At 33.1% G+C, this 193,940-nt stretch carries 162 protein-coding genes, 2 tRNA genes and 2 pseudogenes; 72 read left to right on the forward strand and 94 right to left on the reverse strand.

Translation table 11 applies throughout. The features are described 5' to 3' along the window. The first annotated feature begins 85 nt into the window (after nucleotides 1-85). From BUB42_RS12035 to BUB42_RS12045, 3 genes are all read left to right on the forward strand, one after another. Nucleotides 86-556 (forward strand): hypothetical protein, encoded by a 471-nt coding sequence (locus BUB42_RS12035; protein ID WP_073020700.1) that lies wholly within the window; start codon nucleotides 86-88, stop codon nucleotides 554-556. A gap of 98 nt (nucleotides 557-654) precedes the next feature. After that, entirely contained in the window at nucleotides 655-1,830 is a 1,176-nt protein-coding gene (locus BUB42_RS12040; protein WP_073020702.1) for an AlbA family DNA-binding domain-containing protein, read from the forward strand. Between the two features lie 231 nt (nucleotides 1,831-2,061). Further along, nucleotides 2,062-3,165 carry an AlbA family DNA-binding domain-containing protein gene (locus tag BUB42_RS12045; protein WP_073020704.1) on the forward strand — a complete coding sequence of 368 codons (1,104 nt, stop codon included), beginning with the start codon at nucleotides 2,062-2,064 and terminating at the stop codon, nucleotides 3,163-3,165. Between the two features lie 56 nt (nucleotides 3,166-3,221). Here BUB42_RS12045 and BUB42_RS12050 read toward each other — a convergent pair whose 3' ends face one another. The 3 genes from BUB42_RS12050 to BUB42_RS12060 form a co-directional block, all read right to left on the reverse strand. Further along, a complete protein-coding gene (locus tag BUB42_RS12050; RefSeq protein WP_073020706.1) occupies nucleotides 3,222-4,142 on the reverse strand; it encodes a helix-turn-helix transcriptional regulator in 921 nt (306 codons plus the stop codon). A 204-nt stretch (nucleotides 4,143-4,346) separates the two neighbouring features. Next, nucleotides 4,347-5,675: a sensor histidine kinase gene (locus BUB42_RS12055; RefSeq protein WP_073020708.1), complete on the reverse strand. Its 1,329-nt coding sequence runs from the start codon at nucleotides 5,673-5,675 to the stop codon at nucleotides 4,347-4,349. Next, entirely contained in the window at nucleotides 5,675-7,024 is a 1,350-nt protein-coding gene (locus tag BUB42_RS12060) for a sigma-54-dependent transcriptional regulator (protein WP_073021023.1), read from the reverse strand. Before BUB42_RS12060 ends, BUB42_RS12055 begins: the two co-directional genes overlap by 1 nt. A gap of 158 nt (nucleotides 7,025-7,182) precedes the next feature. Here BUB42_RS12060 and BUB42_RS12065 point away from each other — a divergent pair, with 158 nt between their 5' ends. From BUB42_RS12065 to BUB42_RS12095, 7 genes are all read left to right on the forward strand, one after another. Beyond that, on the forward strand, nucleotides 7,183-8,421 hold the full coding sequence (locus tag BUB42_RS12065; RefSeq protein ID WP_084118341.1) for an efflux RND transporter periplasmic adaptor subunit: 1,239 nt from the start codon (nucleotides 7,183-7,185) through the stop codon (nucleotides 8,419-8,421). Nucleotides 8,422-8,478: 57 nt separating this feature from the next. Further along, nucleotides 8,479-9,180 carry an ABC transporter ATP-binding protein gene (locus tag BUB42_RS12070; protein ID WP_073020710.1) on the forward strand — a complete coding sequence of 234 codons (702 nt, stop codon included), beginning with the start codon at nucleotides 8,479-8,481 and terminating at the stop codon, nucleotides 9,178-9,180. A gap of 146 nt (nucleotides 9,181-9,326) precedes the next feature. After that, nucleotides 9,327-11,756: an ABC transporter permease gene (locus tag BUB42_RS12075; protein ID WP_073021029.1), complete on the forward strand. Its 2,430-nt coding sequence runs from the start codon at nucleotides 9,327-9,329 to the stop codon at nucleotides 11,754-11,756. A 208-nt stretch (nucleotides 11,757-11,964) separates the two neighbouring features. After that, on the forward strand, nucleotides 11,965-13,104 hold the full coding sequence (locus BUB42_RS12080; protein ID WP_073021032.1) for an Mrp/NBP35 family ATP-binding protein: 1,140 nt from the start codon (nucleotides 11,965-11,967) through the stop codon (nucleotides 13,102-13,104). A 190-nt stretch (nucleotides 13,105-13,294) separates the two neighbouring features. Further along, nucleotides 13,295-13,534: a NifU family protein gene (locus BUB42_RS12085; protein WP_073020712.1), complete on the forward strand. Its 240-nt coding sequence runs from the start codon at nucleotides 13,295-13,297 to the stop codon at nucleotides 13,532-13,534. A gap of 33 nt (nucleotides 13,535-13,567) precedes the next feature. Next, the gene (locus BUB42_RS12090; RefSeq protein ID WP_139257379.1) at nucleotides 13,568-13,753 is read left to right on the forward strand and encodes a hypothetical protein; all 186 of its coding nucleotides are present in this window, start codon (nucleotides 13,568-13,570) and stop codon (nucleotides 13,751-13,753) included. Nucleotides 13,754-14,204: 451 nt separating this feature from the next. Further along, nucleotides 14,205-14,537, forward strand: a complete 333-nt coding sequence (locus tag BUB42_RS12095) for a 2Fe-2S iron-sulfur cluster-binding family protein (protein WP_073020716.1) — start codon at nucleotides 14,205-14,207, stop codon at nucleotides 14,535-14,537. Between the two features lie 72 nt (nucleotides 14,538-14,609). Here BUB42_RS12095 and BUB42_RS12100 read toward each other — a convergent pair whose 3' ends face one another. From BUB42_RS12100 to BUB42_RS12110, 3 genes are all read right to left on the reverse strand, one after another. After that, nucleotides 14,610-15,395, reverse strand: coding sequence for a DUF3050 domain-containing protein (locus BUB42_RS12100; RefSeq protein WP_073020718.1), 786 nt, complete (start codon nucleotides 15,393-15,395; stop codon nucleotides 14,610-14,612). Between the two features lie 92 nt (nucleotides 15,396-15,487). Further along, nucleotides 15,488-16,666, reverse strand: a complete 1,179-nt coding sequence (locus BUB42_RS12105) for an acyl-CoA dehydrogenase family protein (protein WP_073020720.1) — start codon at nucleotides 16,664-16,666, stop codon at nucleotides 15,488-15,490. Nucleotides 16,667-17,190: 524 nt separating this feature from the next. Then, the gene (locus tag BUB42_RS12110) at nucleotides 17,191-17,409 is read right to left on the reverse strand and encodes a hypothetical protein (protein ID WP_073020722.1); all 219 of its coding nucleotides are present in this window, start codon (nucleotides 17,407-17,409) and stop codon (nucleotides 17,191-17,193) included. A gap of 842 nt (nucleotides 17,410-18,251) precedes the next feature. Here BUB42_RS12110 and BUB42_RS12115 point away from each other — a divergent pair. The 3 genes from BUB42_RS12115 (at nucleotide 18,252) to BUB42_RS12125 (ending at nucleotide 20,868) form a co-directional block, all read left to right on the forward strand. Then, nucleotides 18,252-19,343 carry an AAA family ATPase gene (locus BUB42_RS12115; protein ID WP_073020724.1) on the forward strand — a complete coding sequence of 364 codons (1,092 nt, stop codon included), beginning with the start codon at nucleotides 18,252-18,254 and terminating at the stop codon, nucleotides 19,341-19,343. 108 nt (nucleotides 19,344-19,451) lie between these two features. Further along, nucleotides 19,452-19,928, forward strand: coding sequence for a hypothetical protein (locus BUB42_RS12120; protein ID WP_073020726.1), 477 nt, complete (start codon nucleotides 19,452-19,454; stop codon nucleotides 19,926-19,928). A gap of 31 nt (nucleotides 19,929-19,959) precedes the next feature. Then, entirely contained in the window at nucleotides 19,960-20,868 is a 909-nt protein-coding gene (locus tag BUB42_RS12125) for a helix-turn-helix transcriptional regulator (RefSeq protein WP_073020728.1), read from the forward strand. 6 nt (nucleotides 20,869-20,874) lie between these two features. Here the strand turns inward: BUB42_RS12125 and BUB42_RS12130 are convergent, their stop codons facing one another. The 3 genes from BUB42_RS12130 to BUB42_RS12140 form a co-directional block, all read right to left on the reverse strand. Continuing rightward, on the reverse strand, nucleotides 20,875-21,609 hold the full coding sequence (locus BUB42_RS12130; protein ID WP_073020730.1) for a tRNA1(Val) (adenine(37)-N6)-methyltransferase: 735 nt from the start codon (nucleotides 21,607-21,609) through the stop codon (nucleotides 20,875-20,877). Nucleotides 21,610-21,785: 176 nt separating this feature from the next. After that, the gene (gene rimM / locus BUB42_RS12135; protein WP_073020731.1) at nucleotides 21,786-22,310 is read right to left on the reverse strand and encodes a ribosome maturation factor RimM; all 525 of its coding nucleotides are present in this window, start codon (nucleotides 22,308-22,310) and stop codon (nucleotides 21,786-21,788) included. A 15-nt stretch (nucleotides 22,311-22,325) separates the two neighbouring features. Then, nucleotides 22,326-22,886 carry a 30S ribosomal protein S16 gene (locus BUB42_RS12140; RefSeq protein ID WP_073020733.1) on the reverse strand — a complete coding sequence of 187 codons (561 nt, stop codon included), beginning with the start codon at nucleotides 22,884-22,886 and terminating at the stop codon, nucleotides 22,326-22,328. Between the two features lie 700 nt (nucleotides 22,887-23,586). Here BUB42_RS12140 and BUB42_RS12145 point away from each other — a divergent pair. Then, the gene (locus BUB42_RS12145; RefSeq protein ID WP_073020735.1) at nucleotides 23,587-23,949 is read left to right on the forward strand and encodes an RNA recognition motif domain-containing protein; all 363 of its coding nucleotides are present in this window, start codon (nucleotides 23,587-23,589) and stop codon (nucleotides 23,947-23,949) included. An 875-nt stretch (nucleotides 23,950-24,824) separates the two neighbouring features. Here BUB42_RS12145 and BUB42_RS12150 read toward each other — a convergent pair. The 5 genes from BUB42_RS12150 to dnaE all read right to left on the reverse strand — a co-directional run bounded on the left by BUB42_RS12150 (nucleotide 24,825) and on the right by dnaE (nucleotide 32,565). Then, nucleotides 24,825-24,898 (reverse strand) — tRNA-Asp (locus BUB42_RS12150). An 86-nt stretch (nucleotides 24,899-24,984) separates the two neighbouring features. Continuing rightward, nucleotides 24,985-25,923: a DUF58 domain-containing protein gene (locus BUB42_RS12155; protein WP_073020737.1), complete on the reverse strand. Its 939-nt coding sequence runs from the start codon at nucleotides 25,921-25,923 to the stop codon at nucleotides 24,985-24,987. A 313-nt stretch (nucleotides 25,924-26,236) separates the two neighbouring features. Continuing rightward, nucleotides 26,237-26,554, reverse strand: a complete 318-nt coding sequence (gene trxA, locus BUB42_RS12160; RefSeq protein ID WP_073020738.1) for a thioredoxin — start codon at nucleotides 26,552-26,554, stop codon at nucleotides 26,237-26,239. A gap of 318 nt (nucleotides 26,555-26,872) precedes the next feature. Continuing rightward, complete coding sequence (locus tag BUB42_RS12165; protein ID WP_073021033.1) at nucleotides 26,873-27,796, reverse strand: outer membrane beta-barrel protein; 924 nt, start codon at nucleotides 27,794-27,796, stop codon at nucleotides 26,873-26,875. A 209-nt stretch (nucleotides 27,797-28,005) separates the two neighbouring features. After that, complete coding sequence (dnaE, locus tag BUB42_RS12170) at nucleotides 28,006-32,565, reverse strand: DNA polymerase III subunit alpha (RefSeq protein WP_073020739.1); 4,560 nt, start codon at nucleotides 32,563-32,565, stop codon at nucleotides 28,006-28,008. 377 nt (nucleotides 32,566-32,942) lie between these two features. Here dnaE and BUB42_RS12175 point away from each other — a divergent pair, with 377 nt between their 5' ends. From BUB42_RS12175 to leuB, 6 genes are all read left to right on the forward strand, one after another. Then, entirely contained in the window at nucleotides 32,943-34,160 is a 1,218-nt protein-coding gene (locus BUB42_RS12175) for a DUF2254 domain-containing protein (protein WP_073020740.1), read from the forward strand. Between the two features lie 542 nt (nucleotides 34,161-34,702). Continuing rightward, entirely contained in the window at nucleotides 34,703-36,103 is a 1,401-nt protein-coding gene (gene leuC / locus BUB42_RS12180) for a 3-isopropylmalate dehydratase large subunit (protein ID WP_073020741.1), read from the forward strand. 104 nt (nucleotides 36,104-36,207) lie between these two features. Further along, nucleotides 36,208-36,804, forward strand: a complete 597-nt coding sequence (gene leuD, locus BUB42_RS12185; RefSeq protein ID WP_073020743.1) for a 3-isopropylmalate dehydratase small subunit — start codon at nucleotides 36,208-36,210, stop codon at nucleotides 36,802-36,804. Nucleotides 36,805-36,885: 81 nt separating this feature from the next. Further along, the gene (locus BUB42_RS12190; RefSeq protein WP_073020744.1) at nucleotides 36,886-37,413 is read left to right on the forward strand and encodes a GNAT family N-acetyltransferase; all 528 of its coding nucleotides are present in this window, start codon (nucleotides 36,886-36,888) and stop codon (nucleotides 37,411-37,413) included. 28 nt (nucleotides 37,414-37,441) lie between these two features. Beyond that, nucleotides 37,442-38,971 carry an alpha-isopropylmalate synthase regulatory domain-containing protein gene (locus tag BUB42_RS12195; protein WP_073020745.1) on the forward strand — a complete coding sequence of 510 codons (1,530 nt, stop codon included), beginning with the start codon at nucleotides 37,442-37,444 and terminating at the stop codon, nucleotides 38,969-38,971. Between the two features lie 139 nt (nucleotides 38,972-39,110). Continuing rightward, nucleotides 39,111-40,172 (forward strand): 3-isopropylmalate dehydrogenase, encoded by a 1,062-nt coding sequence (leuB, locus tag BUB42_RS12200; RefSeq protein WP_073020747.1) that lies wholly within the window; start codon nucleotides 39,111-39,113, stop codon nucleotides 40,170-40,172. Between the two features lie 249 nt (nucleotides 40,173-40,421). On the opposite strand, the gene mtgA is transcribed toward leuB, so the two are convergent. The 6 genes and pseudogenes from mtgA to asnS form a co-directional block, all read right to left on the reverse strand. Continuing rightward, the gene (mtgA, locus tag BUB42_RS12205; RefSeq protein WP_073020750.1) at nucleotides 40,422-41,162 is read right to left on the reverse strand and encodes a monofunctional biosynthetic peptidoglycan transglycosylase; all 741 of its coding nucleotides are present in this window, start codon (nucleotides 41,160-41,162) and stop codon (nucleotides 40,422-40,424) included. Next, nucleotides 41,162-42,274: an NAD(P)/FAD-dependent oxidoreductase gene (locus BUB42_RS12210; RefSeq protein WP_073020752.1), complete on the reverse strand. Its 1,113-nt coding sequence runs from the start codon at nucleotides 42,272-42,274 to the stop codon at nucleotides 41,162-41,164. The genes mtgA and BUB42_RS12210 overlap by 1 nt, the downstream gene beginning before the upstream one ends. A gap of 144 nt (nucleotides 42,275-42,418) precedes the next feature. Continuing rightward, nucleotides 42,419-43,825, reverse strand: a complete 1,407-nt coding sequence (rpoN, locus tag BUB42_RS12215) for an RNA polymerase factor sigma-54 (protein WP_317614900.1) — start codon at nucleotides 43,823-43,825, stop codon at nucleotides 42,419-42,421. Next, the gene (locus BUB42_RS16760; protein ID WP_244533930.1) at nucleotides 43,788-43,952 is read right to left on the reverse strand and encodes a hypothetical protein; all 165 of its coding nucleotides are present in this window, start codon (nucleotides 43,950-43,952) and stop codon (nucleotides 43,788-43,790) included. Before BUB42_RS16760 ends, rpoN begins: the two co-directional genes overlap by 38 nt. Before the next feature lie 121 nt (nucleotides 43,953-44,073). After that, nucleotides 44,074-44,388 (reverse strand): annotated as a pseudogene (locus tag BUB42_RS16960) (GxxExxY protein); the annotation flags it as partial. 308 nt (nucleotides 44,389-44,696) lie between these two features. After that, nucleotides 44,697-46,133, reverse strand: a complete 1,437-nt coding sequence (gene asnS / locus BUB42_RS12225) for an asparagine--tRNA ligase (protein ID WP_073021036.1) — start codon at nucleotides 46,131-46,133, stop codon at nucleotides 44,697-44,699. 458 nt (nucleotides 46,134-46,591) lie between these two features. Between asnS and BUB42_RS12230 the strand changes: the two genes are divergently transcribed. Continuing rightward, entirely contained in the window at nucleotides 46,592-47,752 is a 1,161-nt protein-coding gene (locus tag BUB42_RS12230; protein ID WP_073020756.1) for an IS110 family RNA-guided transposase, read from the forward strand. A 703-nt stretch (nucleotides 47,753-48,455) separates the two neighbouring features. On the opposite strand, the gene BUB42_RS12235 is transcribed toward BUB42_RS12230, so the two are convergent. Beyond that, nucleotides 48,456-49,637, reverse strand: coding sequence for an NAD(P)-dependent alcohol dehydrogenase (locus BUB42_RS12235; RefSeq protein WP_073020758.1), 1,182 nt, complete (start codon nucleotides 49,635-49,637; stop codon nucleotides 48,456-48,458). A gap of 891 nt (nucleotides 49,638-50,528) precedes the next feature. Here BUB42_RS12235 and BUB42_RS12240 point away from each other — a divergent pair. Further along, nucleotides 50,529-51,446 carry an ABC transporter substrate-binding protein gene (locus BUB42_RS12240; protein WP_073021038.1) on the forward strand — a complete coding sequence of 306 codons (918 nt, stop codon included), beginning with the start codon at nucleotides 50,529-50,531 and terminating at the stop codon, nucleotides 51,444-51,446. 74 nt (nucleotides 51,447-51,520) lie between these two features. Here BUB42_RS12240 and BUB42_RS12245 read toward each other — a convergent pair whose 3' ends face one another. Both BUB42_RS12245 and BUB42_RS12250 read right to left on the reverse strand, forming a co-directional pair. Continuing rightward, the gene (locus BUB42_RS12245; RefSeq protein WP_073020759.1) at nucleotides 51,521-51,817 is read right to left on the reverse strand and encodes a hypothetical protein; all 297 of its coding nucleotides are present in this window, start codon (nucleotides 51,815-51,817) and stop codon (nucleotides 51,521-51,523) included. A 138-nt stretch (nucleotides 51,818-51,955) separates the two neighbouring features. Further along, a complete protein-coding gene (locus BUB42_RS12250; RefSeq protein ID WP_073020762.1) occupies nucleotides 51,956-54,373 on the reverse strand; it encodes an efflux RND transporter permease subunit in 2,418 nt (805 codons plus the stop codon). A 198-nt stretch (nucleotides 54,374-54,571) separates the two neighbouring features. Between BUB42_RS12250 and BUB42_RS12255 the strand changes: the two genes are divergently transcribed. After that, on the forward strand, nucleotides 54,572-56,842 hold the full coding sequence (locus BUB42_RS12255; RefSeq protein ID WP_073020764.1) for a cation:proton antiporter: 2,271 nt from the start codon (nucleotides 54,572-54,574) through the stop codon (nucleotides 56,840-56,842). A 1-nt stretch (nucleotide 56,843) separates the two neighbouring features. Then, nucleotides 56,844-57,173 (forward strand): DMT family transporter, encoded by a 330-nt coding sequence (locus tag BUB42_RS12260; protein ID WP_073020766.1) that lies wholly within the window; start codon nucleotides 56,844-56,846, stop codon nucleotides 57,171-57,173. 157 nt (nucleotides 57,174-57,330) lie between these two features. On the opposite strand, the gene BUB42_RS12265 is transcribed toward BUB42_RS12260, so the two are convergent. From BUB42_RS12265 to BUB42_RS12280, 4 genes are all read right to left on the reverse strand, one after another. Continuing rightward, the gene (locus BUB42_RS12265) at nucleotides 57,331-58,005 is read right to left on the reverse strand and encodes an SDR family NAD(P)-dependent oxidoreductase (protein WP_073020768.1); all 675 of its coding nucleotides are present in this window, start codon (nucleotides 58,003-58,005) and stop codon (nucleotides 57,331-57,333) included. Nucleotides 58,006-58,336: 331 nt separating this feature from the next. Next, nucleotides 58,337-58,900 carry a ribosome recycling factor gene (gene frr, locus BUB42_RS12270; protein WP_073020769.1) on the reverse strand — a complete coding sequence of 188 codons (564 nt, stop codon included), beginning with the start codon at nucleotides 58,898-58,900 and terminating at the stop codon, nucleotides 58,337-58,339. Between the two features lie 38 nt (nucleotides 58,901-58,938). Beyond that, complete coding sequence (gene pyrH, locus BUB42_RS12275; RefSeq protein WP_073020771.1) at nucleotides 58,939-59,646, reverse strand: UMP kinase; 708 nt, start codon at nucleotides 59,644-59,646, stop codon at nucleotides 58,939-58,941. A gap of 67 nt (nucleotides 59,647-59,713) precedes the next feature. Next, a complete protein-coding gene (locus BUB42_RS12280; protein ID WP_073020773.1) occupies nucleotides 59,714-60,493 on the reverse strand; it encodes a patatin-like phospholipase family protein in 780 nt (259 codons plus the stop codon). A gap of 105 nt (nucleotides 60,494-60,598) precedes the next feature. On the opposite strand from BUB42_RS12280, the gene BUB42_RS12285 reads away from it, so the two are divergent. Beyond that, entirely contained in the window at nucleotides 60,599-61,204 is a 606-nt protein-coding gene (locus BUB42_RS12285) for a thioredoxin family protein (RefSeq protein WP_073020775.1), read from the forward strand. Nucleotides 61,205-62,134: 930 nt separating this feature from the next. Here the strand turns inward: BUB42_RS12285 and truB are convergent. The 4 genes from truB to BUB42_RS12305 form a co-directional block, all read right to left on the reverse strand. Next, entirely contained in the window at nucleotides 62,135-62,836 is a 702-nt protein-coding gene (gene truB / locus BUB42_RS12290) for a tRNA pseudouridine(55) synthase TruB (RefSeq protein ID WP_073020776.1), read from the reverse strand. Nucleotides 62,837-62,842: 6 nt separating this feature from the next. Beyond that, complete coding sequence (locus tag BUB42_RS12295) at nucleotides 62,843-63,652, reverse strand: undecaprenyl-diphosphate phosphatase (protein ID WP_073020778.1); 810 nt, start codon at nucleotides 63,650-63,652, stop codon at nucleotides 62,843-62,845. After that, nucleotides 63,653-63,895 (reverse strand): DUF3098 domain-containing protein, encoded by a 243-nt coding sequence (locus BUB42_RS12300; protein WP_073020779.1) that lies wholly within the window; start codon nucleotides 63,893-63,895, stop codon nucleotides 63,653-63,655. A 67-nt stretch (nucleotides 63,896-63,962) separates the two neighbouring features. Further along, nucleotides 63,963-64,838 carry a cell division protein FtsX gene (locus BUB42_RS12305; protein ID WP_073020781.1) on the reverse strand — a complete coding sequence of 292 codons (876 nt, stop codon included), beginning with the start codon at nucleotides 64,836-64,838 and terminating at the stop codon, nucleotides 63,963-63,965. Between the two features lie 214 nt (nucleotides 64,839-65,052). Between BUB42_RS12305 and BUB42_RS12310 the strand changes: the two genes are divergently transcribed. The 5 genes from BUB42_RS12310 (at nucleotide 65,053) to BUB42_RS12330 (ending at nucleotide 71,653) form a co-directional block, all read left to right on the forward strand. Next, nucleotides 65,053-68,652: a class I tRNA ligase family protein gene (locus tag BUB42_RS12310; protein ID WP_073020783.1), complete on the forward strand. Its 3,600-nt coding sequence runs from the start codon at nucleotides 65,053-65,055 to the stop codon at nucleotides 68,650-68,652. A 248-nt stretch (nucleotides 68,653-68,900) separates the two neighbouring features. Then, complete coding sequence (locus BUB42_RS12315) at nucleotides 68,901-69,749, forward strand: alpha/beta fold hydrolase (protein ID WP_073020784.1); 849 nt, start codon at nucleotides 68,901-68,903, stop codon at nucleotides 69,747-69,749. 2 nt (nucleotides 69,750-69,751) lie between these two features. Then, nucleotides 69,752-70,222: an RNA polymerase sigma factor gene (locus BUB42_RS12320; RefSeq protein ID WP_073020786.1), complete on the forward strand. Its 471-nt coding sequence runs from the start codon at nucleotides 69,752-69,754 to the stop codon at nucleotides 70,220-70,222. Next, complete coding sequence (locus BUB42_RS12325; protein ID WP_073020788.1) at nucleotides 70,212-70,814, forward strand: hypothetical protein; 603 nt, start codon at nucleotides 70,212-70,214, stop codon at nucleotides 70,812-70,814. The genes BUB42_RS12320 and BUB42_RS12325 overlap by 11 nt, the downstream gene beginning before the upstream one ends. A gap of 152 nt (nucleotides 70,815-70,966) precedes the next feature. Beyond that, nucleotides 70,967-71,653 carry a zinc metallopeptidase gene (locus BUB42_RS12330; protein WP_170857232.1) on the forward strand — a complete coding sequence of 229 codons (687 nt, stop codon included), beginning with the start codon at nucleotides 70,967-70,969 and terminating at the stop codon, nucleotides 71,651-71,653. A 119-nt stretch (nucleotides 71,654-71,772) separates the two neighbouring features. On the opposite strand, the gene BUB42_RS12335 is transcribed toward BUB42_RS12330, so the two are convergent. The 3 genes from BUB42_RS12335 to BUB42_RS12345 form a co-directional block, all read right to left on the reverse strand. Next, nucleotides 71,773-72,243 (reverse strand): Lrp/AsnC ligand binding domain-containing protein, encoded by a 471-nt coding sequence (locus BUB42_RS12335; protein ID WP_073020790.1) that lies wholly within the window; start codon nucleotides 72,241-72,243, stop codon nucleotides 71,773-71,775. A 152-nt stretch (nucleotides 72,244-72,395) separates the two neighbouring features. Continuing rightward, complete coding sequence (locus BUB42_RS12340) at nucleotides 72,396-73,145, reverse strand: uroporphyrinogen-III synthase (protein ID WP_073021042.1); 750 nt, start codon at nucleotides 73,143-73,145, stop codon at nucleotides 72,396-72,398. A gap of 13 nt (nucleotides 73,146-73,158) precedes the next feature. Beyond that, a complete protein-coding gene (locus BUB42_RS12345; RefSeq protein ID WP_073020792.1) occupies nucleotides 73,159-73,830 on the reverse strand; it encodes a DUF4271 domain-containing protein in 672 nt (223 codons plus the stop codon). A 103-nt stretch (nucleotides 73,831-73,933) separates the two neighbouring features. Between BUB42_RS12345 and BUB42_RS12350 the strand changes: the two genes are divergently transcribed. Genes BUB42_RS12350 through BUB42_RS12360 form a run of 3 tightly spaced genes read left to right on the forward strand, consistent with a single transcriptional unit; the run spans nucleotide 73,934 to nucleotide 76,503 of the window. Continuing rightward, complete coding sequence (locus BUB42_RS12350) at nucleotides 73,934-74,659, forward strand: polyprenol monophosphomannose synthase (protein ID WP_073020794.1); 726 nt, start codon at nucleotides 73,934-73,936, stop codon at nucleotides 74,657-74,659. Between the two features lie 9 nt (nucleotides 74,660-74,668). Beyond that, complete coding sequence (locus tag BUB42_RS12355) at nucleotides 74,669-76,009, forward strand: dihydroorotase (RefSeq protein ID WP_073020796.1); 1,341 nt, start codon at nucleotides 74,669-74,671, stop codon at nucleotides 76,007-76,009. Nucleotides 76,010-76,020: 11 nt separating this feature from the next. Beyond that, nucleotides 76,021-76,503: a DUF4296 domain-containing protein gene (locus tag BUB42_RS12360; protein WP_073020797.1), complete on the forward strand. Its 483-nt coding sequence runs from the start codon at nucleotides 76,021-76,023 to the stop codon at nucleotides 76,501-76,503. A gap of 4 nt (nucleotides 76,504-76,507) precedes the next feature. Here BUB42_RS12360 and BUB42_RS12365 read toward each other — a convergent pair whose 3' ends face one another. Next, the gene (locus tag BUB42_RS12365) at nucleotides 76,508-77,503 is read right to left on the reverse strand and encodes an NAD-dependent epimerase/dehydratase family protein (RefSeq protein WP_073020809.1); all 996 of its coding nucleotides are present in this window, start codon (nucleotides 77,501-77,503) and stop codon (nucleotides 76,508-76,510) included. 161 nt (nucleotides 77,504-77,664) lie between these two features. Between BUB42_RS12365 and tyrS the strand changes: the two genes are divergently transcribed. The 3 genes from tyrS to BUB42_RS12380 are packed head-to-tail and all read left to right on the forward strand — an operon-like array spanning nucleotide 77,665 to nucleotide 79,357. After that, nucleotides 77,665-78,957 carry a tyrosine--tRNA ligase gene (tyrS, locus tag BUB42_RS12370; RefSeq protein WP_073020811.1) on the forward strand — a complete coding sequence of 431 codons (1,293 nt, stop codon included), beginning with the start codon at nucleotides 77,665-77,667 and terminating at the stop codon, nucleotides 78,955-78,957. 33 nt (nucleotides 78,958-78,990) lie between these two features. Further along, the gene (locus BUB42_RS12375; protein ID WP_073020813.1) at nucleotides 78,991-79,194 is read left to right on the forward strand and encodes a hypothetical protein; all 204 of its coding nucleotides are present in this window, start codon (nucleotides 78,991-78,993) and stop codon (nucleotides 79,192-79,194) included. Next, on the forward strand, nucleotides 79,187-79,357 hold the full coding sequence (locus tag BUB42_RS12380; protein WP_244533931.1) for a type II toxin-antitoxin system RelE family toxin: 171 nt from the start codon (nucleotides 79,187-79,189) through the stop codon (nucleotides 79,355-79,357). The genes BUB42_RS12375 and BUB42_RS12380 overlap by 8 nt, the downstream gene beginning before the upstream one ends. An 83-nt stretch (nucleotides 79,358-79,440) precedes the next feature. On the opposite strand, the gene BUB42_RS12385 is transcribed toward BUB42_RS12380, so the two are convergent. The 7 genes from BUB42_RS12385 to BUB42_RS12415 all read right to left on the reverse strand — a co-directional run bounded on the left by BUB42_RS12385 (nucleotide 79,441) and on the right by BUB42_RS12415 (nucleotide 87,788). Further along, complete coding sequence (locus tag BUB42_RS12385) at nucleotides 79,441-80,442, reverse strand: LuxE/PaaK family acyltransferase (protein ID WP_073020815.1); 1,002 nt, start codon at nucleotides 80,440-80,442, stop codon at nucleotides 79,441-79,443. 90 nt (nucleotides 80,443-80,532) lie between these two features. After that, entirely contained in the window at nucleotides 80,533-81,522 is a 990-nt protein-coding gene (locus tag BUB42_RS12390; protein ID WP_073020817.1) for a glycosyltransferase family protein, read from the reverse strand. 6 nt (nucleotides 81,523-81,528) lie between these two features. Beyond that, a complete protein-coding gene (locus tag BUB42_RS12395) occupies nucleotides 81,529-82,353 on the reverse strand; it encodes a UDP-2,3-diacylglucosamine diphosphatase (protein WP_073020819.1) in 825 nt (274 codons plus the stop codon). A gap of 85 nt (nucleotides 82,354-82,438) precedes the next feature. Beyond that, a complete protein-coding gene (locus tag BUB42_RS12400; protein ID WP_073020821.1) occupies nucleotides 82,439-82,777 on the reverse strand; it encodes a T9SS type A sorting domain-containing protein in 339 nt (112 codons plus the stop codon). Nucleotides 82,778-82,916: 139 nt separating this feature from the next. Next, a complete protein-coding gene (locus tag BUB42_RS12405) occupies nucleotides 82,917-83,477 on the reverse strand; it encodes a hypothetical protein (protein ID WP_073020822.1) in 561 nt (186 codons plus the stop codon). A gap of 66 nt (nucleotides 83,478-83,543) precedes the next feature. Beyond that, the gene (locus BUB42_RS12410) at nucleotides 83,544-84,953 is read right to left on the reverse strand and encodes a hypothetical protein (RefSeq protein ID WP_073020824.1); all 1,410 of its coding nucleotides are present in this window, start codon (nucleotides 84,951-84,953) and stop codon (nucleotides 83,544-83,546) included. Between the two features lie 45 nt (nucleotides 84,954-84,998). Then, nucleotides 84,999-87,788 (reverse strand): TonB-dependent receptor, encoded by a 2,790-nt coding sequence (locus BUB42_RS12415; RefSeq protein WP_073020826.1) that lies wholly within the window; start codon nucleotides 87,786-87,788, stop codon nucleotides 84,999-85,001. 174 nt (nucleotides 87,789-87,962) lie between these two features. Between BUB42_RS12415 and BUB42_RS12420 the strand changes: the two genes are divergently transcribed. Both BUB42_RS12420 and BUB42_RS12425 read left to right on the forward strand, forming a co-directional pair. Beyond that, complete coding sequence (locus BUB42_RS12420) at nucleotides 87,963-88,646, forward strand: response regulator transcription factor (protein WP_073020828.1); 684 nt, start codon at nucleotides 87,963-87,965, stop codon at nucleotides 88,644-88,646. Further along, entirely contained in the window at nucleotides 88,647-89,723 is a 1,077-nt protein-coding gene (locus BUB42_RS12425; RefSeq protein WP_073020830.1) for a sensor histidine kinase, read from the forward strand. Between the two features lie 74 nt (nucleotides 89,724-89,797). Here BUB42_RS12425 and pepT read toward each other — a convergent pair whose 3' ends face one another. Beyond that, on the reverse strand, nucleotides 89,798-91,051 hold the full coding sequence (gene pepT, locus BUB42_RS12430; protein WP_073020832.1) for a peptidase T: 1,254 nt from the start codon (nucleotides 91,049-91,051) through the stop codon (nucleotides 89,798-89,800). Between the two features lie 136 nt (nucleotides 91,052-91,187). On the opposite strand from pepT, the gene BUB42_RS12435 reads away from it, so the two are divergent. Then, nucleotides 91,188-92,210: a quinone-dependent dihydroorotate dehydrogenase gene (locus BUB42_RS12435; RefSeq protein WP_073020834.1), complete on the forward strand. Its 1,023-nt coding sequence runs from the start codon at nucleotides 91,188-91,190 to the stop codon at nucleotides 92,208-92,210. On the opposite strand, the gene BUB42_RS12440 is transcribed toward BUB42_RS12435, so the two are convergent. Both BUB42_RS12440 and BUB42_RS12445 read right to left on the reverse strand, forming a co-directional pair. Next, entirely contained in the window at nucleotides 92,193-92,903 is a 711-nt protein-coding gene (locus tag BUB42_RS12440) for a DUF3307 domain-containing protein (protein ID WP_073020836.1), read from the reverse strand. The two genes, BUB42_RS12435 and BUB42_RS12440, sit on opposite strands and share 18 nt — an antisense overlap. Next, the gene (locus BUB42_RS12445) at nucleotides 92,900-93,511 is read right to left on the reverse strand and encodes a hypothetical protein (protein WP_073020837.1); all 612 of its coding nucleotides are present in this window, start codon (nucleotides 93,509-93,511) and stop codon (nucleotides 92,900-92,902) included. The genes BUB42_RS12440 and BUB42_RS12445 overlap by 4 nt, the downstream gene beginning before the upstream one ends. A 206-nt stretch (nucleotides 93,512-93,717) precedes the next feature. On the opposite strand from BUB42_RS12445, the gene BUB42_RS12450 reads away from it, so the two are divergent. From BUB42_RS12450 to BUB42_RS12460, 3 genes are all read left to right on the forward strand, one after another. Continuing rightward, nucleotides 93,718-94,581 (forward strand): hydroxymethylglutaryl-CoA lyase, encoded by an 864-nt coding sequence (locus tag BUB42_RS12450; RefSeq protein WP_073020839.1) that lies wholly within the window; start codon nucleotides 93,718-93,720, stop codon nucleotides 94,579-94,581. Between the two features lie 102 nt (nucleotides 94,582-94,683). Further along, entirely contained in the window at nucleotides 94,684-95,235 is a 552-nt protein-coding gene (locus BUB42_RS12455; RefSeq protein ID WP_073020841.1) for a hypothetical protein, read from the forward strand. Then, a complete protein-coding gene (locus tag BUB42_RS12460; RefSeq protein ID WP_073020843.1) occupies nucleotides 95,232-96,626 on the forward strand; it encodes a DUF5723 family protein in 1,395 nt (464 codons plus the stop codon). The genes BUB42_RS12455 and BUB42_RS12460 overlap by 4 nt, the downstream gene beginning before the upstream one ends. Before the next feature lie 3 nt (nucleotides 96,627-96,629). On the opposite strand, the gene BUB42_RS12465 is transcribed toward BUB42_RS12460, so the two are convergent. After that, a complete protein-coding gene (locus BUB42_RS12465) occupies nucleotides 96,630-99,140 on the reverse strand; it encodes a cation-translocating P-type ATPase (RefSeq protein WP_073020845.1) in 2,511 nt (836 codons plus the stop codon). 157 nt (nucleotides 99,141-99,297) lie between these two features. Here BUB42_RS12465 and guaB point away from each other — a divergent pair, with 157 nt between their 5' ends. After that, the gene (guaB, locus tag BUB42_RS12470) at nucleotides 99,298-100,770 is read left to right on the forward strand and encodes an IMP dehydrogenase (RefSeq protein WP_073020847.1); all 1,473 of its coding nucleotides are present in this window, start codon (nucleotides 99,298-99,300) and stop codon (nucleotides 100,768-100,770) included. Nucleotides 100,771-101,417: 647 nt separating this feature from the next. On the opposite strand, the gene BUB42_RS12475 is transcribed toward guaB, so the two are convergent. From BUB42_RS12475 to BUB42_RS12505, 9 genes are all read right to left on the reverse strand, one after another. Next, the gene (locus BUB42_RS12475) at nucleotides 101,418-102,185 is read right to left on the reverse strand and encodes a carboxypeptidase-like regulatory domain-containing protein (protein WP_073020849.1); all 768 of its coding nucleotides are present in this window, start codon (nucleotides 102,183-102,185) and stop codon (nucleotides 101,418-101,420) included. 88 nt (nucleotides 102,186-102,273) lie between these two features. Further along, nucleotides 102,274-104,208 (reverse strand): DEAD/DEAH box helicase, encoded by a 1,935-nt coding sequence (locus tag BUB42_RS12480; protein WP_073020851.1) that lies wholly within the window; start codon nucleotides 104,206-104,208, stop codon nucleotides 102,274-102,276. Nucleotides 104,209-104,412: 204 nt separating this feature from the next. Continuing rightward, nucleotides 104,413-104,991, reverse strand: coding sequence for a non-canonical purine NTP diphosphatase (locus tag BUB42_RS12485; protein ID WP_073020853.1), 579 nt, complete (start codon nucleotides 104,989-104,991; stop codon nucleotides 104,413-104,415). Nucleotides 104,992-105,084: 93 nt separating this feature from the next. Next, entirely contained in the window at nucleotides 105,085-106,149 is a 1,065-nt protein-coding gene (locus tag BUB42_RS12490) for a glycosyltransferase family protein (protein ID WP_073020855.1), read from the reverse strand. Nucleotides 106,150-106,433: 284 nt separating this feature from the next. Beyond that, nucleotides 106,434-106,742 carry an HNH endonuclease gene (locus BUB42_RS16585; RefSeq protein ID WP_211517685.1) on the reverse strand — a complete coding sequence of 103 codons (309 nt, stop codon included), beginning with the start codon at nucleotides 106,740-106,742 and terminating at the stop codon, nucleotides 106,434-106,436. 5 nt (nucleotides 106,743-106,747) lie between these two features. Beyond that, on the reverse strand, nucleotides 106,748-107,200 hold the full coding sequence (locus BUB42_RS16590) for a hypothetical protein (protein ID WP_211517686.1): 453 nt from the start codon (nucleotides 107,198-107,200) through the stop codon (nucleotides 106,748-106,750). Further along, complete coding sequence (locus BUB42_RS12500) at nucleotides 107,187-107,402, reverse strand: hypothetical protein (protein ID WP_084118344.1); 216 nt, start codon at nucleotides 107,400-107,402, stop codon at nucleotides 107,187-107,189. The genes BUB42_RS16590 and BUB42_RS12500 overlap by 14 nt, the downstream gene beginning before the upstream one ends. Before the next feature lie 202 nt (nucleotides 107,403-107,604). Continuing rightward, nucleotides 107,605-107,781, reverse strand: coding sequence for a hypothetical protein (locus BUB42_RS16480; protein ID WP_170857233.1), 177 nt, complete (start codon nucleotides 107,779-107,781; stop codon nucleotides 107,605-107,607). 137 nt (nucleotides 107,782-107,918) lie between these two features. Next, nucleotides 107,919-111,344 (reverse strand): hypothetical protein, encoded by a 3,426-nt coding sequence (locus BUB42_RS12505; protein WP_073020857.1) that lies wholly within the window; start codon nucleotides 111,342-111,344, stop codon nucleotides 107,919-107,921. A gap of 291 nt (nucleotides 111,345-111,635) precedes the next feature. On the opposite strand from BUB42_RS12505, the gene BUB42_RS12510 reads away from it, so the two are divergent. Both BUB42_RS12510 and BUB42_RS12515 read left to right on the forward strand, forming a co-directional pair. Continuing rightward, entirely contained in the window at nucleotides 111,636-111,866 is a 231-nt protein-coding gene (locus BUB42_RS12510) for a hypothetical protein (protein ID WP_073020859.1), read from the forward strand. Beyond that, nucleotides 111,848-112,165, forward strand: a complete 318-nt coding sequence (locus tag BUB42_RS12515; protein WP_073020861.1) for a hypothetical protein — start codon at nucleotides 111,848-111,850, stop codon at nucleotides 112,163-112,165. The genes BUB42_RS12510 and BUB42_RS12515 overlap by 19 nt, the downstream gene beginning before the upstream one ends. Nucleotides 112,166-112,362: 197 nt before the next feature. On the opposite strand, the gene BUB42_RS12520 is transcribed toward BUB42_RS12515, so the two are convergent. Together BUB42_RS12520 and BUB42_RS12525 are read right to left on the reverse strand one after the other, a co-directional pair. Next, on the reverse strand, nucleotides 112,363-113,616 hold the full coding sequence (locus BUB42_RS12520; protein ID WP_073021047.1) for an aspartate kinase: 1,254 nt from the start codon (nucleotides 113,614-113,616) through the stop codon (nucleotides 112,363-112,365). An 89-nt stretch (nucleotides 113,617-113,705) separates the two neighbouring features. Beyond that, nucleotides 113,706-114,203, reverse strand: a complete 498-nt coding sequence (locus tag BUB42_RS12525; RefSeq protein ID WP_073020862.1) for a GNAT family N-acetyltransferase — start codon at nucleotides 114,201-114,203, stop codon at nucleotides 113,706-113,708. 169 nt (nucleotides 114,204-114,372) lie between these two features. Here BUB42_RS12525 and fbp point away from each other — a divergent pair, with 169 nt between their 5' ends. After that, the gene (gene fbp, locus BUB42_RS12530; protein WP_073020864.1) at nucleotides 114,373-115,392 is read left to right on the forward strand and encodes a class 1 fructose-bisphosphatase; all 1,020 of its coding nucleotides are present in this window, start codon (nucleotides 114,373-114,375) and stop codon (nucleotides 115,390-115,392) included. Nucleotides 115,393-115,635: 243 nt separating this feature from the next. Here fbp and acs read toward each other — a convergent pair whose 3' ends face one another. The 9 genes and pseudogenes from acs to BUB42_RS17005 form a co-directional block, all read right to left on the reverse strand. Next, entirely contained in the window at nucleotides 115,636-117,543 is a 1,908-nt protein-coding gene (acs, locus tag BUB42_RS12535) for an acetate--CoA ligase (RefSeq protein WP_073020866.1), read from the reverse strand. A gap of 15 nt (nucleotides 117,544-117,558) precedes the next feature. Then, nucleotides 117,559-119,469 carry an AMP-binding protein gene (locus BUB42_RS12540; RefSeq protein WP_073020868.1) on the reverse strand — a complete coding sequence of 637 codons (1,911 nt, stop codon included), beginning with the start codon at nucleotides 119,467-119,469 and terminating at the stop codon, nucleotides 117,559-117,561. Nucleotides 119,470-119,481: 12 nt separating this feature from the next. Continuing rightward, complete coding sequence (locus BUB42_RS12545) at nucleotides 119,482-119,844, reverse strand: response regulator transcription factor (RefSeq protein ID WP_073020870.1); 363 nt, start codon at nucleotides 119,842-119,844, stop codon at nucleotides 119,482-119,484. A 3-nt stretch (nucleotides 119,845-119,847) separates the two neighbouring features. Continuing rightward, a complete protein-coding gene (locus tag BUB42_RS12550) occupies nucleotides 119,848-122,553 on the reverse strand; it encodes a sensor histidine kinase (RefSeq protein WP_073020872.1) in 2,706 nt (901 codons plus the stop codon). A gap of 321 nt (nucleotides 122,554-122,874) precedes the next feature. Then, a complete protein-coding gene (locus BUB42_RS12560; protein WP_073020877.1) occupies nucleotides 122,875-123,102 on the reverse strand; it encodes a DUF6814 family protein in 228 nt (75 codons plus the stop codon). 11 nt (nucleotides 123,103-123,113) lie between these two features. Beyond that, nucleotides 123,114-124,649, reverse strand: coding sequence for an MFS transporter (locus BUB42_RS12565; RefSeq protein ID WP_073020879.1), 1,536 nt, complete (start codon nucleotides 124,647-124,649; stop codon nucleotides 123,114-123,116). 19 nt (nucleotides 124,650-124,668) lie between these two features. Beyond that, the gene (locus BUB42_RS12570) at nucleotides 124,669-126,048 is read right to left on the reverse strand and encodes a porin (RefSeq protein ID WP_073020892.1); all 1,380 of its coding nucleotides are present in this window, start codon (nucleotides 126,046-126,048) and stop codon (nucleotides 124,669-124,671) included. 101 nt (nucleotides 126,049-126,149) lie between these two features. Continuing rightward, nucleotides 126,150-126,452, reverse strand: coding sequence for a terminase gpP N-terminus-related DNA-binding protein (locus BUB42_RS12575; protein WP_170857234.1), 303 nt, complete (start codon nucleotides 126,450-126,452; stop codon nucleotides 126,150-126,152). Between the two features lie 21 nt (nucleotides 126,453-126,473). Next, nucleotides 126,474-126,569 (reverse strand): annotated as a pseudogene (locus tag BUB42_RS17005) (transposase-like zinc-binding domain-containing protein); the annotation flags it as partial. A gap of 435 nt (nucleotides 126,570-127,004) precedes the next feature. Here BUB42_RS17005 and BUB42_RS12580 point away from each other — a divergent pair. Next, complete coding sequence (locus BUB42_RS12580) at nucleotides 127,005-127,544, forward strand: lipid-binding SYLF domain-containing protein (protein ID WP_073020895.1); 540 nt, start codon at nucleotides 127,005-127,007, stop codon at nucleotides 127,542-127,544. 469 nt (nucleotides 127,545-128,013) lie between these two features. On the opposite strand, the gene BUB42_RS12585 is transcribed toward BUB42_RS12580, so the two are convergent. The 3 genes from BUB42_RS12585 to BUB42_RS12595 all read right to left on the reverse strand — a co-directional run bounded on the left by BUB42_RS12585 (nucleotide 128,014) and on the right by BUB42_RS12595 (nucleotide 132,910). Continuing rightward, nucleotides 128,014-130,182 carry an alpha/beta hydrolase family protein gene (locus BUB42_RS12585; protein WP_073020897.1) on the reverse strand — a complete coding sequence of 723 codons (2,169 nt, stop codon included), beginning with the start codon at nucleotides 130,180-130,182 and terminating at the stop codon, nucleotides 128,014-128,016. A gap of 676 nt (nucleotides 130,183-130,858) precedes the next feature. Continuing rightward, a complete protein-coding gene (locus BUB42_RS12590; protein WP_073020899.1) occupies nucleotides 130,859-132,424 on the reverse strand; it encodes an AsmA family protein in 1,566 nt (521 codons plus the stop codon). Between the two features lie 413 nt (nucleotides 132,425-132,837). After that, nucleotides 132,838-132,910, reverse strand: a tRNA-Phe gene (locus BUB42_RS12595). Between the two features lie 98 nt (nucleotides 132,911-133,008). Here BUB42_RS12595 and BUB42_RS12600 point away from each other — a divergent pair. The 6 genes from BUB42_RS12600 (at nucleotide 133,009) to BUB42_RS12625 (ending at nucleotide 139,255) form a co-directional block, all read left to right on the forward strand. Continuing rightward, nucleotides 133,009-133,740: a type III pantothenate kinase gene (locus BUB42_RS12600; protein ID WP_073020901.1), complete on the forward strand. Its 732-nt coding sequence runs from the start codon at nucleotides 133,009-133,011 to the stop codon at nucleotides 133,738-133,740. After that, nucleotides 133,737-134,984 carry a BamG family beta-barrel-assembly machinery protein gene (locus BUB42_RS12605; RefSeq protein WP_073020903.1) on the forward strand — a complete coding sequence of 416 codons (1,248 nt, stop codon included), beginning with the start codon at nucleotides 133,737-133,739 and terminating at the stop codon, nucleotides 134,982-134,984. The genes BUB42_RS12600 and BUB42_RS12605 overlap by 4 nt, the downstream gene beginning before the upstream one ends. A gap of 40 nt (nucleotides 134,985-135,024) precedes the next feature. Beyond that, complete coding sequence (lptC, locus tag BUB42_RS12610) at nucleotides 135,025-135,579, forward strand: LPS export ABC transporter periplasmic protein LptC (RefSeq protein WP_073020905.1); 555 nt, start codon at nucleotides 135,025-135,027, stop codon at nucleotides 135,577-135,579. 10 nt (nucleotides 135,580-135,589) lie between these two features. Beyond that, nucleotides 135,590-135,787: a hypothetical protein gene (locus BUB42_RS12615; RefSeq protein WP_073020906.1), complete on the forward strand. Its 198-nt coding sequence runs from the start codon at nucleotides 135,590-135,592 to the stop codon at nucleotides 135,785-135,787. Between the two features lie 3 nt (nucleotides 135,788-135,790). Continuing rightward, nucleotides 135,791-137,050: a hemolysin family protein gene (locus BUB42_RS12620; RefSeq protein WP_073020909.1), complete on the forward strand. Its 1,260-nt coding sequence runs from the start codon at nucleotides 135,791-135,793 to the stop codon at nucleotides 137,048-137,050. Nucleotides 137,051-137,158: 108 nt separating this feature from the next. Then, nucleotides 137,159-139,255, forward strand: a complete 2,097-nt coding sequence (locus BUB42_RS12625; RefSeq protein WP_073020912.1) for a peptidylprolyl isomerase — start codon at nucleotides 137,159-137,161, stop codon at nucleotides 139,253-139,255. A 1,546-nt stretch (nucleotides 139,256-140,801) separates the two neighbouring features. On the opposite strand, the gene BUB42_RS12635 is transcribed toward BUB42_RS12625, so the two are convergent. After that, a complete protein-coding gene (locus tag BUB42_RS12635) occupies nucleotides 140,802-141,719 on the reverse strand; it encodes a GYDIA family GHMP kinase (protein WP_073020917.1) in 918 nt (305 codons plus the stop codon). Nucleotides 141,720-141,807: 88 nt separating this feature from the next. Continuing rightward, entirely contained in the window at nucleotides 141,808-143,124 is a 1,317-nt protein-coding gene (locus tag BUB42_RS12640; RefSeq protein ID WP_073020920.1) for a hydroxymethylglutaryl-CoA reductase, degradative, read from the reverse strand. Between the two features lie 179 nt (nucleotides 143,125-143,303). On the opposite strand from BUB42_RS12640, the gene BUB42_RS12645 reads away from it, so the two are divergent. The 6 genes from BUB42_RS12645 (at nucleotide 143,304) to BUB42_RS12670 (ending at nucleotide 151,663) form a co-directional block, all read left to right on the forward strand. After that, nucleotides 143,304-145,475: a S9 family peptidase gene (locus BUB42_RS12645; RefSeq protein WP_073020922.1), complete on the forward strand. Its 2,172-nt coding sequence runs from the start codon at nucleotides 143,304-143,306 to the stop codon at nucleotides 145,473-145,475. A 167-nt stretch (nucleotides 145,476-145,642) separates the two neighbouring features. Further along, nucleotides 145,643-147,334, forward strand: a complete 1,692-nt coding sequence (locus tag BUB42_RS12650) for a peptide MFS transporter (protein ID WP_073020923.1) — start codon at nucleotides 145,643-145,645, stop codon at nucleotides 147,332-147,334. 75 nt (nucleotides 147,335-147,409) lie between these two features. Beyond that, entirely contained in the window at nucleotides 147,410-149,068 is a 1,659-nt protein-coding gene (locus BUB42_RS12655; RefSeq protein ID WP_073020925.1) for an oligopeptide:H+ symporter, read from the forward strand. A 2-nt stretch (nucleotides 149,069-149,070) separates the two neighbouring features. Continuing rightward, a complete protein-coding gene (locus BUB42_RS12660) occupies nucleotides 149,071-150,585 on the forward strand; it encodes a peptide MFS transporter (RefSeq protein ID WP_073020927.1) in 1,515 nt (504 codons plus the stop codon). A 50-nt stretch (nucleotides 150,586-150,635) separates the two neighbouring features. Further along, complete coding sequence (locus BUB42_RS12665; RefSeq protein WP_073020929.1) at nucleotides 150,636-151,097, forward strand: thioredoxin family protein; 462 nt, start codon at nucleotides 150,636-150,638, stop codon at nucleotides 151,095-151,097. A gap of 110 nt (nucleotides 151,098-151,207) precedes the next feature. Continuing rightward, nucleotides 151,208-151,663, forward strand: a complete 456-nt coding sequence (locus BUB42_RS12670; protein ID WP_073020931.1) for a thioredoxin domain-containing protein — start codon at nucleotides 151,208-151,210, stop codon at nucleotides 151,661-151,663. A 7-nt stretch (nucleotides 151,664-151,670) separates the two neighbouring features. On the opposite strand, the gene BUB42_RS12675 is transcribed toward BUB42_RS12670, so the two are convergent. From BUB42_RS12675 to surE, 5 genes are all read right to left on the reverse strand, one after another. After that, on the reverse strand, nucleotides 151,671-153,701 hold the full coding sequence (locus BUB42_RS12675; protein WP_073020933.1) for a ComEC/Rec2 family competence protein: 2,031 nt from the start codon (nucleotides 153,699-153,701) through the stop codon (nucleotides 151,671-151,673). Between the two features lie 92 nt (nucleotides 153,702-153,793). After that, a complete protein-coding gene (locus BUB42_RS12680) occupies nucleotides 153,794-154,300 on the reverse strand; it encodes a C40 family peptidase (protein WP_073020936.1) in 507 nt (168 codons plus the stop codon). Nucleotides 154,301-154,338: 38 nt separating this feature from the next. Then, complete coding sequence (lpxB, locus tag BUB42_RS12685) at nucleotides 154,339-155,451, reverse strand: lipid-A-disaccharide synthase (RefSeq protein WP_073020938.1); 1,113 nt, start codon at nucleotides 155,449-155,451, stop codon at nucleotides 154,339-154,341. A 78-nt stretch (nucleotides 155,452-155,529) separates the two neighbouring features. Further along, nucleotides 155,530-155,802 (reverse strand): hypothetical protein, encoded by a 273-nt coding sequence (locus BUB42_RS12690; protein WP_073020941.1) that lies wholly within the window; start codon nucleotides 155,800-155,802, stop codon nucleotides 155,530-155,532. Then, a complete protein-coding gene (surE, locus tag BUB42_RS12695) occupies nucleotides 155,795-156,574 on the reverse strand; it encodes a 5'/3'-nucleotidase SurE (RefSeq protein ID WP_073021060.1) in 780 nt (259 codons plus the stop codon). The genes BUB42_RS12690 and surE overlap by 8 nt, the downstream gene beginning before the upstream one ends. A gap of 208 nt (nucleotides 156,575-156,782) precedes the next feature. Between surE and BUB42_RS12700 the strand changes: the two genes are divergently transcribed. Next, on the forward strand, nucleotides 156,783-158,960 hold the full coding sequence (locus BUB42_RS12700; RefSeq protein WP_073020942.1) for a carboxy terminal-processing peptidase: 2,178 nt from the start codon (nucleotides 156,783-156,785) through the stop codon (nucleotides 158,958-158,960). Nucleotides 158,961-159,688: 728 nt separating this feature from the next. Here the strand turns inward: BUB42_RS12700 and rodA are convergent. The 6 genes from rodA to purH all read right to left on the reverse strand — a co-directional run bounded on the left by rodA (nucleotide 159,689) and on the right by purH (nucleotide 166,897). Then, complete coding sequence (gene rodA, locus BUB42_RS12705) at nucleotides 159,689-160,924, reverse strand: rod shape-determining protein RodA (protein WP_073020944.1); 1,236 nt, start codon at nucleotides 160,922-160,924, stop codon at nucleotides 159,689-159,691. A gap of 5 nt (nucleotides 160,925-160,929) precedes the next feature. Continuing rightward, nucleotides 160,930-162,882, reverse strand: a complete 1,953-nt coding sequence (gene mrdA, locus BUB42_RS12710; protein WP_073020946.1) for a penicillin-binding protein 2 — start codon at nucleotides 162,880-162,882, stop codon at nucleotides 160,930-160,932. Further along, nucleotides 162,879-163,385 carry a rod shape-determining protein MreD gene (locus tag BUB42_RS12715; RefSeq protein WP_073020949.1) on the reverse strand — a complete coding sequence of 169 codons (507 nt, stop codon included), beginning with the start codon at nucleotides 163,383-163,385 and terminating at the stop codon, nucleotides 162,879-162,881. The genes mrdA and BUB42_RS12715 overlap by 4 nt, the downstream gene beginning before the upstream one ends. Beyond that, nucleotides 163,378-164,202 (reverse strand): rod shape-determining protein MreC, encoded by an 825-nt coding sequence (gene mreC, locus BUB42_RS12720; protein WP_073020952.1) that lies wholly within the window; start codon nucleotides 164,200-164,202, stop codon nucleotides 163,378-163,380. Before mreC ends, BUB42_RS12715 begins: the two co-directional genes overlap by 8 nt. Before the next feature lie 85 nt (nucleotides 164,203-164,287). Next, entirely contained in the window at nucleotides 164,288-165,316 is a 1,029-nt protein-coding gene (locus BUB42_RS12725; RefSeq protein WP_073020955.1) for a rod shape-determining protein, read from the reverse strand. A gap of 54 nt (nucleotides 165,317-165,370) precedes the next feature. Continuing rightward, a complete protein-coding gene (gene purH, locus BUB42_RS12730) occupies nucleotides 165,371-166,897 on the reverse strand; it encodes a bifunctional phosphoribosylaminoimidazolecarboxamide formyltransferase/IMP cyclohydrolase (protein WP_073020957.1) in 1,527 nt (508 codons plus the stop codon). Between the two features lie 196 nt (nucleotides 166,898-167,093). Between purH and BUB42_RS12735 the strand changes: the two genes are divergently transcribed. The 3 genes from BUB42_RS12735 (at nucleotide 167,094) to BUB42_RS12745 (ending at nucleotide 171,290) form a co-directional block, all read left to right on the forward strand. Next, nucleotides 167,094-168,344 (forward strand): ABC transporter permease, encoded by a 1,251-nt coding sequence (locus BUB42_RS12735; RefSeq protein WP_073020959.1) that lies wholly within the window; start codon nucleotides 167,094-167,096, stop codon nucleotides 168,342-168,344. Nucleotides 168,345-168,358: 14 nt separating this feature from the next. Continuing rightward, nucleotides 168,359-168,913 (forward strand): hypothetical protein, encoded by a 555-nt coding sequence (locus BUB42_RS12740; protein WP_073020960.1) that lies wholly within the window; start codon nucleotides 168,359-168,361, stop codon nucleotides 168,911-168,913. Nucleotides 168,914-169,100: 187 nt separating this feature from the next. Further along, on the forward strand, nucleotides 169,101-171,290 hold the full coding sequence (locus BUB42_RS12745) for a TonB-dependent receptor plug domain-containing protein (RefSeq protein WP_073020962.1): 2,190 nt from the start codon (nucleotides 169,101-169,103) through the stop codon (nucleotides 171,288-171,290). A gap of 73 nt (nucleotides 171,291-171,363) precedes the next feature. On the opposite strand, the gene accD is transcribed toward BUB42_RS12745, so the two are convergent. The 3 genes from accD to tamL form a co-directional block, all read right to left on the reverse strand. Then, the gene (accD, locus tag BUB42_RS12750) at nucleotides 171,364-172,218 is read right to left on the reverse strand and encodes an acetyl-CoA carboxylase, carboxyltransferase subunit beta (protein ID WP_073020964.1); all 855 of its coding nucleotides are present in this window, start codon (nucleotides 172,216-172,218) and stop codon (nucleotides 171,364-171,366) included. A gap of 124 nt (nucleotides 172,219-172,342) precedes the next feature. Next, the gene (fbaA, locus tag BUB42_RS12755) at nucleotides 172,343-173,410 is read right to left on the reverse strand and encodes a class II fructose-bisphosphate aldolase (protein ID WP_073020966.1); all 1,068 of its coding nucleotides are present in this window, start codon (nucleotides 173,408-173,410) and stop codon (nucleotides 172,343-172,345) included. Nucleotides 173,411-173,469: 59 nt separating this feature from the next. Next, nucleotides 173,470-176,037 (reverse strand): translocation and assembly module lipoprotein TamL, encoded by a 2,568-nt coding sequence (gene tamL / locus BUB42_RS12760; protein WP_073020968.1) that lies wholly within the window; start codon nucleotides 176,035-176,037, stop codon nucleotides 173,470-173,472. 37 nt (nucleotides 176,038-176,074) lie between these two features. Between tamL and BUB42_RS12765 the strand changes: the two genes are divergently transcribed. Continuing rightward, entirely contained in the window at nucleotides 176,075-176,803 is a 729-nt protein-coding gene (locus BUB42_RS12765; RefSeq protein WP_073020971.1) for a TrmH family RNA methyltransferase, read from the forward strand. Between the two features lie 17 nt (nucleotides 176,804-176,820). Here BUB42_RS12765 and porT read toward each other — a convergent pair whose 3' ends face one another. The 4 genes from porT to BUB42_RS12790 all read right to left on the reverse strand — a co-directional run bounded on the left by porT (nucleotide 176,821) and on the right by BUB42_RS12790 (nucleotide 179,677). Further along, nucleotides 176,821-177,534 (reverse strand): type IX secretion/gliding motility protein PorT/SprT, encoded by a 714-nt coding sequence (gene porT, locus BUB42_RS12770; protein WP_073020973.1) that lies wholly within the window; start codon nucleotides 177,532-177,534, stop codon nucleotides 176,821-176,823. A 1-nt stretch (nucleotide 177,535) separates the two neighbouring features. Then, entirely contained in the window at nucleotides 177,536-178,267 is a 732-nt protein-coding gene (gene ubiE, locus BUB42_RS12775) for a bifunctional demethylmenaquinone methyltransferase/2-methoxy-6-polyprenyl-1,4-benzoquinol methylase UbiE (protein ID WP_073020976.1), read from the reverse strand. 583 nt (nucleotides 178,268-178,850) lie between these two features. Then, nucleotides 178,851-179,333 carry a dihydrofolate reductase gene (locus BUB42_RS12785; RefSeq protein ID WP_073020980.1) on the reverse strand — a complete coding sequence of 161 codons (483 nt, stop codon included), beginning with the start codon at nucleotides 179,331-179,333 and terminating at the stop codon, nucleotides 178,851-178,853. Then, nucleotides 179,330-179,677, reverse strand: a complete 348-nt coding sequence (locus BUB42_RS12790) for a 2TM domain-containing protein (protein ID WP_073020981.1) — start codon at nucleotides 179,675-179,677, stop codon at nucleotides 179,330-179,332. The genes BUB42_RS12785 and BUB42_RS12790 overlap by 4 nt, the downstream gene beginning before the upstream one ends. Before the next feature lie 240 nt (nucleotides 179,678-179,917). On the opposite strand from BUB42_RS12790, the gene BUB42_RS12795 reads away from it, so the two are divergent. Further along, nucleotides 179,918-180,214: an isoamylase early set domain-containing protein gene (locus tag BUB42_RS12795; protein WP_073020983.1), complete on the forward strand. Its 297-nt coding sequence runs from the start codon at nucleotides 179,918-179,920 to the stop codon at nucleotides 180,212-180,214. Nucleotides 180,215-180,238: 24 nt separating this feature from the next. Here BUB42_RS12795 and BUB42_RS12800 read toward each other — a convergent pair whose 3' ends face one another. The 5 genes from BUB42_RS12800 to BUB42_RS12820 all read right to left on the reverse strand — a co-directional run bounded on the left by BUB42_RS12800 (nucleotide 180,239) and on the right by BUB42_RS12820 (nucleotide 184,209). Beyond that, entirely contained in the window at nucleotides 180,239-181,063 is an 825-nt protein-coding gene (locus tag BUB42_RS12800) for a thymidylate synthase (protein ID WP_073020986.1), read from the reverse strand. A gap of 108 nt (nucleotides 181,064-181,171) precedes the next feature. Further along, the gene (locus BUB42_RS12805) at nucleotides 181,172-181,513 is read right to left on the reverse strand and encodes a hypothetical protein (RefSeq protein ID WP_073020989.1); all 342 of its coding nucleotides are present in this window, start codon (nucleotides 181,511-181,513) and stop codon (nucleotides 181,172-181,174) included. A gap of 108 nt (nucleotides 181,514-181,621) precedes the next feature. After that, the gene (locus BUB42_RS12810; protein ID WP_073020992.1) at nucleotides 181,622-182,245 is read right to left on the reverse strand and encodes a bifunctional nuclease family protein; all 624 of its coding nucleotides are present in this window, start codon (nucleotides 182,243-182,245) and stop codon (nucleotides 181,622-181,624) included. 129 nt (nucleotides 182,246-182,374) lie between these two features. Continuing rightward, a complete protein-coding gene (locus BUB42_RS12815; protein ID WP_073020995.1) occupies nucleotides 182,375-183,340 on the reverse strand; it encodes an electron transfer flavoprotein subunit alpha/FixB family protein in 966 nt (321 codons plus the stop codon). A 122-nt stretch (nucleotides 183,341-183,462) separates the two neighbouring features. Further along, a complete protein-coding gene (locus BUB42_RS12820; RefSeq protein WP_073020997.1) occupies nucleotides 183,463-184,209 on the reverse strand; it encodes an electron transfer flavoprotein subunit beta/FixA family protein in 747 nt (248 codons plus the stop codon). 325 nt (nucleotides 184,210-184,534) lie between these two features. On the opposite strand from BUB42_RS12820, the gene BUB42_RS12825 reads away from it, so the two are divergent. The 7 genes from BUB42_RS12825 (at nucleotide 184,535) to BUB42_RS12855 (ending at nucleotide 193,299) form a co-directional block, all read left to right on the forward strand. Then, nucleotides 184,535-185,515 (forward strand): pyruvate dehydrogenase complex E1 component subunit beta, encoded by a 981-nt coding sequence (locus BUB42_RS12825; protein WP_073020999.1) that lies wholly within the window; start codon nucleotides 184,535-184,537, stop codon nucleotides 185,513-185,515. A gap of 130 nt (nucleotides 185,516-185,645) precedes the next feature. Continuing rightward, nucleotides 185,646-188,132: a DUF5686 and carboxypeptidase-like regulatory domain-containing protein gene (locus BUB42_RS12830; protein WP_073021011.1), complete on the forward strand. Its 2,487-nt coding sequence runs from the start codon at nucleotides 185,646-185,648 to the stop codon at nucleotides 188,130-188,132. Nucleotides 188,133-188,164: 32 nt separating this feature from the next. Then, nucleotides 188,165-188,767, forward strand: coding sequence for a DNA-3-methyladenine glycosylase family protein (locus BUB42_RS12835; protein ID WP_073021013.1), 603 nt, complete (start codon nucleotides 188,165-188,167; stop codon nucleotides 188,765-188,767). Between the two features lie 213 nt (nucleotides 188,768-188,980). After that, nucleotides 188,981-189,325: a phage holin family protein gene (locus BUB42_RS12840; protein WP_073021015.1), complete on the forward strand. Its 345-nt coding sequence runs from the start codon at nucleotides 188,981-188,983 to the stop codon at nucleotides 189,323-189,325. Between the two features lie 261 nt (nucleotides 189,326-189,586). Next, complete coding sequence (locus BUB42_RS12845) at nucleotides 189,587-190,162, forward strand: DUF3347 domain-containing protein (protein ID WP_073021062.1); 576 nt, start codon at nucleotides 189,587-189,589, stop codon at nucleotides 190,160-190,162. A 2-nt stretch (nucleotides 190,163-190,164) separates the two neighbouring features. After that, nucleotides 190,165-190,725, forward strand: a complete 561-nt coding sequence (locus BUB42_RS12850) for a helix-turn-helix domain-containing protein (RefSeq protein ID WP_073021017.1) — start codon at nucleotides 190,165-190,167, stop codon at nucleotides 190,723-190,725. Nucleotides 190,726-190,809: 84 nt separating this feature from the next. After that, a complete protein-coding gene (locus BUB42_RS12855) occupies nucleotides 190,810-193,299 on the forward strand; it encodes a heavy metal translocating P-type ATPase (RefSeq protein ID WP_073021020.1) in 2,490 nt (829 codons plus the stop codon). The last annotated feature ends 641 nt before the right edge of the window (nucleotides 193,300-193,940 follow it).

Below are 193,940 nucleotides of genomic sequence, written 5' to 3' on the forward strand. Positions count from 1 at the left end.
TATTCAAATATGGATTAGATTATTTATCCAAATTCCTTTTAACGGGATTTAATTCATTAGAAAACAATATGTTCAGTTTTTTGTCATGTACTTAATTAAAATAATTACAAATGGTGTTGTAATAAACTTGGCTTCAATAAGCGATTTAGTTTTAATTCCTGGCAGGAATGTAATTGTGGTAGGAAACGATATGTTATATTATCCTGTTTTTACAGAAGATGGATATAATGGCAGTTTGAAATTAATGAAGGTAGAATTTTTTAAAGAAATAGCAATTGATCATGTAACACCCATGAAAGAGCTATTAACTAAGCACTCTAATATGTTGCCAAAGTTAAAAGCGATTACGGACCTTTTAAAAAATCATGGTGTTTCTGGAACTGGTAAAGAATTATTAAAGAGCGTAAGGCGAGCTGGGAATACTCTTATCGAAACTGAAGTTTTAGGTTTGAATGATATAGAAGAATTAAAAATTGAATTGGAATTTCTAGATTCTTTTTCAGAATTTCAGCTTATGGACTGGAGAGAAAATCTAAAGAAGAACAAGAAAAAATAACTTTAAAAAACTGCTTAATCGCAGTTTTTTTTATTTTAGAGTAGCACGAATTGATACGCGAGGAAAATAACTTTACGGCATATTTAAAAGTACAATTTATGTGTCGAGAAAGTCAAATAGATTCAGAGGTTCAACCTGCCATTTATTATTTAATTAAAGGGCGTTATTATTATTCCACTACTTTAATGAAATTTATAGCATTTGAAAAGAGATTTATTAATCAAAATCCGATTGAAGCTAGAGAACAAGCATTTTCCTTTTACAGCAATTACGCAACGATTTTAGAAGCGCATCAAGACCTTTCATGGAAACCTTTACCAGGCGAGCCCTTTATAATTAAAAATAATTTTAGCGAAACGCTTGTAAGAAAGTATAGTGCTGTTGAAGTCAAGTATAAAGATCCGTCTCAATATGACAAAGGAATCGCTATTTATATGATAGTTCAAAATCCTATTAAATATAGAAATAGAGTTGACCAGATTGGTGATCGTTTTTTAATTCACGGTATTTGGAATTTTGATTTCGAGGATATTCAAAATTTAAAAAGTGGCTTGATTAGAGAGTTTAAGTATTATATGAGTTTCAATTACAATATTGAAGGTTATGAAGAAATTGTAGATTTTTCAATTTTCAATTTTAAAAAAAATGATTTTCAAGATTTGAGAAAATTCTCTATACTTTCAACGCCATTCAATTGGCTTGTTAACTATTATTTAATTGAAAATAATTGGTATGCAAAATTAAAAAGAAATCAGATTAAAAGACAAAATCGTTTAAAAATCGAATGCATAAAGTTTAAACGAAAGGAGACTATTCAAACTAGAATACAAAAAGAGGATTTAATCAATAATGAGTTTTTAACAACATTGGACTACGATATGATTGTTCGGTCGATAGCTTCCCTTTTCAACGAAAATGGTGGGTGCATTTTTGTAGGAGTAAATAAAAAGCGTGAGATTATAGATGTTTTTAAAAGTGTTGAATTTAATGATTTCTTACTTGGAACAATAAAGCTACTACAACTGAATCATAATGAATTGATTGGAAGTACCACTTCAAGTTTTTATAAAGTTGGCGATAAAGTTGTCGTTGTTTTTGAAGTATTACCAAGTTCTAAAAAAGGAATTTTCTTAAATATAAACGACAAAAAAGTATTCTATCGCAGAAATGATTTTGGATTTTATCCTTTGCGTGATGCTGAAGAAATTCTAAGCTACTGGGTAGAAAGAAAAGCTAAACTAATCGTTATTCACGAAATTTTAGAAAGACTTTAATTGTAAGTTATGTTTTTTGCTGTAATAGATAATTTTATTTACAGAGAAAAGATGAATTAAAACGGGGTTGCATAAAAATAAGCAATATTGATAGCAGCAGAGATTAGAGTTAAAATACTGCAATAGAAAATTAATATAAAAAAAAAATTATTGATCCGAAGATTTTATTCGCTACAACGTGAAATGATGCGCTTCTCAAATATAATTAACAAACAATATAAACTAAAATTCATGTTGTCAAAAAGTCAACTCACTTCCCACGCAAAACCCTCAATTCATTATGTCGTAAGAGGAAGATTGTTTTATTCCAAAGAAACTAAATCAATGATACCTTTTGAGCAAAAATTTGAGCATTTAAGTCCTATTTTGGCAAGAGAAAAAGCGTTTTCTTTTTATAAAAATTACATGGCTATTTTAGAGGAAACTAAACAACTTTTACAAGAACCTTTGAGAGATTACTCTCTTTTTGTTAAAAACCATTTTGGTGAGCCATCGATCCAAAAGTACAGTTATGCGGAAGTTAATTATGTGCATCCTGAATCCTATGATAAAGGTATTGCTGTGTATATGGTCGTTCAAAATTCCAGAAACTCCAGCGAAAACAGTAAAGTCAAATCAAATTATTTTTTAATTCACGGAATCTGGAATTTCAATAACATAGATATCAAAAATTTTACAAATGGATTGATAAAAGAATTTAGTCATTATCGTCATTTTAATTATGATTTGGGGAATCATGTTGAGATTGTAGATTTTTCAGTTTTTGACAACCCCAACTCTTTTTCAATTATTTCGACGCCATTTAATTGGAGTTTTAATTTTTATTTGAATAAAAACAATTTAGAACTTCAAAAATCAAGAAGAATTGAAAGTGTTAAGAATCGCATTAAATCCGGGAATCTGATTCATAATGAGTTTTTGTCTGCGCTCAATCTAGAATTTATTATTCGCACAATAGCTTCCTTTTTAAATGAAAAAGGGGGTTTCCTTTTTTTAGGAGTAGATAAGTATCGTAAAAGCACTGATTTATTTACAAATACTAAAATCAGTATATTCAAGAAAGAGATTCAAATAATTTTACAAAGAGAATTTAAAATGAGTGTAAAAAAAATTAAATTAAGCGAATATAAAGTGGGAATTAATTTTGTCCTAATATTTGAAGTATTACCAAGTTATCAAAAAGGTATTTTCCTTAAAGAGAACAATCAAAAAGTGTTCTACCGTAGAAACAATAATGGTTTTTTTTCGTCTATAGATCCTGAAGCAATACTAAATTTTTGTATACGTAGAAATGAAAACTTTTTAACGATTCAAGAAATTCTTAAATGGCTTTAATGATTTTTGCGCTTGTGTGGAATAATAAATTAATTTTCAAATGCTACTAGCTATAATTAGCTATTTCTAAATTTTGCATCCATAAGAATTTTATGCAATTCTGTTCGTAATGATAGAGGTTCAATAATTTCCAATGACCACGCCCTCGATAGTAATTCCATCATAAAGTCAGGCTCTATTTTTAGATAAAAAGAGAAAAATATCCTGTTTTCTTCTTCTTTTTCTATACGTTGAGAATGATGAACAGGGAATGATTTAATGTAATTTCCATCACGTTTGTCGTAAGATATAATTATTTTTTCAGGATTGGCATCCGAGGAAAACATTGCGAAACAGTCTTCATATTTCTTTATTATTTCTGTTATTGTAGTTGTTTTTTTAAACTTCAAACCAGTTCGATTGATATTACTAATTCTATCTAACCCATAGGCTCTAATTTCGTTTGTACAAGTTGTTTTTCCAATTAAATACCAGCGTCTTTGACTTTCTTTTAAGGCGTAAGGGTATATAACTGGGTGGGTGGTAATTTCTGTATCATATTTAAAATAAGCAAATGAAACTATATCTTCATTTTTGATACAAGCCATTAAATTTGAAAAATATTGGGTTCCAGTTGATTTTCTTTTTTCGGGAATAATAAAATCTGGCATCACTCCATCATTATTCAATGAGGATAGGATTTCAAAAGACTCTAAAGCAGTTTCAATTATTGATTCATTCTGAGAATAATCCTCAATGTAATAACCTTTTTCCTTCTTATCGTAAAAAATTGGAATACTAAAAAATTTTCTAATTTGTTGAAGATCGCGTTTGAATGTTATTTCTGAAATTCCGACTTCATCTAAATTTCTATTAAATAGGTTTTTAGTAACATCATTCATGAGCGCTTCTAAAGTAGGAAAAACACCTTTTGCGTTTTCTTGTTGTATTTTCCTAATTAGTAACAGTTGTCGAGTAAAAGATGAAGCTCTAGACATGGGAATTTTTTTTATTCAAATATATAAGAATCTATTTTAGAAGAGCGGTAAATAATTATAATTACAACGTAGCAGTTATTAGAGAATGAAGGGATAGTTGTTATTGACAATCAAATAAAGGATTTTAAAACTGTTTTTTGGATGCCGGAAGTTAAGGTGTAATTATTTTCCAACTACTTGAAAATTGACAAAAAATTACAAAAATCATTCTATCAAGCAAATGGTAAAAGTAGTTGTCTCATTCTCATTTTGATGGCTCAAATAACCGCCGTGTGCCTCTATAATATTTTTTGAAAGCGTAAGTCCAATGCCCGCTCCATCTTTTCTAGTCGTGAAAAAAGGCAGGAATATTTTGTCTTTAATTTCACTTTCGATTCCTTTTCCATTATCAGAAATGGTAATATAAAAACGACTGTTCTTTGTTGTAGAAGTGATAAGGACGCTCTTTTCTTGTTGGTCTTTTAAAGCAAAAATACTATTGGTAATCAAGTTAATAATAACCTGCTCCATTTGGCTTCTGTCAATATTTATTGTTTTAAGTTTTTCGATTTCGTTGATGATGATTATATTTTCGGCTTTGAAAATAGGCGACATTATTTTAAGACAATCTGCAAATAGAGAATGAATAGGAGTTGGTCTTTTGTTTGGTGTAGGTAGCATAGCCAGTTTTCGATAATTCTCTACAAAATACTGCAAATGATCGCTTCTGTTTATAATGGTTGAAATGCTGCTTTTGATGTCTTCAAAATCTTCGGTTTCTAAATGGTCTTGATCTACAATTTGTAGTAAATTTTGCGAAAGCGATCGAATGGGCGTCAGGGAATTCATTAATTCGTGAGAGATGATTTTCATCAAATTAATCCAAGCTTCTTTTTCTTTTTTCTCAATAACACGCTGGATGCTATCAAGCAGAATAATAAAGTAGTCTTTATTAAACGATTTTGTTAACGAAGTCTGCAACAGAAACGTTTGTGTATCTTGCTGTTCGATTTTAATGTTTATGGACATTTTTAATTCGTTGAAGCCGGTATTTTCAATTTCTTGGCAAAGCGACGGCAGATAATTTTTTAGATAAATCCAATTTGTCACTTTCGGGACACTGAAAAGCGTCGAAAAGCAATCGTTCATCAGGAAAATATTCCAGTTGTCATTCTCTTTTTCTAAAATTATAACAGCGGTGTCGATATTGTTTATAATCGAGCGATATATTAATTCTTTTGAACTTAGGTCGTGTTGCTTCTCTTTCAGAATATCATACAGCAGACATAAATTTTTATAATCTCCTTCTTTATATGCAGCAGGGAAACTAGCAGAAAAGTCGTTGTTAAGTATCGAAATTATGGTTTTGTCATAAAAATTATACTTCTTTTTTATAAACGAATACATTTCGCCACCGATTAAAAGAGCAAAAACTAAAATAAGAATGCCACTATACAAATAGCTGTTTCCAAATAATAGAAGTGAAAAAGCAAGTGTTACAATGACAATAAGAACTCTTGCAAAAAGCATATTGTAAAATTTCCAGCTATTCATTAGTCGTTGTTTTTAATATCGTATTTTTCAAGTCTACGGTACAACGAAGCTCTCGATAAACCCAATTCTTCGGCGGTCTTGCTGATGTTTCCGTTATTTTTAAAAAGAGATCTTTCGATAGCATTTTTTTCTATTTCAGATAAGGGATGTTCCTCCGTTGTTAGTTCGTATTCAAAGTTGAGTAAGTCTAAATCAGTTACCGAAATCGTATTGTGATCTGACATAATCAAGGCTCTTTCAATCTTATTTTCTAATTCTCTAATGTTTCCTTTCCAAGGATAGCGTTCCATATATTCTGCGACATTGGAGTCAAAACAGACATCGTTTTGGTTGTATTTTTCGCCTAATTGTTTTAGAAGGAAGTGTGCCAGTGGTGTAATATCGTCTTTTCGCTCTCGCAAAGGCGGTAGGTTTATTTCCATGGTATTAATACGATACAACAAATCTTCTCGAAATGTTTTGTTTGCAACTTCTGCTTTGATATCGCTGTTAGTTGCTGCTATGATTCTTACATTTAATGGTCGCGGTTTGCTTTCGCCTAGTCGGGTGACTTTCTTTGTTTGTAAAACATGCAATAGTTTTGATTGCAAATGCAAAGGGATGTTACCTATTTCGTCTAGAAAAATAGTTCCATTATCGGCTATTTCAAATCGTCCCGGAGTATCGGTTTTAGCATCGGTAAAAGCACCTTTGGCATAGCCAAAAAGTTCACTTTCAAATAAGTTTTCGCTTAACGAACCCAAATCAATGTGAATGAATGGTTTGTCTTTTCGGTCTGAATGCTGATGTATATGTTCAGCAAATACAAATTTACCTGTTCCGTTTTCTCCTAAAATAAGGACATTAGCATCTGTTTTTGCTACTTTTTCAGCAATGGAATACGCTTGTTTTATTTTGTAGGAACTTCCAATAAAATGTTTTTTAGGAGCGGGTTCTGAGTTTAATGTTCGATTGAGTTTTCGACTTTCAACAATGGCTTTATCTATAATGGAGAGTAATTTTTCGTTATCCCAAGGTTTTAAAATATAATCAAAAGCACCTATTTTCATGCCTTCTACTGCGGTTTCTATTTTGCCAAAAGCGGTCATCAATAGCACAACTGTTTTTGGCGACAGTGTTTTTATTTCTTTTGGCAAGTGAATGCCTTCCCGTCCATCTTCAAAACCAATGCGGTAGTTCATATCCAAGAGAACAACATCGATTTGGTTTTCACCAAGGATTGTAATTATTTTTTTTGGATCATTTGTTGTAAAAATTTCTTCAAAATGCTTCTTCAAGATCATTTTTGCCGAAAAAAGAATTTCTTCTTGATCGTCAACAATAAGTATTTTGGCTTGTTTTTTTCGCATCATTATATGTTTTTGTTCACTTTTGAACGGAGGACTGTCCGTTTTCGAACATTTTATTTTTTAGATTTTTTATAACCGTGTTGATAACCATTGTTTTAGGATTTATAAATCCTTTGGCATGCTTTTGTGTGTTGATAATCAGTAAATTATTAAAAAAAATGGACAAGGTTATTCCCCGTAAAAATAGAAAATTTAGGTACTTAACAATAGGATTTGTGAGTTTTTTAGTTCTAGGAGCAGTTGTTTATGCTTCGGTATCTAAAAAGCGAAGTTTAAATGTAAAAGCGGATGAACTATTGGTAAAAGAAGTTAGCCAAGAGTTTTTTGAAGATTTTATTATTTTTCAGGCCAAAGTGGAACCATTGAATTTGGTGTTGGTCAATATTATTGAAGGTGGTTCAGTCAAAGAAATTTTTGTTGAAAACGGAGTAATGGTGACGCAAGGACAGCCGCTAGCACGCATCTACAATCCGAATACAGAATTGCATTACTTGACGCAGGAAACAGCAATCATTGAGCAAATTAATAATTTAAATACCGGTAAACTTAATATTAGAAATCAAGAACTGAGTTTGACTAAAGATTTGGCTATAATAGAACATGATTATAACGATGCTAAGAGGGTGTATGATATGAATGCTAAATTATTTGAAAAAGATATAATAGCAAGAAATGATTGGAATTTGATAAAGGAAAGTCTGCGTTTTCAAGAAGAACGTAAAAGCAATATTCGTACGAGTATTCAAAAGGAGAAACAAACTAATCAAATACAGATTTCGCAAATTAATCGCTCGATACAAACGATGGAAATGAGCTTGGATATTCTCAGGAGTAATAAAAAAAACTTCTTGATTGCGGCACCAGTTTCAGGGAGATTAACTTCATTTGAACCTATTTTGGGAAAAACATTTCAAGCAGGAGAAAGTATCGGTAGAATTGATTCTCGCGAAGGCTACAAGTTGAGCGCGCAAGTAGATGAATTTTACTTGGAGAAAATTCGTGTGGGGTTGAAAGGCCAAATTGAATATAAGGGGAAAACAGTAGTCGTGTCTGTGGTAAAAGTGATTCCAGAGGTTAAAAGCGGTCGTTTTCAGGTGGAATTGCTTTTTGATTCCAAAGAAGATTTAGCATTGCAAGACGGATTAAGTTTTGGCGTGAAGCTTATTTTATCTGAAAAGAATAAAATTTTGGTCATTCCAAAAGGAAGTTTCAATCAGGAAACCGCTGGAAAGTGGCTATTTGTTGTCAACGGAAGCAAAGGAGTGAGAAGAAAAATAAAATTAGGTAGAGAAAATCCTTCTTATTACGAGGTTTTGGAAGGATTAAAACAAGGAGATAAAGTAATAACGTCGTCTTATGCGGACTATAAAGAAGTCGAAGAACTTAATATACAATAAAAACGGAATGCAGCTGTACTGTGTTATTTAATCAAAAACATAAAAAACTATAAAAGGATGATAACAATTCAAAACCTAACCAAGATCTTCAGAACAGAAGAGTTAGAAACTTCGGCTTTAAGCGGGATTAATTTGCAAATTAATGAGGGAGATTTTCTTTCGATTATGGGACCTTCTGGTTGCGGAAAATCGACATTACTCAATATCATCGGATTATTGGATAGTGCTTCAGACGGGAGTTATACTTTATCTAACCAAGAAATGATTGGACTAAAAGAAAAAGGACGTTCTAGTGTTCGTAAGGAAAATATCGGATTTATTTTTCAGAATTTTAACCTTATCGACGAGCTTTCGGTTTATGATAATATCGAATTACCGTTAATCTACAATAACGTAAAGGCTTCGGAAAGAAAATTAAAAGTAGAAGCAATTGCCGAAAAATTAAACATTACGCATCGATTGAAGCATTATCCCCAACAACTTTCTGGTGGGCAACAACAACGTGTGGCTGTAGCGAGAGCTTTGATAAACGATCCTAAAATTATTTTGGCTGATGAGCCTACAGGAAATTTAGACAGTAAAAACGGAAATGAAGTTATGGAATTACTAACGGATTTACATGCCAAAGGTGCAACTATATTGATGGTTACCCATTCTGATTATGATGCGTCATTTTCTCAAAGAACCATTCTTATGAAGGATGGCGTTGTTTTCTCTGAAAAAATGAATCAAAGAAATGTAGATGTTTTTAAAATATAATAATTATGATACTTATAATACTATTAATCATCGAATTCATTTTTGAATTGCTTTGTAGTACACTTCTTCAATAAAACACGATTTTAATCATCACACGAGCCAAAGTGGCGAACTGGCGAAGCAATCAAAATCATCAATCAAAAATTATGTTACACAACTGGATAAAAATATTTATTTACCACCTTAAGCAAAACAAACTGTTTTCGTTTCTCAATGTTTTGGGATTGAGTATTGGTATTGCGGGATTAATTTTTGCTTTGTTATATTGGAACGATGAGCATTCTTATGACGCGTGGAATCCCGAAAAAGAGAATGTTTACCAAGTTTTGGTTGATATGGGAGAGGGTCAAGCCTGGCCATATGTTCCGGTGACATTTGATCCATTCTTAAAGGATGATTCCAATATTGAAATGATGATGCATTGTTTGAACTGGTACGAATCACCGCTTTTTAAATACAATGGTAAAAAAATAATTATTGAAAAGTTATTTAACACTCAAAATAATTTTTTTGAGTTTTTCCCTTTTGAATTTTTACAAGGGAATCCAAAAACTGCTTTGCAAAACGAGAATAGTATTGTTTTGAATCAAAAAACGGCCATACAATTTTTTGGAAAAGCAAATCCAGTTGGAAAGCAAATTCAATTTGAAGATAAATTTCTAAAGGTAACAGGAGTATATAAAATTCCAGGAAATTCAACCATTGCACCTGATGCCGTGGTGAACAATATGAAAATAAGGATGAATGTCGATAAAGACAATTGGGGGAGTTTTAATAATGGTTGGTTCATTAAATTAAAAGATCCATCAAAAAGAGATGAATTGTCCAAAAAACTAAATTCAATTTATTTTCAAAATAAAATTGTAAAAGAGGCCAAAGAAGAAGAGATTAGTACAACGGAATATGAATTAAGATATGGACATTTTAATTTTATTTTAGAACCACTTTCTGTCTCGAGATTACATACCAAAGGCCAAGGTTCACCTGAGGGAAAAGGCAATTATCAGTTTCTATTAATTATGTCAGGATTGTCACTTTTAATTTTGATATTGTCTATTTTCAATTATGTCAATCTTGCAACGGCAAATGCCATTCGTCGGGCTAAAGAAGTGGGCGTTCGCAAAATTGTCGGTGCTTCAAAATTAGATATTATCAAACAATTTTTATTTGAAACAATTATCATTGCTAATATTTCAATTTTGCTTGCTTTGGCTATTGTAGAGTTTGCATTGCCTTATTATAATGATTTTTTAGATAAAGCATTGGTTATTTATGAGAGCCAGTTCTATTTGCAAATCCTATTTATTTTTATAATTACAGTAACCTTTGCAGGTGTTTTTCCAGCCATTTATGTGTCAAATTTTGAAACCTTAAAAGTTTTAAAAGGTAATTTCGGAAGAAATAAAAGTGGTGTGTGGTTGAGAAACGGAATGCTTATTTTACAATTTGCGATAGCCTCATTCTTTATTATTGGGTCTTATATTGTATTTGAGCAAGTGCGCTATTTGAGCAATAAAAATTTAGGTTTTTCAGGAGATCAAGTGTTAGAAATTTTCTATTATAAATCAGAAGCCATTCGAAATAGTCAAAATGCGGAGCAAATTATTTTTAACAACTACATACTTGTTAAAAATGAAATTTCAAAAATAAAAGGAGTAAAACAAGCCACGACAGGAGCATTTAAATTCGGAGGTGGTAACGATGCTTCTTCTGGATTTAGTTATAATGGAAATAATATTCAAGCACAAAATCTTGCGATTGATTTTGGTTTCCTAGAAATGATGGAGATAAAGATGAAGGAAGGTCGCTATTTTAATCCAGAAATTGCTTCGGATACCATTGATGCAATGATGATCAATGAGAGTACTTTAAAATTGATGAATGAAAAAAATTCGATTGGTAAAACGGTCGATTGGAATGGCAATAAGTTTAAAATTATAGGGGTTGTAAAAAACTTTAGTGCCTATAGTCCACAAGGAAAAGTACCTCCTATGGTTTTCTTTCACTTTAAAACAGTACCATGGTTGATAGGGAATATTCAACATCTTTATATGAAGATAGATGCAGAAAACACAGCGCAAACTCTTGCAGATATTGAAAGTTTTTGGATAAAAAATGTCGATTCTGATTATCCTTTTCAATATGATTTTGTGGATAAAAATTATCTACGAACCTATAAAACTTACGTAAAACAAAAAAACCTTTTTGCATTATTAAATGTCATCGTGATATTAATTGCACTTTTCGGATTGTTCGCTTTGGCTTCTTACTCAATAGAAAGACGAATGAAAGAAATTGCAATCAGGAAAACACTAGGTGCTGAAACCAATGTTTTGCTTACAGCACTATCTAAACAATATATCGTTTTCTGTATAATTGGGTTTTTAATAGCCGTATTTCCAGCTTACTATTCGCTGAATAAATGGCTTGAGAATTTTGCTTATCGAATAGATATTTCTATTTATCCCTTTATAATTGGATTTGTGGCTTTATTGTTCTTAACGCTTTCTGTGGTGCTTTCAAGAGCTTATTTTGCGACAAAAGTTGATGTTTTAAAATATTTAAAATACGAATAATGTTTTAAGAAAAGTGCTAATTAGACCCGTCAGCGATTCAAAGCTAGTCGGGTTTTTTTCTTGTCAAATTGTGGCTTATCGCCCCATCAATAAATCCAATCTAATTCCTTTATTTTAAGAACTTAATCTTCTATCTTTGTAATCTGAAATCAGTTTAAATAAAGATAATGTGCTGGCTTTAGATACCAGTAGAAAAAGTGGACTAAAAATGAAATTAGATAGAAAAGATATTCTAAAAGCTTTAGAAACAATTACTATAGCTGGCGAAGGAAAAAACATGGTGGAAAGTGGTGCTGTAAAAAACGTACTGATTTTTGGAAATGAGGTTACAGTTGATTTAGTGATTGCAACTCCAGCAATGCACATTAAAAAACGGGCAGAAGATGATATAAAAAAGTTAATTCACGAAAAATTCTCCTCTGATGTTATCGTGAAAGTAAACATAAAGGTGGAAGCTGTAGCAGCCGAAAATCCAAACCAAATTAAAGGAAAAGCAATTCCGGGAATTAAAAATATTATTGGTGTAGCTTCTGGAAAAGGAGGAGTAGGAAAATCTACAGTTACTGCTAATCTTGCCGTTTCATTAGTTAAAATGGGTTTCTCTGTTGGAATATTAGATGCTGATATTTACGGACCTTCAATGCCTATAATGTTTGATGTAGAAAGTGAAAAACCAATTTCAGTTTCCATTGATGGTAAATCAAAAATGAAACCGGTTGAAAGTTACGAAGTGAAAATCCTATCAATCGGCTTTTTTACATCTCCAAGTCAAGCAGTTATTTGGAGAGGACCAATGGCTTCAAAAGCGCTGAACCAAATGATATTTGACGCTGATTGGGGAGAACTTGATTTTATGTTAGTCGATTTACCTCCAGGAACTGGCGATATACATTTATCTATTGTCCAAGCATTACCTATTACTGGAGTTGTAATAGTGTCTACCCCACAAGCGGTTGCTTTGGCTGATGCCAAAAAAGGCGTTTCCATGTTCATGTCAGACGCTATAAATGTCCCAGTTTTAGGAATAATCGAAAACATGGCTTATTTCACTCCTGAAGAACTACCTGATAACAAATATTACATTTTCGGAAAAGAAGGAGCTAAAAATCTTGCAGAAGATTTAGAGGTTCCATTCCTTGGAGAAGTGCCAATTGTGCAGTCCATTCGTGAAGCGGGTGATTTTGGTCGTCCTGCAGCCATGCAAGTTGGCTCTGTTATAGAGACTGTTTTTGAAGAAATTACAAGAAACGTTGTACGAGAAGTGGTTAGCCGAAACGAAAATCTTCCAGCTACTGAAGCCGTTAAAATTACAACTATGGCAGGTTGCTCTGCAGTTAAAAAAAATTAGAAAATTAGCAAGAAATTAGAAAATCAGAAAATTGGAGAATTACAAAAAAATTAGTGAAGATGCAATTTGTATTTTATTTGAATAATGTGATTTATAATTTTAATATTTATAGATGATTAAAATTATCGTCTAATCACATTATCTAATTTTCACATTATCACATTATCAAATTTTCGTAGTATCAAAAGATATGACAACAGAAGAATTAACATTAGAAGTTCAAAAAGCACTCGAAGAAATCAGACCCTTTTTGAATTCTGATGGCGGCGATATTTCACTGATTTCCATTGAAGATGGAAAACATGTAAAAGTGCGACTCGAAGGAGCGTGTACTAATTGTAGCGTAAACCAAATGACGCTTCGAGCAGGTGTGGAGACAACTATAAAAAGATATGCGCCACAAATAGAGACAGTAGTGAATATTTTGTAACAATTAAATATTGATCTAATGGATAGTATAAAAATGGACAGGAATGTAGTGTTTATTTTTTCCTTTGAAGAAGCAGATGATCATGTTACTTTTTATAGTGATAAAACGCCATTAGAGAAATTGAATTATGCATGTTTTATAATAAATTCTATTTTTAATGTGACTCCTTTGGAGAAAGTGCACAGGAATATAACTTTTGCAAGAAAGCATGTCAAATAATATTTTTAATATTGATTTTTTAGATTTCCTAACACTTTTTTAAAAACAGAAAATCGATTTTCTTTTAGTGGGCGGTTACGCTGTAGTTTTATATGGGTATATTAGAATTTAAAGAGATATGGACTTGTGGATAGTGCGAAACAGTCAAATTATCAAAAGTTAAAGAAAGTATATGCGGAATTTGGAGCACCAATTTTTCCTGAAGAGCAATTCTCAGATGAAAATTTTAATGTTTAGGAAATTGGAAGAGAGAACCTTTGAAAATACAAATACTTACGCAGGTTGACGGATTAAAATTTAGGGATAGTTTTAAAAAACGAAATCATTTTAAAGTTGATAAATTACAAATTCCCTCTATAGATTTGACGATTTAATAATGAATAAATTAGCAACTAGTCGGTATAAAGATTAACCCGATATCGAGCCATTAAAAAAAGAAGAAAGAATAATAATGCAACAAGATATTACAATAAAAATTACCGATCGAAACGGAGTTCCTCATGAGGTATCAGCTCCAACTGACATGAACATGAACATCATGGAGTTAATTCGAATGTATGAATTAGCAGAAGAAGGAACAGTGGGAACTTGCGGTGGAATGGCGATGTGTGCCTCTTGTCAGTGTTACGTTTTAAATGAGGTGCCTTTGCCAGAAATGGGCGACGATGAAGAAGCTATGTTGTCAGAAGCGTTTTATGTCAAATCAAACAGTCGTTTAGGTTGCCAAATCCCGATTACTGAAAGTCTGGAAGGATTGGAACTAGAGATGGCCCCAGAGAATTAAATTAAAAAAGTCCTGATTTAGTGTCAGGACTTTTATAATTATATTAATTTCACATTTAGTAAAAAAGCGATACTAAGTCGCTAATAATTTTTCGGTCATTAACTGCTCTTCAATGGCATCCCAAAGTCCAATTCGTTTTTCTAAAGCTAGTTTAGAAACCTCCTCTACATCTGACCATTTTTGTGCATCTGTGCCGCATAATTCAGTGATCATTTTCATTGCCATTGGACCATGTTCATCAGCATCTAGCTCAATATGTCTTTCGAAATAATAGATTAGTTTGCTTAGATCTGTTTCAGGAAAATTAGCTTGAAAGTTTCTCAAGATTTCAGTAAACATAGCAGGAATTAAATCCTCTCTTCCAAAAGTGAAAGCTGCAGCAATTTCATGTGATTTTCCTTCTTCGATTACACGAAAAGTAAAATCTAAAAAGGCTTTTATATTAGGATGTAAATTACTTTTCTTAATCGCCACAAATATATTTTGAAGCGATGCCACATCAGTTAGAAAATTCTTAATTCCTGAAGTGTCTGCATTACAAGCCTCCATCGCTTCAATGTACATTTCATAATGACTAGATCGTCTTCCGTCCATTGTTAAATCTGATTCTTCAGCAACAACAATTTCATTTATTAAATATCTTGTCTGCGGATTAGTGGTTGCAAACCAAGGTGTACTTGTGCATGTTAATTTAGATTGTAAAGCTTTTAATAAAGACATGAAATCCCAAACAGCATAAACATGATTTTCAAGAAAGCGTTTTAGATCTTCAACTGTTTTAACATTTTTGTATAAGGAATGTTGTAACAATAGTTCTTTTTGAGGCTGAATACTATTGTTTATTGTAGCAATATTCATAAAATTTATTTTTTTTGTAAAGATAAAAAAGCTCCTTGTTTCCAAGAAGCTTTCGTAATCAATTTTATATATAGTTTAATAAACGTTTACTTCTACTTAAATGCGGAAATTCCTGTAATATCCATTCCTGTAATCAATAAGTGAATGTCATGAGTTCCTTCATAAGTAATTACTGACTCTAAGTTCATCATGTGACGCATGATTGAATATTCACCGGTGATTCCCATTCCGCCCAAAATTTGTCGGGCTTCACGTGCAATGTTTATTGCCATGTCTACATTATTTCTTTTCGCCATTGAGATTTGAGCTGTAGTTGCTCGACCTTCATTTTTTAGAACACCTAATCTCCATGTTAGTAATTGCGCTTTAGTGATTTCCGTAATCATTTCGGCTAATTTCTTTTGCTGTAATTGAGTTCCAGCAATAGGTTTGTCAAACTGGATTCTTTCTTTGGCGTAGCGCAAAGCGGTATCATAACAATCCATCGCGGCACCAATAGCGCCCCAAGCAATTCCGTAACGTGCTGAATCCAAACAGCCAAGCGGAGCTCCTAATCCTGATTTATTGGGCAGTAAATTTTCTTTTGGAACTTTTACATTATCAAAAATCAACTCGCCAGTTGATGATGCACGAAGAGACCATTTATTATGTGTTTCAGGAGTTGTAAATCCTTCCATACCGCGTTCTACAATTAAACCGTGAATTCGACCTTCTTCATTTTTAGCCCAAACAACCGCAATATCGGCAAAAGGGGCGTTTGAAATCCACATTTTGGCACCGTTCAATAAATAATGGTCACCCATATCTTTAAAGTTGGTCGTCATCCCGCCTGGATTTGAACCATGATCCGGCTCAGTTAATCCAAAACAGCCCATATATTCTCCTGTAGCTAATTTGGGTAAATATTTCAATCGTTGTTCTTCGTTTCCGTATTTCCAAATAGGATACATCACTAAAGAAGATTGCACTGATGAAGTCGAACGTACACCAGAATCTCCACGTTCAATTTCCTGCATGATTAATCCGTAGGATATGTGATCTAAACCAGCACCACCGTATTCTTGCGGTATATAAGGGCCAAAACCACCTATTTCACCTAACCCTTTAATAATTTGTTTTGGGAATTCTGCTTTTTGAGCGTATTCTTCTATAATAGGAGATACTTCGCGTTTTACCCAAGCGCGAGCGGAGTCGCGAACTAATTTGTGTTCTTCTGTTAGTAAATCGTCTAGGTTGTAGTAATCTGGAGATTGAAATAAGTCTGGTTTCATGATAGTCAATTTTAAAAGAACAAAGCTACGTAAAGAAATATAACAAATCGTTTAACAAATGTTATATTTTTAAAATACTCCTGTGTATTGCAATTTGTATTTCTAGATTTCACAGTTAAAATGAATAAAATAAATAGTCGGAATATTGATTTTTTTCAAAATTAGATTAAATTATTTTTTTAGAAAACATTTTTTTGAATGGATGATTCAAATTATTTCCCTGTACTTTTGATGAGATCTTGCCTAAAATCAAATACCTCTTTTACATAAACGACAGTATCAATTAGATTAAAATAATAAATAATTTTGTAATGTCCACAAATTAATCTTTTGTGATTTTTGTTTAGATAAACTAAAAACTCATCTTCTTGCCATTCAATCTTTTCAGTTTTTAATGTTTTGATCGAAGAAATTATTGCTGACTTTAACTTTTTTGCTTTAGCAACAGATACGTGAAAACTATAATAATCGTAAATAGATCTAATTTGTTATACTGCAAAATGAGTAACAACAACTTTTCTCATTTATAAATCATCAATGTTTATAAATTGTCCTTTTTTTATATCCTCTTCAGATTGTTCTGCCCTTTTTTTATATTCTTCAATAGAAAATGTATTAAAGACAATATTTTGTTTTTGTTTTTTTGCGAATGCAAGTAAAGATTTAATGGAGTTGATTAGGTTTTCATCATGAATCAATTCTAAATCTTTTTGAATCTTTTTTATTTCGAGTGATACATCCATGGCTTTAAATTTCAAACAAATCTACAAAATTATTCAATTTAAAAAGTACTTTGTAGAGTTTCAGCAACTTCCAATGTAATTTATGTTTCAGATTATTTCTGTTTCAATACTGCTATTTCTTCCTCAAGTTTCAAAGTGTATTTTATTATAATATCCAAAGTAGCTTTTGGCATCGAAATAATTTGAATACCTACCGTTTAATTACTAAAAGTGCAATTCTCATTTTTAGTAACAGTTGGAATTTCTTTTTTTATTTCTTTTATCGAAGTTTCTAACAAATTACCTCGTTTTATATACTTTTTCTGTGTGGGCGATTTGTAAATTTTTCAGTCATCGGCCAGTCATATTTTTCTTAAGGATCTAAAGACAGTTAATCCTTTTACATTTAGAATTAAAATTTTAAATAATAAAAACAATGCTTCATTAATACCATTTATTTTAAATTTACTGTTAAAAAGAATTGAAATTTGTCAAGTTGGGCACGTCATCATGATTGTAATGAAGCATGAAACGTTGTTTTTAAGTCGTTCGTAATCTTGACTGCGCTCGATTTGACAAAAACATAACAGTAATTTAAAAGACTATATGGTATACGATGTCGTGAAATGCTGATATTACCACTGACGATTTAAGATTAGTAGAACGTTAATATCAATTCAAAGATATATTTAGTAGACAAAGAGAAACAACATCTTCAAATAAATATCTTTAACAAAACCACTAACAGTAAATATTTAGTAATGTTTTTAGTTTGATAAACGGTATAATATTAATCACTCCGCCATCTGTTGTCGCTATAAACCGATAAGTTTGCTTCAAATTAAATGTAAAAAGCAATGTATATGGAAAATCAAAACGATGAAGGAAAGAAATTAAAAATTCAAAATAATTCGTTTCATGTTTACGATAATGGATCTGGTTATGTAAATCAATTGAGAATGTATCACGCTTATTTTAGTCAAATTCCTAATATTAAAATAATTCGAGATATTGATATAACGGCCATGCGTAATCATATTTCTGCTGAGATGAAAGAAAACATTGAGCAAGTACATTACAGTCAAACTTATCGGCCAGAAAAGAAAAAGAACTTTTATGCTGATCATTTTTTTATTCTCAAAAATAAAATTGTAATAAATCTGTCTGGCGGTATTTTTGGCGGGGCTGTTTTTGTTCTTTTTGAATCTAGTTTAGAAAAAGAAGCAAACGATTTACAAAGTAACTTATTAAAATTTCAATTAAAACCGAAAAAAACAACCCAAATAAGTTTTATTGTGAGTGATGAAAAAGGTCTCAGTACTAAGAGTATTGAAGTTAAAAAACCTAAAGTAAATCTAGATTTACATTATAATGATGATTTCAAAAACATACATCAGTTAATTGTTAAGAATTTAAAAAAAAGAGATACTAAAGGTTTGTATTTATTTTATGGATTACCTGGTACAGGAAAAAGCACCTATATAAAATACTTAATCCATCAACAAAATAAGAAGGTGATTTTTTTATCTCCTAAAATTGCGGGTAATTTAGATGACATGTCATTTACCAAGTTTATATTGGATAATCCAAATTGTGTTTTGGTTATAGAAGATGCAGAGGATTTAATACTTTCAAGAGATAATCATCATAATTCCAGACTTTCATTCTTACTGAACTTGACAGATGGTCTACTTGCAGATAGTCTAGGGATTCAAGTAATCGCTACATTTAATACTGATTTAAAAAATATAGATATGGCTTTACTTCGAAAAGGTAGACTAACTTCAATTTATAATTTTAAATTACTTGCAACAGATAAAACTAACGTGCTTTTGGAAAAGTTAGGTCATGATATTGTAGTAAAGAATTCCCTATCATTGGCGGATATATTCAATTTTAGAACGGATCTAAATTATCAATCGATAGCAAGAAAAGCTGTTGGTTTTGGGAATTGATTAGAAAGTTCAAAAAATATTACTAGTATATCATATATTTGGATAATATTAAAAAATTAAAAATTTGCTTCAAAAACTTTATTAAATAATTATATAAAAAACATCTTTATGACTAATCCAGAAAATAACAAGCAGACACACGAATCTGACTCTTCAGTACAAAGAAAAGTTGAATCAGAAGTAAAAATATATCTTCATAAGAAACATGGTTGGAACCTTTCTGCAAACAAAAGAGAATTCAGCTCAAAGTATGAATTAGATTTCTGTGATCTTGAGAACAAAATTATGGGTGAAATTTATGCTGGAATTGACAAAGTGAATCCAGCTCAAAAAAATAAAGTAAAAGCCGATCTTTTAAAACTTATTGCTGCTGAAAGGGATTTTGGAAATAAATGGGAAAAGCATTATGTATTTGTTGATAAAAATGTAGAAAAAGCTTTTATAGGTGATAGCTGGCTCGGAGATGCTATAAAATCATTTAATATTAAGTTGTCAACGGTTTCTTTATCTGATTTAAAGCCGGGTATTGAAGCGGAATTGCGTGAGGCAAAGGCAAAGCAACAAAGGGGTAATCAAACTAAGTGAAGGCCAAATCTCAGAAAAAAATGAAAGAATAATGTCTAAAAAGCAATTTATAAAACGGCACCATCTTATTATAAATAAACTGCGATCTAATCCTTGTTCGTTTAAGGATTTACTTGAGTATTTAGAAAAGCATTCTTTAGATTGCGAGGAGAATTATGTGATTTCAAAACGTACTTTTGAACGTGATGTTCAAGAGATAGGAGAAATTTACAATATTGATATTGAGTATTCCCGTTCGAGCAATGTGTATCAAATTGTACAAGATGCCAACGAAGGAAAAACAGATCGATTAATTGAGTCATTTCAAATATTTAATGCATTAAATATTTCTGATTCTCTTTCAAATCATATTATTATTGAAAAAAGAAGATCAGTAGGATCTGATAACATGCATGGTTTACTGCATGCTATAAAAAACCAATTTATAATTGATTTTACTCATGAAAAATTTTGGAAAACCAATAACGAAATAAAGATTCGTACTGTTTATCCGTTGGCTTTAAAAGAAGCTAGAAATCGTTGGTATTTGGTTGCTAAAGACCCAAAAGATAGTATTTTTAAAACTTTTGGATTAGAACGAATTACAAATATGCGCATAACAAGTAAAAAATATGAACATCCAAATGATTTTGATGCCAATGAAAAATTCAAATATTCTTTTGGAATAATTACAAATGAAATAGAACCTGAAAAAATTAAACTTTGCTTGTCACATGATCAAGCCAATTATGTTAAGACATTGCCATTGCATTATTCTCAAAAAATAGTTAAAGAAAACGATAAAGAATGTATTATCGAATTGCACTTGAGTCCAACGGTAGATTTTATCATGGAACTTTTATCTATGGGTTCTGAAATGGTAGTTCTCGAGCCAGAATCACTTAAAATAAAAATCATTGAGATACTTGAAAGAAGTTTACATAATTACAAACCTCTCTAATTCAGACTACATCTTCAAATAAAAATCCTTAACCAAAGCAATGTATTCTGGAGTATAAATATGTCTAGCGATTTCAATAACGAGTTCATCAATTTGCAAATCATAGTTTTCTTTTCGGCTCAAGGCCAATAAACTCCTCTTTATTTCGGTGGTTGTAGTTCCTTTTACACGAGTAATTTTCATTGGATAAAGTTCATATTCCTTGGCTATAGCCAAAAATCGATCTTCCCCTTTGAAAGGAATGATTACAGAGAAAATTCCGTTTTCAGATAATAATAAATCAGCAGCTTCGATTAGATCTTCAAAAGGCATCGCATCTTGAAAGCGGGCTAAATCGCGCTGCGAATTATCAGATTTATAGTCTTCAGAGTAAAAAGGCGGATTGGAAACAATTAAATCATATTGCTGCGCCAGTTCGCTATCGCTCGGGTCATCTTCTGGTTCTTCTACAAATTCATCTAAACCGGCGTGGAAACAAAAAAGTCGATCGCTCCAATGTGAGTTTTCGAAATTATCGACAGACTGTTCATAAGCTTCTTCGTCAATTTCCAAAGCGTCAATCTGCTCGGCGTTGCTTCTTTGTGCAAGCATCAAAGCTATAATTCCTGTTCCGGTTCCAATATCTAAAATGCTAAAAGGATTGTTCGTTATAGGTGTCCAAGCACCAAGTAATACGCCGTCAGTTCCAATTTTCATGGCACAACGATCTTGTTCGACAGTAAATTGTTTAAATTTAAACACTGTGATTTATGATTGAGGATTAACGATTGTGGATTTCAGATTTTTTTAACTCAACACTAAAAACTGAGTACTGATCACTTTTCTGAATGAGCAACGATTTATGATTGCAAATTTTTGAGATTCAACGCTCTTCCAGATGATTAGAAATTTGTGAGACTGAATACTGAACACTTTTTTTATAAGTACATCTCAATCAATCCCTCTGGCAAATCCATGATAACTTTTTTATTTTCCCTGTCAATTTTTACAAGGAAGTGGTCAATCATCGGGATTAGGATTTCAACTTCGCCATTTAGAACCTCAAAAAGTGGCTGTGCTGTGGAATCATTTATAGATGCAATTTTGCCGACAACGCCAAGACGTTTATCTTCAACTTCAAATCCTATTACTTCATGAAAGTAAAATTTGTTGCCAGTAAGTTTTGGCAGCATTTTTAATGGGAGGTAAATAGCATTGCCCATAATGGCATCAGCCTCTTCCTCGGTATTCATATCTTCAAAACGGATTCTGAGAAAATCGTTCTTGTGCAGTGAACTACTTGTAATAAAAAAAGGAACCAAGTGTTTGTTGCATTCAACAAACACCGATTCCAAGTTTTCGTATAACTCGGGTTCGTCTGTGTCTAAATAGGCAAGAACTTCCCCTTTGAAACTAAATTTTTTAGCGATTTTACCTAAATAGAAACAATCTTCTTTACGCATCTTCGCTTCTTAAAATTACGCTTCAGTTGTTTCGTTATTTTCTTCTTCAGTTGGAGCTTCGTCAACTTCAACTTCAGCAGCTTCCTCTTCAACAGCTGGATTTGCAGCAGCAATAGCATCTGCCTCAGCTTGTGCAGCTGCAGCTAAACGTTTTGCGTTTACATCTTGTTCTGCTTTAAAAGCTTTTGCTTTAACGTCAGCTTGTTCTTTCGTTAAACCATCTTTTTTAGCGTCAACTTTTCCAGATTTTGCATCTAACCAATCTGCTAATTTTGTATCTGCTTGTTCTTGAGTTAAAGCTCCTTTACGGATACCTCCATCAAGGTGATGTTTCAATAAAGCTCCTTTGTAAGAAAGAATTGCCTTAGCAGTATCGGTTGGTTGAGCACCATTGTGCAACCATTTTACTGCAGCGTCAAGGTTTAAGTCGATAGTTGCTGGGTTTGTGTTTGGATTGTAAGTACCAATTTTTTCTAGGTATTTACCATCTCTTTTTGAGCGTGCATCGGCAGCTACAACCCAGTAAAAAGGTTTTCCTTTTTTACCGTGTCTTTGTAATCTAATTTTTACTGACATAATCTTGTGATTAAATTTTGAGGTACTCGACCTCGATTAATTAAGGGTGCAAAGATACTTTTTTTATTGGTAACTGCAAACGCGGTTTCTGTTTTTATCAACGGCATAAAACTAAGGCATTTTATTTTTCATTTCTGGGCAGGAAATCTGTATGTGAACATTGAATATGTAATTTTGATATTTAGAAATTTGATTTCTTAAAATATAAATTTCGAATTGTCTTATTTTTATATTGTAGCATTCACTTTGAAACAGAAGTATATTTTTGGAAAAAACAGGACCAGTTATGTTTTTTAAGCTGGAAACCAAGCGGATAAAAAGCAATCTATAAACATGATTCTGACTTTGGACAAGTTGCAATCACTATCATTCAAATTATCAAGACAATCTTGAGGAGCATTAAATTTGTTGTCAAAAATACCAGTGTTATTTCTGTTTTAGATAACAACTTGAACGTTCAACAAAGCATAATTCATAAATTTACCTTTGTTAAAGTAATCTTGAATTACTTATAATTTCGGCGCATTTGTTTTAACCATATTGGTTTATTTTACAGTGCTTTAAACTAATGATATTTATATTTTAATATTTTAAAAGGGATATTTTGTTAGAAGGGGGAAATAAAATCATAAATAAGCTAATATGTAGTAGATTAGAAAAAATTTGCAGTACATTTGTGTTATTATTTAAATAAGTACATATGAATATTTTTGTTGGAAGCCTTCCATTCAGTATTGAGGAAGCAGATTTAAGAGAGTCTTTTGAGGCTTACGGGGCAGTTGATTCAGTTAAAATTATCTCAGATAAATTTACAGGAAGAAGCAAAGGATTTGGTTTTGTTGAGATGCCAAATGATGACGAAGCTCAAAAGGCTATTGACGAATTGAACGGAGCAACTGTTCAAGGACGTGCAATTGTTGTTAACAAATCTGAGCCAAAACCAGAAGGCGAAAGAAGAAGTTTTAACAATAACAGTCGTGGTGGTGAGTCACGCGGTGGTTATGGTGGTGGAAATAGCCGTGGTGGAGACAACCGTGGTGGTGGAGACAGAGGAAGATATTAATATTTTTTTCAATCATATATAAAAAGGTGTCAATGTAAATTGACACCTTTTTTGTTTCTATTATGTTTAAATAAAGGAAGCGTTTGTAAAGTTCAATACTTTGCACTATAAAATTAAAGAGTAAAACTTTTTCCGAAACAAGAAAGCTACTGGTGAGGGCGATTGGTTTTTCTACTCGTCTAGGAACGAGACTCGGAAACTCGCTAGGGTTATAAATTCATGGGAAGCAACACAACCAACGTTAAAAACCTTTAAGGGGCACAAAAGCCTTTTTTATTATGAATTGCTTTTCCCGAATATTGTTTCGTTTCTAGAAAGAGAGGGCTCGAACTCGTCTAGTTCCAAAAGACGAGATGACAGTCATTTATTCTAATTAACTGTTATTGTTTAATAATCTTTCAATAAACGCAACATCTGTAAACGCAAAAAAGCCATTCACCGAGGCGAAAAACTTTTTAGTTCGTCAAGGACGATACATCTAAACTCGTTAGAGGTTATAAATTTGCGGCAAGCAACACAAGTAACGTTAAAAATCTTTAAGGGGCACAAAAGCCTTTCCATTATGAATGGCCGTCCCGAATATTGTTTCGTTTCTAGTACTTGAACTCGTATCGTCCCAAAAAAGGAGATGACAGTCATTTATTTTAATTAACTGTTAGTGTTTATTAATCTTTCTATCGAATAACATTCCGTTTTTTCAAACGCAAACTCTGTAAAAGCAAAAAAGCTATTCACAATTAAGTGAAAAGCTTTTCATTGGTCTAACTACTAAACCCGCTACGAGTTACAAATTCGTAGCAAACAACACAACTAACGTTAAAAACCTTTGAGGGGCAAAAAAGCCTTTCTGTTACGAAAGGCTTTCCCCAATATTGCGGTCTGGACGGGACTCGAACCCGCGACCCCATGCGTGACAGGCATGTATTCTAACCAACTGAACTACCAAACCTCTGCGTTATTGCGGTGGCAAAGATACAATAGATTTCCGTTTACACAAGCGTTTTTTATAAAAATATTTGATAAACTTTGAATCGATTATCCAAAGTTTTGTTTTTCAACTAAGTATGTCATTAATATTTTTTCGAAATTTTCGTCAACACTTACTGGAATGTACTTTATTCGGTTTTGAGAGCAGGTTAAAGCTAATTTTTTAAAGTAACTTTTTGCTTGTAGTTCGTATTGTTCCTTTACATTATCAGCAAAAACGGTTATTTCCTCACCAGTTTCTACATCAATGAATTTTTTAGGTGTATTGTCAAAATCAAAATTCAACTCCGTTTTTTTATCAACAACGTGAAATAAAACCACTTTGTGCTTGTTGTGTTTTAAATGCTGAAGTGCGTTAAAAAGTGCTTCTTCGTTAGATGTGCCAGAATTATTTTGAAACATATCTGTAAATAAAATAATCATAGAACGACGATGAATCTTTTCAGCTATTTGATGTAAGAAGGTTACAGTATCTGTGGATTTTGGAACTGTATTTTTGACAAGTAAGTTTTCAAGTGAATTTAAGATCATTCGATGATGCCGATCACTGCCTTTTTCAGGCGCGTAGTACTCATATTTATTTGAAAAGACACTTAGTCCTACTGCATCGCGTTGTTTCTTTAAAAGATTCATTAAAACAGCCGATGCTAAAACAGAAAAACCAATTTTGTTTTCAAAAAAATTCTGATTTTTTTTTAGTTTTGGATAATGCATTGACGAGGAATTGTCGATAATAATGTGACACCGTAAGTTTGTTTCCTCTTCAAACCTTTTCGTAAATAATCGATCAGTTTTAGCAAATAGCTTCCAGTCGATATGTTTTGTGCTTTCGCCAGCATTAAAAACCTTATGCTCGGCAAATTCAGCCGAAAATCCATGAAACGGACTTTTATGCATTCCTGAAATAAATCCCTCCACTATTTGATTAGCTAGTAATTCCAGATGTTTAAAACTGGATATTTTCTCTATTTGCGATTCGATTTTCATTTACCAAATGTATCTAAAGATTAAAACATTTAAAAATTTTGAGATTGAAAATAATATTTAAACCGATTAGGGCATGAATTAAAAACTTTATCGATAAAAAATTGTTAAACGTATTATCTCGAAGTTTAAAGTTAAAACTCACTTATTTTTGAAGTAAATCAACAAGCAAACTGTGAAGAAACTAAAAATGCTGTATTAATCTTATTGTTTGAAAATTTGCAATTGTTAAGGTACTTCTATAAAAAAAGGCTTGACTTTTGCCAAACCTTTTCTCTGAATCAACAATGATTCTATATAAATCATAATCTACCGATTACAACAAAGCGTCTAAACTATCAGCGTAAGTTTGTTTTGGAGCAACGCCAACTTGCTTTCCTACTACTTCACCTTTGTGAAAAACTAGAACCGTAGGAATATTTCTTACACCGTATTTTGCAGCAAATTCTTGATTAGCATCAACATCCACTTTCCCTATTACAACTTTTCCCTCGTACTCGTTGCTTAATTCATCAATGATTGGTCCTACCATTCTACATGGACCACACCATGCTGCCCAGAAATCTACCATTACCGGTTTATCTGATTTCAAAACTACCTCTTCAAAAGTAGCATCTGTTATTGCTAATGCCATATTGTTTTAATTTAAAGTTAATCGCTTGAATATTTTAAAGTTTCAAACCCGACTACAAATTTAGAAATTAAAAACAAATCAAACACTATATAGAAATTAGTTTTGACTATTTATCCATTATCAATTCTTATTCGTAGTCCTGCGGAATTCGGTATTTCTTTTTTTGGAGCTATTTACTTTGTCAGTCTTCTTCGCTAGGTCCCACTGCCGCAACATCGGGACAAAAAGGGCTAAAAAAGCTTGATTGCCTTAAAATGAATTTTGCATAAAAAAAGGGATGCTTTTTCAAACATCCCTTACTTTAAAAAAAAAATTGTCTTACAAGCTGTATTTTAATCCAAGTGTTAAACCAAGACCACTAATTCCAACATAAGAACTAATATCATCAGAAGCTTTGGTGCTATCAAAACCTGCAGAGTTGGTTGATTTGTTATTAGAAGTAGTATTAATTTGCTCGACGTAATTTACATGATTTAAAGAATAAGATGCATCTGGTCGAAACGCTGTAGCTGTGTTTAATTTATCCACTCCATTTTCGTTATAAACTTCTGTTTCTTTCGACTTTCCGTGTACGGTAAAGTTGCGATATTCTAATTCTCCATAAACCGAAATGTTTTTCCCTAATTTGTAAGAGGTACCTAAAACTGCCATAAAACCGACCGTTGGATTTGGCAGCACTTTTTCTTTAGCGTACGAATTTATATTTCCTGCTGGAGTTGTGTATGTTCTATTAGTTTCAATTGTTAAATCTCCAGAAACAGGTACAATTACCCCTACTTTTGTATAAGGTTCAAAACCATTTGACTCGCCCAAAAACAATACTACAGCTGGAGCTAAATCAAATGCTGTAATTTTACCCTGAGCTCTCCCTGTTACAAAAACGGGACCTGATGCCGCTAACTTATTAACGGTTTCCACCATTGTTTTACTGCTACTTTTGAAATAATTAACTCCCATCTCAAAACCCAACCTTGAAGAAACACGGTAACCTGCAGTTAGACCCGTTCTAAAACCTTCACCAAAAGACCCATGATTAGTTTCTCTTGAAAGCAAAGTTGTTCCGTTAGTTGCATAAACATCTGTATTTGGCAATTGCCCTGAAACTACTGGAAATTCAGTAGCGGCTGTCTGCGTGAAATAAGAACCACCTAATTTAAAATACCACTTTTCCTGCGTTGCGTTTTGTCCTGTCATAATCATAGAACAAATCATAAATCCCAATAAAAATAACTTCTTTTTCATAATTTCATTTTTTATCATTTCCGCAAAAATAACGCTTTTAAAACAAAAAATATATGAATTATGTAGATTTAAAGTCAAGTGACTGCATATAGTTCATAATCAACAACTTTCAAGTTCAACTAAACAAGTGTTAAAATATAAAAATCCATTTATATTTAAGATTAGATATTTAAGTCAAATATAACTCATCAAAAATTATGGGATAAAGGCTAGTTCAGCTTAAAATTAATTTGCATTTTTTCTAATTCCTGTAATAGCTCATTTGAAATTTTGATTTTTAATTTTCTGCTTGGCATCGTCAATTTAGTGACTACCTTTATTTCTTCTACTTCTTCGACTTTTAATTTTGAGGCAACAACTATTTCTGAAATCGTATCATTATCAATATCTGAATCTTCATTTTCCTCCACAAAAACTGCATCAGTATCTTCATCAACTTCGATTTCAGCAGCAGCGACTTCCACTAATCGTTTGGTTTTTTCTATCTCCATAATCTCAAATGAAACGGTATTATCCCCTTTGTTTTCTTGAAATAGATGATTGAGTTTATGAATAAAATCTTTTTCTAAATCGGATATATTCAGCAGGAGAACCAATTTTCTAGCAAATTCGTCTAAAACATCTTGTAACTGTCTAACCTCGACAAATTGTAATCTTGGTTCTCCTTTTTTTCCGGTATCCCGATCTGCCCAGCCTTCTTTGACCAAAACTTTCATGAACGTAAAATTGTTTTGAATAAAATAATGGCGAAATTTTAAGTATTCATCACCAAATATTTTAAATTCATAACTTTCATCATATCCTTCTAACGTAAATATTGCCCAACCTTTTCCGTTCTTCGCAATTCGATGTTGCACGTTATTTATGATTCCGCCAAAAGCTAAATTCTTGTTGAGGTGCGCTTCCATATTTTTAAGTGCTTCTAATTTAGCATTACAAAAATATTTCATCTCAAATTTAAAGTCGTCCAAAGGATGCCCTGAAATATAAATCCCTACCACTTCTTTCTCTTTAGCAAGTTTTTCCATGGTAGACCAGTCTTCGCACGGCGGTACTGTAGGTTCGGCGATTTGAACATCACTGCTTTCGCCAAATAAACTTACCTGAGCTGAATTTTCATTTTCTTGATACTTAATTCCATACCGAATTGCTTTTTCATAAAACGTAATTCCGTCGCCATCATCATGAAAATATTGCGCTCTTGTTGTATCTCCAAAAGAATCAAAACCACCAGCCAAAGCAAGGTTTTCAATCGCTTTTTTATTAGCAGCACGTAAATCAATACGTTTAGCTAAATCAAAAATTGATTTGTATTTTCCATCCTTTCTGCTATTTACAATTGTTGCAACCGCTCCAGAGCCCACGCCTTTTATCGCCCCCATTCCAAAACGCACTGCGTAATCATCGTTCACGGTAAATTTATAAAACGACTCATTCACATCTGGGCCTAAAACTTGTAATCCCATGCGTTTGCATTCCTCCATAAAGAAAGAAACTTGCTTTATGTCACTCATATTATTAGACAATACCGCAGCCATATACTCAGCTGGATAATTCGCTTTTAAAAATGCAGTTTGATACGCAATCCAAGCATAACAAGTCGAGTGTGATTTATTAAAAGCATATTCTGCGAAGGCTTCCCAGTCTTTCCAAATTTTCTCCAGTTTGTCTTCAGGATGACCATTGGCAGCAGCCTGACTAATAAACTTGGGTTTCATTTTATCCAAAATATCTTTCTGCTTTTTCCCCATCGCTTTACGCAAAACATCGGCATCACCTTTAGAGAAGTCTGCTAGTTTTTGAGATAAAAGCATGACCTGTTCCTGGTAAACTGTAATTCCGTACGTATCTTTTAACAAATCCTCGCAGGCATCGAGATCATAAATAATCTCTTCTTCACCGTTTTTTCGCTTGACAAAACTCGGAATATAAGCAATTGGACCAGGTCGGTAAAGTGCATTCATCGCAATCAAATCGGGAAAAACCGTTGGTTTTAATTCCTTCATGTATTTCTGCATTCCCGGACTTTCATACTGGAAAATCCCAACGGTTTCCCCGCGCTGGAATAGCTCATACGTTTTTAGATCATCAATAGGAAAAGAATCTGGATCAAGATCAATTCCAGATCTATATTTTACTAATTTAACGGTATCTTTTATCAAAGTCAGGGTTTTCAAACCCAAAAAATCCATCTTCAACAATCCAGCACTTTCCACCACCGAATTGTCAAATTGAGTAACGTATAAATCTGAATCTTTGGCTGTAGCCACAGGAACAAAGTCTGTAATATCGCTAGGTGTAATGATCACACCACAAGCGTGAATTCCTGTATTTCTTAGATTCCCTTCTAAAACCTTGGCTTGCTGAATAGTTTCTCCACCTAAATCATCTTCACGAGCAATGCCTATTAATTCTTTTATTTTTTCATATTCCTCTGGGCGAACTGCTTTTTTGATGAGGTCTTCTTTCTCACTTAAAAAACGAGCTAAATTCCACTTAGACGGCATCATTCCAGGAATCAACTTTGCAATTTTATCTGCTTCAAACAATGGTAAATCTAATACTCGCGCCGTATCTCGAATAGCTGATTTTGTTGCCATTTTACCATAAGTAATAATTTGTGCAACTTGTTTTGAGCCGTATTTTCTGATCACATAATCCATTACACTGCTGCGTCCTTCATCATCAAAATCGATATCAATATCGGGTAGTGACACACGATCCGGATTCAAGAAACGCTCAAAAAGCAGGTTGTATTTTAGTGGATCAATATTGGTAATTTTCAAACAATAAGCCACTACTGAACCCGCTGCCGAGCCCCTTCCTGGTCCAACAGAAACACCCATGCTTCTGGCCTCAGCAATTAAATCTTGTACAATTAGGAAATATCCTGGATAACCAGAATTAGAAATCGTTAGTAATTCAAAATCGAGTCGTTCCTGAATCTCATCAGTAATTTCAGCATATCTCTTGTTTGCTCCTTCAAAAGTAAGGTGTCGCAAATAAGCGTTTTCACCTCGAACTCCACCGTCTTTTTCATCTTGTGAATTATTGAATTCAATAGGAATCTCAAATTTTGGAAGTAAAACTTCCCGAGCCAAATCATAAATTTCAATTTTATCTACAATCTCCGAAATATTCGAAATTGCTTCTGGCAAATTATTGAAAAGCTGCTTCATCTCATCTCCTGATTTGAAGTAATATTCCTGATTTGGTAAGCCGTAGCGATAGCCACGACCACGACCTATAGGTGTAGTTTGCTTTTCACCATCACGCACACATAGTAAAATATCATGTGCATTTGAATTTTCTTTGTCAATATAAAAAGTATTATTAGTGGCGACAATTTTAACATCGTGTTTCCTTGCTAACGAAATTAGAGAAGTATTTACTCGATTTTCATCTTCTTGGTTGTGACGCATCACCTCAATATAAAAATCGTCTTTGAATTCGTTTTTCCACCAGATCAGCGCATCTTCGGCTTGGTTTTCACCAATATTCAAAATCTTATTGGGAATTTCACCATAAAGATTTCCGGAGAGGACAATAATATCTTCTTTATATTGCTGAATGACTTTCCTATCGATTCTTGGAACATAATAAAATCCTTCTGTATAAGCGATGGAAGACATTTTAGCTAGATTGTGATAGCCTTTTTTGGTCTTCGCCAAAAGCACTATTTGATATCCATTATCCTTCACAGATTTGTTTTTATGGTCTTCGCACACAAAAAATTCGCAACCCACAATAGGTTTCATCGTCACTTCAGTAGGTTCTTCGCCATTATCAATAGCCGCTTTATTTTTGGCGACAGCCGTTTTATTGTAGCTTAAAATATCACGGACAAAATGAAAGGCGCCCATTAAATTGGCATGATCGGTCATGGCAACTGCTGGCATTTTTTGTTGCGCTGCTGCTTTTACCAATGCGGCAATACTTATGGTAGATTGCAAAACCGAAAACTGAGTATGATTGTGTAAATGCACAAATTGAGTGTCAACCAGCACTTTTTTATTCTCAGAAAGCTCTTTTCTTGAAACTGACGGTGCTTGTTTTTCTCCAAACTGCTGCCGAATTTTCTCCGAAGCTTCTTTGAGATTAATATGTTTTAATCCAATAAGCTTTATTTCGGCTGGATTTTTATTTTGAAAGTCTTTGAAATAAACATTCGGAACATCGAGCTCTTCTTTAGTAAAAATTTCACGTCTAATTAATTCTAAAAAACAACGAGTAGTTGCTTCAACATCAGCAGTTGCGTTGTGCGCTTCGCCAAAAGGCTTGTTAAATAAATAACTGTGTAATTCTGTAAGTGTGGGCAATTTGAATTTTCCTCCTCGACCACCGGATAATTTTAATAATGATGCAGTCACCTCAGTACAAGTATCAAGAATGGGCATCGAACTCATAGGGCTTTTTACTCCCATTCTATAGAATTCGCAACCCATGATGTTGATATCAAAACCCAAATTTTGACCAACAATATATTTAGCTTTGCCTAAAGTGATGTTGAATTTTTTCAAAACTTCGGCCAAGGATATTCCTTCTTCTTCCGCCAATTCTGTTGAAATTCCGTGAATACGTTCGGCATCATAAGGAATATTGAAACCTTCTGGTTTTACCAAATAATCTTGATGCTCGATGAGTTTCCCCATTTCGTCGTGCAACTGCCATGCTATTTGAATGCACCGTGGCCAGTTGTCCGTATCAGAAATAGGCGCGCCCCATTTCTTAGGTAATCCTGTGGTTTCAGTATCGAATATTAAGTACATATATTTTTATAAAAATCAAATTAAAAAATCCAAATTCCAAATTTTGACTAGCCGTAAAGCACTGATTATGTTATATTTATAAGCTATCGCTATGCAAAATGGTGGGATTTCAAATTTAGTCTATTTGCTAGCGAATTAAAAGGGAAGTTATTAACAAAAAGGATAATCTATATTTCTATAAGTTGTGATTTTTAACTTAAAATAAGATTAAAAAATGTTCTAAAATTGATTTTGTGATGTTAATAACCTTAAGCATAATTGATAAAAATCAAGTTAGTTTGAAATTTAGTTTGCCTTTAATTCGGAAGTATAAAGATATTTTAAATTGTTTTTTAATAAAATAGCGATAGTAGACTTTCTCAACGTAACTTTAGAAAATGAAATTTAATTTACCCAAACATTTTAGAATCTATTACAACAAGATCACTGGAAGTATTGCTTTCTACCCGGCTTTACTGGCCATAAGCTTCTTATTATTAACATGGGTCATGTTAGTTATTGACTTTTCTGAATGGGGGAAAAATATAAAAGCTAATACTAGTTGGTTAAGTTTGAAAGACGCTACCACAGCAAGATCCATTATATCCACAATCGCTGGCGCTATAATTTCGTTGACTGTTTTTAGTTTTTCGATGGTAATGATTGTGCTAAATCAAGCCGCTTCTCAAATGACAAATCGTGTTTTGAGTAGTATGATAGGTAACCGATTTCAACAGACCGTTTTAGGATTTTACATTGGAACAATTGTTTATGCACTTTTTCTTTTAAGCACTATTAGGGATATTTCTAGCGGCGTTTATGTTCCAGCACTTAGTATTTATCTGCTTATTTTGTTAACAGTAATTGATATTTTTCTATTTATTTATTTTTTAGATTACGTCACTCAAACCGTTAAATATGAAACTGTAATTACTCGCGTTCAAAAAAAAACGATGCAAAAAATGCAAGAAGAATACAATCAGGATAAGCAGCAAATAAGTTCTTGGAAAGAACTTCCATACGTAGAAATAAAAACACCAAAATCTAACAATTTTCAAGGATATAATAAAACATTTTTACTCGAAATTTGCGCAAAAGAAGATCTCTATATTGATTTTTTATACCCAAAAAGCACTTATTTATTAAGAGATATTCCATTGTTGAGAGTATTTAGTACAAATCCTATTGATCCGAAAGTTTTGCTTGATATTGCTTCGGTAATTGACTTTTACAGTGGGCAGCCCATAGATTTAAACGCTGATTATGGTTTTAAACAACTCGCTGAAATTGCTATAAAAGCGCTAAGTCCTGGTATTAATGATCCAGGCACTGCGGTTCTTGCGCTACACTCATTATCTGATTTACTTGCGTTTAGGCTTTATAATAATTGCCAAGATATAAAAACTGATACAAGTGGAATTGCTAGACTATACATTCCAAACTCTACATTTGAAGATTTATTTAAGTGTTGTATCTATCCCATTTGGAATTATGGAAAAAAAGATCAGTATATTCAGCTGGCACTTATTGAAATGATAAATCAGCTTAAAATTATAGATTTTAAAAAAAGTCAGGTCAAAATATTTGATGATTTTTGTGAAATAATGAAACTATAAAATGTCAAGAAAATACATTGAAGAAAGACAAATAAAAGATATAAATAATTCTAGTCCTGCCTAAAAAAGATAATTTTATTACTTTTGGATGTCGTAATATTTTTATCAAAAAATAAGTGTTCTTTAATTAAAAGCTTTTATAAATAATGCGAATAAATCACCTTATCACATCTTTAAATCAAAAAATTATCATTTAATATTTTCTATTAATTAACGTTCAAAACAGGATTTTAATTAGTACAAATCCCTTTAGAATAAAGCTTTACACTTTAAAATAAAAATTTAAAACTTCTATAAAAGTAGATAACAAAAACTTTATTTAGGTCTTTTTGTTGCATTGAAAATTGTCATTTATAACGTAGACAATTAATCTGGTTTTAATGCTCACAGTGCTGATCAATTCAAAATTTATTTTGGGTATCGTAGATAAGGCAATAACACAATTGAAAACTTCACGGCATTCTCTACTTTTGGTTTTCTTACACCAAATATGCGCATGAATTAATGGGCATACATAGAGAAATACACTTAAAATATTTAAAATGAATACTACATTATTTGACAAAGTATGGGATTCGCATGTTGTGCGTACAATAGAAGATGGACCCGATGTTTTTTTTATTGACCGTCATTTTATTCATGAAGTTACCAGTCCTGTTGCTTTTTTAGGTCTTAAATCAAGAAATATTAAAGTTTTATATCCAGAGCGCACTTTTGCAACCGCCGATCACAATACGCCTACTATTAATCAACACCTGCCTGTAGCTGATCCTTTATCGGCGAATCAATTAAAAGCTTTAGAAGATAACGCAGCGGAATATGGTATTTCGCATTGGGGTTTAGGACATAAGAAAAATGGGATTGTGCATGTTGTAGGGCCGGAGAATGGAATCACATTACCAGGTGCAACTATTGTTTGTGGAGATTCTCACACTTCTACTCACGGTGCATTTGGTGCAATTGCGTTTGGTATTGGTACCTCCGAAGTAGAAATGGTACTAGCTACACAATGTATCATGCAACCAAAACCAAAGAAAATGCGCATCAACGTCAATGGGGCGTTAAGTAAGGGTGTAGGTCCAAAAGATGTTGCTCTTTATATTATTTCGAAATTAACAACATCAGGTGGAACAGGATATTTTGCTGAATACGCCGGGAATGTATTTGAAGAAATGTCGATGGAAGGTCGAATGACGGTTTGTAATTTAAGTATCGAAATGGGAGCCCGGGGCGGAATGATTGCTCCTGACCAAAAAACATTCGATTTCCTTGAAGGCAGATTGTACGCACCAAAGGGTGAAGCGTGGACCAAAGCAGTTGAATACTGGAAAACTCTAAAAACCGATTCTGATGCCGTTTTTGATAAAGAGCTAAACATTGATGCTGCTGATATAGAACCTATGATTACGTACGGTACAAATCCTGGAATGGGTATAGGTATTTCAAAAAGCATTCCTAGCGCCAACCAAGTTGAAGGTGGAGCAGAAACCTATAAAAAATCACTAGCTTATATGGGTTTTGAAGAAAATGATGTAATGATAGGTAAACCTATTGATTTTGTTTTCTTAGGAAGTTGTACTAATGGTAGAATTGAAGATTTTAGAGCTTTTACAGAAATTGTAAAAGGGCGAAAAAAAGCAGATAATGTAACGGCATGGTTAGTTCCTGGTTCCCACGTTGTCGAAGCACAAATTATTGAGGAAGGATTGTTAGAAATTCTTACGGAATCAGGGTTTGTTTTGCGACAACCGGGTTGTTCGGCATGTTTAGCCATGAATGACGATAAAGTTCCTGCAGGGAAATATGCGGTAAGTACTTCCAATAGAAACTTTGAAGGACGTCAAGGACCTGGTTCAAGAACATTATTGGCTAGTCCAATTATGGCGGCAGCGGCCGCGGTTACAGGGGTTTTAACAGACCCAAGGGAATTATTAGCCCCCTAACCCCCAAAGGGGGAATTCTCGACATAGTAAATAATATTATATAAAATATCATTCGCCTCCAACAATGCCGCCTTCGGGGGCTGGGGGGCTTTATCAAAAATCAAATGGCTTACGATAAATTTAATATCCTTACAAGTAACGCAGTGCCGTTACCAATAGAAAACGTAGATACTGATCAAATAATTCCAGCTCGCTTCTTAAAAGCAACAGAGCGCGTAGGTTTTGGCGACAACCTATTTAGAGACTGGAGATATAATAGTGACGATTCTCCAAAGACTGATTTTGTTTTAAATAATCCTACTTATTCAGGAAAAATTCTTGTAGGTGGAAAAAACTTTGGTTCCGGCTCTTCTCGCGAGCATGCAGCTTGGGCAGTTTATGATTACGGTTTTCGTGTTGTGGTTTCTAGCTTTTTTGCTGATATTTTTAAGGGGAATTGCTTAAACATTGGTGTTCTACCAGTTCAAGTAAGCGCCGAATTTGCAGATAAAATCTTTACAGCAATCGAAGCTGATCCAAAAACGGAACTTGAAATTAACCTTCTAGAACAATCAATCACCATTTTAAAAACGGGTGAAAAAGACACATTTGATATCAACGGATACAAAAAGAATAATATGCTGAACGGCTTTGATGACATCGATTATCTGCAAAACATTAAAGAGGAGATAGTAACTTTTGCTGAAAAGCAACTTATTTAAAGAGCAAAATATAAGATTGAAATTTCAATTCCTTGGTATTTTAGATAGAGGTATGTTTTCTATTTTTGCCAAAAAAAAGATATGACTTTCAAAACAAGTACAATAAATGATATCGAGACGATTTTCGAGTTTTACGACATAGCTGTAAAGTATCAGAAAACCAAGTTCAACAAGCATTGGCAAGGTTTTGAAACCGAATTAATAAAAAAAGAGATAGCTGAAAACCGACAGTGGAAAATCATTATTGATGAGAAAATTGTCTGTGTTTTTGCAATCACTTTCGAAGATGAAAGCATTTGGAAAGAAAAAAACAGCGATAAGGCCGTTTACTTTCACAGAATTGTAACTCATCCAGACTGTAAAGGACAAAATTTTGTCAAGAAGATTATAGCTTGGGGAAAGCAATTTGCCAAAGAAAAAAAGCTCGATTATTTGAGGCTAGATACTTGGGGAGACAACACCGAATTAATTGATTATTATCAAAAATGCGGATTTGAATTTTTAGGAATCATAACGCCAAATTATAACGGATTACCCAAACATTACGATGGAATTACGCTTAGTTTATTTGAAATTAAATTGAATGAAGATTGTGATGAATCGCCATAATTTACCTCTAAAGCGACAATTATAAACAATGAAAAAAAGAAAAATTGAAATAATGGACACGACACTCCGTGATGGGGAACAAACCTCAGGAGTATCATTTTCTGCTGCAGAAAAATTGACCATTGCGCAATTGTTGCTAGAAGAATTAAATGTTGACCGAATCGAAATCGCCTCGGCTCGAGTTAGCGAAGGCGAATTTCAGGGTGTAAAAGGAATTATGACGTGGGCCAAAGGGAAAGGATACGTAAATAGAATTGAAGTGCTAACTTTTGTTGACAGCGGACTTTCTATCGAATGGATGAAAAGCACGGGTGCCAAAGTTCAAAATTTACTAACTAAAGGATCCTTAAATCATCTCACACATCAGTTAAAGAAAACGCCAGAGCAACATTTTGACGAGATCGCGCTAACAATTGCTTTGGCGCAAGAAAATGATATTGAGACTAATGTTTATCTAGAAGACTGGAGTAACGGTATGCGTAATTCGCCAGAGTATGTATTTCAGTATTTAGATTTTTTAACTAAACAACCAGTCAAAAGAATCTTATTGCCAGATACTTTAGGGGTTCTTATTCCATCAGAAACATTTCAATTTATCTCTCAAATCACTTCAAAATATCCACATATTCATTTTGATTTTCATGCGCACAATGATTATGATTTAAGCATAGCTAATGTTATGGAAGCGGTCAAAGCGGGCATAAATGGACTTCATGTCACCGTAAATGGAATGGGGGAGCGGGCAGGAAATGCACCTTTGGAAAGCACCGTTGCTGTTATCAATGATTTTATGCCAGAAATAGAAATGAATGTAAGAGAATCGTCGTTATACTCCGTTAGTAAATTAGTGGAGACCTTTACAGGCTATCGAATTCCAGCAAACAAGCCCATCGTGGGTGATAATGTTTTTACTCAAACGGCTGGAATCCATGCTGATGGTGATAATAAAAACAATCTCTATTTCAACGATTTACTTCCGGAACGTTTTGGAAGAAAACGAAAATATGCATTAGGAAAAACATCTGGCAAAGCTAATATTGAAAAAAATCTTCAAGAAATGGGTTTGCAGCTGAATCCGGAAGATCTAAAATTAGTAACGCAACGAATTATCGAATTGGGTGATAAAAAGGAAACGGTGACTAAGGAAGATTTGCCCTATATCATTTCTGATGTTCTCGATAGTCAGACCTACTTAGAAAAAATAGTAGTTGAATCCTATATTTTATCTCATGCTAAAGGAATGCGGCCTTCAACAACCTTATCTTTAAAAATAGATGGAGAAATTATTGAAGAACACGCTCAAGGTGATGGACAATTTGATGCATTTATGAATGCACTAGCCAAAATTTATAAGAGTAAAAATTTAGAATTGCCAAAACTGATTGATTATGCCGTGAGAATTCCTCCAGGAAGTAGTTCTGATGCTTTATGTGAAACCATAATAACATGGACTAACAACGGAAAAGAATTTAAAACCAGAGGATTAGACTCAGATCAAACGGTTGCAGCCATTGTTGCAACACAGAAAATGTTGAATGTAATTCCCTCCCCTCTCTAAGCGGCGGGACTCCTCAAAGGAGTGGGAGCCTAAATGAAGTAGGTACACTAAAAATAAAACTCAAACACTAACATTATCCTTTTGTATCTCGGCTCGCTCTCCTTCAGAGGGAGTCGTGGAGAGGAATAAATCTAAAAATATGAAATATAATATTGCGCTTTTAGCTGGAGATGGAATAGGTCCAGAAGTAATTAATGAAGCTGTAAAAGTATCAGATGCTATTGCAAAAAAATTTAATCATCAAATAACTTGGACGCCTGCTTTAACTGGAGCTTGTGCAATTGATGCCGTTGGGGTTCCTTACCCTGACGATACTCACGATATTTGTATGGCTGCTGACGCCGTTTTGTTTGGAGCTATTGGTCATCCAAAATACGATAATGATCCAAGCGCAACCGTAAGACCAGAACAGGGATTACTGTTAATGCGCAAAAAATTAGGTTTGTTTGCTAATGTGCGACCTACGTTTACTTTCCCGTCACTAATTGATAATTCTCCATTAAAAAAAGAAAGAATTGAAGGAACTGATTTGGTTTTTTTACGAGAATTAACCGGTGGAATTTACTTTGGAGATAAAGGAAGGCTAGATGGAGGCGAAACTGCCTTTGACACTTGTACTTATACCAGAGCAGAAGTACAGCGTTTAGCTAAAAAAGGTTTTGAACTAGCGATGACCAGAACCAAAAAATTGTGTTGTGTTGATAAAGCTAATGTTTTAGAAACTTCTCGATTGTGGAGAGAAACAGTTCAAGCCATGGAGAAAGACTATCCAGAAGTTACTGTTTCTTATGAGTTTGTAGATGCTGTTGCAATGCGATTAGTTCAATGGCCAAATTCGTATGACGTGTTGATTACTGAGAATTTATTTGGAGACATCCTTACCGATGAAGCTTCGGTAATTTCAGGATCAATGGGATTAATGCCTTCCGCATCGGTGGGCGAACACACTTCATTGTACGAACCTATTCACGGTTCGTATCCTCAAGCAACTGGATTAAATATTGCCAATCCATTAGCAACTGTCTTATCAGCGGCGATGATGTTTGAAGACGCTTTTGGATTAAAAGCAGAAGCAGAAGCAATCAGAAATGTAGTCAATAAATCATTAGAGCACGGAATTGTAACCGAAGATTTAGTTGCAAAAGGAGCTAAGGCATATTCTACTAGCGAAGTTGGTGACTGGTTAGTTGCTAATTTATAAAGTACGAAATTCAGATTTAGATGAGAAATTGTTTTAAACCATTTGTGAAAACGAATGATTTTTACTTTTGTTGATTTTGTATCTAGATCATCGGTGTGAAATTTTATATAAAATAATAGAAATTTATTGAAATTCGGATCACACCATTTTTTCATTGTATTTACATTAATTTCAACACAAACATTTAGTAAACTAACATAGCATAAACGTAAACTACATTTAATGCATACTTTTTAAAGTTTACAAAGTTTAATACTTTATTTTTCCTACTTGTCTCATTACACGAACAATTTTAGTTTTTCTATTATTTATGTACGACGAAGAACTAGTGGCTTTATATTTTCTGGGATTTGGCAAAATTGCGGCTATTCCTGCGGCTTGAATTGGGGTTAATGAAGTTGCGTCTTTGCGGTACCAATGTTCTGTTGCAGCTTGAGCGCCGTAAACACCGTCACCCATTTCAATACTATTGAGATATACTTCCATAATGCGTTCTTTTCCCCAGATCATTTCAATTAAAACTGTAAAATAAGCTTCTAATCCTTTGCGAAAATAACTCCGACCTTGCCACAGAAATACATTTTTAGCGGTTTGCTGTGAGATAGTGCTACCCCCTTTTATTCGGCGGCCGCGCTCATTACTTTTATAAGCTTTTTGCATTGCGGTAAAATCAAAACCATTATGAGTCAAAAAGTTTCCATCTTCACTAGCTATTACTGCTTTTTGAAGATTCATTGAAATTTTATCAATAGGTTCCCAATCATGGCTAAAAAAAACTTCTTTTCCAGCAAATTTATTTTCTATTGCCCTAATCACCATCAATGGAGTAAAAACTACAGGAATAAATTTAAAGAGTACGACTAAAAACAATGAAATTCCAACGAACCACAAAATCAGTTTTAGTACAAAACGAGATATTTTATTTTTAAAAGAAGTCGGTGCTTTTTTAGCTGGTTGTCTCGTTTTTTTTGGAGTTATCTTTGTTGCCATTATACTAATTCTGCTAATTCTGTTCCTATTAAACTTCCTATTGCAACTCCCATTCCGCCTAATCGTACTCCGCAATACACGTTACTAGATAGTTGTGAAACTATAGGATTTTTGCTATTGCCCATACCCATAATGCCGCTCCAGCGATGCGCAATTTGGAAATCATAATTGGGCAAAATTACTTCTTTTAGTAATTGTTCCAATTTATTCTGGACGACAACTGTTTGTCCAAATTCAGTTGTGTTTTCTGTTTCAAAATCTAAGTTTCTTCCCCCGCCCAGCAAGATTCGGTCATCAATATTTCTAAAATAGTAATAACCTTCATCTAAATGAAAAGTGCCTTTTATGTCTAAATTTTTAATGGGCTGCGTAATCAAAACTTGCGCTCGTGCGGGTTTGACATCACCATTTGTTAAGCTATCAGCAAAACCATTTGTAGCAAATAATAGTTTTTTTGTTGTAAAATTAAAATCACCCAGCGCAACTTCTACTTCATTTTCTTTATCTGAATACGCGGTTACGGTTTGCTGATTCAAAATTAAAATATTTTCTGAAACAGCATTTTTCAGCAAAGCTTGCATCATATTTCCAGTATCAATTTGGGCTTCAAAAGGATTAAATATCAAATATTCATTGATTCCTGCAAATCCAAAACGATCTATTTGTGTGGCAAAAACATCAGCTTTAAATAATGGCTTTAGGATTTCATTAATAAAAGGTAATTTTTTTAGGCAGTGATTAAAACTGCTGTCATCTTCTTTTAAAAATAACTCGTAACCGCCATACGGTTTAAAATCTATTGCATTGTCGCCCAATCTTTTTCGCAACATTTGCAAACCCTTCCAACGATTTGAAATTAGGTTAATTACTTCTTCTTCTGAATGCGATTTTAAATCGTCTACAATTTCAGAGATACTTCCAAAACAAGCAAAACCAGCATTTTTAGTACTGGCGCCTTGGGGTAACATTCCTTTTTCTAGGATTAGAATTTTGCTATCAGGAAATCTTTCGCGCAGGTGTAAAGCAGTGTGTAAACCCACAATACCGCTGCCGACGATAGTATAATCTACATTTGTAAACCAGTTCTTCAATTCCCAGTAACTCAAATTCATAGCCAATCGTTTTTTATAAAAATAGTAATTTTTTGAATTTTATTGGAGTTGCCGTAGCTCAAAGTATAGATTTAACAAGAAGATTGAAAAATCTATTTTTTTTAGTAGACCTAATGTGCTCTTACAAACTTGCAAATAAATACCTTAAATTTTCTTTCTCATCCTCGCAACAGGAATGTCCAGCTGCTCACGGTATTTAGCGATCGTTCTACGCGCTATTGGATAGCCTTTTTCTTTTAAAATTTCAGCTAACTGATCGTCAGGAAGTGGTTTTTTCTTATCTTCTTCCTCAATCGTATCTTGTAGTATTTTCTTAATTTCTAAAGTTGAAACGTCTTCGCCTTGGTCGTTTTTCATCGATTCTGAGAAAAATTCTTTGATTAGTTTTGTTCCGTAGGGAGTTTCTACATATTTGCTGTTGGCCACACGAGAAATCGTTGAAATATCAAGATTTACCATATCGGCAATATCTTTTAAAATCATTGGTTTTAACTTGGTTTCATCGCCATCTAAGAAAAATTCTTGTTGGTAATGCATAATCGCATTCATCGTTACAAAAAGCGTTTCTTGTCGCTGACGAATGGCATCAATAAACCATTTAGCCGAGTCTAGTTTTTGCTTGATAAATTGCACTGCATCTTTTTGTTGCGCTGATTTATCGCGAGAATCCTTATACGTTTGCATCATTTCCTGATAATCTTTGGAAACGTGCAGCGAAGGAGCATTTCGACCATTTAATGTTAATTCTAGTTCTGCATCGACAATGCGAATGGCAAAATCAGGAACTACATTTTCTGTAATTTTGTTATTTCCAGTAAATGCACCACCTGGTTTGGGATTTAGTTTTTCTATTTCGTAGATCGCTTTTTTAAGTTGCTCATTCGAAACACTATACTTTTGAATCAGTTTATCATAATGTTTTTTGGTAAACGCGTCAAACTGATTTTCGATAATATCAGTAGCTAGTTCCACAGATTCTGTGGGTGTTTTATGTTTTAATTGCAACAATAAACATTCCTGTAAATCTTGCGCACCTACGCCCGAAGGTTCTAGTTCGTGAATTACCTGTAACATTTTCTCCACCATTTTTTCATCAGTGTAGATGCCTTGAGTAAATGCCATATCATCTACCATATCAGCCACACTGCGACGAATATATCCCATATCATCAATGCTTCCCACAAGAAATTCGGCAATTTCCCGCTCTTCATCATTCAAGATAAAGGTGTTTAATTGATTGATTAAATCTTGATGAAAACTTACAGGCGCTGCAAAAGGTGTTTCACGATCGTCATCATCGTCGCTATAATTGTTGGCTTGAGTTTTGTAATCGGGAGTTTCGTCGTTGCTCAGATATTCGTCAATGTTGATATCTTCGGCTTCAATACGCTCTGATTCGGCCTCATCATAATCATCGTAATCTTCGTTTTCAAACTCGTCTTTTTCGAATTCATCCTCCTCTTTACCTGCTTCAAGAGCTGGGTTTTCGTTCATTTCCTCTAATAAACGTTGTTCAAAAGCTTGCGTAGGCAATTGAATTAACTTCATCAGCTGGATTTGCTGTGGAGATAATTTCTGTGATAATTTTAGATTTAAGAATTGCTTTAGCATAATAAGGCACTAATTTTTTTGTTTGTCTTGCCACTAAGACGCAAAGACGCAAAGTTTTTGTTTGCATTATCAAGTCTTTAATTTGTTTTACTTCATTTTGCCATTTAAGCGCGAAGTTCTACATTTAGAGACTCTAATTTGTTTTTATTTTTTTGCTACCAAGGCGCAAAGTTTTTATTTTTTGAGAATTAATAATTAGTTCTCGTATGAATATATCTTTTAATTCCGTTTTTTATTAACGGAACATTAAAATTAATCAAAAATCCTAAATTTTTATCTAACATTCTCAAATGACTTATGATTTGAGCCTGCCAAACAGGATTTACTATTTCAACTGCTTTTATCTCTACAATTACACAATCTTCTACTAATAAATCAAGTCGTAAACCTTCATTAAATTCGATACCATCGTAAATAATAGGTAGGTCGATTTGTCTTTTTACTTCAAGTCCGGCTTTACTAATTTCATGAGCTAAACAAACTTCATAAACTCTTTCCAGTAAAGCTGGACCAAGCTATTTGTGGACGTTATAAGCTGAATTTACAATTATTTTAGCAATTTCTTAGGTTCTCTCGGTAATCATATTTTTTAGATGTCATTGGTTGTCTTTTTTTTAAGACTCAGAATCTTTGTAATAATTTATTTATTCAAAATAAAAACTTAGAGTTTTTGTGCCTTTGTAGCAAATCTATTAAATAAATAAACTTTGTGCCTTAGCGCCTTTGTGGCAAAGCTATTATTTATTCAAAATAAAAACATAGCGTCTTAATGCCTTTTTAGCAAACATTTAAAAAAACTTCGTGGTAAAAACTAAAACTCCGCATTCATAGGTGTTCTAGGAAAAGGAATTACATCTCTAATGTTTGTCATTCCAGTCACAAAAAGCACTAATCTTTCAAATCCAAGTCCGAAACCAGAATGAACCGCTGAACCAAATTTTCTAGTGTCTAAGTACCACCATAATTCCTCTTCATCAATTCCTATTACTTTCATTTTTTCAATCAAAACATCGTAACGTTCTTCTCGTTGTGAGCCGCCCACAATTTCTCCAATTCCTGGAAACAAAATATCCATTGCCGCAACTGTTTTTCCATCTTCGTTCAAACGCATGTAAAAAGATTTGATGTTTGCTGGATAATCATAAACAATTACTGGACATTTAAAATGTTTTTCAACCAAATAACGTTCGTGCTCACTTTGCAAATCAGCGCCCCATTCATCAATGATATAACTAAATTTCTTCTTTTTGTTAGGTGTACATTCTCTCAAAATAGCGATAGCTTCAGTGTATGAAACACGCTTAAAATTATTTTCTAAAACAAAATTTAATTTATCAAGCAAAGCTAATTCGCTTCGATCTGCTTGCGGTTTTGATTTTTCTTCCTCTAGAAGGCGGCTCTCTAAAAACTTCAAATCGGCGGGACATTTATCCAATGTATATTTGATCACATACTGAATAAAATCTTCCGCTAAATCCATGTTATCATGCAAATCATTAAATGCCACTTCGGGTTCAATCATCCAAAATTCGGCCAAATGGCGTGAAGTGTTTGAATTTTCCGCACGGAATGTTGGTCCAAAAGTATATATTTGGCCCAAAGCCATTGCAAAAGTTTCCCCTTCTAATTGTCCAGAAACAGTAAGGTTTGTCTGTTTTCCAAAGAAATCTTTTTTATAATCGATACTTCCTTCTTCATTTTTAGGTAAATCATCAAGTGGCAATGACGTTACTTGAAACATTTCACCGGCGCCTTCGGCATCAGCACCAGTAATCACTGGCGTATTCACGTAAACAAAGCCTTTTTCTTGAAAGTAACTATGCACCGCAAATGATAATACTGATCGCACTCTCATAATTGCACCAAATACATTAGTGCGGACTCTTAAATGCGCATTTTCACGCAAGAAATCAAGACTCGGTTTATTCTTAGGTTGTATTGGAAACTTCTCAGCATCTGAATCTCCAAGGATTTCCAGTTTAACAACTTGAATCTCAAATTTTTGACCTGCGCCTTTACTTTCAATTAAAGTGCCTGTTACTGATATCGCTGCTCCAGTAGTTATTCTCTTTAAGGTTTCGTCTGCCGTATTCTCAAAATCAACAACACATTGTATGTTATCAATGGTCGAACCATCGTTTAAAGCAATAAATTGATTGTTTCTAAAAGTTCTCACCCATCCTTTTGCATTAACTTCATGAAGCGTCGTGGTACTGTTTAGTAAGTCTTTAACTTTTGTATGTCTCATTTTATCTGTATAGTTGATATTTAAAATTGTTTTGTAACCGAACTGCAAATATAAATCATTTGTTTGGAAAAGTCATTGTGAGAAATGAAGCAATCTAATGAGTATTTTGTTTTTTTTGGAGCTATTTCCCGCTATCCATTACAATCTTATTGTTTTTAAAAACAAAAACAATAAGGATTTCCACTTTAATCGGGGCTCATATCTTTGACATAGTTTAAAATGGTATGAAAATGTATCTTTGATATACAACAATTAATAGGCAAAACGAAATGGCCAAATTCTGTCGGGGCGAAATACATCAGTAGATGATATTGTACACAATAGGTTAATCCATTTCGTTTTTATTACATTTCGAGTCACAATAGTACTTAAAGACCAATTTATTAATTTGGATCTTGTATAAAAAATGATCAAAGATTGATGTGATATTTTGTTTATTGATACTAAATCAAAGCGTTATGAACTTAAAGTATTCGGTTGGATTAGATGTTTCAAGCAAAAAAATTAATGCTTGTATGAGTGTTATTGATGAAAAGCAAAAGGTAGTTGTAAAATCAAGTACCATAATTTGTAACACATTAAAAGGTTTTGCAACCTTGGAAGAGTGGATTATAAAGCAAAAAAAGGAAGCTATTCCAGTAGTTGTTTGTATGGAAGCCACAGGAATTTATCACGAGAATTGTGCGTATTATTTGCATGGAAAAGATTTTAATGTTTCTATAATTTTGCCTAACAAGGCAAAGAAGTACTTGGAAGCTATCGGATTAAAGTCCAAGAATGACAGCATTGATGCCAAAGGTTTGTCTCAAATGGGAGCTGAACAATGTTTGGAGTTTTGGGAACCAATGGGAACATTTTTTTATGAATTGCGATTGCTAACTCGACAACATCAAAATGTCACAGAACTCAAAACAGTGTTAAAGAATCAATTAAGTGCTTTGAGTTATGCAATGCATCATTTAGACGCCGTAAATAATCAGTTAGAGCAGACCATAATTTTATTTGAAACGCAACTTAAAGAGCTAGATAAAGAAATAAAAGCACATTTGAAATCGAATAACGAGGTTCATGAAAAGGCTGAAAACATATTAAAAATGAAAGGATTAGGTATTTTGACATTGAGTACTGTTCTGGCAGAAACGAACGGATTTACCTTGTTTAATAACTATAAACAATTGGTGTCTTATGCAGGTTACGATGTTGTAGAAGCACAATCAGGAACACGTGTTGGTAAAACAAAAATATCAAAGCGAGGAAACTCACGAATAAGACGTGCCTTGCACATGCCATCTTTGGTAGTTATTCAATGCAAAGTCAAACCATTTAAAGACCTATACGATAGAACTTATGAAAAACATGCAATAAAAATGAAAAGTTACGTTGCAGTTCAAAAGAAACTTCTAATAATGATTTATCATTTATGGAATAAAAATGAAGTTTACGACGCAAATTATCAATTAAATATCCAAGAAGAGGAGCAAAAGTTTTCTCTCGGGCAATTGGCTTCGGAGAAGACACAATTGCAAAAAAATAGCCCCAATTTAGAAATTGAGGCTACACAAGGTAAACATCCAGTGAATTATCGCAAGAAGCTTCCTCTCGGTGCTGCAAATATATAAAAATTCACAAAAATAAATTAGGTATTAAAGATAGTACCTATGATGTATTGGAATTGCGGTCTTTTAACATTAATTTAAAACTGAAAAACACTTCCTCAAAGTTAGAAACTTTGCGGAGAGGTATAATTAAGACAAACTACTCCAATTGTCACGCTGGAAGCGTCCCAACAAACGAGCGCAATTTAATGTGGAGTTTTGAGAATGGATAGTTTAATACAATCAGTAAAAAACTAAAATTCACATCCTGAAAGTTAGAAACTTTGCGGAGCGGAGTTGTTCTCAATGCGCTTTATGGCATTTGTCACGCTGGAAGCGTCCCAACAAACAAGTGCAATTTAATGTGGAGTTTTGAGAATAGATAGTTTAATACAATCAGTTAAAAACTGAAACACATCCTCAAAATTAAAAACTTTACGGGGCGTGTCCATTTGTCACGCTGGAAGCGTCTCAATAAGCGGGCGCAATTTAATTGGTGTTTTTTAGCGAGGTAAGTTCATTGCCATCAGTAAAAAACTGAAAATCACATCCTCAAAGTTGGAAACTTTGCGGAGCGTTTCCAATTGTTACGCTGGAAGCGTCCCACATCCTCTAAGTTAGAATCTTTGCGGCGCAGGGACACTAGGGTCAGCATTTTTAAATCATCAACTTTTAATTTGTTTATTTTATTATTTTACCAAATCATTTCGTTAACTGATTGGCAAAATTAAATTGTTGCAGCGTCAATTACATAACGGTAGCGTGCTTCTTTATTCACTACCTTTTCCCACGCTTCATTGATTTTTTCAGCTTTAATTATTTGTATTTGCGGATAAATTTTATTTTTCGCACAATAATCTATTACCTCTTGTGTTTCAGGAATACCGCCGATTAGCGAACCATTAAAATTGACACGATTTGATATCATGTCAAATGTGTTAATCGTTAGTTCTCCATTTATTGGTATTCCAACTTGGGTAAAAGAACCATTAGGTTTTACACAAGAAAGATAACTTGACACATCATAAGCATAAGGAATTGTAGAAATCATGTAATCCATTTTCCCGAACCACGGCTTTAATTTTTCTGATGAATCGACAACAATTACCTCTTTAGCACCAAATCCTTTACTATCGTTTACTTTTGAAGGCGAAGTTGTAAAGGCATAAACTTCTGCACCTTTTGAAACTGCCAATTTAATAGCCAAATGCCCCAAGCCACCAATACCAACTACGCCAACTTTATCGCCCTTTTTTACTTTTATTTTCATCATTGGCGAATACGTAGTTATACCAGCACAAAGTAAAGGGGCAGCAAATTGCAAGTCCATATTTGATGGGATTTTAATGGCAAAATGCTCCGTTACTACGATATTGTTAGCATATCCTCCCTGCGTAATTCCTGTTGGGGATGATTTTTCGGGTGCGCCGTAAGTGCCAACCATTCCGGTGGTTTCGCAATGATTTTCATCACCGTTTTTACAACTATCGCATTTCATACAACTGTTGACCATGCATCCAACGCCTGCTTTATCGCCAACTTTGAACTTGCTAACATTTTTACCAACAGCGGTCACAATACCTGCAATTTCGTGACCCGGAATTTGTGGATATTGCTGTTTTGTCCAATGCCCTTTTATTGTGTGTATATCAGAATGGCAAATTCCTGAAAACTTAATTTCAATTAAGAGATCATGGTCGCCAACAGGTCTGCGTTCAAAATTCCACAAAACTAATTTTCCTTTCTCGTCTTTTCCTGCATATCCTTTTGATGGAATATTATTGCTCATGCCATTTGTATTTTGAGTAGCAAATAAGTAATTTGGGTTTAAGAGCATCAATCCAACACCACTGATTGCTGTTTGATGAATAAATTTTCTTCGAGATTGTGAGTTGTCATATTTTTTCATAATTTTTTTTGATTAATTATTAATAACTATACGCTTGCAATTACTCTTGCTGTAACGACTTTGTTGTTAAAATTTTTAATTTTGAATGAATCTGAGCAAATACTAAAAAATAAATGTAATATCAATACAATAGAAGTGAAGTTTGACAAAATTAGCTACCATAATCTATGTACACTTGCATAATTTTAATGATAAGTTACAAGATTCACACATTGTATTTAAAGTAGGAAATATGACAATAAATAAGGTTTGGTAAAATACGAGGTTTGCAGAATTGCACTAAGTGTTGATTTAATTTTACTTGTGTAATGTATTGTTTGGACGGACAATCCATTAATAGATTTTTATTTTTTTGATTGAATTATGGTTATGGTATTTAAAACTGATGTCTAATAAAAAAAAAGACAAATACTTTTTGAATTATTGATTAAACACTACTTGAAAGTCCGTATAAATTTTGATATAAACGATCGTAATATAATTCTAATAACCAAATTAGAAGACATTTAAGCAGATGTAGTAATATAGAAACATAAGAAAGAAAACTTTATTAAAACTATTAAAACTAGATTACTTCTTGAAATCATTACCAATTTTGATGAAGATTTAAGATTATTAAAAGAATTTCCTTGTAAATCGAAATTAGAGGTATAAGTTGCCTTTTTTTGTTACAAACACATGTAAAAAATTTAAAAATAACTCCTACGAAGAAAAAAATTTAAACTCAAATCTGCGTTCCAAACCGCAGCAAATTATGTTTATTCACTAAATAATTTTGCACTTACCAACTTAATATTATTTAAAAAAATTAAATAAATTCCTATATTGGGGAGCAATAAACAGATCTTTGCTGGTAAACTAATTCTCGTAAGAAATAAATTCCCAAAAAAAATGACAACTTTAAAAATTGCTTTAGATTGGACTCCAAATATAAATCACATAGGTATATTAATAGCCAAAGAACTTGGAATGTATCAACAATACGGTATCGACCTTACAATTATAAGCCCACTGACAGATAATTATGAAGTTACTCCAGGTAAAAAATTAGAGTCTGATTTAGCCGACTTTGTACTAGCTCCTTTTGAAACCGTAATAAGTCTTAATAATAAGGAAAATGAAGTTGACGCAATTGCGGTTTTTGCAATTTTGCAGGAAGATATTAGCAGTATTGCATCTCTTCAATCAACTGCATTGGCGAATCCTAAAGCATTGGATGGAAAAACGTACGCATCCTACAAAGCACGATATGAAGATAAAATAGTAAAAGAACTTGTTATAAATGATGGTGGAGAAGGGATTTTCAAGATTGTCTATCCAGACAAATTAGGGATTTGGAATACATTATTAGATGGAACTGCTGATGCAACTTGGATATTTAATAACTGGGAAGGTATAGAAGCGGAGAGTAAAAACATTGCACTAAATAAATGGTCTTTAAATGACTACGCTATTCCTTACGGCTACTCGCCAGTTATAATTACGAAACGAAAAAATTTAAAAAATAATCTCGCACTCTATTCTAATTTTATTAAAGCGACTCGCAACGGTTATTTGTTCGCAACGGAAAATAAATCTGTATCAATTGAAATTTTGAGAAGCTATTTAACCGCTTATGACAAAGAAAATATGAACCTTGAAAAAGCACTCGACGCAACGATTACTTATTTTGGAGATCATAACAATTGCGGTAGAATGAATCAAGAAAGAGTTGACACATTTTTAAATTGGCTAGTAGAAAATAATTTAGAAAAACCTAAAATTAAAAATCAGCAGTTATTCACGAATGAGCTGCTGAATTTAATTTGAGGGAAAATAAAAAAGGTGCTGAATGGTTTATAAAAAGTTCTAACTCTCAGCCCGCCTGAATTGAGTTACACGCTTTAATTATTATTATTTTTTTTTAATAAGTTCATTTTACTATTTGCGATAGAATCAATTTTTGAAGTCGATTTAGTAATCAATGAGTCGAGTTTTTTTACCCTAGCACCTTCTTTATTGATGATGGAGTCGAGTGAATTTACTTTCTTTAACTCTTTATTTACCAGCGAATCTAGCTTTTCCGTCTTAGCATTTAACTGATTAATTTTTTCTTCAGCTTGTTTGGAAATATCACCGCATGAAATAAGTACACCAGTAAACGTAATTAGAACAAAGCTACTGTAAAAATGGTTTTTCATTACTAAATTATATTAGATTAAAAATTAGAATTATTTGCTAAATAAACGATATTCTTCTTTTAATTATGCGAGGGTTAAAGTACAACATTAGGTTGAATAATAGGAGTTAATTTTGTAATGTAAAAGCAAAAACCTCACTTATTTATTTTTCTCTAAATCATCAATTTCTTCATCGCTTGGTTCAATAATATCAATTATAGGTTCGATAAAATCTTGTTTATTGGCCAGCTTTTTGTTTAAAGTTAATACTAAAGACGGAAGTAACATTAAATTAGACAACATACCAAAAGCCAATGTAATTGCAATTAATCCTCCCAAAGCAATCGTTCCGCCAAAATCTGATAACATAAATACAGAGAAACCGACAAATAATACTACTGAGGTATAAAACATACTTATACCAGATTCCCTTATTGTAGCAAAAACAGATTTTTTAATCTTCCAATTGTTATGTTTTAATTCCTGACGGTATTGAGCAAGAAAATGAATGGTGTCATCTACCGAAAGTCCAAATGCGATGCTAAATACTAAAATGGTAGACGGCTTTAACGGAATTCCAAAATATCCCATTAATCCAGCAGTAATAACCAGCGGTAACAAATTTGGAATCAATGAAACGACAACCATTTTAAAAGAGCGAAACATGAAAACCATTAATAGTGAAATTAATAGTACCGCGAAGAGTAAGGAGCTAACTAAATTGTCAAGTAAGTATTGTGTGCCTTTTTCAAATACTAAGGCCTTGCCCGTCATAATTACTGTGTATCGGTCTTTTGGAAATACTTCATTGGCTTTCGCCCAAAGTTTATCTTCAATTTTAGCCATGTTCCCAGTGCCTATATCTCGCATAAAAGTTGTAATTCTTGCGACTTGCCCTGTGCTATCAACGTAACTTTTCATCAAATTTTCGTTGTTTTTCGCAGCCACATTTTTAGCATATCCCAAAATAAAACTTTGCTCTTGCGACGTAGGTAAGTCATAATATGCAGGATTTCCATTGTAGTAAGCCTGTTTGGAATATTTCACAAGATTTAAGATCGAAATAGGTTTAGAAAGTTCTGGAATATCTTCTATAGTTTGTTGGAGTTCATCCATATTTGATAAAGTAGATAGTTTCATGACACCTTTCTTTCTTTTGGTGTCTACCGTAATTTCAAGAGGCATAATTCCTTCAAATTCTTTTTCGAAAAAGAGTATGTCTTTATAAAAACTAGTGTTCTTTGGCATGTCCTCAATCAAACTTCCAGATGTTTTGATCTTCAATGCGCCCATAATACTCACCAAAAATAAAATTAGAGTTACAATATAAACATAACGTCTGTTGTGTTTTACTGTTTTTTCGATCCACTTGATAAAAACTCTGGTGTAATTTCGGTTTAAATGTTCTAGATGTTTTTGCTTTGGGACGGGTTGAAAGCTGTAATAGATAGGAATTACAATTAAACATAAAAAGAAAAGCGAAACGATACTCAGCGAAGATATGATTCCAAACTCCTTTAATAACTGACTACTAGTAATAATAAAAGTAGCAAATCCAGCCGCTGTGGTTAAATTTGTCATTAGTGTTGCCGTTCCCACTTTAGTAATTACGCGCTGTAATGCCTTAGCTTTATTCCCATGAGCGCTGTATTCTTGCTGATATTTATTAGTTAGGAAAATACAGTTGGGAATCCCAATTACTATAACTAGCGTTGGCACTAATGCCGTTAGCACAGTAATATGATAATTAAATAATCCCAATAATCCAAAAGTCCACATCACTCCAATAATCACAATCAAAATTGCAATTAATGTTGCTCTAAAAGAACGGAAGAAAAAGAAAAATATAAGTGAGGTAAGTAATAACGATGCACCAATAAACAAACTGATTTCGCTTAAAATGCTCATTGCATTCAGAGTACGAATGTATGGCATTCCAGAAACACGCAAATCAATACCAGTTTCTTGCTCAAATGTGTTTATCTTGGGGATGAAATCATTAACAATATAATCTTTTCGCCTTGCGGTATTAACAATTTTTTTGTCCAAGTAAATAGCTGAGCGGATGCTTCCACTTTTTTTATTAAAAAGCAGACCTTCATAAAATGGCATATTTTCAAACAAATCTTTTTTGATACTGTTCAAATACTGCTTACTGCTTGTTTTATTACTATTTACAAATGGAACAAGTTCAAAACGTTCTAAACTATCATTTTTTTGAAGCTGCTTTAGATCATTTATAGAAACAACTAAGTCAACTTCTTGCTGGGCTTTAATATCTGTCATTAATTTGTTCCAAGCAGCAAAGGCTTTTGGTGTGAAAAAAGCATCATCTTTTACACCAACAACAATTAAATTTCCTTCTTCTCCAAATTTCTCTAAAAAAGTTTTATAATCACTATTAACAACATTATCATCAGGTAATAAATTAGCCTCGGTAAATGAAAACTGTATATTTTTCCATTGTAGGGCTAAGAGAACTGTGATAACAGCGATAATGGACAACATTAAAATTCTATTTCTGAGGACTATTCGAGCTATTAGCTCCCAAAACCCTACACTAAACCACTTAATCATAATTCCTATTTATCGGGTGCAAAGGTAGTTAAAACCACTATAAATCATCGGTTTTAAGGTAAAGTTTTTGTTGTCTTACAGTTGCATTTAAGGGAGCTTTTATTTTGCAATAAAATAATTTTGTGGGATATAAATTATACATCTGAATTCCTCATCTTTGTTTTTTGAGAATGGCGCCTAAATACATAGAATTAGTATATGAAGAATTATAAAAACACAGTGTTTTATTTAAGTGTTACCGGCGGTTTTATTGCATTGATGTATTGGATCATCATTAAGGGAAAAAAATTAGAGACAAGCGAAGTCATCGTAACTCCAGAAAGCGGAAAAGGATCGTGGGGTGATTTTCTAGCCTCAATGCAGCATAATTTCCAGGATCCATTAGCGATACTACTGGCACAAATTTTAACAATTATTCTGGTTGCCAGAGTTTTTGGTTGGGTATTTAAAAAAATTGGTCAGCCCTCAGTAATTGGGGAAATTATTGCAGGAATTGTTCTAGGTCCATCTTTACTAGGAATGTATTTTCCTGAATTTTCGACTGTTCTATTTCCAGTAGAATCATTGGGTAACTTAAAATTTTTAAGCCAAATAGGTTTGATTCTTTTTATGTTTGTGATAGGAATGGAACTGGATTTAAAAGTTTTGAAAAACAAGGCTAATGAAGCAGTTGTAATAAGTCACGCTAGTATTGTAATTCCATTTGCACTAGGAATTGGTTTGGCTTATTACGTTTATGATCAATTTGCTCCCGTTGGAGTAAAGTTTCTTTCGTTTGCTTTATTCATGGGAATCGCTCTCAGCATCACTGCTTTTCCAGTTCTTGCACGAATTGTACAAGAGAGAGGAATTCATAAAACTAAACTAGGTTCGATTGTTATCACGTGCGCCGCCGCTGATGACATTACTGCATGGTGTATTCTTGCAGTGGTTATTGCTATTGTAAAAGCGGGCACCTTTGTCAGTTCACTTTACATTATCATGCTCGCAGTACTTTATGTGCTTGCCATGATTTATATTGTCAAACCATTTTTAAAACGTATTGGCGACTTATATGGTTCTAAAGATAGTATTGTAAAACCTGTAGTGGCAATCTTTTTTCTAGTTCTCATTATTTCCTCGTATGCCACTGAGGTTATTGGAATTCACGCCTTATTTGGAGCATTTATGGCGGGTGCTATCATGCCTGATGTTCCCAAATTAAGGACTATATTCATAGAAAAAGTAGAGGATGTAGCGCTAATTCTGCTGCTTCCGTTGTTTTTCGTGTTTACAGGATTAAAAACTGAAATTGGTCTACTAAACGATCCATACCTCTGGAAAGTCACTGGATTTATTATTCTGGTTGCTGTTGTTGGTAAGTTTGTTGGTAGTGCCTTAGCGGCAAAATTTGTTGGTCAAACTTGGCGCGATAGCTTAACTATTGGTGCTCTTATGAACACGCGGGGTTTGATGGAGTTAATTGTGTTAAACATTGGATTAGAACTAAAAGTTTTAACTCCCGAAGTTTTTACAATGATGGTAATCATGGCGCTAGTGACTACTTTCATGACCGGACCAGCTTTAGATTTCATCAATTTTATTTTTAAAAATAAAGATGTAAGCGCTAATATTGACGGTTTAAATGATAAAAAATACCGTGTCCTAATTTCGTTTGGGAATAATGAAAAAGGCAAATCGTTACTTCGTGTAGCAAATAGTTTGATCAAGAAGCAAAAAACTCAATCAAGTGTCACTGTGATGCATTTGTCTTTAAGTGATGAGGTGCATACTTTTAATTTAGAAGATAAAGAGAAAAATAGTTTTGATCCTATTGTTGAAGAATCGCAATTGCTAAAACAAGAAATAACTACCATTTTTAAATCAACAATTGATATTGAATCTGAGATTGCTGAGGTTGCAAATGAGGGCGAATACGATTTACTATTGATAGGTTTAGGGAAATCTATTTTTGAAGGCACAATCTTAGGAAAAGTAATTGGATTTACAACTAGGATAATTAATCCAGATCGATTGATAGATAAGTTTACTGGAAAAGAAGGTTTGTTTGAGAATTCGCCGTTTGATGAAAGAACAAGACAAATTATTTCGAGAACTAAAATGCCAATGGGTATTTTAATTGACAAAGATTTGCAGCAAATTGAAAGAGTTTTTATTCCAATTTTTTCTACCGAGGATTCGTTTTTGTTGGATTATGTCCAAAAATTGATTTATAATAACAATACAAAAATTGAGTTTCTAGATAATAACGGACATCTAATCACTAATTTTATAATGAAGACGGCTTTAGATTCGCTAGAGCAGAAACATCCAAATAATATTAGTGTCATTCCAAATGATTCAACTGTTAACGAATTCCTTGATCAAAAAGATTTGATGCTAATAAGTTTAGAAAGTTGGAAAAAACTGGTAGATTCAAGAAGCATTTGGTTGAGTGAAGTGCCGTCAGTTCTAATTTTAAAACAATAACATGAATTGGATATTATTAATTATCGGTGGCCTTTTTGAAGTGGGCTTTGCAACTTGTTTGGGCAAAGCCAAGGAGAGCACTGGAATAACCGCTACATTGTGGCTAGCTGGTTTTTTAGCCTGTTTGGCAGTCAGTATGATATTGCTGTACAAAGCGACACAAACACTTCCCATAGGAACAGCGTATGCGGTTTGGACTGGAATTGGTGCAGTAGGAACCGTGCTTATTGGAATATTTGTTTTTAAAGAGCCAGCTGATTTTTGGCGAATATTTTTTATTACAACTTTAATTAGTTCTATTATTGGATTGAAATTAGTTTCGAATGCTTAGTGGAGTTTGATTATTAAAGACAATGGGTTTCCGCTTCATAAAGTTGCGAACTTCGGATAATCGTACTTTTGACTAAAATAAAAATTCTTGCGAAACGTAAACGCGAATTAACGACAAATTTGTAATTTCTCGAAATGGCTGTTGTGCGTTCGTTGTTTTACCACACAATTTCAGTTTCCGTTTCCACATCCCAGAATATTCCACTTTTAAAATCACTAATTGTAAAGTCAAATATACCTTTTGCAGATTCTTCGGTTGAAAGTCTTCCTTCTGTAATATTACTTTTCGCAATTGTTGTTCGCACCCAACCGGGATGAAGAGAAGCGACTTTTATTTTTTCGGAAAGTCTATTTGAAAGGATTTTTGTGTACATATTTAATGCCGTTTTTGACATTCGGTAAGCAACTGAATCTATTCTTTCGCATAGAGCTATTGATCCCATTTTTGAAGAAATGTTTATTATTTTTCCATCAATATTTATGTTTTCGATTAGTACTTCCGTTAAAAAAGTTGTTCCAATTACATTAACAGCAAAAGTCTGTTTGAAAGTTATTTCTTCCGGATTATTAAAATCTAAATCTGGCCCAATTCCCGCATTATTTATTAAAATATCTATTTTTCTTCCTTTCTCGTTTATTTCTTTTTTAAGAATCTCAATATTTTTAAAATCTGATAAGTCTAACTGTAAAGTTTCAAAATTTTCATTTTCAATTCCTTCAATTTTGCCCGACCTTGAAGTTCCAATTACTTTAAATCCATTTTCTAAAAACTTTTTAGCCAATGAAAATCCAATACCTTTACTTGCTCCTGTAATTAAAATAGTTTTATTCATTTCTGTTAGTTATCTGTTTTTTGGTGGTTGCTACACAATGACGCACAACTCAATTATAATGGACATTTTTGATTTTACTTAGGCATTTAGGTAAGGATGTCTATAATATGAATTTTTGATTTAGTTTTTATTTTTGTCAATAAATGCTGTGCTTCACAAATGCTACTCCGTTAACATGACAAACTAAAAGATGTATAGTCAAAGCAAATGAAACAGTGCCCGAGTAACAGAAAATTGCGTGACATTAAAAACAGTTTATTTTAATATTCGCAAAAAAAGAATCCGTTTTGCTGAAGTTTAGCAAAACGGATTCTTAGTACTTATTAAAAAATTAAACCTTCATAATTTCTGCTTCTTTCACAACTAAAAGTTCATCAATTTTACGGATAAAACTATTAGTTAAGGTTTGAACTTCTTCTTCCGCATTTTTACAAAGATCTTCTGATGTACCTTCTTTTTCAAGTTTTTTAATATCAGTATTAGCATCTTTACGAGCACTTCTTATACCTACTTTTGCATCCTCCGATTCGGCTTTAGCTTGTTTGGCGAGCTCGCGTCGACGTTCTTCGGTCAATGCTGGAACGCTTATTATAATTACATCGCCATTGTTCATTGGATTAAATCCAATATTGGCAATCATAATCGCTTTTTCAATTGGATGAAGCATGTTTTTTTCAAAAGGCTGTAGCGTGATCGTTCTAGCATCAGGTACACTAATTTTTGATACTTGTGAAAGCGGCGTTGCTGATCCATAATAATCTACAAAAACACTTCCAAGCATCGCTGGAGATGCTTTACCTGCTCGAATATTTAAAAATTCTTTTTCTAAATGCGCAATAGATCCAGTCATGGATTCTTTCGTACTGTCTAAAATAAATTCAATTTCTTCAGTCATAATTTTATTTTTTAATCCTGTTTCTAAGGATTTTACGCTTATATATTTACTACGGTTCCTACTTTTTCTCCCACACAGATTTTCAGTAAGTTTCCTGTCTTGTTCATATCAAAAACTACAATAGGCACTTTATTTTCTTGACTTAATGTAAAAGCAGTTGTGTCCATTACATTCAGTCCTTTTTTAAGAACATCATCAAAAGAAATATAATCAAATTTTACAGCAGTTGGATTTTTCTCTGGATCACAATCATAAACACCGTCAACACGAGTTCCTTTTAAGATAACATCTGCATTCATTTCAATTCCTCGTAAAACGGCAGCTGTGTCAGTGGTAAAATAAGGATTTCCTGTTCCTGCCCCAAAAATTACGATCCTTCCTTTTTCAAGGTGACGATCCGCTCTTCGCTTAATATAGGGTTCAGCTATAGATTCCATTTTTAATGCAGTTTGTAAACGGGTTTTCATCCCTTTTTCTTCTAAAGCTCCTTGTAAGGCCATTCCATTTATAACAGTTGCTAGCATTCCCATATAATCTCCTTGTACACGATCCATTCCTGCGCTCGCTCCTGCAACTCCCCTAAAAATATTTCCACCACCTATAACAATGGCTATTTCTACTCCTTTATCATGAATTTGCTTAATTTCGATAGCGTATTCCGCTAACCTTTTTGGGTCAATTCCGTACTGCAAATCACCCATTAAAGCTTCACCACTTAATTTTAGAAGAATTCTTTTATATTTCATTTTGTGTTGCGTTGATTCGTGCAAATATAGACATATTCTGATTTTTAAAAATAGTGTTGCTTAAATTTTATAGTGTTAGTTTTTCAAAAGATTCTTTTGCGGCTTCATATCCTATTTTAAAAATAGCATTCATCTTTAATTTATTGGTTTCAAAAGTTCGGTATAAACACAAATCGGTTGGTTCAATAACCCAATCGCAATTATTGAATTTATGCATGTTAGAGTTGGCCGAAAGGATGTCAAAAGCTCTAGTAGTTACTGCTTTGATTGAATTTAAATCTTTGGCTTCAATTTTTTGAATTGGACTCACATAAATTCCAATTAAAGTTTCACAATGTCCTTGCAGTAAATCGGTTGGGAAATGATTTAGAATTCCGCCATCGCTATACAATCGTCCATTAATTTCATACGGCGACATTATTCCTGGAAATGCTGACGAAGCTAAAACTGCATCAATAATTTTAGTATCTGGACTAAAAACTTTTAGTTTTCCACTTACCATGTCAGTTGCGGTAATATGAATAGGAATTTTTAATTCTGCTAAAGTAGCGTCTTTAAAAATGGCGTGGAAATAATGATTAAAAGACTCGGAATCAATTAATCCAGGCTTTTTAAAAGTAAGGTGTTTCCAATGGAAAAGATAAATAGATTTAAAAAAATCAAGAATTTCATCTGGGGTTTTCCCCCAAGAATACATTGCCCCAACGATTGATCCAGCACTTGTTCCGGCAATTCGTTTTGGCGTAATATTTTGTTCTTCTAAGAATTTGATTGCGCCAGCTTGCGCTAAACCCTTTGAACCTCCGCCAGACAGAATCAATCCAATTGATTTTGTTTTTAAGTCCATAGTATTTATTTGGATCAAATTTACACTTTTTGATGGTTTCAAGCTGATAATTGTCACAATTTGGCTCGAGTTTTATAGTAACTTTGTAAATATAAATTAGAAAACATGAAAACTACAATTGCGAAAGCTTTATTTAATAGTCATCCTTACTTAGAATACAGAAAACTTGTTTCTGATTTGTTACTGGAAAATAAATCAACAGGTCACGAGCAATCAGATGATTTAACGCACTACAGCTCTTTAAATGAAACCCGAATGAATCGTCTAGATAAAACGATTACAATAAGTGACGAGAATAAGCAGAAATTAAGTAGGTTAAAAGGAGAATATATTTGGCTTGTTATTTCTGAAGGATGGTGTGGTGATGCTGCACAACTCTTACCAATTGTCGAAAAAATGGCTATTGAATCAGGTAAAATTGAACTCAGGATTGTTTTGAGAGATGAGAATGAAGATTTTATGAAATTATTTTTAACCAACAAATCAAAGTCGATTCCAATAGTAGTTATTATTGACAAAGTTACAGGCAGTGTATTAGGTAAATGGGGTCCAAGGCCTAAGGGAGCTACTGAATTAATTGAGAATTATAAAAAAGAATTTGGCGTTATTGATGAAACGATAAAAACGAATTTGCAAATGTGGTATTTGTATGACAAAGGGGTAAGTACGCAAAACGAAATTATTGATTTGATGCAGCTATTAAATCAGTAAATATCTACGATACAATGATAGTTTTAATGCGGTAAAAATAAAAAATAATTTTTGATGTAATTTTAACTTCTACGTTCCAAAATATTTTGTAACTTAGTGATCGCCAATCAAGTCTATCATTTCAAATCTTCTTTTATGGGTTTAAATATTGTTTAACAATAAAAAAACATCATTATGAAAAGGTTATTTGAAAGGGTTTATGATTATATTTCGTATCTACTTTTTGGAGGTAAGAAAATTTCTAATTATTAACCCGTGGCTTCGGCTCTTAGCAAAAAAGGTATGCATTAAAAAGTACTTTTATTTTTATTTACAAAAAACACATCGCAAATTCATTAAAGATTTTGCCATGTGTTTTTGATTTTTTAGTATTACCAAGAATAAAACCACGTCCTATTGTATAATTTTAATTGGGAAATTTAAGGATAATATTTAGCGTATTTTTCTGATTTCGAAACGGTAAATCGGAGCGATGGAGTTTAATAAAAAATATGTCATCACCAGCACTCTTTATCTCAAAACCTATTTTTTTATATCCTCCGTCAAATTTCTGCAGCTCGGAGGGTTCTAAATTCCATATCCTAATTGTAATTTTAAGCGAGTCTCATCACCCTGTTTTAGTTTTAATTTGAAGTTAGCAAATACAGGAGTTACAACTAAATCATCAATCAACTCCCAATTTCTACTGGTAAGTATTGTAAGTTTAAATCATTTTTTATGGCATATTCCTCTACCTATTTTGGTTCTTATACCGTTTAGAGTAAAGCAATAATTTCTTTAGTATGCGTCTTGATTTTTTTACATTCCTATTAGATTACCTTTAATTCAAATAATAACATCAATTTGAAAATGAGTAGATCTTTATTTTAAGAAAAGGCGCATAGACATTTTAATAAAAATAAAATTTGAATTGTGAATCTTACTAAAGTATTAAACCTTATTTGATAAACTTTCTTCAAATTCGGTTACATCAGTGCCGTCAATTACATTGTAGTCTCCTATTTTTGTTCGGCGCAAAGCTATTAAGTGCGAGCCAGAATTCATAGCTTTTCCAAAATCAAAAGCTAGTGAGCGGATATAAGTTCCTTTACTACAAACAACTCTAAAATCGATTTCTGGAAGCGCAATTCTTATAATTTCAAACTCGTGAATCGTAGTTTTCCTAAAAGCGATTTCCACGGTTTCTCCTGCGCGCGCATGTTCATATAAGCGAACACCGTCTTTTTTTATGGCTGAATAAATAGGTGGTTTTTGATCGATCTCGCCAAGAAATTGTTTAACTGTTTCATGAATCAAAGCCTCATTTATATGTGATGTTGGAAATGTTTGGTTAATCTCAGTTTCCAAATCATACGATGGAGTAGTGGCGCCTACGTAAAAAGTTCCCGTATATTCTTTGGCTTGACCTTGAAGTTCAGTAATTCTTTTCGTAAATTTTCCTGTACAAACTAATAATAATCCAGTTGCTAATGGATCTAATGTTCCAGCATGACCAATTTTAAATTTTTTAGGAAGTCCAAGTTTATTAATTAGCGCATATTTTAATTTATTTACTGCTTGAAAGGAGGTCCAATTCAAGGGTTTGTCAATAAGCAAAATTTGTCCCTCTAGGAAATCTTCGACTGTTTTCAAAAGTTATTATTTATAGTATGAAAAATATGTTAGTAAAAACAAGCCAACAATTATGCGGTACCAACCCCAAGGTTTAAAACCGTATTTTTTAATAATCTCAATGAAGAATTTTATTGCTAATACAGCAACGATAAAAGCAACTACATTTCCAATAAGAAACAATTGAATGTTTTCGTTTGATTTTAAAATCAGTTCGTAACCTTTCATTTGGGACGACTCATATGTTTTTAGGAAAACAGAATAACAAGTTACTGCCATCATTGTAGGTACAGCAAGAAAAAAAGAAAATTCAGCTGCGACGTGACGTGTCAATCCTTGTTGCATTCCACCAATTATAGAAGCTGCGGATCTACTTGTTCCCGGCATCATTGCTAAACATTGCCAAAAACCAATTACAACTGCTTTCTTGATCGTTATATCTTCTTCTTTAACAATGGTTGGATTTTGAAAACGATTATCAATAAAAAGTAAAATTATGCCTCCTAATATCAATACAATCGCAATGGGAATAGGATCTCCCAAAACGGCTTCAATTTTATCATCAAATAACTTTCCTAAAACTAAAGCTGGGATTACAGCACATATAAGTTTAACGTAAAAATTGAATTTGGAGAAATCAAAAAACTTTTTCCAGTACAAAGCTACAACGGCCAAAATAGCTCCAAACTGAATAGAAACCTGAAAAAGTTTTACAAAATCATCTTCTTGTATCCCAAAGTATGAACTTACAAATACCATGTGCGCCGTTGATGAAACAGGAAGATATTCAGTTATTCCTTCGATAAGCGCAATTAAAAAAGCCTGCAATGTATTCATTTATGCTTTTTTTGGGTTTTTAAGAATGGCATAAATCGTAATTCCAAAACCGATTAAAACCGTGGTTGGAGCCAGTCTAATTCTTCTAAAATTAAAGATTTCCTCTTTAAACACATTTGGATCTTCGCTTCCACCGCCTGCCATTAGAATAAATCCTAAAGTTATCACTGCAATTCCAATCAATAGAATTTTGTAATTTATTTTGTCAAAAAGAAATTCTGCTTTCTGTTCGTTATTTTTCATTTATGCTGAATTATGATGTTTTTTTAGGAAATCTTAAATCTAAAAATCGTTAATCTACAATCTAAAATTAATATAAATCGTCCGTTCTTAAATTCAAGAAACGCTGCGTCGCTAAATAAGTGCTTAGCCAAGTGATTAATATTCCAATTACTAAAACTCCTGCAAGTACAATTCCAATCAGCGCTTTGTCTTCTAAAATCCCCAAGTTTGGAAAACTATTTTCAACATAAATTAATACGCCAATTAACGCAAAAACAGCTAGAATAGCACCCGCCATCCCCAGTTTGACGCTTCGCATTAAAAATGGTTTTCTAATAAACGACTTTGTAGCACCAACCATTTGCATTGTTTTTATAATAAAACGGTTTGAGTGTATCGATAAGCGCAATGAACTATTGATTAATAATACAGCAATAATGGCCAAGAAACTGCTGATTATCAAAATCCAACTACTCACTTTTTTAATATTATCATTTACTAAATTCACTAATTGCTTGTCATATACAATATCGGAGACCATTGTGTTCTTGCGTAATGCGGTTTCAATTTTTGCAATGCTATCTTTTACAACGTAATTAGCTTTTAAGTGTATGTCATAAGAATTTTGCAATGGATTTTCTCCAAGAAAGGTCATAAAATCCTCGCCTATGATGTCTGTGTGTTGTTTAGCGGCTGCATCTTTGGCTACAAAATCATAAGATTTCACGAAATAGCTTGCTTTTAATTCATTTCCAAAACCTTTTAAAATGCTATCATTAGCTTCATTTTTGAAAAAAACCGTCATGGCAATATTCTCTCTAAAATCGTTAGCTAATTTATTAGAATTTATAATAAAGAGACCAAGAAATCCCAATAGAAATAAGACTAAGAATATGCTCAGCACTACTGAAAAATAGGAAGAAATAAGGCGACGTTTTTGAAAATTGTCAAAGGAAGAACTCATAGTTTACTTAAATTATGGGGTAAAAATAATAAAGAATTTCTTTATTTGAAGTTAATAACGTCCAAAGTTTTAACTTTCGTACAATAAACGTAATTTTGCGACCAGAAATTTTGCAACCCATTCGGGGTTCAAATCCCTGAATGGGTTAAAAGTAGTAGCTAAATGGCTTTAGTGCGCGATAGCCTGACTCCGTTAAAAAACAATAAAAAAGAGAATGAAATACAATCCGAACGAAATTGAAGCCAAATGGCAAAAATATTGGTTAGAAAATGAAACTTTTAAAGCCGAAAATAACTCACAAAAGCCAAAGTATTATGTACTCGACATGTTCCCTTATCCCTCTGGAGCTGGTTTACACGTAGGACATCCGCTAGGATACATTGCATCAGATGTTTATTCTCGCTATAAAAGACATCAGGGTTTTAATGTGTTGCATCCTATGGGTTATGACAGTTTTGGATTGCCTGCTGAACAATATGCTATTCAAACGGGTCAGCGTCCAGAGGATACAACTTCGGTAAACATTGATGGTGGTGTTGATAAGGAGGGAAATAAAATCGCTGGATATAGAAAACAACTTGACAAAATTGGGTTTTCATTTGATTGGAGTAGGGAAGTACGTACTTCAAATCCGGATTACTATAAACATACTCAGTGGATCTTCATCCAATTATTCAATTCTTGGTACAATAAAAGCAATGATAAAGCAGAAGACATTTCGGCTTTAACTGCAATTTTTGAAAAAGAAGGAAATGCAAATGTAAACGCGGTTTGTGACGACAATATTAAAGGTTTTTCCTCAAGCGAATGGAACGCTTTCGCAAAAGTACAGCAAGAAAAAATCCTTTTACAATACCGATTGACATATTTAGCGGAAACGGAAGTCAACTGGTGTCCAGGATTGGGAACGGTTTTGGCTAATGACGAAATTATAAACGGTGTTTCTGAACGTGGTGGTTTTACTGTTGTTCGAAAGAAAATGACGCAATGGAGTATGCGAATTTCAGCTTACGCCGAGCGATTGTTGCAAGGATTGAACGATATTGATTGGAGTGAAAGTATTAAAGAAAGTCAACGGAATTGGATTGGGAAATCAGTTGGAGCGATGGTGGAATTCAAAATCCTCACCCCTACCCTCTCCAAAGGAGAGGGAGCCGATGCTGGATATATGACTGGTGATCCACAAACCGCAGCAATACTTTTAGACCACGCCAAAGGAATGAGAAAAGAGCCAACAGTGGAAGAAGCAATGCTGTGGGATCAGATAAGAAATAGAAAATTAAATGATAAATTCCGAAGACAACATTTGGTTGGAAAATATATTGTTGATTTTGTTTGTCTTGAAAAAAAGTTAATTATCGAAGTTGATGGAGGATACCATAGTACAAAAGAACAAATTGAGCTAGATGAGGCAAGGACTTTTGAATTAGAACAAAAACATCTTTACAAAGTAATTCGATTTACAAATGAAGAAGTGAATTCTGAAGTTAATAAAGTCATTTCAAAAATAAAACTAGAGTTAAGCAATATAGTACTGCACCATAAAGCGAATCCAGTTTCGACTCCCTCTCCTTTGGAGAGGGTCGGGGTGAGGATTTTCACAACTCGTCCCGATACCATTTTCGGCGTTACATTTATGACTTTAGCGCCAGAACACCCTTTGGTTCAAGAAATCACAACGGTTGAACAATTAGCGGCAGTCAATGCGTATATAGAAAAAACATCAAAACGTTCCGAGAGAGAACGTATGGCGGATGTAAAAACGATTTCAGGTGTTTTTACCGGAGCCTATGCTGAGCATCCATTTACTAAGGAGCCAATTCCAGTTTGGATTGGGGACTATGTTTTAGCAGGTTATGGAACAGGAGCCGTAATGGCCGTTCCTTGCGGAGATGAGAGAGATTTCGCTTTTGCGAATTTCTTTAAAGACAATCCCGAAACTTCGGGAGGAATGCCGGATATCAAGAACATATTTGCTTTGAATTCCCCTCCCGCGGAGGGGTGCCCGCAGGGCGGGGTGGATTTAGCTTTTACTGAAAAAGGTGGTTTTACATTATGCAATTCTGATTTTTTAAACGGATTGGGTTACAAAGAGGGAACTCAAAAAGTAATTGCAGCGTTAGAAGAAATCAACCAAGGAAAAGGAAAAATCAATTACCGTTTGCGTGATGCAGTTTTTTCTCGTCAAAGATACTGGGGAGAACCGTTTCCAGTGTATTATGTGAATGGTTTACCACAAATGATTGATGCAAAATATTTACCCATTATTTTGCCGGAAGTAGAAAAATATTTACCTACAGAAGATGGTTTACCGCCTTTAGGAAATGCAGCGGTTTGGGCTTGGGATAGCGTGAATAATAAAGTAGTTGATACGGCTCTTGTCAGTTCGAGTGCAGTCGAGAACCCAACTATTTTTCCTCTGGAATTAAACACCATGCCAGGCTGGGCGGGAAGTTCGTTTTACTGGATGCGTTACATGGATGCCCACAACGAAAACGAATTTGCCAGTCAAGAGGCATTAAAATACTGGGAAAGTGTAGATTTATATATTGGCGGAAGCGAACATGCAACGGGTCACTTGTTGTATTCTCGTTTTTGGAACAAATTCCTAAAAGATAAAGGCTTTGCGCCAACCGAAGAACCATTCAAAAAACTGATTAATCAGGGAATGATTTTGGGGACTAGTGCGTTTGTTTATCGATTGGAGGTTTTGTTTCATTGGAACAAACCTAATTCATTGGCAGTGTCAGGTACTGAGGGAGTAGTTTACAAAGAAATTTTTGTATCTAAAAATTTAATAGAGAAGTATAAGAAAGAACACAATGATTCTTTCTTACCCAAAGAACTCAGAGATGATATAGGAATTAAGGCTTCTTTTTTCAAAAGTAAATATAAAGATTTAAATGTTAGTTATACGTTAGATTTTCATCCAATTCACGCTGATGTTTCAATGGTAAATTCATCTGATGAGTTAGATATTGAAGCTTTCAAAAATTGGAGAGAAGATTATAAAGATGCTCAATTTATTCTAGAAAATGGAGATGTTTACGGTTCAGGCTCCCTCTCCTTTGGAGAGGGTCGGGGAGAGGATAAATACATCGTCGGTCGCGAAGTAGAAAAAATGTCAAAATCGAAATACAATGTAGTGACGCCGGATGATATTTGCAATGAATATGGAGCAGATACGTTGCGTTTGTATGAAATGTTTTTAGGACCATTGGAACAAGCAAAACCATGGAATACTGCCGGAATTTCTGGGGTTTTTGGTTTCTTAAAAAAATTATGGCGTTTGTATCATAGTGGGCCAGATGATTCTTTTTATGTTTCTGACTCCCTTCCTTCGGAGGGGTCAAGGGAGGCTTTAAAATCGTTACACAAAACTATTAAAAAAGTAGCGGAAGATATTGAGAATTTCTCTTTCAATACTTCGGTATCGCAGTTTATGATTTGTGTGAATGAATTATCGACGCAAAATTGTCATTCCCGAGCTATTCTTGAACCATTAGCAATTGTGATTTCGCCTTATGCACCGCATATCGCGGAGGAATTATGGTCGTTGTTAGGAAATAAAGGTTCAATCTCAACGGTTGCTTTTCCAGTTTTCGAACCGGCTCATTTAGTAGAAAGTGAAAAAGAATATCCTGTTTCATTTAACGGAAAAATGCGCTTTACTATCAAATTGCCATTGGACTTAACCAAGGAACAAATTGAAGAAATAGTAATGAATGACGAAAGAACTATCAATCAATTAGACGGTAAAACTCCAAATAAAGTGATTATCGTTCCAGGAAAGATTATCAATTTAGTGGGTTAGATTAAGTGTAAATGGGTAGTTGTAAATTGAAATTCCAATAATTCTATATAAAGTCCAAATATCAACAATTGTTGAGATTTGGGCTTTTTTTTAATCTTTAGTTTTTAGCTTTAGACCCATGTTTGTGTAGGTTTATTGTTTGTTGAAGAAATAATTAAAAAAAAATATACTATAATTTGTAACATTTTAATAGTTTACGTATCCAAAGTTCGGATCCGCTTAATTAACAATTTTAAAACTATCAAAAAATGAAAAAACATATCTTTTTAATTATCACATTATTAGTATCGGCGGTAAGTTTAAATGTATTTGGACAACTAAAATCATATCCATTTGAAGTCGTAAAATCAGGAAAAGGGAAACAGTCCATTGTGTTTATTCCAGGGTTTGCTAGTTCAGGAGATGTATGGAATGAAACAAAGGCTAATTTTGAAAAAGAATTTACCTGTTACACTTTGACAATGGCAGGTTTTACAGGAGTTGAACCACAAATAAATGCTACTTTTAGAAGTTGGGAAATAGAAATTGTGAATTACATAAAAGCCAATAGTATTGAAAAGCCAATTATCATTGGTCATAGTATGGGTGGCGGACTTGCATTGGCCATAGCTTCCGATTATCCAGATTTAGTTGCCAAAATTATTGTTGTAGATGCGGTTCCATGTTTGTCCGCTATGAGAAATCCAAAGTTTAAATCGGTTGAAAATAACGATTGCTCAGTACTGGTAAATCAAATGATGGCTATGTCTAATTATCAGTTTTATGAAATGCAAAAAGCAACAATGCCTAGCCTTTTGCAAGATGCTACAAAGTTAGATATGGTCGTTGATTGGAGCGTAAAATCGGATCGAAAAACATTCGCAGAAGTATTTTGTGATTTCTCAAATACCGATTTAAGAGAAAAAATTTCGGCTGTAACATGTCCTTCATTGATTTTGCTAGAATCTTATTTTGTAAATTTAAAATCTGCCATAGATGACCAATACAAAAATCTTAAAACAGCTAATTTTCAATACGCTACTAAAGGTTTGCATTTTATAATGTATGATGATAAAGAGTGGTATGTAGCGCAGCTTAACAGTTTTATAAAATCGTAACAATGGAGTTTGAAAATATTTATAAAACATATTGGGACAAGATATTTAGACTTTGTATGGGTTTTGTAAACGATTATGATATTGCTCAAGATTTGGCACAAGAAACTTTTATTATTGTCTGGCAAAAATTAGAGACTTTTAGAAACGAATCGAACATTGGAACGTGGATTTTTAGAATTGCTTCTAATAATTGCTTAAGGCAGATTGAGAAAGAGAAACGATTTCCAAAATCAGAATTGCCATTACATATCACCGAAGAAAAGCATTATTCCTTAGAGCCTCAAATCGAGTTATTATACAAGTGCATTGCTGAATTACCCGAAGCGGATCGTATTATAATTTCATTAGAATTAGAGGAAGTAAGACAAGCTGAAATTGCTAAAATCGTAGGACTTTCAGAAGCCAATATCCGTGTGAAAATTCATAGAATAAAAGAAAAGCTGACGCAAAAATTCAAAGAAAATGGAAAATAATAACAAGATAGACTTTAAGGATCTATGGAAACAACAAACTATAAGTCCGTCAAATATTGAAGATTTGCTTTCAAAACTGAAGCATTTTAAAAAAGCAAGTCTAAGAAAAATAATCGTTGTAAATATTCTGCTTATTGCAACAAGTATATTTATTGTTTTTATTTGGTACACGTATCAACCGGCGTTTATTTCAACTAAAATCGGGATTATTATGACGATTTTAGCGATGCTTGTTTATCTTCTGGTTTACAATAAATTGGCTTTATTTTATAAGAGTATCGATAGTAATCAAAGTAATAGCGAATACATAAAAAAATTAGTTGCCATTAAAACAAAACAACAATTTTTACAATCTCTTGTACTAAGTATGTATTTTATTTTGCTTGGGTCAGGGTTGAGTTTGTACATGTATGAATACACATCCCGAATGACAATCCTTTGGGCGATTATCGCTTACGGTTTGACACTAAGCTGGGTTGGTTTTAATTGGTTTTATTTAAGACCAAAAGCTATCAAAAAAGAGCAGGATAAAGTCAATGATTTGATTGCTAAATTTGAAATTGTAAATAATCAGTTGAAAGAAGATTTGTAACATATTTTTACAATTCAAGAATCCAAATTCCAATCGCTGGACTTTGGATTTTTTTATTTTTGAAATATTTAACTAATGTCAATTTGTCATTGTCAAAATTTGGTTCGTAATTTGTTTGTTAACTTTTAATTCAAAAAACAAAAGAAAGAAGTATGGGAATGGGATATTTAATTCTAGCTGGGGCAATCATGTTGTTCAGCTGGCTAGTTAGTTCAAGACTAAAAAGTAAATTTGAACATTATTCTAAGTTACAATTACAAAACGGAATGTCAGGTGCTGAAATAGCCGAAAAAATGCTGGCTGACAATGGTATTCGTGATGTAAGAGTGATTTCTACACCAGGAAGATTGACGGATCATTACAATCCAATGGATAAAACAATTAATTTAAGTGAAGCAGTTTATAATCAAAGAAATGCTGCTGCTGCTGCGGTTGCGGCTCACGAATGTGGTCATGCGGTGCAACATGCTGTAGGATATCAATGGCTGACTATGCGGTCTAAGTTGGTGCCAATTGTAAATGTGGCTTCAAGCTATATGCAATGGATTTTACTTGGTGGAATCTTATTGTTGAATACTTTTCCACAATTGTTATTGGTGGGGATTATAATTTTTGCAGCAACTACATTATTTTCAATTGTTACATTGCCTGTAGAATATGACGCAAGTAATCGAGCATTAGCTTGGTTAGAAAATAAAAGAATGTTAACGCAACAAGAACAAGCAGGTGCTAAGGATTCATTAAAATGGGCTGCTAGAACTTATGTCGTGGCTGCTTTAGGCTCAATTGCAACATTGTTGTACTATGTTTCTATTTATATGGGTGGTAGAAGAGATTAATTAGAAAATTAACTAATTACAAAATTAGAATAGTGTTTGAAAAAATAAGAGCCGTCTCATTTATATAATGAGTCGGCTCTTTTTAAATTATCTCATTTTCTAATTTATATACTTTGCCTTTAAAGCTGAATCTGCCGATCGATTTGCTGATCTAATGAAATAAAGGTTTCTGTTCGTGAAACACCTTCTATTGCTTGGATTTTAGTATTTAGTAAATGCATTAAATGCTCGTTGTCCCTACAAATAATTTTGATCAAAATCGACCAATTTCCTGTAGTGTAATGGCATTCTAAAACTTCGGGGATTTTCTTTAAATCTCTTACCGCTTCTGGATTTCGGGCTGCTTTATCTAGGTAAATACCAACAAAGGCCATTGTGTTGTAACCCAATATTTTAGTATTGACAGTAAACTTAGAACCCGAAATTACTCCTGATTGTTCTAGTTTTCGTAATCGCTGATGAATCGCCGCTCCAGAAATTCCTATTTTATTGGCGATTTGAAGAATAGGCTTTCGAGCATCGTTCATTAAATCGCGCAGGATTTCTTTATCAATACCGTCAATTTCTACTTGCAGTGAGTTGATTTTCATATCTTATTATCTTAAACTAAAAGTTGGATTTTAGTTTCATTTGCAAATCAAAAATAGGTAAAAAGAGATTAAAATTTAGAAAAACAGGAATAGAATTATAAAAAAAGCCATTCAAATTTGAATGGCTTTAATAATTTTATCTCAAAGTATTTTTATTTTCCTTTATTTGCTTCAATAATATATTTTTCCAATGCCATAGTCATAGAGGGCGTTGCAGGTGTTGGAGCTAGAATATCAACTCTTAATCCGTGATCCAATGCTTCTTTTTGTGTAGTACTACCAAAAACTGCAATTCGAGTGTTGTTTTGTTCAAAACTTGGAAAATTCATAAACAATGATTTTATTCCTGTAGGACTAAAAAAGGCCAAAACATCATAATAGACATCAGCTAGATCTGATAAATCACTCATTACAGTTTTGTAAAAAATCGCCGGGGTCCAATCTACTTTTAACGCATTTAAAGTTATTTGCGCATCAGCATTTAATTGATCAGACGCAGGGAGTAAGAATTTCTCGTCCTTATACTTTTTTATTAACGGAGATAAATCAGCAAAATCCTTTGGTCCAACATAAATTTTACGTTTTCTGTAAACTACATATTTTTGCAAGTAAAAAGCAATTGCTTCTGATTGACAAAAATATTTAAGTCCTTCCGGTACTTTAAAGCGCATTTCATCAGCAACTCTAAAAAAGTGATCAACAGAATTTTTACTTGTTAAAATAATAGCGGAATAATTGTTAAGATCCACTTTTTGAAGCCGAATCTCTTTTGCACTTACTCCTTCTACATGAATAAAAGGTCTGAAATCAATTTTTACTTTATGCTTTTGTTGAAGTTCAAAGTAAGGTGAATTTTCGACCTTAGGTTCAGGTTGTGATACCAAAATTGTTTTCACTTTCATATTTTCACTTTTTCTAAGCATTTCCCTTTATAAACCAATAATACATAAAATAATAGGGTGCTATTTCAAGAGTGCAAAGATATAAAATAAAGTAAAACAACTTACCTAATATTATTTTTTGATAATTTTTTATTGAAATAAAATAAGTTAACAAATTAGCTATCAACACTATACCTATAATTATTAGTGGTATATTTCTTGAAAATGAGTCGTAATAAAACAAAATTATATTAAAAGGTAGAATGAATAATCCGATGTAAGTTCTGTAAGTAACCTTTTGGAGATTAAATTGCTCTGTAAAATCCTCAATATTAAAAGCAGTTGCAATTATTTTTTCTATCAAATATTTGGACAAGATAAAAAACGTTAAAAACGTTAATATTTGGATATAAAGCAACCAGTCAGTTTTGGAGCCCAAGCCAAAATAGCTTAATGTTACTTGGATAAAAAAAGCAAATGAAATTAATTGCACAATAAATAAAGAAATTGTAAATGGGCTTTTTAAATTCGTGTTATCTTTATAAACTTTAATATATTTGTTAGAGTAAACGAGGTTAGCGAAATCACTAAATCGATTTTCAAAAACTGATTTAGCTATAGCAATGATGGCAAACGAGAATACGAAAAGTGCTGTTGCCCAATCTTTGCTCTCTAGTAATCTAGGTTGTAGTATTGTATCGATCATAACATTGCAAAATTACAAATTTTTATATCATTCTTTTTATTATAATTTTATTAAGATTCTAATCGCTTAAAAAGTTTATTTTTGCGCTGAAATTACCGTAAATATGAATGACTGTATTGTTATAATTCCTACCTATAACGAAATTGAAAATATCGAAAGTATCGTAAGATCTGTACTTTCTCAACACAAGCTTTTTCATGTTTTAATAATTGACGACAATTCGCCTGATCATACCAGCGAGAAAGTGATATTACTTCAGTCTGAGTTTGGAGGCCGCTTATTTTTAGAAAAAAGAGAAAAAAAATCTGGTTTGGGTACTGCTTATGTTCATGGATTTAAATGGGCTTTATCGAAAAAATATGATTTTATTTTTGAAATGGATGCCGATTTCTCTCATAATCCAAATGATTTAGAGAAATTGTATAACGCATGTCATCTAGGTGATGCTGATTTAGCCATAGGTTCTAGATATGTAACAGGTGTAAATGTCGTAAATTGGCCATTAAGTCGTGTTTTATTGTCTTATTTTGCCTCTGTTTATGTTAGAATGATTACTGGAATGAAAATTCACGATGCAACGGCTGGATTTGTTTGCTACAAAAGAAAAGTTTTAGAGGACATTAACTTAGAGAAAATAAGGTTTGTTGGTTATGCTTTTCAAATTGAAATGAAATATAGGACATTTTGTAAAAAATTCGAAATCATAGAGGTTCCAATTATTTTTACTGATAGAACAAAAGGGCAATCAAAAATGAGCAACTCTATTATAATTGAAGCTGTTTTTGGGGTTATTGCACTTAGATTAAAAAAATTAGTTAACACATTATAAGGTGAAGCGATGAATAGGATCTTAATTAAGAATGCCAAAATTGTAAATGAAGGAGTGATTTTTGAAGGCGATGTGTTGATTGAAAATGACTTAATTGTCGAAATTTCAGAGACAATTAGTGCTAAATCGAATGATTGTAAAATTATTGATGCAGAGGGTAACTTTTTGATTCCGGGAGCAATTGATGACCAAGTGCACTTTAGAGAGCCAGGATTGACGCATAAAGGCGATATTGAGTCAGAATCTAAAGCGGCAGTTGCGGGTGGAATTACTTCTTATATTGAGCAGCCAAACACTGTTCCCAATGCTATCACCCAAGAAATATTAGAACAAAAATACGAGCTCGCTGCCCAGAATTCATACGCGAATTACTCATTTATGATGGGTGGAACTAATGAAAATTTGGAAGAAATTCTGAAAACTAATCCAAGAAACGTTGCTGGCTTAAAATTATTTCTAGGTTCATCTACAGGTGACATGCTGGTGGATAGTTCAGATTCATTAGAAAAAATATTTTCATCTACCAAACTGCTAATTGCGGTGCACAGCGAAGACGAAGACACTGTAAAATCGAACCTTGAAAAATTTAAATTGGAATATGGTGATGATATTCCAGTGGAGTGCCATCCTGAAATAAGATCAGTTGAGGCTTGTTATAAATCTACTGAACGAATTGTAAAACTTGCCAAAAAAACAGGAGCAAGATTACACGTATTTCATTTATCGACAGCAAAGGAGCTTGAATTTTTCACCAATAAAATTCCGCTCGAAGATAAACTTATTACCGCTGAGGTATGTATTCACCATTTATGGTTTTCTGATGAAGATTATAAAACAAAAGGTAATTTAATTAAATGGAATCCAGCAATTAAATCTTCTGATGACCGCAAAGCATTGTGGGCAGCATTGTTAGATGGCAGAATAGATGTCATTGCAACAGATCATGCGCCACATACATTAGAAGAAAAAAAACAGTCCTATTTAAAAGCTCCGTCTGGAGGTCCATTAGTACAACACGCAGTTGTAGCAATGTTTGAGGCTTTTCATCAAGGAAAAATAAGTGTAGAAAAAATTGTGGAAAAGATGTGTCACAATCCTGCTAAAATTTTTAAAATAGAAAAGCGCGGTTTTATAAAGGAAGGCTATTATGCTGATTTAGTTATTGTAAATTCAGGATTGCCTTGGAGTGTTAAGAAAGAAAATATTTTGGCTAAGTGTGGTTGGTCTCCGTTTGAAGGTTATACTTTTAAATCTAGAATTACACATACCTTCGTGAACGGTCAGTTAGTGTACACTCCTTTTGTAGTAAAGGATATTCGTGCTGGAAAAAGATTATTATTTAATAGGTAACAGTTTTATTTATGAATAAATATTTAATTTTTATTGCTGTATTCACTTTGATTATAAGTTGCAAAGAAGAAAAAAAACCTGCTCGCTTGATTGAAAAAGATGTTATGGTTAAAATCATTTATGATTTATCAGTTTTACAAGCTATAAAATATCAGAATCCAACGTCTATTGACAGTTTTAAAATAAATGCAAGAGATTTTGTATATAAAAAATACAAAGTGGACAGCCTTCAATTTGCACAAAGTAATATTTATTATTCGTCCAATGGGGAACAATATAAAGAAATGTTCAGCCAAGTTGTGGGTCGAATTAATGCAGAAAAAACAAGTGCTGATTCCTTAATAAAAGCAGAAATCAAGAAACAAAGTAAAGGCGATAAAAAAAAGGGAAAAGAATTGATAACGGCAAAAGATTCATTAAAAAAAGCAGGGAAGAAGGTTTTTGAAAAAGATGCAGTAAAGAAAGTTTCGTTAGAAAAAGAAGCGCTACAATAAAAATTTAGCTTTCTAAAACTGAAATTTCTTTTATGTATTGATGTATATCCGTAAAGTTATAGTTTAAGGCATCTTTAATCTTTTGATTAGAATATAAGCTTTTTGAATGCGATGCTCTCGCGGTAGCTTTTGTAAATTGTCTTTTTTTCCCAAAACAAATTGCTAAAAAGGCATCAACTCGCCAAAGTATTTCCATCAATAATTGACTTGCTTCCCGAGTTGGTTTTTTTACTTTCAAAACAGTCGCAATACTGCACAATACTTCCTTGAAAGTCATGTTTTGAGCAACTAGTGTAAATCGATTATTAGAAAATTCGCTGTTCATTAAATCTGTAGTGATTTTTACTACGTCAATAACGGAAACAAATCCGCTGGTTCCCATCGTATAATAGGACAAACCATCTGCAACTTTTTGAAAAAGTAGGCCGCTTCCTTGCTCTCTAAAACCAGGGCCAATAATCACTCCTGGATTGACAATTAGCGTATTTAATCCTTCTTGTTGACCACGCCAAATCTCTATTTCGGCGCCGTATTTAGAAATAGCATAATCACTGTGGTAGTTTTCCGGATTCCATTCTGTTTGTTCTGTCACGAATTTTTCATTAGGTAATAGATCACCGAGCGTTGCTATAGAACTAACAAAACAGAGTTTTTTGACATTATTAGCGATACAAAAATTAACAATGTTGGCCGTGCCTTCAATATTAGTTTTTCTCAGTAAATTTTCATCTTTTGGATCTAAGGAAATTACAGCTGCACAATGGTAAACATAGTCAATTCCTTTAAATACTTCCGCGAGCGCAGGAACATCTATAATGTCAGCTTGTTGCCAATTGATTCGATCAAATAATTCTACTTTTTTATAAAGCTCAAATAATGATTTAGTTTTTTCGATCCTTTCAGGTTTTCGGTAAATTGCGCGAACTTGCTCTCCATTTTCAAGTAAATGTAGCAATAAATGCGCACCAACTAATCCGGTTCCTCCTGTTACTAAAATCATTTGGTAAAAGTAATAAAATCATATCCAACTTTAAAGGACTATTTTATTCTTGAAATTGATTTTACAGTTTATTGCGGATAATTTTGAATTTACCATTGCGGTCGAAATTGATATTGTCATTGAACTTGAATTACTATCTTTGCGCAAATTGATTAAAAGTGATGAGAAATTTTATTGAAGAAGTGACGTGGAGAGGAATGCTTCACGATGTTATGCCCGGCACAGAGGAACATTTGATGGAAAAAATGCGAGTGGCCTATGTGGGAATTGATCCAACTGCCGATTCATTACACATAGGCCATTTAGTAGGTGTGATGTTGTTAAAACATTTTCAATTGTCAGGACATAAGCCTCTTGCATTAATTGGAGGTGCGACAGGAATGATAGGTGATCCATCAGGAAAATCTAATGAACGAAACTTATTAGACGAAACCACTTTACGTCACAATCAAGAAGCAATAAAAAGCCAATTATCGCGGTTTTTAGACTTTACTTCTAATGGTGCAAATGCTGCCGAATTGGTAAACAATTACGACTGGATGAAGGATTTTTCTTTTCTGGATTTTATTAGAGATATTGGAAAGCATATTACGGTGAATTACATGATGTCTAAGGATTCTGTAAAAAAGCGTTTATCTTCTGAAGCCGCTGAAGGAATGTCATTTACTGAGTTTACTTACCAACTTGTTCAAGGATATGATTTTTTACATTTATATAGAAATAAAAGTTGTACACTTCAAATGGGAGGAAGTGATCAATGGGGAAATATCACCACAGGAACTGAATTAGTTCGCAGAATTGCCAGCGGAAAAGCTTACGCACTGACTTGTCCATTGATTACAAAAGCCGATGGAACAAAATTTGGTAAATCTGAAGGAGGAAATATATGGTTAGATGCAGCAAGAACTTCTCCTTATAAATTTTACCAATATTGGTTGAATACGTCAGATATTGATGCTGAGAAATACATAAAGATTTTTACTTTTTTGACGAAAGATGAAATTGAAGTGCTGACAGAAAACCATAGAGAAACTCCGCATTTGCGAATATTACAAAAACGTTTAGCTGAAGAAATAACGGTAATGGTTCATTCAGCGTCTGATTTAGAAAATGCAATAAAGGCATCAAATATATTGTTTGGAAATTCAACTTCCGATGATTTGAAGCAACTAGATGAGGCCACTTTTTTAGATGTTTTTGAAGGTGTTCCGCAGGCTGAAATAGCTAAAGCAGAGTTAGAAGCGGGTATTGATATCGTCGCTGTTTTAAACGAAAAAACAGGATTTTTCAAATCAAATGGTGAAGCAAGACGAGCATTGACAGCCAATTCGATTTCGGTAAACCGAGAAAAAGTAAAAGAGGATTTTGCGCTTTCGTCAAAAGATTTAATTAATAATCAATTTGTATTATTGCAAAGTGGGAAGAAAAATTATTTTGTAATTAGAGTGTCTTAATTTTATAACTTTACTTTCTAAAACTTAGTATTTATGGAAACTCAATTTTTGACTGACGAAAGAGGAAATAGAACAGCTGTTGTTTTATCTATAAAAAAGTATAATAAACTAATTGAAGAATTGGAAGATCTTGAAGATGTGCGTCTTTATGATGAAGCTAAACGAGAAGATGATGGTTATCGTATCTCTTTTGAAGATTATATGAAAACGCGGAAAGTGAAAAAGTTAGATGTATAAAATAGACTTTTCAAAAAAGGCTCAAAAGAAATTAGATAAATTGTCTGATGTTACAGCAGATCCAATATTATTTGCAATTGGAAGTCTCTCAAGAAACCCTCGACCAAAAGGTTATAAAAAGCTAAAGGGCCGAAAAGGATATAGAATACGTGTCGGAGATTAGAGAGTGATTTATGAAATTATTGATGATATCCTTTTAATTGATGTTATTGAGATAGGAGATCGGAAAACTTTTATGAATAAGGTTTAGATCACCATCAAATTGCAACCGCGAATATCAGAATTATCAAAACGTCCCAATACCTCGAAAGAGTTGTTGGGATATTTTTTGCCTAAATCCTGCGTGGCAATAAAAGAACATGAATTAATGTTAGCTAAATCAATAACATTAATCCCGCCTGTTTTTCCGTTAGGGATATAAGTCAAAGCATCTTCGGTATCGCGAACAAGAATTTGAATCCATGACGGGCATTCAAAAACGCCCTCGCCCAGAGAATAGGCCTGCGAGAGCAATTCCGTCATCCCATATTCAGAATGAATAGCCGAAACTCCAAATCCTTCGCAAAGTTGCTTGTGCAACTCTTCCCGAATCATTTCCTTGCGCTTTCCTTTCATGCCGCCAGTTTCCATGATTATGGTCGAGCTCTCTAACCCGCGAAGGGTGAATGAAACTGATTTTGAATATTCAATTAAATCAAGTAGCGCATAAGTAACTCCAATCAAAAGTACGTTCTTACCAACTTGATTTAATGTTGTAAGTTTAGAAATCAGGGCATCATAATCGTGTAGATAAAATCCACTTTCATCATGATTAGACATTTTAATCAAATCCTTTACCATGTAAATAAGCGATGAGCCTTCTCTTTCTAAATAAGATGGAAGTAATGCTAAAACTACATAATCTTCGATGTTGCCGTAAAATTGGGAAAATCCTTGACGGTAACTTTGTTCATATAAGGAAACGTCGGTGACTAAATGTTTACTAGTAATTGTGCCTGTTGTGCCGCTGCTGGTAAAAATTTCTTGAATTTTATTGTCATTGGAAACAACATCATGACTTTTAAAAAACTGGATTGGTAAAAAAGGAATCTGCTGTAGAGTTTTTACCTTGTGAGGATCAGTTTTTAAAAAATCACAGAATTCTCGATATACCAAATTATTTTCATGCTGAAAACGGAATACTTTTAACGCAATTTTTTCAAATTGTTTTTGAGTTGAAATAGTAAATATATCTGACGATGTGATCAAGGATTCTTTTTTGCAAAAGTAATCAAATTATTAAAAATAAACAGATCAGTAGTGATGTTAAACATTCTTGCTCTGGCAGTTTTGTAATAATTAGTCGTTGTAGGTATCAAATAAGTATTGTAGCGTTTCAGGAATACAATTAGCCTTTATTTCTGGATTTATAGTTTCAGAATTCAACCAATTGACAATTATTTTGTCAAAATGATTTCCCACTTCATAAACTACAGGCACACCCATTTTTTTCAAGGCTGCGGCATTACACTCTTGCTCGTAATGATTTTGAATTGGAATACTAAGTATTTTCTTTTTTAAATAGAGTGCTTCTGCTGGTGTTTCAAAGCCTCCACCAGTTATAATCCCGTGACATGAAATTAAACTTTCATTAAAATACGTTTGATTAACTGGATAATAAGTAACATTTCGTATTGTGGTTTTGGTAGTAATATCATTCAAAAACCAGTGAAATTCTATATCTGGAAGGTCATTGAAAGCTTTTTCTAAACAAAATCTATCAAATGAAGGTAAGTAAACAGTGATATATTTCTTATCAACTGGATCAGCTAGTTGTATTTCCTCTTTGATGATGGGAGGCCTAATAAACGAATCATAATTTTCAAAATGTAAGCCTATATTCTTTGGTGCCGAGGAAAAATGTTGAAGTACAATTTCCCCCATTAAACTTTTTTTTGCAGGTCTTGGAGTTAATTTTGATACAAAGCTTGCTTGATGTCCAAACTGAACCGAATGTACTTTTTGAAGCTTGCAAGCCAATGATGTTATCGAGTCAAAATCATTTATAACAAAATCATACTGTCTAATAGGTAATGATTGTGCTTCTTTGATGATGTTATATAAGTTGATATTCTTAGTTATTTTCCAGTAATCTAGTCCACCGCATGCACTGTAAAATAAACTGCAGCCTTTGCTGGTATATTTCACTGGTACATCTAAGTTTAAACTTGCGTTACTTCCGCTAAGAAAAAAATCAACTTCACCAAATTTTTTTAAATAGGGATACAGTTGCATCGCTCGACTAATGTGGCCATTTCCAGTGGCTTGTATTGCGTAAAAAATTTTCATATTATTTTAAGATAAAATTTTATTTACAATATCATTAATCATTTCCTCGTCAACAGACTGATTAATAGGTTGTTCGTTAAAATTTGTTTTATCATATTTGTAGATAGTCCATTTTTTTTTGTTGTATTCTAAAGCGGTTAGATTCTCAACCCAATCACCACTATTTAAATAGATTACTTTGCCGTTTTCGTTCGAAACCTCTCTCATTTGAGGTTTATGAATATGTCCGCATACAACGTAATCGTATTTTTTTTCTATTGCAATTTCTGCTGCGGTTGTTTCAAAGTTTGAAATAAAAGCTACTGCTTTTTTTACACTATCTTTAATTTTTTTTGAAAAACTTCTTTTTTCTTTCCCAAATAAAACTAAGATCCAATTTAAAAAACAGTTAACTAAGATGAGTAGATCATATCCTTTTCCTCCCAATTTAGCAATTATCTTTGCATAACCCTTTGTTGAGCGGTCAAAAACATCTCCATGAAAAATCCATATTTTTTTGTCGTTTAATTCCAAGACGAGTTTATCTACAAGTTCAATATTACCTAAAATAGTATCAGAATATTTGCGCAAAGCTTCATCGTGATTTCCAGTAATATAAATGACTTTGGTACCTTGGTTTGACATTTTTAGAATTTGTCTTAGCACATTTATGTGGGAAGCTGGAAAATAACTTTTACTAAAATTCCAGATATCAATGACATCACCATTTAAAACTAGCATTTCTGGTTGAATCGATTTTAAGTAAGAGGTGAGTTCTGTAGCGTGACAGCCGTAAGTACCTAAGTGGATATCGCTTAAAACTACAAGGGGAAGTATTCTTTTCTTTGTCATTATTTGTTTTTACGAAAGTAAAAACAAACTGTTATTCAAATGTTGCCTAACCATTACGAAATCAACACGAAAAAATATAAGGGATTTATTTGATAATTAATTTACGAGTGGCAGACGCTTCTTTCTCATAAATTTTAATAATGTAGACGCCAGAGGTTAAATTAGAAACATTTAATTCTCGCGAATTTAAAACTGTTTGAAGCACTTTTTTACCTAAAACATCAAAGATGATAATTTCTTTATCAAGATCATTTTTTGTAGAAATATATACTTTTCCATTACTGATAGGATTGGGATACAAATTCAATCCTTCTATTGAAGCACTTTCCAGTACTCTTGGTTGTGTTTTAGTATCCTGAGCATTTGCTCCTATTGTAAATAAAAAAACCAAAAAAATTGTAGTATAAAAGTAGTTTTTTGCCATCAGATCAATTTGAGTAGTAAAGATACATTAAATAATTCAAAAACTAGACCAAAAAAAAACATCCTAAGTAGTTAGGATGTTTTTTCTTAAAAATTGTGAAATATGATAACTGATTAATATTTAAAAATTCTCAGTTATCTTATTTACTAATGGTTTTCCAACCTCTATTTATTGTGTCAAAAGCAGTCACTTCGTCTGGAAATTCAATATAAAATTCAGGATTGGAATTAACTGTGTAAAATTTAGTTAAATCCTCTCTTTTTATGTATTTCGTAAATAGCATTTGAGTTTTTTCCTTTAATTCAGTTGGTTCCATTTTCCAAGTTCTGAAACCTTCTTCATAAAATACAATATCGCCATTTGCAGTATATTTAATTTGACCAACAGTTGCAACTTTTTTTAATTTTAAACTAGGAGCAATTTTGGTGACTGCAAAAAATACAGTTTTGTTTATGGAATCATTATAATAAAATAGTAGGTCCATTTTTGATGCTCGTTTCAGATATTCTGAATTATAAACAGTATCAAATTTATTGTATTGGTTTGCATTTCTTGCCAAATCGTCAACATATCTTACTATCGAATACTTAAATTCAGATTGTTCTTTCGGAGTTAAAAATTGATCAGGATTACTATTTATGACATCATTTTTACAAGAAAATAAAGTAAAAAGTAAAAGTATTAAAACTATATTTTTCATTTTGAAATAAATTAAAAAAGAGCTTAATCGTCGTGATTAAGCTCTTCAAAAATACATTATTTTTAATTAGTATGCTTTTGCAATTGGGTTAAATTCAGCCCAGCCATCTGTCCAGTCCGTTGCTCCAAATGCACCAACATAAGGTGTAATAGTCAATCCTGATAATTTTGCATTTGTAAATGATGCTCCAGATGCTAATAAACCACTTGTTACCGCAAACGTAGGGTTTGCTTCGTATCCTGTATTAGATTTAACTCCAAAAAAGATATTTGTGTTCAAACCTAAAGCAGTATATCCAACAGCATTATCAGGTTCGTTACTCATAACGTTAGTTGCAGTCCAAAGTGTTGCAATATTTGCTGCAGTTGCTGTCATTCCAGATCCAACTGCATAAACTGGGTTTGATGAACTGTTACTATTTGTGTGCATCACGTTATTTAGTAAAAATCCATTAGCTGTTCCAGAATAATTATCAACAACTGATTGTTGATTAAATCTAATTCCTCTTGGGTAACCCACAAAAACTGAATTTGCAATAGTTACAGCAGTTCTTCTTCTTAAATCAAGAGAATGCTGGTAATTAGCATTTATCGATTGAGAAGCTGTTAATTTAGGCCCAATTAGTGTGAAATTAGAGAAAACACCTGTTGTCAATAAAGTAGTAACATTATCATTAGGACCATTGTCACATTCAAAAGAGTTTGAACCTGATTGATCAGCAAAACTTGGATAACGAACTTCTACACCAAATTGAACTTTTCCCGAAAATCCAAAATCAACGTCAAAACTATCATCCCAAGAAGCGAAAGAAATAAGATTTTTTCCGTTTACAGATCCACCAAACCATTCAAAACCATCATCACCACCAAAAGATACTTGAGTGTTTTCTAAAACAGTTCCACTTCCTACACCTCCTAAAGTAATTGAGTTGGTTTCATTATTTGGAGTTAATTCGATACCCGCAAATTCAACTCTTACGAATTTCAAACTACCCGAATTATCTGCGTCAACAGTTCCACCATAGGTAACTGACGGCGTTATTCCCTCAATAGCAGGACTAGCTTGGTTTACATTAGCTTTTCCTAAAATAACTAATCCACCCCAGTCACCTCTGTCTCTTGTATTTGCTGGTAAAGCCGAAGTAAATACGATAGGCTGTGTAGCAGTTCCATTAGCTATAATTTTTCCTCCTGGTGCAATGATTAATGTGCCTTTAGTTGCTTTGTCACCAAATATAATTGTACCGGCTTCAATAGTTAAAGTTTGTCCATCATTTACAAAAACTTGACCTTTTAAAAGGTATTTTGTAGTACTACTTAATGTTCTAGTCGATAACGTACCTGTTAATTCAACTGGCCCTGAAACTGGCGGAATAACAACTACTGGCGGAGTAACAACATCATCATCATTTGAGCAAGATGAAATTGAAAGCATCGTTAAAAGAACGGTTGCGAAATTTAAAAGACTTTTTTTCATGTTTAAAAAATTTAATTAATTGAGTTGTGTTTATTTATTATAATGTTAAAGATTGTAAGTTATGTTTAATGTTAATAATGTACCTCTTTTAAAAACAGAGGTTGCATTATCTTTGTTTTTCTCTATTTTTTCATTTCGATCGGAGTCTTCAAAGAATCTATATTTATCGTTTAGCAAGTTCTGTACTCCAACTTTAAAAGTTGCTTTTTTAATTTTTTTAGAAAATGTCATATCAAGGTTGTTTCTTGATAGTTCGTAGATTGAAGGGAAATTATCATCGCTTACTGAAAAAATTCTGTCACCAAAGCGATTGTAAACTAGATTTATCGAGAAGTCATTTTCATCTTGATAACCTAAAGCTCCATTAATGATATATGGGGATTGTCCTTGTAAAGCTCTTGTTCGTTGTTGTGCAACTGCTGCAGTACCTAAATCTACTTCTGAAATGATGTAAGAGCCATTTATGTTGATCGAAAAACGGTCAACAAATGTACTATTTGTCAATCCTTTAAAAGACTTTTTTAATTCCAACTCAACTCCGTAATTATTTGCCGAAGTAGCGTTATTATAAACAAATTGCGGATTCTCTCCCACAATAACTGTTGTTAATTCTATAGGGGTATCAAATTGTTTATAGAAAGCACCAAAACTTATTGTTTCGCTTTTGCTAGGATAAAATTCATATCGCATATCAAGATTGTTAATATTAGCGATTTTTAAATTGGGATTACCTTGAATATTTACATCGTTAGTGTAATCATAAAAAAGGAATGGTGCAAGTTCTCTAAACTCTGGTCTGTTTACTGTTCTGCTGTATGCAAATCTCATTAAAGATTTTTCGCTTACATTGTAACCCACATTCAAAGAAGGTAGAATTGATGTGATGGGATTATTGACATTAATAGCACGAATTGCGTCCCTTGAATCTAATGTTTGAATGTTGTTTTCAACACGGATACCTGCAGTTACATCAAATCGTTTTAAAGGAATCTCTCCTTGAATATATCCAGCGAGATAAGTATTGTCAGCTTTGTATGAATCTTCAGGTCTAGTTCCTTCACGAAGTGACCAGCCATCAGTATCATTAACATTTGTTGCATTAAATACTTCATTTAAAGGTAATCTTCTCAACTCTTCTGCTCTATCGAAAGCAACATATCCAGGTATTAAATAAGTAAAATATTTAGCGCTAAAGTCTCTGGTTCTATAACTAGCATAATAACCCGCTTTCAAAACAATATTTCCTACTTCCTCATCATTTTTAAATTGCTCTATTGTGTAAGTATAGTTAGCGCCATTATTGATGGAATATTCAGAAAGTTCACCATAATATCTTCCAGCATCAAATGGATTTGATGATGGTGGATCAATCATAATGTAAGGGTCGTTCGGGTTATTTGATTGTTTAAAGGTTCTATATCTTCTAAAATCAGGAACATTATCAGTTAAACTGTTGAACCCGACAACCCAGTCAAGATCGCTTTTAGAATTTAATTTGTGTTCGCCTTCTAATTGACCCGTGTACAAACTACGACTTTGGTATATCAAATAATAGTTTCTAAGTAAGTCGTCGCCTCTTTGTAAAAAGTTATTTCCGTTTCTAATGGTTGTTTCATTTCTACCTTTTTGATTAAAAAGGTTCTTAAATTTTATTTTGGAATGATCACCAATTTTCAATATCCAGTTGGATAAAACCGTAGCATTTATTTCGTTTTGATAAATATCATCGTTATATCGAAACCATAGTGGAGCCTCGGTTTGACCTGCATTTAAAGTAGTGTATCTAGAAAATTCTCTATTGATATATTGATAAGAATTCGAATAGGATAACGAATTAATAGCAAATAAGCTTGCATTTGAACCTAGCTTAATTTTTCTTCCCAAGCTGAAACCGATACTATTATCAAAAATAGCAGTTGAACCTGTAGGACTAAAATTATTTGGTAATCGATTCGCTACTGATGCAGGCACAACTCCTCCAACAGCGCTAAAATTGTTAGGTAAAGTTCTAAACGAATTATCAAAACCTAAAAAGTCAGTGTTTGAACCTTCACTTTGTTGATAGGTATCAAAAGTAGTTCCTGGACGGAATCCAAAACCAACGTCTAATTTAGTAAACTCTGAAGTGTTTTCAGCTGTTGTAACTGCAATAATTCCCCCAGCAAAATCTCCTGGTTTATCAGCTGAACCTGTCTTGTAAATTAACATTTTGTCTAAAGCTGACGTTGATATTAAGTCAAAAGCAAAAGTACGTTTATCAATTTCAGTGCTTGGAGCTATTGAGTTATTTAATAGTACATTATTGTAACGCTCGCTTAAGCCACGAATCATCACAAATTTACCATCTACAATAGTTATACCCGGAACACGTTGTACTGCTTCCGCTGCATTTCCATCTGTACCTTTTGAAATTTGTTCAGCAGAAATGGCGCTAACAACTTGCTTAGCCTCTTTGATTTCCATCATGATGGCGGTTTCAGTATTTCTTTTACGCACCGTTTTTATTACTACGTCTTCTAATTTATAACTACCAGACCCTAGCGCTCTATCAACGATCACAACTTCATCAGCAATTATTGTTATAGCAACTTCAATGGCTTCATATCCTACAAAACTAAGTTGTAAAACGTAATTACCTGGTTGTATTTTTAGGGTATATTTACCGTCTATGTCAGTATTTGTTCCCAAAGTTGTTCCTTTAATCAAAACATTAGCAAAAGGTAACGATTGATTATTTGATTCTTTGTCTGTTAAAGTACCTGAAACGGTTCCTTTATTTTGTGCAAAAGAAAACGACGTTATTAAAAAAGCAAAAAAGAGTAACTTGAATTTCATTATTTAAATTTTATGCAAAGTAACGCCGGATATGTAAAACGTGAGTTAATGGCTTGTTATGCTTATGTTGTGTTTAGGTTCCCAAAATATTCCCAATATTAAATTACGGTTAAGTCCTTTTCAATAGCTCATTTATTATTACATTTACATGAAAAGATTAATTTTTGACACTTTATGAAGAAAAAAAACACCAAAATCCTCTTAGTTGATGATGAGCCAGATATTTTAGAAATTGTAGGTTATAATCTTGCGCAAGAGGATTATCAAATATTTACTGCTTCAAATGGTAAGGAAGCAATTGCAGTAGCAAAAAAAATAATTCCAGATTTGATTATCATGGATGTCATGATGCCTGAAATGGACGGAATGGAGGCTTGCGAGAATATTAGAAAAATCCCCGAACTGAGTAATGTGATTATCACTTTTTTGACCGCGAGAAATGAAGATTATTCGCAAGTTGCAGGATTTGAGGCTGGAGCTGATGATTATATTACAAAACCAATTAAACCTAAATTATTAGTTAGCAAAGTAAAAGCCTTGTTGCGCCGGTTAAATGAAAAAGAACAAAATAGCGAAACCCTAAACGTAGGTGGTATCGAAATTAATCGTGAAGAGTATAAAATTGTAAAAGATAATATTGAAATTGTACTGCCTAGAAAAGAATTTGAGTTGTTTTATCTTTTAGCTTCAAAACCGGGTAAAGTTTTTAAAAGAGATGAAATTTTAGATAAAGTGTGGGGAAATGAAGTCGTTGTAGGTGGCAGAACCATTGATGTCCATATTAGAAAACTCCGTGAAAAAATAGGCGAAGAATTATTTAAAACAATAAAAGGTGTTGGTTATAAGTTTGAAGTATAAATGACTGTGAATTTTAAAAAAACATATCGATTTGCTGTAATGTCATCCCTCTACATTACATTTTTTTCTACTGGATTAATTATTATTTTAACTTTTTTATTTTTTTCTTTTTCACTGCAGTTTTGTTTGATCTTTGCTTTTTTTATTGCCTTTTTTTCCTTTGTGGTTATACAATATCGAGTAGAACGTTTTATTTATAAAAAGGTAAAAAAAATATATGATGATGTTGCTCTATTAGAATCAAGCACTTTTAGAAGTCAGCCCATTACTACAGATATGGCGACCTTGACTAGGGAAGTCAAAAAATTCGCCACTGATAAAAAACTGGAAATTGAAACGCTAAAAATTCGTGAAGAGTATAGAAGAGAATTTCTTGGCAATGTTTCTCATGAATTAAAGACACCTCTTTTTACGGTTCAAGGATACTTGTCAACCTTGCTTGATGGGGCAATGAATGATAAAGCAATTCGCAAAAAGTACTTAGAACGAGCTGAAAAAGGAGTAGAGAGACTAATCTATATTGTGCAGGATTTAGATATGATATCCAAACTTGAAATAGGAGAATTAAATTTAGAAATCGCTGAATTTGATATTGTCAAACTTGTTCAAAATGTTTTCGATTTACTCGAAATGAAAGCTTCAAAAAAAGATATACTCTTAATGTTTGATATGAAATACAATCAACCTATTATAGTAGTTGGTGATCAAGAGAAAATTCAGCAAGTAGTTATGAATCTAGTGGTAAATTCTATTAAATACGGAGAATTACAAGGTTCAACAGAAGTAAGTATCGAGGAATTAACTAAAGATAAAGTTATAATAAGAATAACCGATAACGGTGAAGGAATTATAAAAAAAAATATTCCAAGGCTTTTTGAACGTTTTTACAGAGTCGATAAAAGTGGTGCGAGGACAGAAGGTGGCTCAGGTCTAGGATTATCAATTGTGAAACATATTATAGAAGCCCACAACGAGAAAATTTACGTTGATAGCACCTTCGGTGTTGGATCCGAATTTTCTTTTACTCTTCAAAAAGTTCGCAATAAAATCAAAAATAGTGAACAGCAATCTAAATAAAAAAAACCGGTTCGTCTGAATCGGTTTTTTTATTAAAGTTTACAAAATAAGATGAAAGTAGCAAATTGCTGATTTTAATTTTTTACTGGTATTTCTTTTGTAGTTAATTCGGCGATTTTTACAATTACGTTTACTGCTTTTTGCATGCTTTCTACTGGTACATATTCATATTTTCCATGAAAATTATGACCTCCGGCAAAAATATTAGGGCAGGGTAATCCTTTATATGATAATTGCGAACCATCAGTTCCGCCTCTGATAGGTTTGATAAGCGGTTTTATGCCAATTTCTTTCATTGCTTTTTCAGCTATATCAACAATATGCTTTACAGGTAAAACCTTTTCTTTCATATTGTAATATTGATCTTTGATTTCAGTGACTACGATATTTTCACCAAATTGCTTTTCAAATTTCTTATTGATTTTTTTAGTAATTTTTTCAATTAATTCTTTGCGTTTTTCGAATTTTTTCTTGTTGTGATCGCGAATAATTAATTCTAAAACAGTTTCCTCAATTGATCCCTTTAAATGATGGACATGAAAAAACCCTTCATAACCTTTAGTTTTTTCTGGAGTTTCTTCTTGCGGTAGTTTATTGATAAAAGCATTTGCAATCAACATTGAATTGATCATTTTCCCTATCGCGTAGCCCGGATGAACGCTTTTACCTTTAAACGTTATTTTGGCGGAAGCTGCATTAAAATTTTCATATTCTAATTCTCCTACTTGGCTTCCATCCATTGTGTAGGCCCAGTCAGCACCAAATTTTTCTACGTCAAAATGGTGTGCTCCACGACCAATTTCTTCATCTGGTGTAAATCCTATTCTTATTTTTCCATGTTTGATCTCTGGATTTTTGATAAGATATTCCATTGCTGTCACAATCTCAGTAATACCAGCTTTATCATCAGCGCCTAGTAAAGTTGTTCCGTCAGTAGTTATTAAAGTTTGCCCTTTATAAAGCAGTAAATCCTTGAAATAATTTGGCGACAAAACAATATTTTTTTCGGCATTTAAAATAATATCCTTTCCATCATAATTAGGTATAATTTGAGGTTTTACACTAGCTCCGCAAAAGTCAGGTGATGTATCAAAATGAGATACAAACCCAATAGTGGGTACTTCGTGATCTACGTTACTAGGCAAAGTAGCCATGATATATGCTTTATCGTCTATGGAAACGTCATCCATTCCAATAGCTTTTAATTCTTCTACCAGTTTATTGGCAAGATTCCATTGTTTATTTGTGCTGGGAGTATTTTCTGAATTCGCGTCAGATTCCGTATCGATAATTACGTAACTGATGAAACGATCTATGATATGTTGCATTTTTTGTATTTTCTACAAATATAACCAAATTTTCAGGAGCTTTTTTTAGGTTGGTAATGAGATGCAGTAATTTACGCAAGAATTATTTAATTATCGGTTAGATAAGTCTATTTTTGCACAACACAACAACAACGCAATGTACAAACTACTTATTCGCTCGCTTCTTTTTCAATTTGATCCTGAAAAAGTGCATTATTTTACGTTTTCCTTAATTCGTTTGTTATCTAAAGTTCCGGGTGTCCCTTCGATTTTCAAAGCTTTGTATGTTGTTAATGACAAACGATTAGAAACCGAAGTTTTTGGATTGAAATTCCCAAATCCTGTTGGTTTAGCTGCTGGTTTTGATAAAGATGCGGTCTTGTATAAGGAATTATCTAATTTTGGTTTTGGATTTATAGAAATAGGAACGCTAACGCCAATAGGTCAAGATGGTAATCCTAAGAAACGATTGTTTCGATTGAAAGAAGATTCAGCTATCATTAATAGAATGGGTTTTAATAACGGAGGTGTTACTGAAGCAGTTCAACGTTTAAGTAAAAATGAAGGCGTTTTGATAGGAGGAAACATTGGTAAAAACAAACTTACGCCAAATGAAAATGCTACTGATGATTATGAAATTTGTTTCGAAGCACTTTTTGATTATGTAGATTATTTTGTGGTTAATGTAAGTTCACCAAACACTCCTAATCTTCGTGCTTTACAAGATAAAGAACCTTTAAAGCAATTGTTACAAACAATTCAAAATAAGAATTTGGCTAAGCCAAAACAAAAACCAATTTTATTAAAAATCGCGCCAGATTTGACTGATGAGCAACTTCTTGATATTATTGAAATTGTAAATGAAACTAAAATTGCAGGCGTTATTGCTACAAACACAACGCTTTCAAGAGAAAATTTACAATCCGATAATAAATCAGAAATGGGCGGATTATCTGGAAAACCTTTGACTAATCGCTCAACCCAAGTGATACGGTTTTTATCGGAAAAAAGCAATAAATCATTTCCAATTATTGGAGTAGGAGGAATTCATTCTGCTCAAGATGCTATCGAAAAACTAGACGCCGGAGCCAGTTTAGTACAATTATATACTGGTTTTATCTATGAAGGTCCAGCTTTGGTGAAAGCCATAAATAAAGAAATTTTAAAAAGAAAAGCGTAAACCTATTTGGACTAAAAGTCCAGTTAATAGTGCAATTCCAAAACTTAATAGTGTTCCGATTAAAACATATTCAGTTAACTTTCGGTCTTTGGCTTCTCTTAAATCGCCAAATCTAAAAATTGATTTTGCAGCCATTAAAAACCCAATCGCTTCAAAATGTCCAGCCATTATAAAGGCGAATACAAAAAGACGTTCTAGAATCCCAATATAGTTTCCTGCATTTTGCAATGATTCATCTTTGGATTTGCTTTCGGGAGTCCAAATAGAAATAATATTTTTAATGATTAATGATGTTGGTATTGTAAGTAATATAATAGCAGTTGCTACAAGCCAAAACGAATTCGTAAATATTGAAAAATCTACTACAATTTTACCATAAAGCGATGTAACTGCCACAATCATTATTAAATGTAAAATTTGATCGAAGGTAAACCAATTGCGTTTTGTTGATGATGTTTGAAAATACAATTTTAAAAAATCAATAAAGCCATGTGAAATTGCCAAAACTAAAGCATACCAGCCAAAATCTTGTTTGCCAACTAAAATCCAAGCCAAAATAAAGTGCAAAAAAGTATGTAAATATAAGTAAAGACTTTTGTGTTTCTTATGCTCTTTATCATTTACCCATGAAGTGGGTTGTAATAAAAAATCACCTAATAGATGTGCCAAAAGCAACTTTACAAATACAATCATACTTCAAGTGTTTTTATTTTTTCTCTGAAATAGCGTTCAACTTGTAGCAACAATTCATAATTAGAACGTTTTTGTCGTCGGCTTACAGCGGCTTGATTTATTCCTAGTTTGACTCCAATTTCTTCTTGTGAAAGTGTTGGATTTTGTATAGCAATCAATACAAATTCAGCGGCTTGTGGCAGCCAGTTGTCCATAAAAGACAAACTTAATTTTAGTATTAAGTTCATTTCTTCATCAAATATTGTGTTTCCAGAATTGATTGCTAAATTTAGTTTTTGTTTTTTTAAAGTTTCAAATGTTTCGCCAGAATGCATGAACGCTGTTCCATTACTTTCTGTAATTTTCTTAGCTTTATATGTTTTGTCCCCAAAACCAAAACTCATTCGAAGGTCTAAATTGATAGACTTAAAAAACGCTTTGAGCTGGAAAGCTATCAATAGCGTTTGTTCAGGATTTTTAATTTCTAACTGAAATTCATCACCACGATAAATTTCCCAATCATTTGGAGTTTTTCCAATTGTATTTAATATCGTTTTTAAACTATCAATCCATTTTTTAGAAGGAAGCTTTCTGGAGTTAATTATATCTGCTGTTAGTATTACAATCATCTGTTAAAAATACTACTTTATTTTACAAAAACAACGATTATTACCAAAAAGTGTAATAATCAACAATATTACCAAAAAGTGTAATAATTAACATTATTACCATAATACGTAATAATAAGCATTATTACCATAATACGTAATAATTTTTTTTACTATGATAAAAAACGATTTCGTAAGAACAAATTCTTTAGTATCTTTGACGCTCTATGGAGTCAATAAAAATTATAGAATGTCCACGCGATGCTATGCAAGGCATTAAACCATTTATTCCTACAGAGAGAAAAGTGGCTTACATTCAATCCTTGTTACGTGTGGGTTTTGATAGTATCGATTTTGGAAGTTTTGTTTCTCCAAAAGCGATTCCGCAAATGCAAGATACTGCTAAAGTTCTAGAACGACTTGATTTATCTCAAACCAGAAGTAAATTATTAGCTATAATCGCTAATACTCAAGGTGCTGAAATAGCTTCTGTGCATAAAGAAATTCAGTATTTAGGTTTCCCATTTTCTATTTCTGAGAATTTCCAAATGCGAAATACTCATAAAACCATCGCTGAAAGTTTGATCACACTTCAAGAAATTTTAAATATTGCTGCTAAAAGCAATAAAGAAGTTGTGGCTTATCTCTCAATGGGTTTCGGCAATCCTTATGGTGATCCATGGAATGTGGAAATTGTAGGCGAATGGACACGGAAATTAGCTAATATGGGGGTAAAAATCTTGTCTCTTTCAGATACAGTGGGCAGTTCTACGCCAGACGTTATTTCCTATTTGTTTTCGAATTTAATTCAAGCATACCCAGATGTAGAGTTTGGAGCGCATTTGCATACCACGCCTAATAAATGGTTTGAGAAAATTGATGCTGCTTACAAATCTGGATGCCGCAGGTTTGACGGCGCCATTCAAGGTTTTGGCGGATGTCCAATGGCTACTGATAAACTAACTGGGAATATGCCCACAGAAAAATTATTATCTTATTTTACAACACAAAAAGAACTGACTAATTTGAGTCCAATGAGTTTTGAAAGTGCATATAATGATGCTTCAAAATTATTTGGTGAGTACCATTAAACAAGGCATTTTTGTAATTTATACTCAATTCCTTAAATAATAAAATTAGTATTGGTACGTTGGTTGTAATGTCCCAGAAAACACCATTTTACTCGAAATAGTATGAAATTATTAACTATAAAAAGAATATTAGGATTGGCAGTTTTACTGCTTATTTCCATATCATGCGCGAGTGATCTCGATTTTGAACAAGTAAATACTCTCAAGTTAGAACCGGTAGTGGTTACTAACTTAGCTTATTTTGATGCAAAAGCCAGCCAATTTGTCGTTAATGGAGCAGAGCGAAATGTTATTTTTGATGCGTCAACTATCCAAATATTTGATGGTTCTTTTTTTAGACAACGATTAAAAAAAGTGGAGCTTTTCTTTGAGTTACAAAATACTATAAACAGAGCGTATTCTTTAAATGTTTTATTTTTAGATAATGATAATCAGCCTTTACATGCGCTAAACTTAGCTATTCCATCCTATACTGGCACGGAAAATAAAACGACTAAAACTGACATTTTTGAAGGCGTGCAACTTGATTTATTAAAAAGAACAACTAATATTACTTTTGAAATAGTTATGCGTCCCGGTGGTGCCTTGACTGATTCTAGTTTAGGTAGTTTAAAACTGCGTTCAAGTGTAACCGCTTATTTAGTAGTTGAATGAAAAAAATACTAATTGTTTTTAACCTGTTTTTAGCGGTAAATTGTTTTTCACAAAACAAGCAAATTCTATATAATTTCACTTCGGTTCCGCAATCATTATTGACGAATCCTGGTTCTGATTTTAAGTACGACTGGTATATTGGAGTTCCATTACTATCTGGGATTTCCGCAAATGCGGGTTCGACAGGCGTTTCTGCCTATGATTTATTTGCTAATAATGGAGTCGATTTTAATATAAAATTACGGAACGCCGTATTTTCTACCACCCGAAAAGACCATGTGGCTATAAACCAGCAATTAGAGATTTTTAATGGTGGTGTCAAGATTGAGAGACAAGATGAAGATATTTATGTTTCCTTTGGGATGTATCAAGAATTTGATGTTTTTGGTTATGCGCCAAAAGATTTAGCCATTTTAGCATTAGATGGGAATAGAGATTATTTAGGTAAAATTTTTAATTTGGGCGACCTGAATTTAAAAGCTGAATCGTTATCTGTTTTTCATCTAGGATTCCATAAAAACATTAGCAAAAACTTTATATTTGGAGCACGTGCAAAAATTTACTCTAGTATTTTTAATGTTTCTTCAACTAAAAACTCGGGCTACGTATACACCATTCCATCAAGCACAGGAATTTACGAACAGCAGATTTATTCGCAACTGCAACTTAATACTTCGGGAGTTGCTCGATATAATGATGAAAATGCCGATATTGATGTAGCAAAAGATGTAACTAATAGAGCATTTTTAGGAGGTAATTTAGGTTTAGGGTTTGATGCTGGTTTTACTTATTATCCTAAGAAAAACATACAACTTACAGCGAGTATGATAGATATCGGTTTTATCAGACATTCCAAAGAAGTTGAAAACTATTCCTTAAAAGGACTTTTTAATTATAGAGGTGTAGTTCCCAGTTTTAGTTCTGGACAATCTGTTGATAACATATTTCAAGAGTTTCAAGAAGCGATTCCGTTAGAAACTTTAAATTCAAAATATACAACTTGGCGTCCAGCAAAATTCAATAGTTCTGTCCAATTTTCATTCGATGAAGAAAGACCCGAAGACTGCGATTGCTTGAATCAAAATGCGGAAACAATTTTCAGGAGCGCATTAGGAGCTCAACTTTTTATGATGACCACACCAAGAATACCTTTAATAGCTTTTACAACTTATTACCGTCGGAAAGTTTTTAAATCCTTAGACTTGAAAGCTACCTACACTTTAGATCCCTACTCTTTTAAAAATATAGGTTTTGGTTTGTCTAGTAATTTTGGACCAATAAATTTCTACGTTCTTGCGGATAATCTTTTAGAATATAGTGATGTTACAAAAGCAAATAGTCTTTCGTTCCAACTTGGATTAAATGTCATTTTTAAGAATAGAAGAAACTAAATGTCATTTTAAATCGGATGTTTTTCGCCGTTTAAGTCCTTTGTAAATTTCAATCCAAAGCACCGAAACAAATCCAACTGTAATACTCAATCCTATTTGTATTCCAGAAACTTTTTCAAATTCGAAGAAGGTAGCAAATAGAGGAATAAATAATAAGGAAGTAGTCATTACAATAGTTGCGCTTATAATAATTAAAACTAGGTTATTTTTATAGCGTAAAGTCGTGAAAATAGAGTAATAAAAAGAACGATTTGTTAACGTCAAAAAAATATTTGCAGCAATTAAAGTTAAGAAAATCAAAGTTCTAGTGGTGTTTTCAGAACAATTTATATTAACGCAATATTGATAAATAAATAATAAGCCAATAGTTATCACTATTCCCTGAATGATACTGATTGTAATTTCATTGAGTTTAAAAAACGTATTGGTAAAAGGTCGAGGTTCAGTTTGCATTAAATTGCGTTCCATCGGTTCATTTTCATAAATTATAGAGCAGGTTGGGCCCATAATTATTTCTAAAAAGATTACATGAACGGGTGAAAATATATTAGGATAAATCCATCCCAATGCCAGCGGAATAAAGACAATTAAAATAATTGGAATATGAATCGAAATTATGTACTGAATTGCTTTTTTTAAATTGCTATAAATCTTCCGACCCATGGCAATAGCACCAATCATTTTTGAGAAATCATCATCTATTAGAATTAAATTAGCAGCTTGCTTTGCGATTTCGGTTCCTTTTTTTCCCATAGCAATTCCTATGTGAGCTGATTTTAATGCCGGGCCATCATTAACTCCATCACCAGTCATCGCTACAATTTGATTGTTGTCTTTTAATGCTTTTATAATTTTTAATTTTGCCTCTGGAAACATTCGCGTAAATATGGCTGTTTCCATCACTCTAGTTTTAAGAGTTGCATCGTCCATCGCCATTAATTCATCACCATTTAGTGTTTTATCTGCATTTCGAAAACCAACTTGTTTGGCAATCGTTGCTGTTGTTTCAGCATTATCTCCAGTAACAATTTTTATTTGAATTCCAGCATTATAAAAAGTTTCAAATGTTGCTTTTATATTTGCTTTTGGCGGATCATAAAACGCAACTAATCCTATAAAATCAAATTTAAAATCCTGTTGTTTTTCAGGATAATCATTGCCCTGGAAGTTAGCAACGCCAACACCCAGAACCCGATATCCTTCTAAAGCCATTTTTTTCATAGCCGTTAAAACTTCCTTTTTTTCATTTTCAGATAAATTAGAAGTTGCAATTAATGCCTCTGTTGCTCCTTTGGCAGCAATGATTCTTTTTCCAATTTTATTTTCAAAAACATGAGTCATCATTGGCGGTTTTCCATCTAATGGATACTCATGAACTAAACTGAAATTAGGTCTTTCATCAGCTATTTTTAATTTTGCGTAAGCTTCATGCAAGGCGATTTCCATTGCGTCAAAAGGAATAGGTTCGCTAGCCCACATAGCGATAGTCAATAATTCAATACTTGATTCAGAGGAAAAATCATTGGATACCGAATCATCAGCAAAAATATAGACCTGCGCAAGGCTCATTTTATTTTCAGTAATTGTACCTGTTTTATCAGTACAGATTACCGTAGCGCTTCCTAAAGTTTCTACTGTTTTAGTTTGTTTAACAATAATCCCCATTTTCATTAACCGCCAGGAACCTAGCGCCATAAAAGTGGTAAAAGCGACTGGAATTTCCTCAGGAATGATGCTCATTGCAAGTGTAAGCGCCTTTAATAGGCTATCTAAAACAGCTCCTGAATTATAATAATTGATAGCCCAAACAATTCCAAAAATTATTATACCAACAATTGACATTTTTTTTACAAAACTCCCTATTTGCACTTGCAAAGGTGTTTTTTCTACAGCAATTTCCTCTAAACTTTTACCTATTTTCCCTAATTGGGTTTTGTTTCCTATTGCTGTAACTTTACAAATTGCTAATCCACTAGTTACAATTGTGCCCATAAAAACAGTATTATTGGTCGCTGATTCATTTTTAAAAACAGCCATCGATTCTCCCGTTAAAATAGATTCATTAACTGCAAAATCATTAGATTGAACGATCATTGCATCGGCAGGGATAAAAGTGCCTTCCTCTGTTTGGATCAGATCGCCCATCACAATTTCCTCACTTGGGATTTCTACGGTTTTATTATTTCGAATTACTCTGCTTTTGGCTTGGGAAAGCTTTTTTAAAGCGTGAATAGCTGATCTACTTTTTGATTCTTGATAGAGCGAAATAGTCGATACTAAAATTATTGCGGCAGTCATAAAAATTCCGTTTCCATAATCGCCGATTATAAAATAAATACTAGCTGCGGCAATTAGTAATAAAAACATAGGTTCTATAATCATTTCTAAAACTGAATGTAAAAAGACATTCTTTTTTTGTTGAATTATAGAATTTTGACCAAATTTTGCTCGCGACTCCACTACTTCGTCGTCAGAAAGTCCTTTTAACTTGTTGGATTGGGTATCTTTAATCATAGAAATAGATTGGTATTATAGATTACAAACCAAGTGCTGCTGAGTTGCAAAGAATTGAGATTGAAGTGCAATTTAATTATTTTATTCGAACAACAAACTGTTTTTGTGCTTAAGATTGTCTATATTTGCACGCAATTAATCTCCAAGTACAATTGCAATGATCGCACACAACACTAAGATTATCGGTGAAGGATTAACTTACGATGATGTCCTATTAATTCCAAATTACTCTAATGTGCTTCCTCGCGAAGTGAGTATAAAATCAAAATTTTCACGAAATATAACGCTAAATGTTCCTATTGTATCTGCTGCTATGGATACAGTTACTGAGAGCGCAATGGCAATTGCTATGGCACAAGAAGGAGGAATAGGCGTTTTGCATAAAAACATGACTATCGAGCAACAAGCCGCTAAGGTTAGAAAAGTAAAACGTGCAGAATCAGGGATGATTATTGACCCTGTGACTTTGCCATTAACTTCGACGGTCGCTGATGCTAAGAATGCGATGAAGGAATATGGAATAGGCGGAATTCCAATTGTTGATCAAAACCAAATTCTAAAAGGAATTGTCACCAATAGAGATTTGCGTTTTGAAAAAAACAATTCCCGACCAATTATTGAGGTAATGACTAGCGAGAATTTAGTTACTGTTGCTGAAGGAACTTCTCTTGAACAAGCGGAAGTAGTTTTACAAGGTCACAAAATCGAAAAATTACCTGTTGTAAATAAGGACTATAAATTAGTTGGCTTAATCACCTTTAGAGATATTACTAAGCTTACGCAAAAACCCATCGCGAACAAAGATGTATTTGGTCGTTTGCGCGTTGCTGCCGCAATTGGTGTAACTGGTGATGCAGTGCAAAGAGCGGAGGCATTAGTAAATGCAGGTGTCGATGCAATAATTATAGATACAGCTCATGGACATACTCAAGGAGTTGTAAATGTATTGAAAGAAGTAAAAAGTAAATTTCCGCAAATAGATGTAATTGTAGGTAATATTGCTACTCCTGAAGCAGCTAAATTTTTAGTCGAAAATGGTGCTGATGGTGTAAAAGTGGGAATAGGACCTGGTTCAATTTGTACGACTCGTATTGTAGCAGGTGTTGGTTTCCCTCAGTTTTCAGCGGTGCTCGAAGTTGCCGCGGCAATAAAAGGATCTGGAGTTCCAGTCATTGCTGATGGTGGAATTCGTTACACGGGAGATATTCCCAAAGCAATTGCTGCAGGAGCTGACTGTGTGATGTTAGGTTCACTTTTAGCTGGAACCATGGAATCTCCTGGTGAAACTATTATTTTTGAAGGAAGAAAATTTAAGTCTTATCGCGGAATGGGTTCTGTTGAAGCGATGCAAGAAGGTTCGAAAGACCGTTATTTTCAAGATGTGGAAGATGATGTAAAAAAATTAGTTCCCGAAGGAATTGTAGGTCGAGTACCTTACAAAGGCGAATTGAATGAAAGTATGCAACAATTCATAGGCGGACTGCGTGCCGGAATGGGTTATTGTGGTTCAAAAGATATTCCAACTTTGCAAGAAACAGGTCGTTTTGTTCGTATTACTGCTAGTGGAATTAATGAAAGTCATCCGCATAATGTAACTATCACAAAAGAAGCTCCTAATTATTCTAGATAATTTGTAAAGTTAAATCATAAAAAAGGCTGTTGGGAGTTTGAAACTCTGAACAGCCTTTTTTTTATTTACAATCAGTCTCTTTTTGGTATGTTTTTCTTATCTCTTTTTTCTTCTTTCTTTTCCTTTGCTGTTTTTAAAGGCTCTTTTTTCGCAGTTTTCTTTGCGTCTTGACTTTTTGCCATGATTTAGATATTTAAAATTAGTGTTTAGTAATACGAGTAAATATAGGTTATTTTTTGATTTGTAAACAAAAAAGATTACAAATCACCGCGACACTTTTTTTGAGACGAATTTCACGAATTTCACGATTTTTTTTTATTATACAAATCAATTTCCCGAATTTAAATTAGATGGAAAAATGATTGTTATATTTTGCTAAAGCGTTTACTATTAAGAGTTATAATATAAATAAAGCTTATTATTCCAAATCGAAGTATTGAAATGCCATTTTAAAAATTTGGTATTTCTCTTGAATGTTATTGGAATTGGAAATTAAAATTTGTGATTTTTCGTTTAAACTACAGTAATTTGAATTAAAAAATCTAGAAATTTATTTACCGTAATTAGAATTTGGAATTTAAAAAATTGAATTTCTATTCTAAAAGCCTTGGAATTTGGAATTTAAAAGTTTGGAATTTCATTCCCCCTTATTTCTTCTTTAACACCTTATATTCTTCATAACAACCACTTATCGCATCCATTATTTGGAGGTCATTTGCGGTTTGTATAAATGATTCTGAATAATTGCACCGCTGTAAAATTTCGGCAATTTCACTTTTTTCAACACCTAGAAGAACAGAAATCATCTCTCTATCAAATTTTGATTCTAAAAGATTTCTAACAGTGTCGTCTTTCTTCATTTCCTTTAATTTTCTGAGTTCTTTGGGATTTTTTCCGAAGAAGTTGTAAAGTACATCTGCCGGATTAAAAATTGATCCTAGAACTCTACCAAAGGCATTTGGAGAATATTGACCAGCTTCGTAGCCTTGGGTTAACCCAGAAATACTATATCTAAAATTTTCTTTAACAGGAATGATTTTAGTGTCTACCTCAAGATAACCAGTTAAATTAAATGGGCGAATAACGACTTCCTCAAGAGCAATCGCTTTTTCAGTAAGCTGAATTTTTGTGGTTATATTTTTTATCCAGTCATTAGTAACTCTAACGCGTAAGGATTGAAAACCTAAGCTAGTTACATGTAAAGTATCATTTACTTGAACGTCTATTTCAAAATAGCCGTCTAAATCGGTCGTTGCTCCTCTAACTTTATTGACATTAATAATGTTTACGCCTACTAAAGGTTGCTTAGTAGTGTTACTGATGATAATAGCGTTTACTTTATGAGAGGGTTCTTTAACTTGAGAAATAGCAGTTGCTGAAAGGAATAAAAATAAGAAAACTACAAAATATTTCATATACTAATTTAAAACTTTAAAAGTAATAAATCAGGATTAAATATTTTGTAGTTTCTGAATATAATTATAAGAAGATTAACAATGAATGTTAATCTTTTCTTGGTCTTCTAGGTCTTGGTGAATCACCAAAGCTTTCAGAGCGTCTTGGTGCTCTATCAGACGAACCTTCTGTTCTAGGTCTGTCCGATGTAAAACCACCTTCTCGTCGTGGAGCAGCACTTCTTGAATCGCTTCTTCCACCAAATCCACCTTCTCTAGGAGCTGAACTTCTATCGCTTCTAAATCCGCCTGAACCTTCTTTTCTAGGTGCAAAACTACCTTCTCTTCTTGGAGCTGAACTTCTTCCGCCACTAAAACCTCCAGAGCTTCTTCCATTATGATCACGTCTTCCGCCACCATCATTTTTAGAAATTTCAACATTGATTCTACGTCCTTCTAGTTGTACGTTATTCAATACTTCCATTACCTTATCAGTATGTTCTGGATCAGTGTTAAAGAAAGAGAAACCTTCTTTTACATCTACTTTGAAAACGTCATCGCGACCTAAGTCTAATGTTTCTTTCAAATAATCTTTCAATGACATCCAGTCAAAATTATCTCTAGAACCTATGTTCACAAAATATCTTGTTGCACCACCATTGTTATTTTCTCTTGGAGCACCATCTCTATCATCACGATCGCGTCTTTCAGAAACTGAAGATTGACCAGAAATATCTCTAGTTTTCTTGTAATAATTGATGAAACGGTTGAATTCAACTGAAACCATTTTCTTGATTAGTTCCTCTTTTGATAAACCTTCAAGAACGCTATTAATTGCAGGTAAGTAGTTGTCAATTTCGTGATCAACTTCAGTATCTTTAATTTTGTTAGCTAAGTGTAATAATTGAATTTCGCAAATTTCAATTCCTGATGGAATGGTTTTCTCTTCAAATTTTTGCTTTATAATTCTTTCGATCGAAGAAATTTTACGCAATTCGCTTTTAGTAACAATTACAATCGAAGTTCCTAATTTTCCAGCACGACCAGTACGACCTGAGCGGTGATTATAAGTTTCAATTTCGTCAGGTAATTGGTAATTTACTACGTGAGTAATATTGTCAACGTCAATTCCACGTGCAGCAACATCAGTAGCTACAAGCATTTGGATTTGTCTTCCTCTAAAAGATTTCATTACACCGTCACGTTGCGCTTGAGATAAATCTCCGTGCAATGCAGCAGCGCTGTATCCATCTTCGATTAATTTTTCAGCAACAGCTTGCGTATCTCTTTTGGTACGACAAAAAACTACTGAGAAAATGTCTGGATTAGCATCAGCTAAACGTTTCAAAGCTTCGTAACGATCACGTGCATTTACTAAGTAAAATTCGTGAGAAACGGTAGCTGAACCTGAATTTTTAGCTCCAACTGTAATTTCAATTGGATCTTTCATGAATTGTTTTCCAATACGAGCTACTTCAGCAGGCATTGTTGCAGAAAATAACCATGTGCTCTTATCGTCTGGCGTTGTAGAAAGGATATTTACGATGTCCTCGTAAAAACCCATATTTAACATTTCGTCAGCTTCGTCAAGAATACAGTAATTAATTTGAGAGATATTTACTAAACCTCTATTAATCATATCTTGCATTCTTCCTGGAGTTGCTACAATAATTTGTGCACCTCTCTTTATGTCTCTCGCTTGGTCTGTAATGCTAGCTCCACCGTAAACTGCTACCACATTAATACCTTTTTCGTATTTAGAGTAGTTTTTAATTTCGTTGGTAATCTGCAAACAAAGTTCGCGTGTTGGAGATAAAATTAATGCTTGTGTGTTTCTGTTGTCGGCATCAATTTTCTGAATAACTGGAAAACCAAAAGCTGCCGTTTTCCCTGTCCCTGTCTGAGCCAACGCAACCATATCTGTATCTTTTTCCAATAATAGGGGAATCGCTTTCTCCTGTACTTCGGTCGGATTTTCAAATCCTAGATCTAAAATCGCCTTCAGTAACGATTCACTCAATCCTAATTGTTCAAATTTATTCATATGTATTTTTAAAATAGGGTGCAAAATTACTTTTAATAATTCATATAAACTAATGCTATTTTAAGAATTAATGATTTATTGTCTTTTGATTATCAGAAAGTTATGTTTTTAATTAATAATTTACAATTATCGTGAAATTTATTTACGCTCAATGATAAGCATTCTTTGTTGTAAATGGTTAAAAAGTTATACAATTATAAGTGATCATTCCATTTCTGTCAGATAATGAAGCAGGTCTTTTGTTGCTTTACCTCTGTGGCTTATGTCATTTTTTATTTCCAAAGACAATTCTGCAAAAGTTTCTTGATATCCCAAAGGCATAAAAATAGGATCATAGCCAAAACCTCCACTTCCTGATTTTTCTACTGTAATTTCGCCTTCAGCAATTCCTGTAAATAATTTTTGTGAACCGTTTCTATTCAACGCAATAACAGTTTTAAATTGTGCTTTTCTATTGCTTTTATCGGAAAGGGCAGTCAGTAATTTATTCATATTGTCATCGGCGCTGCGTTGCTCACCTGCATATCTGGCTGAGAAAACGCCCGGTTCGCCGTTCAAAGCAGCAACTTCTAAACCCGTATCATCAGCAAAACAATCATAACCGTATTTAGTGGTAACGTAATTTGCTTTCAAAATGGCGTTGCCTTCAATAGTATCTGCGGTTTCGGGAATTTCTTCATAACAACCTATTTCCTCTAAACTGAGAATTTTGATCGTATCAGGAAGCATACTTTGTATTTCGAATATTTTATTTTTGTTGCTGGAAGCGAAAACAATTTGCATTTTATAGGATTTAAAAATAAGAGTTCAAAGATATAGTTTTTGGGTTCAAGAACAGACGAATATTCAACCTTACAAAGCCAAAAAAATAGCTTTTTACTCGAAAACCTGAAACAATTTTATCCAGTTAATTTCAGAATCTAATTTTGGTAAACCTTTATAATTATTTATCTCTTGAAGAAGTTCTATTTTAAAATCATCTTGTTGAGCAAAAGGAACTAAATTTTCTTGTTGCAATTTTTTAGCGAGGTATTCTTGTTCAAATTGTCCCGGCGTAGGAATAAAAAAAGCTTTTTTTTGCAACTGTGTGAGATCCATAATTGTTGTATAACCTGAGCGACAAAGAATGTGTTCACTTGAATTGAAAGTGTCTTCTAGTTCTTTAGAAGTCATAAAATTGTAATAGGTTACATTTCCTAGTTGTTCTTTTATTTGGTTTTCTTCGACTACACCTTTTATAAAAACAGTTTTTCCACCATATTTCAAAACTTCTTTTTTTAGTTTTGCTTCTAAAATGCCGCGCTGTGGTTCTGGTCCAGAGAGCATAATCATTAAGTCATACTTTACTTGTAAATCCTTTTTGTGCAACCGACTCAAAGACCCAATATATTTGATATTTAAGCAAGTTTTGACCAGATGTCCAAGAGCTCCGCTTAGATTTGGATTATTCTCAACATCTGGAATCCAACATTCAGTGTATTTTTTTATAAATTGTTGGTGTATTTTACTGGTAATCCAAGTTGTATTTCCTGACATCACTTTCAATTGATGTGTAATATAGATTGACGGAACTTTGGTACTGAAAACACCTAATCTATTGTCTGAAATAATTCCGCTTATTTGATATTTCGTAATCCACTTTGCAATTATTTTTTTCTCTTCTTGAACCGCGCGGATAGTTTTTAAACTATTTTTAAATAATTTCCATTTTAGATTTTTACCATTTTTAGGATATTCAATTTGGTAGGAGGGAAGTTCAAGAGACAGTAACTTAGGAAATTCTTTTTTCAATAAATGTAAAGCACTTCCATCTGATGCAATAATTGGAGTAAAATTATTTTTTAATAAAGCATTAATAATCGGAATACAGCGTGTTGCATGACCCAAACCCCAATTTAACGGAGCAACTAAAATCGTTTTTTTATCGGAACTGATAGTCATGTTTTATTTATAGGTGATATTATTTCTTTTAAACTCCATTTCTTGTTTTGCATATCTCAAATGTATTATTTGAAATTTAGAATATCACTCCAAACTTATAAGGGGCTAAACTAATCCATTTCCTTTGCTTTCGTATCGAGCTTTGTGATTAATTAAAGTCTGAACATATTGAGTTGAAAGGAATTATTTTGGGCGTGCCCCTAACGGGTCGGGCTATCCGCTACAAGTCCTCGCTCGTTCCTCGCTGCGGGCTTTTCGCTACTATCCCTCACGTAAACGATCTATTACTTATGAAAGATATTGTTATAATGAAAATCTAAAAAATCTTTGGAGGGCAAAAACTTATCAGGTAAAATGATAGATTGGTTTTCGTGTTTTATAAAGAAATCTAAAACGGCATTTTCTTTTGAATAATCTTTAAAATAATCAGATGTTTTAATTTTAAAATTAGGAGTTATAGTAATAAACCCTCTATCAAAAGCTTTATCGTGAATAGAATTTAAACATAATCCATTATGCGGATTTAATCGATTTTTTTCATCCTTTTTCCAAGGGACAATATGACTTGCTACTAAAAAGTCAGGAATTGACAATCCAGTTATACAACATTTTGATTGTAAGAAGAGAGAATTGTACTTCTGAAAAATGATTGATTTACCCTGATTTTTATTAAAGCTTCTCTTTCTTTTCCTTGTGGTAAATTATCTAAATCAAATTCAACAGTTTCTTCAATAGTTTTATTTTGAAATTGGGCAATAAGTAATTCGCTTTCAAATCCCAATTTCTCCCAATTTCCATTAAATTCATTCCAAATTATTTCATCAAGTTTACTTCCATTTCCTAACCCAACTATTCCTTGCTTTTTTAATTCAGGGTCTAATCTTCCAAAATTTCCAACTTTCATATTTAAAGCGGAGGGGCTTCTACCAATCATGTTGGCATATTTTATAATTGTTGGGTTGGTTTTGCTGCTGCTTTTGAATGGAACTTTACAATAAACATTGAAAGCAACAATCGTTTCGTTTCTCGTCCAATTATTAATTTTCGCCATTGTTTATTTCTATTACTTCAAGATTATCAACACAATAATCTCCTAAAACTTCATTTAATAATTCTTTAGTCAAATCAGAACTTCCAACAAGAATTGTTCTGAAAATTTCAACTCTGTCATCAACTGTTAATTCATTTAACTTTTCATCATCACGGAAGAATTTCATAAAATCTTCTCTTGAAATTTGTAGATAATTTTCCATTTATTCGACTTTTTGCGTTAGGGATTGCAGAGGAAATCCTTTTTGAGAGGAACGAACAAAAAGATTGGAACGGAAAGCCCGACCCTTTTGGGGAACGCCCAAATCATTTCTAAATATAACAATATAAATTCGTTCTCTATTTTAAGCACCTCCAAAATCTTCTGCATTAATAGTTTGAGGTTCAGGAGCAAAATATCCTAAATCAATTCTCAAAATATTTAAAATCATTGCTAAAGTTTTTCCTCAGTGAAACTACGTTTTTGCTATTGTGCAAGAAATGAGTAATAACCGCTTCTTTGTTGTTTTTTGGTTCAACAAGTTTGTCTTTATATTCTTTTTCAAATACTTTTTCAAGCGATATTTTTTCTTTCAGTTTCATTATTCTTTGTCAATCAATTTTAAGTTGCTAAAGTACTAAATTTATCAGAGATGGCTTTGATTTGTAAACGGTTTTGTCTTTCGCTCAATGTTTGCAGGCAGTTCGGTAAGGTAAGGCATAACTACGCTTTAACACTATCAAAAATAAGCTCGTAGTTGTACGTTACCAGTGTGAATTGCTTGACTGGTTTCACTCTTTCGGCCTTGATAATTAAAATTAATATCTAAAAACTGGGTGATATTTTTTTGTAAAAGCAGTTTCCAAGTTAAGTTTTGTCCCGTTTGCAATCCTTCAAGCATTTGGAAACCCACGGCTGAAAATTCATTTCCGTCAAATTTATTTTGGACAAATGAAACTTCGCTGTTTATTGTGAATTTTTTATCGCTTGCATAAGAAAACGCAGATCCAAAACGACTCTGAATTAAGTTTTCCATAACGCCAATTTGGTTATTTTTATACTGATATTCGTAAAATAGATCCCAACTACTATTCTTGGAAAATAGGTAACTAATTTTGGGCGCCACTTGGTACCCATTAATATCAAAATTTTTCTCTGGAAAATTCTCCGATTGAATTGTAGTCAAAATAGTTTTCGTGAAAAATCCTAGAAGCCAATTTTTTTTATACAAATGCGCGTATTGTAACTGATGGGAATTATTAGTAGCCTCCTGTGAGCCCACGGATAACAAATTTTTTGTCTTGTTATCTAAATAGGTGTAAGTGAGAGAATGATCTTGTTTACCTCGATTGTAAAACAAACTGTTTCTTAAACTTGAATTGAGCCCTAAAACACTATTATCCGCAGTGCTAAAAGGATTTAGTTCAAAATTTGTTCCGTCGCTTTGATTTTTTCTGTCAATTATAAATGCTGTTTGATTGTAAAAATACGATAGTAATTTTTTTACGCCTTTTGCATTTTGCCATTGATTTGGGTTTAAAGTAAAAGATTGCGAGAATTTATTTTGATGTGTTTTTATAAAAATTCTATTGGGTAGAAAAACCCGAATAAACTTGGCCTGATCTAAAAAAGGGGCTATTTCAAATTCCTGCAGTTCCTGAACTCCATTGCTGTTATAATCATTCCACGTGTAAACGCCTTGTCCTGCAGCAACCTCCAAATACGTAAATTCTTGCTGCGGAATACTACCGGAATTTGTTTCATAAACGGTTGTACTTTGAATTAATTGACCTAAAAAACGGTCAGTGTAAACTATTCGAGAATTTAAAGTAGATTCTTTTTTCACATTGGATTCCTCAAAGTTTAATACTCTGTAATTAGCGTAAATGGCCAAATCACTTTTAGTATTTTGAATCAATTTTGACCGAAGTTGAAAGGAATGAGACGCATTGACCCGTTGCACAATACCGCTTTGCAAACTGTCATTACTTCGTTTTAAATATCCTAATTCAACATATACTTTAGTACTATCACCGCGTCCGGTAAAAATTCCGTATTCTGTAAATTTTTGGCTTAAAGCCGAAAACTGATTCGTCACTTTATTTTTTTCTTTATTATCTTCTAATTGTAAAGTGGAGCCAATCCAGTTTTTGCCGAAATGAAATCGGATTTGAGATTGGTTTCGCAAAAATTGCGAGGAGAAATCAGTGCTTTCACTTTTTAAGAAACTGCCTTGATTGATAAAAGTCCATTTTTTTAGTTTAAACAATCCATTTATAATTTGTCTATTTCCCGAAAAACTATCGGAGAAATCTAGTTTTTCAAATTGATATAGTAATTTGCCGTGGTTGGTACTATTAGCTTTTGGATTTAAATCCAATTGCAAGCCAGAAATAAGCAAACTTTGATTTCCAATTCCCGCTGATCCTAAATTCCAATCTCTATCAAACTCGATGGTGTATAAACGTTCAATTGGTCTAAAATCCTTTTGGATAAATTGGTAATTAGCAAATGCATCTAAATTCCATTTCTTAGATAAGAGGCGTTGTTTTGCGTTTATTTTAGAAGCTAAACCTTTATTATTTGCGTCATCTATAGCTGAGAATAAATTCCTATCATTATTACTTACTCCTATTTCAAAATCTACAGCAGTTTTTTCGGTAGGCTTGTATTTTCCCAAAAATGTAGCGACTTGAATTTTCGTGGGTGCAACAAGCGGAATAATTGGGTCGTAATTTCCTTGAGGAATTCCATTTATTGGTTCAACGTATTGAAAAACCCTTGCGATCGTTGCTGCGTTTATTACAATATAATTCCCATTATTGGCGCCCACTAAACTGAATCTGACATTAAATAATTCAGCTTGCGGATCATTAGAATATTGAAAAATTTCAACGGCGTTTACAACCGTTTTTTGATAGAGCACTTTGTTTTCAGAAAAAAAATCAGCAAAAGCCGATGGCGCAACCATCAAATTAATGTTGTCTCCAGATTGCACTAAAATTTGAGCTTGTTCTGGAGAAAGGTTTTGCTGTAAAGGTTGGTTTTTTTGATCATTTTCTGAATATAAATAACCGCCAAAACTCCATGATTTATTTTCATGAGTAGCGCCAGCGTAAGTGACAAAACGAGTGTAGTTTCTATCAGAATATTGATATTCAATTGCAATACGCATTTCAGAATTGATCGTAAACAATGGCGTAAAAACAATTTCGCCTGCGTTATAGTCTATAGTGTAATCGTTATTTTCTCCTCTTTTTAGTAATAACCCGTTAACATAAACGCGCTCTGATCCTGAAATGACTAAAACATATAACTCGCCATTTTGACCTTTTAGTTTATAGGGACCTTGATTTCCTTCTTGTCCTATGATAGTGCTTTTAGCATATTGTCCGCGAACTATTGACGCTGATGCAAAGACATTGGTTTTATTAGTTTCAGAACCAAAGTTAAAACTAGTGGATAGTCCTTGTACTTTTTTGTTGAAATTTAAGAACTGCGAATTTCTATTTTCCAAGAAAACATCTCCCGCGCGAATATTCCATTTGTCGCTAAATATTTCCATAAAAACATTGTCAAATTGATCCAGTTTTTGAGAATATCCGCCATCTTGAAGTGGAATATTACTGTCTTGAATAGAGGCTCTCAAACTTACTTTTTCAGAAATTTTTCCTGTAATTTGTAAATCTAAATTAGAATTGAGCACCGCATTTTGATTATTGCCTATTGTAATGCCACGTGTAATACTTCCTGAAGAGTTTAATCCGTCAAACGGTACGTTTGTTTTCGATTTTCGATTTTCAATTGCATATAAATCCCCTAGTTCTGATTGATTTTCAACTACGCGGCTAGCATCATAAATTCGGTATTCTTTAGTCAGCAGCTCAGGGAATTGTAGATATTGAACAGTAATTGAATCTGAACTTGTAACATCTGTAAGAAGTAAAGTCGCTTTTTTAAAATTAATTTTAAATTTCGAGTTGTCTATTTGTTGGCCATTGGCGTCAAGCAACTTGAAAAAACTAGAATTGATACTTGTTTTTTCAATATAAATAGTATCACTAGAGGGAAGAATCTTTTTTGATTTGTACAACAAATTAATTTCCTGTGCCTGCAGCCCAGAAAAACAAATTATGGTAATGTAAAAAAGTAATTTTTTAAACATAAAGAGAATAACTCAAAAGTATCAAAAGTAGTATTTATAATTGGTAATTTGATTTTTGTATTGTCAGGTAAAAGATTGTTCAAGATTAAAATAGGGGAAAAGTTTAACGGATCCAATCATAAAATGGCACAGAGATACCAAAGATGAAACGGATCAAAAACTGATTTAATTAAATTTGATTCCTGCCAATCTGCTTAAATTCGTTTAATCAGTGTGCCAATTATTTTAATGCGGCAAGAAACGGATAGCCAATAAAAATAAAATAGTAACTTTGTGGAAAACAATAGTGTTATGACAACAATTGCATTAAAAAAATATTTGATTTCAAAAATCAATTTGTTAGAAGATAATTCGGTTTTGAGCGAAATAAAAGAAATAGTTGATAAAAATGAGATTGTTTATCAACTTTCAGATTATCATTTAAAAAGAATTGAAGAATCTAGGAAACAAATTGAGGAAGGCGATTTTTTGACTCAAGAAGAGATGGATATAAAAGTAGCGGAATGGCTAAACGAAAAGTAATTTGGTCAACACATTCTTCGATGGATATGGTGGAAATTATGAACTACTACACCCACAGAAATAAAAGTAAAGACTACAGTCAAAAGCTATATAACAGTATTCAATTCAAATTGAAAACACTCGATTTTTCTGTTGCTTTACCTCAGAAAACTTCGGATAACAAATTATTTTATTTCACTATTAAACATATATTTATCGGTTTTGATTGTAATAATAATAATAATTTAAATGTTCTTCTTGTAATTGATGACAGAAGAAATCCCGAATTGATCAAAAAGATGCTCAATACAACTGCATGACATCCACAAACGACATTTTATTTTCTAGATAAAATTTTACAGTAAGTAGCATCGATAAAAATTACATGATTCAAAAGATTGTTGTGTTACTTATTGATCTCCATATCAAGTCATAACAATGCAAATTGCACTGTAATGTCCGTTGCTCAAAGCAATGAAAAAAAAATAGAAACCGTTTTGATTTCTATTTTTTAAATTTATTCTTTCGTAATTACTTGCATCGTTTCTCGGCTTAATTGTTTCAATAAAACAATTTTATTGTGCTCGACAGTTTTGGCTGCATTTTCATCAAAATGCCTGATGGTGTATAACGTTACATTTTCATTGTATTCAACTTTGAATTTTTTAGATAAAAGTGTATTTAACTCTTTAAAATTGCCGAATTTATCCTCCACACAAACAGAGAAACTAATAGCTGAATTTTGAATCAAGTTTACTTTTAGTTTGAATTGGTGAAACAAAGCAAAAATTTCACTGATGTTTTCTTCCATTATAAACGAAAAATCTATTGAAGAAAGCGAAATTAAAAGTTGGTTTCTTTTGACAATAAAACAGGGTAAATAAGGCTCTAAATCGGCTCCTCTTGACACACTAGTTCCTTTAAGTAAAGGGTTTATAAACGATTTTACGTACAGTGGAATTTCTTTTTTTTGTAATGGTTGCAAGGTTTTTGGGTGAATTACTGTTGCGCCATAAAAGGCAAGTTCAATTGCTTCACGATACGAAATTTGATTAAGTAACCTTGCTTTTTCAAAATATCGCGGGTCAGCATTCATGACGCCTGGAACATCTTTCCAGATGGTGACACTTTCAGCATTTAAGCAATATGCGAAGATTGCAGCAGTATAATCAGAGCCTTCACGACCTAAAGTGGTCGTAAAATTATTTTCATCAGAGCCCAAGAAACCTTGAGTGATATTTAAAGTTTTTCTTTTTACATTTTTTGAAATGTTTTTTTGCGTCAATTCCCAATTCACTTCTGCGTCTCTGTAATTTGCATCTGTTTTTATAAAATTACGCACATCAAGCCACTGTGTTTTTATACCCATGAAATTCATGAAGTGACTCAGTATTGTGGTTGAAATTAATTCACCAAAACTGACAATTTGATCGTAAACAAAATTATAGTTCGGAGATTTATTATGTGCCAAAAAATATTCTAAATCGGCAAACAGCAAATTAACAGCCACAAAAACTTGATTTTTTTCATCCTCAAACAAATCCATTATTATTTGGTTGTGGTATTTTTTCACTTCTTGTACAGATGAATTAAGTTCAGGAGATTTATCAAAATAATTTTTAATAACTAATTCGAGTGCATTTGTTGTTTTGCCCATTGCAGAAACTACTAACAACACATCTTCATAACCTACTTTTTGTAAAACGTCGTACACGTTTTTAATTCCTGCAGCATCTTTGACTGACGCGCCACCAAATTTAAATACTCTCATAATTATGTAAATTCCAATAATGTAAATTCCAAATTTTAAATTCCAAATTCCAACTGTCATTGGAATTTGGAACTTATTTTTTTTGGAATTTAAATTTTTAGTTTATTTTCAACAAAATTGTTTATTCCTTGCTCATCCATTTGAACTACCATCCAATCATCAAGAATTTTAGCGCCTGATTTTTTGTAAAATTCGATTGCAGGAGTATTCCAGTTTAGGACGTTCCATTCTACTCGTCGGACTTGATCTTTTTTTCCTTGCTTAATAATTTCAGAATATAAGGCGTAACCTAAACCTGTCCCGCGCATACTTTCTTTTACCACTAAATCTTCTAGGTGAATTGTTTTTCCTTTCCAAGTTGAGAAACGATAATAGTATAAAGCGATTCCGACAATTTCTTTTTCGCTAGAATCACTGTCAATTTCTGCAACTAAAACGTGGAATAGAGGATTGGTGCTAAAACCATCACGAACTAAATCAGCTTCAGTGACAAGAACGGCATCAGGCTCTTTTTCAAATTCGGCTAATTCTTGGATAAGTCCTAAAACAGCTTTCATATCTTCTGGTTTTCCTTTTCTGATATTCATAAATTCGTATTGTATTGATTATAATTGATGAATTAGACACTTTTGACCTAAAAAATCAGCAAATTGTAAAGCAAATATACAATATGGATAAACTAAGTAAATATTATTCATTTCATTTTCACAAAAAAACCGATATTTGTGACTTCAACTCAACTACATCGATTTCTTTATGGAAGAACGCAACAAAACATTAGGTGAATTTATCATTGAAAATCAGAATGCTTTTCAATATTCGTCAGGCGAATTATCCCGAATTATAAATTCCATTAGACTTGCTGCCAAGGTGGTTAATTATAAAGTTAACAAAGCTGGTTTAGTTGATATTATAGGAGCTGCTGGGGAACGAAACATACAAGGCGAAGACCAGCAAAAACTTGATGTCTATGCGAATGAAGTTTTTATCCAAACATTGATTAATAGAGAAATTGTATGTGGTATTGCTTCGGAGGAAAATGATGATTTTATTACCGTGGAAGGAAGCGATAAAAGTCACAATAATAAATACGTAGTGCTGATGGATCCACTGGATGGCTCATCAAATATTGATGTGAACGTTTCTGTCGGAACTATTTTTTCAGTATACAGAAGAATAACTCCCATAGGAACTCCAGTTACCATTGAAGATTTTTTACAGCCTGGAATCAACCAAGTGGCTGCAGGTTATGTGATTTATGGAACTTCAACTATGATTGTGTACACAACAGGACATGGAGTGAATGGATTTACTTTGAACCCTGCAATTGGTACATTTTATTTATCGCATCCAAATATGCAATTTTCTAAGGATGGTCCTATTTATTCAATTAATGAAGGGAATTATGTTCATTTTCCACAAGGTGTTAAGAATTATATTAAATATTGTCAAACGGAAGAAGAGGATAGGCCGTACACTTCTCGTTATATAGGAAGTTTAGTTTCTGATATTCACAGAAACATGATAAAAGGCGGAATTTATATTTATCCTACGAGCTCTAAAGCGCCAAAAGGCAAATTACGCTTACTTTATGAATGTAATCCAATGGCTTTTATTGTAGAGCAAGCAGGTGGAAAAGCTTCGGATGGTTTTGGAAGAATAATGGAAATCATTCCTACTGAATTGCATCAGCGTGTTCCTTTTTTCTGCGGAAGTTATAATATGGTTGAAAAAGCCGAAGAGTTTATGCTTAAAGCTGAGTTGTCTAAGTATTAGATAGAATATAGTTATAATAATTGCGTAGTTTTTACTTCATTTGCCTTGAAGGTATTAAGACTTAAATTTTAGAAGTAATCCACTGGCTTAGCATCTTCATCAAAAGCAGGAATACATTCGAATAAGATCAAGGGCAAAATATAGCTTTAGTAACTTAAATGGATTTTGGCGAAAGCAAAAATATTTATAAAAAAAAACTGCTTCAAATTTGAAGCAGTTTTTAACAACAATTAAAACCAACATTTAAATTTTTCCTTCTTTGATTTCATCTACAATTTCAGGATTTAATAAGGTTGAGGTATCTCCAAAATTAGAATAATCTCCCTCGGCAATTTTGCGTAAAATTCTACGCATGATTTTTCCAGACCTTGTTTTTGGCAAACCAGATACAAATTGAATTTTGTCTAGTTTAGCAATTGGTCCTATATGATTAGAGATTTGTTGATTGATTTCCTTGGTCAAATTTTCTCTGTCTCGATATTCTCCTGTTTCTTTTAAAATTACAAATCCGTAAAGAGCATTTCCTTTTACATCATGCGGAAATCCTACAATTGCTGATTCTGCTACTGCAGGATGTTCATTTATAGCATCCTCAATAGGAGCTGTGCCAAGATTATGTCCCGATACAATCACCACATCATCAACTCGGCCAGTAATTCTATAATAACCTACTTCATCGCGCAAAGCGCCATCGCCAGTGAAGTATTTGCCTGGAAAGGCAGAGAAATAAGTTTCCTTATACCGTTGATGATCTCCCCAAATCGTTCTTGCGATTCCGGGCCATGGAAATTTAATACATAAACTTCCAGTAACTTGGTTGCCCTCTATTTCATTTCGTTTCTCATCCATTAATACGGGTTGAATTCCAGGCAGCGGTAATGAAGCATAAGTGGGTTTTGTAGGTGTTACAAAAGCCAAAGCGGAAATTAAAATCCCTCCAGTTTCGGTTTGCCACCAAGTATCAACCACCGGACAACGTTTACCACCTACATGATCATTGTACCAGTGCCACGCTTCCTCATTTATGGGTTCTCCAACAGAGCCTATTACTTTTAATGAGGATAATGGATATTTTTGAACATACGCTACATTTTCTTTAGCCAAAGCGCGGATAGCTGTTGGTGCGGTATAAAACTGTGTGACTTTATGTTTTTCGATTGTTTGCCAAAAGCGACTATAATCAGGATAGGACGGAACTCCTTCAAAGATTACAGTTGTAGCACCATTCAATAACGGGCCGTATAAAATATAAGAATGTCCTGTGATCCAACCAATATCTGCGGTACACCAAAAGATATCGTTCTCTTCATAATTAAAAACATTCTTGAAAGTATAGGCCGTATAAACCATATATCCTGCTGTTGTATGTACCATGCCTTTTGGTTTTCCAGTAGATCCGGAAGTGTAAAGGATAAATAAAGGATCTTCGGCATCCATTATTTCAGCAACATTATTGTCTGATGCTTCATCTAAAAGCGGCTGCAACCATTGGTCACGGCCTTCTTTCATATTTACATTTGTATTAGTTCTTTTAACAACTAGAACTTTTTCTACACAAGGACTTTTTAATAATGCCTCATCTACAATGCTTTTCAAATCGATTGTTTTGTTGCCTCTGTAGCCACCGTCTGATGTAATTACCATTTTACATTCACTGTCGTTAATTCTTGCCGTTACTGCAGAAGCAGAAAATCCCGCAAAAACTACCGAATGTATGGCTCCAATGCGAGCGCAAGCCAAAGTAGTGATCGCTAGTTCAGGAATCATAGGCAAATAAATACAAACACGATCTCCTTTTTTTATGCCTTGTTCTATTAAAACATTAGCCATTTTACTAACTTTTTGATGCAATTCGATGTATGTAATGTGAATTGCTTCTTCGTTGGGATCATTTGGTTCAAAGATTATTGCAGTTTTATCTCCTTTTTTGGCTAAATGCCTGTCGATGCAATTTTTTGTGATATTGACTTTAGCTTCGGTAAACCATTTAATATTGGCATCTGCCATATTAAAATCTAAAACTTTGTCCCATTGCTGGTACCAAGTGAAATTTTCGGCTGCAATTTTGTCCCAAAACTTTTTCGGTTCACGGATTGATTTTTTATATTCTTTAAAGTATTCTTCTAAATTATTAATTTTATACCGACTCATGTTTTCTATATGATTTTAATTATTGTTCTTTTTATTGTAAATTCCTATGCTGTATTTTTGTAACACAGCATCGATTTCACCCACAATGCTCTCGTCGTCAATTGTTGACGGAATTTGGAATTTTTCTCCGTCAGCAATACTTCGCATAAGTTTTCTCAAGATTTTTCCAGAGCGCGTTTTTGGTAATCGTTCTACAATTACTACATTTTGCAATGAAGCCACTGCACCTATTTGCTGTCTCACTAGTTTTATGATTTCTTGTTCCAGTTGGTAATGCTCCATTTCGGCATTTAATTTGGTTACAACCAAAGCCAGAGGAATTTGGCCCTTCAAAGCATCATTGATTCCAATCACCGCGCATTCTGCAACTACTGGGTGAGAAGAAACAATCTCTTCCATTTCAGCTGTTGATAAACGATGTCCTGCCACATTAATAACGTCATCTACTCTTCCGGTGATGAAAATATAGTTGTCGTCATCCTTAAAACCGCCATCTCCAGAGAAATAATAACCTGGGAATTTATCTAGGTAACCCGCTTTAAATCGCGGATTGTCTTCCCATAAATCCAGTAAAGCGCCAGGAGGCAGAGGTAGTTTCACCACTACGTAACCTTCTTCATTAGGTGGCAATTCTGTTCCGTTTTCACTAAAAATTCTAATATCATAGCCACAAACTGCTTTTCCCACTGAACCGGGTTTAATAGGCAATTGTTCAATGCCCATCATATTGGCAATCATGGGCCAGCCTGATTCTGTTTGCCACCAATGATCGATTGCAGGAACGGGAATGTGTTTTTGATACCATTCTAACGTTGCAATATCGCATCGTTCCCCTGCTAAGAATTGTGTTTTCAATGAACTCAAATCATATTGTTTTATAAATTCGCCTTCAGGATCTTCTTTTTTAATAGCTCTGATAGCAGTAGGAGCTGTGAACATTGCATTTACTTTGTGCTCCGCGATTATTCTCCAAAATGTACTAGCATCGGGTGTTTTTATTGGTTTTCCTTCAAAAATTAAAGTTGTATTTCTATTAATTAGTGGTCCATAAACAATGAAACTGTGACCTACAACCCAACCCACATCCGAAGCAGCCCAAAAAACATCGTCTGGTTGCACATTATATATGTGTGTCATTGAAAATTTTAATGCAACAGCACAACCACCACTGTCTCTTACCACGCCTTTTGGTTTTCCAGTTGTTCCTGAGGTGTACAATATATACAACGGATGTGTTGTGTTTACAGGAACACAAGCTGTTTCTTCGGATCCGTAAACTAGTGCGTCATAATCAACATCATATTTTTTAAAGGGAACTCTTGCACCTAATTTTCTGTTAAAAACAATAACTTTTTTTGGAGTATGTGAGGCAAGCGCAATAGCTTCATCCACTAATGGTTTGTAGGCAAGCAATCGATCAACCTCAATTCCTGACGAAGCTGTGATTATCAAGCGGGGTTTGCAATCGTCAATTCTAATGGCTAATTCATGAGGCGCAAAACCCCCAAAAACTACTGAGTGCGTTACGCCAATTCGGGCACAAGCGAGCATTGCAAATGCCGCCTGCGGAATCATAGGCATATAAATAACAGCGGTGTGGCCTTTTTTTAAACCAAGCGAAAGCATGCCTCCAGCTAGTTTTGCAACTTCCGTTTTAACCTCCGAATAAGTGTATTTTTTGACGGTTTGCGTAACTGGCGAGTCGTAAATTATCGCAGTTTGATCTCCGTAACCGTCTTGTATGTGCTTGTCAAGGGCTAAATAACAAACATTTAGCTCTCCGTCTTTATACCACAGCGGATAACCATTTTCATCTTTTGATAAAATGACGTCGGGCTTGTTGTACCACTCAATTGCATCAGCCTGTTTTTTCCAAAATTTTTCGGACTGCTCGATACTTTCTGCATAAATCTCGTTATATGTCATTGTATTAATTTTTTATTGCAATAATTCATGAACCTGCTCGACTAATTTTTTAATAGAGAAAGGCTTGGTCACATATAAATTAGCTCCTAACGAAAGCCCTTTTTCAATATCTTTCTCTTTGTTTTTTGCCGATAGGAAAATCACTTTGCAGTGCTTAAGTCGTTCCTCTTTTTTGATTTGTTCTAATGTTGCGTAACCATCCACCATCGGCATCATCACATCTAGAATAATGATATCTGGAAGTTGGTTTTGTAAAATATCCAATGCTTCCTGCCCATCGCGTGCTATAAAAACCTCAAAATTGTTTTTCTTGAATGTGTATTCAAGCGACATTACAATGTTAGGTTCGTCATCTACAATTAAAATTTTTTTCATGTTTTAATTATTTTCAGTTGTGATATAATTGGGTAGAGTAAAAATGAAAGTGGCACCTTCGGTTTTGTTTATTTCTGTCCAAATGCTTCCTTTATGGTGCTCAACAATTTGTTTACAAATAGCTAAGCCTAGGCCGCTACCTATCGGTTTTTTTATGTTTTGATTTCTGGATTGGTAGAATTTATCAAAAATGGCATCAGCATCTTCTATCTTTATTGTCTTTCCGTTATTGTAAATTTTCACTTCTATATTCGTGTCATTCTCAAGGATTGAAATTGTTATTTTCCCAGCTGTTTCTGAACAGAATTTTATCGCATTAGAAAGTAAATTATGAATCACTTGAACAATTCGTTCTTCATCGTAAAAGGCTCTTATTTCTTTACTTGAATCTTTGAATTCGATCGCAATGCCTTTGTTTTTTGCAAGTTGATTAACTGATTCTATAGTTTTTTGAATGGTTTTTATGATATTGTTTTTTGACAAGTAAATTTTTTGTTTCCCTGTTTCAAATTTTTCTAAATCTAAGATTTTATCAATCAATCGATTCAATCGATCAGATTCAGATATGATATTTTGTAAAAACTGTTTGCGCAGTTCTTCAGGAATATCGTCATCATCATGAAGGATTTCACTTGCTGCGCGTATCGCAGTTATCGGAGTTCGTAATTCATGCGTCACTGTATCTAGGAATTCATCTTTTTGAATGTCTTTATTGACTAATTCCTGATTGGCATTTTTTAATTGTTCGGATATTTTTTTTAATTCATTAGAGGTATCCGTTAGTTTTCTATTGATAATAATATTTTCTTTCGATTCTTCTAATATTCGCAATACTTCGGGTAGACTAATTTTGTCTTCTTGTACTACACTTGATATTAAAATTTTGGCGGAAGCCGTACCAATGTGACCTGTTAATAAATTTTCGGCAAACTTTATAAATCGTGCGTCGGCAGTTGTAACATCTTTATCGATATTGTATTTGAGATTAAAAATAGTCAATGCACGTTTTGTTCTTTCTTCGCCCAAAAAGCGTAATAATACTTTTTGAATATCACTGATGTAAGCAGTTCCTTTCCAGATAAACGCATCTTCGTGATTTGTGATATATTTATCTATATCTACATACATTTCAGCGTAATTGCGTTCGCGATAATTTCCTTTAAAACTTACTGATATCGCAAAGTAACTCAAGAAATTAATAAGTAAACTCCAAAAAACAGCATGCGGAATTGGGTCTAAATAATCCAAACCAAATAACTGAAAAGGCTTTAATAATGCAATTTCCCAAGGCCCATTTTGAATGAATAAACTCGTGGATTTCGTTATTCCTATCGCATACGGAATTAAAAGTGTGTAAAAGCAAATAATAAAACCTAGAATAATTCCTGTTACTGCACCTTTTTTAGAACCTCTTCGCCAAAAAATAGCACCAAAAAAAGCGGGTGCAAGTTGTGCTATAACCACAAAAGATACTAAGCCAATGGAAACTAAGGAATAATCTAATATAAAAATGCGATATATAACGTACGCCAAAATTACCAATGAAAATATTCCTATTTTTCTACTATTTATAATACGTTTACTGTTTTTTTGCTGAGAGGAATTCTCGAGTGCGCCAATGAAACCATAGGGAATCAATAAATTATTGCTCAACATGGTTGCTAATGCAATAGACGAAACAATGATCATTGAAATAGCTGCCGAAAATCCACCTAGAAAAACGATAACCGTTAAGGTGTTGTTGTTAAAAAGTTGAGGTATGAGTAGGGAATAGGTGTCAGAGTTAAAATTTTTTCCTTCAAAAAGGATATTGCCTCCCCAGGCTATTGGAAATACAAATAGATTAAAAATCAATAAATAAAGTGGAAAAAGCCAGATGGCTGTATGCACATGGGATTCCTTATTGTTTTCTACAATTGCAGTATGAAATTGTCGGGGCAATAAGAAAATAGCAAACATGGATAAAATAGAAAGGAAAAACCAGTTAATTGCATTAGTAATTCCACCAATTGAGTTTTTTTTGTCAAAATCTTTCAATAGAGCCGCTTTTTGATAAATGTCATCAAAACCATCAAATACAAAATAGGTTACATAGACTCCTATGATTATGAAGAAAACTAATTTTAATATAGATTCCATAGCAACAGCAGTAACGATGCCGCGTCTTTTCTCGGATGCATCAACATATCTAGTGCCATAGTAAGAGGCGAATAAAGATAATGCGAGGCAAACATAAGTTGTAGTGTCAGCAAAAATATTATCGCTTGACTGGGTTTTAGTAACAATATGGAAGGTATCTGAAATTGATTTTAATTGTAATGAGATATATGGTAAGATGCCAATTATGCAAATAATAGTCACTAAAGCGCCTAGAAATCGACTATTTCCATATCGAAGAGAAATAAAATCAGCAATACTTGAAATTTTGTTTACTCTAGAGATTCTAATGATTTTTTTAAGAATAATCATCCACACTGGGATAATCAAAATAGGACCTACGTATATTGGTAAATATCCTAAACCAGAGTCTGCAGCCACACCTATACTTCCATAGTACGTCCAAGCGGTACAATAAACGGCCAATGAAAAGGAATAAACATAAGGATTATTTGTCCATTTAGAATGACTTTTTTTTTCAGACCAATGGGCAATATAAAATAGAATCGATAAATAGATTGCGAGAATCACTAATAGTCCAATGCTATTCATAATATTTTTTTATGATTAGGTACGAAATAGCGATTGAGAATAACCATGCTGAGAAGATATAAATATAAATTATAGGTAGTCCAAACAGTGGTTTAGAGCTGTCAAATAATAATAAAAGCGGCATATTCAACGCTATCAATAATAAGATTGAAAGGATTACTAGCTTTTGTTCGTGTCTTTTCTTCATAGTATGATTCGGCTTGCTTTTTAGCGGTCTTCATTTTGTCTTTTTTCTAACAATAGTTTATCTTGTGAAAATAGAATTAAAAATAAACAATCTCTGTAAATAAATACAGAGACTGTTTACAGTGTAAGTTTTAATTAATCATTTTTTTCGTCATAGTCACCCATTAAGGCATAATACCCAAAGGTTCCTAATCCTGCAACTATTAAAGGGGTCAATATAAAGAGGATAATGATTCCAAAAACTAAATCTTCTTGTTTGCCTGATGAGAATTTTGGTAACCCAAATACGAAAACGCAAAAATAAGCTGCCGCTATTGCTAAGGCAATCCAAACTATTCCTAATATTCTTTTTAATTGATTCATAGTGATATTTTTTATTCGTGAGCGTTTTTATCATTATTTTTAATATAAACCATTCCAACTACAAAACTGACTGCTGCAATAACAATAGGATACCATAACCCTTCCAAATAAAACTCCGGATGGCCCAAATCTTTTGCATTGGTAACAAAATAAGTTGAAATGGCAGGAAGTAAGCCTCCAAAAATTCCATTTCCAACGTGGTACGGTAATGACATTGATGTATATCTAATTTTTACCGGGAACATTTCAACTAAAAAGGCAGCTATAGGACCATATACCATCGTAACAAATATTACTTGTATAAACACTAAAAACACTAAAGCCCATTTATCACTAGAGTTAATTTTGATGGTCGTTTTTGTATCGACCTTTGGTTTACCATCGACAACAATGACTACCCCGTTCTCTAAATGTACGGTTTTTATCTCTTCTAAAGTAGTTCCATCTACGTATGCCTTTTTAGTGGTGTAGATTGAATCCATTGTCTGTTTTTTATTTTCCTTTAGCTCAGCTATCACTGTGGTTTTTTGTACTAATTCAGTTTTATTTTGTACTGATGTAGTTTCATACATTTGCTTATAAATAGGTCTGTAGAGTAATATGGCTAGTAACATTCCACCCATCATGATATATTTTCTACCTACTTTGTCACTCAGCCAACCAAAAAATACAAAGAAAGGCGTACCAATAATTAATGCAATTCCTAGCAAAGTATCTACTTGTGAAGAGTCGATAAACATCACTGTTTTAAGGAAACTCATCGCGTAAAATTGACCGGTGTACCATACAACACCTTGACCCATAGTAGCACCAAACAAAGCCAATAATACAAATTTTAAATTGTATCGATTTCCAAAACTTTCTTTTAAAGGATTCGTGCTTGTCTTTCCCTCACTTTTTGCTTTAGCAAAAACTGGAGATTCATCCATATTTTTTCTTATTAGGTAGGAAACTCCCACCATTACAATGGACAACCAAAACGGAACTCTCCATCCCCAATCATCAAATTGTTCTGGTGTAAGAACGTTTCTGGTAGCCAAAATCACCATCAAAGAGATAAATAAACCAACTGTAGCAGTAGTTTGAATCCAAGAAGTCCAATATCCGCGCTGTCCAACAGGTGCATGTTCGGCCACGTAAGTTGCAGCGCCCCCATATTCACCGCCAAGCGCAAGACCTTGAAGCATTCTTAATAATAAAACTAATAAAGGTGCTACAAAACCTATTGTTTCGTAGCTGGGAATGCAACCTATAAGAAATGTTGCGCCTCCCATCAATAGCAAAGTAACCATGAAAGTGTATTTTCTTCCAATGATATCTCCTAATCTGCCAAAGAAAAGTGCTCCAAATGGACGAACTACAAAACCAACGGCAAATGTGGCTAGTGTTGCCAAAAAAGCTGCAGTTGGATTATCTGCTGGGAAAAATTTTGTTGAAATTACAACGGCTAAACTTCCAAAAATGTAGAAGTCATACCATTCAATCATTGTGCCCATCGAGGACGCGGAAATTACTTTCCAAATTCCTTTTGTTGATTTAGTACTCATAAATTATCGTTTTAATTAGTTATAAATAAATTTGAAGTTGTACTACGAATTCTCCTAAAGATCCTGAAATTGTAGACGGAGAAGTGTAAACAGGTCTTGTTGAATATTGTGCTGTTATTTTGGCATGTTGTCCATCCAATAAAAAGTTAGTTCCAAGATCAAATTGAGTACTTGATTTTTCTAAAGCGTCAAATTTTTTATAAGTAAATGCTCCAAATGGCTGAATACGAACTTTAGGTTTGGCTACTTTGCTAGGTAATAAAATACCGGCTTGTGTGTACCAAATATTCCCTGATCCAATTGTAGGTTGTGCATTTCCAGCACCGGCTAGTGCTCTATTTCCCGTAAAGTTTGGATCAACAGAACCAACATTCATAATGCCAACGTTACGCAAATAATTTGGACCAAAATCATAATCGTATAATACACTATATCCCGTTATCGCCATTTTATTTTCTTTTTTTCCAATAGGCAAATCAACAAAAACATCGGCAGCAAAAAGATTGATATCGTGCTTGCTAATAGCGTTGTTCACGGAAGATCTAGTGGCATCAGGCGCAGTGTAAAAGCCAGCGCCAATGTTGAATACTTTTTTAGTTCCTAAATAACTACCTACTTTATAAGGCAAGACATTAGCTTCTTGATCTAAAAATTGATATTCAAAATAACCAGCTTTAGACCATTTTGTAATTCCGCTATTATCAACAGCTACAGCATTATTTACAACAGTTACATTAGCAGGCGTTAAATTTGTAGCGTAAGGCTTATTGTAACTCAATCGGTATTCTAATTTGCCAAATTTTCCTTTAGCAAATACGCCCACCTGTCTAGCAAATTGATCTGAGTTTTCTATTAGTGGCCAATTGAAAATAGGGGCATCAATGGTTAAGAAATTCAAAGTAGAAGCCATTGTTTCTCTGGATAATCCCATATAATAGTGTAATCCGCCACCGAGGGATAAACTAAAATTCTTGTCTTTTTCTGGTAAAACTACCGCGTATTCGTTCCATGCATCATGAAAAAACAGCCCCGGCTTCTTGCCAGCACCATATCCGCCAGTGCCAGAAGTTCCAGTAGCTCCTCCATTTATAAAAGTTTGATTGTTAATTCCAAAGTGTGTCACAATCATATACCTTTTAGATATTTGAGCATAAGCGAGAAAACGCAAACGCCTGTTTCCAATATCGGTTGCGGTGGAGGTAGCTTCATTTCCAATCATTGTTCCTGGATTCATTTCGGCAGAGCGAAACCAAATTTGGTTCCAAGCAATCACACGCATGAATTTAGAACCATCGTCGTTTAAGTTGAATTTCATTCCGGAGCCATAATCGGTGGAGCCTTGAGAAAATCCTTTTAGTGACAATAAGAGTGCTGCCACTAAAAAAAGTATTTTTTTCATAAATAGAATTTGGTTATTAAATGGTTTGTTAATAAAGCGCCAAATTCTATTATTTTATTTTAAAAAAAAATTATGATATATATGTGTGTAAACTGCTATAGCTAATCTTTAAAACGCTCCCATTTTATCAGCATAAATTTATCACCAAGCTCGGTGATAATCATTCCGGCACCTGATAATAATTCCTTGTTTTTTATATATTCTACAAGTTCTAAATGGTTAAAAATCCTATAGGTAGGGTGATAATTTGCATGTGATGGTTTTTTAATATTATAGGATTTAACCCAGTTGCTAACTGTAACGTGTGACACTCCAATAATTCGTTCGATTTCCCGAAAACTCAAACCTTCTAAATAAAGTTGCAACGCTTTAGTAACGTAGTAATCATTTATCTTTTTACCCATTTTGTTTACCGTAAAAAAGTAATTACATTTTTTGCACAAATACCTTTGTTTACTATTAATGACGCCGCTTTTTATAATACGATCATTTTGGCATTTTGGACAGATTAAAAGCTCCATATATATTAATTTTGCATAAATATAGCAATTTAGCAATTATCTAAAAGAGAATAATACAATTAATTCGTTTTAAATTTATGAAAGGTGCATTTTTACAGTAAAATAATTGATATTTTCCTATGTTTATCTCTTTTATGAAGTGCTCAAGGATTAAATTGATGGTTGTTGGACTGCAAGTAAGAGATAGTTTTGAGAGGTAATTATCACCGCAGGTAAAAAAGAAAGCGATCAAGAACAAGAATATCTTTTAATTCCCTTTTTTCCATTTAAAATTATCGGTGAAGGATTTAAATATCTATGTATTTGATTATCAGTACAATTTAATCGGATTCAAAAAATTTATGGTATATTTGAGTATTGCTATTTTACTTTTTTTGTTGATCCAAAATAAAGTATTTTAACATATATTATTTTGTAACAATTAAAAATATCGATATGAAAAAATTAAAAAGTATTTGGGTAATAGTTGCGGTTTGTGTGCTAAGCTTTGCACCGGTTTTTGGGCAATCGGAGGCCAAGAAAAATAAAATTATTGCTGACAGTAAAACTGCAAAGGAGGAGTTTATTAAAACTGATGGTCTTCTAAAAAAGCTCTTTGAAGATGCTTTTGGGTATGTGATTTTCCCGAACGTGGGTAAGGCTGGTTTAGGTATAGGAGGCGCTGCTGGCAACGGGGTTGTTTATGAGCGTGGTCAAATGATAGGTATGGCAAAACTTTCGCAAGTGAGCATAGGTTTTCAGGCAGGTGGTCAAGCGTATCGTGAAGTAATATTTTTTGAGTCAAATAAGGATATGGAGCGTTTTAAAAATAGTCAATTTGAGTTTTCAGCTCAAGCTTCAGCGGTAGCTGTTACGGCCGGTGCATCAACGAATGTAAAGTATGCGGATGGCGTTATGGTATTTACCATGCAAAAGGGTGGGCTAATGTATGAAGCATCAATAGGTGGGCAGAAGTTCAAATTTAATAAATTGTAAGTTATTGTTGCAGCTGATGATTAGCCAACCATTACAAGGGTTGCTATATTTTTTAAAAATGAGACATATTCACTGTTCAATTAAAAATACATTTTACTTTCCAGAAGATAAAAAATTTGAAAATTAAAAAAGGAGCTGGTCACTCCTTTTTTTATGTTGTAATTATGCCGTAGTAGATGTTGCAAGTGGATAAACTTGTAAGTTTCTGTGCAATAATTTAGGGCATAGATTTTAAAAAACGTTTACTTCTTCCAGCTTCTAAAGTAGATGAATTGTGATGATAGAAAACGCTTGACTTGTAACTTTTTACTAAATAAAATATCATTTATTGAGTGAAGGTTCAAGGTTGATTTTCTCTTTAAATTTCAGATTTACTTGTCTATGAATGTTTTTCTTAATTAGATGTCGCGCCTAAATCATTGTGCCACTGTAATTATTTACTGATATTTAGTAAAATAAAATAATTGAATTAATTGTCTTTATTTTTATCAATATATCTTTCAAAAAATTCAAATGTTCTTAACATCTGATCCATTCGTTGTCTGTTGTCACCAGTTCTTGTGATTTCGTGCGTTGCTCCCGGATGTACTACATATTCAACTGGGCATCCTAAGACTTTTAGACTGCGAAACATCATTTCGCCTTGAACGAATCCGGTGCGGCGATCATTGCCTCCATGAAAAATAATCAATGGCGTCTTTATGTTTTCAACATAGGTTGACGGTGATTCTCTTATTAGAATTTCCTTCACTTTTGGTTCCCATGGATAGCCTCCAAAATAATTAGGAACTAATCTCCATGCATTTCCTTCGCCAAAAAATGTTGGAAGATCATAAACTCCGCGTTGTGCACATGCGGCTTTAAAACGATTGTCATGACTAATAATCCATGCCGTAAGATAGCCCGCATAAGAGCCTCCTGTTATTAATAGATTTGCGGGATCAGCCCAGCCCTGTTCAACGGTTTTATCTAAAGCAGTCAGGACATCACTTGAAGGGCCTTTACCCCAATCATTGATGTTACCTCGTAAAAAGTCTAAACCATACCCACCGGATCCTCTTGGGTTGCTGTAAACTACACCGTAGCCTTTGCTACAAAAATATTGATATTCATGCCACATACTTTCTTGGCCTGGTCCCCACATAGCTGATGGTCCGCCATGAATTTCTAGCAGCAACGGATATTTTTCTCCTTCTTTGTAGTTAATTGGTTTCATTACCCAATATTCAATTGTCATTCCCAACTCATTAATAAATGTATTTTTTTCTGGAATGGATAGTTTTTTATTTAACACCCAATCGTTGAAATTACTTCCCTTTCTATGTTTTTTAAAATCAGAATTGGTAAAATATAATTCGGAGGGATTTTGTACCTCTGTTTTTGAATATACAAGTGTGTTGTTTACAATGTCATAACTTGTAATGCCAATCTCAGTGCTGGATAACGCTTCTACTTCTTTTGTGGAAATATTGACTCTGTTTAAAGTGGTTCCTCCATTGCTTTGAGCGGTAAAATATAAGTATTTGTCGTTTGTACTCCAAGTAAGATTTGATTTCTCACGATCAAAAGGGATTGTTACCATATCTTTTTCTGTTCCATTAATGGGCATTATTGCCAGTTTAGGAACTGAGACAAAAGAAGTGTTACTGGACAAAAACGCTACCAGTTTTCCAGAATGCGATAAAGATGCGTTGCTGTATCTCTTGTCTTTTTCTCCTACAATCATTTTGAAATTACCGCCATCACTGTCGGCCAAATAGATTGCGCTTTCTAAGGAGCGGTCTGGATTTTGGATACTGTCAATGGCACCAGAGAAAAGTATTTGTTTCCCATCTGGAGTGTATTCTGCATCGGTAAGATTATAAAATCCTTTCGTGAGTAAGCGAGGTAGGGAATCTTTAGTGGTATTTATGTCAAAGAAATAATTGAAATTCATTTCGGAAGAAATAGAAGACTCATTTTGGAAGTTTAATTTATTGAGAACAATTGCTTTTTTGTCAATTGCATTTTTGTCTAAATAAGCTCTTATTTCTGATAAGTCACCGTTGGGATTTGGTTTGCTGTTGTTCGGTAGCAAATGTTCGTTTTTGTTAAAGCCCGGCTTTTCCATTGTCCAAGTTGGTATGGAGTGTGGCTTATTTAAAATAGAATCTTTGATCAATTCTTGTAAAGAAATACTTGACGAAAACAGTATTTTGTTACCATCGGGAGACCATTTTGGATTTTTTGCGCCATATTTGAAACTGGTTAATTGAATTGGTTCTCCTCCGTCCATCGATAAAATAAAAATCTGAGATTTGTCTGCCACAGAGCGAGTAAAAGCAAGTTGCTTTCCATCTGGACTCCATGCAGGTTTAATAGCGTCTTCTTTGGAAGTAGTCAGTTGGACGGGAACTGCAGTTTTTACTGTTGAAGCACTATAGATTTGAGTATTATACTTGTAATCCTGTGTGTTGTTTTGATCTGCTACAATCGAGGTTACTGTGAAAGCTGCTTTTGTTCCATCTTTAGTGAGTGTTATATTGCTAATAGTCTTTATTTTCAACATGTCTGTAATAATTACAGGTTCTGTTGTGGTTTGCGCAAAGGAGGTATGTAATGTTGCAATAAAAAAAAGCAGTACTGAAAATTCTCTCATAATGTTAATTTTGAAGTTGATCTTTAATGTGATCTAAGGCTAAGAATGCGTTTTGCTTTTTTAAGTTGCTACAGTTTTTACTTTGCTTGATCGTATAAAAATCAGGTTTGGTTTTTGAGTAAATATATAAAAAAGTAAAGAATAACCCCTCTTGGTTTAATTTATTGTTTGAACACTTCTCAGTGCTGGTGGGTATTTCAAATCACTATGCGATGAAAAAATACAATCATTTTATTTATACAGGGTTCATTTGATAAACACTTCTACAATAAACTTTGATACACATTCCGACACAAAATGTTCTGCACGAGGTAAAAGAAAAATCAAATCGAAAAATATTGAGCAAAGCAATTCAATGACGTAATTTCTGCTCAAAAATTTCATATTGAATTTAAAAAAGACTCGGTGCTGCTATTGAAAATATAGATTCCTATAACGTTTAACTAAAAAGTGCGAGCTATAAAATTAGAAGCAAGCAATGATTTGAAAATCTTTTGCACTAGCATAAATAAAAATAAAAAGAATTAATAAAATTTTGCTATTTCTTTGCGGATTTGGTCAGTTTTTTATTTTCCGATGCTACACGAAAGAATTAAAAAGAATAAAATTAAATTGCCAAAACATGTAATTTCAAAGTTGTATTAGGACCGCAAAAGCTAACAAAAGAAAAGTTTTTTTATAAAAGGGTTTTCTTTAATCCATCTGCAAAACAAAGCCAAAATAAATTGAAAAATGATTTCTCTTTAATGCGTTGTACTTCAATTTCGTTTTCTAATATTTTGCCGCCAGAATCGTTCTTGAGTACTAAGTTTCCTAACCAGCTTTTTAAAACGCTTTTTTTATCTCGATTCTTTTTTTGATACCGTTCTATATTTAAGTCATGATATCGTAAAGCAAAGTTTCCTTTTGCATTATTGTCGTTACCATTATAATCAAAGTAAACTTGGTCAAAAGTCCCTTTAAATGTGGTATTTAAATATGGTTTTGTAAAAATAGCTAGTTGATTTGTTTCAAAGTTTTTAATGCTACCTTTTATGTTAAAACCATCTGATTTATCCATTACATTAAATCGCCACTTCACCATCATTGGAGATTTATTCATGAATTTACAGTTTATAGATATCAAAACATCAGGCAAATTTTTGTTTTGATATCCACTGTAAACGTTTGTTGCTTGTAAATTGAATGATCCAAACTTTAATACGCCAGCACCATTATTGAAAGTCTTTTCTTCTTCATACACTAAATTCGAATTATTTATGGTCAGTGTGTCAATTAGTAGATCAAATTTTAATTCGCGTAAAATTTTGCTGTAAAGCGGTTTAATTGAAAGGTTGTCTTTAGGAATTTTGCTTCTGTATATATTGGCGTCAGCTTTGTCAATCACAATTTGATTAGTTTTAAAAAAAAGTATTTCTTCTTTAAATCCCCAATTCATATTTTTAATTGCAATCTTACCTGCTTTTAGCGTATATAAATCGCGTTCTTTTTTAGATTGATCTACAAATTGACGTCGAGTAAGTAAGGATGTCATTGAGAAATTATCCATCTCAAGTCCCGAGTTGGTGGTGTTGATTTTAGTAGCTTTTATTTGATACGCTTTGTCAGTTTGGTAGATTAAACTGTCACAGCTCAAAGCATAACTTTTATAAGAAAACGGAATTTTGTTATCCAAAGTTTTTTTAGAAATAGCCAGATCATTTAGTTGTACAATTACTTTCTGCGCCGAAAAAAGTGTTTTGTTATTTTTAATATTAACAATAGAAAAGTTGCCATTTTCAATATTTACGTTAGCTACTTTTATAATTTGTTCAAAGGGAGCTACGATTTTAGAACTTAGGTTTTTACTAGAATTAACTATTTTATCATTGTCTTTAAAAAGTGTGATATTTGGTTTAGAAAAAGTAATGCGGTAAGCTTCTATTTTATTTTTAAGAAGTAATGGGAAAATTTTATAATCATCTACCGTAACATTTTCTATTGAGGCTAAAATTCCATTTTTACTCAGTCTATCTTTTTGTCTTTCTTTTGGAGTTATGACAATTCCTGACGCAGTAATTTTCCTCGAAAATAAAGAAATCTTAACATTCTCGTATTTTATGTTGTAGGGAGTTTCGTTTTTATCTAAAATTATTTTTGGAAGTTGGTAATTCACCCACAAGTTTACAGCAAAACTTAATGCTCCAATAAAAATGATTATTCCTAAGATAACAACTCCTATTTTTTTTACTCTTTCTTTCATAAGTAATGTGCGTGATTGCTAAAGATAGGGACAAATGAAATAGTAACTCCTTATAATTGACAGAAATTGAATATTTGATTGGAACATATTACACTAAAAAATAGGGTAAATAGGATTGTGAAGTAGTGCTTTTTTAATACTATTTAGTTTTAAAATTCTGAATATGATTTGATAAATCTATTTACGTTTCCTGAAAATTTTTTATAACCTTGAGGTATAATTGTAAAATTTGTCTACTGATTTTTTGGAAATCGTAAAAAAAATTTCATTAAAGTTTAGAGTCAACATTTCAGTAAATAAGCTGTTTTTACTTGTGACTTTTTAATGCTGAATAAAATGAAGTATGTAAATCAATTTATAAATGGCTTATTATTTTTAAAACAAAAAACCCACTAATTTCTTAGTGGGTTTTGTGGTACCTCCAGGGATCGAACCAGGGACACATGGATTTTCAGTCCATTGCTCTACCATCTGAGCTAAGGTACCGTGCTAATGCGGGTGCAAATATAGAATCATTTTTAGTATATCCAAAACATTTTTTTAAAAAAATCAATTCGTACCTTTGCCACATCAAAAAACCAAGTATGATTTTAGTTATCGATGTAGGTAATTCCAGAATTAAAGCAGCTGTTTTTGAGGATGCTATACTTTTAGAAGTTTTTGCTTTCACGAAAATAGAGCTCCAAAAAAATATTGAAAATATTTTAAATAAATTTGAAAAAGTGACCCATTTAGTGGTTGCATCAGTGGGAGATGTCGAAAAACAATCCTTTTTAGAGTTCAATTCACAGGTAAATGTCTGCTTTGTTTCCAATAATGATCCTTTTCCATTTCACAATAAATACAGCACTCCAAAAACTTTGGGAATTGACAGAATGGTGCTTGCAGCTGGAGCAGTTTTACAGTTCCCATACCAAAATCGGTTAGTTATTGATGCAGGAACATGTATAACTTATGATTTTATTGATGATCAAAATAATTATCTAGGAGGAGCAATTGCACCAGGATTACGATTACGATATGAATCATTACACCTTTATACCGCGAAACTACCAATACTTGAATTAGAAAATCCTAATACCTTGATAGGTAATTCTACGTTTGACTCTATTCATTCAGGAGTGGTAAATGGAGTGGTCTTTGAAATTGACGGATTTATCAATGAATATAAGACAAAGTATCCAAACTTTATAATAATTTTAACGGGGGGTGATACAGTTTTTTTGGCTAAACGATTAAAAAATACCATATTTGCCAATTCAAATTTTCTGCTTGAAAGTTTGAATCAAACATTTCAATATAAAAATCAACAATGATTAAACAAATTATAGTAAGCGTTTGTTTACTTGTATCTTTAGGATCTATTGCTCAGGAAGGAACAGCATCTCCATATTCTTTTTACGGAATCGGCGAAGTAAGATTTAAAGGCACACATGAATTTCGCTCTATGGGAGGAATTGCTATTGAACAGGACAGTATCCACATGAATTTACAAAATCCTGCCAGCTACGGAAATTTAAAATTATCAACTTTCAGTTTGGGTGCCACTTATGCAACTACTACCTTGAAGGCCGACAGTAAATCAGAAAATGCAAGAAGAACAACTTTAGATTATTTAGCAGTAGGATTGCCGATGGGCAAATTTGGTGTGGGTTTTGGATTGATTCCCTTTTCTTCTGTAGGATATAAAATAAGACCCACTGAATCTCTGACCGAAAACAATCAAAGTTTCAATGGTAAAGGTGGTTTGAACAAAGCTTTTCTTGGGGTGGGGTACAAAATCACGCCTCAACTTAGCGTGGGAGCTGATGTTCAATATGATTTTGGTAAAATTGAAACTAATAATTTTGAATACATAAGCGGGATCGCTATTGGAACAAGAGAACTAAATAACGCTGATTTATCTGGTGTAAATTTTAATCTTGGTATGATGTATCAGAGAAAAATTGACAAGAAATTATCATTATTTAGTAGTTTAACTTACTCTATTGAAAGTTCACTAACTTCTAAAAATACTAGAAATATCGCAACTGCGGTTTATAACGAAAATTTTGAACTAGGAATCGTCGATGTATTAGAAGAAGTAAACACAGTTGAAAAGCTAAAATTACCTAGTAAAATTTCAGCAGCAGCTGGTATAGGCGAAGCAAGAAAATGGTTAGTAGGAGTTGGGTACACTTTTCAGCAAGCAGGTGAATTAAGTAATAAGTACAACGCTTTAGATAATGTAACTTATAAGCAAAATTCAAAATTCAGTATTGGGGGTTATTATATACCTAATTATAAGTCATTTACCAGTTATCCTAAAAGAATTACATACAGAGGGGGTTTTAGATATGAACAAACAGGTTTAGTGATTAATTCGCAACCTATCAATGATCTGGCCGTAACAATGGGATTTGGATTGCCATTATCAGGTACATTTTCAAACGTAAATATTGGTGTTGAATTTGGACAAAGAGGCACAACTAAAGCCAATTTGATTCAAGAAAATTATGCTAATGTTAGCGTGGGTTTTTCGCTTAATGAACAGTGGTTTGTAAGACGTAAATTCAATTAAACAAAAATTAGTCACAAAGACTTCACAGTAGGTTAATAGTATGACTTTATTCAATAAACATAGTGTAAGATGCATTTTAGCGGGTATTGCCTTTACATTAATTTTTGGGTGTGAAAGTAATTTCAAAAATATTCAAAAAAGCAATATTTCTGAATTTTTTCCTAGTAGCGACGCCGATCTAGTTAATTTAAAATATACTGATTCTGGCCGAATTACCGCAGTGCTGGTTAGTGCAAAAATGCTTGATTATGCTAGTGTTGCATATCCTTTTACAGAATTTCCAAAAGGTATTGATGTAACGCTCTATGATAAAAATGCTAAAAAAACCTTTGTAAAATCTAATTTTGCAGTCTCGTATAAAAAAACTTCGTTAATTGATTTACAGGGAAAAGTGAAAATTTACACGGAAGACGGTCAAATATTAGAAACCGAACAGCTGTATTTTGACCAAAAAAACCAATGGTTTTTCACGGAAAGAAGGTTTAAATTAACTGGACCAAAAGGGATTTCAAATGGACAAGGAATTGATTTTAGCAAAGATTTTAAAATAATAAATTCACAAAAAATTACCGGAGAAATAGAAACAACCGAATAAAAACAACATTATGAATTATTTAAAATTTACTCAATATGTATATCTCGTTTTTGGAGCTTATTTCATTTACGATGGATTTACGAAGTTAAACAACCCAAATTTAGGAACGCCTTGGTTGAGTTTTATCATTGCTGGTGTCGCAGTTTTTATGTTTTTCTTTAGAAGAAAATTTGCTAAAAAATTTGAAGATAGAAACAAAAAATTATAAGTAATGGAAATTAGCATTATAATAGTGTGTTTAATACTAAGTGCTTTTTTTTCAGGAATGGAGATAGCCTTTGTCTCTTCCAATAAAATATATCTTGAAATTGAAAAAAAGCAAGATAATTTTGTTTCAAAAATACTGACAAAACTTACTGAAAAGCCAACGAATTTTATTGTTTCTATGTTGATAGGCAATACAATTTCGTTAGTGATTTATGGCTTTTTTATGGCCGAGGTTTTGATGCAGTGGTTGGCTGGTTTTGGTTTTGCGCTTTCAGCAGGATTTAACATAGTGATCCAAATACTTATTTCGACAATACTCATATTGATTACTGCTGAATTTTTACCAAAGGTTTTTTTTCAAATTTATGCGAATGTTTTAATCAAATTTTTCGCAGTTCCAGCTTACTTTTTTTACAAGCTTTTTTATTTCATCGCCATTTTTTTTGTAGCTATTTCTGATTTTATCTTAAAGAAGTTTTTTAGGACAGATGCTGATATCACACCTCTTTTTTTTAGTAAAATTGAGCTGGGAAATTACATCACAGAGCAAATGAGTACTGTTGAAGACAATGAAACTGTTGATTCTGAGATATTAATGTTTCAAAATGCTTTAGAATTCTCAGGTGTCAAAGCTAGAGATGTAATGACGCCTAGAATTGAAATTGTTGCCATTGACTTATTCGACTCTATTGAAGATCTTCGGACATTATTTATAGAAACTGGTTATTCTAAAATTGTGGTTTACCAAAACTCCTTTGATGACATAATAGGGTATGTTCACTCTTTTGATATGTTTAAAAAACCCAACAGCATCAAAGAAATTGTTATTTCGGTAGAATTTGTCCCACAAACCATTTTTATAAAAGATGCTATGAACTTGCTTACTAAAAAACGTAAAAGTGTAGCAGTAGTATTGGATGAATATGGAGGAACATCAGGAATTATAACAATTGAAGATATTGTAGAAGAACTATTTGGTGAAATTGAAGATGAACATGATTCTGATGAAGAATTAATTGAAAAACAACTTGGCGACGGAGTTTATCTTTTTTCAGCTCGTTTGGATGTCGAATATTTGAACCTAACTTATAAACTCCAAATCCCAGAAGAGGATTCGTATGGAACTCTTGGCGGCTTTATTGTTGATTTCACAAAAGAGATTCCGCAAAAAGGAGCATTAATTGCAATAGGAATCTATCATTTTGTGATTGAAGAAGCTACAAATAAAAAAATAGAATTAGTTAAAATGACAGTCCAAGACTGATAATTATTAAGAAAGTAAAAAATCTTTCAAAATAAAACGCTACTAGTATAATTATTAATTAGATAATTGTATTTTCGCAAACTGAATATAAAAATTAACAACAATAAAATGGCACTTTTACAAAAAATTAGACAACGTTCACTTCTTCTGATACTCGTTATTGGGTTTTGTTTATTCGCATTTATCATAGGTGATATATTCAACAGTGGTGGTTTTAACAGCACATCAAAAGATGTTGGGAGCATCGATGATAAAGATATTCCATTTGAAGACTTTAGAGTAAAAGTTAGTAATGTTGAAAAAAGTGGTCAAGGGATTACTTCAACTGAAGCTGCAAATAGAGTTTGGGAGCAAGAGGTTTCTATTGCTTTGTTAACAACGGAATTTGAAAAATTAGGACTACGAGTTGGTGAAAAACACTTATTAGAAGTTTTAAAAGCGGATCAAAATATTGGTGGAAACCCATTGTTTTTAAATGCAGCAGGCATATTTGATGTTAATAAATTTAAAGAGTACTTTAAAGCAAATCCAGAGCAAGCTCAATTTCTAAAAGACAGAGAAAAAGATGCCGACTTGAACGCAAAATTTCAGCTGTACAACACAATGGTCAAAGCTGGAGTTTATACTACTCAAAGCGAAGGTAAAATGAAGTATGAAATGGAAGCAGATAAAGTGAGCTTTGCTTATGTTGCTGGATTATATTCTACAATTAAGGATAGTGACGTAAAAGTTACCGATTCAGAAATTGTTGATTACATGAAAAAAAATGAAAAAAAATTCAAAGCTGATGAGTCTCGTGAGCTTGAATATGTTTTAATTGAAGACAAACCTTCAGCATCTGATGAGGCTGAAATCAAATCTAAAATCAATGCATTGTTAACAGGAAGCGTGGTTTACAACCAAGCAACTGGAAAAAATGATACAGTTGCTGGATTTAGAACTACAAGTAATGCCATTGATTTTGTAAATTCAAACTCTGACGTTCCTTATGACTCAACTTATATTGCCAAGAAAGATTTACCAGCTGTTGATGCTGACAAATTGTTTAGTCTTCCTGCAGGCGCGGTTTACGGGCCTTATATTTTTGGAAATTACTATTGTATTTCAAAATCTTTAGGGATGAAGTCAGGGGTGAACGCAAAGGCAAGTCATATCTTAATTAGTTATGAAGGAACTCAAGTTCCTAATAAAAAGGAAAAAAGAACAAAAGAGGAGGCTAAAGCAAAAGCAGAAAGTATTCTTGCACAGGTTAACGCTAATCCAGATAGTTTCTTAATGTTAGCTTTTACCGCTTCTGATGATTCATCTTCTCAACAAGGTGGTGATTTAGGATATTTTGGTCCAAACCAAATGGTAAAACCGTTCAACGATTATGTTTTTAATAATGGAATAGGGAATGTAGGTTTAGTAGAAACTCCTTTTGGTTTTCATATTATTAAAATTACTGATAAGCAAGATGGAATTCGCCTTGCAACTGTGGCTCAAAAAATTGAAGCTTCAGAAATCACTTCTGATAAAATGTTTACACAAGCAACTAAATTTGAAATGGAAGCTGCTGATAAAGATTTTAATAAAGTAGCAAAAGAGAGCAAACTTGCAGTGCCACCAGCAGTTTCTGTTAAAGGAATGGATGAAAACTTTGGTTCTTTAGGAAAACAGAGAAACATTGTGAGATGGGCATTTGAAGATGGAGTTAAAGAAGGATCGGTAAAAAGATTTGAAGTAGCTAATGTAGGTCATGTTATTGCAAAAGTAAAAAGCATTGATAAATCTGGTTTAGTATCCGTTTCAGTTGCAAGACCTTTTGTCGAGCAAATTCTTAAAAATAAGAAAAAAGCGGAGATGATTAAAGCAAAAATGACTGGTACATCTCTTGAAGCTATTGCTAAGGCAGTAGGTGGAACGGTGCAACAAGCAGCCGATTTAACAATGGAAAATGTAATGCTGCCAAATGTAGGTCCTGAGCCAAAGGTAGTAGGAAATGCATTTGCATTAGCTGTAAATAAAATGTCGGCACCTATTGAGGGAAATACAGGAATTTATGTGGTGAAAAACACAAGCACTGTAAAAGCTCCTGCGATCAAAGATTTCAAACCTTACATTGCGAAATTAGACGGTCAAAAAGCGGCTGAAACTAATAGAGTAATTCCAGCTTTAAAAGGAAATGCTAAAATTGAAGATAACAGACAACAGTTTAATTACTAATTCAACAAGTAATTATTATCATAAAAATCCCGATACGACTTAGTTGTATCGGGATTTTTTTGGGGTTTTCTTTTCTGATTTTTTTTGGTCGCTGTCTTACTATTGCTTTTATTACTCCCATTATTTTGTCATGCTGGAAGCATCCCAAAAAAGTTGCTCTTGCTTGGTGAGACGCTTGCATCCTGACAAACGGAGTAGATTGTGTTTGATAAATTATCACTAATCATTTACTTGTCACGCTGCAAGCATCTATTACATTGTCATGCTGGAAGCATCCCAATAAAGTTGCTCTTGCTTGGTGAGACGCTTCCAGCGTGACAAACGTAGTGGATTGTGTTTGCTAAGGTAGTACTTAATCTATTCCTTTGTCATGCTGGAAGCATCCCGATAGAGTTGCTCTCGCATGTTGAGACGCTTCCAGCGTGAAAAACGGATTGGCCTAGAAATCTATTACTTTATCACGACGCAAGCATCCCAATTAAGTTGCTCTCGCGTGGTGAGGCGCTTCCAGCGTGACAAACGGAGTAATTTGTGTTTGCTAAAGTATTACTAACTTATTACTTTGTCATGCTGGAAGCATCCCGAAAGAGTTGCTCTCGCATATTGAGACGCTTCCAGCGTGACTAACGGTGTGTATTAATCTATTAATTTGTAATGCTGGAGGCATCCCAATAAAGTTGCTCTCGTATTTTGAGACGCTTCCAGCGTGAAAAACGGATTGGCCTAGAAATCTATTACTTTATCACGACGCAAGCATCCCGATAAAGTTGCTTTCGCTTGTTGAGACGCTTCCAGCGTGACAAACGTAGTGGATTGTGTTTGCTAAGGTAGTACTTAATCTATTCCTTTGTCATGCTGGAAGCATCCCGATAGAGTTGCTCTCGCTTGTTGAGACGCTTCCAGCGTGACAAACGGAGTAGTTTGTGTTTGCTATTGTTACTAATCTATTACTTTGTCAAGCTGCAAGCATCCCAATAAAGTTGCTCTCGCTTGGCGAGACGCTTCCAGCGTGACAAAAGGAGTGGATTGTGTTTGTTAAAGTATTACGAATCTATTGCTTTGTTATGCTGTAAGCATTCCCTTAAAGTTGCTCTCCCGTGTTAAGATGCTTCCAGCGTGACAAACGTTGTGGCCTATTAATCTATTACTTTGTCATGCTGCAAGCATCCCAATACAGTTGCTCTCGCTTGGTGAAACGCTTCCAGCGTGACAAACGGAGGGGATTGAGTTTGTTAAAGTATTACTAATCTATAACTTTGTCATGCTGTAAGAATCCCAATAAAGTTGCTCTCGCGTGATGGGACGCTTCCAGCGTGACAAACGGAGTAGTTTGTGTTTGTTAAAGTATCACTAATCTATTCCTTTGTCATGCTGGAGGCATCCCAATGAAGTTGCTCTCGCGTGTTGAGACGCTTCCAGTTTGACAAACGGAGTAGTTTGTGTTTGTTAAAGTATAACTAATCTATTACTTTGTCATGCTGTAAGCATCCCAATGAAGTTGCTCTCGCGTGTTGAGACGCTTCCATTTTGACAACTGGAGTTAGCGTTACTGCAATATCATTTCATTATAAGGAATAATAGTAGCATATCCTTTTGACATAAAATAGTCTTTTGGATTTTCAGTGGCGATAACCATTACAAAATCGCCTCCCCAAGCACCAAGGCTTTTAACTGTTCCGCTGAAGTCGGGGAATGAAGTATCTTTCACTGTTGGTGTTTCCAGCATTACACTCATTTCAAATTCATGTTTTTTTACTGCTGCCGCAAATGATTGAACGTTGCTTGCAAGTAAAACTTCTTGCGTGAGGCAATCAATTGTTGCAATTGTCTCCGTAAGATTATTTTTTTTGTTTTTACGGTAAGCGGCTATAGCTGTTTTGCTGTTTTGCTTTTTATTGAGATATACAAAGTAAATATTTGACGTAAAAGCAGGATTGAAAACTACTTTTTCAACATTAGGTTTTCCGTGGTCTAACTGGTAAATAATAGGGTTGCTATTTTGCGCGCAAGCAATGTCATATCCACTGCCTCCAAAACTATTATTTAGTAAACTGTAAGCGTCAATCTCTAACCATTGTGCAATATTATTGATTAAAGTAGAGGACGTTCCTAATCCCCAATTCTTTGGAAAACTTAGTTGGGTCGTTACTTTAAAGCCATTCGATTTTGTAATAAAGGCTGAATTTAATAAATACGCTTCTCGCAAAATTCTAATTAATGTTGTTCTAACGGATTCCTCTTCAGTTTTTTCCGCTGTCGTAATTTCGCTAAATAAAATGGTGTCTTCAAACCAAATACTGCCGTCTGAATCGTAACTTTTCCATTGAAATTCTTTATTTAAACCACCCTCAACAATTAAATTTTGTCCAAATTTTGTAGGTAATGCAAATGCTTTTGCACCATCTAATACGAGATATTCTCCAGTAATTAAAAGCTTGCCGTTGCTGTAAAATGTTTTTTTCATTTACGCTGAATTTATTTCAGTATCGATTTTAACCCTTTCAGGGTTTTAAACCCTGAAAGGGTTCGGAACCTTGAAAGGGTTTTTAAAATTATTTTCTTAAACTGATGATATAGCTTTCCACCGAACTATGCGAAATAGCATTTTTCTTGAAATATTTCTGAATTAAAACTCGTTCTTCATCAGTTGCTTCAAACTGATTGATGATGTTATTCAAGTGCATTTTCATGTGACCTTCCTGAATTCCTGTTGTTGTTAAGGAACGCAGCGCGGCAAAATTTTGAGCAAGTCCAGCTACAGCTACAAACTGCATTAACTCTTTAGCTGAAGGATTTTCAAGCATTTCTAATGATAACTTTACTAAAGGATGTAGTGAGGTCAATCCTCCAACTGTTCCCAAGGCTAAAGGAATTTCGAGCCAAAAACTAAAAATACCATCCTCAATTTTAGCATGAGACAAGCTCGAATATTGTCCATTTCTAGATGCATAAGCATGAATTCCAGCTTCTACAGCTCTAAAATCATTTCCTGTGGCAAGCACTACGGCATCAACTCCGTTCATAATACCTTTATTGTGAGTAACGGCTCTGTAAGGCTCGACTTCTGCAATTTGCACAGCTTGTATAAATTTATAAGCAAACTCTTCAGGATTCGGAATTTGCTTTTCTTGCAACTCGTTTACAGCGCAAGAAACTTCAGCTCTAACAATACAATTTGGAACATAATTCGAAAGGATACTCATCACAACTTCAATTTCTTTTTCCTGTTCGTTAAATAAGTTGTAGTGGCTTGCTTCTTCTTTTAGTGTTTTTGCAAATTGTTCTAAACACGAATTAATAAAATTGGCTCCCATGCTATCTTTAGTTTCAAAGGTAGCATGCAGCTGAAAGTAATTCGGCATTAAATTAGTTTTATCATTTAAGATGATATCTAGAATGCCGCCACCTCTTTTTTGCATATTTGTGGTCAGCGATTCGGTTTCATCGTAAAATTTAGATTTTATCTGACTAAAAAAGGCATTCAATTTTGAAGCATCTCCTTTATATATAAAATGAACCTGACCTATTTTTTCGGTGTTAAGCACAGTTGCTTTAAATCCGCCACGTGTAGACCAGAAATTGGCAGCTTTTGCGGAAGCGGCTACTACTGAGCTTTCTTCAATTGCCATAGGAATAGTGCTGTATTTTCCATTTATTAGAAAATTAGGAGCTACTCCTAGCGGAATGTAGAAATTAGTTATCGTATTTTCAATGAATTCATCATGTAATTTCTGTATTTTTTCATCAGAATTCCAGTAGTTTTTCAGCAAGGCAATCGCTTCTGTAGGCGTTGAAAAATATTGATTGGCAATCCATTTTATTTTTTCCTCTTTGGATAATTTAGAAAATCCGCTAATAGCCTTATTCATTCTCAATTGATTAGGGTAAAATTAGTTGCAAATATAAGGTTTTAGGCGTTTTGAATGCAACCAAAATTTAGTAGATTTTCGCATGGCACAATTATTTATTTTTACATTTAACACAAAACACAACCGTTAATTGTATTTTTTTCACTAAAATTGACCGTTTTTATCTTTAAATAATTAGCATGTACTCAAAAAGAATTCTAGCACTATTTTTACTTCTTTGTTTTACGGTCGTAGGTCAGCAAAAAATTACAATTGATCAAATTTATAACGGTACATTTCGCGCAAAAGGAATGGATGAATTGCAATCATTAAAAAACACCAATCAATATACCGTCCTTAACGTCAATATGCAAGCAAGAAGCATGAGTGTCGATTTATATGATTTTGCAACCTTAAAAAAAGTGTCCACTTTAATTGATACTAAATCATATCCAGAATTAGCTAACGGGATTGATAGTTACACATTTGATGCATCAGAAAAAATGATTTTATTGGCTTGTAACACCAATCAAATTTTCCGTCGTTCATTCACAGCTGATTACTATTTGTATGATATTGCAACCAAAGAATTGAAAAAGCCATTTGATTTTCAAGTTCAGGAACCTACTTTTTCTCCTGACGGTAATAAAATAGCGTACGCAAAAGAAAATAATCTTTTTATTTATGATTTAAATTCTAAAAAATCAACTGCAATTACTACAGATGGTGAAAAGAATAGCATAATCAACGGAATTACAGACTGGGTTTATGAAGAGGAATTCTCATTTGTAAAAGCTTTTGACTGGAGTGCCGATAGCAAAAAAGTATCTTACATTCGTTTTGACGAAAGTCAGGTTCCTGAATTTTCGATGTCGATGTTTGGAAAAGATTTGTACCCAACGGTTCAAACTTTTAAATATCCAAAAGCAGGAGAAAAAAATGCAATCGTTTCATTGCATATTTATGACGTAAACGCTAATGCTGTAAAAAATATTGACCTTGCTCAGTATAATGATTTTTACATTCCAAGAATGAAGTGGACAAAAGACAGTAATATTTTATCAGCGCAAATATTAAATCGTCATCAAGATAATTTAGATTTGTTGTTTGTTGACGGAACTTCAGGTGCTGCGAAAGTAGTTTTGAATGAAAAAGACAAAGCATATATTGACGTGACAGATAATTTAACTTTCCTAAAAGATAACAGCTTTATTTGGACAAGTGAAAAAGATGGATTCAATCATATCTATTTATATAACAAAACTGGAAAATTGAAAAACCAAGTGACCAAAGGGAAGTGGGAAGTTACAGAGTATTACGGTTTAGATGAAAAAACGAATACACTTTTTTACCAGTCTGTAGAAAATGGTTCCATCAACAGAGATGTATATAGAATAGGTCTGGACGGGAAAAACAAAGTGCGCTTATCCCAAGGTGTTGGAACTACAAAAGCAACTTTTAGCCCAAATTTCCAGTATTACATCAGCAATTTTTCGAGTGCATCTCAGCCAACAAAATATACTTTGAACGAAGCAAAAGCAGGTAAGGAAGTTCAAGTAATTCAAGATAATGAAGCTTTGTCCGGTAAATTAAAAGGATATAATTTACCAGAAAAAGAATTTTTTGTTTTAAAAACAGAAAAAGGGAATGAATTAAATGCTTGGATAATTAAGCCAAAGGATTTTGATGCCTCAAAAAAATATCCTGTTTTTATGTATCAATATTCAGGTCCTGGATCGCAACAAGTGAACAATGACTGGAATGGAGCTGATGATTATTGGTTTATGATGTTGTCTCAACAAGGCTATATTGTGGCTTGTGTTGACGGAAGAGGAACTGGTTTTAAAGGAGCAGATTTCAAAAAAGTAACACAAAAGGAATTAGGGAAATATGAAGTAGAAGATCAAATCGATGCTGCGAAAGTGATAGGGAATTATTCATTTGTGGATAAAACGAGAATTGGTATATTTGGCTGGTCTTATGGAGGATTTATGTCGTCAAATTGTATTTTGAAAGGGAATGATATTTTTAAAATGGCAATTGCAGTAGCTCCGGTAACAAACTGGCGTTTTTATGATAGCGTTTACACAGAGCGCTATATGCAAACACCACAAGAAAATGCCAGTGGTTATGATGAAAACTCTCCAATAAATCATGTAAGTAAATTGAAAGGAAAATTTCTTTTAATTCATGGCTCAGGCGACGACAATGTGCATGTTCAAAACTCGATGCAAATGATGGAAGCATTGATTCAGGCCAACAAGCAATTTGATTCGGAAATATATCCAGACAATAATCACGGAATTTATGGAGGTAATACCAGAATTCAGTTGTATACTAAGATGACTAACTTTATTAAAGAAAATTTATAATTTATAAATATTACGTAATTCCATAAAAAACAAGATCGTAATTGAGTTATAGTTAACCTCGATTTTGATTTGGCGGTAAGTAGTTGCTCTCGATTCAAGAGTGCAAAATAGTTAATAATAAGAGTACGAATAACAATAATAAAACAAATAAAAATTAAGCAGACAAAATGAATGAAATAGCAGTAAAATCAGGACATCCTAAAGGACTTTGGGTATTATTTGGAACCGAAATGTGGGAGCGTTTCAATTTTTATGGAATGCGAGCAATTTTAACGTTGTTTTTAGTTAACTCTTTGTTAATGAAAGAGTCTGATGCATCCTTAATTTATGGAGGATTTTTGGGACTTTGCTACCTAACTCCTATGTTAGGTGGTTTTATAGCCGATCGTTTCTTTGGAAATCGAAATTGTATTATATTGGGTGGTCTTATGATGGCCTTAGGACAATTTCTACTATTTACTAGTGCCAGTATCTTTGGTACAAATATAAGTTTGGCCAATACTCTAATGTGGTCCGCACTAGGAATTATTATTTTTGGAAATGGATTCTTCAAACCAAATATCTCAAGTATGGTTGGAAGTTTGTATCCAAAACAGGAAAAAACTAAATTAGATACGGCCTTTACAATTTTCTACATGGGAATTAATTTAGGTGCTTTTTTAGGGCAAACAATCTGTCCTTATTTAGGGGATCAAGTTGTAGATGGTGTTCAAAACGTTCATGCTTTCAAATGGGGATTTTTGGCAGCTTCTATTGCAATGTTAATTGGAACGGTAGTTTTCTATGTTTTGAAAGACAAATATGTTGTTACTCCAGATGGCAAACCATTAGGAGGACTACCTTCTAAGAACGATGCAAATGACTACGAAGAAGGAGAAGCACAAAAAGCAGTTTTTTCTACCCAAGCTTTGATTGGAGCTGTGGTTTCATTTGTAATTTTATTTTTCGCTTTCCGTTATATTTTAGGGGGTGATAATTTTATTAAAACATTTATTTATCCTATTATATATGCAAGTGGTCTGACTTTAGCAGGATTGATAGTTTCAGATAGTTCGTTAACAAAGATAGAGAGAGACAGAATTTTTGTCATTTATATTGTTGCGTTCTTCATCATATTTTTTTGGGCTGCTTTCGAACAAGCAGGATCTTCTTTAACATTTATTGCGGCAAATCAAACTGATAGAACTTTTATGTTTGGATGGCAAATGCCCGCTTCAATGGTACAAGTTTTTAATGGAATTTTTGTTTTTGCTTTCGCATTACCTTTTAGTATCCTTTGGGACAAATTAAGAGAAAATGGAAAAGAACCTATTTCGCCTGTTAAACAAGCCATCGGATTGGCACTTATTGCAGTAAGTTATTTTATAATTGCATACAACGTAAAAGATCTAGGTAATACTGGACTTCTTGCTATTAAATGGTTAATTCTTTTGTATTTGATTCAAACTTTTGCTGAGTTGTGTTTATCGCCTATCGGATTATCCTTAGTAGGTAAATTGTCTCCAAAACGTTTTTCCTCTTTACTATTTGGGGTATTTTTTCTTTCTAATGCTGCTGGTTATGCTTTATCTGGTACTTTAGGATCTATTATGCCTGCAACAGGTGAGAAATTTGTCAAAGCAAAAGAATTAGGAATAGACCTGCAACCTATTTTAGATAAAACGGTAATAGCTACATCAGAGCAGCTACAAGTTTTAGAAACGAACCAAATTAGCGCAACTAACCCTATTTTCGCTGGTTTTGAAATTCATAATCTATTTGAATTTTTTATGGTTTTCGTAATTTTAACAGGTATTGCAGCCATAGTTTTATTTGCCTTAACTCCAGTTTTAAAGAAAATGATGCACGGAGTACGTTAAAAATAAATATTTCAGTACAATTACCTATCGGATTAATTCGGGTAGGTAATTTTTAATTTTAATTCCTTTTTTACCATGTGGAAAAATCATCCTAGAGCGCTACCTTTTTTATTTTTATCTGAAATGTGGGAACGTTTTGGTTACTATTTAATGATTGGAATATTTACTCTTTATCTTAAAGATGTAGAATCAGGATTTGCAATGACTGAAAAAGAAGCTTCTGATTTATATGGAACTTTTATTGCATTAGTATTTTTAACTCCATTTATTGGCGGGTTAGTTGCTGATAGATATTTGGGATATAAAAAATCTATAGTCATCGGTGGGATAATGATGGGGGCAGGGTACTTTATGATGGGTATTCATAGCTTGACCATGTTATATGTTGCAATGACGTTAGTTATTGTGGGTAATGGATTTTTTAAGCCTAATATCTCAACACTTTTAGGAAATTTCTACAACGAAGAAAAATACATTGATAAAAAAGATGAAGGGTACAACATTTTTTATATGGGAATAAATGTTGGTGCTTTTATTTGTAATTTCTTTGGTGCTGCGTTGCAAATACTGTTAGGTTGGCAATATGCATTTATGGCTGCTGGCTTGGGAATGTTTATTGGTGTTATAGTATTTCTATCAGGAACCAAACATTACGGTGATAAGACGGAGAAAAAAGGAATTCAACAAGGCGATATGCCATTCTCAAAAATTGTGTTATTTGTTTTGCTTCCGTCCGTTGTATTTGGGGTTATAGGATGGTTAATAAAAGGAGTACAAAGCGATAGTAATTTAAACAGCGCTATTTTTGGTTCGGATAGTACTGATGCCTTTATTTTTGCTTGTATTCCTGTAGTTTATTTTTATGGGAGTTTATATTTTAAGGCTAAGGTAGAGGAGAAACGACAAATAGGTGCTTTGCTGTCTATTTTTGCTGTCGTTATTTTATTTTGGGCTGTTTTTAAATTAAATGGATCTGCACTTACAACTTGGGCTGACCGTTATACAAACAGAGAAATAACTGGAACTACAAAAGCGGTTTTCAATGGTTTAAAATTAGCTAAAGAGGTTGAATATAAAAAGGATGCTACTGAGTTGTATGACCCCAGTTTTAGGCTTCAGAAAGAAAATGGAGAAATTGTAAAAACAGTCGATTATCCTATCTATTTTAGAAATGTTTCCGAAGAAAAAAAACCTGTTGAGGGTTCTAAAGTTTCTATCTGGGCAACTAATTTAAGTCAATCAATCAATCCCGGCTGGGTCATCATTTTAACTCCGTTAATAGTTGCTTTTTTTACTTTTTTAAGAAGTAGAAAAAAAGAACCATCTACGCCCACAAAGATTGCTTTTGGTTTACTAATTTCGGCATTATCAGTATTGGTGATGGTTGCTGCGGTTCATATTGGTGGTAACGGAGCTGAAAAAGTATCTGTTTGGTGGCTAGTTGCAAATTACGGAATCATAACTATTGGAGAATTATTTCTAAGTCCGATGGGTTTGTCAATTGTATCCAAATTATCGCCACAAAATATTACGGCTTTAATGATGGGCGGTTGGTTTCTGTCAACGTCCATTGGTAATAAATTATCTGGTGTTTTAGCCAGTATGTGGGATCAGTATGATGATAAAGCTAATTTTTTCTGGATTAATTTTGGTTTGCTGATGTTTGCAACGGTGCTTATGTTTGCTCTTGTAAAAAACTTAAATAAGGTAATGAAAGACCACGGAATTAATTAATTATGGAAATCAATCAATCATTAGAACAAATACAAAATTTTGAAGGGAAGTACCCCAAACAATTATGGTATTTATTTTTTAGCGAAATGTGGGAACGTTTTTGTTTCTACGGAATGCGAGGAATGTTAGTAGTTTTTATGGTAGGTCATTTAGCTATGGATGAGAAAACTGCAAATCTGCAATATGGCGCAACACAGGCGTGGGTTTATGCTTTTACATTTATAGGCGGATTATTTGCTGATAAAATTTTAGGATTACGAAAGTCGCTTTTTTGGGGTGGAATTCTTATGATTGTTGGAAGTGTAATTCTGGCAATTGATCCTGTAAATTTCTTTTTTATTGGATTGGGTTTCACAATTGTAGGAACAGGTTTTTTCAAACCAAACATTTCTTCGATGGTAGGACAATTGTATAAAATTAATGATCCAAGAAGAGACGCAGGATTTTCATTTTTTTATATGGGGGTAAATTTGGGTGCTTTAATTGGCGGTTATTTATGTATTGCAGTAGCGGAAGGTTCGATGTGGCAGTCCTTAGTTCCTATAAATCTTCGCTGGAATGTTGGATTTGGACTAGCAGCTGTTGTGATGATAATTAGTTTGTTAACTTTTACACAAACTCAAAAAAGTCTAGGGACAATAGGTATTTCTCCATTACTTTCGATTGAAAAATCTAAGAAAAAATCACTTGAAATCGGAACATACATTGGTTCATTGGCAATTGTACCAATTATTATTATTATGGTTGCTAATACTGTTTACACGGATTATTTTATGATTTTTATTGGGCCAGCATCAATATTATATTTATTCTCTGAAATGAAGAATTTTACAATGGCCGAAAATAAAAAATTATTGGCAGCGTTGATTTTTATAATATTCTCTATTTTCTTTTGGGCTTTTTTTGAGCAAAGTGGTGGTTCATTAAGTTTGTTTGCAGCAAATAATTTGAACAATGAAATAGCAGGAATTCAGTTAAGTCCTAATGGGGTAAATAATTCTGCTAACTCTTTCTTTGTTATTGGTTTTGCAGCGCTGGTTGGTTTAGTTTGGTTATGGATGGCAAAAAGAAAAATAGAGCCAAATACCGTCATTAAATTTGGATTAGCATTTATATTTCTTGCAGGTGGATTTTACATTTTTTATTATACAAAATTCTTTGCGGATCCAACAACTGGAAGAACGTCTTTAGGAGTTTTTACCTTTGGGTGGTTTATTATTACTTTTGGAGAGCTATGTTTGTCGCCTATTGGAATGAGTGCAATGACCAAACTTTCTCCTCAAAAAACGCAAGCGGTTATAATGGGAATGTGGTTTTTAGCAAGCGCATACGGTCAGTATTTTGCAGGTCTACTTGGTGCAAACATTGCGGAGGCATCCGAAAACTCCACCAACTTACAGAAATTAAACGTTTATGCTGATGGATATTATCAGCTTGGAGTGTACGCTTTAGTGGCTGGTATTATTTTGATCGCTATTTCGCCTTTCATAAAAAAATTAATGCAAGAAGTGAAGTAAAAAATATTTTACGGCACTATATTTGAAAATCAAAAAAATAAAATCACAAAATGAAAAAAATCATAATTGTATTTCTATTATTGGCGGGCTCATTTGCCGTCGAAGCACAAGAGTTAGTGTGGGAAACAAATGTCAACAAGGCAATGGAAGTTTCTAAAAAAACTAAAAAACCATTATTATTGTTTTTTACGGGTAGCGATTGGTGTGGCTGGTGCATTCGTTTACAAAAAGAGGTACTCAAAACACCGGAGTTTGCTAAATGGGCTAAGGAAAATGTAGTTTTAGTTGAACTGGATTTCCCAAGAAGAAGTGAGCAGACAGCAGAAATTAAGAAACAAAACAGCGAATTACAACAAGCTTTTGGAATTCAAGGATTCCCAACTGTAGTTATTGCAAAGGCTACCAAAAAAGACGGCAAAGTTAATTTTGAAGGTCTTGGAAGCATTGGCTATGTAGCTGGTGGCCCGGCAGCATGGTTAGCTGTAACAAATGACATGTTAAAAAAGAAATAAATCCCTAATTTCCCTTTATTTGTGATTTTTGTTAAGTTATATTGTTTTTTTCTTGGGTATTATTTATTTAATTTGTTATTTTGATGCAAATCTTTTAATTACCAAATCTTATGATCAAAAAATTACTTTTATCGCTATCATTGTTATTTATAATGAGCATGCATTCTCAAGTCGTTAATTGGAATAACGATATTTCAACCGCTATCACTGCAAGTAATAAAGATAAAAAACCAATGTTAATTTTGTTTACAGATAGTAATACTAGCAAAGGTGCTTTAAATGCACAAATTCTTAATACACTGGATTTCGCTTTATGGTCAAGAGATAATGTTATTTTAGTAAAATTAGACTTAACTGACGACTCTTCAAATGAATATTTAACGCGGAATTTATCTTTAAAGAAAGCGTTTGGAGTGCAAGAATTACCAGAAATATGTTTTTCGAAAGCAGGCATTAGAAAAGAAAAAATTACATATCAGCTTATAGGTAAAACAGGATATAAACCTGGAGGTGTTAAGTCTTGGATTACAGACGCAACAGAAATTTTAAACAGACAACAAGAATAAAAAAGTTCTATTTCAAAATATAATATCCCTTTTCGGCAGTGGCATGAAAAGGGATATTGTTTTTTGCACAGCTTTTTTTCCATTTTATTCGAAAATTTTTATAATTTGACCCGTCAGCGATAACCATTTTAGGCTGCATAACTTGTAATACCCGATCTAAGTTTACCTGAGTTGATTGTGTCAAAAGGAGTATGTCAGCAGCAATATCCTCTGGATAAATCACCGTACTATCCAGTACATATATTTTTTTTCCACTAAAAAAGATGAAGTTCTGCAATTTTGTTTTTTCCACAATTTTGCTGTGATTCCCTAAACTATATGAATTTAAAATGGTGTTTCTATCAACCGATTTTAGAAGATTGTCATTAGCAATTATGATTATATTATCTCCATTCCTCTCCGCTATTAACGTGTTTTTATTGCTATTGAAAATAACAAGTTCTTTTTCTTTGTGAACATTCCATCTTATTGTAAAGTACGAAATTTGTAAAATAATTATTGAAAACATAACATAAACTAATTTATTAAAACTTGGTTTTTTGAACCAAATAATGACTGTCAATAGCAATAAATAACTACACACAAATAAGTATGAATGAAGCGGAATATCTGTAATAATAAATTGTTCAAATGAAGCTATAATGTTTACTATTTTGTTCAAATAATAAATGCTCCATTCAAGTAATTGTGAAATAAAAACGGGAATTATGTTGAATGCCGCTAAAACCATTACTAGAACTCCCAAAACCATTATAATACTCAACATAGGGATAATAATGAGATTCGAAATAAAGAACAGACCAGGAAATTGATGAAAATAATAAATACTCAATGGCAAGGTTCCTATTTGCGCTGCAAACGAAACGGTAAGAATATCCCAAGTGTATTTTGAAAATTTGGTTTTAGGAGACCAAATTGAAGCTAGAAGCGGCTGTAACCACATTATAAAAAACAACGCTATATAACTTAGTTGAAAACCAACATCAAATAAAAAAGAAGGTTCTACAAGCAAAATAAGTAAGACGGAAACTAATAAGGTATGATAGATGTTAACGCTTCTGCGGAGATGAATTCCTATTGCGACAAATGAAAACATAGTAACAGATCGAACGACTGATGGTGCTAAGCCTGCAATGATGCCAAACAGAGACAACGAAGAAATTATTACGATTAACTTAATGAACGAACCGCGTCTTGTATTTGGTATAGGTTTTAGTAGAAAGGTTAAAAAAATTAAAATAAATCCGATGTGCAAACCTGAAACTGATAATATATGAACTGCTCCTGCATATTGATAATCCCGAATAATATCTGGTGAAATTTCTTGTTGCTGTCCCATTATTAGCGCAACAGCGACATGCATTTCCGTTTTATTAAAATGATTCTTTTCTAAATTCTTAATAATACGACTTCTCAACAGTGAGGAGTAATACCAGATGTCTTTTTTAATTTCGCTTCCTATTTTTATTTGATTAGGTTCAGCATAAAGTTGCGCATAGATTTGTTTATTTTCAAGGTATTTACTGTAGTTGAATTGGTTTGGATTATTAGCCGGTTTATTTTTTGTTAAAATCCCTCTGATTAATAGATTAGTTCCAATGATTAAATTGCGGTCAATGTTGTCTTTAGAAATATTAAGTATCAATTTTCCCGTTTGTTTCTTTTTGTCAATGTGATTTAAAATAACAATGTAGCGGTCACTAAAAGCCGATTTTTTGAGTTTTTCTTTGATTGTGACGGAGATATTATGCGGTTCTTCAAATATATTTTTATTATGGATGTAATTGTTCTTTTGGAAATAATCAGTATGTATAATTGCATTTGAGATTCCAATAAGAAAGGCCAGAAAATAAGTTACGATGCCAAAGTAAACTGAGGATTTACTTTTAGTATAAAAATAAAGTGCAAAGAAAGACAGGAAAGAAAAACCAATAATTATGAAAACCACCTCAATGGGAGAAATCATAAATTTTGCAAAAAGCAATCCAAAAACAAATCCAATTGTGATCCTCGCAAGAGGGAATTGTAGTACTTTCATGACTCTAAAGTACGTATTTTCAATAAGAAACGATTTATTTTAAGTAAATTTTTACTCGAGATTGTTTAACGGTTTTTCAAAAAGAAAAAAAATTATAAAATTCGGTTGATTTGTGCAAACGTATTTTTATAATACGACTGTTTGGTTGAGGAAATTATAACGCCTTTTGAAGTTGAGGAGTGAATAAATATTATGTCGTCATCATTTACCTCAATGATAATCCCAACGTGATTTATTTTTTTGCTATTATCCGTTTTAAAAAAAATTAAATCTCCTTTTCGCACTTTTTCTTTCTTCTGATTTATTACCGTCCCAAGCTTTGACTGCTCTAAAGAACTGCGTGGAATAGTAATGTTTTCTGAATTAAAAACGGCGTACATCAAGCCAGAACAGTCAAATCCAGTTTTTGTAGTTCCACCGTACTTGTACTTTATTCCGACGTTTTTAGTAGCAACATCGATTAATTGTTCTGCTATTCGTTCCGTTTTCCTGTTTTCTGAATGAGAGACTTTTTCTTTTTTTGAACTGACAACAGGCGATGTTGACTTACAAGCCGTAAATAAGAGAGTCAAAAATAGAAGTACAACGAGATTTTTCAAGAGAGTTTCTTTATTTAGTTTTTATAATCAACGGTTAATTATTGTAGATCTTTTAAAATTAGTGCAGCTGTTTTTTCGCTTGCTCCAATGCCACCCAATTTTTCTTCTAATAAGTTGTATTTTTTAAGAAGACTGACGCGAATTTTGGGAGTTAAAATTTTGTTAAGCTCTTCTCGAATTCTTTTTGTATTGCAATCATCCTGAATTAATTCGGTTACAACTTCTTCGTCCATTATTAAGTTTACTAATGAAATGTATTTAAGTGTAATGATTCGTTTTGCAATTTGGTACGAAGCCCAGCTGCCTTTATAACAAACCACTTCAGGTACTTTAAAAAGTGCAGTTTCTAGTGTTGCCGTTCCTGAAGTTACTAATGCTGCGGTGGCATTTTGTAATAAATCATAGGTTTTATTTGAAATGAATTTTATATTGCTTTGGGAAATAAAATTCTGATACAATGAAAAATCTTGACTAGGTGCGCCAGCAATTACAAATTGGTAAGTCGGAAAATCATTAACTACACTTAACATTACTGATAGCATTTTCGTAATTTCTTGTTTTCTGCTTCCTGGCAAAATAGCAATAATAGGTTTTTCGTCTAATTGATTTTCTTTCCGGAAAAGGATTGGATCGGTAAAGGTTTGATCGTGAATCGCGTCAATTAATGGATGTCCCACAAATTTGACTGCAAATTGATGTTTGTCTTGATAAAACTTTTTTTCAAAAGGCAGAATGACAAACATTTTGTCAACATCTCGTTTAATGTCAGTAATTCTGCTTTCTTTCCAAGCCCATATTTGAGGAGATATATAGTAATGCGTTTTCATTCCTAATGCTTTTGCCCATTTAGCAATTCGAAGATTAAAACCTGGATAGTCAATAAAAATTAGGACATCAGGCTGAAATGCGAGAATGTCTTTTTTGCATATTTTGATATTTTCTAGAATAGTTTTTAAATTAAAGATAACCTCGATGAATCCCATAAAGGCGAGTTCGCGATAATGTTTTACCAATGTTCCGCCTACGTTTTTCATTAAGTCGCCACCCCAAAAACGGATTTCAGCTTTTGGATCTTTTTTATAAAGTTCTTTCATCAAATTAGAACCATGTAAATCACCCGAAGCTTCTCCTGCAATTATATAATATTTCATTTTTTATCCGATTAAGTAGTAGTGGTTTGATTTGAAAATGGAATGTTCTTGTAAATAGCAAAGATAAACGAATCCTAATTAGATAAATATTGTAAGTATCGCCAAAGCAATTACTGCTAACACAACTCCACGAGCCATCATTTCTTTATTTAAAGATAATAAAAGTCCAAAAACAGCTAGCGAGGGAATTGCTCCTAAGGTGATAACTTTACCAAGATTGCCTTGTGATTTCAGGATTTGTAATCCAGAAGCAAAAGTAAAATCAGTATAAAAGGTAATGAATAAGTATGTTCCCAGAAGTGCAGCAACAATTCCAAATATAAATCCGTATAATAAATCTATTTTATTCATTCCAATTTCTAGTATTAAGATTTTGTATTGCGTGATGTGCAGTTAAATCAAATTGTACAGGAACGACTGAGATGTAATTATTTTCTAATGCCCACTCATCAGTGTCTTCGCCCTTGTCTTGATTGATAAATTCGCCTGCTAGCCAGTAATAATCTCGTCCTTGTGGAGTTTTTCTTTTATCGAATTTTTCAGCCCAAAACGCCTTCGCTTGACGACAAATTCTAATTCCTTTTATGTCTTTTTCTTCCAATTTTGGAAAATTAACATTGAGGACAACTCCTTGCGGTAATCCGTTTTCTAAAACTTCGAGCACTATTTTTTTTATAAAAGTTTTTATCGGTTCAAAATTAGCATTCCAGTCATAATCCAATAGGGAAAAACCAATAGCAGGGATTCCTTCAATTCCTGCTTCGACAGCAGCGCTCATTGTTCCAGAGTAGATTACATTTATAGAAGAATTAGAACCATGATTAACACCAGAAACGCATAAATCAGGTTTTCGTTTCAAGATTTCATTGACCGCTAATTTTACACAATCAACAGGAGTACCAGAACAGCTATATTCAGTAAAAGAATCTCCTTCTAATGATATTTTATTTAAATACAAGGTGCTATTTGTAGTAATTGCATGACCCATAGCACTTTGAGGTGCATCTGGTGCGACAACTACAATTTCTCCTAATTCAGCCATAACTGAAATTAGGGCTCTTAGTCCTGGAGCCGAAATACCGTCGTCATTTGTAATAAGAATTAGAGGTTTATTTGTTTTCATTGGTACAGTATTAAAAAAGATATTTTCTTGTAATTTTTTTGACAAATGTAGTTACTCAAACCGCTATATTTTGAACAAAAGATAAAAATATGTTATCTTAGCGAGTTTTACTTATTATCGCAAAACATTTTTTATATCTTTAGCAACTATTTGGAGCAAGTCATGTATTTTTGGCATTGTTTTTTACCGAATCTTAGTATAAAAATTCATGAATACTATTCTTAACTTTATGAAAAGAAATTATAAAATCATCGTTGTAATCGCCTTTATTTCGGTGGCACTTTTTGCCTTTAAAATGAATGCCTCAAAGGTAAATGATCCTGAGAAAGACAAACTGCTTTTAGAACTTTTAACTTTCGTTATTGAAAAAGGCCATTATAGTCCAGCATCAATTGACGATACTTTTTCGAGAGGGATTTATAAAGATTATATTGAAGCGCTCGATCCATCGAAACGTTTCTTTTTGCAATCAGATATTAATGAATTTTCGAAATTCGAATTGCAGCTAGATGATCAATTACTTAATAAGGATTTATCCTTTTTTAATTTAACTTACAGCCGCTTGATTAAAAGAATGGAGGCTAGTGCTTCTATTTACAAGAATATTTTAGCTAAGCCTTTTAATTACAAGATTGAAGAAGACTTTAATATTGATTATGAAAAAGCACCTTATTCTAAAAATTTGGTTGAATTAAAAGAAAAGTGGCGTAAACAAATAAAGTTATCCACACTTTCGTCTCTTACTGACAAGCAGAAATTAGAACAGGATAAAAAGAAAAACGATCCAAAGTATATAATGAAGTCTTTTGATAATTTAGAAAAAGAAACCAGAGAAAGTTCGTCTAAATCGCTTGATGAATATTTTGGTTTTATAAAAGATTTAGAAAGAAACGATTGGTTTTCAGTGTACGTGAATTCTATAACTGCACGTTTTGACCCCCATACAAATTATTTTGCACCAGAAGAGAAGGAGCGCTTTGATGTAAGCATCAGCGGAAAACTGGAGGGAATTGGTGCTCGTCTTCAAAAGAAAAACGATTACACTGAAATAACCGAACTTATTTCTGGTGGTCCCGCTTGGAGAGGAAAATTGCTGGAGGCTGGCGATTTAATCATGAAGGTAGCTCAGGGAAAAAATGAAGCTGTTGAAGTTGTTGGAATGCGATTAGACGATGTCGTAAAAAAAATTAAAGGACCTAAAGGTTCAGAAGTTCGTTTAACAGTTAAAAAAGTTGATGGCACTATTAAAGTGATACCTATTATAAGAGATATAGTTGAAATAGAGGAGACTTATGCTAAATCAAGTATTGTCAATAAAAATGGGTTGAAGTACGGCGTTATTTATTTACCAAAATTCTATATTGATTTTGAAAATAAAAACGGCAGAGATGCTGGTAAAGATATTGCAATAGAGGTCGATCGCTTAAAAGAAGCAGGAGTTGATGGAATTGTACTTGATGTGCGTGATGACGGCGGTGGTTCTTTATCTACGGTGGTTGATATTGCTGGTTTATTTATTGAAGAAGGACCAATTGTTCAAATAAAATCGGCTGGAAGAAGTAAAGAAGTTTTATACGACAGAGATAGAAAAATTGAATGGGATGGACCATTAGTTATTATGGTAAATAGTTTCTCCGCAAGTGCATCTGAAATTTTGGCAGCAGCGATTCAAGATTATAAAAGAGGAATTATCGTAGGTAGTAGACAAACCTATGGTAAGGGAACTGTTCAAAATGTAATTGATTTAAACGAGTTTGTTCGCAGCAGCACAGTAGGAGATCTAGGTGCAATTAAAACAACGACGCAAAAATTTTATAGAATTAATGGTGGTTCAACTCAGTTAGAAGGCGTTCGTAGCGATGTTGTTATGCCAGATAGATACGCCTATTTAAAAATGGGCGAACGTGATATAGAAAATGCGATGCCTTGGGACAAAATTGATCAAGCGGACTACACGGTTTGGAATCAAAACGAGAATTTTAATCAGGCCATTATCAATAGTAAAAATAGAATTAGTATTAATCCTCACTTTAAACTTATTGAAGAAAATGCAAAATGGATTGATAGTAGAAGTAAAGAGAACGTTTATAGTTTAAATATTGAAAAATTTACTAAGGCTCAAGCTGAGATCGAAGAAAAAGCAAAAAAGTATAAGCCCATTATTGATTATAAGAATACATTGATTTTTAACTCTTTGCCTAACGAAATGAAAGCCATTAATGATGATGTTTCCCTAAAAGAAAAAAGAGAAAGATGGCATGAAGCTTTAGCTAAAGATATTTACGTGGAAGAGGCCTTAAATGTCTTGGATGATTTACAGTCGAAGTCGATGTCATCAAAAACTATTCCTGTGAAAATAAAAAAAGATAAACTTGCTAAGACCTAGTGATACAATAAAATATCTATTTAAAAATGCTCCAAAAAATAATTTTGGAGCATTTTTTTTACACGGAAATTAATTTGATAAATATATTGAATCATTTATTGATTTAAGATAAGTAAACTTTTCAATTTTTTTTTATGATCTGAAACTTAAGGTAGCTATCTATATCGCTGGTTGTTTCTTATGAGTATCTTCTATTCGTAGAACTTTTGATGATAATAACAGAATGAAAAAACTGTTTTAGCTAGTGGGTAGGATTAGAAAAATTAGTCCGCTAAGATCAAAGCATTGAAATCTTTCAAATGGAAAGTGTCATTCTGAGAGTAGCCGGAGGGCGGAACTTCTTTTATAAGCAACATGGAATCTCGACTGCGCTCGATTTGACAGAAAACAAAACAGTATTTTCAAAGATTAAATGGGCTAGATAGTAAATTTGGTAATGAAATATAAATAACTAAATACTTTCTTCTAGCAAAAAATTATATGTAGCTGAAAGGATTATTTGAGAATTTGTTATTCTCGTGTCAGAAAGAGTAAATCACAAATTTGTTTTTTCATAAACGAGGCAAAGATTATAACCAACGAATTAGTAACTGATGTTCATCCAAACGAAACCGTGATTGAATTATACTTTTTTTAATTTGACGGACAAATAGAAAGCAGTTTAGAAATTCGTACCGATTATAAATATAAAAGGTTCAAATTAAATATTTATGATGGAGTTTTTATAACTACCATTCATTTACTTTATTAGCATCCATTTTGATAAAGATAAATAGCAAGATTGTAAATCCCCAAAGTCCAGAACCACCGTATGAAAAAAAAGGAAGTGGAACTCCAATTGTTGGAAAAATTCCCACCACCATTGCGATATTTACGAAAAAGTGTGTAAATAATATTCCAGCAACACAATAGCCATAAACCCGACTAAATTTAGTTTTTTGCCTCTCAGCTAAATAAATTATTCTAAGAAATAAACCTGCAAAAAGTGCGATTACCGCTACTGAACCTGCAAAGCCCCATTCTTCTCCTACAGTTGTAAAAATATAATCGGTGTGTTGTTCTGGAACAAATCCACCTTTAGTTTGCGTCCCTTCAAGAAATCCTTTTCCTACCCAACCACCTGATCCTATTGCAATTTCGGATTGATTTGTATTGTATCCAATGCCTTTCATATCGACCGTTTTTCCTAAAAGTATATTGAAACGATCTCTGTGATGTTGTTTAAGCACATTGTCAAAAAGGTAATCGACAGATAATACAAAACCGGATATTAATGCAAAAAGAATAGTACTTAGAATAATATTCCTGTCCGCTAATCTCGATTTAAAATGAACAAAAATAAGGATTAGTAATCCAATAAGAATTACATATTGAGGTTCGAAAATAAGTGTTAATACAAATAAAAGTATTGTTACAAACCCAGTCCAGACATACCAAGCAGGAAGTCCTTCCCGGTATAAAACTATTATAAATATGCTATAAATTAATGCACTGCCTGGATCCGGTTGCGGCAATATCAGTAATACTGGTAAAGAAATAATTGCTAAAGCCTGCCATTGCCTTACAACATCTTTTAAGTTAATTTGGGTATCACTAAGATACTTAGCTATAGCTAAAGAAGTTGCAGTTTTTGCAAATTCAGATGGCTGTAATGTGAAGCTTCCGATAGCGTACCAGCAACGTTGCCCCGCGATTGTTTTACCAAAGAAAAACAGTCCAATTAAGGACAAAATGGAAATTATAAAAATTATACTTGCATATTTTTCATAAAATTTTCCATCAACAGCTAATATAACAATTATTAGAGGGATTGCAAGTACGATAAATATTAATTGCTTCTGGTAAGTGTCCTCCATGGAGGACAAAGAAGAAGAGTAGATATTTAACCAACCTAAAATAACTAATGCCGTATAAATTAATATACTTATCCAGTCAATATTATTTGCTACACTTTGGTTTTTCATTAGAATTAAATAACTTTTTTTACTATCGGTGTTGAATCAATTTTCGCTTTGTTGATAGGGATTTGTGTTTTCTTTTTTAATATAGAATCACTAATTCTCAGTTGTAATTTTACTGCCTCAGAAAGACCGCCTAATTTTGCATACTGAGCTTGTAAACTTGTAGTTAAAATTCTTTTTTCTAAATCAAGTCTTGTAATTTTTTGTCGAAGGTATTTTTCAATCATCAAACTTGCAATTGGTCCAGCAATTGTTGAGCCGAAACCTCCATTTTCTACCATCACAGCGATTGCAATTTTTGGATTATCTTTTGGCGCGAAAGCCACAAAAATAGAATGATCTTTCAACTGCACTCTTTTGCCTCCTATTTTGGCAAAATTTTCGGCAGTTCCTGTTTTACCACAAATATCAATACCTTCTACTTTAAGAGCGCTTGCCGTACCCATATTGTAAACATCAAACAATCCACTTATCATTGGTTTATAATATTTTTTGTCTATCGTGGTTGTGTGTTTTGTTGTAAATTTTTTATCAATTTGGTGGCCTTCAATTTTTTTGATAATATGAGGCGTAAAGTAAAAACCTTCATTTGCTACAATAGCCATCATATTGGCAAGCTGTATTGGAGTCATTAAAACTTCTCCCTGACCGATGGCATTTGATACGATTGTTGTGCTTCTCCATCCTCCGTTAGGATAAATACGCTTGTATGTTTTTGAGGTAGGAATTTTACCTTTTTTTCCCGTAGGTAAATCATAACCCATAAACTGTCCAAGGCCAAAGCTTGTCATATGATTAGCCCAAACATCAACGGCTTGTGCTGGTTTAGCGTATTTATTAATTGTTTTCATGTAGGCAGTTGCAAAATAGGAATTACAAGATTCATAAATTCCTCTATGAAGTTGTAGTGCTCCGCCTCGGCAGTGACAGCGCATAAAGCGACCTCGAGCATAGCTAAAACCATGGTTACAAAAAACTGTTGAATTTTCATCAATTACACCTTCCTGTAAAGCTACTAATCCTGTCAAAATTTTGAAAGGAGAACCGGGTGGATATTCTGCTAATAACCCTCTATCGTAAAGTGGTTTTGCAATAGAATCGTGATACAGTGCGGTGTAATTTTTAGATCGTTGTCGACCTACTAATATGCCAGGATCGTAAGAAGGAGCAGTTACAAGTGCCAAAATTTCACCTGTGCTAGGTTCTATAGCGACAATACCACCTCTCTTGTTAATCATTAATTCCTCGCCATATTTCTGTAATTCAGCATCAATTGTTAGATTAATATCCTCGCCCTGAACCGCAATGGTGTCATACTTGCCATCTTTGTACGAACCAATTTCTCTATTGTATTTGTCTTTTTGAATGTATTTGATACCTTTTATTCCTTTTAAAAGATCTTCGTAACTTTCTTCAACTCCTTGTCGGCCAATTAAATCCCCGCTATTGTAATATGGATTTTTTGCAACTAGTTTTTCATTTACTTGGGTGATGAAACCAAAAATATTAGCACCAAAAGCAACTTCATAATCCCGTAAGGATCTTTTTTGAAAATAAAAACCTTCGTATTTTCTTATTTTTTCTTGAAAAGCTGCAAATTCACTTTTGTTTAATTGCGACATAAAAACAGAGGGTAATCTGGGACTGTAAACTTTTGCCTTTTCAATTTTTTTTATAAAATCTTCCTTAGTAATATTTAAAAGCTGGCAAAATTCTAAAGTATCTGTTTTTTTTAATTCTCTAGGAATTACCATTATATCATAAGATGCCTGATTGGCAACTAATAATTTTCCATTACGATCATACATATAACCTCGCTCAGGATACTCGAACTTCTTTTTTATTGCATTGTTTTCCGACTTTAATTTTAAAGTTTCGTCGACAACTTGCAAATAAAAAATTCGAATCACAAGTAAAATAGTAGCAAGAATAATTAAAGAAGGCAATAATGCTTTTCTCATCGTCTGTTTGGCTTAATAAGATATATTATAATAATGCAAAGGATAACTGTAAAAGTAGTGCTCAATAAAGTAGTTACTAAAGTGTCTAATATATAACTCAACTGGAATGCTTCTAAAAGAAATAGCGTAAAATGATGAATAATCACAGATAGAAATATAAACGAAAATCGCTGTGGTGTTATTACATCATTTAGCTTAATCGTTTGGTATTCATAGCTCAATCCAAATGCAAATTTAAATAATAATGGTCTTAAATATGCTAATACTAAACAAGCTGTTGCATGCGTTCCTCCCGAATTACTGAATAGATCTAATATTATACCTAGCAAAAAGCTAGAGGCAATTAAACCCGACTTGTTCCCATTTACAGGATAAAGAATGATAAATAAAATATATGGAAATGGACTTATGTAGCCCAAAAAATTCATATTATTAAAAATTATAATTTGAATAGCCAATAGTAAAACAAATCGGAAAATGTTGACTAATAATGCGCTATTCATCTTTCACTTTTTTTTCTAAGTTAATGATTTCGTCGCGATCCTTACTTTTAATAATATAAACATGACCTAAATTAGTCATATCATTAAATAATTTTACATTCAAAGTAAAAAAATTAGTTTGCTCATCTCTATAAATTTTAGCTATGGTTCCTATATTAATATTTTCAGGAAAAATCACTGATTGCCCTCCTGTTACTATTGTGTCTCCAATTTTAATTAGCGCTAATCTGGGAAGGTCTGTAAGTTGCACATAACCTGTACTTTTTCCATCCCAATTTAAAGAGCCAAAATGGTCAGATTTTTTGATCTTAGCGTTAATTTGAGTTCTTTTATTTAAAACACTAATCACAGTAGAATATTTTGGCGATGTGTTTTCTATAATACCAACAATACCTAAACTATTAATGACTCCCATATCAGTTTTGACGCCGTCAAGTTCGCCGGAGTTTAATGTGAGATAATTTTCATAAACGTTATAGGAGTTGTGAATTACCTTCGACACTATAAGATCCTGCAATTTTACTCCTTTGATACTATCTAGTATTTTTGCGGTAGCGGTGTCCTTTGTATTAAAGATCATGCTGCGAAGTTTTGCATTTTCGAGTGCAAGAGCATCATTTTCAGTTTTTAAATTTAAATATTCATTAACGGTATTCACTTTTTCATAAACACCGCCACTCAAATAGTTGGCAGAACTAATAACCTTACTTCTGTGAAATGAGTGGGATTGAATGGTAAGGGATAACGATATGCCTATTAGCAGCAAAAACAGTATCCGATAACTGTTTTTAAAAATAAAATTAAATATTTGCTGCATTTTCTAAAATTGAATATTTAAGTAAATTAAAAAAAGAATTCGAAGTTTCAACCTCACGATCAAAACTCAGAATTCGTTTTTTTATTTATTTTATAAGAATACTTTTAAATTTGTTTAAATTTTTTAACGCCATTCCAGTTCCTCTTACAACAGCTCTTAATGGATCTTCCGCAATATAAACTGGCAAGTCTGTTTTTTGAGAAATTCTTTTGTCAAGTCCTCTTAGCATTGATCCTCCACCAGCAAGATAAATACCAGTGTTGTAGATGTCAGCAGCTAATTCAGGAGGGGTTTGAGAAAGCGTTTCCATAACGGCATCTTCAATTCGTTGAATGGATTTATCTAGCGCTTTTGCGATTTCTCGATAAGAAACCTCTACCTGTTTTGGTTTTCCAGTAAGTAAATCTCTACCCTGAACAGACATATCTTCTGGCGGCGTTTCTAAATCCTCTATAGAAGCACCAATTTGTATTTTGATTTTCTCAGCCGTACTTTCTCCAACAAATAGATTGTGTTGTGTACGCATGTAATAAACAATATCATTTGTAAATACATCACCAGCGATTTTAACTGATTTGTCACAAACAATTCCACCAAGAGCAATTACTGCAATTTCAGTTGTTCCTCCACCTATATCAACAATCATGTTTCCTTTGGGTTGCATGATGTCAATTCCAATACCAATTGCCGCAGCCATAGGTTCATGGATTAAATATACCTCTTTACCGTTAACTCTCTCACAAGATTCTTTTACCGCTCTCATTTCGACTTCAGTTATACCAGATGGAATGCAAACTACCATTCGTAAAGCAGGAGTGAACATTCTTTTTTTCAGCGCAGGAATGCTTTTGATAAACATACTAATCATTTTCTCTGACGCATCAAAGTCTGCAATTACACCATCTTTCAATGGTCTTATTGTCTTTATGTTTTCATGTGTTTTACCTTGCATCATGTTAGCTTCTTTTCCAACAGCGATGATTTTACCCGAAATTCTATCACGTGCAACAATAGATGGACTATCAATTACAACTTTGTCATTGTGTATGATTAAAGTATTAGCGGTACCAAGATCTATCGCAATATCCTCGGTCATGAAATCAAAAAATCCCATAAGTTTTTTTGGGGTTAAAAGTTAAACAAATAATAGGTCGCAAAGTTAAACAAATTAATGTTTGAAATGACGAGTTCCAGTAAATACCATTGCAACTTTATTTTCATTGCAATAATTAATACTCAATTCATCTTTTATGGAACCTCCGGGCTGAATTACAGCACTAATTCCTGCGTTTTTAGCTATTTCTACACAGTCAGGAAAAGGGAAAAATGCGTCACTCGCCATGGATGCTCCATGTAAATCAAATCCAAAATTCTTAGCTTTTTCAATGGCTTGTAGCAACGCGTCGACTCTTGATGTTTGTCCAGTTCCAGACGAAATCAAAGTTCCGTTTTTTGCAAAAACAATCGTATTGGATTTAGTATTTTTACATATTTTCGAAGCAAAAATTAAATCTTTTATTTCCTGCTGTGATGGCGCTGTTGTTGTAACGGTTGTTAAATCGTTTTTATTGTCGGTGATGTTATTTCTTTCTTGAATTAAAAGTCCGTTTAAGCAGCTTCTAACTTGTTTGTTAGGTAATTCGACGTCATTTTGAATTAATAAAATTCTGTTTTTCTTTTCTTGTAAAATCTTCAAGGCTTCAGGTTCATATTTTGGTGCAATGACCACTTCACAAAACAACTTGTTAATTTCTGTTGCAGTTGCAATATCAATTTTTGTATTGGAAATCAAAACCCCACCAAATGCTGATGTTGGATCGCATGCCAATGCCACATCATAAGCTTCACTGATTGTTGCTCTTGTAGCTAGTCCGCAAGCATTATTGTGTTTTAAAATTGCAAATGTTGCCCCATCATTTTTAAATTCGTTGATCAAATTTACCGCTGCGTCAACATCTAGTAAATTGTTATATGACAGTTCTTTTCCGTGTAACTTCTTGAACATTGCATCAAAATCACCAAAGAAAAACCCTTTTTGATGTGGGTTTTCTCCATATCTTAAAACTTGACCATTAGCAATACTTTCCTTATAAATGGTTTCATCAGTATTAAAATAATTAAAAATAGCTCCATCATAATGAGAAGAAACATGAAATGCTTTAGTGGCTAATAATTTTCTGTTTTCTAATGTTGTGCCACCGTTTTGTGAAGTAATTAAATCTAAAAGCAAGCTGTATTGATCCATAGAGGACACAATCACAGTGTCTTTAAAATTTTTTGCAGCAGCACGAATTAACGATATTCCACCAATATCAATTTTTTCAATGATATCTGCTTCACTTGCTCCCGAAGCTACTGTTTTTTCGAATGGGTATAGGTCAACAATAACTAAGTCAATTTGTGGAATGTCAAATTCCTGCATTTGCTGCATATCACTTTCATTATCTTGACGATTTAAAATTCCGCCAAAAACTTTTGGATGCAAAGTCTTAACTCTTCCGCCCAAAATCGAGGGGTAGGAAGTTATATCTTCGACAGGAATTACGGGAATTCCTAAATTTTTAATAAAATCCTCGGTTCCTCCTGTAGAATAAATTGTAACATTTTGACTATTTAGTTGTCTTACTATAGGTTCTAATCCCTCTTTTGAAAAAACTGAAATTAGTGCTGATTTAATCGTTTTAGTAGTGCTCATTTTGTAGTTGTATTTGTAAAATGCAAAAATAGTTTTTTAATGTCAAAACAAAGCCATTTGAAAACGAGATAATTATAATTATTAAATCAGCTCTAATGATGAACAGAAATTAGCAAATTAGTACTTTATAGGAACAATTAAAATTAGGTTTTTCATAAATATTTATGGAATTTTACTTTAACACAAAACAGGTTATATGTTAGTTTATCTTCGATTATTAAAAGAGAGTTTTGGTTTTGCAATGAATGCATTAACTAATAATAAGTTAAGAACGTTGCTTTCTTTACTAGGAGTAACCATTGGTATTTTTTCAATTATTGCAGTGTTAGCAGCTGTTGATTCGTTAGATCGAAAGATCACCAAGGATTTAAGTGGGCTTGATAAAAATACAATTTACCTAATGAAGTTTTCTTTTGGACCATCGAACATTCCACAATGGAAAAGAGAGCAATTCCCAAATGTAAAATATGATGAGTACACTTACATGAAAGGAGCTATGACTAATACTGATCAAATGGCGTATCAGATATTTACCAGAAGAGAGTCCATTAAATATGATTCAAAAACAGTAAGTGATATAAATATAGTACCCGTTTCTCAAGAATTTATTGATATTCAAGGGTTAGAATTTGAAAAAGGAAGGTTTTATAATGAATCGGAAGCTAATTCCGGAGCCTCTGTTATTGTCTTGGGAAATGAAATTGCAAATTCATTATTTGAAAATTCTGAGCCTATCGGCAAAAATGTTCGTTTATACGGTAAACGATTTACAGTAATAGGTGTCCTTAAAAAAGAAGGGTCAGGATTATTTGGCGATGGTAATGATACATCTGCTTATATTCCAGTAAATTTTGTTCGTCAATTGTTTGGAGATAACAACACTTCGCTAACTAATGTAATTATATTTAAACCAGAAAAAGGTGTCGATATGGATGCTTACAAAGGGGAAATAACGCAGAAATTGCGAAATGTAAGAGGTTTAAAAGCAGGTGAAATGGACAATTTTTTTATTAATGTATTTTCGGGATTTACGGATTTAATTGATGGGATTTTAGGTCAAATGAACGTAGTTGGATGGATTATAAGCGGTTTTTCACTTTTGGTAGGAGGTTTTGGAATTGCTAATATTATGTTTGTTTCGGTAAAAGAGCGCACTAATTTAATTGGAATTCAAAAGTCGTTGGGAGCTAAAAACCGATTTATAATGTTTCAATTTTTATTCGAAGCAATTATCTTATCTGTTTTTGGTGGTATAATAGGTCTTTTATTAGTTTGGATTATCTCAATAATATTAACTAAAGCACTAGACTTTGAATTTATTTTAGGGGTTGGTAATATCGTTTTAGGAACGGGATTAGCGGCAGCTATTGGATTAATTTCAGGAATTCTTCCCGCTATTGCTGCTTCTAAATTAGATCCTGTGGAAGCTATCAGAACTGGGATGTAAGAATACTTTGTTTTATGTTTAAAATCAAATTCTTAAAAGCAAAAAAACAGTTAGTTAGTTTTTTTCTACTATTTTTATTGGTAACGCCAGTTGCTGTAACTTACTCATGGTTGCAAATACAAAAACATGTTATTAAAAAAGAATTGAAATCGGACATGATTGCTGGAATTGAAAAAAAAGAATTAGTTTTTTTTCATTTTGCAAATAAGGAGATCAATTCAAAACTGAAATGGGAACATGCAAGTGAATTTGAGTACAATAATCAAATGTATGATGTTGTAGAAAAAAAAACAGTAAGTGATTCTACAAAATTATGGTGCTGGTGGGATCATAAAGAGACTAAACTAAATAAAAAACTACAGGATTTAGTGCTGACCGCTTTTCAACATGACGCTAAATCCAAGGAGAAGCAAAACGATCTACAAAAATTTTATCAGCTGCTGTATTTAAAATCTGAATTCTCTTGGAAACCATTTTCGGCAATTTTTATTTTTAAAACTACAATCTGGAAGAACACAATTTACAAATTGGTTACAACTCTAATCGTGCTTCCACCTCCAAAAAAATAATTAGAAAATAATATTATTTATTAACTGCAAAATGCATAATAATGACGATTGTCTATTTCTTGGCGATCTCATTATCAATTCATTTCACTTGCTGTTTGGTATAACTGCTAAAATTTAGCAAAACTATTTTATTAATTATTTTTAAAGGGCAGTCTGAATCCTTTACGATATATAATTCTGATTTCACATGAAAGAGAGTATTACGTATGTTTTACTATTGCTATCAATATATAATTTCGCACAAGCACAAAGTGATACCACAAAGCTTGCTGATGTCGTTATGATATATAATGTTCCTGTAGAACTTACATCGTTACCGTTTCAAGTTGCGATTATCGCTGCAGAGCAAATTGATTTTCAAAATTTTCAAAGCATGGCTGAAGTCTTGTCAAACTCGGGTTCCTTATTTGTTCAAAAATCGCAACAAGGTGGTGGAAGTCCTTCTATTCGGGGTTTTGAGGCTAGTAGAGTTTTGTTACTCGTGGATGGTGTGCGAATGAATAATTTAATATTTAGATCAGGGCATCTTCAAAATGTTATCACAGTTGACGAAAGTATGCTTGATAATGTGAACATTTTTTATGGTCCTACTTCTACATTGTTTGGTAGCGATGCACTTGGCGGAACCGTTGCGATGTCCACTAAAAAAGCAAAATTTTTAGGCGAAGCAAAAAATAAATTTACAGGAGCAATTAACTCGAGGTATAGTTCATCTAACATGGAGAAATCAATGGCTCTAAATTTGAACTATGCTGCCAGAAATTTTGCTGCATTGACCTTGGTTTCGTTCAATGATTTTGGAGATTTAAAAATGGGCCAGAATAAGAATCAAGACGAAGATTTTTTTGGAGAACGTCCTTTTTTTGTTGCTACAGTAAACGGAGTTGATCAATTAGTGACCAATGACGATAAATATGTTCAAAAAGAATCAGGGTTCAAGCAATGCAATGTGATGCAAAAATTAGCCTTTAAAACGGATTCTGGATTTGAACATGGTTTAAATCTACAATATTCAACTTCTACTGACGTTCCTCGCTATGATAGATTGACAGAAGGTGATTCTAAGACTGGTTTACGTCATGCAAAATGGTATTATGGGCCGCAAGAACGTGTTTTAGGTATTTATTCGTTGAGCAAAGAAAAGGCTTTTCTTGCAAGTGACTTAAAAGTTAATATTGCTTTTCAAAACGCAAAAGAAAGCAGGCACAACAGAAGATTTGGAAACTATAATTTACAAAATAGAGAAGAAAATGTTAAGATGTACTCTGTTGCAGTTGATCTAAAAAAGAAATTTATAGAAGGCGAATTATTTTACGGATTTGAGTCCTATTATGAAACTTTGAATTCTACTGCATTCTCTAATAATATAAATACGGGAGTAATTAATCCTATCAGTACAAGATATCCTAATGGTGACAACTCGATGTTGCGAAATGACATCTATGTTTCTTATAACGATAAATTATCTGATAATACGCTGTGGAATGCAGGCATACGTTTGGGATATACCTCTTTGAACAGTACAATTGCTACCGACTCATTTTTTCCTTTACCATTTACAACAGTTGCGCAGCATAACTTTACATACAGTGGATCAGTAGGAATTGTCAAAAATACGTCAGAGAATGTAGCGCTAAAAGCCAACTTATCTAGCGGATTTAGAGTCCCAAATATCGATGACTTAGCAAAGATTTTCGAATCAGTAAAGGGAACTATAATTGTGCCAAATGCAAATGTGAAACCAGAGAAAACTATAACGGCCGATCTAGGGATTATAATTCAATCAGAATCAAAAAAAGTAAAATTTGAAAATACTTATTTCTACACCAGGATGTATGACGCCATTGGAATTGACGAATTTCAATATGAAGGTCAAAGTGTGATTGTTTACGATGGGACGCCAAGCAAGGTTTTTGCAAATCAAAATAGGGGAAATGCTTTTATCACTGGATTGTCAACAAGTTTTAGTGCGATGGTATTTTCAAATATAAAGATGGATGCCAACTTTAATTATAATTTAGGGAAGGTTGTAGAAGATGGAGCGCAATCTCCTTTAGATCACATTGCACCTTATTTTGGAAAAATTGGTTTTATGTATGCAAATGCCAAAGTAAATATTGAAGCATATTTATTGTATAATGGAAAGAAAAAAAGAAAAGACTATTCAGCAAGTGGCGAAGATAATTTACAATATGCACCAGTTGACGGAATGCCAGCTTGGAAAACATATAATTTTAAAACGAGTTTCCAAGTGTATAAAGGTGCTACGCTATTTGCAGGAATGGAAAACATTTTAGACACACAATACAGAACATTTTCCTCTGGAATTAATGCTCCAGCAAGAAATATTTATGGTGGTCTTAGGTGTAACTTCTAAATCGATTAGCTTTAAAAATTAAATCCTGTTTGCAAACACAAACAGGATTTTTTTATTTTAAATAACAATAAATTTATCTAATGGTATTGTTCTGAATTAAATCAATGTATAAGTTAATCTTGTCTTTCAATTCTTTTCTAGGTGTGATAAAGTCTAAAAAACCATGTTCTAATAAGAATTCAGCAGTTTGAAAACCTTCTGGTAAATCTTTACCAGTAGTGTCTCTTACCACCCGAGGTCCAGCAAATCCAATTAAAGCTCCTGGTTCAGAAATGTTGATATCGCCAAGCATAGCGTATGAAGCTGTGGTTCCGCCAGTTGTAGGATCGGTACATAAAGAAATATAAGGAAGTTTTGCTTCTGCTAATTGTGCTAGTTTAACTGATGTTTTGGCTAATTGCATCAACGAATAAGCTGCTTCCATCATACGTGCTCCACCTGATTTAGAAATCATAACAAATGGTAACTTCTTTTTGATGGCATGATCAATTCCTCTTGCAATTTTCTCTCCAACTACAGCACCCATAGATCCCCCAATAAAGGCAAAATCCATACAACATATAACTACATCTTTTCCTTTAGATTTACCTACAGCAGTTCGCACTGCATCTTTCAACTTGGTTTTTTCCATTACATCTTTTAATCGATCTGCATATTTTTTTGTATCAACAAAATGCAAAGGATCTTTAGAAGTCATGTTTTTGTCCAATTCGACAAATTCATTGTTGTCAAATAAAATTTGGAAATACTCTGCGCTTCCTATTCGTACGTGAAAACCATCTTCAGGGCTTACAAATAAATTACGCGCAAGTTCATCAGCATCGATGATTTTTCCGGTAGGAGATTTATACCAAAGTCCTTTTGGAATATCCATCTTATCCTCAGTAGCAGTCGTAATTCCTTTTTCTTTTCTTTTAAACCAAGCCATTTTTTACAGTATTCAGAGTTCAATAATCAAATAATCAGTAATTAAATGTTCAGTGTTTAGTTTTTAGTATTCAATAGCCAATTTGTATAACTGAATACTCAACACTGAACAATGCATACTATTTTTATAGTGTATTTACATTGTTTAAGTCAGCAAATGCCTGCTCAAGTCTAGCATTGAAAGTCATTTCGCTTTCACGAAGCCATTTTCTTGGATCGTAATATTTTTTGTTAGGAATATCCGCGCCTTCTGGACATCCAATTTGAGTTTTCAAGTAATCAATATTTTTTATCATATAATCACGAATGCCTTCAGTAAATGCAAACTGCAAATCAGTATCAATATTCATTTTAATCACTCCGTAGCTTATTCCCTCTCTGATTTCTTCTAATGTAGAACCTGAACCACCATGGAAAACAAAATCAATTGGGTTGTGTCCTGTCTTAAATTTATTTTGCACAAAATCCTGAGAATTTTTTAAGATTTTTGGTGTCAATTTTACATTTCCTGGTTTGTAAACTCCATGTACATTTCCAAAAGCTGCCGCAATTGTAAATCTTGGACTTACCTTAAGAAGTTCCTCGTAAGCGTAAGCAACTTCTTCTGGTTGCGTGTATAATTTAGAGCTATCAACATCAGAATTATCAACACCATCTTCCTCGCCACCTGTAATTCCAAGTTCTATTTCAAGTGTCATGCCCATTTTGCTCATTCTCTCTAAATAACCTTTACATATTTCGATATTTTCTTCGATTGGCTCTTCAGATAAATCAATCATGTGAGAAGAAAATAATGGCTTTCCAGTTTTAGCAAAATGAATTTCAGATGCATCAAGCAAACCATCAATCCATGGTAATAGTTTTTTAGCACAGTGATCAGTATGCAATATTACAGTTGCTCCGTAGGCTTCCGCCAAGGTATGAATATGCAATGCACCAGCAACTCCACCTGCAATAGCTGCTTTTTCACTAGCATTAGAAAGTCCTTTTCCCGCATTAAAATGTGCGCCACCATTAGAAAATTGAATGATAACTGGAGCATTTAACTTAGCAGCAGTTTCAAGTACACTGTTTATCGTATTACTTCCTGTAACGTTTACCGCTGGTAAGGCGAATCCCTTTTCTTTTGCATAATTAAAAATCTCTTGAACTTGGTCGCCCGTCGCTACGCCTGGTTTTATGTTGTGTGCCATTGTATTTGTTTTAATTTTTGTTTAGTTTTTAGTCTTGCAAAAATAAGAATTAATTAGGATTAGAACGGATAATTTATTCCAAAATTTAAAACAGAGTTAGAAAAGTTGTATTCTTTAAACCATCTTCTGCCGATTTCATTGGCTGGATTATAAGTTTTAAACCCTAAATCAAAACGTATAACAAAAAAACTTAAATCATATCGCAATCCAAATCCGGAACCTAATGCTATATCTTTTAAATCGCTTAAACTGGTAAAAGTTGATCGTTCATCAATTACATTATCCAAAACATTCCAAATATTTCCGGCATCTGCGAAAAGAGCCCCTTTTAGACTGCCAGCAATTTTAAACCGAAATTCCCCACTCACGGCAATTTTCATGTTGGCTTCATTAAAGTCATCTACAGCTCCGCTGCTTCCTGGGCCAAGACCGTAGGGTTGCCATGCTCTGTTATCATTTGAACCACCTGAAAAGTAACTTCTGGAAAAAGGAATATAATCTGAATTCCCAAAAGGAATTGCAATTCCGAAAAAAGTTCTAAAAGCTACAATTTTTTCTTTGGATAAATCCCAATGTTTAATATAGTCAAATTCTGTTTTTACGTATTCGGCATATTCCAAATTGAATATTTCATAATTCCCACCAGAATTTTGTTTTTGATTTGTTGATTCTGCAAAAGCGGTTAGTATCGTTCCCGCTGATTCAATTTTAGTTTTAAAAAGATAGAATGTATTATCTGTCATATCTTTCTTGGTTGTTTTTGAAAATGTAAAACTAGTAGCTAAAATAAAATCATTTGCTGTAAGTCGCAGTCTTCTTTCCTCAATACTTCTTATCGATTCAAAGTCAGCTGTTGTTATTGGTTGTAAAAAAGTACTGCTACCACTAAGCACATCTCTTATAAAACCCGCTGTTCCTTCTTCGACAATTAGATTTTTATCAATCGGATTATCAAAATAAGTTAGGTTTGAATTATAAGTTTTACTAAAGTTATTTAAAGCATTGTAGGAAGAGCCATAAACATTAAAATAGTTTCGAGGATTTAAATTTCGAACAAATTGCGTGTTGAAGAGATCAAATCGGGCAGTGCGATTAACCTTTGGAGTCCAATTGTAAGATACTCCGCCTGTAAAATTTTCTTTGTCTAATCCAATATTTTGCTGTTTGGCAAAACCAATTGTTATTAAAGTTGACGGGATCATGCTTTTTGGAATAATTCTATCTGTGTTGAAGGGCATTAAAATTCTCGGAATATTTAGTTTGACATCAAGACCATATTCTGAGACATTAAAAAAATTATTTCTTGGATTAGCTAAATCTTGGGATGACCCTATGTTACCACGCGCGGCAATTTCAAGTGTTTCAGCGCCATTAAAGACATTTCTAATGGTTTCAGAGATACTTAAACCTATTCCAAAGTCTTGAATATTTGAGTGCGTAACATCTACGTTTAATCCAAAACTATATTTTTTTCTAGGTATTAAATAGACTTTGGCAATTAAAGATTGTGCGGTACTGTCTCTTTTATCTATTTCGTATTGTATAGATGGGTAATTAAAAATTTTTAGATTGTTCAAATAACGGGTAGTTAGAACTGTTTTATAGTCAGCATAATAGCCGTCTTTTGTAATAAATACTGCGTCAGTAATAGATTTTGGTTTGTATTTTAATTTTTTCTGGCTAAATAAATTAAAGTTTTTATAAACGGTGCTATCGGTAAAATTTAGTGCCTCTTTACTTGAGGAGTAATCAGTATAAATATTTACGTCACTTATTTTATAAAGTTTAAAAGGTTCTGTTTTTGTTGAATCAGCTTCTTGGTAGGAATAATTATTGATCAATAAAGTGACATTAGCTTTATTCACTTTATTAATTGTATCAATATTAAACGTTATATAATTTGGTTGAAAGTAATAGGCACCATTATTTCTAAAATTAGTGGTAATTCTGTTTCTTTCATTCTCGAAATCTTCTGTTTTATATTGTAATCCTGGTTTTATAAAGGTGCTGGCTTTATTTCTAGCGTACAAAGAGTCTAGAGCTGGTGTTAAAATAGATGTTTGAACAGAGTCTATAAAAAAAGCATTTCCTGGAAATATATCATATTTTACGATACCTTTTTTAAAGTTCAAAGTATCTATTTTGTAAATTGCACTAACGTTAAAATAACCATTAATAAAATAGTAATATTTTAATCGCAATATTGATTTCGTTGTTCTATCTTGATCAATAACTACAGGAGGTTCGCCAGTAGTTTTCAGAAAATTATGAATGCCATTATAAAAAAAAGACTGCCCAAGACGATCAACTTGTTTTGCTGATAACCACTTTGACTTTCTGTTATATTTTTCAGGATCATTTACAAACTTGGCTTGATAAGTAGAGTCCGGATTTAAATTTGCTAAATTATAGAGATTTAAGCGCAGGCGGTAACCGAGTAAAGTTGTATTTGGCTGTTGGTACAATTGATTAGACAATTTTTCTTCCTTAATGATCTTACCATCAACTCTAATTTCGTTTTTTGTTAGCAGTAATTGTCCATCTGGAACTCTTTTTACGGCGTTACATGCGCAAATTAATATTGAAATTACAATAAATGCAGTTATTTTTGTGGAAATTTTTTTCAAGTGTTCTAAAATATTTAAATCAAAAGTACATTATTTTATGGTTAGTAAAAACCAATTAAAACTTATAACGAGTTTGCAGCAGAAAAAATATCGGAATGCCAATAAATTATTTTTTGCCGAAGGCGTAAAAGGAATTCAAGAATTATTAGACTCAAATTTCGAGTTAGAACATCTCTACAGCACTAAAAATGACTTTAGTAAAGTTAGCAAAGAACTAAAAACGATAATATCAGATGATGACTTAAAAAAAATCAGTGCTTTAGCAACTGCTAATTCTTGTTTGGGAGTTTTTAAAATGCCAGCCGAAAAACCCATTGTTGAAACTGGATTAATTCTAGCTTTGGATTCTATTAGAGATCCAGGGAATTTAGGTACTATTCTGCGGTTGTGCGACTGGTTTGGTGTTGAACAGATAATTTGTTCAAAGGAAACAGTTGATCTTTTTAATCCAAAAGTAATTCAAGCAACCATGGGATCTATTTCACGAGTCAATGTCAATTATATTGATTTAAAAGCTTTTCTAGTTGAAACAAATCTACCAATTTTTGGAACATTTATGAACGGGGAGAATATTTATAAATCAAAGTTGCCGAAAAAAGGAATAATTGTTTTGGGCAATGAAGCGAACGGTATATCAAATGAAATAGAGGAGTTAATTCAAAACAAGGTCACTATTCCACGCTTTGGCGTTGCACAAAAAACAGAAAGTTTGAACGTAGCGACAGCCACGGCAATTGTTTTAAGCGAGTTTCATCGTGTTTCGTAAATACAACTATAAATAATCTAATGAAAAGTAAAATTGATAAATATAGCTCTAGACTTTAATGATTCGATGTTTCCAGTCCAAGGGCTATTGGGGTCATTATCCCTAATTAATTCATCATTAATTCCAAAAACCCCTCTTATTGATGGAGAAAATATAAAATATTCCGAAAAAATGTCAATGCCAAAACCTAGTTCATAATTAGGTGTCCATGATTTTACCCGAAATCGCTGTTGCAGATTATCATCTACAAGTTTTGCATTACTTGATAAATTTAAAGTAGCCGACACCCCGCCTACCAAATACGGACGAAGATTACCCGTTCTTAATGATGAAAGCTTTAATAGTAAAGGAAAATGGATGTATGTGCTGTTAACCTCTCTAAACGCAGCAGTTCTATTCGCAAAATCCGGGTTGCTTGGAAACGTTAAATCCCTTTTCGTATAATATAAACCTGGCTCAAATCTCAGATTAATGTATTCATGTAATCTTAAATCTCCAACGATTCCAACATTAAAACCTGTAGTTTTTTGAACTAAAATATCAGTTGTGACCGACTTATAATCAATTTTAAAATCGTAAGAATTAAAACCTAAATAGAAACCATAATGTACTCTGCTCTTTTGAAAATTCTCCAAATTAATGATTGGATCTTTACTAAAAATATTTTTCGACCCTTGGGCGCTCAAGCATAAAAAGGTTACACAAAACAGTAAGACAAATATTTTTTTCATATTATTTTTTAGAAGCTGAATAAATGGTTGCAACTCCAAAAGTTTGAGGAAAGGAGACTACATCTATAAACCCAATTTTTCTCAAAATATTGTTTAAAACTTCTCCATAAGGAAAAGCTGCAGCTGATTCGGAGAGATAACCATACGCAACGTTGTCTTTTGAAAATAATTTTCCAATTAATGGTAATATATTTTTACTATAGAAATTGTAACCTTGTTTAAAAGGAGTTTTCTCGGGAACTGATGTTTCTAAAATCACAAAAACTCCATTTGGTTTTAATACCCGCAATATTTCCTCCAATCCTTTTTCTAAAGTTTCAAAATTACGAACTCCAAAAGCAACAGTTATTGCATCAAAGTAGTCGTCTTCAAATGGCATTTTTTCTGAATCTCCCAAAATCATTTCAATAGTGTTAGAAAGATTTTTAGTCGCAATTTTCTTCTTTCCAATATCTAGCATTCCAGCAGAAATATCTAAGCCAATTATTTTTTCAGCTTTAGTTTGTGCCATTAAAATAGCTAAATCTCCTGTTCCTGTCGCAATATCCAAAATAATCTTTGGATTAGATTTAGAAACCATTTGGAGGACTTTTTTACGCCATTTTAAGTCGATACCAAAAGAAATGACGCGATTTAAGTTGTCATAATTTCCTGAGATAGCATCAAACATTTGTGCAACTTGTTCTTTTTTGCTTAAAGTAGAATCTTTATAAGGAGTTATTTTCTGGGACATTTTTTTATTTTGTACAAATATAGAATAAACTTTATAAAGTTGAATTGAGTTTTAAAATAGACTTGACATTTATTAATCTTGCTCACATTTGATTTTTAATAAATGTTAGACAAAGACAAATATATTTTAAAATTGAAATATCACTAAAAGTGGGTATTGTATGAACAATTTTATTTATTCACTTTTGTAATGAAAATAAGTAACCAGTAAATGATTAAAAAAGAGTGGGTAAGCCAATTCAAATGGATAATTTTAGCGTTAATTATCTCGTTTGTTCTTGTTAGTATGTTTGAAAACGCCGTTTTTTTTGATGGCGTTATAATGCAAACGCAACATACGTTCTTAGGATTAAATTTGTATTTGGAAATTTTAATTTTTTTCGTCTTTAGTACCTTTGTGGTATTTGGTATTAAAGGCTTTTTTGAGATGTATTCTCAAAAAATCGCAAATATTATTCTCTCCTTTTCTGGAGTGTTATTATTATTTGTAATTTTTATTTTATGTTATCAAATATTCTTTCAAGACAGGTTGTTGCTCTAATTACTGGTAAAAAAAAACATCCCTTAATTGGGATGTTTTTAATTTAAATCTTTATGAAAGTCTCGTAAGAGTAGTCATATTTGTGATTTTGATCTTTAGCATTAAATTCTGTCGCGTCAATCTTCCATTGATCCATATTGATTTCAGGAAAATAGGCATCAGCATCAAAACTTTCATGAACTCTTGTGATTTCTAATTTATCAGCATAGGGCATTCCTAAACTGTAAATTTCTCCACCACCTATAATAAACGAATCTTCCTCTTTAGGACAGGCAGCAAGAGCTTTCTCTATACTTTCAACAATTATACAGCCATCAGCTTTATAGTTTTGCTGTCTCGTGATAATAATATGTGTTCTATTAGGTAGCGGTTTTTCAAAGCTTTCAAATGTTTTTCGACCCATTATTATGTGATGTCCTGATGTTAACAATTTGAACCTTTTAAAATCATTTGGTAAATGCCACACTATTTTATTATCTTTTCCCAACGCGTTATTCTCCGCTGCTGCTGCAATCATTATGATCATAATTTTACGTTATTATTTGGTTCATAATTTGCTATTTTTGATTGAAGCTGTTCTATTTTTTTTTGTTGCTTAATGACCAGCCTGTCAATTTGTTCTCTTTCCCAATCTTTATTCATAAATCGGTCAGTAATAAAAATTTTTATAAAATGTAATATAAATAGAAACAACCATGTCGTGATGATCCATAAATACCATTGAGTCACAAACGAACTATCTAAGATATTGTGACTTACAAACAATAATAAACTCCCTAATACAAATACAACAAAATGAAAATACAAACGCTTTTTTTGCTTGATCCGTCTTCTAGCGTATTCATATTGTTCATGTAATTGCTTTTCCATCTTTTTAATTTTAGTTCATAAAGGTAAATTTTTTTTTCTAAAAATGCGAAGTAGGTCAACACTTATTAATCGATGAGAGGTCGTAATAATTTTCATTTTATTTTATTGAACTACTTAAATTTATATTTAAAATTTTATTTTAACATATTTTTAAGCGTTTTGTCAATTCTTTCTCGTTGGGTTAACAATGTTAAAGGAATTCATTTACTTTGATACTTGTAATCATAAAAAAAAATAGTTATGGCAATTAAAAAACAATACATTAAATCAAAACCAGTTTGTAAAGTTACTTTTTTAGTTGAGGCAAAAGAGGCACAAGATATCTCAGTTGTTGGAGACTTTAATAATTGGGATGTTAGCGATGGAGTTTTAAGCAAATTGAAGAATGGGAATTTTAAGGGAATTTTTGATTTAGATAAAGATGCATCATACGAATTTAAATACGTGATAGATGGCACCTTTATTAATGAACCAGAATCCGATTTCTTTAAATGGAATGAATTTGCTGGAAATGAAAATGGTGTTTTAGAAATTTAACTAAAGTAACATTTTTCATCATTTTTATACGGACACATTACCTTTTATTGCAGGGTGCGGATCATAGCCTTCAAGTTTAAAATCCTCAAAAGTAAAATCAAAGATGTTTTTTACATTAGGATTTAAAATCATTGTTGGCAAAGGTCTTGCTTCACGTGTTAATTGTAATTCAAGTTGTTCAAAATGATTATTGTAAATATGTGCATCGCCAAAAGTGTGAATAAATTCGCCAAGTTTTAATTCGCAAACTTGAGCTATCATCATAGTTAATAGAGCATAAGATGCAATGTTGAATGGAACTCCGAGAAAAACATCAGCACTTCGTTGGTACAATTGACAGGATAACTTTCCATCAGATACATAAAACTGAAAAAACGCATGACAAGGTGGTAATGCTGCTTTATTATTGGCTACGTTTTCTTCAAAGTGCTTGGTCGTATCTGGCAAAACAGAGGGATTCCAAGCCGAAACTAACATTCTGCGGCTGTTTGGATTAGTTTTTAATTCCGAGATAAGATCTGCGATTTGATCAATTTCTTCACTGTTCCAATTGCGCCATTGATGGCCGTAAACAGGACCTAAATCTCCGTTGGAATCAGCCCAAGCATCCCAAATTTTTACGCCATTTTGCTGCAGGTACTCTATGTTTGTATCTCCTTTCAAAAACCAAAGTAATTCAAAAATAATTGATTTTAAATGTAGTTTTTTTGTAGTAACCATTGGGAAACCATCATTTAAATCAAAACGCATTTGGTAACCAAAAACGCTTTTTGTTCCTGTTCCAGTTCGATCTCCTTTCTGGCAACCGTTGTTCAATACGTGTTGTACTAAGTCTATATATTGCTTCATTTTATGTTATTCTGTGTGATATGTGAATTTTAGTTTATTTTTATTTTTTAAGTATTACAGATACCTTTATTTTTCTAAAATTATAAACTTATTTAAAAGCTTGTTTCTCTACGATAAACCTTTTGAAATAATATTATTCTCGTTATCTAAATATTTTGACATATGACTTTTAGCGTCATGATCTCCTATTATGTGTATGTGGAGATCAATAAGACCCGGTAAAACATACTTATTTTTGAGGTCAATTTCAAATTCTTCTATCTTGGATTTTGGAGTAAATCCATCTTGTATTTTTATAGTTTTGTTTTTAGAAACCATTATAGTCTGGTTATCAGTTTCTTTTCCCGACTGTGTATTTAGAATTTTTCTGCAGTGTATATAATAATCTTGCGAAAATGATGCTGCAGTAAAAAAAAGACTTGTTGCAACTAAAAGCAATGCTGATTTCATATAATGGTTTTACAATAAGGTTTCTGTAAAAATAAGCAACAAATATAGAATCTGCTTTATTTACATTATTTTTTATCAAAATGGATTTAGTAAACCAAAATGTAGATGCTATCTTTTAGAAATCTCATCTCTAATTTTTGCAGCTTTCTCGTAGTCTTCTTGGGATACAGCCTGATCTAAAAGTTCGTTCAATTCTTGTAGTGTATGTTTAGAATAAGTCGCTCCCGACTGGTTGCTCTCTTCTGTACGACCAAAAGTTTCCGGATTTGAAAGTACATCATCAATTTCTTGTGAATCCTTATCAACATCTGACGGATTTGTTTTTAAATAAATTCCAGCTTTGTCTAAAATATTTTTGTAAGTAAAAATAGGAGCATTAAAACGTAAAGCTAGCGCGATTGCATCAGATGTTCTAGCATCGATAATTTCTTCAATTTTATCTCTTTCGCAAATGATACTCGAGTAGAAAACTCCATCCACTAATTTGTGAATAATTACTTGCTTCACAACTATATCAAAGCGCTCTGCAAAGTTTTTAAACAAATCATGAGTCAGTGGACGTGGGGGTTTGATTTCTTTTTCCAAGGCAATAGCAATTGATTGTGCTTCAAAAGCGCCGATGACAATTGGTAATTTACGCTCGCCATCAACCTCATTCAAAATTAAAGCATAAGCTCCGTTTTGAGTTTGACTGTAAGAAATTCCTTTTATGGATAATTTAACTAAGCTCATAATTATTATAATGAATAGGATCTAATTCTATAAATAGTAAAAAAGTTCGCATAAAAAAATGCTATCTAAAGGCAAAGATACAAATATCTTATTTTTAGATAGCATTATAATTTAGATTAATGTGAAGTGTTAACTCTGTGCTTTAAATGCTTTGAATTTTTCAATCAATTGAGGTATAATTTCAAATGCATCACCTACAATGCCATAATCAGCAACTTTAAAAAATGGCGCTTCAGGATCACTATTGATAACTACCTTTACTTTTGAGGAATTAACTCCTGCTATATGTTGAATTGCGCCTGAAATTCCAATAGCAATATAAAGGTTTGTAGCGACCGGCTTTCCTGTTTGACCTACGTGTTCTCCGTGTGGTCTCCATCCCAAATCAGAAACTGGTTTTGAACAAGCGGTTGCAGCCCCAAGAACTGAAGCTAAATCTTCAACCATTCCCCAGTTTTCAGGACCTTTAAGTCCACGACCAGCAGAAACAACTATGTCGGCATCAGCAATAGATACTTTACCGTTTCCTTTTTCTACTGATTCTACTTTCACGCCAAAATCATTTTCTCCAATTGTTGGATCAAAATCTTCTTCTGTAAGTGTAGATGGAGTTTCGAAAATCCCATAAGAGTTTTTAGCTAATCCTAAAACTTTTATTTCTGTTTCAATTTCAGTTGTATTGAAGGCTTTGTTCGAAAAAGCATTTCTTTTTACCAAGAAAGGCGTGGTTGAAATAGGAAGTCCTACTACATTAGACGCGTATCCAGCCTCTAAAGCAACTGCAACAAGAGAAGATAAATAAACACTATCCGTTGTTGAAGAGAGTAAAACTAATTTTACGTTTTCCTTTACCGCAGCTTGCTTAATTACATCAGCATAAGCTTTTGCAGTAAAACCCGATAATTTATCGTTGTTTACCTTCAATACTTTATCAACTCCATATTTAGCTAATTCTGAAACGTCTCCTGCATTTACAGTTACTGCTGTCACAGTTGTTCCCAACGTTTCAGCTACTTTTTTAGCATAAGAAGCTAACTCAAATGCTACTTTCTTAAATTTTCCTTCAGCGTACTCCGCGTATATTAATATTGACATAATTATTATGATTTTATATTTTAGACTTCTGATTTTAGATTTTAGAACTTAGACTTAAGATTTTAGATTCTTTTTGCCATCAGCAATCAAAAATCGTTAATCCTCAATCAACAATCCAATTCTTAAATCACCTTTGCTTCGTTGTGTAATAAATTAATTAACTCATCTAAATTATCGGCGGCGATTAATTTCACTGCAGATCTTGGTGCTGGTTTTTCAAACTTAAGTGCTTTCGTATTTATAGCAGCATCAACTGGCTCTAAAACCGTCAATGTTTTTGTTCTGGCAGTCATAATTCCTCTCATGTTAGGAATACGTAAGTCTTTTTCTTCCACCAATCCTTTTTGTCCACCTATAATTAACGGCAATGATGTACTAACAGTCTCTTTACCACCATCAATTTCACGTACGGCTTTTACATTGTTACCATCAACAGTAAGCTCAGTGCAAGAATTTAAGAAATTATATCCTAAAATACCGGCAATCATACCTGGAACCATTCCACCATTATAATCTAAAGATTCTTTTCCAGCAATAATAACGTCGTACCCGCCATTCTTAATTACTTCGGCTAATTGTTTAGCAACAAAAAATCCGTCAGTCGCAGCGGCATTTACACGAATCGCTTCATTTGCACCTATTGCTAATGCTTTTCTTAAAGTTGGTTCTGTCTCTGGACCTCCAACATTAACAACAGTTACAGTTGCACCTTGTTGTTCTTGAAACCAAATAGCACGTGTTAAACCAAATTCGTCATTTGGATTAATTACATATTGAACGCCATTTGTGTCAAATTCAGAATCACCATTGACAAAGTTAATTTTTGAAGTAGTATCAGGAACGTGACTGATGCAAACTAATATTTTCATGAGTATATTTTTAGTTATTCTTAATTTCTTTTACAAATTTAAAATATTAAATTGAATAATATACTATGCATGCATAATATTTTTTGTTAAACTATTACGATTTCGCGATCTGGTTTGTTACTATAACTCTTTCTATTTCTTTCAAGTAAAATGGGTATGGTGTGTAAAAAGACCTGTGGGTATTTAAAAGTTATGGTTGGCACTTTGCTATATTGCTAAACTTTTGATGATAAAGGCAGCAATTAATTTAGGTAATTTTATGCATTAAAGTAATATAAAATATTTATTTTTGCAGTTCGAAAAATTAGACATACAACATATTAATATGAGAACGATACAATTTAGAGAGGCTATTTGCGAAGCGATGAGTGAGGAAATGCGTCATGACGAATCCATATACTTAATGGGTGAAGAAGTTGCAGAATATAATGGTGCCTATAAAGCATCTAAAGGAATGCTTGCTGAATTTGGCGAAAAAAGAGTAATTGACACTCCAATTGCTGAACTTGGATTTACTGGTATTGCTGTTGGATCAGCCATGAACGGTTGTCGTCCTATTGTAGAATATATGACGTTTAATTTCTGTTTAGTAGGAATTGACCAAATTATAAATAATGCTGCCAAAATGCGCCAAATGACAGGTGGACAATTTAATGTCCCTATTGTTTTTCGTGGACCAACGGCATCGGCAGGACAATTAGGAGCAACACACTCACAAGCACTAGAAAATTGGTTTGCTAATACTCCGGGTCTCAAAGTGGTAGTTCCATCTACTGTTTATGATGCAAAAGGATTATTGAAGGCCGCAATACGTGATAATGATCCTGTAATTTTTATGGAATCAGAGCAAATGTATGGTGACAAAGGGGAAGTGCCAGATGGCGAATATATTATTCCACTTGGTGTAGCCGACATCAAACGTGCAGGTACAGACGTAACCATCGTCTCTTTTGGTAAAATTATAAAAGAAGCTCATATTGCAGCTGATGAATTAGCTAAAGAGGGAATTTCGTGCGAAATTATAGATTTAAGAACGGTACGACCTATGGATTACGATGCGATTTTAACCTCTGTTAGAAAAACAAATCGTTTAGTAGTGCTTGAAGAAGCTTGGCCTTTTGCAAGTGTTGCTTCAGAGATAACTTATATTGTACAAGAACGTGCTTTTGATTTTCTTGATGCTCCTATACAACGTATCACAACAGCAGACACTCCCGCTCCTTACTCGCCGGTTTTGTTGAAAGAATGGTTGCCTAACTCAGCTGATGTGATAAAAGCCGTTAAAAAAGTAATGTATAAAAACTAACCGTTTATAATTATTTTTTGCAATGAAAATTAACAATTTCATTTAGTAACAACTATTATTTCAACATAGAGAATAACTATATTTGAAACTTCATCAATTATTATTTGATGAAGTTTTTTTTTGAATGATTATGAAAAAGAAATTTTTGTTTTTAACGCTTTTTGTTTTAATGTCAACTTTAACAATATGCTCACAAACTAAAGTAAGCGGTGTTGTAGTAGATAAACAAAGTCAGCCAATTCCATTTGCTAATATTGTTTTTAAAAATTCAAGTGAAGGAATTGTAGCTAATGAAGATGGTTTGTTTTATCTCGAATCTGCAAAAAATTACAACTTAATTTTAATTTCATCTGTAGGTTTTTCGGAAAAAGAAATTACTTTGGAAAAACCAGTTACTTATAACATGAAAATTCAATTAAATGGAGCCGAAAGTTTAAATGAAGTAGTGATTTACACCGGTAAAACGTCCAAAAAAAATAACCCAGCGTTAGATATTCTGCGAAAAATTTGGGAGAAAAAACGTAAAAACGGACTTTATCTTTTTAATCAATACCAACTAGAGAAGTACGAAAAAGTAGAATTCGATGTAAATTCTATAGACAGTGCTTTTATGAAAAATAGGTTGTTTAAAGGGATGGAATTTATTTTCAACCAAATGGATACGTCCAAAGTTACTGGTAAAACATATCTGCCCATTTTTGTTAACGAAGCTTTGGCTGATGTCTACGGAGATCTGAAGCTAAAGAAAGTGAAAGAGAAAATTAAAGCGAATAAAACTTCTGGCTTTAATGGTAATCAACAAATTTTAAGTTTTGTAAAAGACCTTTATTCGAACTATGATATTTATAATAATTACTTAACTTTTTTTGACAAAAGTTTTACCAGCCCACTTTCTAAGACAGGAGTTGATGTTTATAATTATATCTTGAGAGATAGTGCTTATATTGATGATAAGTGGTGTTATAATATAGTATTTTATCCAAGACGTAAAAATGAACTGACTTTTAAAGGAGATTTTTGGGTTAATGACTCGACTTTTGCAATAAAAAAAATTAACATGGCGGTTACTAAAAGCGCTAATATTAATTGGGTTAAAGATATTTACTTGGAGCAGGAATTCGAAGTGGTAAGCGACTCTGTATTTTTATTAACAAAGGATTATTTAATGTCTGATTTTGCTTTAAATAAGAAAGAGAATTCTAAAGGCGTTTATGGTAAAAGAACCACTTTTTTTAGAAATCACAAATTCAATATTGAAAAGCCACCTGCATTTTATAAAGATGAGGTTAACTATTTGGATCCCGATGTATATGGTAAATCAGATGAATATTGGGAAGAAAACCGTTTTGAAAATTTATCTAAGGACGAGCTGGGCGTATATAAAATGTTAGACACATTGCAAACAGTAAAGCGATTCAAGCAGATCTACAGTACGGTTCAAATTTTAGGTAGTGGTTTTGTGCAGTTTGGTAACTTTGATTATGGTCCTATTTTTTCCACATTTGGTTATAACGAAGTGGAAGGCGTACGATTAAGAACGGGAGGAAGAACTTATTTTGGTGTAAATGATACATGGCGACTGCAAGGTTACACCGCCTATGGCTTTAATGATGATAAATTTAAATATGGATTATCTGGCAAATGGATGCTAGATAAGAAAAACCGACTTATTATTTCAGGTGGGAATCGACGCGATATTGAACAAATTGGTGCAAGCCTAACTACAACCTATGATGTTTTGGGCCGAAGTTTTGCATCTTCAGCAGTTTTTGCATCAGGCAACAACGGAAAATTGACTAGTATCAATTTGAGTAATATTGCAATAGAAATAGAACCGGTTAAAAATTTAACTTTCCAAAGCGGAATTTCTTATCGCACACTCGAATCTGCTTCCAATACATTTAGTTTAGATTATTTTATAGATAATGTAAATGGAATTACGAAAAGTGATGTAAAGCAGTCTGAAATTAATTTGCAAGTAGAATACACTCCTAAAAGAAAAACGATCGGATTTGCCGTTGAGCGGGAGAATGTTGACAGTCCGTATAGTCGCTTTTTTGTAAATTACAGCCACGGTTTTAAAGGATTATTAGATAGTGATTTTCAGTATGACAAAATTCAGTTGTATTACAAGCAACCTTTTATTATTGGTCCACTTGGTCGTACCAATTTTATAATTGAACTCGGAAAAACATTTGGAACAGTTCCTCTTGGACTAATGAGCGTTATTCCAGGGAATCAAACTTTTTTCACGGTAGAAAATGCTTTCAACAATCTTAATTTTTATGAGTTTGTTTCAGATCAGTACGCAACTTTTCAATGGAATCACAATTTCAATGGTCGATTATTTTCTAGAATTCCATTTATGCGTAAACTCAACTGGAGAGAAGTTGTATCTGTAAAAGGAGTTTATGGAAACATCTCTGATGCAAATCGAGCCATAAATGCATCTGGTTTAATTTACACCGCGCCCGAGAAGGGATATTGGGAATATAGCGCCGGAATTGGAAATATTTTTAAATTACTTCGCGTAGATTTTACCTGGAGAGGTAACTATCTCAATGTGCCGGATACGAATCGCTTTACTATTAAAGGTTCATTTGGTTTTAATTTTTAAGGACATTTTCTGCAATTTTAAACTTAACTGTCATGCAAGAAGCCTTCGATTATCTTAAAGAAAAAGACACTGTATTTAAAATAATTATAGAAAAGTATGGACTTCCCATTATACCAGTTCGTCCACAGGGTTTTGAGACATTAGTTTTGCTAATTTTGGAACAGCAAGTTTCGATCGATTCTGCTAAAGCTACTTTCCTAAAAATAAAAGGTGGCGTAGATAGTATAGAGCCAGATGTTCTTATTCATTTATCGGATGAAGAATTTAGGAATTTTGGCGTAAGCCGCCAAAAAATATCTTATATCAAAGCTTTGGCAACAGCGCTCATCAATGAAAACCTTAATTTAGAAAGTCTATCTACTAAAACTGCAGCCGAAGTACGCGCTGAGCTAATTAAAATTAAAGGAATAGGAAACTGGACAATTGATATTTACTTGATGTTTTGTTTACAAGCTCCAGATTTATTACCTCTAGGTGATATTGCAGTGGTAACTACGATCAAAGAACTGCTTGGAATAAATGATAAAGAAGCGATAGAAAGTCACGCTCAAAAATGGAGTCCGTACCGCTCATTTGCTACTTATATTTTGTGGCATTACTATTTAAAAAAACGCAATAGAACGGTGTCATATTAAATAGGTCTTGTTGCAATAGAACGTCTAATGTGTATCTTTGTCAGCTAAAAAAAAGAATTTTAATCAGGATCAAGAATAAAGCTGTGCGAAATAACACGGATTTTTTAGAACAGACTCTTAAATTTTTTTAAAGACTGTCTATATAATATGTTTTTATAAATGATTCGGATATTACAATTTGCAAATTAAATAGATTAACCTTAAAAAACAAATATGAATTTACTGATTAAAATAGTGGTCACAGCAGTCTTAGTTCTATTGATTGCGAATCTCATGCCCGGGGTGCACGTCGCCACTTTTACAACTGCTTTTTATGTTGCAATAGTGCTTGGATTACTAAATATTTTTATAAAACCAATATTAGTAATTTTTACATTGCCGGTCACAATTCTCACTTTAGGTTTTTTTTTACTAGTAATCAATGCACTTTTAATTTTGTTGTGTACTAAAATTGTAGGCGGTTTTGGAGTTGACTCGTTTTGGACTGCGTTAATTTTTAGCATTATATTGTCATTATCACAGTCAATTATGAATGCTATTTTAGGTGTGAATAAGTAAATAGATGATTCCGTTATTGGCTTTCTTTATATGTGGGAGATGACTAAAATTGCCAAAATTTATTTTGGGTAATTATTTGAAGCGGAAAAAAAATATTTCTAAATTTTTTCCAGATAATTATTAGAATAAAATTTAAGATAAATGCATGATTATCCAGTAAATAAGGTATTTCACGTTTAAATGTGCTAATTTAGAGAAATTAAAAAATTATATTTTTATCTTGAAAAAGTGTTGTACCAATTAACCTTAAAATTAATAATGATGAATAACATAAAAAATGCTTTAATGACAATGATTATATTGTTGTCAATTACTAATGCTGATGCAGCAATTGTTAACAAATCGCCGGAGAAAATCAATAATGAAGAGATTATTTCAAAGTCTCCAAATAAATTGAATTTTAGTGATAAAAAATTGAACGTTGTTTTCACTAATTATTTTTTATTAAAAGATGAATTAGTTAGTACAAATGGCCCATCGGCTGCTGCCAAAGCTAAATTATTAGTCGCTGCTTTGACTAATGTAAAAATGAAAGAACTTTCAAACGAGGTTCACACAGTTTGGATGAAAGTAATGAAAAATGTAACGGCTGATTCCAAAGCTATTGCTGGAACTTCGGATATCAAAACACAAAGAATACATTTTACTTCATTATCAAAAAAAATGTACGATTTGATGAAAGTAGCGAAGTTTGAATCACCAGTTTATTATCAATTTTGTCCAATGGCAAATGATGGAAAAGGAGCGCATTGGCTAAGTAAAGAAAAGGCCATTAAGAATCCATATTATGGTTCTAAAATGCTAAAATGTGGTGAAGTAGTGGAGACTATAAAATAAAAATGAAAATTTATATTAAAAACATGGTTTGCAACCGATGTATTATGGTAGTAAAGTCCGAATTAGAAAAGTTTGGACTTAATACCATTTCAGTAGAATTGGGAATTGCAACCATATCTGAAAATTTAGATAAGGAACAACAAATGCTGCTTAATGTAAATTTTGTGGCTTTGGGTTTCGAAATCATTGATGATAAAAAAAGTCGTGTAGTAGAAAAGATTAAAAATTTAATTACTGACTTGGTCTATTTTAAAGACAATGATTCTAAAATTAGTTTGTCTGAGTACATAGGAACTGCCATAGGACAAGATTACAGTTATATCAGCAATCTGTTTTCACTGCAGGAAAAAAACACTATCGAACACTATTTTATACTTCAAAAAATAGAAAGGGTTAAGGAATTAATCGTTTATGATGAATTGAATTTAAACCAAATTGCATTTCAGCTGAATTACAGCAGTCCTTCTCATTTAAGCAAACAGTTTAAAAAAGTTACTGGTGTTACGCCAACATCTTTTAAAAATGGCAAAGAACATACAAGACAGCTTATTGAAAATCTATAAATGATACAGAAGAGATCCAGAATTGTATAAGTGTCTTTACTATTGTTAATGGTATTTTTGTTTTTAAATTAATACTATACTTCAATGACGTTCAAATATACTATAATTGGGATGTTTTGCGATGGTTGCCGCACCAAAGTTGAAAAAGCTTTAAATGATTTGGAAGGAATAGAAGCTACTGTTACCTTAGAGCCGCCAATTGCTACTATTACGATGCAAAAACCAGTTCAAACTGATCAATTCCAAGAGGCACTTTCCAAAGCTGGAAGTTATTCAATAAAGGCCTTTAATCCCAATGATTTACATTTACCAGTTGAACAAGTAGTCGTAGAACATCCTAAAAATGCTGCGGGAAAATATTACTGTCCCATGTTTTGTGAAGGTGAAAAAGTCTATGATGATGCAGGCGATTGTCCGGTCTGCGGAATGGATTTAGTAAAAGCACCCGATTTAGCTGCCGTTAAAATAGAGTTTACTTGTCCTATGCACCCAGAAATTATACAAGATCATCCTGGTTCTTGTTCTATTTGCGGTATGGATTTAGTTCCACTTGAACCAAAGGATAGTGAAGAAAACAAGGTATATCTAGATTTATGGAGCAAAATGAAAATAGCACTATTTTTTACAGTGCCTATTTTTATAATTTCCATGTCTGATATGATTCCTAATAATCCACTACTTAAAGTCTTGGATACACAAACATGGAATTGGGCACAACTAATTTTATCGCTACCAGTTGTTTTCTATGCATGTTGGATATTTTTTGTTCGGGCGTGGAAATCTATTTTAACATGGAATCTAAATATGTTTACACTAATAGGTATTGGATCTGGTGTGGCTTTTTTATTTAGTTTGGTTGGTTTATTTTCCCCAGATATTTTTCCTAACGAGTTTAAAACGCATCACGGCACAGTTCACCTTTATTTTGAAGCCACAACGGTTATATTAACCTTAGTATTATTAGGTCAGTTATTAGAAGCCAAAGCCCACAGTAGAACCAGTGGAGCAATAAAAGAATTATTGAAATTAGCACCAACCGAAGCTACTCTTGTTAGTAATGGCGTAGATAAGTTGATTGCTATCCATGATATTAAAAAAGGAGATTCCTTGCGTGTAAAGCCGGGAGATAAAATTCCTGTTGACGGAAAAATCACAAATGGAGAAAGTACAATTGATGAATCAATGATTTCAGGTGAGCCCATTCCGGTTGATAAAAACATAAATGATACCGTTATTGCAGGAACTTTAAACGGAAATAAATCTTTTGTGATGGTTGCTGAAAAAGTGGGATCTGAAACGATGCTTTCGCAAATTGTACAAATGGTAAATTCTGCCAGTCGTTCCAGAGCTCCTATTCAAAAAGTAGCAGATAGAATTGCAAAGTATTTTGTGCCAACAGTTGTTCTTGCATCAATAATCACTTTTATAGTTTGGGCTACTTTTGGTCCAGAACCAGCGATGGTTTATGGATTTATAAATGCTATTGCTGTTTTGATTATTGCTTGCCCTTGCGCGTTAGGTTTAGCAACGCCCATGTCAGTAATGGTTGGTGTTGGAAAAGGAGCACAGTCTGGGGTTTTGATAAAAAATGCTGAAGCTTTAGAAAACATGAACAAAGTTAATGTATTGATAACCGATAAAACCGGCACAATTACCGAAGGAAAGCCATCTGTCGAAAAAGTATTTGCAATAGAAAATAATGAAAACGAATTATTGCAAAATTGCGCTTCTTTAAATCAGTATAGCGAACATCCTTTGGCGGAAGCCGTCATCAAGTTTGCCAAATTAAAACAAATTTCATTGATTGAAGTGAATGATTTTGAAGCTATAGCTGGAAAAGGAGTAATTGGAACTGTTGCAAATAAAAAAGTGGCTTTTGGAAATAGAAGTTTGATGGAACAAATAGAAGCAAAAGTGACAGAAGATTTGGAATATAAAATTAGTGCTGAACAAAAACTGGGAAAAACGGTATCATATATAGCTGTTGAGGGCGTTGCCTTGGGTTTCATTTCTATTAGTGATGCAATAAAGGAAACGAGCAAAACATCGATACAAGAATTAATACGACAGGGCGTTGAGGTGATTATGCTTACAGGGGATAATGAAAATACAGCAAAAGCAGTTGCTAAAGAATTGAATTTAACCTCTTTTAAAGCAGGTTGTTCGCCAGAAGACAAATTAAATGAAATTAAACGTTTACAGGCCGAAGGTAAAATTGTGGCGATGGCAGGTGACGGTATCAACGATGCTCCAGCTTTGGCACAAGCCGACATTGGAATTGCTATGGGAACTGGAACTGACGTAGCTATCGAAAGTGCTAAAATAACTTTAGTAAAAGGCGATTTACAAGGAATTGTAAAAGCTAAAAACCTAAGTCATGCAGTGATGAAAAATATCAATCAGAACCTATTTTTTGCCTTTTTTTACAATGTACTTGGGATTCCAATAGCGGCTGGAGTTTTATATCCGTTTTTTGGGGTTTTACTTTCGCCAATGATTGCTGCCTTAGCAATGAGCTTTAGTTCAGTATCGGTAATTGCAAATGCATTGCGATTACGGAATAGTAAGCTCTAAGGTGTAATTTTGAAAATTGCTTTTAGAGAAGAAATGTTCTCAAGTTCGCGATGACAAAAAGTTCTTATCCCATGCACAACCCACGGTTTCAACCGTGGCATTTTCATCTACCTATCGTCGATGATAGCTATAATATTTTCATTTATCCTTTCCCACCCATACCCCACGGTTTCAACCGTGGGATTTCAAACGCGATGATTAAAGTTTAAATCCTCTGTAGCTTCTTCGCGTTATCCGTTTCAATCTCTCGCTTATTTGCCTTTTTTTTCTATCCTTATAAAAGGAGCTTCTTTTAGTCGCTCTTTTACAGGCAAGAAAAAATGGGCAAATACGCTCGAGGATTTCCACTACTACCGCGGCTAGGGCAGGGGAGTGAAAAACAGAACTTGGTTTTCAAAAAAAACAAATGGCAACACACACAACACCAACGCATTAAAAAAAACATTTAAAATAATCAAATAAAAAGCTTGTAGAAGCCAATAAACGCACTACTTTTGCACCCGCAACAACGCAGACGTTCTTACTACATTATTGAAAAGCGAAACTAAATTAGGTTGAAAGATTTAAAAAAAGATTTGCCAGATATAAAAGAAGTAATTACCTTTGCCACCCGCTTTGCTGGGGCAAGTTCTTAGACAAAT

This window comes from Flavobacterium micromati (genome assembly GCF_900129585.1).
GTDB lineage: Bacteria > Bacteroidota > Bacteroidia > Flavobacteriales > Flavobacteriaceae > Flavobacterium > Flavobacterium micromati.

What these genes read in the sequence shown, in the direction of transcription:
- BUB42_RS12560 (WP_073020877.1), bottom strand. Translation starts at nt 123,102, where the DNA reads ATGAATCAATTAAAAAGAATATTAGGAATAGTTTGGATTGCCTTAGCA.
- BUB42_RS12100 (WP_073020718.1), bottom strand. Translation starts at nt 15,395, where the DNA reads ATGAATATTGCTACAATAAACAATAGTATTCAGCCTCAAAAAGAACTA.
- BUB42_RS12830 (WP_073021011.1), top strand. Translation starts at nt 185,646, where the DNA reads ATGAAAAAGAAATTTTTGTTTTTAACGCTTTTTGTTTTAATGTCAACT.
- BUB42_RS12515 (WP_073020861.1), top strand. Translation starts at nt 111,848, where the DNA reads ATGGCTAAACGAAAAGTAATTTGGTCAACACATTCTTCGATGGATATG.
- BUB42_RS12210 (WP_073020752.1), bottom strand. Translation starts at nt 42,274, where the DNA reads ATGAATTTGAGTTACTGGGAATTGAAGAACTGGTTTACAAATGTAGAT.
- BUB42_RS12120 (WP_073020726.1), top strand. Translation starts at nt 19,452, where the DNA reads ATGACTAATCCAGAAAATAACAAGCAGACACACGAATCTGACTCTTCA.
- leuD (WP_073020743.1), top strand. Translation starts at nt 36,208, where the DNA reads ATGGCTTACGATAAATTTAATATCCTTACAAGTAACGCAGTGCCGTTA.
- rimM (WP_073020731.1), bottom strand. Translation starts at nt 22,310, where the DNA reads ATGCGTAAAGAAGATTGTTTCTATTTAGGTAAAATCGCTAAAAAATTT.
- dnaE (WP_073020739.1), bottom strand. Translation starts at nt 32,565, where the DNA reads ATGTACTTAATATTCGATACTGAAACCACAGGATTACCTAAGAAATGG.
- BUB42_RS12575 (WP_170857234.1), bottom strand. Translation starts at nt 126,452, where the DNA reads ATGGGTAAAAAGATAAATGATTACTACGTTACTAAAGCGTTGCAACTT.
- BUB42_RS12540 (WP_073020868.1), bottom strand. Translation starts at nt 119,469, where the DNA reads ATGACATATAACGAGATTTATGCAGAAAGTATCGAGCAGTCCGAAAAA.
- BUB42_RS12060 (WP_073021023.1), bottom strand. Translation starts at nt 7,024, where the DNA reads ATGCGAAAAAAACAAGCCAAAATACTTATTGTTGACGATCAAGAAGAA.
- purH (WP_073020957.1), bottom strand. Translation starts at nt 166,897, where the DNA reads ATGAGCACTACTAAAACGATTAAATCAGCACTAATTTCAGTTTTTTCA.
- BUB42_RS12550 (WP_073020872.1), bottom strand. Translation starts at nt 122,553, where the DNA reads ATGAATAGCATTGGACTATTAGTGATTCTCGCAATCTATTTATCGATT.
- BUB42_RS12035 (WP_073020700.1), top strand. Translation starts at nt 86, where the DNA reads ATGTACTTAATTAAAATAATTACAAATGGTGTTGTAATAAACTTGGCT.
- BUB42_RS12320 (WP_073020786.1), top strand. Translation starts at nt 69,752, where the DNA reads ATGGAGTTTGAAAATATTTATAAAACATATTGGGACAAGATATTTAGA.
- BUB42_RS12325 (WP_073020788.1), top strand. Translation starts at nt 70,212, where the DNA reads ATGGAAAATAATAACAAGATAGACTTTAAGGATCTATGGAAACAACAA.
- BUB42_RS12645 (WP_073020922.1), top strand. Translation starts at nt 143,304, where the DNA reads ATGTACTCAAAAAGAATTCTAGCACTATTTTTACTTCTTTGTTTTACG.
- BUB42_RS16590 (WP_211517686.1), bottom strand. Translation starts at nt 107,200, where the DNA reads ATGGCGAAAATTAATAATTGGACGAGAAACGAAACGATTGTTGCTTTC.
- BUB42_RS12355 (WP_073020796.1), top strand. Translation starts at nt 74,669, where the DNA reads ATGAATAGGATCTTAATTAAGAATGCCAAAATTGTAAATGAAGGAGTG.
- mreC (WP_073020952.1), bottom strand. Translation starts at nt 164,202, where the DNA reads ATGCAGCAAATATTTAATTTTATTTTTAAAAACAGTTATCGGATACTG.
- BUB42_RS12585 (WP_073020897.1), bottom strand. Translation starts at nt 130,182, where the DNA reads ATGAGAGAATTTTCAGTACTGCTTTTTTTTATTGCAACATTACATACC.
- BUB42_RS12815 (WP_073020995.1), bottom strand. Translation starts at nt 183,340, where the DNA reads ATGTCAATATTAATATACGCGGAGTACGCTGAAGGAAAATTTAAGAAA.
- acs (WP_073020866.1), bottom strand. Translation starts at nt 117,543, where the DNA reads ATGAGTCGGTATAAAATTAATAATTTAGAAGAATACTTTAAAGAATAT.
- BUB42_RS12620 (WP_073020909.1), top strand. Translation starts at nt 135,791, where the DNA reads ATGGAAATTAGCATTATAATAGTGTGTTTAATACTAAGTGCTTTTTTT.
- BUB42_RS12155 (WP_073020737.1), bottom strand. Translation starts at nt 25,923, where the DNA reads ATGAAAATCGAATCGCAAATAGAGAAAATATCCAGTTTTAAACATCTG.
- leuC (WP_073020741.1), top strand. Translation starts at nt 34,703, where the DNA reads ATGAATACTACATTATTTGACAAAGTATGGGATTCGCATGTTGTGCGT.
- guaB (WP_073020847.1), top strand. Translation starts at nt 99,298, where the DNA reads ATGATCGCACACAACACTAAGATTATCGGTGAAGGATTAACTTACGAT.
- BUB42_RS12795 (WP_073020983.1), top strand. Translation starts at nt 179,918, where the DNA reads ATGGCAATTAAAAAACAATACATTAAATCAAAACCAGTTTGTAAAGTT.
- BUB42_RS12800 (WP_073020986.1), bottom strand. Translation starts at nt 181,063, where the DNA reads ATGAAGCAATATATAGACTTAGTACAACACGTATTGAACAACGGTTGC.
- BUB42_RS12240 (WP_073021038.1), top strand. Translation starts at nt 50,529, where the DNA reads ATGACAACTTTAAAAATTGCTTTAGATTGGACTCCAAATATAAATCAC.
- BUB42_RS12605 (WP_073020903.1), top strand. Translation starts at nt 133,737, where the DNA reads ATGATTAAACAAATTATAGTAAGCGTTTGTTTACTTGTATCTTTAGGA.
- BUB42_RS12110 (WP_073020722.1), bottom strand. Translation starts at nt 17,409, where the DNA reads ATGGATGTATCACTCGAAATAAAAAAGATTCAAAAAGATTTAGAATTG.
- asnS (WP_073021036.1), bottom strand. Translation starts at nt 46,133, where the DNA reads ATGAGACATACAAAAGTTAAAGACTTACTAAACAGTACCACGACGCTT.
- BUB42_RS12195 (WP_073020745.1), top strand. Translation starts at nt 37,442, where the DNA reads ATGAAAAAAAGAAAAATTGAAATAATGGACACGACACTCCGTGATGGG.
- BUB42_RS12175 (WP_073020740.1), top strand. Translation starts at nt 32,943, where the DNA reads ATGAAATTTAATTTACCCAAACATTTTAGAATCTATTACAACAAGATC.
- BUB42_RS12445 (WP_073020837.1), bottom strand. Translation starts at nt 93,511, where the DNA reads ATGATTGTAATACTAACAGCAGATATAATTAACTCCAGAAAGCTTCCT.
- BUB42_RS12460 (WP_073020843.1), top strand. Translation starts at nt 95,232, where the DNA reads ATGAAAAAAATACTAATTGTTTTTAACCTGTTTTTAGCGGTAAATTGT.
- BUB42_RS12450 (WP_073020839.1), top strand. Translation starts at nt 93,718, where the DNA reads ATGGAGTCAATAAAAATTATAGAATGTCCACGCGATGCTATGCAAGGC.
- BUB42_RS12125 (WP_073020728.1), top strand. Translation starts at nt 19,960, where the DNA reads ATGTCTAAAAAGCAATTTATAAAACGGCACCATCTTATTATAAATAAA.
- BUB42_RS12735 (WP_073020959.1), top strand. Translation starts at nt 167,094, where the DNA reads ATGTTAGTTTATCTTCGATTATTAAAAGAGAGTTTTGGTTTTGCAATG.
- BUB42_RS12565 (WP_073020879.1), bottom strand. Translation starts at nt 124,649, where the DNA reads ATGAGTACTAAATCAACAAAAGGAATTTGGAAAGTAATTTCCGCGTCC.
- BUB42_RS12095 (WP_073020716.1), top strand. Translation starts at nt 14,205, where the DNA reads ATGCAACAAGATATTACAATAAAAATTACCGATCGAAACGGAGTTCCT.
- frr (WP_073020769.1), bottom strand. Translation starts at nt 58,900, where the DNA reads ATGACTGAAGAAATTGAATTTATTTTAGACAGTACGAAAGAATCCATG.
- BUB42_RS12050 (WP_073020706.1), bottom strand. Translation starts at nt 4,142, where the DNA reads ATGTCTAGAGCTTCATCTTTTACTCGACAACTGTTACTAATTAGGAAA.
- BUB42_RS12305 (WP_073020781.1), bottom strand. Translation starts at nt 64,838, where the DNA reads ATGAGTTCTTCCTTTGACAATTTTCAAAAACGTCGCCTTATTTCTTCC.
- BUB42_RS12625 (WP_073020912.1), top strand. Translation starts at nt 137,159, where the DNA reads ATGGCACTTTTACAAAAAATTAGACAACGTTCACTTCTTCTGATACTC.
- BUB42_RS12505 (WP_073020857.1), bottom strand. Translation starts at nt 111,344, where the DNA reads ATGTTTAAAAAATTACTTTTTTACATTACCATAATTTGTTTTTCTGGG.
- BUB42_RS12295 (WP_073020778.1), bottom strand. Translation starts at nt 63,652, where the DNA reads ATGAATACATTGCAGGCTTTTTTAATTGCGCTTATCGAAGGAATAACT.
- BUB42_RS12080 (WP_073021032.1), top strand. Translation starts at nt 11,965, where the DNA reads ATGAAATTAGATAGAAAAGATATTCTAAAAGCTTTAGAAACAATTACT.
- BUB42_RS12665 (WP_073020929.1), top strand. Translation starts at nt 150,636, where the DNA reads ATGAAAAAAATCATAATTGTATTTCTATTATTGGCGGGCTCATTTGCC.
- BUB42_RS12485 (WP_073020853.1), bottom strand. Translation starts at nt 104,991, where the DNA reads ATGCAAATTGTTTTCGCTTCCAGCAACAAAAATAAAATATTCGAAATA.
- BUB42_RS12400 (WP_073020821.1), bottom strand. Translation starts at nt 82,777, where the DNA reads ATGGCAAAAAACTACTTTTATACTACAATTTTTTTGGTTTTTTTATTT.
- BUB42_RS12165 (WP_073021033.1), bottom strand. Translation starts at nt 27,796, where the DNA reads ATGAAAAAGAAGTTATTTTTATTGGGATTTATGATTTGTTCTATGATT.
- BUB42_RS12715 (WP_073020949.1), bottom strand. Translation starts at nt 163,385, where the DNA reads ATGAATAGCGCATTATTAGTCAACATTTTCCGATTTGTTTTACTATTG.
- BUB42_RS12315 (WP_073020784.1), top strand. Translation starts at nt 68,901, where the DNA reads ATGAAAAAACATATCTTTTTAATTATCACATTATTAGTATCGGCGGTA.
- BUB42_RS12245 (WP_073020759.1), bottom strand. Translation starts at nt 51,817, where the DNA reads ATGAAAAACCATTTTTACAGTAGCTTTGTTCTAATTACGTTTACTGGT.
- BUB42_RS12765 (WP_073020971.1), top strand. Translation starts at nt 176,075, where the DNA reads ATGGTTAGTAAAAACCAATTAAAACTTATAACGAGTTTGCAGCAGAAA.
- BUB42_RS12740 (WP_073020960.1), top strand. Translation starts at nt 168,359, where the DNA reads ATGTTTAAAATCAAATTCTTAAAAGCAAAAAAACAGTTAGTTAGTTTT.
- BUB42_RS12335 (WP_073020790.1), bottom strand. Translation starts at nt 72,243, where the DNA reads ATGAAAATCAACTCACTGCAAGTAGAAATTGACGGTATTGATAAAGAA.
- BUB42_RS12075 (WP_073021029.1), top strand. Translation starts at nt 9,327, where the DNA reads ATGTTACACAACTGGATAAAAATATTTATTTACCACCTTAAGCAAAAC.
- BUB42_RS12825 (WP_073020999.1), top strand. Translation starts at nt 184,535, where the DNA reads ATGAGAACGATACAATTTAGAGAGGCTATTTGCGAAGCGATGAGTGAG.
- BUB42_RS12260 (WP_073020766.1), top strand. Translation starts at nt 56,844, where the DNA reads ATGAATTGGATATTATTAATTATCGGTGGCCTTTTTGAAGTGGGCTTT.
- BUB42_RS16760 (WP_244533930.1), bottom strand. Translation starts at nt 43,952, where the DNA reads ATGCAAACAAAAACTTTGCGTCTTTGCGTCTTAGTGGCAAGACAAACA.
- BUB42_RS12845 (WP_073021062.1), top strand. Translation starts at nt 189,587, where the DNA reads ATGAATAACATAAAAAATGCTTTAATGACAATGATTATATTGTTGTCA.
- BUB42_RS12820 (WP_073020997.1), bottom strand. Translation starts at nt 184,209, where the DNA reads ATGAAAATATTAGTTTGCATCAGTCACGTTCCTGATACTACTTCAAAA.
- BUB42_RS16480 (WP_170857233.1), bottom strand. Translation starts at nt 107,781, where the DNA reads ATGAAACTGAAAGAAAAAATATCGCTTGAAAAAGTATTTGAAAAAGAA.
- BUB42_RS12490 (WP_073020855.1), bottom strand. Translation starts at nt 106,149, where the DNA reads ATGACTATCAGTTCCGATAAAAAAACGATTTTAGTTGCTCCGTTAAAT.
- BUB42_RS12235 (WP_073020758.1), bottom strand. Translation starts at nt 49,637, where the DNA reads ATGAAAAAATATGACAACTCACAATCTCGAAGAAAATTTATTCATCAA.
- BUB42_RS12395 (WP_073020819.1), bottom strand. Translation starts at nt 82,353, where the DNA reads ATGACAAAGAAAAGAATACTTCCCCTTGTAGTTTTAAGCGATATCCAC.
- mtgA (WP_073020750.1), bottom strand. Translation starts at nt 41,162, where the DNA reads ATGGCAACAAAGATAACTCCAAAAAAAACGAGACAACCAGCTAAAAAA.
- BUB42_RS12650 (WP_073020923.1), top strand. Translation starts at nt 145,643, where the DNA reads ATGAATGAAATAGCAGTAAAATCAGGACATCCTAAAGGACTTTGGGTA.
- BUB42_RS12570 (WP_073020892.1), bottom strand. Translation starts at nt 126,048, where the DNA reads ATGAAAAAAATACTTTTTTTAGTGGCAGCACTCTTATTGTCACTAAAA.
- BUB42_RS12835 (WP_073021013.1), top strand. Translation starts at nt 188,165, where the DNA reads ATGCAAGAAGCCTTCGATTATCTTAAAGAAAAAGACACTGTATTTAAA.
- BUB42_RS12615 (WP_073020906.1), top strand. Translation starts at nt 135,590, where the DNA reads ATGAATTATTTAAAATTTACTCAATATGTATATCTCGTTTTTGGAGCT.
- BUB42_RS12065 (WP_084118341.1), top strand. Translation starts at nt 7,183, where the DNA reads ATGGACAAGGTTATTCCCCGTAAAAATAGAAAATTTAGGTACTTAACA.
- BUB42_RS12440 (WP_073020836.1), bottom strand. Translation starts at nt 92,903, where the DNA reads ATGATTGTATTTGTAAAGTTGCTTTTGGCACATCTATTAGGTGATTTT.
- BUB42_RS12840 (WP_073021015.1), top strand. Translation starts at nt 188,981, where the DNA reads ATGAATTTACTGATTAAAATAGTGGTCACAGCAGTCTTAGTTCTATTG.
- fbp (WP_073020864.1), top strand. Translation starts at nt 114,373, where the DNA reads ATGGAAGAACGCAACAAAACATTAGGTGAATTTATCATTGAAAATCAG.
- BUB42_RS12500 (WP_084118344.1), bottom strand. Translation starts at nt 107,402, where the DNA reads ATGGAAAATTATCTACAAATTTCAAGAGAAGATTTTATGAAATTCTTC.
- BUB42_RS12850 (WP_073021017.1), top strand. Translation starts at nt 190,165, where the DNA reads ATGAAAATTTATATTAAAAACATGGTTTGCAACCGATGTATTATGGTA.
- BUB42_RS12115 (WP_073020724.1), top strand. Translation starts at nt 18,252, where the DNA reads ATGGAAAATCAAAACGATGAAGGAAAGAAATTAAAAATTCAAAATAAT.
- BUB42_RS12410 (WP_073020824.1), bottom strand. Translation starts at nt 84,953, where the DNA reads ATGAAAAAAAGTCTTTTAAATTTCGCAACCGTTCTTTTAACGATGCTT.
- BUB42_RS12640 (WP_073020920.1), bottom strand. Translation starts at nt 143,124, where the DNA reads ATGAATAAGGCTATTAGCGGATTTTCTAAATTATCCAAAGAGGAAAAA.
- BUB42_RS12040 (WP_073020702.1), top strand. Translation starts at nt 655, where the DNA reads ATGTGTCGAGAAAGTCAAATAGATTCAGAGGTTCAACCTGCCATTTAT.
- BUB42_RS12415 (WP_073020826.1), bottom strand. Translation starts at nt 87,788, where the DNA reads ATGAAATTCAAGTTACTCTTTTTTGCTTTTTTAATAACGTCGTTTTCT.
- BUB42_RS12265 (WP_073020768.1), bottom strand. Translation starts at nt 58,005, where the DNA reads ATGAATAAAACTATTTTAATTACAGGAGCAAGTAAAGGTATTGGATTT.
- BUB42_RS12420 (WP_073020828.1), top strand. Translation starts at nt 87,963, where the DNA reads ATGAAGAAAAAAAACACCAAAATCCTCTTAGTTGATGATGAGCCAGAT.
- accD (WP_073020964.1), bottom strand. Translation starts at nt 172,218, where the DNA reads ATGGCTTGGTTTAAAAGAAAAGAAAAAGGAATTACGACTGCTACTGAG.
- BUB42_RS12700 (WP_073020942.1), top strand. Translation starts at nt 156,783, where the DNA reads ATGAATACTATTCTTAACTTTATGAAAAGAAATTATAAAATCATCGTT.
- lpxB (WP_073020938.1), bottom strand. Translation starts at nt 155,451, where the DNA reads ATGAAATATTATATAATTGCAGGAGAAGCTTCGGGTGATTTACATGGT.
- BUB42_RS12190 (WP_073020744.1), top strand. Translation starts at nt 36,886, where the DNA reads ATGACTTTCAAAACAAGTACAATAAATGATATCGAGACGATTTTCGAG.
- pepT (WP_073020832.1), bottom strand. Translation starts at nt 91,051, where the DNA reads ATGCAACATATCATAGATCGTTTCATCAGTTACGTAATTATCGATACG.
- BUB42_RS12375 (WP_073020813.1), top strand. Translation starts at nt 78,991, where the DNA reads ATGGAAACTCAATTTTTGACTGACGAAAGAGGAAATAGAACAGCTGTT.
- BUB42_RS12390 (WP_073020817.1), bottom strand. Translation starts at nt 81,522, where the DNA reads ATGAAAATTTTTTACGCAATACAAGCCACTGGAAATGGCCACATTAGT.
- BUB42_RS12805 (WP_073020989.1), bottom strand. Translation starts at nt 181,513, where the DNA reads ATGAAATCAGCATTGCTTTTAGTTGCAACAAGTCTTTTTTTTACTGCA.
- BUB42_RS12250 (WP_073020762.1), bottom strand. Translation starts at nt 54,373, where the DNA reads ATGATTAAGTGGTTTAGTGTAGGGTTTTGGGAGCTAATAGCTCGAATA.
- BUB42_RS12045 (WP_073020704.1), top strand. Translation starts at nt 2,062, where the DNA reads ATGTTGTCAAAAAGTCAACTCACTTCCCACGCAAAACCCTCAATTCAT.
- BUB42_RS12300 (WP_073020779.1), bottom strand. Translation starts at nt 63,895, where the DNA reads ATGAAAAATAACGAACAGAAAGCAGAATTTCTTTTTGACAAAATAAAT.
- ubiE (WP_073020976.1), bottom strand. Translation starts at nt 178,267, where the DNA reads ATGTCCCAGAAAATAACTCCTTATAAAGATTCTACTTTAAGCAAAAAA.
- pyrH (WP_073020771.1), bottom strand. Translation starts at nt 59,646, where the DNA reads ATGAAATATAAAAGAATTCTTCTAAAATTAAGTGGTGAAGCTTTAATG.
- BUB42_RS12525 (WP_073020862.1), bottom strand. Translation starts at nt 114,203, where the DNA reads ATGAATATCAGAAAAGGAAAACCAGAAGATATGAAAGCTGTTTTAGGA.
- BUB42_RS12350 (WP_073020794.1), top strand. Translation starts at nt 73,934, where the DNA reads ATGAATGACTGTATTGTTATAATTCCTACCTATAACGAAATTGAAAAT.
- BUB42_RS12285 (WP_073020775.1), top strand. Translation starts at nt 60,599, where the DNA reads ATGAAAACTACAATTGCGAAAGCTTTATTTAATAGTCATCCTTACTTA.
- surE (WP_073021060.1), bottom strand. Translation starts at nt 156,574, where the DNA reads ATGAAAACAAATAAACCTCTAATTCTTATTACAAATGACGACGGTATT.
- BUB42_RS12345 (WP_073020792.1), bottom strand. Translation starts at nt 73,830, where the DNA reads ATGATCGATACAATACTACAACCTAGATTACTAGAGAGCAAAGATTGG.
- BUB42_RS12635 (WP_073020917.1), bottom strand. Translation starts at nt 141,719, where the DNA reads ATGAAAAAAACATTTTACAGCAACGGCAAGCTTTTAATTACTGGAGAA.
- BUB42_RS12600 (WP_073020901.1), top strand. Translation starts at nt 133,009, where the DNA reads ATGATTTTAGTTATCGATGTAGGTAATTCCAGAATTAAAGCAGCTGTT.
- BUB42_RS12510 (WP_073020859.1), top strand. Translation starts at nt 111,636, where the DNA reads ATGACAACAATTGCATTAAAAAAATATTTGATTTCAAAAATCAATTTG.
- BUB42_RS12580 (WP_073020895.1), top strand. Translation starts at nt 127,005, where the DNA reads ATGAAAAAATTAAAAAGTATTTGGGTAATAGTTGCGGTTTGTGTGCTA.
- BUB42_RS12465 (WP_073020845.1), bottom strand. Translation starts at nt 99,140, where the DNA reads ATGATTAAAGATACCCAATCCAACAAGTTAAAAGGACTTTCTGACGAC.
- mrdA (WP_073020946.1), bottom strand. Translation starts at nt 162,882, where the DNA reads ATGAGAAAAGCATTATTGCCTTCTTTAATTATTCTTGCTACTATTTTA.
- BUB42_RS12660 (WP_073020927.1), top strand. Translation starts at nt 149,071, where the DNA reads ATGGAAATCAATCAATCATTAGAACAAATACAAAATTTTGAAGGGAAG.
- BUB42_RS12330 (WP_170857232.1), top strand. Translation starts at nt 70,967, where the DNA reads ATGGGAATGGGATATTTAATTCTAGCTGGGGCAATCATGTTGTTCAGC.
- BUB42_RS12670 (WP_073020931.1), top strand. Translation starts at nt 151,208, where the DNA reads ATGATCAAAAAATTACTTTTATCGCTATCATTGTTATTTATAATGAGC.
- BUB42_RS12725 (WP_073020955.1), bottom strand. Translation starts at nt 165,316, where the DNA reads ATGGGATTTTTTGATTTCATGACCGAGGATATTGCGATAGATCTTGGT.
- fbaA (WP_073020966.1), bottom strand. Translation starts at nt 173,410, where the DNA reads ATGGCACACAACATAAAACCAGGCGTAGCGACGGGCGACCAAGTTCAA.
- BUB42_RS12455 (WP_073020841.1), top strand. Translation starts at nt 94,684, where the DNA reads ATGAAATTATTAACTATAAAAAGAATATTAGGATTGGCAGTTTTACTG.
- BUB42_RS12655 (WP_073020925.1), top strand. Translation starts at nt 147,410, where the DNA reads ATGTGGAAAAATCATCCTAGAGCGCTACCTTTTTTATTTTTATCTGAA.
- lptC (WP_073020905.1), top strand. Translation starts at nt 135,025, where the DNA reads ATGACTTTATTCAATAAACATAGTGTAAGATGCATTTTAGCGGGTATT.
- BUB42_RS12855 (WP_073021020.1), top strand. Translation starts at nt 190,810, where the DNA reads ATGACGTTCAAATATACTATAATTGGGATGTTTTGCGATGGTTGCCGC.
- BUB42_RS12380 (WP_244533931.1), top strand. Translation starts at nt 79,187, where the DNA reads ATGTATAAAATAGACTTTTCAAAAAAGGCTCAAAAGAAATTAGATAAA.
- BUB42_RS12070 (WP_073020710.1), top strand. Translation starts at nt 8,479, where the DNA reads ATGATAACAATTCAAAACCTAACCAAGATCTTCAGAACAGAAGAGTTA.
- BUB42_RS12480 (WP_073020851.1), bottom strand. Translation starts at nt 104,208, where the DNA reads ATGAATAAATTTGAACAATTAGGATTGAGTGAATCGTTACTGAAGGCG.
- leuB (WP_073020747.1), top strand. Translation starts at nt 39,111, where the DNA reads ATGAAATATAATATTGCGCTTTTAGCTGGAGATGGAATAGGTCCAGAA.
- BUB42_RS12810 (WP_073020992.1), bottom strand. Translation starts at nt 182,245, where the DNA reads ATGAGCTTAGTTAAATTATCCATAAAAGGAATTTCTTACAGTCAAACT.
- BUB42_RS12105 (WP_073020720.1), bottom strand. Translation starts at nt 16,666, where the DNA reads ATGAAACCAGACTTATTTCAATCTCCAGATTACTACAACCTAGACGAT.
- BUB42_RS12545 (WP_073020870.1), bottom strand. Translation starts at nt 119,844, where the DNA reads ATGAAAAAAATTTTAATTGTAGATGACGAACCTAACATTGTAATGTCG.
- BUB42_RS12085 (WP_073020712.1), top strand. Translation starts at nt 13,295, where the DNA reads ATGACAACAGAAGAATTAACATTAGAAGTTCAAAAAGCACTCGAAGAA.
- trxA (WP_073020738.1), bottom strand. Translation starts at nt 26,554, where the DNA reads ATGGCATTAGCAATAACAGATGCTACTTTTGAAGAGGTAGTTTTGAAA.
- BUB42_RS12090 (WP_139257379.1), top strand. Translation starts at nt 13,568, where the DNA reads ATGGACAGGAATGTAGTGTTTATTTTTTCCTTTGAAGAAGCAGATGAT.
- BUB42_RS12360 (WP_073020797.1), top strand. Translation starts at nt 76,021, where the DNA reads ATGAATAAATATTTAATTTTTATTGCTGTATTCACTTTGATTATAAGT.
- BUB42_RS12140 (WP_073020733.1), bottom strand. Translation starts at nt 22,886, where the DNA reads ATGTCAGTAAAAATTAGATTACAAAGACACGGTAAAAAAGGAAAACCT.
- BUB42_RS12785 (WP_073020980.1), bottom strand. Translation starts at nt 179,333, where the DNA reads ATGATCATAATGATTGCAGCAGCAGCGGAGAATAACGCGTTGGGAAAA.
- BUB42_RS12520 (WP_073021047.1), bottom strand. Translation starts at nt 113,616, where the DNA reads ATGAGAGTATTTAAATTTGGTGGCGCGTCAGTCAAAGATGCTGCAGGA.
- BUB42_RS12230 (WP_073020756.1), top strand. Translation starts at nt 46,592, where the DNA reads ATGAACTTAAAGTATTCGGTTGGATTAGATGTTTCAAGCAAAAAAATT.
- BUB42_RS12340 (WP_073021042.1), bottom strand. Translation starts at nt 73,145, where the DNA reads ATGAAAGTGAAAACAATTTTGGTATCACAACCTGAACCTAAGGTCGAA.
- BUB42_RS12590 (WP_073020899.1), bottom strand. Translation starts at nt 132,424, where the DNA reads ATGAAAGAAAGAGTAAAAAAAATAGGAGTTGTTATCTTAGGAATAATC.
- BUB42_RS12310 (WP_073020783.1), top strand. Translation starts at nt 65,053, where the DNA reads ATGAAATACAATCCGAACGAAATTGAAGCCAAATGGCAAAAATATTGG.
- BUB42_RS12435 (WP_073020834.1), top strand. Translation starts at nt 91,188, where the DNA reads ATGTACAAACTACTTATTCGCTCGCTTCTTTTTCAATTTGATCCTGAA.
- BUB42_RS12365 (WP_073020809.1), bottom strand. Translation starts at nt 77,503, where the DNA reads ATGATTTTAGTAACAGGAGGAACCGGATTAGTTGGTGCGCATTTATTG.
- BUB42_RS12280 (WP_073020773.1), bottom strand. Translation starts at nt 60,493, where the DNA reads ATGGACTTAAAAACAAAATCAATTGGATTGATTCTGTCTGGCGGAGGT.
- BUB42_RS12255 (WP_073020764.1), top strand. Translation starts at nt 54,572, where the DNA reads ATGAAGAATTATAAAAACACAGTGTTTTATTTAAGTGTTACCGGCGGT.
- rodA (WP_073020944.1), bottom strand. Translation starts at nt 160,924, where the DNA reads ATGAAAAACCAAAGTGTAGCAAATAATATTGACTGGATAAGTATATTA.
- BUB42_RS12675 (WP_073020933.1), bottom strand. Translation starts at nt 153,701, where the DNA reads ATGAAAGTACTACAATTCCCTCTTGCGAGGATCACAATTGGATTTGTT.
- BUB42_RS12145 (WP_073020735.1), top strand. Translation starts at nt 23,587, where the DNA reads ATGAATATTTTTGTTGGAAGCCTTCCATTCAGTATTGAGGAAGCAGAT.
- BUB42_RS12405 (WP_073020822.1), bottom strand. Translation starts at nt 83,477, where the DNA reads ATGAAAAATATAGTTTTAATACTTTTACTTTTTACTTTATTTTCTTGT.
- porT (WP_073020973.1), bottom strand. Translation starts at nt 177,534, where the DNA reads ATGAAAAAAATATTTGTCTTACTGTTTTGTGTAACCTTTTTATGCTTG.
- BUB42_RS12690 (WP_073020941.1), bottom strand. Translation starts at nt 155,802, where the DNA reads ATGAATAAAATAGATTTATTATACGGATTTATATTTGGAATTGTTGCT.
- BUB42_RS12425 (WP_073020830.1), top strand. Translation starts at nt 88,647, where the DNA reads ATGACTGTGAATTTTAAAAAAACATATCGATTTGCTGTAATGTCATCC.
- BUB42_RS12475 (WP_073020849.1), bottom strand. Translation starts at nt 102,185, where the DNA reads ATGAAATATTTTGTAGTTTTCTTATTTTTATTCCTTTCAGCAACTGCT.
- BUB42_RS12790 (WP_073020981.1), bottom strand. Translation starts at nt 179,677, where the DNA reads ATGGAAAAGCAATTACATGAACAATATGAATACGCTAGAAGACGGATC.
- tyrS (WP_073020811.1), top strand. Translation starts at nt 77,665, where the DNA reads ATGAGAAATTTTATTGAAGAAGTGACGTGGAGAGGAATGCTTCACGAT.
- BUB42_RS12745 (WP_073020962.1), top strand. Translation starts at nt 169,101, where the DNA reads ATGAAAGAGAGTATTACGTATGTTTTACTATTGCTATCAATATATAAT.
- BUB42_RS12055 (WP_073020708.1), bottom strand. Translation starts at nt 5,675, where the DNA reads ATGAATAGCTGGAAATTTTACAATATGCTTTTTGCAAGAGTTCTTATT.